The organism is Tsukamurella serpentis, assembly GCF_054780975.1.
Window position 1 is genome coordinate 225,914 of sequence record NZ_BAAGVH010000003.1, and the last position, 224,676, is coordinate 450,589.

The following is a 224,676-nucleotide window of genomic DNA, read 5'->3' on the forward strand; positions in this document are numbered from 1 at the left end:
GCGCCAGCCGGATCTGCTCCTCGGTGAGGCCGAAGGCGGTGTGGCGGAGGGCATCGAGTTGCTGGACCAGGAAGCCGCGGTAGCCGGCTCGTTCGGTATCGGCGGCGGGGGCCAAGAAGGGCATGAGTGACTCCTCGAGTCGGTGGCTGCGTGCGGTCGTCAGATGCGACCGGGGTGCGGATTCAGTAGACCGCATCCCACTGACATCCACCGGATGACCACCGGATCCGTCCGGCGACGATCCGGGCGGTCTCGGTGGAAGGGCCTCTCACCTGGGACGAGACCGAGCCGTTAGGCAGTCTGAAGAATCTCGTTGATGAGTCTTGGTAAATTGCTTGCTCACAGTCGGAGTGTGAGTTAACTTAGTCTAAGTAGCTTAGTGAACAGCTACTTCGGGCCGCCCTCCGGCGGCTCGAACGGTCATTCGCGACGGTCTTGTGAATGACGCACCACGACTGGCCGCCGCGGTGCTACCGGGTCTTCCCCCTGAACCACTCGACATTCCATACCCCGAAGTCTTCGGCGACGGGTCATATCGGCAGTGAACCGGTGCGCGGCATTCCCGCGTGCTCATTCGGCGACCCATGAAGCGCTTCGATCTCATCCTTCAGAACATCTCATCCTTCAGAACGGAGTTGGCAAACGTGTACATCAGACCGCTCGGCGCGCTGGAGAGGTATTACGTCAACAAGAACCTGTCGTTGAAACGGGCGGTCAGGGTTTCCGGCACCATCGACGCGGAGATCGCGGGTGACGCCTTCGTCGAGTTGCTGAGGGTGCACCCGATCCTGGCGGCGGTGGTCGCCCGCGTCGACGGTGACCCGGTTCTCGCACATCGCTCGAATCCTGCTGCGCACGTATCGATTCGAGAAGGTGATGTGGAGGAGTACCTGGACGCCGGTGCGGAATCGCTGGATACCGGGGAGGCCATCTGCCGCCTGGACATCGTCTCGTGCGGAGACGACCACGCGGTCGCGTTGACGGTGGCGCATTTCGCTGCGGACGCCCGCGCCTGCATCAAGTACCTGCGTGAGTTCTGGTCCATTTACACCGACCTCCACCACAACGGCCGTTCCCGCTGTGAGCGGGCCGTACAGGAGATTCCAGCGCCGCCCGAGAAGTGGCTGCGCATCGAGGACGCGCCCGAATTCAAGAAGCTCGAGGAGGATTTCGTCAATCCGGCCTCGCCGATGACCGGTGAGGCCAGCATCCGCCGACTGCTCCGGTTCAAACTCGACACCACGGAGACGGCGGCCCTGGTGACCGAGATGCGTCGACAGGACCGGAGCGTGCATTGTGCGCTCGCGGGTGCGGTACTGACCGCTGAGCGTGCGCTCATTCCCGAGCAGGGGGAACTGCCCATGTTGCTGCGTTCCTCGGTGGACGTACGGAACCGGCTCAGTCCTCAACTGGAGACCTTCGACGTCACAGCGATCCTCGGTCAGTCGATCGTCGGCGTGCGGGTCGGTGAGAAGGACGGTGTCCTGGATGTGGGTGACCAGGTGATGAAGGACATCCACGAGGGCATCGCCGACCGTTCCATCATCTATTCGAGCGTCGCCGAGACCACGGGTTTCCGTCCCCAGTGCTCCTACCTGGTGAACATCGGCAAGGTCGAGGGCTTCGAGAGCCCGAAGAACCTCACCATGGTGGACTTCCGCCCCGCGAACAGCGCCGGAACGGCGTACCGGGCGGCCACGTACCGCGCCTACTGCTTCCAGGGTGAGCTCACCGTGGACGTCTTCGCGCCGGCCAAGGGGATCACCCCCGATCTCCAGCAGAGCCTGCAGGACGACGTCCGGCGGCGCTTGGTCGGTGCCGCCGCTGTATGAGAAGACTCGGGAAGCTCAGCCCGCGCCTGGCGGCACAGTGGATCGTCTGCCTGGGAATCGCGATCGGTGCGGGATTCGCGCTGGACAGCAGGATCGGATGGTTGTTCGCCGGCATCGCCGGAGCCGGCCTGGTCTCGCTCTACACCGGGCGGTCGATGAGTCCGCCGAAGGTGATGCTCCGGCCCGCGCAGGGCATCATGGCGATGTCCTCCGGGGTCATCGTGATCTCGGCGGGACTGGGAGCGATCCCGACGAGCATCGCCGTCGCACTTCCGCCGGTTCTGCTGACCGTGGTGGTCAGCCTGCTCGGCGGACTGGCGGTGCGCTGGGTGCACCGTTCCACTGCGGTCCCCACCGCGCTCATCTCAGCGCTTCCGGGCGGCGCCACCGCGACCACCACGATGTCGAGCGAACTGCGGGGCGTCGATCACAGTTACATCGCCCTGGCGCAGTACGTCCGGCTGCTCCTGGTGGTGTTCACCCTGCCCGGAATCCTGTTGCTGCTGCAGCAGGGTGAGGTCGACGACGGTGGCGGTGGCCTTCCGACGCGGATGTTCAACACCTGGCAGGAGACGATCCTCATCGTCATCATCCTGGCGACCGGGGTGGCCGGACGGATCGGCTCGCCGGAGTTGTACTTCCTGACGCCGTTCGTGACCTCGATCGTGGTCGGCGCCGCCACCGGAACGGTGCCCATGCCGGGTGACGTCATCTCCACGTTCGCGTACCTCGTGATCGGTCTGCAAGCGGGCGGAATCCTCAAACGCCAACAGGTGCTGGGCTTCCTCAAGACCGCCCCCACCACGATCGCGGTGACCTTCGGGATCATCGGGATGTGTGTCGGGATCGCCTTCCTGATCTCGTACCTCACGTCGATCTCGGTGGCGGACGCGTATCTGGGCACCTCACCGGGCGGGATCTACGCCTCGGTCGCGGCGATCAACGCGACGGGCGCCGATCCGGCCGCGGCGATCATGCAGGTATTGCGGGTGTACGTATGCATCGGTGTGTTCCTGCTGATCGTGCGACTGGCGAAGCTGACGCCGGACCGGAAGAAGGTGCCGGCGGAATAGACCTTTCACGCACCGGGTTCCGTGATCGCAGGCCGATGTTCCCAGTGCGACCGTGCTGTCCAGCGTCCGTCCTGGCGGGTGATGGTGATCGGATGCTCGAAGGCGTGGCTGATCCGTTCGGTGGTCAGCACCTCGCCGACCGGTCCCGCCGCGGTGATCCGGCCGTCGCGGATCAGTACCGCGTGCGTGGTGGTCGCGGGGATCTCCTCCAGATGGTGGGTCACCAGGACCGAGGCCAGCTCGGGATGAGCGCGCCGAGCACCGTCGACGGCGGTCAGCAGTCGCTCGCGTGCGGCGAGATCGAGTCCGGTGGCCGGCTCGTCGAGCAGGAGGAGCGCAGGCTCGGCGATCAGTGCCCGGGCGATCAGGGCGCGACCGCGCTCACCATGAGAGAGCAAGGGCCACAACGACTCCGTGTGGCGTGTCATGCCGAGGGCGTCGATCAGTTCTTCCGCGCGTTCCCGCTGAGCCTGCGTGGGCCGCCACCGCGGCGGGAACTCGGGGGTGTTCGTGAGTCCGGTCAGCACCACGTCGCGCACGGTCAGCGGAACGTCGAGACGGTGGCGAGGATCCACGTGACCGATGTGTGTGCGCAGTTCCCGCATGTCCACCCGGCCCAGGCGCTTGCCCAGGACGTCGACGGTGCCGCGGGTGGGGTGCGTGACGGCACCGCACAGTCCGAGCAGCGTCGATTTGCCTGCGCCGTTGGCGCCGAGCAGGACCCAATGCTCGCCGCGGTGCACGGTCAATGACACCGCAGCGAGCAGTGGGCGGCCGTTGCGCACCAGGTCCACCTGCTCGATGCTCAGCACGGGCGGGCCGGGCTCTGCGGTCATCGTCATCCCTCCACTCGATGGATGAGACGACTCTATGACCTCCGGAGGTAGCGGCGCCGGTCAGGACCAGTGCGCCGACGATCTGGTGCCGAGCAGCGAACGGAACTGCTCGGTGGTGTTCGGCAGTAGCTCGCCGGTACCCCAGTCCACGATCACCCCGTACCGGCGCAGCAGGTCCATCGCATCCAGTTCGCCGCTGCGGTAGCGTTCGGCGATCTGCTGCGGATCACTGCTCAGCCAGCCGGCCCGCTGCCCGGAGATCTCCGCGCGCAGCGCAACGGTGGCGGCCTCATCCACTTCGTACTCGTCGATCTCGGGGTCGATCTCGGTGATCACCACACCGTAATCGCGAGCCGCCCGGTGAACCGAGACGTAACCGTCGATCACGTCCTCGAGGACCTGCGCGGGATCACGGGTCAGTGGGTCACCCAGTCCGCCACCGCCGGCCGAAGGCCGTTCGAAGGCGTCGCCCGCCTGGACCGGAACACTGGAGAAGACCGAGCCGAGGAACCGCTCATCAGGGGTGCCGCGGTTGAGCCACACGCCGTGCGGGATGGACGGCAGGCCACCGTCGATACCCCAGGTGACCGACCGCGACCGGTCACAGCAGTACGACATCACCGTGGTCTCGCAGTCGGTGAGCACCCCGCCCTTGCTGACCCCGCACCCGCCCCGATGTGCGCCCGGCCCACCGGAATCGGTGATGATCGCGTGTTCGGTGGTGAGCACCGGCGTCAGGCGCTCCTGCCCCTCGCAGGGCTGTACCGCCAGCCCCACGCCGAAGACCGGTGCGGTGGCGGTGGCGCCGTCCTTGGAACTGCGCCCGCCCCAGCCGCCGGCCATCCAGTCGTACCACATGAAGAAGGGGCGCTCGTCGCCTCGCGCGTCGCGGCCGCCCACCAGCAGGTACTCCAGGTTGAACGAGCATGCGATGGCTCGCTCCGGAACGATCTTCGACCACAATTCGAAGATCGCGTTCATGATCTTCTCGTAAGGCCCGGAACAGAATCCGGTCACTGCGACCGGCCAGCCGGCGTTGACCACGGTGCCCTCGGGTCCGAGCTCGGTGTGCACCGCGGCGTACAGTCCGGAGTTCAGCGGGACGTCGGGGAAGAACGTCTTGGTGCCGGCGACGATCCCGGAGAACGCGGTTCCGTAACCGCAATTGAGGAAGCTGGCCACCGCCGGGGCGCTCCCGCTCAGATCGTAGGAGAGCTGATCCCCCTCGATCTTCATGGTGACGCGGATCGGCACCAGACCTTCGGGCTTCGACGGGTCCGAGTCCAGGAAGTCCTCGGTGGTCCACTGGCCGTCGGGCAGTTCGGCGACCCGCTGCCGGACGATGCGCTCGACGTACGACTGCACCTCGTCCATCGCCTCGACCACGATCTCCCGACCGTACTTGCCCACCAGGCGGTGGATCTCGCGTTCGCACACCCCGGTCGCCTCGGACTGCGCGTGCAGATCGCCCATGCTGATCTCGGGGGAGCGGGTGTTGGCGACCAGCAGTTTCGCGACGTCCTGCAGGAAGCGGCCCTCGTGCCAGATCCGCACCGGGGTGATCCGCAGACCCTCCGCGAAATGCTCGGTGGCGGTCACGTCGAAGGAGCCGGGAACGCTGCCTCCGATATCGGCCCAGTGGCCCTTGTTCTGTGCGAAGGCGATGAGCACACCGTCGGCGAAGATCGGCCGCAGGAAGCTGACGTCGTTGAGGTGGGTGCCGCCACGGTAGGGATCGTTCACGGCGAAGACGTCACCGGGGTTGATGTCGTCCCCGAACTCCTCCAGCACCGCCTTGCACTGGAAGTGCAGTGTCCCCACGTGCACCGCGATGTCCTGACTGCCCTGCATCACGGTGTTGCCGCGCGCATCGCACAGCGCGGAGGAGAAATCGCGGCTGTAGATCACGAACGAGTAGCAGGTACGGAGGATCTGCTCACTCATCAGGTCGACGGAGGTGACGAAGGCGTTCTTGAGCACCTCGAAGGTGACCGGGTCGAGCCGGCGGTCTCGTGCGGCTTCCGGTGCGGGGGCGGGCTCGGTGATGGTCATGACTGCTCCTGGAGGATGTGGATGCGGAGGTTGCTCCAGCCGTCGACCACCGCCGTGGCCTCCGGCGGAACGACGGTGGTGGAGTCGAGTTGGTCGATGATCGCCGGTCCGGTCACGGTGTGCCCGGCGACCAGGTCGTCACGGTCGTAGACCGGGGTGTCGAGCCGGCCACCGTCCTCGAAGAACACCTGCCGGACGGTCATCGGCGAGGGCGGTGGGGCGTCGACGGTGTCGGTCTGCGGGAACGACGGCTTGGGCGTGGTCCCGATGGCGCGCAGGCTGATCTGGTAGATCTCCACCGGAACGTCGTCGCGGCGGAACGAGTAGTCCCGCTCGTGCTCCTGGTGGAAGCGCTCGACGGCGCGCTGCAGGAAGCCCTCCTCGCGGTCCACGGCCACCGTCAGCGAACGCCACTGGCCGGCGTAGCGCATGCTGATGGTGCGATCGAGCATCATCCGGTCGTCCGGGACGCCCTCGTGCCGGAGTCGTTCGAGCCCTTCCCGTTCGAGTCTGCTGTACTCGCTCTCCAGGTCCACCGGGTCGACCTCGGTGGCGACGTGCTGGTACATCGCCGACAGATCGTGCCGTACGTCCACCAGCAGGCAACCCTGCGCGGAGGTGATCCCCGGGTGCGGGGGCACGACCACCGTCGGGATGGACAGCTCCTTGGCAAGCGCGGCGCCGTGCAACGCGCCCGCGCCGCCGCACACCACGAGCACGAAATCTCGGGGGTCGTAGCCGCGGCGGATGGACAGCAGCCGCACCGCGTCGGCCATGTTCGCGTTCGCCACCTGCAGGATGTCCGAGGCCGCGGTGTCGTCGTCGATGCCGAGCGGTTCGCCGACCCCCCTGCGGATGGCGGCCCGCGCCGCCTCCACGTCCAGAGTCAGTTCGCCTCCGATGAGCGAGCCGCCGAGTCGGCCCAGCGACAGGTTCGCATCGGTGTTGGTGGGCTCGGCGCCGCCGCGTCCGTAGCAGGCCGGGCCGGGGTCGGCACCGGCCGATTGCGGCCCGTTGCGCAGGGATCCGGCCTCGTCGATCCAGGCCAGGGAGCCGCCGCCGGCACCCACGGTGAGTACCTCGATGCTGGGGAAGCAGATCGGGAAGCCGTACTCCACCTGCCACTGCTTGGTGGTGCGCACCTCGCCCTCGTAGACCAGGGAGATGTCGGTGCTGGTGCCGCCCATGTCCAGGCCGATCGCGTTCGGGTAGCCGCAGCGGTCGGCGATGTCGGCGACGGCGATCGCACCGGCCGCGATACCGGAGGCGGCCAGTCGCACCGGGTACTTGTCCACCATCGCCGGGGTCATGGAGCCGCCGCCGGAGTGCAGCAGCAACAGATCGCCCTGGTACCCGTCCGAGCGCAGTTCACCGTCGAGCCGATTGACGTAACCGCTGACCAGAGGCGCGAGCACCGCGTTGGCCACGGTGGTGGACATCCGTTCGTACTCGAAGATCTCCGGCAGGATCTCGCTGGACGTCGAGACGGTGACCCCGGGGATCTCCTCGAGGAGGATCTCGCGCATCCGGTTCTCATGGGCCGCGTTGACGTACGAGTTCATGAAGCACACCGCGATGGTCTGCACGTTCTTGCGCCGCAGTACCCGTGCCACCTCCCGTGCGGCGTCCTCGTCCAGCGGGGTGACGACGGTGCCCCGGTAGTCGATGCGTTCGGCGACCTCGTAACGGTTGCGGCGCTTGATGTACGGCGCGCTCACATCGGCGTAGGCGTCCCACAGCTCGTCCTTGGTGCCGTCGCGGATCTCGAGGACGTCGCGGAAACCCCGGGTGCACACCATTGCGGCCACCGGGAATCGCCGGGTGATCAGCGCATTGGTGGCCACGGTGGTGCCGTGGGAGAACAGTGCGACCTCGGTCAGGTCGATCCGCGCGGCCTGGACCCCGCTCACCACGGCCTCCATCGGGTCGTGCGGAGTGGAGGGGACCTTGGCCACGCGTGTGGTCTTGTCCCGCTCGTCGAAGATGCACACGTCGGTGAACGTGCCGCCGACGTCGACAGCGACACGCAACGATTTGAGGGCTGTGTCCTGGCTCATAGGGGCTCTCCTTGTTCGAGGTGAAGCCAAGTATTGAGCTGGGCCGATTCGCCCGCAATTGGTGAAGGTCACTATTCGGGATACAATTCTTGGACTTTTCACAAGTCACCGATCGGAGGTTCGCGTGGCGTTCGAACCACAGGAGGACGAGCTCCGCCTGGTCGATCTGCTCCTCGATCCGCAGCTGCGCCTGGAACTGGTCAGTGACTGCGATCCGCACCTCGTGGTCCGAGGAGCGCATGCGATCGAACTGATCCAGCCGGCCCGCTGGCTGCAACCGGGCACCGTCATGCTGACCACCGGGGCGGTGTTCGCGGCCGAGTCCGCGAATCCCGCGCAGCGATTCCGGGAACTCGTGCGCGAGCTCGTGGCGGCCGGAGTGGCGGGTCTGGGCTACGGCATCGGCGTGGCCACCGAGGACGTGCCGCGAGCGCTGGTCGACGAGGCCAGCCGGCACCATTTCGCGGTGTTCACCGTGCCCGCCGACGTGCCGTTCATGACGGTGATCGACAAGGTGGTCGAGCAGACCCGGACACCGGAGTCGATGTCACTGCGCCGGGCGCTGCAGATCCAGGACCAGCTGCTCGATGCGCTCTCCGCGGTGGCCCCGGAGCAGGAACTGGTCAGCCGTCTGGCGGGAATCCTGCGCAGCAGTGTGCTGCTCTACAACGAGGTCGGTGAGCTGGTGGCCTCCGCGGGCCGGGCTCCGGCGAACCTGATCCGCAGTCAGCTGCGCGGCGCGTCCGATCACCGGCGGTTCTCGGTGGGGAAGTGGCACATGATCGCGAATGCGATCGAGCCGGGCGGTGAGCCGCACTGGCTGGTGGTCGGCTCTACTCGGCACGAGCTCCCGGATGCCTTGGCGCGCACCACCGTCGAGGTGGCGGTGCGCCTGCTGAACGCGATCGAACGGTCCCGGTACCGGGCTGCGATCGAGAACCGTTCCCGGCAGGCCGCATTTGTGCACGCTCTCGCTGCAGGAGAGTTGATCGATCAATTCAGTGCCGAAACACACCTGGAGGCACTGCGATTCGGGCACCGTCCGCAATTGAGGCTGATGGTGATGCACGCCGGCGACGATTACGACGGAGGGCGCTGGCGCCGCCGCGCCGCGAGCGTCCTGGACGCGGTCGAGGACGATGTCGCCGATCTCGCGCGACTCACCCGGGCGCCGGTGATGTTCGCGCGCATCGACGACGAACTGGTCGGACTGATCCCCACCGATGTGCCCGCCGCGACCAGTTGGGCGCTGAACCTGCCGGAAACGGTGGTGTGCGGGTTCAGCGAGCGCTTCCGCGATGTGCACACCGGTCCGGCGCACCTGCGCAACGCACGCCGCGCGCTGCGCACCGCACGCACCAGGGGGCGCCGGTGGGTGGAGTTCGAATCGGTGGACCTCGCCGACTGGCTGCTCACCGGGCACGACCGGGCCACCACCGCCGCGAAGGCGCACGACCAACTCGCCCCCATCGCCGACGATCCGGATCTGATGGCGCTCCTGCGCACCTACTTCGATCAGCGGTTCAACGTCGCGACCACCGCGGAGCAGCTGGGTGTGCACCCGAATACGGTGCGCTACCGGCTCAAACGACTGGAGGAGCAGTTCGGTGATTCGCTGCGGTCACCGTCGCTGATCACCGCGCTGCATCTGAGCCTGGAGGTGCTCGCCTTGGAGGCGGCGCGACCGGCCGATTCCGCCGCGCGAGCGCCGTCGACTGATTGAATGGGGCATGACCTCGTGGGACCCGTCGCAGTACCTGCGTTTCGGTGGGCAGCGGACCCGGCCCTTCAGGGATCTGCTCGCCCGGATACCGGGGGAGGCGGACACCGTCGTCGATCTGGGCTGCGGGCCGGGCAACGATCTGCCGCCGCTGCGCGCCCGGTGGCCGCGGGCGCGGATACTCGGCGTCGATTCCAGTGAGCAGATGATCGAGCGGGCGCGCGCGGACAACCGCGATCCGCTCGCCGGTTACGAGCTGGGTGACGCGGCCGCGTGGCGGCCGGGGGCGGATCGTCCCGATGTGATCGTCTCCAATGCGATGTTCCAGTGGATCCCGGGACACCTGCGCCTGCTGCCGGAGATCGCCGACGGTGCCGTGCGCGCCTTCGCCTTCCAGGTTCCGGGCAATCAGGACGCGCCCTCGCACACACTGCTCGCCGGCCTCGCCGAACGGTACGGCGTCTCCGGCCACCGGGGCATCGACGTGCACAGTCCCACCGAGTATCTGGCCGCGCTCCAGCGTCCGGGCTGGACCGTCGATCTGTGGGAGAGCACGTACCTGCACGTACTGCCCGGTGAGGACGCCGTCTTCGAGTGGATCTCCGGTACCGGGGCCCGCCCGGTGCTGGCCGCGCTCGACGGTGACAGGCGTGCGGAGTTCGTCGCCGAGTACAAGGCGGCGCTCAATGCGGCGTACCCGCGTCAGGACTTCGGGACGGTGCTGCCCTTCCGCCGGGTCTTCGCGGTGGCGACCCGGATCTGAGTCGCACCGGTCCCGGGCCGGAACCGGGAGGATCGGGACCGATGACCCGACGAATGTCCCTGGCGGGCACCGTCGAACGGGGTGAGAGTGGGGTTGCGGGCACCTCGCCCGCGTCGTCCCGAGGAGTGCGTGATGGAGCGTTTCACAGCTGGAACAACCGTTCTCGACCGCGAGCAGGCGATGCAGCTGCTCAGCAGCAAGGACATCGGCCGGCTGGCGATCGCGCTGGAGGGGCAGGTCGAGATCTTCCCGGTGAACTACGTGCTCTCCGAGACGGAGAACATCCTGTTCAGAACCGGGCCCGGTAGCAAGCTCGCGTCCGTCGTGGTGGCCGGTGAGGTGGCCTTCGAGGTCGACGAACTCGCCGGTGACCAGGCCTGGAGCGTCATCGTCCGCGGCCCGGCCCGGGTACGCACCGACTCGTCCGCGCTGTCGGTCACCGATTCGCTGTCGCTGCATCCGTTCGTCGACGACGGGAAGTACGAGGTCGTGGAGATCATGGCCGAGCGAGTCACCGCACGCGGATTCGGGCGTACCACGTCCTGATCGTCCGGGACATCTCTCAGGACCTTTGACGGTGCCGCGGGAGCCGTCCTACCGCGACCATCATCGACATGGATGGTGGAACCAAAACGACGGTGCAGCCGACTCCCGCGCCCGCCGGGGAGTTGCGCGCGCAGCGCCCGACGCCCCCGCGGGGCCGGCCGATAGGCGGCTGGATCCGCGACATCGTGGTCACGACCGACCACAAGACGCTGGGCATCATGTACATCGTCACGTCGATGACGTTCTTCTTCATCGGCGGCCTGATGGCGCTGATCATGCGCGGAGAGCTCGCCGAGCCGGGATTGCAGTTCCTGTCCACCGAGCAGTTCAACCAGCTGTTCACCATGCACGGCACGGTGATGCTGCTGCTGTACGCGACGCCGATCGCCTACGGCTTCGCCAATTACCTGGTGCCGCTGCAGATCGGCGCCCCCGACGTCGCCTTCCCGCGGCTCAACGCGTTCGGCTATTGGCTGTACCTGTTCGGCGGACTGATCGCCTCGTCCGGGTTCATCGTGCCCGGCGGCGCAGCGGATTTCGGCTGGACCGCGTACACGCCGCTCTCGGACGCCGCGCACTCGCCCGGTGTCGGTGGTGACCTGTGGCTGATGGGCCTGACGGTCGGTGGCCTCGGGACGATCCTCGCCTCGGTGAACATGGTCACGACCATCGTCTGCATGCGGGCACCGGGACTGACCCTGTTCCGGATGCCGATCTTCACCTGGAACATCTTCGTCGTCACTCTGCTGGCGCTGCTGATCTTCCCGCTGCTGGCCTCGGCCCTGATCGGTCTGGAAGTGGACCGCCAATTCGGCTCGCACCTGTTCGATCCGGCCAATGGTGGTGCGATCCTGTGGCAGCACCTGTTCTGGTTCTTCGGTCACCCCGAGGTGTACGTGCTGGCACTGCCGTTCTTCGGGATCGTCTCGGAGATCTTCCCGGTGTTCAGCCGGAAGCCGATCTTCGGTTACAGCGGCCTGGTGCTCGCCACCCTCGCGATCGCCGCGATCTCGATGGCGGTGTGGGCGCACCACATGTACGCCACCGGCGCGGTGCTGCTGCCCTTCTTCAGCTTCATGACCTTCCTGATCGGTGTGCCCACCGGCGTGAAGTTCTTCAACTGGCTGGGCACGATGTGGAAGGGGCACATCACCTTCGAATCGCCGATGCTGTTCTCGATCGGCTTCATCGTGACATTCCTGTTCGGCGGTCTGACCGGCGTGCTGCTGGCCTCCCCGCCGCTGGACTTCGCGGTCTCCGACACCTACTTCGTGGTGGCGCACTTCCACTACACGCTGTTCGGCACCATCGTGTTCGCGGCCTTCGCGGGCATCTACTTCTGGTTCCCCAAGGCCACCGGCCGGATGCTGGACGAGGGCCTGGCGCGCTGGCACTTCTGGCTGACCTTCGTCGGCTTCCACGCCACGTTCCTGGTGCAGCACTGGCTGGGCGCAGAGGGCATGCCGCGTCGCTACGCCGACTACCTGACCACCGACGGCTTCACCACGCTGAACCGGATCTCGACAGTGGGTGCGCTCGTCCTGGGCATCTCCACACTGCCGTTCATCTGGAACGTGATCCGCAGCTACCGCTACGGCGAAGTGGTCACCTGCGACGATCCGTGGGGCTTCGGTAACAGCCTGGAGTGGGCCACCAGCTGCCCGCCGCCGCGGCACAACTTCACCGAGTTGCCGCGCATCCGCTCCGAGCGCCCCGCGTTCGAGTTGCACTACCCGCACATGGTGGAGCGGATGCGTGCGGAGAAGCACAGTTCCGGATAGAGCCGCCCATGCGCCAGTGAAAGTCGCAGAATCCCGCCCTATGAAGCCGGATTCGGCTTCATAGGAGGGAAACCCGCCATAATCACAGCTACTGCTCCCAAACGCCGCACGCTAAGCTACCGCTCATGACCTACGGAACCCTGATCCTGCTCCGTCACGGCCAGAGTGAGTGGAACGCGTCCAACCAGTTCACCGGCTGGGTCGACGTCGCCCTCACCGAGACCGGCCGCGCTGAGGCCGAGCGGGGTGGTGAGCTGCTCAAGGAGAACGGCCTGCTCCCGGACGTGGTGTACACCTCGCTGCTGCGCCGCGCCATCACCACCGCGAACATCGCCCTCGATGCCGCTGACCGGCACTGGATCCCGGTGGTCCGCGACTGGCGGCTCAACGAGCGGCACTACGGCGCGCTGCAGGGGCTGAACAAGGCCGAGACCAAGGAGAAGTACGGCGACGAGCAGTTCATGCTCTGGCGACGCAGCTACGACACCCCGCCGCCGGCGATCGACCCGGCCGGCGAGTACAGCCAGACCGAGGACCCGCGGTACGCGCTGCTGCCGCAGGTCCCGCTCACCGAGTGCCTGCTCGACGTGGTCAAGCGATTCGTGCCCTACTACCAGGCCGTGATCGAGCCGCAGCTCGCGCAGGGCCGCACGGTGCTGGTCGCCGCGCACGGCAACTCGCTGCGGGCCCTGGTCAAGCACCTCGACGGCATTTCGGACACCGATATCGCGGCATTGAACATCCCCACCGGCATCCCGCTGACCTACACCTTCAACGAGGACGGCAGCGTCGCCGACCCGGGCGGAACCTACCTCGACCCGGAGGCGGCCGCGGCCGGTGCCGCGGCGGTCGCCAACCAGGGCAAGTAGCCGCGCTGGGGTGGTACCGAGCGTTTCGGTACCACCCCTCAGTATTTCCACAGCCTCCGGAGCCCGGCAGGGGATAATCTGGCTCACATGGCTGACGTGACTGTGACCCACTCTCCGCAGGAGGAGCGCTACGTCCTGACCGTGGACGGGGCGCAGGCGGGCTATCTGGACTACCTCGACGAGGTGGATGTGCGGCTGCTGACCCACACCGTGGTGCACGAGGCCCACGCCGGGAACGGGTACGCCGCGGTGCTCACCAAGGCCGCTCTCGACGACGTCCGCGACTCCGGTAAGCGGGCCCGCGCGGTCTGCTCGTACGTCGCCAATTACGTCACCAAGCACCCCGAGTACGCCTCCGTTGTCGAGGTGGCCGCCGACCGGTAACCCGCAGTTCACCGATTGTTCCCGATGTGAAGAATCGGTCTCGCGCGTGGTTACACTGACCACGTGACTGTGGTCCTCTGTGTGGCGTCCGCGCTGGTGGGCGTCCTCATCGGGTGGTTCGCCCGGCGAGTGCGGCGACGCGTGATCGCCCCCGTGGTCACCGGCCCCACCCGGATGACGGTGGCCCAATTGCAGCGGGCCGTTATCCGAGATTCCCCGACCGGCCTGGTGGTGGTCGACCGCTTCCGTGACGTGATCCTGTGCAACAACCGCGCCGAGGAGTTCTCCCTGGTGCGGGAGCAGTTGCTGGACGACCGGGTGTGGGACGCGGTCCACCGCGCATTCGACCGCTCCGAGCCGGGCACCGTCGAACTGACCGTCACCCGCCGGTCCGACCGCGCGAGCATCGCGGTGCGCTGCCGCGTGGAACTGATCGACGGTGCCGAGCCCGGCGAGCGGTACGCGGTGGTCTACGCCGACGACGACACCGAGAACCAGCGCATGGAGGCGACCCGGCGCGATTTCGTCGCCAACGTCTCGCACGAACTCAAGACGCCGGTGGGTGCGATCGGCCTGCTCTCGGAGGCCCTGCTGGAATCGGTCGACGATTCGGAAGCGGTGCAGCACTTCGGCTCCCGTGTCCTGGTCGAATCGACCCGGATGGGCAACATGGTCAACGAGCTGATCGCGCTCTCCCGGCTCCAGGGCGCCGAGAAGCTGCCGGACCTGGGGCGAGTGGACGTCGACGACGTGGTCGGCGAGGCGGTGGCGCGGGCGCAGGTGTCCGCCGAGGCGAGCAACATCTCGCTGATCGTCGACGCCCCTTCCGGCCTGGAGATCCGCGGCGAGGACACGCTGCTGCTGACCGCCCTGTCCAACCTGATCGCCAACGCGATCGCGTACTCGCCGAAGAACACCCAGGTCTCGATCAGCCGCCGCCGCCGCGAGCAGGACGGTGTCGCCTGGGTGGAGATCGCGGTCACCGACCGGGGCATCGGCATCGCCCCCGAAGACCAGGAGCGCGTTTTCGAGCGCTTCTTCCGCGTCGACAAGGCGCGGTCGAGGATGACGGGCGGAACCGGACTCGGTCTCGCCATCGTCAAGCACGTCGCCGCCAACCACGGCGGCACCATTAAGCTCTGGAGCAAACCGGGGATGGGTTCGACCTTCACGCTGGTACTACCGGCGCCGGCCGAGCCCGCCGCGTCCGCTGCCGAGCTCGAGGACCACAGTGAGGATGTACTGCGGTGACACACGTACTGATCGTCGAAGACGAGGAGTCGCTGGCCGACCCGCTCGCGTTCCTGCTCCGCAAGGAGGGCTTCGAGACCACGGTGGTGGGCGACGGGGCCGAGGCGCTGCGGCACTTCGACTCGACCGGCGCCGACATCGTGCTGCTCGACCTGATGCTGCCCGGCATGAGCGGCACCGACGTGTGCAAGCAGTTGCGCGCACGGTCCTCGGTGCCGGTCATCATGGTCACCGCACGTGACAGCGAGATCGACAAGGTGGTCGGTCTCGAACTCGGCGCCGACGACTACGTCACCAAGCCGTACTCGGCGCGTGAGCTGATCGCCCGCATCCGCGCGGTGCTCCGTCGCGGGGTGGACAGCGCCGCCGTCGACGGCATCGACGACGGCGTCCTCGAGGGCGGCCCGGTGCGGATGGACGTCGAGCGGCACGTGGTCACCGTCGGAGGCGAGTCGGTGACGCTGCCGCTCAAGGAGTTCGACCTGCTCGAATACCTGCTCCGCAACAGCGGCCGGGTGCTCACCCGCGGTCAGTTGATCGACCGGGTGTGGGGCGCCGACTACGTGGGCGACACCAAGACCCTCGACGTGCACGTCAAGCGCCTGCGCAGCAAGATCGAGGCCGATCCGGCGAACCCGAAGCACCTGGTCACCGTGCGCGGCCTCGGTTACAAGCTCGAACCCTAGGCCGGCCGGCTACAGCTCGACGTACTTCATGTCGAAGGACTGCTTGTCACCGGCGGCTTCGGCGGCGACGGTGGCCGGGTGGACGGCGACGATCCGGTCCCGTCGGGCCTCGCACTCGCGGGCCAGCGCCGCATAGGCGGGCTCGCCGAGCAGTTCGGTGAGCTCGGGCGCGTAACTCTGCCAGACCTGCTGCGCACCGACGTGCGCCTCCGGGGAACCGGAGCAGTACCACTGCAGGTCCAGCCCGCCGGCACCCCAGCCGCGCCGGTCGTACTCGGTGATGACGGTCTTGAGGATCTGCTCGCCGTCCGGCCGGTCCACCCACTCCTGGGTGCGCCGCACCGGCAGCTGCCAGCACACATCGGGTTTGACGGTCAGCGGTTCCACCCCGGTGCGCAGCGCCATCGCGTGCAGCGCGCACCCGGCGCCGCCCGGGAAACCCGGACGGTTGAGGAAGATGCAGGCACCGTCGAACCTGCGGGTCCGGACGGCGGGTTCGTCATCGAGATCGTCCTCCTCCAGGTACCCCTTCTTCCCGGTTCCCTTGCCGCGGAACTGCCAGTCGTCGTCGGTGAGCTTGGCCACGGCCTTCTTGAGCCGCTTGCGGTCGTCGGCGTCGGAGAGGAACGCACCGTGACTGCAACAGCCGTCGGTCTCCCGCCCCGGTTCGATGCCGTGACACGAGGCGGTACCGAACATGCACGTCCAGGACGAGAGCAGCCAGGTCAGATCGGCGGCGATCAGATGCGCCGGATCGGCCGGGTCGGTGAACTCCAGCCACTCGCGCGGGAAGTCCAGCGGCACTTCTGCAACGGGGGGCCGCATGCCGGGCATCGGAAGGTCGGTCACACCTTTCACGGTAGCCCGGTCTAGATTGACAGCGTGAGATTGGGAGTCCTCGACATCGGGTCCAATACCGTGCACCTGCTGGTGGTGGACGCCCACTGGGGTGCACATCCGACCCCGATGAGCTCCACCAAGGCCACGCTGCGCCTGGCCGAGAAGATCGAGCCCAGCGGACGGCTCAGCAAGGCGGGCGAAGACGCGCTGGTCGACTCGGTGGAGGAGTTCACCAAGATCGCCCGGAGCTCCGGCTGCGCCGAGGTGATGGCTTTCGCCACCTCCGCGGTCCGCGACGCCAGCAACACCGACACCGTGCTCGCGCACGTCAAGGACGCCACCGGGGTGGACGTCGAGGTGCTCTCCGGCGTGGACGAGTCCCGCCTGACCGCGCTCGCGGTACGCCGTTGGTACGGCTGGAGCGTGGGCCGGGTGCTCAACATCGACATCGGCGGCGGCTCGCTGGAACTGAGCAACGGCGTCGACGAGGAACCCGACGTCGCGCTCTCCCTGCCGCTGGGCGCCGGACGGCTCACCCGCGAGTGGCTGCCCGACGATCCGCCCGGCCGCCGGCGGGTCGCCATGCTGCGGGACTGGCTCGACGCGGAGATCGCACCGGCCGCGGCGCGGCTCGGTGCGGCCGGCACCCCCGACCTGGTCGCCGGGACGTCGAAGACGATGCGCACCCTCGCCCGGCTCACCGGTGCGGCACCGTCGTCCGCGGGTCCGCGCGCCAAACGCGTTCTGACGGCCAGCAGTCTGCGGCAGCTGATCGGGTTCATCAGCCGGATGACGGTCTCCGACCGCAAGGAACTCGAAGGCCTCAGCTCCGATCGGGCCGGGCAGATCGTGGCCGGCGCCCTGGTCGCGGAGGCCGCGATGCGGGCGATGGACGTCGAGGCGGTCAACATCTGCCCGTGGGCGCTGCGGGAGGGCGTGATCCTGCGGTATCTGGACACGCAGGCCGGATTCACGCCCGAGAACGGCACCAAACCGCAATAGCAAGCTGGGTAATATGGCGGGTCGCCGCGCGCGCCGGTTCGGGCATGTAGCGGTGAAGACGTAGCATTTACCAGGACCACATAATCCACAGGACGGTGACTTGCATGAGTGACGAGCGCATCTCGGTGGCGGAGCTGCTCGCCCGGGGTGGCGGAGCAACGCCCCCGGCAGGTGGCCGCCGTCGACGGCATCGCGGTGGCGAGAACTCGATCACCGTCGCCGAACTGACCGGTGAGATCCCCGTCGTCCGCGACGACGCGCCCGAGCCCGGTACGGCAGCGGAGGCCGCCGAGCCGTCCACGACGGAGCAGGCCGCTGCGTCGGCGCAGCAGTCCACCGAGGCGTCGCGGCCGGCCGAGTCCGGGCAGCGGGCGGAGACGGTGCAGTCCCCGGAGCCCGCGCCGGGCACCGACGATGACGGCGACGCCGACGAGGACGCCCCGGTGACCTCGTCGTTCCTGGCCGCCGCGGTGGAGGACGTCCGCTCGGATGAGCCGATCGAGGCCGAGGTGGTGGAGGCTGAGGTGGTGGAGGCCGAGCCGACCGCGGCTCAGCCGGTCCAGGACGTGCGCGAGAACGCCTCCGACGCCGCCGGCGACGGTGAGATCGACGCCGACGACCCGCGCCTGCAGGCCGACCGCAACACCCGTGAGGCCCACACCGAGGCCAATTACGCCTGGTCGAAGTGGGACCGGGACCAGCCGCCGGTGATGGCGACCGCCGACTTCAACACCGCTCAGGTCCGTGAGCGCCAGGCCCGGTTCGCCGAGGCCGACGCCGAGGACACCGTCGACGTGGCGCCGGTGAGCGCCGCCGATCTCGACTCCGACGCGCGTGACGGCGCTGCGGCGACCGGCACCGCCGCCCTGGACACCCGCGCCGAGGCGCGCGCGGCGCGAACCGGTGCCGACCGGCTCGACGGTGCCGAAGATGCCGATACCGCCGACACAGGGGACCGGTTCGACGGGGCCGACGGCGACGAGGTGGAGACCAAGCGCGGACGCGGCCAGGGCTGGCTCGCGCTGATCGCCGAGGTGGTCCTGGGCCTGGCCGCCGGAGCCGGCATGTTCTACGGCTTCTTCAAGCTGTGGAACTGGGGCGGCGGCACCTGGACCATCGCGCTGACCGTGGTGCTGGCCTTCGTCGTGATCATCGCGATCGTGACCTTCACCCACTACCTGCGCAAGTCCACCGACTACCTGACCCTCGGATTGGCGCTCCTGGTCGGACTGGTGATCACCTTCGGCCCGCTGCTGATGGCACTGGCGACGGGACCCGGTACGAACTGAGTACGCTCGTTCCCGTGACCGGGATCGAGGTGGGACTGTCCACGGCCTCGGTCTACCCGGAGAAGCTCGAATCGGCTTTCCGGTACGCGGCCGAGACCGGCTACGACGGTGTCGAGCTGATGGTCTGGCACGAATCGGCCAGTCAGGACATCGCAGCGGTGGCCGGGCTGTCCATGCGCTACGACATGCCCGTGCTCTCGGTGCACGCCCCGTGCCTGTTGATCAGTCAGCGCGTGTGGGGCAGCGATCCGATGGCCAAGCTCGGCCGCGCCGTGACCGCCGCGGAGGACCTGGGGGCGCGCACCGTCGTGGTGCACCCCCCGTTCCGGTGGCAGCGGCGCTATGCCGAGCACTTCGTGGATCTGGTCAACGAGCTCGAGGACGACAGCGACGTCGCGGTCGCCGTCGAGAACATGTTCCCGATGCGGCTGGACGCCTTCTTCGGCCGTCGCGGCGAATCCGTGGAACGGCTCAAACGCCGCGGCAGCCCGGGGGCAGCGGTCTCGGCCTTCGCACCGTCGATCGACCCCACCGATGTGGGATACGCGAACTACACCCTGGACCTGTCCCACACCGCGACCGCCGGTGTCGATGCGCTCGCCCTGATGGACCGGATGGGTGACGGGCTGCGGCACCTGCACCTGACCGACGGGCTCGGCGCCGCCGTCGACGAGCATCTCGTGCCGGGCCGCGGCACCCAGCCCTGTGCCGAGGTGTGCCGGCGGCTCGCAGCGCGCGGCTTCGACGGGCAGGTGATCCTGGAGATCGCGACCGGCTCGGCGAAATCGCCCGAGGAACGCTCTGCCATGCTCACTGAGGCGTTGGAGTTCGCGCGGGAGAACCTGCGCGTCGAACCGGACGCCTGACGGACAAGGAGACCGACGGATGCCACTGTTCTCCGATCTCGTCGCGCTGACCGCGACCGACGGCGGCTACCTCGCCGAGATCGACCCCACCTGGTCCGTGGGGAGCAAGGTGCACGGTGGTGCCCTGCTCGCCGTGATGGCCTCGGCGGCGCAGGCCGCCTATCACGACGACCCCGGCGCCGATCCGGAACAGGCCGCGGTGGTGGTCTCCGCCGAGTACCTCGGAGCGCCGGACCCGGGAACCGTCGAACTGCGCACCACGGTCCGCAAGCGAGGCCGCACCACTTCGGTGATCGGTGTCGAGGCCGTGCAGGGGGAGCGCGTCTACGTTCAGGCCGCGGTCACGCTGGCCCGCCGCGACGACGGTGACGAGCTCTACACCGAGCCGACCCCGCTGGAGACGATGCCGCCGACCCCGCCGCCGGACGCGCTGGCCTGGGACCCCGAGCATCCGATGGCGAGGATCTTCAAAGTCGGCCGGGTGGTGGAGGTGTGTTACGACGCGCAGACCGTGCCGGTGATCGAGGGCCGTACCGGGCCGGCCGAGACCCGCGGCTGGGTGCGGCTGCGGAAGGAGCCCGTCTCCGCGTTGTTCGCGCTGCTCGCCACCGACATCTCCCTGCCGGTGGTGGCCAACCGCGGACTGGTCGGCTGGGCGCCCACCCTGACCCTCACCGCCTCGGTGCGCCGCACCCCGCAGCCGGGCTGGCTGCGCTTCCGGGCCGACGCGCCGATCATCGGCGGCCGGTTCTTCGAGGAGGATCACCTGCTGATCGACGAGGCGGGGCACGTGGTCGCGACGTCGCGGCAGCTCGCGATGGTGCCGGCCGGCCCACGCTGACCGCGCTCGGCGGACCTGCACCTACACCCACCGACCAACCCGTACCAACTGTCCTGCTACCCGTCCTGAAGGAGCGACATGAGCGAGAACATCACACTGATCGGCGGCGGGCGGATCGGCGAGGCCCTGCTCGGAGGGCTGATCGCGGCCGGCCGTGAACCGTCCGCGCTGACCGTCGTCGAACCGCACGCCGGCCGCGCCGGTGAACTCTCCGAGCGGTACGGCATCGGTGCGGTCGGCACCGTCGCCGAGGGCGTTCCGGCTGCCGACCTGGTGGTGATCGCCGTCAAACCCGATGTGGTCGGGGTGATCCTGCCGGAGGTGGCCGAATCGCTGCGCGCGGGTGCGGTGGTGGCCTCGGTGGCGGCCGGCGTCCCGACGACGGTGTACGAGGCCGCGCTCCCGGCGCGCACACCGGTGGTGCGGGTGATGCCGAACACCGCGATGCTGGTGGGGAAGTCGATGAGCGGGATCTCCGGTGGCCGGGACGCCTCCGAGAAGGATCTGGCGCTGGTCCGCGCGGTGATGGAGGCGGTGGGACTGGCGTTGGTGGTGCCCGAGTCCAAGCTCGATGCGCTGACCGCGCTGTCCGGTTCCGGGCCGGCGTACGTCTTCCTGGTGGCCGAGGCGATGATCGACGCCGGGGTGGATCTGGGACTGACCCGGGAGCAGGCCACCACCCTGGCGACCAACACGATCGCAGGTGCAGGTGCACTAATGGTTGAGACTTCGAGCTCGCCGACGGAGCTGCGTGCGGCAGTGACTTCTCCCGGCGGCACGACTGCGGCCGCGATCCGCGTGCTGGAGAAAAATGGCCTGCGACCTGCGTTTTACGACGCGACTCGGGCCTGTGCGGAGCGTTCGGCCGAACTCGGACGGCTCTCCTAGAACCTTCGGTTAGCTCACTCCCGTCGCATTATTCCCATTGGTACCGCTAAGCTGCTCAAAGCACGTGCGTGTCAGGTCCGCCGGAGGGGAAGCCGGCGGCGCGACATGTGCCGGAGGTTAGGGATTTCATGGCGTCTGCAAACAAGAACAGCAAGCCCGCCGACATCGGTACCGGTGGCCAGTCACAGCCGGCGGCAGCCGGTTCGTCGTTCCTGACGGTGGCCGAGGTCGCCACCCTCATGCGGGTGTCGAAGATGACGGTCTACCGCCTGGTGCACAACGGCGAGCTCCCCGCGGTGCGCGTGGGCCGGTCGTTCCGGGTCCACGAGAAGGCAGTGCACGACTACCTCCAGACCTCGTTCTTCGACGCGGGATAAGTCCCGGGTCGAGGCAGGGAGTCGTGGCCGATCCCGGGCGGATTTCGCCAGGACGGCTGCGGCGAGTAAGGTAGAAGCCTGCTGCGTGGACGCGGGGCTCTTTTCGTACCCGGCCGCCGCGCACGAAGATGGCAACTCGATAGAGAGACGTGAACAACCCATGGGTTCAGTGATCAAGAAGCGCCGCAAGCGCATGTCGAAGAAGAAGCACCGCAAGCTGCTCCGCCGCACCCGGGTGCAGCGTAGGAAACTCGGCAAGTAGGCCTTCCGGTCACACTTTCATGAGAACCCGTCCGGTCCCGGGCGGGTTCTCGTGTTTTCCGGCTACCCTTCAGTAATGAGTGATTCGGGGAGCGCGCCACGTGTCGTCATGGTGACCGGCGCCTCCACGTTCGTGGGCGGCTACCTGGTGCGCCGCCTCGCCCAGCGTCCCGACATCGAGCGCGTGATCGGCGTCGACGCCGTGCCGCCCACCAAGACCATGCACCGTCGGATGGAGCCCGCGGAGTTCATCCGGGTCGACTACCGCAGCCACGTCTTCGGCAAGATCATGGCCACCAACGAGGTGGACACCGTGATCCACTGCTCCACCTCGGTGATCGACAACCACTTCCCGTCGGCCTCCACCAAGGACGCGATCGTCTTCGGTTCCATGCGGGTCTTCGCCGCCTGCCAGAAGTCCGAGACGGTCAAGCGGGTGGTGATGCGCTCCTCCACCCAGGTCTACGGCTCGAAGGCGCGCAACTCCGCATTGATCCCCGAGGATCAGGTCAGCGGTGTCGGAGCGAGTGGGCACCCGCGTGACCTGCTCGACGCCGAGGCCTACGCCCGCAGCATGGCGCGCCGCCGCCCGGACATCGCGCTCACCATCCTGCGCCTGGCCCCGATCCTGGGTCCGAACCTGGAGACCCTGCTGCGTTCACTGTTCGAGCGCCCGGTGGTGCCCACCTTGATCGGCCGTGACGCCCGCCTGCAGTTCCTGCACCAGGACGACGCGCTGGGTGCGCTGGTGCACTCGGTGGTCGCCGGACGGCCCGGAACCTTCAACATCGCCGGTGACGGTGCCATCTCCATGTCGCAGGCGATCCGGCTGGCCGGGCGGCTGCCGCTGCCGGTGATCGCGCCGGCCTTCGGGCCGGCGGTGGCCGCGCTTCGCGGTCGCGGCGCCAGCACCACCACCAAGTTCCAGCTGGAGTACCTGACCTTCGGCAACGCCTTCGACACCTCGCGGATGCGTCGCGAGTTCGGTTTCGAGCCCGTGTACAGCACGCGACAGACGATGGAAGACGTCGCCCGCCGTCGGCCGCCAGAACCTACAATCGGTGTGGACTCGATCGTGGGAGTCGAGCAGCGGGTCGCCTCATTGGCGCGGCGGCTGGCAGGTATCGGCTCCGAGTACGGCACGGCTGGACGGTAGGCCCATGAGCAATGTTCCCGGTTCACAGAACGCGAAGGTGTTGCAGCTACCCGTTTCCATCGACACCGCGCGCACTGCCAGTGGGCGCGAGCGTGCCCAGCAGCGGCACCCGTCCTCACTGACGTCGAACGCTGCACCGTCGGCGCGCGAGCCGCAGGCCACCGTCCACGCGCTGAACCCGGACTACCTGCCGCCGATCGCCCCCGCGGAGCCCGGTGTGGGCTGGCGCGAGCGCACGGCGGAATCGGTGATCGACGGCGCGGCCTTCGTGCGTGAGCGGCTGACCGGCGATTACGACGTCGACCAGTTCGGATTCGATCCGCACCTGACCGATTCGGTGCTGCTTCCAGTGCTCCGCCCGGTCTACGACAAGTGGTTCCGAGTGGACACCACCGGCATCGAGAACCTGCCCCGCGAGGGCGGTGCGCTGCTGGTGGCCAACCACTCCGGGGTGATCCCGTTGGACGGCCTGATGACCGCCGTCGCGGTGCACGATCAGCACGCGGACAACCGGCACCTGCGCCTACTGGCCGCGGATCTGGCCTTCGAGTACCCGTTCGTGGGGGAGATGGCCCGCAAGATCGGCGCCACCGTCGCCTGCAACTCCGACGCCGAGGCGCTGCTCACCCGCGGTGAGCTGGTCGCGGTGTGGCCGGAGGGTTTCAAGGGGATCGGCAAGCTGTACCGGGACCGGTACAAGCTGCAGCGTTTCGGTCGCGGTGGGTTCGTGACCTCCGCGATCCGTGCCGGGGTGCCGATCATCCCGGTGTCCATCGTGGGTGCCGAGGAGACCTACCCGATGCTGGCGGATGTGAAGCCGGTGGCGCGCCTGTTGGGCCTGCCGTACGCGCCGATCACGCCGCTGTTCCCCTGGCTCGGTCCCCTGGGCATGATCCCGCTGCCGTCGAAGTGGCACATCGAGTTCGGTGAGCCGATCTCCACCGAGCAGTACTCGCAGGCCGACGCCGACGATCCGATGGTGGTCTTCGAGCTCACCGACAACGTCCGCGAGACGATTCAGCAGTCGCTCTACCGCGTGCTGGCCCGCCGCAAGAACATCTTCCAGGACTACTGACGGGCCTCCCGCCACCGTGCGGTGCGGCTCAGTCCTCGCTGAAGTGCTTGATGAGCGCGGCGGCACCACCGAGGGCCGCGCCGACGCCCAGTGCGGTGGGGACTCCGATCTTCGCGGCCTTACGACCGGTGCGGTAGTCGCGGATCTCCCAGCCGCGCACCCGCGCCACGTCCCGCAGATCGGAATCGGGGTTGATCGCCACCGCCGTCCCGACCAGCGAGAGCATCGGGACGTCGTTGTGCGAGTCGCTGTAGGCGGTGCAGCGCTTGAGGTTCAGTCCCTCACGGATCGCCAGTGATCGCACCGCGTGTGCCTTGCCCAGTCCGTGCAGGATGTCGCCGACCAGTTTGCCGGTGAACACGCCGTCCTGCGATTCGGCGACGGTGCCCAGCGCGCCGGTCAGCCCCAGCCGGTCCGCGATGGTCTGCGCCAGCTCGACCGGGGTGGCCGTCACCAGCCACACCTGCTGGCCTGCGTCGAGGTGCATCTGCGCCAGTGCGCGGGTCCCGGGCCAGATCTTGTCGGCGATCATCTCGTCGTAGATCTCCTCACCGACGGCCTTGAGCTCATCGGTGGAACGGCCGGCGATGAACGAGAGTGCCTTCTCCCGGCCGGCGGCCACGTCGTCGCTGTTCTCCTTGCCGGTGAGTCGGAACTTCGCCTGCGCCCACACCGCGGACGCCAGATCGGAGTAGCTGAAGTAGTTCCGGGCGGCCAGACCACGGGCGAAGTGCACGATCGACGCGCCCTGCACCATGGTGTTGTCCACGTCGAAGAAGGCCGCGGCCGTCAGATCCGGCGGGACCACCTCGTCCCGTGGCCCCTCCTTCTCACGCAGGAGGGAGTGGGCGGCGTCGGCGCTCGCCTCGCCCGCCGCGCTCTGCCGGAGTTCATCGGCGCTGGCCTGCTCGGACAAGGGCACCTCCCACTTGCACGTGATCTCCCTCAACCTTAGCCCCCGCCGGGGTGCGACACTGAGGCACATGGCTGCCATCACACTGCTCACCCGCGAAGGCTGCGGGATGTGCACCCGGGCCCACGAGGAACTGCTCGCGCTGCACGCCGAACTCGATTTCGAATACGCCATCGCGGACGTTGACGCACCGGGCAACACCGAGCTCCGCGGCGAGTACGGGGACATGCTGCCGGTGGTCCTGCTCGACGGTGAGCAGCACAGCTATTGGGAGGTCGACATCGCCCGTCTGCGGGCCGATATCGGGGCCTCGGGGTCCGCTCGGGAGTAAAGGTGAGGCTTCGCGTGTTTTCCCATTCCAGGGCACGCGGGGTAGCGTGCCTACCGGGAAGCCGCGTATTGCCGCTTCTGTGAGATCTCGAAGGAGCAGCGAGGGTGTCGGTACTGCTGTTCGGCGTGTCGCACCGCAGCGCGCCGGTGTCGGTCCTGGAGAAGCTGGCGATCACCGAGACCGATCGGCCCAAGGTCCTCGCCCAGCTCATGGAGTCACCGCACATCGATGAGGCCATGGTGGTCACCACCTGCAACCGGGTCGAGATCTACGCCGTCGTCGAGGCCTTCCACCCCGCGCTCGAAGCCGTCTCCGACGTCCTGTCCGCCCGCTCCGGGCTGACCATCAACGAGCTCAGTAAGCACGCCTTCGTGCGCTACTCCGAGGCCGCCGTACAGCACCTGTTCTCCGTGGCCTCCGGCCTGGACTCGATGGTGGTCGGTGAGCAGCAGATCCTCGGCCAGATCCGCGGCGCCTACGCCGCCTCCGACGAGCACCAGGTGGCCGGACGGGTCATCCACGACCTCGCTCAGCGCGCGCTGCACGTGGGCAAGCGCGTACACACCGATACCGGTATCGACAGGGCCGGTGCCTCCGTCGTCTCGGTGGCACTCGATCGCGCCCAGGCCGTGCTCGGCCCGCAGGGTGGTGCGGTCGGCCGTGCCGTCGTGGTCGGCGCCGGCGCCATGGGCGGCCTCGCCGTCGCGCACCTGGCGCGTGCCGGGGCCCGCGAGGTCAGCGTCGCCAACCGAACCTCGGACAAGGCGCAGCGGCTCGCGCAGACCGCTCTGGACGCCGGTCTCGACGGTGCCCGGGCGGTCCCGATGGACGGCCTGATCGACGCCCTCGCCGACGCCGACGTGCTGATCGCCTGTACCGGCGCGGTCGGCGCAGTGGTCAGCCTGGCCGATGTGCATTCGGCGCTGGCGCGGCGCACCGTCGGCACCGATCTCGTGGTGTGCGATCTGGGCCTGCCCCGCGATGTCGACCCGGCCGTGGCCGGGCTGCCGGGTGTGGCCGTGATCGATATCGAGACCCTCTCCCGTGAGCCCGGCACCCAGGCCGCCGAGGAGGACGCGGAGAAGGCCCGCCGGATCGTCTCCGACGAGCTCTCCGAGTACCTGTCCGCGCAGCGTTCCGCGGAGGTCACCCCCACCGTCACGGCGCTGCGTCGGCGCGCCGCCGAGGTCGTGGAAGCCGAACTGCTGCGCCTGGATTCGCGCTTGCCGGGCCTGGAGAACACCGACCGCGACGAGGTCGCGCAGACGGTGCGCCGCGTCGTCGACAAGCTGCTGCACGCGCCGACGGTGCGGGTCAAGCAGCTCGCCGCGACACCGGGCGGTGACTCCTACGCCGAGGCGCTGCGCGAACTATTCGAACTGAAACCGGGCGCCACCGGCGCCGTGTCGTCCACCGAAGGAACCGAAGACCGAAGTGTCTGAAGTGACAGCACCCACCACTGCTCGCACGACCGCCGATCCGATCCGCATCGGCACCCGGGGATCGCTCCTGGCGACCACCCAGGCGGGAACCGTGCGTGACGCCCTGATCGCCGCCGGGCACCCCGCTGAGCTGGTGATCGTGACCACGCCGGGCGACCTGAGCTCGGACCCGGTGGAGAAGATCGGCGTCGGCGTGTTCACGTCCGCGCTGCGCGACGCCCTCGCCGCAGGTGAGGTGGACGTGGCCGTGCACTCCTACAAGGACCTCCCGACGGCCCCGGACGAGCGCCTGGCGCTCGCCGCCGTCCCCGCCCGCGAGGATCCCCGCGATGCGCTGGTCGCACGCGACGGCCTGGTACTCGGTGAACTGCCGGCCGGGTCGGTCGTGGGTACCTCCAGCCCGCGCAGGGGCACGCAGCTTACCGCACTGGGTCTGGGTTTGGAAATCCGCCCCCTACGAGGCAATCTTGATTCTCGGTTACGCAAAGTAGCGGACGGCGAACTCGATGCGATCGTGGTCGCTCTCGCCGGACTCAAGCGGATCGATCGCCACAACGAGGTGACCGAAGCGCTCGACCCGGTGCAGATGCTCCCGGCGCCCGCTCAGGGTGCACTCGCAGTGGAGTGCCGTCGCGACGATGCGGAACTGCATTCCGTGCTCTCCGGGCTGGACGATCCGGTCACGCGCGCGGCGGTCACCGCCGAGCGTGCCCTGCTCGCCGAACTGGAAGCCGGATGCACCGCACCCGTCGGTGCGATCGCGGAGGTCGTCGAATCCCTCGACGACGACGGTCGGATCTTCGAGGAGCTGTCTTTGCGCGGCATCGCGCTAGCGGCAGACGGCTCCGATTCGGTCCGCGCTTCCGTGGTCGGCCCGGTGGGCGAGGCCGGCGCGTTGGGCATCGCGCTGGCACGGGAGCTGCTCGACCTGGGCGCGCGCGACCTGCTCGCGTAGCGCCCGCAACTACTGGGAGCCGATACATGAGCCGCACTGCACAGTCCGCGAAGGCCGCCACGGCAGCCGAGAACGACGCGGTGACCACCCGCGTCGCCGCGAAGCCGAACAAGCCCGCTCGGGGCCGTTCGGTGGCGCCGGGGCGGATCACATTCGTGGGCTCCGGACCGGGCGATCCGGGACTGCTCACCCTGCGTGCAGAGCAGACTATCGCGGGCGCCCGCACCGTCTACACCGACCCCGACGTTCCGCAGCCGGTGCTGGACATGGTGGGGAGCGCGCTGCCCGTGGAGCCGATCGAGGCCGACGAGGACGCGACCGCCGTGAAGGGCCGCAAGAACGAGCCCGCCTTCCGCAACCCCGCCTCCGTCTCGCCCGCCCTGGGTGAGCCGGCCGAGGTCGCCAAGACGCTGCTGGCCCAGGCCCGCCACGGTCACGACGTGGTCCGCCTCGTGGCCGGCGATCCGCTCTCCTCCGACGCGGTCCTCGCCGAGGTCAACGCCGTCGCCCGCACCCAGATCGTGTTCGAGATCGTCCCGGGCCTCTCGCCCGCGACGGCCGTGCCCACCTACGCCGGTATGGCGCTGGGGTCGGCGCACACCGAGGCCGACGTCCGCGGTGAGGTGGACTGGGCGGCGCTGGCCGCGGCACCGTCGCCGCTGGTGCTCAGCGCCACCGCCGAGCACCTCGCCGACACCGCCTCCGCGCTGGCCGAGCACGGGCTCGCTCCGCAGACCCCGGTCGCGGTGACCACCGCCGGCTCGACCTGCAAGCAGAAGACCCTCGACGCCACCCTGGCCACCCTCAACGAGGTCGCCGCGGGCCTGACCGGCCCGCTGGTGGTCACCGTCGGCAAGATCGCGGGCCAGCGCGGCAAGCTGTCCTGGTGGGAGTCGCGTGCCCTGTACGGCTGGACGGTGCTGGTGCCCCGCACCAAGGACCAGGCCGCCGACATGTCCAACCGCCTGCGCGGCCACGGCGCCATCCCGATGGAGGTCCCTACCATCGCGGTCGAGCCGCCGCGCAGCCCCGCGCAGATGGAACGCGCGGTCAAGGGCCTGGTGGACGGTCGCTACCAGTGGGTGGTCTTCACCTCCACCAACGCGGTGCGCGCGGTGTGGGAGAAGTTCACCGAGTTCGGCCTCGATGCCCGCGCCTTCTCCGGTGTGAAGATCGCCTGCGTGGGCGAGCAGACCGCCGCCAAGGTCCGCGCCTTCGGCATCGAGCCGGAGCTGCTGCCCACCGGTGAGCAGTCCAGCCTGGGCATGCTCGAGGTCTTCCCGCCCTTCGACGACGTCTTCGACCCGGTCAACCGGGTACTGCTGCCGCGCGCCGATATCGCCACCGAGACCCTCGCCGAGGGCCTGCGCGACCGCGGCTGGGAGATCGACGACGTGACCGCGTACCGCACGGTGCGCGCCGCGCCGCCCGCGGCCTCGACCCGCGAGATGATCAAGACCGGTGATTTCGACGCGGTCTGCTTCACCTCCAGCTCGACGGTGCGCAACCTGGTCGGCATCGCCGGCAAGCCGCACGCCCGGACCATCGTGGCCTGCATCGGACCGAAGACCGCCGAGACCGCGATCGAGTTCGGCCTGCGGGTGGATGTGCAGCCCGAGACCGCGTCGGTCGAGGACCTGGTGCAGGCGCTGGCCGAGCACGCCTCCCGGCTGCGTGCCGAGGGTGCGCTGCCTCCGCCGCGGAAGAAGCCGCGCCGCTCGCGCTCCTAGCGGGAACGTAGAGTGGCGGGTATGAGTTTCCCGCAGGTGCGGCCGCGTCGGCTGCGCTCCACGCCCGCGCTCCGGCGGCTCGTCGCAGAGGTCTCTGTCGAGCCCCGTCAGCTGGTCCTGCCCATGTTCGTGCGTGACGGGATCGACGCCCCGGTGCCGATCTCCTCGATGCCGGGCGTGTACCAGCACACCCTCGATTCGCTGCGCGCCGCCGCCGAGGAGGCGGTCACCGCCGGCGTCGGCGGGTTGATGATCTTCGGGGTTCCCGACGATGCCGACAAGGACGCCGAGGGCAGCGCCGCGTGGAACCCCGACGGCGTGCTCAACCGCGGACTCCGCGCGCTGCGGGACGACCTCGGCGACGGTGCCGTGGTGATGGCCGACACCTGCCTGGACGAGTTCACCTCGCACGGCCACTGCGGTGTGCTCGACGATTCCGGCCGGGTCGACAACGACGCCACCCTGGAGCGTTACGCGCAGATGGCGATCGCCCAGGCCGATGCCGGGGCGCACATGCTCGGACCGTCGGGAATGATGGACGGCCAGATCGGGGTGATCCGTTCGGCCTTGGATTCGGCAGGGCACCAGGACGTCTCGCTGCTGGCGTACACCGCGAAGTACGCCTCGCCGTTCTACGGGCCGTTCCGCGAGGCCGTCGGCTCTTCGCTGCACGGTGATCGCCGCACCTACCAGCAGGATTCGGCGAATCGGCGGGAATCGCTGCGCGAGCTCGAACTCGACCTCGCCGAGGGCGCCGACATCGTGATGGTCAAACCCGCCATGAGCTACCTGGACGTGCTCGCCGATGTGGCCGCAGCGTCACCGGTTCCGGTTGCCGCGTACCAGATCTCAGGGGAGTACGCGATGATCACCGCGGCCGCGCAGAACGGGTGGATCGACCGTGACGCCGCGATCCGCGAGTCCCTGATCTCCATCCGCCGGGCGGGAGCCGATGTGCTGCTGACCTACTGGGCCACCGAAGCGGCGCAATGGCTGGATCGGGGGCAGTGGTGAGCGGACAGTTCCAGCAGGGCCCCGTCTGGCCCGGGCCGGGGCCGCAGCCGCCCACCTGGCCCGCACCGCCGCCGCCTCCGAAGCCGGAACGCGGGCCGCGCCCACCGGATCTCACACTGTCCGTACAGCTGTGGGCCTTCGTGCTGGTGGCCTCAGTGATCTCCCGTGTCGCGCAGGCCGTCTCCGGCCGCGGCTCGGAGGAGGTGCGTCAGCAGTTCGAGGCCGACCGGCGCGGTGACGGATTCATGGCGCGCACCATGCGTGAGGCCTACCCCGACTTCCAGTCCTTCGACACCGCGATCTTCTACACCGCGCTGATGATGACCACCTTCGGCGCGCTGGTGGCCGCGGTGCTGGTGTACCTGATGTGGCGCGGCCAGTCCTGGGCGCGGGTGCTACTGCAGTTCGCCGCCGCATTCGTCCTGGTGCAGGGCGTCTTCGGGTTCTTCTCCGGTGAGGCGCTGATCGCGGTGCCGGCGATCCTGGCGGCGGTTGCGGTGGTGGGTGCGATGATCACCGCCAACAGCCGGGAGGCGCAGGAGTTCTTCAAGCCGGGCTCGAAGGCCCGGGTGTGAACCGGCTGTGACACCGCTGTACACCGAGCCAGGCCCTTCCCGGGGGTGGCTGCTGCTGGTGCCGGTCGCCACCGTCGCCATGATCGCCACGCAGTGGCTGCTGGCCGGCCGCACCTCCGACTGGTGGGTGTGGGTCCTGCTCGGCGTCTGCACCCAGGGCTTCGTGTGGCTGCAGATGACGGCCGGGCGCACGCACGTCTCCGTCGCCCTGACCCCGGAGCAGTTGCGCTGCGGTGAGGAGACGATCCCGGTCGCCGAGATCGCCGAGATCCTGCCCGGAAAGACCCCGGACCACCCGCGGCGCGCCAAACCCGAGGACTACCCCTCGTGGGCCTCCGCTCGGGCGATGGGGCGGTTGCGGTCGGTACCGCGACGCCGCTACGGCATGGGACTGCGGCTGGCCGACGGCTCCGTCGTGCAGGCCTGGGCCCGCAACGACTACGCCCTGCGAGCCGCGCTGGAGCCGCTGCTCACGCGTCCGGACGGTGCCGCGCCGGCGTGATCGCCCCGGTCACCGCCAGGCGGGGCGGGGATCTCCGCCGGCTGCGGCCAGCGCCCGGCGGATCCGCTCGTGCTGACGCTGCGACATCGGTGGCAGTGCCTCCGGGGCGAACCAGGCGATCTCCAGCGATTCATCGTCGGCGACGTGTGCCTCACCGCTGAGGTACCGGCACCGGAACAGCAGCGTCAGGTACTGGGCCGCATCACCGTTCGGGTACTGCACCGGATCGTCGGTCTGCACCGCCACCAGGTCGGTCACCTCCGCGAGCACCCCGGCCTCCTCGGCGATCTCGCGGACGATCGCCTCGGCGGGCTGCTCACCCGGCTCGAGGATGCCGGCGATCGACGCCCACTCGCCGGTGTCGGCGCGCCGGCCCAGCAGCACCCGGCCGGCATCGTCGGTGACCACCGCCGCGACCCCGGGCAGCCAGAGCAGGTCGGTACCGATCTTCTCGCGGATGGTGCGCACGTACTCGGGGATGGGCATGACGCCACCCTACGGCGCGGCCGCTGACCACGCGCGATACCGCCAGGGGGTATTAGTGGAGGGGTGATCCGCGCGATCATGGAGAGAATCGACGAAGGAGTTGGAAGTGGCAGTGGAGAGCACCTACACCGTGACCGGGATGACCTGTGGGCACTGCGCCGCATCGGTGCGCGAGGAGATCTCGGAGATCGACGGCGTGACCGGCGTCGAGGTGAACGTCGAGACCGGCTCCGTCACCGTCGCCAGTGACACCGAACTCACCCGCGAGGCCGTGGACGCCGCGGTGAAGGAAGCCGGTTACAGCCTTCTGTGAGACCCGCCCCGCCGGCACCCGCTACGGTTGAAGCATGTCTGAGCAGGGTTTCGGCGACTTCGAGTTCGAACGCAAATTCTTCCTGCACGCGGTCCCCGAGGAAGCCGCCCTGGACCCGGCGCCCACTCTCATCGTGCAGGCCTACCTGTTCGCCGCCGACGGTTACGCGGTGCGGGTGCGGGTGCAGGGGCCGGCACCGTCGGACCTGTCCGCCGACCCGGGGGTGCTGGTCGATGCGCTCGGCGAGAACGCCACCGGCACCATGGCCGCCAAGGGCCCGGCCGTCGGCGGCACCCGGTACGAGGCCGAACGCGAGCTCGACGCACTGGTCGCCGGGCAGATCGTGCGCCGCGCCGAGCACGTGGTCGCGAAGGTGCGGTACTCGGTGTGGCTGGGTGAGGACGGCTGGGTGGTCGACGACTTCCTCGGGACCAATGCGCCCCTGGTGATGGCCGAGGTCGAACGCGGCGGACCCGTTGTGGATCTGGCGATCCCCGACTTCTGCGTCACCGAGGTCTCCGAGGACGACCGCTTCCGTAACGAGTACCTCGCGCACCTGCCGTTCGGCGGGTGGGCACAGGCCTACGCCCGGGAATTGGCACTGCTCGGTCCCCGGTTCGTGCGCTCGCTGGGCAGCAACCGGCTCGGCGGGCTGTGATTCGCCCGTCGGAGCGCGACCGGAATTCCTACCAGGGGCGGTTGTTCGGTCTGGGCTGATCGCTGTTTACTGAGCGTCGCTGACCAGCCCATCGGAAAGGCCGACGATGATCGACGCTCTGACCCGCTTCGTCACGCGACGCGCCAAGGCCGTGCTGCTTCTGGCCGTGGTGCTGCTCGCGGCCCTCGGCTTCGCCGGCGCCGGTGTGGCCGACAAGCTGCAGGCCGGAGGGTACGTCGACCCCGCCGCCGAGGCGATGCGGACCTACGACCGGCTCAGCGGCGACTTCGGCCGCGGAGGCCTGCCGCTGGTACTGGCGGTGTCCGTCCCCGAGGGCGGTGAGGACGCGGCCACCGGATTCGGCCGCGGCCTGATCGACCGGCTCAAGGCCGATGGGCGCGTGGAGAGCGTGACCGACGGGTTCTCCACACCCACTCCGATGCTGGTCAGCGAGGACCGGCGCACCGTGCTCATCGTCGCCGGAGTGGCCGGCGGCGAGGAGAAGGCTCCGATCAACGCCAAGGCGATCGTCGAGGGCCTGCCCGCACCACCCGCGCCGGTGACGGTGCTGGCCGGCGGCGAGGCGTACAGCTACTCGCAGATCAACGAGCAGTCCTCCCGGGACCTGCTGATCGCCGAGGCGATCGCCATCCCGATCACCTTCCTGGTGCTGGTGTGGGTCTTCGGCGGGCTGGTCGCCGCGGCGATCCCGGTACTGATCGGCATCGCCGCGATCATCGGGACCACCGGCATCCTGCGTGCCTTCACCGCCATCACCGATGTGTCGATCTTCGCGCTGAACCTGACCACCGCCATGGGCCTGGCGCTGGCCATCGACTACACCCTGCTGGTGATCAGCCGCTACCGGGAGGAGGTCGCCGCGGGCGGTGACCGGCACGAGGCGCTGCGCCGCACCATGACCACCGCCGGACGCACCGTGATCTTCTCCGCGGTGATCGTGGGCCTGTCCCTGGCCGCGATGGCGATCTTCCCCATGTACTTCCTGCGCTCGTTCGCCTACGCCGGTGTGGCGGTGGTGACCTTCGCCGCGCTCGCGACGCTGGTGCTCACTCCGGCCGTCCTCACCGTGCTCGGCGACCGGGTCGATGCGCTGCGGATCGGTCGCCGCGGCGGTGACCGCGACCCCCACCGGAGCCTGTTCTACCGGCTCACCCGGCTGGTACTGCGCCGCGCCGTACCGATCGGACTGGCGCTGACCGCGATGCTGCTGGTGCTCGGAACCCCGTTCCTGGGAATCCACTTCGGTTTCCCCGACGACCGGGTGCTTCCGGCGTCGTCGTCCTCGCACCAGGTGGGGGAGAGCCTGCGCTCCGACTTCACCGAGGACGCCTCCGCACAGGTCAGTGTGGTGCTCACCGCCCCGGTGGACGACGGTGCTCTCGCCGACTACGCCGGCCGGCTGTCCGGCGTCGAGGACACCGGGACCGTGGTGGCACCCACCGGCACCTACCGCGGTGGGCAGCGCGTGGCCGACGGCGACCCGACCGCCCGTGCGGGCAACGGCACCGCACTGGTGATGGTGGCCTCGAGACTCGACCCGCTCTCCGAAGCGGCCGTGACACAACTGGACCGGCTGCGCGGGGTGTCCGCACCGGCACCGACCTCCTTCGGCGGCACCACCCAGCTCAACCGGGACTCGGTGGTCTCGATCGTGGACACCCTCCCGACGGTGCTGATCGTGATCGCCGTGACCACCTTCATCCTGCTGTTCCTGCTCACCGGCAGCCTGGTGCTGCCGCTCAAAGCACTCGTGATGAACGTGATCTCACTGTCGGCGGTGTTCGGTGCGTTGGTGGCGATCTTCCAGTGGGGCTGGCTCGACGGTCTCGGCGCCACGGTGACCGGGTCGATCATCGCGAACATGCCGGTGCTCATGTTCTGCATCGCCTTCGGCCTGTCGATGGACTACGAGGTGTTCCTGCTCTCGCGGATCAAGGAGTTCTGGGACCACTCCCCGGTCAAGGACGCCGCGGCCAACGACGAGGCGGTGGCGATGGGCATCACCCGCACCGGCCGGGTGGTCACAGCCGCCGCGCTACTGATGGCGATCGTCTTCGCCGCCATCGGATTCGCCGGAGTGTCGTTCATGAAGATGTTCGGCGTGGGGATGATGATCGCGGTGCTGCTGGACGCCACCGTCATCCGGATGCTGCTGGTCCCGGCGTTCATGCGGGTGGCCGGGGTGTGGAACTGGTGGGCGCCGGCACCGATGCGGCGCCTGCACCAGCGGGTCGGCCTGCGCGAGTCCTAGCGGATCCGGTTACGGTGCGACGCTGTTCGCCGGATCGAGCATCGGCACGTCCAGCGCGACAGCCGGAACACCGAAGGCGTCCACCAGCGAGTCCGCGATCGGACGGGCCTTGGCGCACAACTCGTTCACGCCGCGCCGGATCGCCTTCGCACGCTCCACCGAGACCTGACGGTGCATCAGGTACCAGCCCAGATCGCGCTCCAGCAGTGAGTACACGTACAGGTTGCGCATCAACTTGAGCGCATCACGAGTGGGCCGGTCGGTGACATCGGTGATCAGATCGACGAAGGCCTCCAGCACGATCCGCTCGATGTGTGCCTCGCCCACCTTGATCAGGTGATCCTGCGTGTCGGTGAACACCGCCAGAGGGTCGGCGTCCTCACCGGTCGCGCGGCGCATCCGGGCGGCTGCGGTCCGCAGCAGGTGGTCCTCCCGGTTGCGCAGCAGTCGCAACTGGGTACCGGGGTGGGTGAGTTCGCTCTCCTCTGTGTCCTCGTTCGAATCGTCGAGCAGGGTCTGCACCACCTGCCGGGCGGCGGTCTTCTCCAGCACCACGTCCCGCGCCATCTCGGCGACGAACCGCACCCAGCCCACCGCGTCGAGGCCGCGGACGTCGGCGGCGTACGCGGTGAGCAGTTCCTTGGCCACCAGCTGGGTGAGCACCAGGTTGTCACCCTCGAAGGTGGTGAAGACGTCGATATCGCCGCGCAGCAACGGAAGTCGGTTCTCCGACATGTATCCGGCGCCGCCGCAGGCCTCGCGGGCCGCGCTGATCGCATCCGAGGCCAGCCGGGTGTGGCCGACCTTGATCGCCGCGGCCTTCCCCTCGATCTCCCGCGCGTGATCCGGGTCGACGGTGGCCGGATCCGCGGTCTGCAGATCGTGCATCTCGGAGGTCAGCTCGTTCTGCGCGATGGCGAAGGCGTAGGCCCGCGCCACCAGCGGCAGCAGCCGGCGCTGGTGCGCACGGTAGTCGAGCAGCAACAGCTCGCTGCTGTCGCCGGGGGCGTCGAACTGCCGGCGCACCAGCGCGTACTTGGTGGCCAGCGTGATGCCCAGGCGCCCGGCGGCACCGGCGGCGGCGCCGACGGTGACCCGGCCGCGGATCAGCGTGCCGAGCATGGTGAAGAATCGCTTGCTGTCGGATTCGATGGGGCTGGAGTAGGTTCCGTCCTCAGCGACGTCCGCGTACCGGTTCAGCAGGTCCGCGCGCGGGATCCGCACCCGGTCGAAGACGATGCGACCGTTGTCCACTCCGGGCAGGCCGCCCTTGTAGCCGCAGTCGGAGGTGGTGATGCCGGGCAGATCCGCGCCGTCGGCGTCCCGGATCGGCACCACGAAGCAGTGCACGCCGCGGCTGACCGGCTCCTCACCCGGGCCGCCGGTGATCAGCTGCGCGAACACCGACGCGTACCGGGCGTGCGCGCCCGCGCCGCCGATGTAGTCCTTGCGGGCGCTGGAGGTGGGGGAGTGGATCTCGAACTCGCCGGACTCGGGCAGGTACGTGGCGGTGGTCTCGAGCTGCTGGACGTTCGAGCCGTGGCCGGTCTCGGTCATCGCGAAACAGCCCAGGATGTCGAGGTCGATCAGGCCGCGGATGTACTTCTCGTGGTGGTACGCGGTGCCCAGGTTCTCCACCGCACCGCCGAACAGGCCCCACTGCACACCGGCCTTGACCATCAGCGAGAGATCGCCGTAGCCCAGGGTCTCGATCGCGGTGACCGCGGCGCCGGCGTCGCCGGTACCGCCGTTCTCGGTGCGGAAGCCGTCCGCCGGGAAGCCCAGTGGCACCATCTGCTTCATCTGGCCCAGAACGTACTCGCGGTACTCGTCCAGACTCAGGCCCACCTGCGGCACCACACCGCCGGCCTGGATCTGTTCTCGGACCACCTCCCGGGTGGCGGCCCAGCGGCCGTCCAGCAGGGCGCGGAGCGAGGCGGACAGTTCGGGCGACGATGCCGGCGAGGTCGGAGCACTCATGGTCTTAACCGTACCGAGCCCGGGCGATCCATGCCGGTACCGCGAGGGATTCACCTGGCGTTCGTGCTGGACGCAGCGGTCTCCGTGCGGCCGTCGTCCGTGCCGTGTAACCGGAGACGCGATACCGAGGGTGGCGAATCCGGCAGGGCGCGCGGTCCATCGGCCGGAGATCGACCCCGACAGAATCGTCGAACCGGACCGCGCACTGCGGTTGTAGCTGGGACTTCTCTAGTGGCGGGCGGTCACGAACGCGTCCCAGGCGCGCCGGATCTCCGGCGACGGATCGTGCACGATCCGGTTCCGCTCGTCGATCACCAGCGTGCTGCGGGAGGTGCTGTTGTAGGTGGGCCAGTCGCCGGCCGGGCGGCCGGTGCGGGCGAAGGTGATCCAGTCGCGCTGCATCGAGTCCGAGACCCGCATCGCCACCCGGCGGTCGCCGAGTGCCCCGAAGACCCAGCCGGTGACGCCGTGGTACACCCCGAACACCGCCATCAGTTCACTGGCGTGGGTGGCGCCGTAGCCCAGGGCGTTGAGCGCCTTGGTGGCGAAGTCGTACCGGTAGAAGTAGGTGGGCGCGTACTTCGCGTGCCCCTGCGCGATCCGCACCGACGGTGCCCAGAACATGTGGTCGCCGATCACGCGATTGATCGCCGAGACCCGCGGGAAACCCGGGTAGGCGGCGGTCAGTTCGTCCACCTTCTCCTGCGGCGCACCCAGGGTCCGGGCCACCCGCTCGGCGGTGGGCCGGCCCATCCCGGGCATCTTGGTGAACAGCGTCGCCTCGGTGCGGTTGGTGCCGATGATGAGCGGGACGTTCGCGCCGCGCCCGGCGGCGATCGCCGTCTCCGGAGCCTCCGGGAGGAAGTCACCGTCGACGCTCGGACCGTACGGGACGGTGCCCAGGCGTTCCCCGCTGAGCGCGCCCATCAGCCGGTTGCCGGTGCGGCCCAGCTCCGTCGCGGTGGCGGAGTCGATCTTGTCGATCCCGCCGAGCAGGTCGACGAACCGGGCTCCCCAGCTGCGGGCGGTGGCACCGTCGACGGTCAGTTCCGGCGCCGCGCTCTGCGCGATCGCCCGGTGGAACAGGCCGTGCGCGGCCGGGGTGGCGAGCAGGGTGGTCACGGCGTTACCGCCGGCGCTCTCGCCGAATACGGTGACGTTGTCCGGGTCGCCTCCGAACGCGGTGATGTTGCGCTGCACCCACTCCAGCGCCGCCACCTGATCCCGCAGGCCCAGGTTGGCCTCGATCGGACGCTCCGGGGTGGAGAATGCGGACAGGTCCAGGTAGCCGAGCGCGCCGAGCCGGTAGTTGATCGAGACGAAGACCACGTTGCCGCGGTCGACCAGGGAGTTCCCGTAGTACAGCGGGGTCGCGGAGCTGCCCATCAGGTAGGCGCCGCCGTGGATGAAGACCATCACCGGGCGCGGCACCGGCGACGGCCGCGCCGGGGTGACCACGTTCAGGGTGAGACAGTCCTCACTGGTCAGCTGGTAATCGCGGAAACCGACCAGGGTGTACTTCTTGTTCTGCGGGGCGGCCGGGCCGAAGGCGGTGGCGTCGAGGTCGCCCTCCCACGGCTGCGCGGGCTGCGGGGCGCGGTACCGCAGCGGCCCGACCGGCGGCCGGGCGTACGGCACTCCCCGGTAGGCGTGCACCGGGCCCAGGTCCGTACCGCGCAGCGCACCGGTGTCGACGGTCACCCGCGGAGCGGTGACCGTGCGTTCGAGTTCCGTCGCCGTCATGAGTCTCCATCCTCCGAGGTGGCGGCCGGGCCGTCGTCCACCGCGGTGAGCAGGGCCGCGATGTCACGTTCGAAGGCCCGGACGATCGGCCAGGGATCGGGCACCTGTTGCTTGCAGGCGATCACCCCCAGATTCAGTGTGCCCTCTTGGGAGAAGACCGTCACGTTCAAACCCGCGCCGTGGAACACCGGCCCCAGCGGGTACATCGCGTGGATCCGCGCGCCGAGGAAGTACAGCGGGATGTCCGGACCGGGAACGTTGGAGATCACCAGATTGTAGACCACCGGGTGCAGATCGGGCAGGTTCTTGTCGCCGTAGAGCTTCGCGCCCAGCTGCATGATCGACGACGGGGCGAACTGCGCCCACGAGCGGAGCAGGTTGTCGTCCATCTCGCCGTGGTGATCCTTGGAGGTGGACACCCGGGCGCGGATCGCCTCCAGCCGCTCGACCGGGCCGTCCACATCGGTGGTGAGCCGGGTGAACATGCCGGTGACCTTGTTCGTGCCCTCCACCAGGGTGGCGCCGATCTCCGCCTCGTGCACCGAGACCGGGATCATCGCCACCAGCGGCTGCGGAGGCAGTTCGCCACGGTCGTGCAGGAACTGCCGCATCGCGCCGGAGACGGCGGCCAGCACCACGTCGTTGACCTTCACCCCGAAGTGGTCCTTGATCCGCTTGACGTCCGGCAGCGGGACGGAACAGAAGGCGATCGTCCGGTTGCCGGTGATCGCGCTGTTGAGGGAGGTGCGGGGGGCGCTGAACGGGGCCGGCATCGCCTCCCCGCGCCGCGACCGGTGCCACCATCGCAGTGGCACGGGAAGGGTCCGCGGGAGCAGTGAGACCAGCGACAAGGGGCGCAGCAGAACGTTCTTGGCCCCGTCGGCGGCGAGCTCCAGCACGGACGCCGAGCCGGTGCTGCGGCCCACCATCTCCGGATCCAGCGGCGGCGGTTCCGGGGTCAGCGAACACAGTTGCGCCATCAGGCCCGCCCCGGTGACGCCGTCGACGCAGGCGTGGTGCATACGCATCATCACCGCGATCCGTCCGCTGGGGGACGCCGGGAGCGTAGCGAGCGGGTCCGATCCGCTCGCTACGCCCTCGATCACCCACATCTCCCAGAGCGGGCGGCTGCGGTCGAGCGGCAGTCCGGCGACGTGCGCGCACAGCTCGGCGAGTTCCACCTCGCCGCCGGGCGCGGGGACGGCGACCCGGTGCACGTGCGCCTCGATGTCGAAATCGTCGTCCTCCACCCAGACCGGGTGGTCGAGGTTCATCACCGAATCGTGCAGTTTGCGGCGGAAGGCGGGCATCGCGGTGATCCGCCGGGCCAGTTCGTTGCGCAGGTCCTCGAAGCGGTACCCGCCCTCGACGGTGGCCGGGTCGAGTTCGAGGATGCCGGATACGTGCATCAACTGCGCCCGGGACTCCAGGTACAGGAAGGAGGCGTCCAATCCGCTGAGTCGTTCCAAGGCTCTCTCCTACTGTGCGTCGCGGCCCCGGTTGAAACCTGTTCCACTATAGGTCGCCCGGGTCGGGGGCGGTCCGCGATGTGGGAAGGCGCGCCCTCGGGTACCCGATCCGGAGCTGTCTCCTACACCCTGTAGTTGACGACTTGCCCTCGTTTGGGACACTGGAAGTCGTGAGTTCCCCCTCGGCCCCCGGCCGCGACGCAACAGCCCCCGTCAGCGCCTCGCTCTTCGACCGCGCCACCCGCTCGATCCCCGGTGGGGTGAACTCCCCGGTCCGTGCCTTCTCCGCGGTCGGGGGTACCCCGCGGTTCATCACCTCCGCGTCGGGCTCGACGCTGGTGGACGCCGACGGCAATCGCTACGTGGACCTGGTCGCCAGCTGGGGCCCGATGATCCTCGGCCACGCCCACCCCGCCGTCGTCGACGCGGTGGCGCGGGCCGCGACCACGGGCCTGAGCTTCGGCGCCCCCACCGAGGCCGAGATCGAGCTGGCCGAGGAGATCACCGCGCGGGTGGCCCCCGTCGAGCGGGTCCGCCTGGTCAACTCCGGTACCGAGGCCACCATGAGCGCCGTGCGCCTGGCCCGCGGCGTCACCGGGCGCGCCAAGATCATCAAGTTCTCCGGCTGCTACCACGGCCACGTCGACGCGCTGCTCGCCGATGCCGGCTCCGGCATCGCGACCCTCGGCCTGCCCACCAGCCCCGGGGTGACCGGCGCGCAGGCCGCCGACACCCTGGTGCTTCCCTACAACGATCTCGACGCCGTCCGCGCGGCCTTCGCTCAGTACCCCGGCCAGATCGCCGCCGTGATCACGGAGGCCGCCGCCGGCAACATGGGCGCGGTACCGCCGGAGCCCGGCTTCAACCAGGGGCTGCGCGAGATCACCCGCGCCGACGGTGCCCTGCTCATCCTGGACGAGGTGATGACCGGCTTCCGGGTCAGCCGCGCGGGCTGGTACGGCCTCGACCCGGTGGACGCCGATCTGTTCACCTTCGGGAAGGTGATGTCCGGCGGGCTGCCCGCAGCGGCCTTCGGCGGCAGCGCCGACGTGATGGGCCACCTGGCCCCGCTCGGCCCCGTCTACCAGGCCGGGACGCTCTCCGGGAACCCCGTCGCCATGGCCGCGGGCCTGGCCACCCTGCGCAACGCCACCGACGAGGTGTACGCGGCGCTCGACGCCAACAGCACCCGACTGGGCACGCTGATCGGGGAGGCACTGACCGCCGAGGGTGTGACCCACCACGTCCAGTACGCCGGGAACCTGGTCTCGGTGTTCTTCACCGAGGGGCCGGTCACCGACTACCAGCAGGCCAAGGCCGCACAGACCCACCGCTTCGCCCCGTTCTTCCACTCCCTGCTGTCCCAGGGGGTGTACCCGCCGCCCAGCGCGTTCGAGGCGTGGTTCGTCTCGGCCGCACTGACCGACACCGATTTCGAGACCATCGCGGCGGCCCTGCCCGCTGCCGCCCGTGCGGCCGCCGGCGCCGCTCCCCAGGAATAGGACGCCGACCATGGCCGACCCGAAGCCCCAGGCTCAGACCCAGCCCCAGACGATCGTGCACGTGATGCGGCACGGCGAGGTTCACAATCCCGACGGCGTGCTGTACGGCCGCCTGCCCGGTTTCCGGCTCTCGGACACCGGCCGCGCTCAGGCGCAGACGGTGGCCGACGCCCTCGCCGACCACGACATCACCGCCGTCTTCGCCTCGCCGCTCCAGCGCGCGCAGGAGACGGCGACCCCGATCGCCGCGGCCCACGGCCTGACCATCATCACCGACGAGGAGCTGATCGAGGCGGACAACCGCTTCGAGGGACTGCGGGTCTCCGTCGGCGACGGTGCCCTGCGGCAGCCCCGGCACTGGCCCAAGCTGCGGGACCCGTTCACCCCGTCCTGGGGTGAGCCCTACCTGCAGATCGCGCACCGGATGGTCGGTGTGGTCGACATCGCCCGCGAGCGGGCCCGCGGCCACGAGGCGGTGCTGGTGAGCCACCAGTTGCCGGTGGTCACCCTGCGCCGTTACCTGGAGGGCAAGCGGCTCTGGCACGACCCCCGGAAGCGGCAGTGCTCGCTCGCCTCGCTGACCAGCCTGGTCTTCGAGGGCGACGCGCTGGTCGACCTGGTGTACTCCGAGCCGGCGGGCGCCTCCGACCCGCTGGTCACCGGCGCATGAGGGGCCGCCTCGCGGGTCTGGCCACCGCGCTGCTGGCGGCCTCGGTCGCCCTGACCGGCTGCGTCCAGTACGCCGACCAGAGTGCCAAGGGCGGCGTCATCGCGCCCGGCGGCAAGGTCGAGCAGTTCTACGCCCCGGACCAGCGCAGCACCGTCGAGGACTTCTCCGGTCCGAGCGTCACCGACTCCGCCGCCACTGTGAAACTGTCCGACTTCGCGGGCAAGGTCGTGGTGGTCAACGTGTGGGGATCGTGGTGTGCCCCGTGCCGGATCGAGTCGCCCGAACTCGAACGCGCCTACCAGGCCACCAAGGCCCGGGGTGTCGAGTTCCTCGGGATCAACGTCCGCGAGACCGCCGGTGACGACGCCGCCCGCGATTTCATCCGGTCCCAGGGGCTGACCTACCCGTCGATCTACGATCCGCCCGGCCGGACCCTGCTCGCGATCGGTGAGCAGTACCCGACCACCGTGGTGCCGATGACCTTCGTGCTCGACCGCAAGCACCGGGTCGCCGCCTCGTACCTGACCACGGTCAGTGAGAAGCAGCTGATGGGCACCATCGAGAAGGTGCTGGGGGAGGGCTGATGGGAGAGGCTTTCGCCACCGCCGCCGTCTCCGGACCGCTGCTGCTCGCGCTCGGTGCCTGCCTGCTCGCCGGGCTGGTCTCGTTCGCCTCGCCGTGCATCGTTCCGCTGGTCCCCGGGTACCTGTCGTACCTGGCCGGACTGGTCGGTGCCGAGGCGCCCGCAGCCACCGTCGAGGAGGCCCGCGCCGGAGCCCGCGCCGGACGGTGGCGGGTGATGGGTGCGGCGCTGCTGTTCGTCGCCGGTTTCACCGCCGTCTTCCTGCTGATGACGATGTCGGTGTTCGGCCTGGCGGCGTCGATCCGGCTCAACGCCGAGACGCTGATGCGGATCGGCGGCGTGATCACCATCGTGATGGGCCTGGCCTTCATCGGCCTGGTCCCGATGCTCGAACGCGATGTGCGGTTCGCGCCGCGGCAGTGGACCACCCTCGCCGGTGCACCACTGCTCGGCGGGGTGTTCGCACTGGGCTGGACCCCGTGCATCGGACCCACGCTGGCCGGGGTGCTGTCGATCGTGGTCGGCACCGACGCCGAGCCCGCCCGCGGCGCCGCCCTGATCGTGGCCTACTGCCTGGGCCTGGGCCTGCCGTTCATCGTCCTGGCGGTCGGCTCGACGGTGGCCGTACGCGCCGTCGGGTGGCTGCGCCGCAACTCCCGCCGCATCCAGGTCTTCGGCGGTGTGCTGATGATCGTGGTCGGCATCGCACTGGTCACCGGCTACTGGGCCGACTTCATCGACCTGGTGCGCCGCCTGTTCGTCTCCAACACGGTGATGCCGATCTGATGAGTACTCCAATCAAACAATCCCCGTTGCGCCGCGTCCTGGCGGTGATCCGCAATGCCTGGCGGTCGCTGACCTCGATGAAGACAGCGCTGGTGCTGCTGTTCCTGCTGGCGGTCGCGGCCTTCCCGGGCGCTCTGCTGCCGCAGCGCGACATCGACGTCAGCGCCACCAACAAGTACCTCAACGACCACACCACGATCGGGCCGATCCTGGACAAGCTCCAGTTGTTCGACGTCTTCCGCTCGGTGTGGTTCACCTCGATCTACGCGCTGTTGTTCGTCTCGCTGGTCGGCTGTATCGTGCCGCGCCTGTTCGAGCACGTCACCGCGCTGCGCACCGCGCCGGTGCCCACTCCGCGCAACCTGTCCCGGCTGCCGCGGCACACCACCCGCGAGAGCAGTGAGGACCCGGAGCAGGCCGCGCAGACGGTGCTCGCCGGGCTGCGCGGCTGGCGCAAGATCTCCCGCACCGAGAGCGCTGCGGGGGCTGCGGGCACCGTCACCGTCTCCGCGGAGAAGGGGTACCTGCGCGAGGCCGGGAACCTGGTCTTCCACGCCTCTCTACTGGGCATCCTGGTGGCGATCGGTGTGGGGCAGCAGTTCGGTTACGAGGGCTCGCGCATCGTCATCGAGGGCGACGGCGGGTTCTGCAACAGCTCGTCGAACTACGACAGCTTCCGGGCCGGCAACCTGGTGGACGGCACCGGGCTGGCGCCCTTCTGTGTGCGTGCCGACGACGTTCAGGCCACCTTCCTGCCGAACATGCAGCCGGAGATGTTCCGCACCCTGGCCTCGTACCAGGACCGGGAGAGCCTGCGTGCGGGCACCTGGAAGCAGTACGACATCGAGGTGAACCAGCCGCTGCGCACCGAGGGCGTGCGGGTCTACATGCTCGGCCACGGTTACGCCGGCACGTTCACCGTGACCTACCCGGACGGCTCGGTCCGCACTCAGACCATGCAGTTCGCGCCGCAGGACAAGGTGGTCTTCCTCAGTTCGGGTGCGCTGCGCTTCGACCCGCCCGCTCAGCTGTACCCGGACGAGCAGGAGCGCCGCACCAAGCAGATCGGGATCGAGGGCCTGCTCGCACCGACCAAGCAACTCGACGGTGCGCTGCTCACCTCGCGGTACCCGGCGCCGAACGATCCGGCCGTCGCGGTGGACATCTACCAGGGCGATACCGGTCTGGACACCGGCAAGCCGCAGAACATCTTCTCGCTCAGCCGGGATCAGATCGATTCGGGCCGGTTGGAGAAGAAGGCGCGGGTGAACCTGAACGTGGGGCAGGCGACCACGTTGCCGGACGGCACGCAGGTGCGTTTCGACGGGGTGAAGAACTTCGCGGCGCTGCAGGTGAGCCACAATCCGGCGCAGAACTGGACGCTGGCCTTCTCGATCGGGATGCTCGCCGGGTTGATCGTCTCGCTGACGGTCAAACGGCGGCGGGTGTTCGTGCGGCTGACTCCGCGTGAGGGCGGCGGTACCGTGATGGAGATCGCCGGACTGGCCCGCACCGATCAGGCCGGATGGAACGAAGACTTCGATGCACTGGCCGACCGTCTGGCCGGCGACAAAGGTGAAAAGGTGGCGCAGTAATGAACGTTCAACTCGCATCGGGGACCAATGAGTCGTTGGCCGGCTACGCCGAGTCGATGTTCCTCAGCGCCACCGCGATCTACGCCTTCGCGCTGGTGCTGCTGGTGATCGAGCTGGCCACCACGAGGGTCAGCGCCACTGCGGCGCGGGATCGCAGCCGCGAGCTGGTGGCGGCCGGCGGTGCGCCGATCGCCACCGAGGCCACGCCCGGTCTGGTGGTCGACGACGGCTCCCGGCGCAGCCGCTCCGAGCGGTTCGGGCGGATGGGTTACGCGGTGGTCGTGGCGGGTCTGCTGCTGCACGTCGCCTCGGTGATCTCCCGTGGCATCGCCACCGGCCGGATGCCCTGGGGCAACATGTACGAGTTCGTCTCGATCACCTGCGCGGGTGCGGTACTCGCGGGCCTGGTGCTGCTGCGCAAGTCGCAGACCCGTCCGGTTCTGGTGTTCGTGCTGGTCCCGGTGCTGGCGCTGATGTTCATCGCCGAGGGAGTGCTGTACACCACCGCCGGTCCCGTGGTGCCGGCGCTCAAGTCGTACTGGCTGGCGATCCACGTCTCGATCGTCTCGATCGGCGGCGGCATCTTCCTGGTCTCCGGGGTGGCGAGCCTGCTGTACCTGCTGCGCCGTCGCTACGAGCTGCCGGACGGAACGGTGGCGGTGCCGTCGAACGGTTACGGCCGGCTGGTGGAGGCGCTGCCCCCGGCGCAGGTGCTCGACCGGGTGGCCTACGGCACGGTGATCGTGGCCTTCCCGCTGTTCAGTGCCGGTGTGATCTGCGGCGCGATCTGGGCCGAGGCGGCTTGGGGCCGGCCGTGGGGCTGGGACCCGAAGGAGACGGTCTCGTTCATCTCCTGGGTGGTCTATGCCGCGTACCTGCACGCCCGGGCCACCGCGGTGTGGCGCAAGGCCGCGCCGTACCTGAACGTCCTCGGCTTCGTGACGATCGTCTTCAACCTGTTCTTCATCAACTACGTGGTGAGCGGGCTGCACTCGTACGCGGGCTGATCTAGGTTATTTAGCCTAGCAATGTAAATGGGCGCCGTGCTCACCGGGAATCCGGAGGTCACGGCGCCCACGCGAGGGGTCGGCGGCGGCTACGAGGTCGTGTTCTGATTCAGTAGAGCAAACACTTCCGAGGCGCGGAAGCGACGGTGTCCGCCGGGCGTGCGGACCGATCCGAGCAGTCCTGCGCCGGCCCATCGGGTGACCGTTTTCGGGTTCACGTTGAACAGTGCGGCCACCTGGCCTGGGGTCATGAGCCGTTCGGGCTGCCGCTGAGCCGTTGCGCGGGGGTCGGCCGGGCGCTGGCTGAGGTTCGGGTGTGCCATGGTCATGGTGCCCAGTATGCAGCGATTTGCCCGTGTATTCGAACCTCTATTGAACCGTCAACAATTGGTAAAATCGTATTCCGGACTCGGGGTAGGCTGGAGATCATGACGGAATCGGGTGCGCTCAAGCGGGCGCTGCTGCGAGACATCGCCCTGTACACGCTCTTTCGGCTGGGACTCGTCGCGGTGATCACCCTGCTGCTGTACGGGATCGGCCGCCTTTTCACCGACGACGTCCCGCCGGTGCCGGTGTTCCTGTTCGCCCTGGTGATCGCATTGCCGCTGTCGATGGTGGTGGGCAGAGGCCTGCGTGACCGGGTCACTCGGAGCGCCGCCGCAGTGGATCAGGCGCGTAAGGACAAGCGCAACGACTTCCGCAAGCGCCTGCAGGGAGCCGACGAGTGACCGTCGTCTGCGATCGGTCCGCGGACCGGTCGTGGGTGGACAACGCGGTCCGGCTGATCGAAGCGGACGCCCGGCGCAGTGCGGACACGCATCTGCTGCGCTTCCCGCTCGGCGAGTGGTCGCAGGGCACCTCCGAGGGACCCGCGGTGCAGCTCTACCTCAAGGACGAGACCACTCACATCACCGGCAGTCTCAAGCACCGTCTGGCGCGATCGTTGTTCCTGTACTCGCTGTGCAACGGCTGGGTCCGGGAGGGGACCACGGTGATCGAGGCCTCGTCGGGCTCCACGGCGGTCTCCGAGGCGTACTTCGCGAAGCTGCTGGGACTGCCCTTCGTCGCGGTGATGACGCGCACCACTTCGCCGGCGAAGGTGGCGCTGATCGAGCGCGAGGGCGGAACCTGCCACTTCGTCGATCGCGCCGACGAGGTGTACACCGAGGCCGCCCGGCTGGCGTTGGAACGGGGCGGTCACTACATGGACCAGTTCACGCACGCCGAGCGGGCCACCGACTGGCGCGGGAACAACAACATCGCCGAGTCGATCTTCTCGCAGTTGTCGTTGGAGGAGCATCCCGAGCCCGCCTGGATCGTGGTGGGCGCCGGCACCGGTGGCACGTCCGCGACCATCGGCAGGTACATCAGGTACCGGCGCCACGCGACCAGGCTGTGCGTGGTCGATCCGGAGAACTCCAGTTTCCTGCCCGGCTTCGAGGCCGGGGACTGCTCGGTGGAGACGGGGCAGTCGTCGCGGATCGAGGGGATCGGTCGCCCGCGGGTGGAGCCGTCGTTCATCCCGGAGATCGTGGACCGGATGGTCGGAGTGCCCGACGCGGGTTCGATCGCGGCGGCCCGTGTGGCGTCGTCGTTGCTCGGGCGGCGGGTGGGCGGCTCCACCGGCACGAACCTGTGGGGAGCGTTCGCGGTGATCGGCGAGATGGTGGCCACCGGTCGGTCGGGCAGCGTGGTCACCCTGCTCGCCGACGACGGGGACCGCTATCTCGACACCTACTTCGACGACGACTGGGTTCAGGCAGGCGGCTTCGATCTGATCCCGCCCACGCTGACCGTCGAACGGTTCCTGGCCGACGGCACCTGGCGGGACTAGTCCGAGCCGGGTGCACCGGGTGAGTCGCGTCCTGCGGGTGGTCTCGTTCACGAAAGCCATGCACACGGCGCATGGCCGAGAATCCCCTGTTCAGACGTGTTCCCGCGATGGTGAGTCATGCCCGCGGCGCATGGCTCAGATGAGGCGCAGGAACTCATCCATGCCGGGGAGCAGTTGCGGACGGTGCAGTAGTTCCACCCGGGAGGTGCGCATCATCCGCACGTAGTGCGTTTCGAGGTCGGGCAGCATGCCACCGGTACGCAGCAGGACCGCGAACTCGACCCGGCCGGCGCGGAGCTCGGCCAGCGGGTCTTCGAGTTCCACCGGTTCGGCGCGGAGGGTGTTCTCGCGGTTCCACCACCCGAGCGCGTTGTCCAGGCGCGGGGGTATCTCGAGATCGGCGCGGTGCCCGAAGCGCAGGCACCCCGGCCGCGCGCCGCTCAGTGCGCGGAGTGCATCGAAGTCGCTGATGATGCGGTCGATCAGGGTGATCGCAGGCTGCGCCCCGGGGCGCGAGCCGACTGCCCTGGGCGCCGCGCCGGAACAGCGGGAAGCCGACCAGGGCTTCGGCGGCGGTGACGGAGCGAGTGACGGTGGATTGCGCCACCCCGTGTACTCGTGCGGTCTCGCAGATGCTGCGCGTGCGGGCCACCGACGAAACCATGCGCAGGCGCTCGATATCGGACATGACCGGACGCTACCGCCGGGCACTGACGATTCCGGACCTCGACTGCTGACCGAACCCCGACCGGACTCCCGGTCATGCGTCGAGCGCATGGCCGATCCCTAGAAGATGCCTCTGACCTGGATCTTTCTGACCATGCGTGGAACGCATGGGTTCCCGGAACGACGACGGTGATCTTCGCCGCGCACCCTCGAAGTCCGCGCTGCCACCGCCGGACAGGAGGTTCAGGCGCCCAGCAGCAGGCCGGCCGCTGCACCGATCGACCACGCCAGCATCGCCAGGCCGGTCTGCGCCAGCGCGGGGATCAGGGCCGGTCCGTGAGCGCCGCGGAGCACCGGCAGCGCCGCGCGTACCGCCAGCGGCACCGAGACCAGTGTGAACAGCGTCCACGGCGTCGCCACCGCGGCCAGCGCCAGGCCCAGCACCGTCGGGACCGCCACCAGCGCCGCGAACAGGACCCGAGTGCGCGAATCCCCGAGGCGCACAGCGAGGGTGATCTTCCCGGATTCGCGGTCGGTGGGGATGTCGCGCAGATTGTTCGCCACCAGCACCGCGGAACTGTACGAGCCCACCGCGCACGCGGTGAGCAATCCCGCCGCATCGACCCGGCCGGCCTGCACGAACTGCGTGCCCAGCACCGCGACCAGACCGAAGAACACGAACACCGCGATCTCGCCGAACCCCAGATAACCGTAAGGACGCGAGCCGCCCGTGTAGAACCAGGCGCCGGCCACGCACCCCAGCCCCACCAGGATCAGCCACCAGGCCGAGGTCAGCGAGAGCACCACCCCGGCCGACCCGCCGACCGCGAAGCACGCGAACGCCGCCCGCTTCACCGCCTCCGGGGACGCCAGTGACGAACCGACCAGCCGCAACGGCCCCACCCGGTCGTCATCGGTGCCGCGGATGCCGTCGGAGTAGTCGTTGGCGTAGTTCACGCCCACGATCAGCGCCAACGACACGATCAGCGCCAGCAGCGCCTTCCACCAGACCGCGCACCCGGCGAACCCCGCCGCCCCGGTACCCGCGATCACCGGAGCGATCGCGTTCGGGAGCGTGCGGGGTCGGGCTCCTTGGAGCCACTGCGCGGGAGTCGCCATGCCTGCCACCCTATGCAGCCGCTACAGGATCGACGTGTCCAGGTCGAGCGTGGTGCGATCGAGCTTGGCCAGCAGATCGAACTCCGTGTGCGCCTTCGGCAGCTCGTAGGTGAAGAAGTACCGCGTAGCCGCCCGCTTACCGCGGTAGAAGGCGTCCTCACGGGCCGAACCGTCCTCGGCGTAGGTCGCCAGCGCCTGATCGAGCCACAGCCACGCCACGACCACGTGTCCCATACCGTCGAGATAGGCGGTCGCGTTCGCCAGCGACAGCGCCGGATCACCGGTACCGCCCAGGGTCATCGTCACCTCGACGGCGCGCTGCGCCGCCGCCCGCAGGTCGGCCGCGAACGGTGCCAGCTCCTCGAAGGCCTCGGCCCGAGCGGCGGTCGCCTCGAACCGGCCCAGCAGGGCGCCGAAGGCCGCGCCCCCGTGCTGCGGGACCTTGCGGCCCAGCAGGTCCAGACCGTGGATCGCCTTGGCGCCCTCGTGGATCGCGTTGAGCCGGTTGTCCCGGTACAACTGCTCGACGTTGAACTCCCGGGTGTACCCGTAGCCGCCGTGGATCTGAATGGCGTAGTCGTTGGCGCGGGTGGCCCACTCGCTCGGCCAGCTCTTGATGATCGGCGTCAGGAAATCCAGCAACTGTGCGGCGGCCGTGCGTTCGGTCTCGTCGGGGCAGGTGTGCGCATCGTCGACCAACTTCGCCCCGAACAGTGCCAGTGCCAGCCCGCCTTCGGCGTAACTCTTCTGTGCCAGCAGTATCCGCCGGACGTCCGGATGCTCGATGATCGGGACCTGCGGGCCCGTCGGCGCGGTCACCGGCCGGCCCTGCACCCGGGTCCTGGCGTACTCCAGCGACTGCAGGTAACCGGTGTAGCCGACGGCCGACGAGGCCAGACCCACCGCGACCCGGGCCTCGTTCATCATCTGGAACATCTGCACCAGGCCGCGGTTCTCCTCGCCGACCAGGTAGCCGGTGGCGTTCTCCAGCGACAGCAGGCAGTTGGTGGTGCCCTTGTTACCCATCTTGTGGTTCAGGCCCACCAGGTGCACGGGATTGCGCTCGCCGACCACGACCGCACCATCGTCACCCGCGCTGACCAGGTACTTCGGCACGATGAACAGTGAAATGCCCTTCACCCCATCCGGTGCGCCAGGCACTTTCGCCAGCACCAGGTGCACGATGTTCTCGGTCATCTCGTGGTCACCGCCGGTGATCCACATCTTGGTCCCGGTGATCGAGTACGTACCGTCACCGTTGGGCTTGGCCTTCGCGGTGATGTCGGCCAGCGCCGAACCGGCCTCCGGCTCGGACAGGCACATGGTGCCGGTGAACCGGCCCTCGATCATCGGATCCAGGAACAGCCGCTTCTGCTCATCGGTGCCGAACGAGCGGATCACGTTGCCGTTGCCCAGGGTGAGGCCCGCGTAAACGGTGGTCGCCACGTTCGCCGCCTGCAGCCACGCGAACATCGCCTTGCTGACCACCGACGGCAGGCCGATGCCGCCCTCGTCGGCCGGCAGCTCGGCGAAGGTCAACCCGGCCTCGTTGATCGCCGCCAGCCCGGCCTTGGTCTGCGGCAAGGTGATCGCGGTCCCATCGGCGGCGATCGTCGGCTCGTTGGCGTCGGCCTCCTTGAAGTGGTTCGACAGCTTCGAGACCGCGATGTCGGCGGCCAGGTCGAGCACCGCGTCGAAGGTCTCCTTGGAGTGATCGGAGAACTCCTCGCGCTTGGTGAGCGCCTCCGCATCGAGCCACTCGTACAACAGGAAGTCGACGTCGCGGGGGTTGAGCAGCGGGGTCTGCGCTGCGATGTTCTGCTTCACAGGGGTGTCCTTCGTCCTCGGGCCGGGATCGATCAAATCCTACTTGAATGTAGATTCTCGGAATCGCGCCGTCAGCGCGGCACGATCGACCTTGCCCGGACCGCGCCGGGGCAACTCGTCGAGCAGGTACACCGCCCGCGGCGCGGCGGTGCGGTCCAGCTCGGATTCAACGGCCGCGCGCAGCACCTCGACGGTGACGGCGGGCGCGCCCGGGCCGGACACCGGGACCACCGCGGCGGCCACCCGCTGTCCCCACCGCGGATCGGGCTGCGCGAACACGGCCACCTCGGCCACCCCGGGCACCGTCGCCAGCACCGCCTCGACCACCTGGGGCAGCACGGTCAGCCCGCCGGTGGAGATCGCCTCGTCCAGCCGGCCGGTGACGGTGAGCGTCCCGTCGGTCACAGTGCCTGCGTCGTCGGTGCGGAAGTGCCCGGACTCGGCGAAAGCGGGGTGATCGGGCAGGTTCCGGTAGCCCAGGGCCACCGTCGGACCGCCGATCACCACGCGCTGCTCCTCTCCGTCGAGCCGGATCGTCACGCCCGGAAGGGGTAGTCCGTCGTAGACGCAGCCGCCCGCGGTCTCGCTCATGCCGTACGTCCGGACCATCCTGATCCCGGCGGCCAGGGCCCGTTCCCGCAGCGCGACGGGGCACGCGGCGCCGCCGATCAGCACCCCGTCGAACCGGGCCAGCGCCGCGGTGGCGTCCGCATCGGCGAGCACCTTGACCAGTTGTGTCGGAACCAGCGACAGGTAACGCCGCTCGGCGGTCATGGCCGCGTGACCGGCGGCGAGGCTCGCCGGATCGAAGCCGCCGCGCAGGTCCACACCGATCGGGACGTACCCCGAGGCGAGGGAGCGGAGCATCACCTGCACTCCGGCGACGTGGTGCGGCGGCATGGCCAGCAGCCACTGTCCGGGACCGCCGAGCTCGGCGTGGGTGCCGGCCGCACTGGCGTCGAGGTTGTCCCGGGTGAGCATCGCGCCCTTGGGAGTGCCGGTGGTGCCCGAGGTGGCGACCACCAGCGCCGCGCGCTCGTCGATCGGCTCTCCGGCGGCGAGCGCGGAACACAGGCGTGCGGCCTCACGCGGATCGTGCGCCGGAACCGGCAGCAGAGCCGGGGCCGTGCCCGCGAGCAGTGCTTCCAGCTGCGGCAACGCCGATTCGACGGTGTCGATCGGCAGCGGTTGAAGGATCACGACGGGCCGGTGCCCGCCTCGGAGCCGGGGCCGGCAGGGGGATCGTCGTCGGAGTCATCGCCGGAATCGGGGCCGGCGTGGGTGTCGTGGGCGAGCGGCTCGTCGTCGAAGGGCCAGCCCTTGCGTTCGAGGCGTTCACGCACCCGGGTGATGTCCTTCTCCAGCGGCAGCTCGTGGGTGCGGCCGCTGATCGCGACACCGGCGTCGATGCGGGAGATCGGTTCGAGTCCCTCGACGGTCAGCTGCGCATCGTCGATCAACTCCCGGGTGACCTGCTTGACCTCGTCCTGGGTGAGCTGGCGGTCCAGCAGCGCCAGTAGCGGCTGGTAGTCGTTGCTGGGGACGCCGTCGGGGTAGCCGGCGCGCAGCCAATCCACGATCCTGGCGATGAAACCCGCACCAGAACTCATGAGCGCCCAACCTTCCGACGAATGCCTACTACGAGCATAGGGCGCGGACGCCGACGGCGCGGACCGTCGAACAGCCGATCCGTCAGCCGGTGAAACCGGTGAGCGGCCAGCCGCCCGCGGCGAGTTTGGCGGCCACCTGGTTCAGCTCCTCGGAACCGGGCTCGGTGTGCGTGATCCGGGTGATCGCGGCCTCGATCTCGTCGCGGTGCACCTCGTCGGGCCGGGCGGCGAGCAGCCGGCCGATCACGGTGTCGACCTCGTTGTCGGTCAGTGAACGCTTGAGCAGCGCGAGCAGCGGGAAGTAGTCCTTCGGGGGTACGCCCTCGGGGTAGCCGGCGCGCAGCCAGTCCAGGACCTGGGGAAGGACGCCGTCCTGCGGGTTCTCAGTGGTCATCGTCCTACTTCTTCTTCTCGAACCACGGGTAGATGTTCTCGAAGGTCAGCTCGTACTTGTAACCGGAGGCGACGATCATCGCCACACCGAGTACGACCGCCGCGACCACGATGGTGAACGCGATCGCGGCGAGCACGTTGCCGACCGGATTCGGCTTGTGGACGGTGCCGTCGGCCTGCTCGTGGCCGTTGCCGATGGCCAGGCCGCGTACGCCGACCGCGAACAGGGCCGGCAGGCCGGCGCCGAGGATCAGCCCGACCAGCAGGACCTTCCAGACCGCGTTGAGGGCCAGGGAGATGGTTTCCATGTCTTAGACCTTCGCAATCTTGTCGTCGGCGGTCGGAGCGACCGAGTTGGTCTCTTCGTCCCATTCGGCGTTGACGTTCTTCGAGTCGACCTTCTGCTGCTGGGCGCGCCAGTACATGTAGCCGGAGAGGGCGCAGAGCACGGCGAAGGCGACCAGCGGACCGGCCAGGCCGGGGATCTTCGCGGCGACGAACCACATGACGGCGCCGACCACGGCCGCGGCGGGCAGGGTGATCAGCCAGGCCGCGACCATCCGCACGGCGACGTTCCAGCGCACCTTGGCGCCGGGCTTGCCGACACCGGAGCCGAGGATCGAGCCGGTGGCCACGTGGGTGGTCGAGAGGGCGAAGCCGAGGTGGCTCGAGGCCAGGATGATGGTGGCCGACGACGCCTCGGCGGCCATGCCCTGCGGCGAACTGATCTCGATCAGGCCCTTGCCCAGGGTCCGGATGATCCGCCAGCCGCCGATGAAGGTGCCCAGTGCGATGGCGAAGGCCGCGGAGATCTTCACCCACAGTGGAACGCCGTGGGTGTTGTCCCAGAACAGCAGGCCGCCGCTGGCCTCCGGGGTGCCGGTGCTGTAGCCGATCAGGGCGAGGGTGATCACGCCCATGGTCTTCTGCGCGTCGTTGGTGCCGTGCGCGAGCGAGACCAGCGAGGCGGTGCCGATCTGGCCCCAGCGGAAGCCCTCCTCGGTGAACCGGGCGGCCACACCGGACACGATCTTGAAGATGACGAAGGTGCCGACGGCGGCCACGATGCCGGCGACGACCGGCGCGAACAGGGCAGGCAGCACGACCTTGCCGATCACACCGTCGAGCTTGCCGTGGCCGATCCAGACCACGCCGTTCAGGCCGAGCGCGGCGATGGTGGCGCCGATCATGCCTCCGAACAGGGCGTGCGAGCTGGAACTGGGCAGGCCCAGCAGCCAGGTCAGCAGGTTCCAGACGATGCCGCCGATCAGGCCCGCGAGCACGATGATCAGCAGTGCCCGGCCGTGGTCGGCGGTGAACTCGGGTTTCGGTGATCCGTCCTTGTTCTGGATCTTGATCACCGCGTTGGTGACGGTCAGAGCGACCTCGACGGAGAGGAAGGCGCCGACCAGGTTGAGGATCGCCGAGAGGCTGACCGCGGTCTTGGGCTTGAGGGCGCCGGTCGCGATGGACGTGGCCATCGCATTGCCGGTGTCGTGGAAGCCGTTGGTGAAGTCGAAGGCGAGTGCTGTCACGATCACCAGGAGCAGGATGATCAGTTCGCTGTTCATGACGATGAGTGTGCTGCCGAACGGCGGAATCACCAAACCGGGGAGACGGATTTGCGGTGTCATTGACCTGCGGGTTCGCGAAGCCCGGAGATCGTTCATCGGATGTTCATCACCGGCGTTTCTGGATTGCCCGATTGTCCGGACGAAATGTTCCGATTCACCTGCTGGGAGTGGGGTCCCGGTGGACGGTGATTACTATTCGCGCATGGCGTCATTGGATGTCCGGGTGCTCGGTCAGGTCTCACTCTCGGTGGACGGTGCCCCGAACGAGGTGTCGGGGGTCAAGCCGCGGTCGGTGCTCGCGCTGCTGGTGATGAACCGGGGCCGGGCGGTCACCGTCGACTCGTTGAGCGAGCAGGTGTGGGACGGCCGGCCCCCCGCGTCGGCGCGGGCCAGCCTGCAGGTCTTCGTCAGCGGCCTGCGCAAGGCGCTGCGCGGTCCGGGTGCCGGTTCCGGTCTGGACGCTCAACTGGTGACCTCGGGTTCGACCTATCGGCTCGACCTGCTGCCCGAACAGTCGGACATCGGCCGGTTCGAGGCGGCCCGGCGGCGCGGCACCGAGCTCGCCGCGGCGGCCCGGTTCGACGAGGCCTCGGCGATGTTCGCGGCGGCGCTCTCGGAGTTCCGCGGCGACGCGGTGGCCGATCTGCGGGGACTGCAGTTCGCGGACAACTTCGCGATCGGGATGGCGGAGGAGCGGGCCGCGGTGCAGTCCGCGATGTACGACGCGGAGATCGCGGCGGGTCGCGCGGCCTCGGTGATCGGCGAACTCCGCCGTTTGGTGTCGGAGAATCCGCTGCAGGAGCCGCTGTGGGGGCAGCTGATCACCGCGCTGTACGTGACCGGCCGGCAGGCCGACGCCCTGGAGGCGGCGCGGGAGCTGCGCCGGACGCTGGCCGACGAGTTGGGTGCCGATCCAGCGCCGGCGCTGGTGGAGCTGGAGGGGAAGGTGCTGCGGCAGGAGCAGCTCGCCTCGGTCCCGGTGGCCCCGGCCGCGGTACCGGACGGTCCTGCGTTCGACAAGACCGAGACCGATATCTCGGTGGTGGTCAAGCGTCCCCGCGGTGTGCTCGTCGCCCCCGACGGTACGGAGCACCCGGTGCACCGGGAGGTGCGGCTCGGGCGACTGCCGGACAACGACATCCCGATCGACGATGCCAAGGTCTCCCGTGAGCACGCCGTGATCACCAGCTCGGTGAGCGGTTTCGCGGTGCGCGATCTGCACTCCTCGAACGGCACCTACGTCGGGGACCGCCGCGTCGCCGGGCAACTGCCGCTCTCCGACGGTGACCGGCTCACCCTGGGCCGGACCACCTTCGAGTTCCGCGCGCTGGACGGATAGAACTTCCGCACGAACGTCGGTCTCAGCGGCGCTGACACGACAAAAGGCCAGGTCGCGAGACGCGAGCGCCGCTCAGGCCGACATTCGTGCGCTGCTCAGTAGTGCCAGGGGTACGGCGACCAGTCCGGGGCGCGCTTCTGAAGGAACGAGTCCCGGCCCTCGACCGCCTCATCGGTCATGTACGCCAGACGGGTCGCCTCTCCGGCGAACAACTGCTGCCCCACCAGGCCGTCATCGGGCAGGTTGAAGGCGTACTTGAGCATCCGCTGCGCCTGCGGGCTCTTGCCCAGGATGTCCGCGGTCCACTCCAGAGCGACGTCTTCGAGCCGGTCGTGATCGACCACCTCGTTCACCGCGCCCATGTGGTGCATCTGCTCCGCCGAGTAGGTCCGGCCCAGGAAGAAGATCTCCCGCGCGAACTTCTGGCCCACCTGCTTGGCCAGGTAGGCACTGCCGTAGCCGGCGTCGAAGCTGCCCACGTCGGCGTCGGTCTGCTTGAACCGGGCGTGCTCGCGGGAGGCCAGGGTCAGGTCGCAGGTCACGTGCAGCGAATGCCCGCCGCCCGCGGCCCACCCGTTGACCAGGGCGATCACCACCTTCGGCATGAACCGGATCAGCCGCTGCACCTCCAGGATGTGCAGCCGTCCGGCGCGGCCCTGCTGCACCGTGTCGGCGGTCTCGCCGAGGCGCCCGGTCTCCGGCTCGGTCTCGGTGTACTGGTAGCCGCTTCGTCCCCGGATCCGCTGGTCGCCGCCCGAGCAGAACGCCCACACCCCGTCCTTCGGCGCCGGACCGTTACCGGTGAGCAGCACCGCACCCACGTCCGCGGACTGCCGCGCATGGTCGAGCGCGGCGAACAACTCGTCGACGGTGTGCGGGCGGAAGGCGTTACGCACCTCCGGCCGGTCGAAGGCCACGCGCACCGTGCCCTGCGTGATGTGCCGGTGATAGGTGATGTCGGTCAGGTCCTCGAATCCGGGAACCGGTCGCCACAGCTCGGGGTTGAAAGTCACGACGCCGACTCTACTGTTGGCTGCATGGTCGACGTCGAGGAACTGGTGGCCGCCGCCCGGGTGGTGCGCCTACCGATGCGGATCCGCTTCCGCGGAATCACCGTCCGCGAGGCGGTGGTCTTCGAGGGTCCGTACGGCTGGGGCGAATTCGGCGCCTTCCCCGAGTACGACGACGCCGAGGCCGCGTCCTGGCTGCGCGCCGGTATCGAGGCCGCCTATCGGGGTCTGCCGGAGCCGCGGCGCACCGCGGTCGAGATCAACGCGACGATGCCCGCCGTCGCCGCCGAGCAGGTCCCGCAGGTGCTCCGGCGATTCCCCGGCTGCCGCACCGTCAAGGTCAAGGTCGCCGAACCGGGGCAGTCCCTGACCGATGATCTGGACCGCGTCGCAGCGGTACGGAACACGCTGCCCGGCAGTGTGATCCGAGTGGATGCCAACGGCGGTTGGAGTGTCGACCAAGCCTACGAGGCGATCTCACGACTGCTCGACGGCGGGCCGCTCGATTACGCCGAACAGCCCTGCGCCACCGTCGAGGAGCTCGCCGCACTGCGCCGACGACTGGGTGGCGCCTGTGGCATCGCCGCAGACGAATCCATCCGCCGCGCAGCCGATCCGATGCGAGTTGCGGAGCTCGGCGCCGCCGACGTGGCGGTGGTGAAAGTCGCCCCGCTCGGCGGCGTCCGTGCGGTTCTCGCCGTCGCGGATGCACTGAAAGACGCTGCCGGGGTGCGGGTCACGGTGTCGTCGGCGCTCGATACCGCGGTCGGTCTCGGCGCCGGCATCGTCGCCGCGGCGTGTTTGCCGGAGGGCGGTGCCGCAGGGCTGGGCACCGGTGGCTTCTTCACCGCCGACCTCGGTGAGCACCGGGTGATCGACGGTGCCCTGGCGGTGCGGCGGATCGCGCCGGCACCGGAGCTGCTCGCCGCCGTGGAGATCGGCGGTGAGCGCCGCGACTGGTGGCTGCACCGCCTGCGGCGGTGCCACACCTTGCTCGGGGAGACTCCGGCCGGAACGGACTACTTCCAGGGGGCGTAGGCCCAGCCCAGCAGGCGGTGCGGACGAGGATTCGGTGCATCGATCACCTGGATCTGGCTGCCGTCACCGTAACCGCGCTGGAGACCCTGCACGCCTCCGCTGAGGTACGTCCCGTCCCCCAGGGAGATGTCCACGTGATAGCCGTAGTCGCTCTGCGTGAACACCAGTGCGCCGCGCGGTGCCGGCAACTCGGAGTTGCCCAGGCCCTTGGCTTTGAGCGCCTCGTAGAACGAGCGCGCCGAATCGCGGGGGATGCCGTTGGCGGTGGTGCGGCCGTAGGCGAAGTCGACGAAATCCTCACAGCCGTACTCGCCGAAGGTGTCCGTACCCAGCAGCGTCATACCGCGGGCGATGGCCGCCTCGACGTTCGCCGCGTTCGCGGCGGGTGCCCCGATCACACCCAGCGTGCCCACCAGGGCCAGTGACAGGACTGTGGTCAGCAGCGTTCTCATTCCCGAGTTCTACTCCGTCCGGTGTGGGATTTCACGGATTTCGGGCGGCAAGTCGGGCTTCGCCGCCGAGAACCTGTCGGCCGCACCGCCTAGGATCGCGGGTATGGAGAACCTGATGGAGCAGCTGGGCGCCGCGATGACCGGCGATGTCGCTGAGCGCAAGCAGCAGCTCGAGGCGCTGTGGGCGCAGATCGACCCGCATGATCACGCCGCCCGCTGCATCGCGGCGCACTACATCGCCGACGCGCAGGACGAGGTGGACGCCGAGGTCCGCTGGGACGAGACCTGTCTCGCCGAATCGGTGCACGTCTCCGACGCCGATCTGCAGGCCGTGCACGAGTCCCTGTCGGTGGCCGGGTTCATGCCGTCGCTGCACCTGAACCTCGCCGATGGCTACCGCCGGCAGGGCCGTTTCGTCGAGGCGGGGGACAGCCTGCAGACCAGCCGTGAGTTCGACTTCGCGCTCGACGGTGCCCTCGATCCGGCCTACGCCGCCGGTATCCGCGAGGCGCAGGAAACCGTGGCCGCCAAGATCGCGGCCGAGGATCGCGGCTGACGGTCAGCGTCCGGCGCCGTCCCGCAATTCGCGGGCGGCGTCTTCGTCGCCCTGCTCGAACAGCGCGCCGATCAGCAGGGTCCGTAGTGCGCGTGTCTTGACGTCGATGTCGGCCATCTCCGGCAGGGACGCCTCGATCAGAGTGAATCCGTTGAGCAGCGCGAGCACCCCGCGGGCCAGTCCGGTTCCCACCTCGGGGCCCACGCCGGTGAGTCCGCCGGCCGCCAGTGCCAGCCTCTCGGCCGCGGCCACGTACTCCGCCACCACCACCCGGGCGGCGGGGTCGCGCGCCGCCCGCAGGTAGGCCTCGATCAGCGCCAGTGACTCCGGTTCGCGCACCCGGGCGGACTCGGCGAAGGCTGCGATCACCTGATTCTCGGTGGCCGAGGATCCGCTCAGAAAGGTGGTCAGGGCGCCCAGACTCTCGAACTCCTCGGCCACGAAGGTGCGCATCGCCTCGTGGGTCAGCTCGTCGATCGACGAGAAGAAGTAGCCGATCGAGGTGGTCGGGAGCCCGGCTCGGGCGGTCACCGCGCGGTGAGTCACCGAGGCGTACCCCGATTCACCCACGATCGCGACCGTCGCGTCGATGAGAGCGCGCCTGCGTTCGAGGGTGCTCTGCCGGTGTTTTCGCTCCTCCACAACGGTGAAGTCTAGATCCCACAGAAGTCTGTACAAAGTTACAGAATCAGGCTAGGTTCAATCTCTGTAAGTTTGTACAAACTCGGCTGTGGCCGGGAGGAGAACCGATGACCATCGAGATCACCACCGAATCCAAGCGGGTGAGCGCGTACCGCGACGACGTGCTCGCCACCCTGGACGCCACCGGTGTCGCTGAGGCGATCGCTGCCGGACGGTTCACCGCGGCGCAGGCCGCGGACGCCGCGACCGAGCGGATCCGCACCGTCGACCCCGCGCTCGGCGCGGTGCGCTGGTGGGCGAGCGAGGGCGCGCGTCCGGAGGCGAGCGATGATGCACCCTTCTACGGCGTCCCGTCGGCGATCAAGGAGAACACCGCCTTCGCCGGACTCGCCACCACCATGGGCTCGGACGCCCTGCCGCAGACCCCGGCGAAGAAACACGGGCCGGTCGCGCAGCAGCACCTGGCCACCGGCGTGACCGTGCTGGCCTCGACCGTGATGCCGGAGTTCGGACTGACCGCCAGCGCCGAGTTCGCCGGCGGGCGAGCCGCCACCCGAAATCCCTGGAACTCCGATCGCACCGCGGGCGGCTCGTCGTCCGGCGCGGCCGCCCTGGTGGCCTCCGGTGCCCTGCCCATCGCCCACGGCAACGACGGCGGCGGCTCGATCCGCATCCCCGCCGCGCTCAACGGACTGGTCGGCATGAAGGCCACCCGCGGGCGGATGGCCGGCCGGCCGGAAGCGAGGGTGCTGCCGATCAACGTGGTGGGTGAGGGTGTGCTCACCCGCACCGTGCGGGACACCGCCGGCTACCTCGCCGCCGCCGAACAGCACTACCGCAACCCGGCGCTACCGCCCATCGGGCACGTGCGCGGCACCGGCCGCAGCCGTCGGATCGCACTGGTCACCGAGTCGGTCACCGAGTACGGCATCGCCGACGAGTGCCTGGCCCCGGTGCACAGCCTCGCCGACGAACTCGCCGCGCACGGCCACGAGATCGTCGAGCTGTCCATGCGTGAGCTGCACCTCGATTCCGGCTTCGTCGACGACTTCCTGCACTACTGGGGTTTCCTGGCCGCCGCGCAGGTCGCGGGATCGGTGATCGATGCCCGCGGTCGCGCTCGCCTGCGCGGATTCGATCCGGTCACTCGCGAGCTGCTGCGGTCCGGACGGCGCAGCGCACCGTCGATACCCGGAGCGATCCGTCGACTGCGTGCGGTGATCGGCGATTACGAGCGCACCTTCGTCGACGACGGCATCGACCTGATCCTGTCTCCGACGATGACCGACACCACCCCGCGGATCGGCCACCTCGATCCCGCACTGCCCTTCGACGAGTTCATGTCCCGGACCATCGCGATGGTCGGCATCACCCCGCTCAACAACATCTCCGGCGGCCCGGCGATCTCGGTTCCGTGCGGCTTCGACGGTGCCGGGATGCCGCTCGGCGCGCAGTTCGCCGGACCGGCCGGCTCCGAATCGGCACTGCTGGAGCTGGCCTACGAGGTGGAGCAGATCCGCCCGTTCGCCCGGGTCGGCGGATAGCCGACGAAGCGATTCACTGCGGTCCCGGAGCCGTCGGCCCGAACTGCCGGGACCAACGTCCCGACCCGGACGTGATCCGTAGCGACGCCGAGGATTTGCCCATAGTGTGAAAAATGCGCACATCAGCGCCGTCGTCTCCAGGAGGGTGAACCCCATGTCCGATTCCCGGTCCGATCTCGATTCGATCGCAGCACGCCTGCCGAAGTCCTACGTCCTGGTGGGTGTGGACGGCTCCGAGCGATCGCAGGCCGCGGCCGCCTGGGCCGCGGACGAGGCGGTGCGCCGGTCGACGCCGCTGGTCATCGCCAGTGCGGCGGACACCGCCGCCGCGGCGCTGGGGTTCAACCTCACTGCCTCGGACTCGTTCTACTCCTACCTCAAGGGGCAGACCGACGAGGCCCTCGCCTCGGCCAAGGCGGCAGCGCTGGCCGCCCACCCGGACCTGGAGGTGGGTTCGGTGAGCGCGGCCGCGAAGCCGGTCGATCTGCTGGTCGAACTGTCGAAGAACGCCCGGGTCACCGTGGTCGGCGACACCGGCGTCGGTGCGTTCAGCCGGGTCCTGATCGGTTCCGTCGCCCAGGGGGTCGCGCGGAAGGTCACCGGCCCCGTCGCCGTGGTCCGCGGAACCGCCGCGCCCGACGGTGCCGTGGTCGTGGGGGTCGACGGCTCCGAGACCAGCGCGGCCGCCGTCCGCGCGGCTTTCGAGAACGCCTCCGCGCGCGGGGCGGACCTGGTCGCGGTGCACTCGTGGACCGACCTGCCCTCGTTCTACGCCTCCGCGTACGCCGCCTCGTACGGCATCGACTGGGAGGCGGAGGAGGCTCGCGCCGAGACCGCGCTGGCGGAGAATCTGGCCGGTTACGCCTCGGAGTTCCCGGACGTGGGCATCACCAAGGTGGTCACCCGGGGTGATGCGACCGCCACCCTGGTGCAGGCCAGCACCGGGGCGAACCTGGTGGTCGTGGGCAGTCACGGTCGCGGTGCCATCGGCACCTTCCTGCTGGGCTCGGTCAGCGGGCACCTCATCGCGCACGCCGATTGCCCGGTGTTGATCGTCCGGAGCTGATCGCCGGCCTCTCGGCCCGACCGGACGGAGGGCCGATCAGCGCAGCTCGTCGGTCTCGACGGTGAACCGCTGCGCCCGCAGCCGATCGGCGAGCACATCGCCGATCGCCACCGCGGGGGTGAGCACTCCGGCGCGGGCCGGGAGCTCTGCGCCACCGCGGGCGGTGTCACCGTCGAGGGCGAGGGCCAGCGCGCTCTCGCCCAGCATCACCGCGGTACCGCTGTACCCCGGGTCCTGGCGGGCACCGATGGTGCAGCGGTACCGGCGGCCGTCGCTGGTGCGGGTGTAGACATCGGCGATGAACGAGCCCTTGGCCTGCGACTTCTCGCTCGGTCCTTCGCCGGGCGCGGGCAGCACCCTGCTGAGCACCGGACGCAGCGGCTTGATCGCCAGCGCCGCGATGCCCAGCGCCAGCGCGCCCTGAACCAGGTGCGAGGCCACCGTCGAGAGCACCGGGGTGGAGCCGACGGACATCGTCTCCCGGTACCGGAAACCGGGGCCGTAGGCGAAGTCGAGCAGGCCGTTGGTGCGGCGCACCACGCGGGTGTTGTAGCTCGCCATGAAGAACGGCGCGAGCGAGCCGCGCAGTGAGGGGTCCACCGTGGAGGCGTCCACCACCGACAGATCGCCCGGCTGCTTCGGCGATTCACGGGACGGGTCGGCGCTGAGCGAGTGCGGGCGCCCGGCGATCCGGCGGGCGTCACGGTCGGTACTGACCTCGTCGGCCAGGCCCATCGCCGAGGCGATGGTGCCGCCGGACGCGCCGCCGCGGATCGAGCGGATAACCAGGGTGGTGGTGCCGAGCGTGCCGGCACCGTCGGCCTGGGCGCGCTGGTACAGCAGGAAGGTTCCGAGGTCGGAGGGGATCGAGTCGAAGCCGCACGAGTGCACGATCTTGACGCCCGAGGCGACCGCCTGCTCGTGGAACTTGTCGATCGAGCGGCGCGCGAACAGCACCTCGCCGGTGAGGTCGGCGTAGTGCGTCCCGGCGTTCAGGCAGGCGCTGACCACGGTCTCGCCGTACTTCGCGTACGGGCCGACGGTGCTGCACAGTGCGGTGGCGCGGGCGGCCATCGCATCGAGTGTGGACGGCTCGTCGACGTCGGCGATCGCGATGCCCCAGTCGGCGGCGCCGGGACCGAGTGACTCCCGCAGCTGCACGAGCTTGGACTCGGTCCGTCCGGCGAGCGCGATCCGCACACCGGCCGGTGCGTGTTCTGCCAGGTGGCGGGCCGTGAGCCTCCCGACGAAGCCGGTCGCTCCGAACACGATCAGGTCGAACTCCCGGGATCCCACAGCAGTCATATCAGACATGTTAGCGGTGTTTTGCACGTTTGTGCACGGAGGTAGGAGGGTTCCAGGGTGGCGGGGCGGCCGGGCACAAGGCAAGGACGGAATAGGCATTCGCGTTAGTATGTATGAAACTGCACGTATGGGCGGTTGCGTGGATAAGGCGTGCGATAGGGGGCGGATATGGCGGCACGGACCACCCGCGAGGCCGTGAGCCGGGCTTACCGGGTCTGTCCGGTGGAGGTCAGCATCGCCGTGCTGGGCGGCGCCTGGAAGATGACCATCGTCAAAAATCTGCACGCCGCCCCGATGAGGTACGGCGAACTCGGTCGCGCCGTCGGGCCGGTGACGCCCCGGGTGCTGACCCGGCAATTGCGAGAACTCGAAGCCGACGGGATCATCACCCGCACCGCCTTCCCCGAAGTTCCGCCCCGGGTCGAGTACGCACTCACCGACGTGGGTCGCGAGCTCGGGCCGCTGGTGGCGACACTGAACGACTGGGGTGAGAAGTACGCACGGCTCGCGGGACTGTCGACCGCACACGCACCGGGTGCGGACTGCTAAGTGGACGAGCGGGTGCCTACCGGACGGGAAAGTGCGTACTTCCGCCGGCCTGATCGCGACCTTAGGTTGGCGACATGGACGACTGTGGTGTTGCGCCCAAAGGTGATGCCCGGGTGTGTGATCCGCGTCGGATCGGGCGACTGCACCCAGCCTGGCGGATGGTCGCCGTCGCGGCGTCCGCACTCCTGGCGGCGGGTTCCTTCACCACCATCGCCGGGCTGATCACCGACCCACTGATCGCTGAAGAACGGTGGAGCCGAACCGAAATCGGATTCGGGGTGGCGCTGAACATGATGCTCTACGGCGCGACGGCTCCGTTCGCTGCCGCAGTGATGGACCGGGTCGGTGCTCGACGGGTGGTTGCCGGCGCACTGACGCTGATCGCCACTGCCGCCGTGCTGCTGGTGACCTTCGCACCCAGTGCCAGGTGGTTCATTCTCTGGTGGGGACTACTGGTGGGCGCCGGAACCGGATCAGTGACCATGGTTTTCGGAGCGAGCGTCGCGCAACGGTGGTTCCGCACCCATGTGGGTCTGGCAACCGGAATACTGACCGCTGCGAGCGTGGCCGGCCAGTTCGTCATGCTTCCGCTGCTCTCCTGGGTCATGGCCGCCACCTCATGGCGAGGACCGCTCGTGGTCTGCGGTGCGCTGGCAGCCCTCGCGGCGCTGCTGGTGGTACTGGTGCTGCACAACGATCCACGCGAGATCGACTCCGCTGCCTACGGTGACGCCGACCCCGCGCCGGTGGTCGCCGGGGAGCCGATACGGGAACCGTCACTGACCAGATCGATCAGGGTGCTCCGGGTAAGCGGAACGGACCTTCGCTTCCAGACGCTCGCGGTGATGTTCCTGCTGTGCGGGGCGACGACCAACGGGCTGATGTGGAGTCACTTCACACCGGCCGCGACGGACAGCGGTATGACCGCTACTGCGGCGTCCACTCTGCTCGCGATCATCGGCATCGCCAATGTTCCCGGCACGATCTGCGCCGGTTGGCTCAGTGATCGGGCCGACCCGCGGATCGTGCTCGCGGTGTTCTTCCTGACGAGGGGCATCGCGTTGATCCTGCTGCCGATGATCTTCGGTTCGGTTGTCACGCCGAACCTGATCGTGTTCGCCGTCGTCTTCGGAATCCTCGACGTCGCCACCGTTCCGCCCACCCTGGCACTGTGTCGTTCCTACTTCGGCGCCGAGAGCACCCTCTGCTTCGGCTGGATCAACGTCGCCCACCAGCTCGGAGCCGGAGGCATGGCGTTGACCGGCGGTCTGCTCCGTGAGTACACCGGTGGCTACACCGTGGTGTGGGTGTTCGGCGCACACCTGTGCGTCTGCGCCGCGATCCTCGGCATCCTCGCCGGCCGGCGGGCGTGCCCGAGACCGAGTTCATCCCCGGCAGCCGGCCGGTGAGGAGCGATCGCGGACGGTGTCACCGGCCGGGACGCGATCGAGCTGGTCGTAAGGTGGTCGGCATGCACGAAGCCGACGACCGGGCCCCGAACCCGTCCACGCTGCAAGCGCGGGTGATCGTGGACGAACTGGTCCGTGGCGGTGTCACCGACGTGGTCCTGTGTCCGGGCTCGCGCAACGCCCCGCTCGCGTTCGCAGTGCACGCCGCCGACACCCGCGGTGAGCTGCGGCTGCACGTGCGCATCGACGAGCGGACCGCCGGCTTCCTCGCCGTCGGCCTCGCCGCCGCCACCCGCCGCCCGGTCCCGGTGATCATGACCTCCGGCACCGCCGTCGCGAACCTCTCACCGGCCGTGTTCGAGGCCAATTACGCCCGCGTCCCGCTGCTGGTGATCAGCGCGAACCGCCCCTACGAACTGCTCGGATCCGGCGCCAACCAGACCATCGAACAGTTCGGGATCTTCGGCAACCAGGTCCGCGCGGCGCTGAGCCTCGGACTCGCAGAACCCGGCCTGGACCGCAACTCCCAGTGGCGCAGCGCCGTCTGCCGCGCCCTCGCCGCCGCGCGCGGCGCCCGCACCGGCAACGCCGGGCCGGTCCAGTTCGACATCCCGCTGCGCGAACCCCTCGTCCCCGACGATCCCTCACCCGAACTGGTCCGGGGCCGCCCCGACGGTGGCCCGTGGACCGTCGCCCCGGTGGCCACCCTCGACGTCCCTCTGCCGATCGACCTCACCCCGGACACCGTCGTCGTCTCCGGGCACGGGGCGGGGGAGAACCCGGCCCTGGCCGGCCTCCCGACGGTGGCCGAGCCCACCTCGCCGCAGGCCGCCGGCGCCGCCCAGCAGCTGCTGCACCCGTGGGCGCTGCCGTCCCTCAAACCCCGGCAGGCCATCATCTGCGGCCGCCCCACCCTGCACCGCGAGGTCAGCGCGCTGCTGGCCGATCCCGAGGTCACCGTCTACGCCGTCACCACCGGACCGCGCTGGCCGGACGTCTCCGGCAACGTCGCCGCCACCGGCACCCGCGTGGTCCCGGTGGGCGAACCCGACCCGGACTGGCTGCGGCGCTGCGCCGACGCCGACGCCGAGGCCCGCCGCGCCGTCGACGACGGTCTCGGCGGCGAGCCGGTCACCGGCCTGCACGTCGCGCGCGCGGTGTGCGCGCTCCTGCGCCCCGACGATCAATTGGTGGTCGGGGCCTCGAACCCGGTGCGCGACGTCGCCCTCGCCGGTCACCTCCCGCCCGGTGTGCGCGTGCTCTCCAACCGCGGCGTGGCCGGGATCGACGGCACCGTCAGCACCGCCGTGGGCGCCGCGCTGTCCCACCCGCAGCGGCGCACCGTCGCCCTGATGGGTGACCTGACCTTCGTGCACGACGCCTCCGGCCTACTCATCGGCCCGCAGGAACCGCGGCCGGACGACCTCACCATCGTGGTCGCCAACGACAACGGCGGCGGCATCTTCTCCCTGCTCGAACAGGGGGAGGAGAGGTTCTCCGGATCCGAGTACGACGGCGGTGCGGCCCGCGTCTTCGGCACCCCGCACGGCACCGACATCGGTGCCCTGTGCGCCGCGTACGGGGTGCGGTACCGGCTCGCCGGGCTGGCCGACCTCGACGTCGGCGACCGGACGGGCGACGGCCTGCAGGTGATCGAGGTGCGCACCGAACGCTCCGGGCTGCGCGCGCTGCACGCCCGGATGCGCGCCCGGATCGCCGGGGGCGGCCGGTGAGCCGGGTCGCGCTGCGCCGGGTCCAGCTGACCCTGCTGTGGGCGGCGATCCTGATCGTCGGACTGTGCGCCGTGCTGGTGCTGGCGGCCTGGCGCGACGACCGGGCCATCGAATCCGACCTCGGCGTCGCGACCGCGGAGGTGCTCTCCGCCGGCCCGCACCGCTCGACGATCAGCTTCTACACGCCCGACGGTGTCAACCACAATCCTCCGCTCGGCGTGCTGTACCCGAGCGAGCTGTCCGAGGGCGACCGGATCCAGGTCGAGTACTCCCGGGCGGAGCCCGAGTTGGTGCGGGTGGCCGGACGGTCGGCGGTGGTCGCGGTGCTCCCCGCCGCCTCGGTCGCCGCCGGGGCGTCACTGGTGATCGGCGCGGTGATGGTGCTGGTCGCAGTGGGTCACCGCCGTCGGGACGACGACCTGGTCGGCGAACCCGCGGCCGACGACAGTTCACCTGACGTTCGGCCCGGCGCAAGCCGGTAGGCGCCCGAGCGGACATTCCGCGGCGTCACACTCACCGACGTGCGCATCGCCATCGTCGCGGAATCGTTCCTGCCGAACGTCAACGGAGTGACCAACTCGGTCCTGCGGGTCCTCGAGCACTGCCGTCGCACCGGCACCGAGGCGATCGTGATCGCACCGGACACCGTCAAGGGGGAGGAACCGGCCGCCACGTCGCACCTCGGCTTCCCGGTCTACCGGGTGCCGGCGCGGATGTTGCCGAAGATCTCCTCGCTGCCCATCGGGCGCCCCGGTATGCCGATCGTGGACGTGCTGCGCGAGTTCGAGCCCGACGTGGTGCACCTGGCCTCCCCGTACTTCCTGGGCGCGGGCGGCCTCGCCGCCGCCCGGCGCCTCGACATCCCGACGGTGGCGATCTTCCAGACCGACGTCGCCGGATTCGCCGGCTCCTACGGCCTGGGCCCGCTCGAACGCGCCGCCTGGTGGTGGACCCGGCAGATGCACAAGCAGTGCGACCTGACTCTGGCTCCGTCGTCGGCCTCGGTCGCCGACCTGCGTGAACATCGCATCCCCCGGGTGAAGACGTGGGCCCGCGGCGTGGACGCCGAGCGCTTCGCCCCCAGTCGGCGCAGTGACGACCTGCGGGCCGGCTGGCTGGGCGATCGCCCGGACCGGATGATCGTCGGCTTCGTCGGCCGCCTGGCCGCGGAGAAGCACGTCGAGCGCCTCGCCGGGCTCGCCGGGCGGGACGACGTGCAGCTGGTGATCGTCGGCGACGGCCCCGAGCGCGCCCGACTGCAGCGACTGCTGCCGGGGGCGGTGTTCACCGGGCAGCTCGGCGGCTCGGACCTCGGCGCCGCATACGCCTCGCTCGACGTGTTCGTGCACCCCGGAGAGCACGAGACCTTCTGTCAGGCGGTGCAGGAGGCGCTCGCCTCCGGCGTCCCGGCGATCGCCCCGGACCAGGGCGGACCGCGCGATCTGGTGGCGCACTGCCGCAACGGCTACCTGCTGCCCACCGGCGACTTCGCCGAGATGCTGCCCGGTGTGATCGACACCCTCGCTGATCCGGCCCTGCGCGCCCGGTTCGGCGACGCCGCCCGCAAGTCGGTGCTGGCCCGCACCTGGCCCGCGCTGTGCGATCAGCTCTTCGAGCACTACCGCAGCGTGATCGCGGCGCCGGGGCGGATCGGCGCCCGGCGGGCCGTCGTCTGAACTTCGTGTAGCTTGCGGGTCATGGCAAGGGCCTCCCTGGAAAAGCGACCCGGCGACGTCGCCTCGATGTTCGACGGTGTAGCCCGTCGTTACGACCGCACCAACACCCTGATGACCGGTGGTCTCGACCGCTACTGGCGCAACCGCACCCGCAAGGCCCTGCGCCTGCGGCCGGGGGACCGGGTCCTCGACCTCGCCGCCGGCACCGGAGTCTCGACGGTGGCCCTGGCGCGCTCCGGCGCGTGGGCCGCGGCCTGTGACTTCTCCACCGGGATGCTGCACGCCGGCGCCTTCCGCCGGGTGCCGATGGTGGCCGGAGACGCGATGTCGCTGCCTTTCGCGGACGCGAGCTTCGACGCCGCCACCATCTCCTTCGGCCTGCGCAACGTCCAGGACACCGCGGCCGGGTTGCGCGAGATGGCCCGCGTGGTCCGGCCGGGCGGACGGCTGGTGGTGTGCGAGTTCTCCACCCCCGTCAACGGGGTTTTCCGCACCCTCTACGAGCGGGTCGCGTTGCAGGCGATCCAGGTGGTGGCGCGCGGATCGTCGAATCCGGAGGCCTACCAGTACCTCGCCGAGTCCATCCGGAACTGGCCCGCGCAGGAGCCGCTGGCGCAGATCGTGCGGGACGCGGGCTGGACCGACGTCGCGTGGACGAACCTGACCGGCGGCATCGTGGCACTGCACACCGCGACCCGACCGCTAGGCTGAACACGTGGAGAAGACGGTTGCCGGGGTCCGACTGGGGTCCGACGAGTTCGCGTCCGGGATCCGCGCGGAACTGGCCCGCGTGGAACAGGTGATCACCGATGGGATCGCCGAAGCAGACGGGTGCGTGATCGAGGAGGCCCTGCACCTGTTCCAGGCCGGTGGCAAACGCTTCCGGCCGATGTTCACCGTCCTCGCCGGACGGATCGGCGGAACCCCGTCGGAGCAGGTGATCACCGCCGCCGCCGCGATGGAACTGACCCACCTCGCCACGCTGTACCACGACGACGTGATGGACGAGGCGGACACCCGCCGCGGCGCACCGTCGGCCAACGCGCGGTGGGGCAACTCGATCGCGATCCTGGCCGGCGACTACCTGTTCGCCCGCGCCTCGGCGTACGGCGCCGACCTCGGTCCCCGCGCCGTCGGCGTGATCGCCACCTGCTTCGGTGAACTGGTCACCGGCCAGATGCTCGAACTCAAGGGTCCAGGCGAGGGCGACCCGGTGCAGCACTACCTGGACACCATCTGGGGCAAGACCGGCAGCCTGATCGCCACCTGCGGGCTGCTCGGCGCGCTGCACGGCGGAGCCGACGAGGACCTCGCGCAGCGGATGTACCGGATCGGTGCCGATATCGGCATGGCCTTCCAGATCAGCGACGACATCATCGACATCAGCTCGATCGCGCAGCAGTCCGGCAAGACCCCCGGCACCGACCTTCGTGAGGGCGTGTGGACCCTGCCGGTGCTGCACGCCCTGCACGACCGCGGGCCCGACGGTGACCGCCTCCGCGAGATCCTCACCGGGCCGGTCACCGAGGACGCGCTGGTCGACGAGGCGATCGAACTGCTCGGGCGCTCCGAGGGCATGAAGCACGCGCGGGTGACGCTCGAGGAGTACGCCGACCGGGCCCGCTCGGAGCTGGCTCAGCTGCCCGCATCGGAAGCACGTTCCTCGCTGGAATCGTTGGTCACCTTCACGGTCGCCCGCCTGGGCTAGGCCCTCGTTGCACGCACACGGCCTCGGGAACCGGATCCGCACCGCGCTGCTACTGGCGCTGGTGGCGGGTTTCGTCCTGGCCACCGGCGCCGTCTTCGGGCAGACGGTGTTCCTGCTCTCGATCGTGCTGGCCGCCGGGCTGTGCGCCTACCTGTACACCGCCGGCCCGACGCTGCCGCTGCGGGCGATGCACGCCCGGCGGGTCTCCGAACTGCACCAGCCGGCGCTGTTCCGGCTGGTCCGAGAGTTGTCGACCGCCGCGCGGCTACCGATGCCGGCGCTGTACCTCTCGCCGACCGCCGCTCCGAACGCCTTCGCCGTGGGACACGATCCGACCCACGCCGGGATCTGCGTGACCCAGGGGCTGATGAACCTGCTCGACGAGCGGGAACTGCGTGCGGTGCTCGGCCACCAGCTGGCCCGGATCGGGGCCCGCGAGACCCTGGTCTCCTCCGTCGCCGGGGCACTCGGAGCGGTGATCTGCGGCCTCGCAGGTTTCGGCTACATCCTCGGTTTCGGCGACGGCGGCAGGCGCAGCAGCCGGGTGGTCACCGCGATGCTCTCGGTACTGGCGCCGATCGCCGGCGCCCTGATCCGCCTCGGCGTCTCGCGCACCGTCGACGTCCGTGCCGATCACGAGGGTGCCCTGCTGACCGCGGATCCGTCCGCGCTGATCCGCGCCCTGCAGCGGGTGAGCGGCGCCGCCGCGCAGGCTCCGCTGCCCCCGGAGCCGGAGATCGCGGTGCACGCGCACACCATGCTGGTGTGCCCGTTCCGGGACGGTGACCGGCTGGGCCGGCTGTTCGCCACCCAGGCGCCGGTGGACGAGCGGATCGAGCGGCTGGCCGCGCTCACCTCGTAGCGGCGCGGGCGCAGGCCGCCGTCAGCGGTAGTTGACGAACTGGACCGCGATGTCGAGGTCGGCGTTCTTGAGCAGCGCCTGCACGGCCTGCAGATCGTCGCGCGACTTGCTGGACACGCGCAGCTCCTCGCCCTGGATCTGGGCCTTCACCGACTTGGGGCCCTCATCACGGATCAGCTTGCTGATCTTCTTGGCGTTCTCACTGGTGATGCCCTCGACGAGGGTGCCGGTGATCTTGTACGTCTTGCCCGAGGCCACCGGATCGCCGGCGTCGAAGGCCTTGAGTGAGAGGCCGCGCTTGATCAGCTTCTCCTGGAACACCTCGAGGCCGGCCTTGGCCCGCTCCTCGGCGTCGGAGGTGATGACGATCTTGTCCTCGCCGGAGGCCTCGACGGTGGTGTTGGTGCCCCGGAAGTCGTAGCGCTGACTGAGCTCCTTCGAAGCCTGGTTCAGGGCGTTGGCGACCTCCTGGCGATCGATCTTGCTCACCACGTCGAACGACGAATCAGCCATCTTCTGCTGTACTCCTTAAACTGCTGACCTGCGGGTTTGCGTCGCCCCCGTAGGGGCGTTGTACTCTTTCATCCGCTGCCTTCACGGGCGGCGAAGGCACGTTGCCCGAGCGGCCAATGGGAGCGGACTGTAAATCCGTCGGCTATGCCTACGTAGGTTCGAATCCTACACGTGCCACCAGCTGCGGCCCCCGGTGATCTGATCGTCGGGGGCCGCAGCGATAAGGGACTGACCTGCGGATTTGGTTGAACTGATCCGCGGTGTATAGTCTCGTTGAGGCTCTTGGAGCGCCGGAAACGGTGCCCCGGGAACACGCCCCCTTAGCTCAGTCGGCAGAGCGTTTCCATGGTAAGGAAAAGGTCGACGGTTCGATTCCGTCAGGGGGCTCGCTAGACCAGTGCAATGTGCTGATAGCTCAGGGCGGTGTAGCTCAGCTGGTTAGAGCGCACGACTCATAATCGTGAGGTCGGGGGATCGAGCCCCCCCACCGCTACAACTGACTCCAGATCGTGAAAGAGGAACCGTCGTGGCTTCATCGACAGATGTTCGCCCCAAGATCACCTTGGCGTGCGAGGTGTGCAAGCACCGGAACTACATCACCAAGAAGAACCGGCGCAATGATCCCGATCGCCTCGAGCTGAAGAAGTTCTGCCCGAACTGCGGATCGCATCAGGCGCACCGAGAGTCGCGCTGACCTCAGAAGGCTTACACCAGGGGAGGGTATCCGTAACGGATGCCCTCCCTTTTGGCATACTGCCCCTCAGCCCCATTCACGTTAGGTAGGTCGTGCACGTGAGCAATGACATCGATGTGCCCGGTGGTCCGGTCACCGAGCAGCTCAGCCCCGAGCAGGTCGCAGAGCGCACGCGCGCCGCGGTCGGCTACAACTACGAGTACTCCGACAAGTACTTCGTCAGCCGCGAGAAGGTCCGGGAGTTCGCCGCGGCGAGCCAGCTGACCGATCCGATCCATCACGATCTGGAGGCCGCGAAGGCCGCCGGATACGCGGATCTGGTCGCCCCGCCGATCATGTTCTCGCTGATCGGGATCATCGCGCACCGTCCGCTGTTCGAGAACGCCATCATCGGCTACGGCCGCCGCCCGGTCGTGCAGTCCGAGCAGAAGGTGCAGTTCCACGCGCCGATCCTGGCCGGCATGACGCTGACCACCCACGTGCACTTCGATCAGTTCAAGCAGGCGGCCGGCGTCGACCTGATCGTCACCCGCAACGAGATCTCCGATCAGGACGGCAACGCGCTGATCACCTCCTGGACCACGCTGGCCGGCCGCTCCGGCGAGGGCGAGGATCTCGGCTTCATCAATGCAATGGAAAAGGTGATGATGTATGGCGCTTCGTAAGTTCGACGACGTCGCCGTGGGCGACGAGCTGCCCGCCCGCACGTTCGAGCTGACCCGTGGTGACCTGGTCAACTACGCCGGCGTCACCGGAGACCCGAACCCGATCCACTGGTCCGATCACATCGTGAAGCTGGCCGGCATGGAGGACGTGGTCGCGCAGGGCATGCTCACCATGAGCCTGGGCTCGAACTACATCACGGAGTGGCTCGGCGACCCCGGCGCGCTCAAGGAGTACAGCGTCCGCTTCTCCGCCATGGTGTACGTCCCCGCAGATCAGAAGGCCGAGCTGCTCTACACCGGCAAGATCAAGTCGCTCGATCCGGAGACCAAGACCGGCGTGGTGTTCCTCACCGTCAAGCAGGGTGAGCGCAAGATCTTCGGCAAGCCGATCGCGACGGTCCAGTTCGCCTGACAGGCCGTTTTGAGGTGCGGCACTGATGTGCCGTACACTGAACTGTCCGCACTGATTCCGGGCGTGCTTGAAGCGCGCCCGGAATCGGATGCGGATGCGAGACCGCGAGGTCTTGCAAAGGGGTGTAGCTCAGTTGGTAGAGCAGCGGTCTCCAAAACCGCAGGTCGCAGGTTCGAGTCCTGTCGCCCCTGCATAGGCGGGCCCCGAGCCCGGCTTTGAAATCGGTGGATCTGCGGATCGCCGGAGGATCTGCGGAGGGATTTGCGTGAGCGACGAGCACGACGACGCGACCACCGGCGACACCGCTGGCAAGAGCGCCGCCGAGGACGCCAAGCAGGCCCGCCCCTCCGGAAAGCGGGGGAGTGGCCGTCGAGGCGGTACCGCTCTCGCCGACGCCCCGGAGACCGGTGGAGCCGTCGCCGTCGGTTCCCCGAAGAAGGACGCGGCCAAGACCGGCTCGCGCAATCCGTTCGCGGCGATCTGGCTGTTCATCCGCCAGGTGGTCGCCGAGCTGCGCAAGGTCATCTGGCCCACCCGCAGTCAGATGATCAACTACACGATCATCGTGCTGGTGTTCGTGGTGGTTCTCACCGCGTTCGTCAGCCTGCTGGACCTCGGCTTCGCGAAGCTGATGTTGTGGGGCTTCGGCGACTAGCCGGAGCACCCGAGAAGACGAGACGGAAGGAACTTCGGCGCTGTGAGCACCCCGGAGCACAACGAGGCAGAACAGCACGCCCCTGAGGACGTGCTGGTCGACGACGCTGCCGTGGCGACGGAGGTCGAGCCCGCCGAGGCCACCGCGCCCGAGTCCGACGATCCCGCTGAGGTCGAGGTCGACAGCGCTGCCGCTGAGGATGAGGTCGACAGCGTTGCCGCCGAGGAGGACGAGGTCGATCCGGTCGAGGAGCTCAAGGCGCAGCTGCGCACCGCTCCCGGCGACTGGTACGTCATCCACACCTACGCGGGCTACGAGAACAAGGTCAAGGCCAACCTCGAGACCCGTGTGCAGAACCTCGACGTCGGTGACTACATTTTCCAGGTGGAGGTTCCCACCGAGGAGGTCACCGAGATTAAGAACGGCCAGCAGAAGCGGGTCAACCGCAAGGTGCTGCCGGGCTACATCCTGGTGCGCATGGACCTCAACGACGAGTCCTGGGGCGCGGTGCGCAACACCCCCGGCGTCACCGGTTTCGTGGGCCTGACCAGCAAGCCCTCGCCGCTCACCATGAACGAGGTCGTCAAGTTCCTGCTCCCGGAGAGCGCTCGGACCAAGCCGGCCAAGGACAAGGCCGCCGGTTCCGGCGCCGCCGACGGTGCCGCCGATTCCGGCGCGGCCGTCTCCCAGGGCCCCGCGGTCGAGGTCGACTTCGAGGTCGGCGAGTCGGTCACCGTCATGGACGGTCCGTTCGCCACCCTGCCCGCGTCCATCAGCGAGATCAACGCCGAGCAGCGCAAGCTCAAGGTGCTGGTGTCGATCTTCGGTCGTGAGACGCCCGTCGAGCTGGCCTTCAACCAGGTCGAGAAGATCTCCTAGCGAGATACATGCTTCCCGCGCCGATCACAGGCACGGGGTAAGAAAAAAGGAAACTGAGGATGCCCCCGAAGAAGAAGAAGGTCGCCGGGCTCATCAAGCTCCAGATCCAGGCCGGGCAGGCCAACCCTGCACCGCCCGTGGGTCCCGCGCTTGGTCAGCACGGCGTCAACATCATGGAGTTCTGCAAGGCGTACAACGCCGCGACCGAGTCGCAGCGTGGCAACGTCATCCCGGTCGAGATCACGGTCTACGAGGACCGTTCTTTCGACTTCAAGCTGAAGACTCCTCCGGCTGCCAAGCTGCTGCTCAAGGCAGCCGGTGTGCAGAAGGGCTCGGGAGAGCCGCACAAGACCAAGGTCGCCAAGGTGACCTGGGATCAGGTGCGCGAGATCGCTGAGACCAAGAAGGAAGACCTGAACGCGAACGACATCGATCAGGCCGCGAAGATCATCGCCGGCACTGCTCGCTCGATGGGTATCACCGTCGAGTAAGTCGAGTGTTACCGGGAGGCGCACGCCTCCCGTGGGAGGGCCGGCTCGGCCCGCAGAACCACTCACTGCCCACACGGTGGGCAAGAACGAAAGAGCTAGATACATGAGCAAGAACAGCAAGGCCTACAAGGCCGCTGCCGAGAAGGTCGACAAGGACAAGCTGTACAGCCCGCTCGAGGCTGTCACGCTGGCCAAGGAGACCTCCTCCACCAAGCAGGACGCCACCGTCGAGGTCGCCATGCGCCTCGGTGTCGATCCGCGTAAGGCCGATCAGATGGTGCGCGGCACCGTCAACCTGCCCAACGGCACCGGTAAGACGGCCCGCGTGATCGTGTTCGCCGTCGGCGACAAGGCCGAGGAGGCCAAGGCCGCCGGTGCGGACGAGGTCGGCGCCGAGGACCTGATCGAGAAGATCCAGGGCGGCTGGCTCGAGTTCGACGCCGCGATCGCCACCCCGGACCAGATGGCCAAGGTGGGCCGGATCGCTCGCGTCCTCGGACCGCGCGGCCTGATGCCGAACCCCAAGACCGGTACCGTCACCCCCGACGTGACCAAGGCCGTGGGCGACATCAAGGGCGGCAAGATCAACTTCCGCGTCGACAAGGCCTCGAACCTTCACTTCGTGATCGGTAAGGCCTCCTTCGATGCGAAGCAGCTGGTGGAGAACTACGGCGCCGCGCTGGACGAGATCCTGCGTGCGAAGCCGTCGGCGGCCAAGGGCCGGTACCTGAAGAAGGTCACCGTCTCGACGACCACCGGACCGGGCATCCCGGTGGACCCGCAGCGCGTGAGCAACCTCACCGAGGACGAGGCATAGCCTCGACCCGCTTCAGGGCGACGAAGAACGCGCCCCGGCCGTCCGGCCGGGGCGCGTTCCGTTCATCGGGGTCAGATCAGGCCCATGAGGTAACTGCTCGAATCGGCCGACGCCAGCGCGATGATCAAGGCGACCAGATAGAAGCCGCCGATCAGCACGATCAACACGCTGCTGATGCCGCCGAGGACGGTACCGATCAGGGCGATCGTGTTCTTGTAGCCGCGGTCCTTCGACTTCTTCAGCGCGATCCAGCTGACCACCAGGCCGATCGGACCGCAGCACGCGATCGCGAGGATCAGGCCGACGATGCCCATGGCGTTGTCGGGATCCTGGATCTCGCCGGAAGGGGGCGCCGGGTAGCCCGGATACTGCTGACCGGGGTACGACGGTGTCTGGCCGTACTGCGCGGCACCGTACTGCGCGTTCGGGTCGTAGCCGCCGTACTGCTGACCCGGGTACTGGTTGGGATCGGGCTGCTGCCCGTACGGGTCGTTCGGCGTCGACATAGTGAATTCTCCCCTTGTTAGTCAGAAGCTCTTAGGTCGGGCTCAGACTAACCGACGGTGCTTGTCGAGCGCTGGGCGCAGGCTTGTGATGTGACTCTCCGCGGCCTTCTCGGCGGTGAGCTGCGGCATCCGGATCTGTCAGGGGCGGTGGGTATCCTCGCGCCCATGGACGACGACAAGCTGCTCAGCCGTATCGGAGCGCTGTTGCGGCAGGCGGAGGGCACCGACAACGAACACGAGGCCGCCACGTTCACCGAGGCCGCGCAGCGCCTGGCCACCGCGGCGTCCATCGATCTCGCGGTCGCCCGGGCGCATCAGCGCGGCACCGAGCGCGCCCGCGCCGTCCCGGAGCAGCGCACCGTCCGGATCGGGGAGGCCGGGCGGCGTGGTCTGCGCACGTTCGTCGAGCTGTTCGTCGCCATCGCCCGGTCCAACGACGTCACCTGCGACGTCGCCTCCAACTCCACCTTCGTCTTCGCCTACGGCTTCACCGAGGACGTCGACGCCTGTGAGGCGCTGTACGCCTCGCTGGTGATCCAGATGGTCCGCGCCTCCGATGCCTACCTCCGCTCGGGTGCGCACAAGTCCGAGACGGTGCAGCAGCTCTACGAGGACCGTCGTACCCGGCGTCGCTGGGTGGAGACCAAACCGGTGTCCGGCGTCACCGCGCGGATCAACTTCCAGTCCGCGTTCGCCGCCCGGATCGGCGCCCGGCTGGCGCAGGCCCGCGAAGCGGCCCGCACGCGGGCCACCGATCAGGGGCGCCCCGGCACCGCGGTCGCGCTGCGCGACAAGGAGCTCGAACTGTCGTCGTTCTACCGTGAGCAGTCCTCGGCGCGCGGCCGGTGGCGCGGGTCCAGTGCCTCGGCCGGATACTCCGACGGTGCCCGCCGTGCAGGGGACCGGGCCGGCCGTTCGGCACGTCTGGGCGCGCACACCGAGATCGGCGGCGGCCGGGGTGCGCTGGATCGGGGCGCGTCGTGACCGCAGCGGGCATACTTCGGGGTGGGTGCACCGGTGCGGGCATCAGCCCCGGTGCGGATGTGGTCGATCAGCGTGAGGCGAGGTGCGAATGAGTAATCCGCAGGATCCGTACGGGCAGCAGCCCGATCCGTACGCGCAGGGCGGATACCAGTACCCCTACGGCCAGCAGCAGTACCCGGGGCAGCAGCAGTACCCGGGGCAGCAGCCCGGGTCCGGCCAGTACCCCGGGCAGTATCCGCAATCCGGGCAGCAGCCCGGCCAGTACCCGCCGTACGGCCAGGACCCGGGACAGCACCCGGGCCCGCCGAAGCGGCCCAAGCGCACCGGGTTGTTCCTGGCGATCGGTCTGGCCGCCGCGCTGATCGTGGTCGTCGCCATCGCCGCAGTGGTGCTGGTGGTGCGATCCGCGTCGGGCGATGAGCAGTCCGCCACCCGGACCGGCGCGCAGCCCACCACCGGCAGCACCGGCGGCGATTGCGGTATGCCCGGCACCGGGCTGGCCGCCGAGATCGGCGAACGTGTGACCTCGGGGCCGCTGTCCTTCCCGGTCTCCGCGGCGCCCGGCTGGGAGCCGGAGGGCTACACCGTCTACGCGCAGAGCATCGGCGCCGCCGGACTGCAGAAGTCGATGGGTGACGGCCAGCCCTGGCAGGCCGGAGCGGAGGTGGGGCAGACCAACTTCGGGTCGAAGATCAGCACCCGGGACGCCTCCACCCGGATGATCCAGTGCATCGCCGACGGTGCCGGTTACCGGAGCACCACCAGTCGCAGGGTGGAGCAGGGTGCACCCGAGGCGATCACCGTCGACGGTGTCCCCGCGTCCAAGGTGGTCGGGAAGATCCTGGTCACCGGTCCTCAGTTGACCGTCGCCGGTGACGACGTGACCGTCATCGTGATCGATTCGGCGCCGCAGACCTACGCCATGCTGGTGATCCCGATCGGCCGCGAGGACATGGCCGCCACCGGCCGGGCGATCGTCGAGCAGCTCAAGGTGGCCAAGGACGTCTAGGGACAGCGCCCGCTCCGCGGTCTATCGCGCGGAGGAACTGGTGCACGGACTGTTCGAGCATGCCGGTGCCGGCCGCACCGTCGACGTCTTCGGGGTGCGGTTGACGTTGCCGCCGGAGGCCCGGTTCGCCTCGGTCGATTCGGTGCAGGCCTACGTGGACCGGGTGCTCGGGCCGGCGACGGTGCGGGTGCGCGCCCGCGCCGGTGCGTGCGGAGCGCACTACGAGAGAGTGCCCGAGCCGGTGATCGCCGTCCCGGCCGGGCGCGACGGTGCCTGGGCCCTGCGCGAGTGGGTGATCCTGCACGAGCTCGCGCACCACGTGAGTGCGCGGCACGATCTCGCCGCACCCGCTCACGGACCTGCGTTCACCGGCGCGCTGGTCGAACTCGCGACCCGGGTGATGGGCCCAGCGGCCGGTCTGGCGCTGCGCATCGTCTACACCGAATCCGGCGTCCGGATCGGGTGAGTCGCGGCCCGGCCCCCGCGGCGGACACCGCCCGCAGATTCGGGAGGCCCGGCGATTTGGAGATGCCGCACCGAGCCGGTACTCTCGACCTCTGGAAACCGGTGTCAACCGGATCGTTCCACCGAAGACCGTCGGTCGCCGGGCATCAGCCCGGTCGAAGGTCCGGCCCAGAGCCGGCGACCCACGCAGGAGGACGAGGTTTGGCCGCACGCCCGCGTGCGGAACTCACAGAACCCCGTGCGCCCTGCGCCGGGGTTCTCGTCGTTTCCGGCCCGAACCTTCATCTCGACGGATGACACGTAGAGAGGAGGCGAAGTATGGCAAACGCCGAAAAGGTCGAAGCAGTCGCTGAGATCGCCGAGAAGTTCTCGAACTCGACGGCCACCGTGGTCACCGAGTACCGCGGACTGTCGGTCGGTTCCATCACCGAGCTGCGTCGCTCGCTCGGGGCGGGTACCACCTACTCCGTCGCCAAGAACACCCTGGTCAAGCGCGCTGCGGCGGAAGCCGGCGTCGAGGGCCTGGACGAGCTGTTCTCGGGTCCGACCGCGATCGCCTTCATCGAGGGTGAGCCGGTCGAGGCCGCCAAGGCGATCAAGAAGTTCGCCAAGGACAACAAGGCCCTGGTCATCAAGGGCGGCTACATGGACGGCAAGGCGCTGTCCGTGGCCGAGGTCGAGCGGATCGCCGATCTCGAGTCGCGCGAGGTGCTCCTGGCCAAGCTCGCCGGTGCCATGAAGGGCAACTTGGCGAAGGCCGCAGGCCTGTTCAACGCTCCCGCCTCGCAGGTGGCCCGCCTGGCCGCCGCGCTGCAGGAGAAGAAGGCTGCCGACGAGGCCGCCGCATAAGACCGCTGATCCAGCGAACCCCCGCGGGCGCCGCCCACGGGACCATTTCACCCCTTGCCTCGCGGATCAGCGAGCAAGACGATAGGAAGGACGCCAATCATGGCGAAGCTCACCACCGACGAGCTGCTTGATGCTTTCAAGGAGCTGACCCTGCTCGAGCTCAGCGAGTTCGTGAAGGCTTTCGAGGAGACCTTCGAGGTCACCGCTGCTGCTCCGGTCGCCGTCGCGGCTGCCGGTGCTGCCCCGGCCGCCGGCGGCGACGCCGGTGCCGCTGCTGACCAGGACGAGTTCGACGTCATCCTCGACGGTGCCGGCGACAAGAAGATCCAGGTCATCAAGGTCGTCCGCGAGCTGGTTTCGGGCCTCGGCCTGAAGGAGGCCAAGGACCTCGTCGAGGGCGCCCCGAAGGCGATCCTGGAGAAGGTCGACAAGGAGGCCGCCGAGGCCGCCAAGGCCAAGCTCGAGGAGGCCGGCGCTTCGGTTTCGGTCAAGTAAGACCGACCGCACGTCAGTGCTGTTACGGCCCCGTCGCCCTGTGCGACGGGGCCGTAACCATCTCCTGGGCCACCCGGTACCACCGCTCGGCGCGCCTGGGGTAATGTGCTCGAAGCGGCTGTGGCGTGAGCCACACCCGGATATCCGACGAAAGGCCGAGGGCAGTGGGTGTCGAAGTAACTACCAAGAACCTGACGAAGTCGTTCGGGTCCCAGAACATCTGGTCCGACGTCTCGCTGACCCTGCCCGCGGGCGAGGTCTCGGTTCTGCTCGGCCCGTCCGGTACCGGTAAATCGGTCTTCCTGAAGTCGCTGATCGGCCTGCTCCGCCCGGAGGAGGGCGAGATCATCATCGACGGCACCGACATCCTCACCTGCACCTCGTCGGAGCTGTACGAGATCCGCAAGATGTTCGGTGTGCTGTTCCAGGACGGCGCCCTGTTCGGCTCGATGAACCTCTACGACAACACCGCCTTCCCGCTTCGTGAGCACACGAAGAAGAAGGAGAGCGAGATCCGTCAGATCACGATGGAGAAGCTCGAGATGGTGGGTCTGATCGGCGCGGAGGACAAGCTCCCGGGCGAGATCTCCGGCGGTATGCGCAAGCGCGCCGGCCTGGCTCGCGCCCTGGTGATGGACCCGCAGATCATGCTGGTCGACGAGCCGGACTCCGGCCTCGACCCGGTGCGCACCACCTACACCAGCCAGCTGCTGATGGACATCAATGCGCAGATCGACTGCACCACGCTGATCGTCTCGCACAACATCAACATCGCCCGTACCGTCCCGGACAACATGGGCATGCTCTTCCTCAAGCACCTGGTCATGTTCGGCCCCCGCGAGGTGCTGCTGACCAGTGAGGAGCCGGTGGTCAAGCAGTTCCTGTCCGGTTCCATGATCGGCCCGATCGGCATGTCCGAGGAGAAGGACTCCGCGCAGATGGAGGCGGAGGCGGCGCGTGTCGCGGCCGGCCATTCCGACGGTGGCGTCGACGTCCCGGACGAGATCGCCCCGCAGATGCAGCCGACCCCCGGGATGCCCCCGCGCAAGGGCGAGGCGCGTCGTAAGGCCCGCGTCCGCGAGATCCTGCCGACCCTGCCGCCCGCCGCGCAGCTCGCGATCCGTCGCGACCTCGGTGACGATGTGGACGGCGAGTACGCCACCACCGCCCCGGCGCAGCAGGCGCCCGCCCAGCAGGTCCAGGCGCCGGAGACCCGTCCGGTGGCGGTCGCCGCGCCCGACGGTGCCGGAGCCGCGGAGACGGTCCCCGTCGCCACCGAACAGCAGTACGCCGGTGACGACGCTCCGACCAGCGGTTACCAGGTGACCCGCTCCGCGGCGGACGACAACCCGACCGACCACCTGCCCAAGACCCCCGGCACCTCCGGTACCTACGGCTCCTAGGGCGCTGACCGGCGCCACGAAGCGCACCGCACCGGCACGGGAACCCTCCCGGGGTTCCCGTGCGCTCGCGCACAGCGGGTATTCGAAGGAAATCGGCGGTTTCGCTTGACCTGGGCGCACTTTGCCGTCACAGTTATCGGCAGGACGCGCAGTACCCGGCGTCCGGTGAGCACCAAGTGAGCGCAGTGATCGGCGCCCACGGCCCCGTCCGGCAGCCAGCCGCAGGGCCGAACCGCCGGCCACGGACCGGTCACTGTTCCGTGCTGCGGATGTTCGAACATCGGGCGCGCGTCATGCTTGCGCGCCGGCCTTCCGGGGCCTTATTCTGGACTGCCTCTTGCGGGGCGGTCATTACTCTGTTATCGTTAGACGTTGCGCTGGCTGCCTCCTGCCCATCTGAATATCCGCCTCAGCTTTTGAGGGCGTTTGCTCTGCGGGTTGCCGTCAGCACAATTTGGCAACGTTACTAGTCACAGCAGAGGACGCATCTTGGCAGTCTCCGTCTCCAGCCAGACTCAGAACGATCAGAACGACGCTGTGGTGCCCGGGGCGCCCAAGCGCGTCTCGTTCGCGAAGATCTCCGAGCCTCTCCCCGTTCCGGGGCTGCTCGATCTGCAGATCGATTCGTTCGAATGGCTCGTCGGCACGCCCGCATGGCGCGAGAAGGCAGCGGCCCGCGGTGAGGCTCAGCCCACCGGTGGCCTGGAGGACATCCTCGCTGAACTCTCCCCGATCGAGGACTTCTCGGGCTCGATGTCCCTGTCCTTCTCCGATCCGCGCTTCGATGAGGTCAAGGCCTCCATCGAGGAGTGCAAGGACAAGGACATGACGTACGCGGCTCCGCTGTTCGTCACGGCCGAGTTCATCAACAACAACACCGGCGAGATCAAGTCGCAGACCGTCTTCATGGGTGATTTCCCGATGATGACGGACAAGGGCACGTTCATCATCAACGGCACCGAGCGCGTGGTCGTCTCGCAGCTGGTCCGTAGCCCGGGCGTGTACTTCGACGAGACCATCGACAAGTCCACCGAGAAGCCGCTGCACAGCGTCAAGGTGATCCCGGCGCGCGGCGCCTGGCTCGAGTTCGACGTCGACAAGCGCGACACCGTCGGCGTGCGCATCGACCGCAAGCGCCGCCAGCCGGTCACCGTGCTGCTCAAGGCGCTGGGCTGGACCAGCGAGCAGATCCTGGAGCGCTTCGGCTTCTCCGAGATCATGCGCTCGACCCTGGAGAAGGACAACACCGCCGGCACCGACGAGGCGCTGCTGGACATCTACCGCAAGCTGCGCCCGGGCGAGCCGCCCACCAAGGAGTCGGCGCAGACCCTCCTGGAGAACCTGTTCTTCAAGGAGAAGCGTTACGACCTGGCCCGCGTCGGCCGGTACAAGCTGAACAAGAAGCTCGGTCTCCCGGCGAACTCGGACGGCACCCAGCCGCTCGTGCTCACCGAGGAGGACATCGTCGCGACGATCGAGTACCTGGTGCGTCTGCACGAGGCACCGTCGGAGCAGCTGACCTACATGACCGTGCCCGGCGGCGAGGAGGTGCCGGTCGAGGTCGACGACATCGACCACTTCGGCAACCGCCGCCTGCGCACCGTCGGTGAGCTGATCCAGAACCAGCTCCGGGTGGGCCTGTCCCGCATGGAGCGCGTGGTGCGCGAGCGCATGACCACGCAGGACGTCGAGGCGATCACCCCGCAGACCCTGATCAACATCCGCCCGGTCTCGGCGGCGATCAAGGAGTTCTTCGGCACCAGCCAGCTCTCGCAGTTCATGGACCAGAACAACCCGCTCTCGGGCCTGACCCACAAGCGTCGTCTCTCGGCGCTCGGCCCCGGCGGCCTCTCGCGTGAGCGCGCCGGCCTCGAGGTCCGCGACGTGCACCCCTCGCACTACGGCCGTATGTGCCCGATCGAGACCCCTGAGGGCCCGAACATCGGCCTGATCGGTTCGCTGTCGGTGTACGCCCGGGTCAATCCGTTCGGCTTCATCGAGACCCCGTACCGCAAGGTCGTCGACGGCCAGACCACCGACGAGATCGTCTACATGACCGCCGACGAGGAGGACCGCTACTACATCGCTCAGGCGAACGCGGCCACCGACGCCTCCGGCCGCCTGTCCGACGAGAAGGTGCTCGTGCGTAAGCGCGGCTCCGAGGTGGAGTTCGTCCCGGTCTCGGCCGTGGAGTACATGGACATCTCGCCGCGCCAGATGGTCTCGGTCGCGACCGCGATGATCCCGTTCCTCGAGCACGACGACGCCAACCGCGCCCTCATGGGTGCGAACATGCAGCGTCAGGCCGTGCCGCTGGTCCGCAGCGAGTCGCCGCTGGTCGGCACCGGTATGGAGCTGCGCGCCGCGGTCGACGCCGGCGATGTGGTGATCACCGACGTCGCCGGTGCGATCGAGGAGGTCTCCGCCGACTTCATCACCGTGATGGCCGACGACGGCACCCGCAAGACGCACCGTCTGCGCAAGTTCGCCCGCTCCAACCAGGGCACCTGCGCCAACCAGCGTCCGATCGTGAGCGCCGGCCAGCGGGTCGAGGCCGGTCAGGTGCTGGCCGACGGCCCGTGCACCGACAACGGTGAGATGGCGCTCGGTAAGAACCTGCTGGTGGCGATCATGCCGTGGGAGGGTCACAACTACGAGGACGCGATCATCCTCAGTCAGCGCCTGGTGGAGGAGGACGTGCTCACGTCCATCCACATCGAGGAGCACGAGATCGACGCCCGCGACACCAAGCTGGGCGCCGAGGAGATCACCCGGGACATCCCGAACGTCTCCGATGAGGTGCTGGCCGATCTCGACGAGCGCGGCATCATCCGCATCGGTGCCGAGGTCCGCGACGGCGACATCCTGGTCGGCAAGGTCACCCCGAAGGGCGAGACCGAGCTGACCCCGGAGGAGCGCCTGCTGCGCGCCATCTTCGGCGAGAAGGCCCGTGAGGTCCGCGACACCTCGCTGAAGGTGCCGCACGGTGAGACCGGCAAGGTGATCGGCGTGCGCGTCTTCTCGCGCGACGACGACGACGAGCTGGCCCCCGGTGTCAACGAGCTGGTCCGCGTGTACGTGGCCCAGAAGCGCAAGGTGCAGGACGGCGACAAGCTGGCCGGCCGGCACGGCAACAAGGGCGTCATCGGCAAGATCCTGCCGGCCGAGGACATGCCCTTCCTGCCCGACGGCACCCCCGTCGACATCATCCTCAACACCCACGGTGTGCCGCGTCGTATGAACATCGGCCAGATCCTGGAGACCCACCTCGGGTGGGTCGCCAAGACCGGCTGGGACGTCCGCGACGAGAAGGGGAACATCCCGGACTGGGCCTCGGCCCTGCCCGAGGAGATGTACAGCCAGCCCAAGGACACCAACACCGCCACCCCGGTGTTCGACGGTGCCCGGGACGAGGAGCTGGCCGGCCTGCTCGGCTCGACCCTGCCCAACCGCGACGGCGACGTCATGGTGCAGGCGGACGGCAAGGCGCAGCTCTTCGACGGCCGCTCCGGCGAGCCCTTCCCGTACCCGGTGTCGATCGGCTACATGTACATCCTCAAGCTGCACCACCTGGTGGACGAGAAGATCCACGCCCGTTCCACCGGTCCGTACTCGATGATCACCCAGCAGCCGCTCGGTGGTAAGGCGCAGTTCGGTGGACAGCGCTTCGGTGAGATGGAGTGCTGGGCCATGCAGGCCTACGGCGCCGCCTACACCCTGCAGGAACTGCTGACCATCAAGTCGGACGACGTGGTGGGCCGCGTGAAGGTCTACGAGGCCATCGTCAAGGGCGAGAACATCCCCGAGCCGGGCATCCCCGAGTCGTTCAAGGTGCTCCTCAAGGAGCTCCAGTCGCTCTGCCTGAACGTGGAGGTGCTCTCGTCCGACGGTGCCGCCATCGAGATGGCCGACGGGGACGACGAGGATCTCGAGCGCGCTGCTGCCAACCTGGGCATCAACCTCTCGCGCAACGAGAACGCCTCGGCCGAAGACCTCGCCAACTAACCGCCGACCGAACGAATAAGGAGAGAAGTGCTCGACGTCAACTTCTTCGACGAACTGAAGATCGGTCTGGCGACCGCCGATGACATCCGCAACTGGAGCTACGGCGAGGTCAAGAAGCCCGAGACCATCAACTACCGCACGCTCAAGCCCGAGAAGGACGGCCTGTTCTGCGAGAAGATCTTCGGACCTACTCGCGACTGGGAGTGCTACTGCGGTAAGTACAAGCGTGTCCGCTTCAAGGGCATCATCTGCGAGCGCTGCGGCGTCGAGGTCACTCGCGCCAAGGTGCGTCGTGAGCGGATGGGCCACATCGAGCTGGCCGCTCCCGTCACCCACATCTGGTACTTCAAGGGCGTCCCGTCGCGACTGGGCTACCTGCTGGACCTGGCGCCGAAGGATCTCGAGAAGATCATCTACTTCGCGGCCTACGTGATCACCGAGGTCGACGAGGAGCAGCGGCACAACGAGCAGTCCACGCTCGAGGCCGAGATCACCTCCGAGAAGAAGGTGCTCGCGGACCAGCGCGATGTGGATCTGGAGAACCGCGCCAAGAAGCTCGAGGACGATCTCGCCGTGCTCGAGGCCGAGGGCGCCAAGGCCGATGCCCGCCGCAAGGTCAAGGACGGCGGCGAGCGGGAGATGCGGCAGATCCGCGACCGCGCGCAGCGTGCCATCGACGAGCTCGACGAGATCTGGAGCACCTTCGTCAAGCTCGCCCCGAAGGACATGATCGTCGACGAGAAGCTCTACCGTGAGCTGCAGGATCGGTACGGCGAGTACTTCAAGGGCGCGATGGGTGCCGAGGCGATCAAGAAGCTCATCGAGAACTTCGACATCGACGCCGAGGCCGAGTCGCTGCGCGAGACCATCCGCAGCGGCAAGGGCCAGAAGAAGCTGCGTGCGCTCAAGCGACTGAAGGTCGTCGCGGCGTTCCAGCAGTCCGGCAACTCCCCGCTGGGCATGGTCCTCGACGCCGTCCCGGTGATCCCGCCGGAGCTGCGCCCGATGGTCCAGCTCGACGGTGGCCGGTTCGCCACCTCGGACCTCAACGACCTCTACCGTCGTGTGATCAACCGCAACAACCGCCTCAAGCGACTGATCGACCTCGGCGCGCCCGAGATCATCGTCAACAACGAGAAGCGGATGCTGCAGGAGTCCGTCGACGCGCTGTTCGACAACGGCCGGCGCGGCCGTCCGGTCACCGGACCGGGCAACCGTCCGCTCAAGTCGCTCTCGGATCTGCTCAAGGGCAAGCAGGGCCGGTTCCGCCAGAACCTGCTCGGTAAGCGCGTGGACTACTCCGGTCGTTCGGTGATCGTGGTGGGCCCGCAGCTCAAGCTGCACCAGTGCGGCCTGCCGAAGTTGATGGCGCTGGAGCTGTTCAAGCCCTTCGTGATGAAGCGGTTGGTGGATCTGAACCACGCGCAGAACATCAAGTCGGCCAAGCGCATGGTGGAGCGGCAGCGTCCGCAGGTGTGGGACGTCCTCGAAGAGGTCATCGCCGAGCACCCGGTGCTGCTCAACCGTGCTCCCACGCTGCACCGCCTGGGTATCCAGGCCTTCGAGCCGCAGCTCGTCGAGGGCAAGGCCATCCAGCTGCACCCGCTGGTCTGTGAGGCCTTCAACGCCGACTTCGACGGTGACCAGATGGCCGTGCACCTGCCGCTGTCCGCGGAGGCGCAGGCCGAGGCCCGCATCCTGATGCTGTCGAGCAACAACATCCTCTCGCCGGCCTCGGGCCGACCGCTGGCCATGCCCCGTCTGGACATGGTGACCGGTCTGTACCACCTGACCACGGAGAAGGCCGACGCTCTCGGCCATCACGTTCCCGCGGCCAAGGATCAGCCGGAGCAGGGCGTCTACTCCAGCCCGGCTGAGGCCATCATGGCCGTCGACCTGGGTGAGCTGTCGATCCAGGCCCCGATCCGGGTCCGGCTGACCGATCAGCGTCCGCCGGCCGAGGTCGAGAAGGAGCTGTTCGACGGTGCCTGGCAGCGCGGTCAGGCGTGGACGGCGCAGACCACGCTCGGACGTGTGCTGTTCAACGACCTGCTGCCCTCGGACTACCCGTTCGTGGACGAGCAGATGCCGAAGAAGCGCCAGGCCGTGATCATCAACGATCTGGCCGAGCGGTACCCGATGATCGTGGTCGCGCAGACCGTCGACAAGCTCAAGGACGCCGGTTTCTACTGGGCGACCCGCAGCGGCGTGACGGTCTCGATGTCCGACGTGCTGGTTCCGCCCAGCAAGAAGGAGATCCTCGACCGCTACGAGGAGCGGGCCGACGGTATCGAGCGCAAGTACGCCCGCGGTGCACTCACCTCCGGTGAGCGTCGCGATGCGCTGGTCGAGATCTGGAAGCAGGCCACGGACGAGGTCGGTAAGGCGATCGACGACTTCTACCCCGCCGACAACCCGATCACGATGATCCCGAAGTCGGGTGCTACCGGCAACATGACCCAGGTGCGGAACCTGGCCGGCATGAAGGGCCTGGTGACGAACCCGAAGGGTGAGTTCATCCCGCGCCCGATCAAGTCGTCGTTCCGTGAGGGCCTGACGGTGCTGGAGTACTTCATCAACACCCACGGCGCTCGTAAGGGTCTGGCCGATACCGCGCTGCGTACCGCCGACTCGGGTTACCTGACCCGTCGTCTGGTGGACGTCTCGCAGGACGTCATCGTCCGCGAGGAGGACTGCGGTACCAGCCGCGGCATCATCGTTCCGCTGGGCGAGAAGCAGCCCGACGGTTCGATCATCCGCGATGCGCACGTCGAGACCTCGGCGTACGCCCGTACCCTCGCCGAGGACGCGGTCGACGCCAAGGGCGAGGTCGTCGTCGAGCGGGGCCGTGATCTCGGTGATCCGCAGATCGAGGCGCTGCTGGCGGCCGGCATCGACCAGGTCAAGGTGCGCTCGGTGCTCACCTGCACCACGGGCACCGGCGTGTGCGCCACGTGCTACGGCCGTTCGATGGCCACCGGCAAGCTGGTGGACATCGGCGAGGCCGTGGGCATCGTCGCCGCCCAGTCCATCGGTGAGCCCGGTACCCAGCTGACCATGCGTACTTTCCACCAGGGTGGCGTCGGTGACGACATCACCGGTGGTCTGCCGCGAGTCACCGAGCTGTTCGAGGCCCGTGTCCCCAAGGGCAAGGCCCCGATCGCCGAGGTCTCCGGCCGGATCCGCCTGGAGGACGACGACCGGTTCTACACGATCACCATCACGCCGGACGACGGCAGCGAGGAGGTCGTGTACGACAAGATCTCCAAGCGTCAGCGTCTGCGCGTGTTCAAGCACGAGGACGGCAGCGAGCGTCTGCTGGCCGACGGTGACCACGTGCAGGTCGGTCAGCAGCTGCTCGAGGGCGCTGCCGATCCGCACGAGGTGCTGCGCGTGATGGGCCCGCGACAGGTGCAGGTGCACCTGGTCAACGAGGTCCAGGAGGTGTACCGGAGCCAGGGTGTGTCGATCCACGACAAGCACATCGAGACGATCGTTCGTCAGATGCTGCGCCGCGTGACGATCATCGATTCCGGCGCCACCGAGTTCCTGCCCGGTTCGCTCACCGAGCGCAGCGAGTTCGAGTCGGAGAACCGCCGCGTGGTGGCCGAGGGCGGCGAGCCCGCGGCCGGCCGTCCGGTGCTCATGGGCATCACCAAGGCCTCGCTCGCGACCGATTCGTGGCTGTCGGCGGCCTCCTTCCAGGAGACCACCCGCGTGCTCACGGACGCCGCGATCAACACCCGCTCCGACAAGCTGGTGGGCCTGAAGGAGAACGTGATCATCGGCAAGCTGATCCCGGCCGGTACCGGCATCAACAAGTACCGGAACATCCAGGTGCAGCCGACCGAGGAGGCCCGCGCGGCCGCCTACACGGTGCCGTCCTTCGACGATCAGTACTACGGCCCGGAGGGCGCCTTCGGCGCACCGTCGGGTGCCGCGGTGCCGCTCGACGACTACGGATTCTCCGACGGTTACCGGTGAACTGAGTAGCTGACAACGGCCCCCGACCTGGGGAACAGGTCGGGGGCCGTTGTCTGTCATCCGGTCCGGAGACCGGTCGGGCGCCGGCTGTTGACGTCCTCGCTCCACTGTGTGTACGGTGTGAACATTCGGCGATGTTCACGCCGTACACACTGGAAGCCGAGGAGTCCGCCATGACCGCCGCTGAACTCACGCACACCACCTCCACCGGTACTCGCTCCAGGTCGTGGATCGCGGGGATGGTGCTCACCGCACTGATCTGGGCCTTCCTGGTCTTCGACGTGGTCGGGAAGCTGACCAAGCCGCAGGCGGTGATCGACGGAACGCTGAGACTCGGCTTCCAGGACAAGCACATCCTGGTGATCGGTGTGTTGCTGCTGATCGGCGTCGTGCTGTGGACCATCCCGCGCACCGCGGTGATCGGCGCCATCTACCTCACCGGGTACCTCGGTGGCGCGGTGGCGAGCAACCTCCGGGCCGAACAGGCGATCGCCGGGTTCGTGCTCTCGGGCGTGTACGTGGGCGTGCTCATCTGGGTCGCGATGGTCCTGCGCCGGCCGGACCTGCGCCGCGCGATCCTCGGCCGGTGAGCGGTCGTCGCCCCCGGGCTACGCGACCGGGACGATCTCCGAACCCAGGGGGAAAAGGGAGAGCCGGATCATCTTGAAGTTGGCGATGCCCAGCGGGATGCCGATGATCGTCAGGCACAGGGCGATACCGGTGATGATGTGCCCGATCGCCAGCCAGATCCCGGCCACCAGCATCCAGATGATGTTCCCCAGCAGTGATGCCGCGCCGGCGTTCGGCCGGTCGACGACGGTGCGGCCGAACGGCCACAGCGCGTAATTGGCGATCCGGAAGGAGGCCAGCCCGAACGGGATGGTCACGATCAGGATCATGCAGATCAGGCCGGCCACGGCGTAACCGACCGCCATCCAGAATCCGCACAGCACCAGCCAGATGATGTTCAGCAGCAGCTTCATCGTGCCAGTATGCCGGGCCGGAGCCGGTTCAGGCCGTCGCCGCCCGGAGTTCGCTGCGCAGCGGACTGTCGGCGAGCTTGATCACGAGCAGCGCCAGCGGTACCAGCACCAGCCCGATCAGCGGTCCGACCAGGACGACGGTGTCGATCGGGAAGTTCAGCGCCAGGTACAGCCCGGCCAGGGAGCCGGTGACCGCGGTGATCGCGCAGATCACGCTGATCGCCCGGATCCGGGCGCGGAACGGCGCCGAACCGGCCATGCACCGGTCCCAGGAATCCGCGGGCACCCGCAGGAATCGCACGTACATCGGAGCCAGGATCGTGCCCACCAGCGGCTTGCGGGTGAACGAGGAGATGATGAAGTACCCGGCGGCGAAGAAGCCGTCGATCGCCTGCGCGGCCAGTGCGATCCGCGGCTCGCCGGTCACCAGGGACGGGATCAACGACACCGCCAGGATCAGCGTGGTGAACAGTTCCAACTGCCCCACCTGCCGGGTCGCCAGCATCCGCCAGCCAGCGATCACCAGGCCCACGACGATCCCCGTCACCACCCCGTTCAGCTGGGAGAACCCGGCGAGGCGAGTGGTGGCGAAGTAGGCGAGAACCGGCAGCAGCGCTCCCAGGATCGCGGGCGGCGGCTTCCTCACGGCCGGACCCTGTCCTCGCCGGTGCTGCGCACCATGTTCCGTACCGAGAACCGCTCACCCGGAGCACCCAGCCCGCGCAGGATGGACAGTCGCACGGCGTGGAAACCGATCGACAGCGGCAGTGCGGCGGTCAGGGCCGCCGCGGTCACCGGTCGACGGTGCAGCCGGAAGGTGCGCGGCAGGTAGGCGGCGTAGGTGGCGTAACTGGAGACGCTGCTGTAGAAGCGGCGCGGCGAGACCTCCACCACCACGTCGCGGATCAGCGCGCACGCGCCCCCGGTCTCCTGGACGCACAGTGCGATGTCGACGTCCTCGAAGATGTCGCGACGCATGGTCACCCGGTCCCGGATCCGGGCCCAGGTGTCGGCCCGGAAGGCCATGCTGGGGCCGAAGCAGTAGCTGATCTCCTGGGCGCGGGCGGCGTTGCGGCCGAGCGGATCGTTCCACTTGTTCAGCGCCGACTGCAGCCGCCGGCCGGGCAGGCCGCGGAACTCGCCGAGCGTGGAGACCACGTCGAAGCCGCAGCCGTCCTCGGTGTCGAAGAAGGTGCGCAGGCGCTGCGCCCAGCCGGGGGCGACGACCGTGTCCGCGTCGATCCGGGCGATGACGTCGCTGGTCGCGGCGTCGAGTCCGGTGTTGCGTGCCCATACCAGGCCCTGCCGGGTCTCCGGGATCAGCCGTACCGTCGGGTGTGCCCGGGCGATCGCCCGCACGATGTCGGCGGTGTCGTCGGTCGAGTTGTTGTCGACCACGATGATCTCGTCGATCGGCGGGGTCTGGGCCAGGAGCAGCTCCAGACACTCGCCGATGATCTCGCCCTCGTTGTAGGCGGGGACCACGACTGCGAAGGTGTTCTCGGCCATGCGGCGATGCTAAGGCGAGCGAAAGGCCGTGGCAGAGTGAGGACCGGTGAGTTCCCTCACAGGGGTTGGTTTTGCTGCTCGTCCCGTGGTGGCCCGCACTGCGCGCAGTCGCAGCAGCAACACCGCTGCGGCGGCGGAGCGGCGCTCTGGCGAAACGACGCCCGGGACTGTTCGAACTCGGCTGCGAGATCGACCTCGGCGGGCCGCTGCGCGGGCTCGTCGAGCACTGTGACCTGCTGGAACCGGGAGGTTCGATAGGTGCGCCGTTGTCCCTCACGCAGTGCCAACAGGTACCAGGCCTGCCCGGCGTGCACCAGCCCGACGGGGTCGAGTGTGCGCTGCGCCGGTGCGCCGCCGCGCGGCTGGTACACCGCGCGGATCCGCAGGCCGTCGATCACGGCGTGGTGCAGCTCACCGAGGAACGGGTCCGGATCGGGGCTGCGGATGAAGCCGTCCGGGCGGACGTGGATCCGCTGGGCGGCGGCGGCCGCCTCCCGGCGGTGCGCCTCCGGCAGTGCCGCGGCGACCTTGCGCATGGCGCTGGCGAAGGCGGGGGAGACGGGGGCTCCGGCCAGGAGCGCCTTGGCCTCGTCGAGGGTGAGGCCGGTGAGGTCGGTGCGGTAGCCGGGGAGCAGGCGGATACCGCCGCCGCGGCCGCGATCGGTGTAGACCGGCACCCCCGCGAGCGACAGTGCTTCGACGTCGCGGAGCACCGTGCGGGTGGAGACCTCGAGTTCGCCCGCCAGCTGTGCGGCGGTCATGGTGCCGCGGTGGCGCAGCAGCATCAGCACGGAGAGCAGTCGATCGGCCCGCATGGATGCCAGCATCGCAGACCAAGATGACAGGAGGTGTCATATTTGGGCGGTTGAATCGCCGTCATGACCTTCTCAGCCACTGACCCCCGTCCCGCGTACGCAGCCGTTTCGGCCTGGATGCAGTCCCTGCTCACCGGGCTCTCCGATGACCAGCTCGGCCGTCCCACCCCGTGCGACGAGTTCGACGTCCGCACGCTCGCACAGCACATCGGCGCCGTCGGACTCCGCGCCGTCGCACTCGCCGAGACCGCCGGCGTCGAGGGACAGCCGTTCCTCGCCGACGACTTCACCGCCGACGCCTACGGTGCCGTCCGCGAGCGCGCCCTCGCCGCGTGGCAGGCGGCGCCCCTCGACCGCGAGGTCACCGTGCCGTGGGGTGTCGTCGCGGGGAACGTGGCGCTGGGCATGTACGTCAACGAGACCCTGGTGCACGGCTGGGACCTCGCGGTCGCCACCGGGCAGGCCGCCGAGTTCCCCGACGGCGCGGTGCCCGAGGCTGTGCTCGCGGTCGCGCAGGCCGGTCTGCCGGCCCAGATCCGGGAGCTCCCGGACGTGCCCTTCGGGTCGGTCGTCGAGCCCCGCGACGGCGCCGGCCCCACCGAGCGCCTGGCCAACTGGAACGGCCGCAGCTCCGCCGGTTGGGTGGCCTGAACCCGGCTACGGCTCTAGTCCTCGAACAGGGCCCGGATGTCGGCGGCGGCGAGCCGGGAATCGAAACCGCCGTCGCCGCCGACCACCGAGTCGAACAACGCCGCCTTGCGTTCCTTGAGGGCCATCACCTTGTCCTCGATGGTGTCGGCGGACACCAGCCGGTAGACCATCACACCCCGGGTCTGGCCGATCCGGTGCGCCCGGTCGATCGCCTGCGCCTCGGCGGCCGGGTTCCACCACGGGTCCAGCAGGAAGCAGTAGTCCGCCTGCACCAGGTTGAGGCCGAAACCGCCGGCCTTGAGCGAGATCAGGAAGACCTGCACCTCGCCGGAGGTGAACCGCTCGATCGCCGAGGTCCGGTCCGTGGTCGAACCGTCGAGGTAGGCGTACTGAACGCCTTCCTCGTCGAGCCGTTCGGCGGCCTTGCGCAGGAAACCGGTGAACTGGCTGAACACCAGCACCGCGTGGTTCTCCTCCAGCAGTTCGTGCAGCTTGTCCGTCAGGTAGTCCAGCTTGGCCACGTCCTCGACGGCCAGTTCCTCGTCCACCAGGGACGGGTCCAGCGCGAGCCGGCGCAGCATGGTCAGCGAGCGCAGGATCTCGAACCGGTTGCCCTCCAGATCGTCCAGCAGCCCCAGCAGCTTCGCCCGCTGATCGGCCAGGAGCCGGTCGTAGGTGTGACGGTGCTCGTCGGACAGTTCCACCTGCACCACGGACTCGGTCTTCTCCGGGAGGTCCTTGGCCACCAGATCCTTGGTGCGGCGCAGCATGAACGGCCGCACCCGCCGCCGCAGTCGCGCCAGCCGGTCGTCGTCACCGCCGCGCTCGATCGGCCGCCGGTACTCCTCGGCGAACCACGACCGCCCCGGGAACAGGCCCGGCACCGTCAGCGCGGTCAGCGCCCACAGCTCCTCGAGGTGGTTTTCCATCGGCGTGCCGGTCACCGCCAGGGTGAAGCGGCGGTCCAGCAGCGAGACCGCCGCGAAGGCCTTCGACCGCGGGTTCTTCACGAACTGCGCCTCGTCCAGGATCACCCCGGCCCAGCTCACCGCCTCGTACTCCTCGGCGTCCAGGCGCAGCAGGGTGTACGAGGTGAGGACGACGTCGGCACCGTCGACCAGAGTGGCGATCGACGCCCCGGACTTGCGGGAGGTCTCGGTCACCGCGGCCACCGTCAGGTGCGGCGCGAACCGCCGGCACTCCGCGGCCCAGTTGCCCACCACCGAGGTGGGCGCCACCACCAGGAACGGGCCCGCGGGGGAGTCCGCCCGTTCGTGCGCCCGGCAGATCAGCGCCAGTGTCTGCACCGTCTTGCCCAGGCCCATGTCGTCGGCCAGGATGCCGCCGAAGTCGTTGTCGTAGAGGAACGCCAGCCAGTCCAGGCCATCGCGCTGGTACGGCCGCAGCTCCGCCTTCAAGGTCGACGGTGCCTGCTGCCGGGTCAGGTCACCGGCGGTGAGCGCGCCCACCCGGCGCGACCAGTCACCGTCGAAATCGGTGGCATCGGCCAGCCCCGCGAGCTCATCGACCAGGCCCGCCTGGAACCGGCTGATCCGCAGGCCGCTCTCGTCACCGGCGCGGCCGGGGCCGGTCCCGGCGGTGCGTCGCCGGCCACCCTTGGTGGGCAGGTCACGGGCTTCGCCGATCAGCTCGCGCAGCCGGTCGAACCGCTCGCCGTCGATCCGCGCCAGCACCCCACCGGGTGTCACCAGGGTGTCGTGGCCGGCGGCGAGGGCGGTGAACACCTCCCGGAACGGGACCTCCTCACCGTCCACCTCCACCGCGACCTCGAGATCGAACCAGTCGGTGACCCCTTTCCCGGCGTCCGAGCGCACCCGCACCGCGACCGAGGCGTCCGAATCGGCCCAGCGGAACCCGGGATCGTCGGTCACCTCCACGATCACACCGGGAACCGACCGCAGCACCGGCGCGGCCTCGGCCAGCCACACCGCGGCCTCCGTGCCCCGGTAGAAGCCCTGTGAATGGTCGATGCTGACGTCCGCCTCGCGCAGCGCCACCGCCATCGCGCGGGTGATCCGCTGCTGGCCGACGGTGTCGGCGATCCCCGCGGGTTCGCGGCCGAGCGGGTAATCGGTGGCCTCGCCGGTGCCGTTCTGGTCGACGACGGTGTACCGCCACTTCCAGTCGACCTCCAACTCGGTGGCCTCGGGCAGGTACCGCGCGCTGCACACCAGCTCCGGGCCCAGCACCTCGACCTCACCGACCAGTCGCTGCGGATCCCGCACCGGCGCCACCGCCGCCAGGTACGGCAGGTACTTCTCCCGCAGGGCCGGCACCGACTCGGCCGGCACCTGCACCGGGGTGAACCGGCGCAGAGCACTGGTGTGCGCGGCGGAGAGCGGCGGGTCGAGCGGGGCGAGCCGCAGCACCTCGTCGTCCTGCTGGAAGACGCCGAGCGCGCGGTGCGCACCGAGCAGCCCGCCGGTGAACGGCCGCGGGCCGTCACCGAAATCGACCTCCCGGTCCAGCTCGACCGCCCCGCCGACGTCCCGGGCCACCAACCCCAGTCGGGTCGGACCGCCGAGCACGACGGCGCCCTTGGCCTTCTTGGTGAGCATCGGCACTCCGGCGTCGCGGATCACCCGCAGCTGGTCCCACAGCAGCGGCGTGTCGACCATGCCCAGGTCGGCCCAGGAATCGACGCCGTACAGCGACCAGGTGATCAGCTGGGCCAGCGGCGCCAGCACGTCCCGGTGCGCGGTCGCGATCCGCGGCGCCGAGGCGATGGTGCGCCAGCGCACGTCCCCGGCCACCCAGGTGCCCTCACGCATACCCGGGGTGGCCAGGCGCACCTGCAGCCGCTGCCCGGAGACCACGCCCCGGCCGTCCACCTCGAACTGCAGCGCCACCGGCAGCACCGCTGCGCCGGTGCGCGGCGTCTCCGGCAGCAGTGCTTCGAGCTGGCGCTCCCACGGGTCGGGCTGTTCGACGATGCCGTCCTCGACGTCCTCGGTGGTCAGTTCCAGGAGCAGCGCGGCGCCGTGCTTGCAGTTCAGTGCGACCGGGCAGGTGCACAGGCTGCGCACCGGCCGCCAGCCGCGGGCGCCGGGTTCGATCCACACCTGCGCGTCGTACTCCCGGGTGCCGGCCACCACGCCGGTCACCTGGCGCTTCTCGTCGTCCCATTCCAGGTCGCCGATCAGTCCGGTGCCCACGTACTCGCCCGCGCGACGCACGGTAGGGCCCCCGAAGAATCCGGTCAGGCTCTCGGGGGTGAACGAGGGCCCGCCACTGGACGTCGATGCGCTCATGGTCAAGCGGACAGTCTACCGCGCTTCGGGCCGCGGCTCCGGTTCACCGAGGAGTGCACCGCGGCTGGCGGTGGCCTGTGCGCGCAGTGCCGCGGCCACGGCGGCCACCTCGCGGCGGCGCTCGGCCTCCGGGCGCACCACCATCCAGTACTCCAACTCCACCGAGACCTCGCCGGGCAGCACCCGCACCAGCTCCGGCCGGGCGTCGGCCAGGAAGCAGGGGAGCAGACCCAGCCCGGCTCCGGCGCAGGTGGCCTCGACGTGCACCAGCACATTGGTGGAACTGAGCCGATCGGACATCTCCGGGACCAGCACCCGGGCCTGGTCCAGATCGTCGACCGTGAGCAGTGAGTCGATGAAGTAGACCAGCGGCCGCCCGGCCAGGTCCGCGCGCCGGCGCGGCGTCCCCTCGGCGGTCAGGTACTCGCGGGAGCCGTACAACCCGAGCCGGTACGGGGCGAGGTGCACCGGCTGCACCCGGAACGTGCGGGGCCGTCCCACCACCACCTCGATGTCGACCCCGGAGCGGGTCGACGGTGCCCGTCTGGTCACCGTCAGCAGGTCCACGGACAGCCGCGGATGCGCCCGGCCCAGTTCGGCGATCGCCGGCGCCACCACACGGGCGCTGAAACCGTCGGTGGCCGCGATCCGCACCTTGCCGCGCAGCTCGTGATCGGTATCGGCATCCAGCTCCTGCAGCACCGACTCGATCCGCTCGCCCGCGGAGACCGCCGTGCGGCCGAGGTCGGTCAGTTCCCAGCCGCCCGGCCCGCGGGCCAGCAGGGGGCCGCCGAGAGCCTGTTCCAGTGCGGCCACCCGGCGTGAGGCGGTGGTGTGGTTGATGCCGAGCAGGTCGGCGGCGGTGGTGTACCGGCCGGTGCGGGCGACCGCGAGCAGGGTGAGCAGGCCGTCGGCGCTCGGGTCAGGTGTGTGCATCAATGCAGATCCGATCCGCGGTCATGGTCATTGTGTCTGCGATTTTATCCATACATACTGCTCCGGAACATGATGCACGTCACACCGCACCACGGCCGTGACAGATGGCACAAGAAAGCAGTAGGAGTCTTCAATGGCGCACACCGACCTCGAACAGCCCCGGGGGCTGCGCAAGATCGTGGCCGCGTCGATGGCCGGAACGGTCGTCGAGTGGTACGAGTTCTTCCTCTACGGCATCGCCGCCACGGTGGTGTTCAACAAGATCTTCTTCAAGGCCGGCGCCAGTGAGTACGACGCCATCATCGCGGCCTTCGTCACCTATGCCGTGGGCTTCGCCGCCCGCCCGATCGGCGGGATCGTCTTCGGTCACCTCGGTGACCGGCTCGGACGCAAGAAGCTGCTGCAGGTCTCGATCCTCATGGTCGGCGTGGCCACCTTCCTGATGGGCTGCCTGCCCACGTTCAACCAGATCGGCTACTGGGCGCCGGCGGCGCTGGTGCTGCTGCGCTTCATCCAGGGCTTCGCGGTGGGCGGCGAATGGGGCGGCGCGGTGCTGCTGGTGGCCGAGCACAGCCCCGACCGCTCCCGCGGATTCTGGGCCTCCTGGCCGCAGGCCGGCGTGCCGGGCGGCAACCTGGCGGCCACCGTCGTCCTGCTGATCCTGACCAACACCCTCTCCGACGACGACTTCCTGGCCTGGGGCTGGCGCATCGCGTTCTGGCTGTCCGCGGTGATCGTGCTGGTCGGCTACTACATCCGCACTCAGGTCGACGAGTCGCCGCTGTTCCAGCAGGCGCAGCAGGAGATCGAGCACGAGAAGGCCGTCTCCTACGGTGTGCTGGAGGTGCTGCGGCGCTACCCCCGCGGCGTGCTCTCGGCGATGGGCCTGCGCTTCGGCGAGAACATCTTCTACTACCTGGTGGTCACCTTCTCCATCACCTACCTCAAGACCGTGGTGAAGATGGACACCTCCGACATCCTGCTCTGGCTGCTCATCGCGCACGTGGTGCACTTCGCGGTGATGCCGCTGGTCGGCGGACTCGCCGACCGTGTGGGCCGGCGCCCGGTGTACTGGGCCGGTGCCGCACTCGCCGCGACCTGGGGCTTCTTCGCCTTCCCGATGTTCGACACCGGACACGGCGCGATCGTGGTCACCGCGGTCACCATTGGCCTGGTCTTCCACGCCCTGATGTACGCACCCCAGCCGGCCATCATGGCCGAGTCCTTCCCGACCCGGATGCGGTACTCCGGCGTCTCGCTCGCCGCGCAGGTCACCTCGATCGCGGCCGGCTCACTGGCCCCGATCATCGCCACCGCACTGCTCAAGGACTTCCACTCGTCGGTGCCGGTCGCGGTGTACCTGGCGATCGCCTGCGGGATCACCTTCATCGCGGTCTTCTTCGTCCGTGAGACCAAGGGGATCAGCCTGGCCGCGATCGACGCCGAGGATCGTGCCGCCCTGGCCAAGCGCGCCGAGGTCACCGCGTGAGGGCACTGGTCACCGGTGGGGCCTCCGGGATCGGGGCGGCCGTCGCACGCCGGCTCGCCGCCGACGGGGCCGAGGTCACCGTCGTCGACCGGGACGGTGGTGCGGCCGCCGAGCTCGCCGGGCGGATCGGCGGCAGCGCCCTGGAACTGGACCTCACCGACACCGCGGCGCTGGCCGAACTGAGCGTCGACGCCGATCTGCTGGTGAGCAACGCCGGGGTGCAGCACGTGGCCCCGATCGAGGACTTCGATCCGGCGCACTTCCACCGGATCATCACCCTGATGCTGGAGGCGCCGTTCCTGCTGACCCGGGCCGTGCTGCCGGGGATGTACCAGCGGGGCTTCGGCCGGATCGTGCACGTCTCCTCGGTGCACGGGCTGCGGGCCTCGAAGTACAAGTCGGCGTACGTCGCGGCCAAGCACGGGGTGGAGGGCCTGTCGAAGGTGACCGCACTGGAGGCCGGACCGCACGGCGTGACCAGCAACTGCGTCAACCCCGGCTACGTGCGCACCGCGCTGGTGGCCGCGCAGATCGCCGAGCAGGCCGCCGCGCACGGCATCACCGAGCAGCAGGTCACCGACGAGGTGTTCCTGGCCCGCCCGGCGATCAAGAGGCTGATCGAGCCGGACGAGGTGGCGGGGCTCGTGGCCTGGCTGTGCAGCCCGGAGGCGGCGATGGTGACGGGCGCCTCGTACACCATGGACGGTGGCTGGACCGCCAACTGAAGACCGATCCGCGCGCGGTCCACCGGGTTCCCGGTGGGCCGCGCGTCTGACTTGGAGCACCGCCGCGTGACCCGATACCGTACGACAGGGCCGCACGGTGGGCCGTGTCGATGAGGGTCGTGCAGTAGTTGAGGATTGTTGACCGGTGGTGGGACGAACGATGAGCCGAGGCGGCGCCGACGCGGATCCTTCCGCCACGAACGACACCGGCGCGTCCGCCGAGCCGGCGCAGTCCGGGCGACCCGGACGCATTACCGGCCACCTGTTCGAGCTGGACATCGTCCGCATCGTCACCTTCGCGGGCGTCATCTTCGACCACTGCGTCTCCGGGACCACGTTCCCGTTCAGCGTCGCCTCCAACGCGGTGCAGACCGTCTTCCACTACACCCGGAACGCCTTCTTCGCGCTCACCGGATTCGTTCTGGTGTACCAGTACCGGGACCGCAAGCTCGACGCCGTCGACTTCTGGCGCCGCCGCTACAAGGCCGTGGGCCTACCGTTCCTGACCTGGACCGTCTTCTACTGGCTGTACCACATGTACATCATGTGGCCGCCGGCCTTCGGGAACATCACCCGCACCTTCACCACCTGGGAATCGACCTGGGATGCGGTGAAGGTGCTCGGCTACGACCTGCTCACCGGTGACGCCTGGTACCACCTGTACTTCGTCTTCGTGACCATGCAGGTGTATCTGATCTTCCCGCTGCTGTTGAAGTTCCTCCGCTGGACCTGGGGCTACCACCGCTACCTGCTGGCCGGAAGCCTCGCCTTCCACCTGGTGCTGCTGCACTACATGACCACCGCGCGGCCGCAGATCTTCAACTACGGACTGCTCTCCACGCTGTGGAACCACCTGCCGGCGACGCTGCTGCCGTACCAGTTCTTCACCCTGCTCGGCTGCATCGCGGCGATGCACATCGAGGGCGCTCGCGCCTTCATCCGGCGGGTGCGCGGCCGGGTGATCGCGCTCGCGCTCGCGGTGATGATGGTCACCCTGATCATCTACGGCTCCAAGGTCAGCATGGACGGGCTGTTCCCGACCGATGCGGCCAACGTCTTCCGCCCGTACGCCACCGCGATGTTCATCGCGATCATCCTGGCGCTGTACGCCGCCGGGACCGTGTGGGCCGATCACCGCACCCCGGGCTCGTTCTGGGACGTCTTCCTCAAGACCGCCTCGGACCGTTCCTTCGGCATCTTCCTGGTGCACGGCTTCGTCTTGCAGGAACTCGCGCCCACCATTCAGCGTTTCCGGTACGAGGTGTACGCGCCCATCGTGACCGCCGTCGCCTTCGCGGTCACCGTCGTGCTGACGGTGGCGGTCACCGAGGTGCTGCGCCGCAGCCCGCTGAGTCTGTGGACCACCGGACGCACGATGCTCCCGATGGCGCGGCAGAGCCTGCGCGATGCGATCGGGATCGGCATCGCGATGATCGTGCTCGGCGCGCTCGCGTACTGGGTGCTCGACGTCCCGGCCGGTGCGCTGTCGATCTTCTTCGGTGCGGCGGCCCTGCTGTGGCAACTGCTGGGCCGGACGGTGTTCGCCGGCCCGGCCGGTGCGCGGCCGTGATGTCCGGGGAGGTCGGTCAGGGCTCGTCCGCGGCGGCCTCGAACAGCCAGGACATCACCAGCGCCCCCGGATCGGGCACCCCGCGCACACTGTCGCCGAGGTAGCTCGCCCGGCCCCGGGACGCGGTCAGTCCCGCGGTGGCGGCCACCCCGTCCGCCGCGGCGCGCGCGGCCTCCGCCACTGTTCCCCCGGCGTCGAGGACCTCGGCCGCCGGTGCCAGTGCGTCGACCACCGTCTTATCGCCCACCCGCGCGCCGCCCAGTTCGACCACCGCGTCCAGTCCGGCCCGCACTCCGGCCGCGAGATCTGCGGAGTCACCGCGGTCGGAGCGGGCGGCCCGGGCCAGCTCGGTGAAGAAGGTCCCGAAGACCGCACCGGAGGTGCCGCCCGAGCGCACCAGGTACGAGGTGGCGAGCGCACGGAGCACCTCGGCGTCGCTGCCGCGCAGGGGCAGCGTGAAGTGCCCCAGCGCCGCCGCCATGTTGGTCCCGAAATCACCGTCACCGGCCCGCCGGTCCAGATCGGTGAGCTCGTCGATCGAGCCCTGCACCCGGCCCACGAAGTCCGAGAGCCACCGGTTCGGCGCGCCGGAATCGGCGGCGTCGGCGGGCCGGGCCTGCGACAGCCGGTCCAGGTGCGACGGCGCGCCCGCCGCGCCCGGCCAGCCCGGGGCGTGCGCGGGTGCGTCCCACAGCCGGATCAGCTCGTCGTCGAGGGCGACCACGGTCACCGAGAAACCGGTCATGTCCAGGGCGGTCACGAACCGGCCCAGCAGCGACCGGGTCACCTCGATCCCGCGTTCGGCGAGTTGCTTGACCGCTTCGGCGAAGACGGTGCCGAGTTCCAGATCGGTGACCGCGCCCAGATTGTTGACCACCACCAGTGCCCGGCCGCCGGCGACCAGTCCGGTGCCGGGCAGGATCCGGGTCAGCAGCTCGGTGACGATCTCCTCCGCCGACGCCACCGGCAACTCCTGCGGAGCCCGCTCACCGTGGATGCCCACACCGAACGCCATGTCGCCGTGAGCGAGCCGGAACGACGGCTGCGGCGCGCCCGGCACTCCGCAACCGCTCACCGAGACCGCCATCGACCGGGCTCGCGCGGCCGCGCGTCGGCCCACCGCGGCCACCGAGGCCAGGTCGCGGCCCTGTTCGGCGGCCGCGCCGCACACCTTCTCCACCACGACCACCGCCGCGGTGCCGCGCCGCCCGGGACCGTCGGTGTGTTCGGTGGCGACGTCGTCGTCGATCAGGACCGTCTCGGTCACCGTCGCGGGGCCGTCACCGTGGTCGGCGGCCAGGCGCCGGGCGACGGCGAAGTTCATCACGTCACCGGTGTAGTTCTTGACGATGTGCAGCACCCCGGCGCCGGTGTCCACGGCGCGGGTCGCGGCGGCGATCGCGATCGCATTGGGGGAGGTGAAGATCAGGCCGGGGCAGGCGGCGTCGAGCATCCCGGCGCCGACCATTCCCACGTGCAGCGGTTCGTGGCCGGAGCCGCCGCCGGAGACCAGCGCCACACCGGAGGTGCGGGGGTTGCGGCGGGCGACGAATCCGGCGTCGTGCCAGGCGGCGTCGGGGTGCGCGGCGAGGATGCCCCGCAGGCCGTCGGTGAGCAGGGAGGTCGGGGAGTTCTCGAAGCGGGCGCGGGGAGTCACGCCGTCGACGTTAGCGAGGAATGTGCAACTCCGCGTGGCCGTCCTCGATGACGGTGAACGCCGAGGTGGGGAACTTGGCGAAGGTGAACGTGGGGTCGAGGATCCGGGCGGCTTCGGCGAGGCCGGGATCGTGGCCGAGGACCAGCACCGTTCGCGCGTCACCGCGTTCGGCGTCGACGATCTTGAGGATCTGCTCGCCGGAGGCGCCGTACAGATCGGGGATGGACCGCACCGGCGCGTCGACCGCGGCCTGCGCGAGGGTCTGCACCGCCCGCTCGGCGGTCGAGCACAGCACCAGATCGACGGTGTGGCCGAACCGCCGGATCGCCTTACCCGCCAGCGCGGCCTGCCGGACCCCGCGCGGCGCCAGCGGCCGGTCGTGGTCGTCGACCTTGTCCGGGTACGCGGACTTTCCGTGCCGCAGCAGGATCAGCGTGTCCATAGCGGCAGTCTACGGGGTGAACGACGATCGCAACCTGCCCGAACCGGGCGCCGCGGGACCGTCGTCGAGGTCCAGCAGCACGACGGTGCCCGGTGCGAACCCGGCCGGCGCACCGGCCGGGTCCAGCTCGGCGACGGCGTCCGGCAGCCCCGGGTGGTGCGCCACCACCAGCAGTACCGGCACATCACCGGGCAGGCCGTTGATCTCGTCCAGGATCCGCCGGCCCCGGCACTGGTAGAGCTGATCGGTGGCGGTCATCGGGCAGGCCAGACCCGTGGCGTGGAAGGTCTCGACGGTGCGCCGCGCCCCGGACACCAGTGCGTGCGTGGGCACCAGGCCCTGATCGGTGAGCCACTGGGCGGTGCGGCGGGCCTGCGCGCGGCCGGTCTCGGTGATCGGGCGGTCGTGGTCGGGGATCGACATCCCCGCCTCCCCGTGTCGCATCAGTGCCAGCACCGTCATGGTTCGATCTTGCCCCTTCGAGGGTGCGTACATTGGTGGCATGGCTGGAAAAGAGATCGATCCCGCTCGCCGGCAGGCGGCGCTGGATGTGGTCAAGCAGCATCCGGGGATCGTGGCGGGGCTGGCGGCGCCCGCCGTGGTGATCGTGGCGATCGGCTGGTCGGCCGGTGGCGCGGGCGTGGGTCTGCTGCTGTTGGTCGCCTTCGGGGTGCTCGGCGCGGTCGGGCTGTCCCGGCTGCTGCGCCGGCGGTGACCGGTGCGGGTGGACGCCTGGCTGTGGGCGGTGCGGCTGACCAAGACCCGCTCGCTCGCGGCCTCCGCGTGCCGCGGCGGGCACGTGCGGGTGAACGGGGCGACCGCCAAACCCGCGCAGCACGTGGTGGTCGGTGACGAGGTCCGGCTGCGGATCGGTGGCCGTGAACGCATCGTCGAGGTCGCGACGCTGATCCCGAAGCGGGTCGGTGCGCCGGTGGCCGCCACCTGCTACCTCGACCACAGTCCGCCGCCGCCCCCGCGGGAGATCGTGCTGTCCATGCCGCAGCGGGACCGGGGCGCGGGTCGTCCCACCAAACGCGAGCGCCGCGAGACCGACCGGCTGCTGGGGCGGCAGTGACCGAACCCCGGACCGAGCCGGCACGGACCGAGCAGGCGCAGCAGCCGTGGCGGGCGGTGCGGCCGGCCGGCCCCGCTGACGCCGGGGCGATCGCGGCGCTGGCGGCCCGCACCTTCCCGCTGGCCTGCCCGCCGGGACTGCCGCGCGAGCACATCGAGACCTTCATCGCCGAGCAGCTCAGCGAAGCCGAATTCGCCCGGCACCTGCGCAGCCCGGACCACCGGGTCTTCGTGGCCGACGGCGCCGCCGGCCCGGTGGGGTACGCGCTGGTCCTGCACGGGGTGCACGCCGAGGGGCCGCCCGCGGTGCACGGCGCGCCGTCGGCCTACCTGTCCAAGCTGTACGTCGATCCCGATCACCACGGCGGTGCGGTGGCGCGGGCACTGCTGGCCGCGGTGCGTGCGGACGCCGCGGGCCGGCCGGTGTGGCTGGGTGTGAACGCCGACAACGCGCGCGCGAAGCGGTTCTACGCCAAGTCCGGATTCGTCGGGGCCGGGGTCCGCAGGTTCGCGGTGGGGGAGACGGTCTTCGTCGACGACGTACTGCTGCTGGGGGAGTAGAGCCGGGTTCCGGTACCGCGCCCGCGCAGTTCCTGCTCGTCGGTGAAGCGCCACAGTGCCGATTCCGCCTCCCGGGCGCCCATCACCGCGGCCTCGGACGCCACCGGTAGGGAGGTGTCGCGTTTGGCGACCTCGGAGAGCCGGGCGGACTCGTTGACCGGGTCACCGATCACGGTGAACTCGTAGCGTTCGATGGCGCCGACGTTGCCGGCGACCACCACGCCGTAGGACACGCCCACCCCGGCCCGCAGGTCGGGCACTGCGGCGGGCAGCCGGTCCGCGATCAGCCGGGCGGCGCGCAGCGCACCACCGGCCGGGTCCGCATGCGGCAGCGGCGCACCGAAGACGGCGAGCACGGCATCGCCCTCGAACTTGTTGACCAGCCCGTCGCACTCCTCGACCGCGGTCACGATCACCTCGAAGAACCGGTTCAGCAGCTCCACCACCTCGGTGGCCGGACGCTGCCGGGCGATCTCGGTGGATCCGACGACGTCCACGAAGAGCACCCCCACCACCTGCTCCGAGCCGCCGAGCTGGACCCCCAGCCCGAGCGCCGCTTCGGCGACCTCGCGGCCCACGTGCCGGCCGAACAGGTCCCGCAGTTGCTCGCGTTCGGCCAGCCCGGCGGTCATCGCGTTGAAACCGGCCTGCAATTCGCCCATGTCCGAGCCGTCGAAGATGCGCACCGAGACATCGGTCTCGCCGTCCCGGACCCGGCGCACCGCGCGGCCCAGCACCCGCAGCGGAGCCACCAGGGAGTCGATGTTGAGGAAGGTCAGCAGCAGTCCGGTGAGCAGGGCGATCGCGCAGAGCGCGGTGACCGCGACGAACATGTCGAACTTGGTCGTCTCGTCGCGGAAGGTGCCCAGCAGCACGACCAGCGCGATTCCCAGGATCGGGGCGCCGGAGCCGATCGCCCAGGCGGTGGCGGCCCGGGTGCGCAGCCGCCCCCGGCGCGGGGCGCGGTAGCCCGCCTCGAGCGCCTTGGCCGTTGCGGGCCGCAGCGCGAACTCGGTGATCTGATAGGCGATCGCGCACACCACCAGCCCGGCCAGCCCGGTGACCAGGGTGACCTTCGCGATCAGCACCGGGGAGATGATCCCGTACCCGACGCCCATCACCACCGTCCCGACGCCCCACAGCAGCGCCTGCAGCGTGGTCAGCCGCCACGGTCCGGCGAGGGCGGCGTGCGCCTGCGCCGCGGTCGGTTCCTCCTCCCGGATGGACCAGCGCAGCGAACGCACCAGGGAGGCGGTGCCGACCACGCCGCCGAGGACGAAGGCGGTGCTGATGTACAGCGGGACCACCAGGAAGTTCATCCACCAGTGGTCCCACGGGATGCTCGGTTCGGGGATGCCGACCACGGTCAGCGCGATGGCCAGGCCCACGCCGATCAGGTTGGCCATGGTCACGCCGATGGTGATCACCAGCTGGATCCGGACCCGGGTGGTGCGGGTGCTGTCCTGGGCGGATCCGAGTAGGACGGATCCGTAGTCGGCGCGCAGCCCGGGCAACCTCATGGAGAGGAAACTACAGCGCGCCGGAGGCCAGCAGGCCGTCCAGCTTGGCGTAGCCGTCGACGATGCCCTTCTCCATTCCGCTGGCCAGCATTGCGTCCCGGCTCTCGAAGCTGTCCACCACCGAGGTGGCGCGGAGCCGGGTGCGGCCGCCGCCGAGGTCCTCGAAGGTCAGCGTCTCCAGCGAGACCGCCTCGGGCATGCCGTCGAAGGTGAAGGTCTGCACGATCCGGTTTGCGGTGACGTCGTGGAAACTGCCGTGGAACGAGTACTCCTCGCGGCCGGCCTCACCGTCGCGCACGTTCTTGAAGGCCCAGCTTCCGCCGGTGCGGGCGTCCCAGTGCACGATCTCGGTGCCGATGTCGGCGGGGCCGATCCAGCGGGCGTAGATCTCCGGGTCGGTGTGCGCGCGATGCACCTGCGCGACGGTGGCGGTGAAATCGCGGGTGATGGTGATCGAGGGAACAGTGGTGGAGGCCTCGATGCGGGCCTCGTCGGTGGAGCTCATGATGGCGTGCCTTCCTGGTGTGGGTGGTCCCCGTCCGGCGGGGTGCGGTTCATCTGTTCCAGCACGGAGTCCAGTCGCCGGTAGCGCTGTTCGGCGCGCCGCCGGTACCGCTCGATCCACCCGTTCATCAGGTCGAAGACCTCTGCTTCGAGGTGGGCCGGACGGGACTGAGCGCGCTGGGTCCTGCTGATCAGGCCGGCGTTCTGCAGCACCGTGAGGTGTTTGGACACCGCCTGGATGCTCACCTGGTACCGCTGCGCGATCTCGGTGAGGGTGGCGTCGCCGTCCGCGAGCCGGGCGACGATGTCACGCCGGATCGGGTCCGCGAGAGCGGCGAAGGCCTTGGACAGCTCGTCCGTTTCGGTGATGGTTCGTCACCTCCTCGTTGTTCAACCGGTTTGTTGAATACGACGGTACGCCTGATCCCGGGATTGTTCAACCCTTCGGTTGAACTAGGTCGCGGTGCCGGTTCCGGCGGCGGTGATCGGCACGCCGCCCCGGATCACCCGGTGCAGAGTCAGGTCCGGGCCCAGTTCCAGCACGTCGGCGCGCAGTCCGGCGGCCAGGTCGCCGCGGTCGGCGAGCCCGAGCAGCCGCGCCGGGGTGCACGCCCCGGCGCGCACCGCGTCGGGCAGCGGTACTCCGGAGTGCTGCACCGCCCGCACCAGCACCTCCAGTGCCGAGCAGGTGCCGCCGGCGATCGCCCCCGGCTCTCCGCTGGCCGGGATCAGCCGCGCCACCCCGTCGTCGACGACCACCTGCAACGACCCGAGGGTGTAGCGGCCGTCCGGCATCCCGGCCGCCTGCATGGCATCGGAGACGAAGGCGACGTGATCGGCGCCGACGGTGGCGAAGACCATCGCCACGGTGCCGGGCGCCAGGTGCACCCCGTCGCCGACCAGCTCCACCACGGCCCCGCCCCGTCCGGCGACGGTCAGCGAGGCGCCGACCGCCCCCGGGAAGCGGTGGTGCATCGGGTGCATCCCGTTGAACAGGTGGGTCACGCTCACCGGGCCGGTGGGAGCGTCCAGCGCGGCGACGACGGTGCCGAAATCACCGGCCGTGTGGCCCACCGAGACCACCGCCCCGGCGGCGCTGAGCATCGCGGCCAGCTCGGCGAAGTGCGGGGTCTCCGCGGCCAGGGTCATCGACGCGATCCGCCCGCCGGCGGCGTCGAGCAGGGTGCGCAGCAGCGCGGGATCGCCGTCGATGATGAACCGCGGGTCCTGGGCGCCGCACACCGCCTGCGCCAGGAACGGCCCCTCCAGGTGCAGTCCGGCGACGGTGCCGTCGTCGACCAGTGGGGACAGCGTCGCGATCCGTTCCAGCAGCCGCTGCGGCGGTGCGGAGACCAGCGAGCCGAGCAGAGTCGTGGTCCCGCGCCGCAGGTGGTACCCCGCGGCGGCGCGGGCACCGTCGACGTCGGAATCGGGGAAGCCGAAACCGCCGCCGCCGTGACAGTGCACGTCGATCATGCCGGGCAGGTACACCCGGTCCGACGGGGGCGTCGGCGTCCCCGGACCAGCCGGACCGACCTCGGCCAGGCGGTCGCCGTCGATCACCACGATCCCGTCGTCGATCGTCCCCGACCCGGTGACGACGGTGCCGCGGAGGATCTCGGTCATGCTGCCGCCTTCTCGGGCTCGTCGGGGGTGTCGTCCTCGCGGCCGGGTGTGCGCAGATTCCACCGGCGGATGACGAACGAGAACGTGAAGTAGTAGATCACGGCGTAGGCCAGACCCAGGACGATCAACCACAGCGGGTGTTGCGCCCGGCCGAAGTTGAGCACGTAATCGATCAGGCCTGCCGAGAAGATGAAACCGTGGTGGATGTCGAGCCAGTTCGCGATCAGCAGGGAACTGCCGGTCAGCAATGCGTGCACGATCAGCAGCGGCCACGCGATGTAGATGAACATGAACTCCAGCGGCTCGGTGATCCCGGTGACGAAGCTGGTCAGAGCCACCGACAGCATGATCCCGCCGATCGTCCTGCGGTTGTGCGGTTTGGCGGTGCGGTAGATCGCCAGCGCCGCCGCGGGCAGGCCGAACATCATGATCGGGAAGAATCCGGTCATGAACGTGCCCGCGGTGGGATCTCCCTGCAGGAACCGGGCGACGTCACCGGTGACCACGGTCCCGTCCGCGGTGGTGTACTCGCCGATCACGAACAGCACCACCGAGTTGCTGATGTGGTGCAGGCCCAGGGGCACCAGTAGCCGGTTGACGGTGCCGAAGACGCCGCCGCCGATCATCTGGTGCCCACCCACCCACTGGCCGAGGCCGGTGAGCGCAGCGTCGACGAACGGGTAGATCAGCGACATCACCACCCCGACCGCCACCGAACCGGCCGCGGTGAGGATCGGCACCAGCCGCCGGCCGGAGAAGAAGCCGATGTAATCGGGCAGCTCGGTGCGGTGGAAGCGTTGCCACAGGACTGCGGACAGCAACCCGATCACGATGCCGCCGAGCACTCCGTACTGGACCACCGCCGGTTGTCCCGTGCCGTCCATCCGGCCGGCCAGCACGACCGGCGACATCGCCTTCTCCACCGCCTGGAACGACAGGTACCCCACCACTGCGGCGAGCGCGGTGGAACCGTCCGCCTTCTTGGCCCAGCCGATCGCGATGCCGACGGCGAACAGCAGCGGCAGGTTGCTGATCAGCGCGTTCCCGGCACCACCGACCACCGCGGCCACCGTCGACCACCGGCCGAGCAGATCGTCCTGGCCCAGGCGCAGCAGCAGACCCGCCGCGGGCAGCACCGCGATCGGCAGCATCAGGCTGCGCCCGAGTTTCTGCAGGCCGCTCAGGTCGAGTCGCTGTACTGATCTGCCGGATCCGGATGCGGAACCCAATGGTGCTCCCGTCGATGGCCGGTGAACTAGGCTGACGCCAGGTTATGCCAGGTGGGGTGAGTTCTCCTGACCGCGGGGAGGGACAGCGGTATGTCGAAGGCGCGTGAGATCGTCGACGGGCTCGGCGGTGCGGACAACATCGACGAGATCGAGGGTTGTATCACCCGGCTGCGCTGCACCGTCGTGGACCCGGGCCGGGTGAACACCGGCGCCCTGGCCGAGCTCAGCTACGGAGCCCGGGTGACCGGCCACGCGGTGCAGGTGGTGGTCGGGCCGTCCGCGGAGTCGCTGGCCGAGCGCATCCAGGATCTACTGTGACAGCTGTGCTGGCCCCGGTGAGCGGCCGACTGTTGCCGCTCTCGGCGGTCCCGGACAACGTCTTCGCCGGGCAACTGCTCGGCTCCGGAGTGGCGATCGACCCTGTCCTCCCGCCCGCCGTCTCCCCCGTCGTCTCTCCCACCGTCCCACCCGTTGAACTGCAGGTGCTGGCGCCGGTGACCGGGACCGTGGTCACCGTCCACCCGCACGCCGCGGTCCTGCGCACCGACGACGGTGCCGCCGTCCTGGTGCACGTCGGCGTCGAGACGGTCACGCTGCGCGGCGCGGGCCTGCGGCCGCTGGTCGGCGTGAACACCCGGGTGAGCGCGGGCGAACCGCTGATCGCGTTCTCCCCGGAGGTGATCCGCGGCAGCGGGCGCAGCCTGATCTGTCCGGTAGTGGTGGTCGACTCCGCGTCGGGGTCGGTCGCCGACCCGGTTCAGCGGGAGGTCACCGCGGGTGAGCAGGTCTTTACCATCTCCTGACCATCGCAGAGGTGACCTGAATGTAACCGATGGCAATGATCGATCTCGACGCGAAACATTCCGCCTGTTGAGTACTGTGATCGCGAAGCCAGCTGCCGGGAATGCGATTCGCGCAGCGACTGATCGGAGGGCCATGCTGAGTTCGGTGAACGCTGCCGGAGCGAACGATCGGGGGGTCCGGTGAGCGCGCACCTGATCGAGCAGCTGATCACCATCCCCCTGTTCACCGGCATCATCGGCTACATCACGAACTGGTCCGGCATTCTCATGCTGTTCGAACCGAAGAAGTTCTACGGCGTCAAGATCCCCGGAATGGCCTCGTTGTACCCCCTGCTGCCGCGCCGGGTGCAGGTGATCCCGGCGATCCAGGCCGACGGCCGGGTCGGCTGGCAGGGCATCGTCCCGTCCCGCGCGGAGAAGATGGCGAGCATCGCGGTCGACAAGTCGCTGAACAAGGTGGGCAGCATCTCCGAGTTCTACGAGGTGATGGACCCGGACAACATCTCCGAGGTGCTCACCGAGGCGTCCCTGCCGATGATCCCGTCGATCGTCGAAACGGTGATGAAGCGGGAGAACCCGAGGCTGTGGTACTCGCTGCCGGAGGACATGAAGCTGCTGGTGTACCGGCGGGTGTCGGCGTCGCTGCCCAAGGACATCCGCAAGATCACCTCCACCATCGGCGAGAACATCGACGACTACATCGACGCCAAACTGATGGTGATCCGCTACCTCACCGAGCACCCGAAGGTGCTCAAGGAGATCTTCTACAACATGGGTCGCAAGGAGCTGAAGTTCATGCAGAACTTCGGCTTCTACTTCGGTTTCCCGATGGGTTTCCTGCTGGTGGCGCTGCTGCACTTCTTCCCCTACTGGTGGGTGCTGCCGCTCGGCGGTGTGGTGATCGGCTACGTGGTCAACTACATCGGCATCCTGATGATCTTCGAGCCGATCAACCCCTCCTGGTGGGTGCCCTGGAAGCAGGGGATGTTCCTCAAGCGCAAGAAGGAGATCGCCGAGCAGTACGCCATCGTCATGGCCGACAAGGTGATCACCGTCGAGACCATCTGCGACGAGCTGCTGCACGGTCCGCGCTCGGACCGCACCCGCGCCACCGTCGAGAGCGTGCTGCGGGAGTCGATCGACAACGCCGCCGGGTGGGCGCGCGGTTTCGTCCGGATGTCGGTGGGCAACGAGGCCTACCGGCGGGTGCCGCACCTGGCCGGTGCGGAGGCGATCAAGGTGGCCGAGGCGACGGTCAGCGACCCGGTGTTCGTGGCCGAGCAGCAGACCAAGATGCGGAGTTTCGTCATCGAGCGGATGAACTCCCTGGGGCCGGGCGACCTCAGTGAACTGTTGCGTTCGGCGATCAAGCAGGATGAGTGGCTGTTGTTCCTGCACGGCGCGGTACTCGGCTCGCTCGCCGGGTTCCTCCATCTAGCGATATTCGGGGTGTGAGACAAGGTGGCTAAGAAGTCAGGTTCCGGTTCGTCGCGGAATGCCGAGGCCGAGACCGAGGCCTTCGAGTTGGCGGTGCCCGGCGAGACCGAGATCGCCGAAGCCGGGCGGCAGGACTCCGGCGGCGGAGGGCTGTTCGGCACGCTGGGCCGGGTCTCCAGCTCGGCGCTGAGCGTGACCCGCGAGATCGGCGGCTCGGCGCAGCGCCTGACCCAGCAGATCGTCAGCGAGGCCGAGCACCTGGTGGACGTGGCGCTGACCAGCGAGGTCGCGCCGCGGGTGGTGGTGCACGGTGAGGTGATCGAGGAGCAGCCCGACTACCAGGAACCGACGGTGGCGACCGCTGCGGAGCTGCGCCGGGCCGGTGACCGGCTGCTCCTGCAGTCCGCCGAGCCGGCGGGCGGCGACGCCCCGCACCCGGCGTTCGAGCACATCCTGGCGCAACTGTGCCCGGATGAGGCGCGGATCCTGCGGCTGCTCTACAACGACGGCCCGCAGCCCGCGATCGACGTTCGTACCTCCCGTCCGTTCGGGGTCGGTGCGGAGACCGTGGCCGCGGGGGTATCGATGATCCCGGAGGTCGCCGGCTGCCGGCACGTCGACCGGATCGCCTCCTACCTGGGCAACCTGAACCGGCTGGGCCTGATCTGGTTCTCCAAGGAGCAGGTCGAGGTGCGGCGGTACGAGTTGCTGCAGGTGCAGCCGCGGCTGATCGAGGCGATGGACACCGCCGGCCGGTACGCCAAGACAGTGCGCCGGCGGGTAGAGATCACTCCGCTGGGCCGCGACTTCTACGCCGCCAGTTTCACCACCGGCCAGTAGCGCCGACGGCGTTCAGCGCACCCCGGCGGTCCGGAACTGCACACTGATCCGCGGCCCGGCGTGCGGCACCTTCGGCACCGCGTGCTCCCACGTGCGTTGCGCGCTGCCGCCCATCGCCAGCAGGTCACCGTGCCCGATGTGCAGCTTGGTGCTGGGGCCTCCGCCGCGGGGGCGCATCAGGAACGGGCGGGCGGCACCGAGCGAGACGATCGCCACCACGGTGTCGTCGGTGGCGCCGCGCCCGATGGTGTCACCGTGCCAGGCGACCGAGTCCGAACCGTCGCGGTACAGGCACAGGCCCACCGAGGTGAAGGGCTCCCGCAGATCGTCCCAGTACAGCTCGGTGAGCTGCGCCAGCGCCTCGCCCAGCGCCCGGTGCGGCAGCGCGGCGCCGGCGTCGTAGAAGCGCAGTAACCGCGGCACCGGCAGTGTGCGCTCGTACATGCGCCGCCGCTCAGCGACCCACGGCACATCGCGGTGCAGTGCGGTGAACAGGTCGTCGGCGCCGGGCTGCCAGCCGGTGCGCAGGTCGAGCCAGGCACCGTCGGACAGGTCGCGGCGGTGCGGGGCCACGTCGAACAGTGAGTCCTGCATCGATCACGAGGTTACGACCACCGTCCGACATCTTCGGGTGACCCTCCGTAGGGTTGGGGAGTGCGATTCGGACTGTTCATCCCGCAAGGCTGGCGACTCGACCTCGCCGGCATCGATCCGGCCGAGCACTGGGCCACCATGAGCGGCCTGGCCGCCCGGGCCGACGCCGGCCCCTGGGACTCGGTGTGGGTCTACGACCATTTCCACACCGTTCCGGTGCCGACCGCGGAGGCCACCCACGAGGCGTGGACGCTGATGTCGGCGCTCGCGGCCACCACCGAGCGGGTGAAGCTGGGGCAGATGTGCACCGCGATGGGCTACCGCAATCCCGCCTACCTGGCCAAGGTCGCGGCCACCGTCGACATCATCTCCGGCGGCCGGGTGCAGATGGGGATCGGCGGCGGCTGGTACGAGCACGAGTGGCGGGCCTACGGCTACGGCTTCCCGTCGGCCGGCGAGCGCCTGGGCCGGCTCGACGAGGGCGTGCAGATCATGCAGCAGGCCTGGCGTGAGGGCAGCGCCACGCTGGACGGCAGGTACTACCAGGTGGACGGTGCCCTCTGCCGTCCGCTGCCGCTGCAGGACGGCGGTATCCCGGTGTGGGTCGCCGGTGGCGGGGAGAAGAAGACGCTGCGGATCGCCGCGCAGTACGCGCAGTACACCAACTTCGACGGCACCTTCGAGGGTTTCGCCCACAAGTCGCAGGTGCTCCGCGAGCACTGCGCCGAGGTGGGTACCGATTTCTCCGCGATCACCCGGTCCGCGAACTACAACATCGCGATCGCGCCGACCGCCAGGGACGTGCAGAGCCGCCTCGACGAGACCCGCAACCGCCTGCTCGAACACGCGCCGGAGGCCGCGGTCGACGCCGCGATGGGCGGATTCCTGGGGATGCCCGGCGTGGGCACACCCGGCGAGATCGTGGACAACCTCAAGCGGCTCGAGGCCGACGGCATGACCTACGCCATCTGCTACTTCCCGGAGATCGCATACGACACCTCCGGGCTGGAGCTGTTCGAGCAGGAGGTCATCCCCGCGTTCGCCTGAGCTGCCGCCGGTGAACCGGCCGGGTGCCGGTCACTCGTCGGCCAGGCCTGTGAGGCCCGCGAGGCGGCGGGCGCCCTCGGCGAGCACCGACTCCTCCTTGCTGAACGCGAACCGCAGCAGGTGACCCCAGCGCTGCTGATCGTCGGCCAGCGCACCGACCGGTACCGCGGCCACTCCGACCCGGCCGGGGAGCTCCCGGGCCAGCGCGGAGGCGTCGCCCGCCCCGAGGCGGCGCGCGTCGGCGACCACGAAGTAGGTGCCCTCGGACGGGTGCACGGTGAACCCGGCCTGCTCCAGGGCGCCGGTGAGCAGGTCCCGGCTGCGCGCCAGGGTGGGGGAGAGCTGCTGCAGCCAGGCGTGCTCGTGGTCGAGGGCGTGGGCGACGGCGTGCTGCAGCGGCGCGGCGCCGGTGAAGGAGAGCCACTGCTTGGCGGCGCGGCAGGCGTCGGCCAGTTCACGCGGCGCGGTGATCCAGCCGACCTTCCAACCGGTCACGTTGAACGCCTTCGCCGCGCCGGAGATCCGGACGGTGCGCTCGCGCATCCCCTCGAAGGCGGCGAGCGGTCGGTGCACCCGGCCGTCGAAGAGCAGGTACTCGTAGACCTCGTCGGTCACGCACAGCAGGTCGCGTTGTACGCACAGCTCGGCGATCAGTCGCAGGTCGTCGTCGCAGAGCACGGTACCGGTGGGATTGTGCGGGGAGTTCACGATGATCGCGGCGGTGCGCTCGGTGACGGCGCCGCGCAGCAGGTCCGGATCGAGGCGGTAGCGGCCGCCGTCCTCCACCAGCGGCACCACCACGCGGTGCGCGCCGGCCATCGCCACGGTCGCGGCGTAGGAGTCGTAGAAGGGTTCGATCAGGATCACCTCCTGGCCGGGTTCGACCAGGCCCAGGACGGCGGCGGCGATGCCCTCGGAGGCGCCGACGGTGGCCAGTACCTCACCGTCGGGGTCGTAGTGCAGGCCGTACTCGCGCTGGACCTGTGCGGACACGGCACGACGCAGCTGCGGCAGGCCGTCGCCGGGCGGGTACTGATTGAGGCCACCGTCGAGCGCCTCCTTGGCGGCGGCGAGCATCCCGGCGGGGCCGTCGGTGTCCGGGAAGCCCTGCCCGAGGTTGACGGCGCCGGTCCGCTCGGCGAGCGCCGAGACCTCCGCGAAGATCGTCGACGTGAAGGGCTGCAGTCGTTCGACGGTGCGCATGGGGTCAACGTTATCGCTCCGCACCGGCGGCCTGGTTAGTGTGGGGTATGATCTCCGCCGTCGTCGTAGGGTCCGGCCCGAACGGGCTCACCGCCGCCGCCTACCTGGCCCGCGAGGGTATCGAGGTGACGGTGCTCGAGGCCGAGCCGACGATCGGCGGGGCGTGCCGCAGCGATGAGCTCAGCGGCACCGTGGTCGACCGGTTCTCCACCGGGCACCCACTGGCGTACGCCTCGCCCGCGCTGCGGGAGGTGGGGCTGGACATCGAATGGGGCACCGCCGAGATCGATCTGGCGCATCCGCTCTCACCCGATCCGCGGGATGCGGTGGGCACTCTGGCGGATGTGCCGGACTGCGGGCCGGAGACGATGGCGGTGTTCTTCGGGCCGACGGCGCGACTGCCGCGGCATCCGGGGGCCGCGATGGCGTGGGGGCCGCGGTTCCTGGTGCCGGCGGCGGTGACCGCGGCGGCGCTGGGGCGGGTCGGTGGCGCGGTCTTCGCGGGGGTGGCGGCGCATTCGATCGTCCCGCTGCACCTGCCGGCCACGTCGTCGATCGGATACCTGCTGTCCGGGGTGCGGCCGTGGCCGGTGCCGATCGGTGGTTCGCAGATGATCTCCGATGGACTCGCAGACCTGGTACGGGCGCACGGTGGCCGGATCCGTACCGGTGAGCGGGTCACCGAATTGCCGGACGCCGATCTGGTGATGCTCGACACCGGGTTGCCGGCCGCGCGGGAACTGTTGGGGGAGCGCGCACCGGGGTGGTTGCGGCGGCGGGTCCGGCGGTGGCGGTTCGGAGCGGCGGTGTTCAAGGTCGATCTCGTGCTCGACGGGGGGATCCCGTGGGCGCACGAGCAGCTCCGCCGGTCCGCGTTCGTGCACCTCGGTGGTACGGCTCGGGAGATCGGTGAGAAGGAACTGATGGTGGACCGGGCGCGGATGCCGGATCGGCCGGTGATCATTCTGTCTCAGCAGTACTTGGCTGATCCGTCGCGGTGCAAGGGCGATCTGACGCCGGTGTCGATGTACGCGCACTGCCCGCAGGGATTCGCCGGTGACCTGACGGAATCGGTTCTGGCGGAGGTGGAGCGGCACGCGCCGGGGGTGCGGGAGCGGATCACGGCGGTGCGCTCGACGGGGCCGGACGGACTGTGGGCGTCGAATGCGAACCTGGTGCGCGGTGACATCGCCGCCGGGGCGGCGATCCCCTCGCAGTTGCTGCGCCGGCCGAAGCTGATCGATCCGTGTCGCCTGACCGACCGGGTGTTCCTGTGCTCGGCGGCCGCCGCCCCGGGGCCAGGTGTGCACGGCATGGTCGGCCGTCAGGCCGCGCAGGCGGCGCTGCGCTCGCTGTAGTCCGCCGGTGCGCCGCAGCGGCCGGGCCGGTTCAGAACGGGGGATCGTCGGGCGGTGGTGGCTCACCGGCCTGCTCGGCGCGGCGTCGTTGCTGGTCGAGCAGTTCCTGGAGGCGTTGTGCCCGTTCGGCTGCGCGCTGTGCGCACCGGGCGGTGCGGATCCGGCGGTTACGGGCGCGCGCGGCGCGGCGGGAGGCGGCGCGACGGGAGGCGTGCCGGTCCAGGTCCTGTGCGGCGGGCTCGCGGGGTCCGCGGCCGCCGGTGCTGCCGGTGGTGCCGAGTTCGTCGTCCGAGGTGCCGGTGCACCGGGGAACGCCGGTGGGCGTGTCCCAGGTGAGGGACGCCAGGCCGGGGAGCAGGCTCGACGAGGTGCTCGGCGCGACTGTGCGGGTTCCGGCTGCGGGATGCGTCCACACCACGGTGCCGTCGTCGAGGACGTCCGACAGCCAGGAGGTCTCGGTCTTGATCCGGTGGTGGAATCCGCACAGCGGTACCAGGTTCCCGGGCCCGGCGGCACCGGCGACGGTGGTGCCGCCACCACGCTCGGGATGGCGGTGGTCGTACTCGGCGACGTGGTCGGCCTGGCACAGCGCCGAGGACACACTGCACCCCGGGAAGGTGCAGGTGGGGTATCGCAGCCGCATCACCAGGAGCTGATACCGCGTGGGCGTGTACCCCGATGCGCCGGTCGCGTGCACACGGCCGGTCGCCGGGTCGCGGCGACCCAGCGGCCGGACGGTGGTATCGCACTGAGCGATCAATGCGTTCGCCTGCTCGACGGTGACCGGACCACTGATGCCGAGGTCCTCGCAGAGCACCACCGCGCCGCGGCGCGGAGTCGGCGCGCCATCGGGCGGCTCTGCGGGCGCTGCGGGCGGGGCACCAGCGGACTCGGCGTGAGCGGCGTCGGATTCGGCGAGGACGATCACCGCGAGTGCCTTCATATCCGGTGCGACTGCGCCGCTGCGCGGTGTGCGCTCGGCATGTGCGCAGCCCTCCTGACGACAGTGGCAGCCCAGGCTCGTGTACCCCTCCGCGAGGGCGATCAGCGCGGTCACCTGCCGTTCCGCCAGTGGGCGGCCGTCACGCCGGCACACGGTTCGAGCGACCTCGGCGATCATCGCGGAGAGACGAATGGCGTCGGCCTTGGGAAGCACCGCTTCCAGATCGACGGTGCCGTCATTGCGGGAGTGGAAATCGATCCGTGGCGCGGGTGTGGGCTCGGGCTGGTGCGGAATCGCGTCCCGGTCGATCTCCACCATGATCGTGCGGGAGGCCTCCTCCACCGCAGCGGCGGTGAGGGTGAGGTCCGGGTCTGCGGTGGTGCCGGCCAGCCAGGCGGCGATGCGGGCGTCGTACGCGTGCGCGATGTGATCGTCGAGGATCGCTCGCGCGTAGCGGAGCACCACCCGCGCCAGGGTGAGCGAGATCCGGCCGCTCCCGAAAAGTTCGAACACCTGGGGGAGGCGCTCACGCAGATCGAGGGCGCGGTGCACCGCCGCTCCGGCCGCCCCGCGACCGACCTGCAGTGCTGCGCCGACTTCGGCGACCAACTCGTCCCAATCGCCGACGAACAGCCGATTCGTCTCCTCCAGGATGCTTCTCTGCTGGTCACGTAGCGCGTACACCTGTGACAGCAGTGCGCAACGCCGAGCCTCGATGCGATTGGCCTGGGCTGCGAGCTCTCGTACTTCCGCCAGCAAGGAGGCAACGGAGCGGTCGGAGACGCCGTCGAACACGGGTGGCAGTGGTTGCGTGACCTGCCGCCCCAGTTCGAATGCGCTACCGGAGATGCTCATACATTCGATCATACGCTCGAATCCGGCGGAAGGCTAGGGGGCGTGTGTGCCGACGTGCGAAGGTGGGCACCCTTGACAGTAGGTTGGGTTTTCACAACAATCAGTTATATGAGTCCGGTTAGACGTGAAGATTCTCTACCGATCTTCAATCGCATCGGCGTCTTGCGCGCCGAGCGGCAGATGAGCCGAGCCGCGTTGGCGGCAGAGATCAACGTGAATCCACAGACTGTGGGCGCGTTGGAGCGGGGGGACCACTACCCGAGCCTCGATCTGGCCTTCCGGATCTGTGCGGTCTTCGACCTCCCGGTCGAAGCCGTGTTCTCGCGGACCGAGTTCGGTCCCCTGTCAACAGAAGTGTATGGACGCAAGGAGAAGGGTGGACGACGATGACTGCGAACTTGTTCAGCGGCTACCAAGAGCGCCGCACCCGGCGTTTTCTGGAGAACGAGAAGCGTACGGCGCACATGTTCCCGAACTGGCGCACCCGGTCTCGGCGGCGCAAGCTCGTCGTCGCGCTGGGGCTGGTGTACCTGTACATGTTCGTCGTCGGGGTGCTGTGCCACTTCGATATCGGGATCGCGCCGCTGCTGTGGCTGCCTGCCTGCGCGTTGTTGCTACCACTGTGGAGCATGCTGCAGATCGTCTCGGGGCGTCAGGGGGATGCGCCCGCTGATGCTCTGGACGAATGGGAGATCCAGCAGCGGAACGAGGCTCGATCGATCGGGCTGAGCGTCACGCAGAACCTGGTCCTGGTGGCGGTGTGCTACGCCATCTTCACTGCGGTGATCGCGCAGCCTGCTGGGAACAATGCCTGGCACTACGCGTCCGGGCTGTTCACTCTGGTGGCACTGCTCATCGGGATGTCGACGCCGGCGATGCTGCTGGCCTGGACGCGGCCCGATCCCGAGGCCGAGGACGTACCGCTGTAGGAGGGGCGCGTCCGGCACGGACGCGGTTGGGTCAATCGCTCCCACCGATGGCGGGACCGAGGATGTCGTCGGCGTCGACGATGCGGTAGGCGTAGCCCTGCTCGGCGAGGAAGCGCTGACGGTGCGCGGCGTAATCGGCGTCCAGGGTGTCCCGGGAGACCACCGAGTAGAAGTGGGCGGTGCCACCGTCGTGCTTGGGCCGCAGCAGCCGTCCGAGCCGCTGCGCCTCCTCCTGGCGGGAGCCGAAGGTGCCCGAGACCTGCACCGCGACGGACGCTTCCGGAAGATCGATGGAGAAGTTCGCGACCTTGCTGACCACCAGCGTCGAGATCTCGCCCGCGCGGAAGGCATCGAACAGGGCCTCACGCTCCTTGTTCTTGACCGCGCCGGTGATGACCGGCGCGTCGAGTGCGGCACCGAGCGCCTCCAACTGATCCAGGTAGGCCCCGATCACCAGCGTCGGAGCGCCCCTATGTCGTGCCAGGATCGACTTCACCACAGCGGTTTTCACCGGCGCGGTGGAGCACATCCGATACCGCTCGTCGGGCTCGGCGGTGGCGTACTGCATCCGCTGGTTCTCGGTGAGCGTCACCCGCACCTCGACGCAGTCCGCGGGCGCGATCCATCCCTGCGCCTCGATGTCCTTCCACGGCGCGTCATAGCGTTTCGGCCCGATCAGGGAGAACACGTCACCCTCGCGGCCGTCCTCGCGCACCAGCGTCGCCGTGAGGCCCAGGCGGCGCCGCGATTGCAGATCGGCGGTCATCCGGAACACCGGCGCAGGCAGGAGATGCACCTCGTCGTAGATCATCAGACCCCAGTCGCGGGAGTCGAACAGGTCCAGGTTCTTGTACTCGCCCTTGGATTTGCGGGTGAGTACCTGATAGGTGGCGATGGTCACCGGGCGGATCTCCTTCTTCTCGCCCGAGTACTCGCCGATCTCCTCCTCGGTGAGCGTGGTCCGCGCCAGGAGTTCGCGCTTCCACTGCCGTCCGGAGACGGTGTTCGTCACAAGGATCAGCGTGGTGGCTTGTGCCCGCGCCATAGCGGCGGCACCCACGATCGTCTTCCCGGCGCCACACGGCAGCACCACCACGCCGGATCCGCCGAGCCAGAACGAATCCGCCGCCGTCTTCTGGTAGTCGCGCAGCTCCCAGCCCGAGCCTGCGGTGTCGAGCGAGATCGGGTGCGATTCGCCGTCGACGTACCCGGCTAGATCCTCCGCCGGCCAGCCCACTTTGAGCAGCAGTTGCTTGAGGTGGCCCCGCTCGGACGGGTGCACGACCACCGTCGAGTCGTCGATCCGGGCGCCGATCATCGGTGCGATCTTCTTGTGCCGCAGAACTTCTTCGAGCACCGCGCGATCCAATGAGACCAGGATCAGGCCGTGTGCGGGGCTCTTGACCAGTTGCAGCCGGCCGTACCGGCTCATGGTGTCCACCACGTCCACCAGTAGTGGCTGCGGCACCGGGTACCGGGAGTAGGTGACCAGCGCGTCCACCACCTGCTCCGCATCGTGTCCGGCGGCCCGAGCGTTCCACAGGGCCAGCGGCGTCACCCGGTAGGTGTGTACGTGCTCCGGGGCGCGTTCGAGCTCCGCGAAGGGGGCGATCGCCGCCCGAGCGGCGCCGGCCAGTTCGTGCTCGACCTCCAGCAGCAAGGTCTTGTCGGACTGGACGATGAGGGGCCCGTCGGTCATCTACCCATTGTGCCGCGCCGGCCTGAACTCCTGCTCGTCACCGCGGTCTCGCACGACCACACCTAGCTCACCCAGGCGCAATCGCAGATCGAGGGCGGTGGGTCCACGCTTCTCGGCGCGTGCGACGGCGCGCTCGCGCAACAGTTCCAAGGCGTCGCCGGGCACGCGATCGCGCCCATCCACGAAGCGGACGAACTCGGCCTCGTACGGGTCCTTGTCGCCGGACCATCGGTACCCGGCGGCGCGGAAGGCTTCGGCCAGGCGTCGCGCGGGTACGCCGTCGGTGCCGGCGGCCGCGAGGAGTCGGCCCTGCGGATCGAGGACCGTCAGCTCCCGTCCCCGGCCCAGAAAGACCTCGCCGACCTGGGCGCGGGCGATCCACCGGCGGCTCCCGCCAGCGGCGATCTCCACGTGATCCTGGTCGACGGTGACCGCCGCGACCTCGCTCTGCCACATCCCGATCAGTACGAACCCGGCGATCAGACCGATGGCCGTCAGCACTCCGACGGCCACTCCCACGGGCAACTGGGCGGCCAGCCGTAGGGGCGCCGGTGAACCGACTACTGTGCGCTCGAGCCACCCGACCATGCCCCGGGCCAGCAATCCGAGCGCTGCGCCCACCGCCGTGGTGGCCAGCACCGTGGCCAGTTGCACCGTGCGAGGCAGCCCGACCGATACCGCGGAGGGCGACATGCTGCTCATGACTGCTCCGGCCGGAGGTAGGCGAGCGCAGCGCGACGCGCATCGGTGCGGACGTCACCGTCGGCGAGGTGTGTGCCATCGGTGAGGGCCACGAGAAACGTCGCCGCGTGCGCGGGATTGATTTCGGCGTCGAAGATCCCGGTGGACTGCCCGCGAACGATCAACGTGGACAGTGCCGTTCGCATCAGGGCGTCGGCGGTGGAGATGGTCTCGGCGAGTTCCGGATCGGCGGGCACGCGGCGGATCAGCTCGGCGATCAGTCCCGGTGCCACCGGATCGACCGACGATGCGGCCAGTGCGTCGATCACCAGCGCCACTCCGGCGCGCGGGTCGCTCTGCGCGAGAGCGCGGTCCCGGATCTCGGTATTGCGGGCGATATCCGCGTCGAACATGGCGCGGAACAGGCCGGCCTTATCGGTGAAGTAGTAGAAGACGGTTCCGGAGCTGACACCGGCGCGAGCGGCGATGTCAGCGGCGCGGGCGCGCTCGAAACCCGCGGCGGAGAACTCCGCGGCGGCGGCTTCCAGGATCGTGGCGCGCCGACGGGCGATGAGGGCGGGGTCGGAGGTGCGGGCCATGTTCTCACTCTAATTAATAACTGAGCGGTCAGTCAATTAATGTACGATCCGAGGCCACGGTCAGAGTCGAACGGGGCTACTGCACGTACTCGGCGGTGGTGACCCGGTGCAGGGCGAACCGGCGGGGAGTGTCACCGTCGAGCGCGGTGAGCTGACCGTGCCGCACCGACTCGGGTACCACCAGGTGCCGGGTGAATACGCCGTTCGAATCGACGTACCCGAGTTCGACGGTGCTGCCCGAACCGGCGGCCGCGACCAGCAGTTCCACCAGCTCCGGACCGGAAGCGCGGGTCTCCCCGGGGCGTGCCGGCACGTCCTGGCGACGGATCTGCACTGCTGCCTCGGCGAGCTGATCCGCCGTGGGCTGCGCCGCCGGCGCCCGGTACCGCGGTGCGGGCAGCCGGATCGCCGGAGGTCGCAGATCCACCACCACCCCGCGGGAGTCCTCCGCCGCCGCGGAGAAGCCCGCCGCGGCCAGACCGGCGACCAGATCCGAGAGGGGAACCTGCGCGATCAGCACCGTCGGCGCCACTGCCCGCAGCGCCAGAGCCTGCGCAGCGGGGGAGGCCAGCACCGCTGCGATCAGCGCCGGATCCTCCGACCGCAGGAAGGAACCGGCCACCCCCGCCCGCAGTGCTCCGTGCCGCCTCGCGACATCGTCGACCAGGTAGGTGATGCCCTGCGGTACCGGTGTCACGGCGTGCGCGGCGACGAAGGCGTGCACCTCCGCGGCCGTCCGGCCGCTGTCCAGGGCGCGACGCACGGAGGCCTCGGTCACCCGGTACACCGCCGCGCCGCCCGCCGATTCCAGGTCCGCGACCAACGCGACCGAGGCGGCGAAATCGTGCGTGGTGGGACCGGGGATCGTCAGCGTCAGATCCGCCTGCAGCAGGAACTCCTCGACCGGCTTCGGCAGTGCCAGCGCCATCTCCTGTGCGGTGCTTCCGGAGCCGGCCGCCGCACGTCCCGCCGCGGTCAGCGCGCCACCGGCGACCAGGCCCACGGCCTGCGCCTGCGCCACGATCCGCCCGATGCCTTGGTGCGTGAGCCGCCGGAACCAGGACGGATGGGCGTACCGGATCGCCGCGTGCAGCTCGGGCAGCGACGGCGCCGTTCCGGCCGGAGCCAGTGCCAGGGCATCGAGCACCGCGCGCCGGTCCTGTTCAGCGACGGTGCTGCGCGCGCCCCGGTGCAGCGGCCCGACGATGCCGTGCTCGCCGCGGCTGCCGATCATCTCCGGGCGGCGGCGCAACTCGATCCAGGTGCCGGCGAGCAGCGCCCATCGATCCGCCGGAGCGGACCGCTGCCACTCGTCGACGGTGACCGTCGGCGCGAACACCGAATCCTCCTCGCCGTCCAGCTCGCCCTCGGCGATCAGGCCGGCAGCGGCCAGGAGTTCGACGATCAGGGCGGCGCGACCGGTGGCGTCGTCGGCGTCTACCTCGGCGGCCTTGGCCACCCGGCGCAGCTCGCGCACCCCGATCCCGCCGGCCTTGACCCGCGCCGCCGGGGCCGACCCGAGTACCGCGAGCAGATCGTCCGCGTGCCGCAACAGTTCCAGCGCTGCGACCGCGCCGGCGCCGTCCACGCCGGGGACCGGGGCACCGTCGAGCACCGGCGGCTTGAGCGAGGCCCCCAGGGGAAGCTCGCCGCGCAGCCGGGCCCGTACCTCCCACGGCAGCTCCACGGTCTGGTGGTCGATCTGCTGCAGCAGCCCCGCGGCCAGCATCCTCTGCACCGGGTGATCGGGCGCGGTGCCCGGTCCGGCGGCTGCGGTGCGGCCCAGCGGTGAGCCCTCGGCGAGCCGGTCCAGCAGCGAACGCTCCTGTGGTCCGGCGGCGGCCAGGGCGGCGTCGATCGCCGCGAGATCGGCCTGTCCGCTCAGCTGCGCCGATCGCCACGGCATCGCCTCCCGCACCGCGGGGCAGGAATGCAACCGGTGCTCGCCGCGCAGTAGAGCGAGCCTCCGCAGGCCGGTCACCGAGGCCAGCACCTGCTTCTTGAGCGCGCGTCCACGCAGCCGGGTGGCCACCTCGTCCGGCGTGATGCCATCGCGGGCGAGCACGATCTCCAGGACGGCGAGGTCCAGCAGGTTCAGCCGTTCGGCGACCCGGCCGAGCGACGACGGGCTCAGTAGGCGAGTCGCGAGCACCGAGAAACCCGCAGGTACCGGCATCGCGACGTCGGGGCGGGCGGCCAGCAGGTCGGTGATCTCGGCGTCACTGCGTTCACGCAGCCACTTGGCGAGGGCCGCCGACGCCGGAATACTGCTCACCGATACAAGCCTAGAGGTCGGGTGCAGGGGCGGAGCATGTCAGAATAGCGACGTGTCTGAGACCTCGAATACCAAGAAGGCCGCGTACGTCGACAACGGCTGGCCCGGCGCGCAGAGCGGTGCGGCGGATCACGCCGTGACCGAGTTCGCGGCACCGGTGGTCGGAGCGCTCTCGCCCTTCGGCGACCTCACCTTCCCGCAGGAGCACGTGGCCTACGTGCACCCGGTCACGCGAGTCAATCGCTGACCACGTGGGACTGACGCACGTCGACGATGCGGGCTCGGCCCGCATGGTCGACGTGTCGGACAAGGACGTCACCAGCCGCAGGGCGGTGGCGGCCGGGGTGCTGCGCACCACCGAGGCGGTGATCGCCGCGATCGCCGACGGTGCTGTCCCCAAGGGGGACGTGCTGGCCACCGCCCGCATCGCGGGCATCATGGCGGTCAAGCGCACCTCCGACCTGATCCCGCTGTGCCATCCGCTGCCGATCTCCGGGGTGGAGGTCGATCTACAGGCCTCCGGCGCGCAGATCGCCATCACCGCGACGGTGCGCTGCACCGGCCGCACCGGTGTCGAGATGGAGGCGCTGACCGCGGTCTCGGTGGCGGGACTGACCTTGCACGACATGATCAAGGCCCTCGACCCCGCCGCGGTGCTGACCGACGTGCGGGTGCTCTCCAAGGAGGGCGGCAAGACCGGACGGTGGCAGCGCGATGACTGAACCAGCACGACACTCCCGCGACCGGGCGGCCACCGTCATCGTCGCCTCCACCCGCGCCTCGCAGGGCGAGCGCGAGGACACCACCGGCCCGGCGATCGTCTCCTGGCTGCTCGAACGCGGCTTCCAGGTGATGGGCCCGATCGTGGTGCCCGACGGTTCCGAGGTCGGCGCGGAGATCCGCGCGGCGGTCCGTCGCGGCGATGCGGTGGTGCTGACCACCGGCGGGACGGGGCTGACCCCGTCCGACCGCACCCCCGAGGAGACCCGGGGTGTGCTGACCTTCGAGATCCCGGGCCTGGCCAATGCGATCCGCGCGGCCGGGCTGCCGGACGTTCCGACCACCGTGCTCAGTCGCGGACTCGCCGGGGTGGCCGGCTCGGCACTGGTGGTGAATCTGCCGGGTTCGGCCGGGGGCGTGCGTGACGGGCTGGCCGTACTCGACGGGGTGATCCTGCACGCGCTGGATCAGATCCGTGGCGGAGACCATGGCTGATGTGGTCCTGACGCAGCTCACCGAGCGGCCGATCGACCTGCCCTCGCACGAGGCGCTGGTGACCCGCTCCGAGTCCGGTGCCGTGGTCGGTTTCGTCGGTGCGGTCCGCGATCACGACGGTGGCCGTAGCGTCACCGCCCTCGACTACTCGGCGCACCCCACCGCCGCACGAGTGCTCGACGAGGTGGTGCGCGAGCAGGCGGCCCGGGCCGACGGGGTCCGGGCGATCGCGGTCTCGCACCGGGTGGGGGAGCTGGCGATCGGCGATGCCGCGCTGGTGGTCGCCGTCTCCGCTGATCACCGGGGTGCCGCTTTCGCGACCTGCGCGGACGTGGTGGACGCGGTCAAGGCGGCGCTTCCGGTGTGGAAGCACCAGCGTTTCAGCGATGGAACCGACGAGTGGGTCGGCAGCGCCTGAAACAGGGCTCGACCACTCCGGGCCGTGGGACACCGGGCCGGGAAAGACGGAACGGGCCGGCAGCACGTGGCCGTCGACCCGTTCGGTGTCGAGATCTACTGAGCTCAGAAGCCCTTGGCAGCAGCCTGCTGCAGCATCGCGAGCACGGCGGGATCGACCTGCTGGCCACCGCTCTGCGCCTGCGAGATGATCTGCTGGATGTACGCCGCGTTGGTGGTGGCACCGGCGACCGGCTTCGCAGCCTGAGCGACCGGCTTCACGGCCGGCTTCACGGCCTGAGCGGCCGGCTTCACGGCGGGCTTGGCGGCCTGAGCGGCCGGCTTCGTAGCGGGCTTGGTGACCGGCTTGGTGGAGGTGCCGGTGTCGGTCGGCGAGACGGTGCGCGGGGTCGGAGCGCCGAGGCCCTTGCCGCAGGTGGGCCAAGCGCCCTTGCCCTGGCCGGCGAGGACCTTCTCCGCGATCGCGATCTGCTGCGCGCGGGAGGCCTGGTTGGCGGTGGGCGCGTACTGCTGGCCGCCGTAGGCATTCCAGGTGGACGGTGCGAACTGCAGGCCACCGTGGTAGCCGTTGCCGGTGTTGATGCCCCAGTTACCACCGGACTCGCACGCGGCGACCTTGTCCCACTGGGAATCGGGGGCGGCGTTCGCGGCGGGAGCCGACAGTGCGAGACCTGCACCACCGAGCATTGCGCCGGTCGCAGCGACCTTGACGGCGGTACGGGCGGTGGTGGACTGCTTGCGGTGACGAGCCATGTCTGTGAAGTCTTCCTCTCTACGCGCGTGCGAAGTTAGCTGTCGGGTTCGAGCGAGAGGCTGCTCGGCCGGTACCGGCTTGACCCCTAGGGCATAAGCCCAGCGGCCGGGTGGCCGCGGTGGTTCCTCCGCCTTCGTCCAGATGTAGATCAGTGGTGCATTTCCCGGATCGTCCGCTGGACGAAGCTCTGCGCTACGGCCGGTCCGGTGGTCGCTGCTGCGGCCCCCAGCGACGGTAACAGAATCCGCCCCGAGGCCCAACCGTTACCGGGCCGTGATTTTAGGTGATGTGAAAAATGTCACGACCGGGATACCTCCCGATGCAGGCGCCTAACACAACCTCAGGGTTGCCTTAGTTGAAGCTCGGGATTACCGTTCCCCTGTCCGAATCATCCGTTATAGGGCGAAAAGGGCACCCAATCCAGATTTGCGATCAGAAACTAGAGGGTATGAGGAACAGGGCGATTTCTTTGGCCGCGGTGGCTGCCGCGGTCGCAGTGGCGGCCGCGCCGGTATCGGGTGCGGTGACGAGTAACTCCGTCGTGCCGGGTGCGGCGATTCCGGGAACGGTGCAGAACCTGCCGGCCCGGTCGACCGGTGGGCTCAGCTCGATCACCGTGGCCACCGGCGAGGCCATGGAGGGTTCCGGGCCCACCCTCGCCGAAAAGGCCACTGAGATGAAGGTGCTGCCCAAGCCGGTGGCCGACATCCTGGCCAAGGCGGGCCTGCCGGTGGACGAGGTGGAGCGGGTCTTCCGGGTGGGCAAGGGCGTGTACACGGTCTGGTACCAGTTGGCGTCGGACGTGCCGAATGCGATGCTGCGGGCCGACTTCAGCGCCGTGTCGGGCCTGTTCAACAAGGCCGTCGCAGACTCGGCGACCTGGATCCGGACCGGAATGGGCCCGAAGCCGGTCGCCGATGCACCGCTCGTGGTGCCCGCGCCGTCCCGGTTCCTGGCCACGATGGACGTCCTCGGCATCCCGGTCGCCGCGGCCTACGGTGCCGGGCAGGTGGCGCTCTCCGTCTACCAGAACTTCTACGGCCTGCTGACCTCGGTGCCGAAGGCCGTCTTCGAGGGCCGCTTCGGCGACGTCGGCCCACTGATCTCGGAGGCCTTCAGGAAGTCCGCCGCGGCGATCGCCGGATACCCGGTGGCGCAGGCCGCGTCGGTGCAAGCCAAGGTCGCAGCACTCACCGCTGCCTGGAACCCTGTGGTGATCGGCGCCAAGGAACTGGCCGCAGTGCAGGCGGCCGAACTCGCCGCCAAGGACGAGAAGGCCAAGCGGGAGAAGCTGACCGAGCTCAAGGGTGCGCTCGACCCGCTGCGGACGGCGGCCGATGTGGCCAACGTCGAGAAGGCGCGTGCCCGTGACAAGGCCGCAGCGGCCAAGAAGGCCGCGGAAGCGGCAACCGGTGAGGCCAAGGCCGCCGCCGAGGCGAAGGCCAAGGCCGCGAAGCAGAAGTTCGCCGAGGCTCAGGAGAAGGCAAGCAAGGCGGCCAAGAGTCTCACGGAGGCCGCAGCCAAGGTCAAGAAGGCCGGCGCGGATCTCAAGGCCGCCGAGGCGAAAACCGCCGAGGCGAAGAAGGTCATCGCCGTAGCCCGGGAGGTCGACAGCCTCAAGGCGGCCACGCCGGCCGAACTGGAGAAGCGGCGCACCACCATGCAGGCAGAACTCGTCGCCGCGGCCATCAAGACCGCGGAGGCACAAGAGCGCAGCACAGCCCTCGCGGCCATCCATGCGGAGGCCGAGAAGGCGCTTGACCGGGGGGTGGAGAGGGCCAACGCGGCTGCAGCCGCAATGCATGGCGCCACGACCGCTGCTGCCCGTGCCGACGCGATGAAGAAGTTTGATGTCGCGGCCGAAGAACTGTCGCGGCTGTACGACGACATGAGGAAGAAGATGGTCGAGGCCGCCACCGCGCGTAAGGAGTTCGAGCGGCTGAACGGCGAGGCCTCAACGCTGTCCAACCGGCTCGCTGTACTGGACAAGATCGGCAAGAAGGACGAACGCCGGACCCAATCGGGTCTGTCCACGTTCAGCGGTGCCCCCAACGCCGACTGGCTGGTTGGGTATCCGGTGCTGCCGGCGCCCGAGGAGCCGGCCGTCATCGGCGGCGGGGGCCAGCCCGGCACCGTGTCCGAAGCGGAGAACAAGCCGGTGGTCAAGCCGGAGGAAGCGACCGAGAACAAGCTGGAGGTCCGGGCGCCGAAACGTGCGGTTCCCGTGACCGCCGCCAGCACGGCTGCGCCTGCGGGCGCCCCTGCGGCGAACATCGGAGCTGTTGCCGAGAACAGCGGTGCTCCTGCGGGGACCAGCGGCGCTCCTGCCGATGCCGGCGGTGCTCCTGCAGGGAACGGCGGTGCTTCTGCCGGGACCAGCGGCGCTCCAGCCGATGACGGCGGTGTCTCTGCCGCCAGCAACTCCAGCAGTGGCGGCTCTGTCCCGGCTGCGTCCGCTGGTTCGACTGCCTCGGCAGAACCGGAGGCCGACTCGGAGGCGAGCTCTGCGGCCTGAGTCGCCTGTTCCACCTGATCGACCGTCGCGCGTCGCCCGTTGCCGGGGGCGCGCGACGGCCGTTCTCAGCCCCCGGCGAACGGCGGCAGCACGTCGAGCACCGCCCCGGTGGCGGGCGCGGCGGTATCGCGCACGGCCACCTCGTCGAGCAGGTAGCCGCAGCGCGGCAACAGCGGCCGCAACGCCGGATGCCGCGCCACCAGCAGTTCCGCGATCTGCGCCACCGAGGCGCCGTCGGGAACCTCGAGGTTCTCCTGCGGCGTTCCGGCCGCGGCCCGCGCCGCGGCGAAGTAACGGATCAGCACCTCAGCCGCCGATCGCGCTCATCGGGCGGGTCGGCTGCAGGAACGATGGATCGTCGATCCCGTGCCCGGCCTGTTTACCCAGCATCGCCGCGGCCCAGGCCTCGGCGATCCGGGCATCGGACGCGCCGCCGCGCAACAGCGGCTTGAGGTCGGTCTCATCGGCCGCGAACAGGCAGGTGCGGATCTGCCCGTCGGCGGTCAGCCGCACCCGGTCGCAATCACCGCAGAACGGGCGCGTCACCGAGGCGATGATGCCGACCGTCGCCGGACCACCGTCGACCACGAACCGCTCCGCAGGAGCGCTGCCGCGCGGCGCCCCGTCGGGCGTGAGGGTGAACTCGCGGCGCAACCGCCCCAGCACCGCGTCGGCGGTGATCATGGTGCTCCGCTCCCAGGTGTGCCCGGCGTCGAGCGGCATCTGCTCGATGATCCGCAACTCGTAACCGGCGTCCAGGCACAGCCGGAGCAGGGGAGCGGCGTCGTCGAGGCGCCCCGGGCCGAGCACCGCGTTCACCTTCACCGGGGTCAATCCGGCTGCGGCCGCGGCCCGCAGGCCGGCCAGTGCGTCGTCGAGCCGGTCCCGCCGCGTGACCCGGGCGTAGGCGTCCCGGTCGACGCTGTCCAGTGAGACGTTCACCCGGTCCAGCCCGGCCGCCGCCAGCGCGTCGGCGTGCCGAGCCAGCGACAGCCCGTTGGTGGTCAGGGAGATCTCCGGCCGCGGGGCCAGCCTCGCCGCATGCGCCACGATCTGCTCCAGGTCCGCCCGCAGCAGGGGCTCGCCGCCGGTGAACCGGATCTCGGTGATCCCCAGGCGCTCCACCGCGATCGTCAGCAGCCGGCCGATCTCGGCACCGGAGAGCAGGTGCTCGTTCGCCAGCCAGGGCAGGCCCTCGGCGGGCATGCAGTACGTGCAGCGCAGATTGCACCGGTCGGTGAGCGAGACCCGCAGATCCCGCGCCACCCGGCCGTACCGGTCCACCAGGTCGATCACCCGCGGTCCTCCCGGTCTGCGGTACCTCCGCCCAGGATCACCGCGATCGTGCCCACCATCAGGGCCATCGGGGCCAGCGGCGTGAGCAGGTACACCCAGGTGGGTGCTGTGACACCGTCTGCAAGGACCGGCGTCAGGAACAGGACGGCGATCGCGATCAGCCCGATCGCGAACAGTGCGATCGAGACGGAGACGGCGACGGAAACGGACTTGCCCACCCGTCTAGACTATCCCTGTGCGTCCCGCAGTCGCGGGGCGCGTTTTGTGTTCTTTCCAGCAGAGCGGGTGATGACGGTGCCTACCGGCAAGGTCAAGTGGTACGACACGGACAAGGGATTCGGCTTCCTCTCCCAGGAGGGCGGGGAGGACGTGTACGTCCGATCGTCCGCGCTGCCCGACGGTGCCGAGGGCCTCAAGCCCGGTCAGCGCGTCGAGTTCTCCATGGCCGCCGGACGCCGCGGCCCGCAGGCACTGACGGTGGCCGTGCTCGAACCCGCCCCCAGCGTGGCACGCGGCACGGCCGCGGGTGCCCAGCGCGGCGGCCGCCGGCCGGCCGCGAGCCGTCGCCCGGCGGACGAGCTGCACGGGATGATCGAGGACATGATCCAGCTGCTCGACGGCAGCGTGCAGCAGGAACTGCGCAAGGGCCGGTATCCAGACCGCAAGGCCTCCGAGCAGATCGCCAAGGTGCTCCGCGAGATCGCCCGCGAACTCGACTCGTAGCGGGCGCGCCTGCGGGCCGGCTCAGGGCTTCTGCACCAGGACGAAGTCCTTGGCCACGCTCTCGGCGAGGGTGTCGATGCCCCACAGCGCCTGCGCCACCAGGTTCCCGAACTGATCCTGCACCATCGAGGGCACGTTGATCTCGACCGCCGCGAGCAGCAGCTTGTCGGTGGACTTGAGCACCAGGGTGTCCTCGGTGGGACGGGTGTGCGTGGTGGTCTCGACGGTGGCCTTCCCGGACTCGGTGTCGAACCGCTGCACCGTGACCGACCACGGCCGCGAGGTGATGTAGTCCGGCAGTGAGATCACGATCGCCTGCCCGGGCTCGACACCCAGCTTGGTCGGCTTGGCCGGTGCATCGCATTCGAGCCGGGCGATGTTCTGGCAGTACTGCAGCGGCGGCACGGCGAGCATCGTCGCCCCCGCGGTGGCACTGAGCACCGGACGGGGCGCGGGCTGCTTGCGCTTGTCCAGCGCGGCGAGCACGGTGAAGGTCATCAGGACCGCCACGGCCACTGCGAACACCGCCCCGGCGATCAGCAGGTTCCGGCTGGGCTTGATCATCTTCAGACCCCGTTCATGGTGGGTGGGACGTGTTCCGGGCGCTTGCCGCCGACGTTCGGGATCAGCGATCCGCCGCGGTGGGTGAGCACTGTTTGCAGGGTACCGAGCGCCATGATCGCGGCCACCACGGCGAAGCCGATCCACAGCGTGGGAGGCAGCAGTACGCCGAGTGCGGCACCGCCCACCCAGCCCAGTTGCAGCGCGGTCTCCGAACGGCCGAAGGCCGAGGCCCGTGACTCGTCGGGCAGGTCGTCCTGGATCGCGGCGTCGAGGGAGACCTTGCCGAGCGCGGACGCCCCGGAGGCGAGGAACGTGGCGATCCCGACGACGATCAGATCCCCGAAGATCGCCGCGGCGATCGCGCCGACGGTGCTGATCACCGTCACCTGGACCACGATCCGGGCCGGTTTCGGCAGTTCCAGGCGCGCGCCGACGCCGTTGCCGAGGAAATTACCCACCCCGGCGGCCGCCCCGATGGCGCCGATGATCAGCAGTGAATCGGTGGCGCTGGCCCCTGCTGCCTGCTCGGCCTTACTGTAGAAGGCGATGTAGAGGGTGAGGAAACCGGTGAGCACCCGGATCGTGGTGTTGCCCCACAGCCCGGTGACCACACTGCGCCCGAGCGGCGCCCGCAGGTTCTTCAGGGCCGCTCCGAAACCCGACGATCCGCGCGGGGCGCGTGCTCCGCGGTCCACAGCGCCGCTGTACGACCAGGTGGTGGGCACCTCGCCGGTGGTCTTCTCCACCCGTTTCGGGATCCGCATGCACAGCACCGCACCGGCCACCGCGAATCCGATCAGCACGTACATCGCGCCCGGGATGTGCAGCATGCGGCTGAGCCCGAACTCGGCGCCGGAAGCGATCGCACCCCCCACACCCGAGCCCACGACCAGCCCGAACAGGGTGAGCCGTGAGTTCACCCGGGCCAGGTCGATCGACGGTGGCAGCACCCGCGGGATCACCGCGGATTTGAGCACCGAGAAGGACTTGCTCATCACCATCATTCCCAGCGCGCACGGATAGAGCACCCACGGATCGAAGTTGACGGTGTTGAGCACGGGATCGTAGGAGCAATTGGTGATCAGCAGCACCGCCAGTGCCACCCGGATCCCGAAGGACGCGGCCAGCGCGATCCGCCGGCCGTGCTGGATCCGGTCCAGCAGCGGTCCGATGAACGGGGCGATCACCGCGAACGGGGCGATGTTCACCAGCAGGTACAACGCCACCTTCGACTTGGACTCGGCCTGCGCCGCGGCGAAGAACAGGGTGTTCGCCAGCGCCACCATGAGCGCGGCGTCGACCGCGTTGTTGAGGATCACCGGGTAGGTCAGTGCGGTCAGGCCGGACTTGTCGGCACCGTCGGCGCGGGTGGCGCGATGCCACTGCGCGATGCCGGCCTCGGTGATCTCCCGGCTGCGCATCGCCGCCACCCGGGTGACGGTGAGCTTGCGGGGCATCCGCCGCCGGGTCCGCTGCGCCGCCCGCTCCTGTGCCGGGGTGGGTGTCTCGTCCAGCGGGGGCAGGTGGTGGTTGGCGCGGTACTGCGGCCGCGCGCCCGAGGAATCCGGCGGGGCGCTCCCGCCGTTCCCGGCTCCGGCACTGCTCCCGGCGCGGGTACGCGACACCTGCCCCGGACGGCGCCGGGGCTCGTCGGGGGGATACTGCTGGTTCCCCGGATGACCGCTCACCGGTCCCATTGTTCCGCATTCCACCGACACGCGTCCGAGCGGGCGTTCGGCCCAGGTTTCGGGTTCGACGAGGCGATGCGGCACACTTGAGGGGTGAGTTCCGCATTGCAGTCAGCCGACGCGCTCGACCTCGCGCGCGCCGCGCTGGAGGCCGAGGAGGGCGCACCGGTCGGTGCGCACGTCGCCACCGTCGTCGAGGACGAGTTCGCCGCGGCCCATTACTTCGAGGCGAACCTGCCCGCCTACCGCGGTTGGCAGTGGTGCGCGGTGATCGCCACGACCCCCGACGGTGAGCTGACCGTGTCCGAGACGGCGCTGCTGCCCGGCCCCGGTTCGCTGACCGCCCCGCAGTGGGTGCCCTGGGAGGAGCGCATCCGCGCGGGTGATCTCACCCCCGGAGACGTGCTCCCGCCCCGGGAGAACGACGAGCGGATCGAACCCGGATACGCACTCTCCGGCGACCCCGCGGTCGACGAGGTGGCCGGTGAGATCGGCGTGAACCTCGAACGCGTGATGTCGCGGTTCGGCCGCATCGACGCTGCGCAGCGCTGGCTGCACGGCGCCTTCGGCCCGGACTCGGAGATGGCCCGGTCCACCCGCCATCACTGCGGTGACTGCGCCTTCTACCTGCCGCTGGCCGGCGCCCTGCGGGCCTCCTTCGGCGTGTGCGGCAACGAGTACTCCGCCGATGGGCACGTGGTGCACGCGCACTACGGCTGCGGCGCGCACTCCTCGGTGGTGGCACCGTCGGGCCAGGGGAGCCCCGCCTACGAGCCCTACGACGACGGCGCCGTGGAGAAGGTTCCCGCCGAGCAGGCCTGAGATGCCCGCCGACCCGTTCGGAACCTCCGCGCTGCGCAGCGCGACCCTGACCACCTGGCGCGATTCACCCACCCGCGCCGCCGAGGACCTCGCGGCCGAACGCGACCTGGTGACCGTCGGCTACCGCGACCGGTTGGTCGTCGAACTGGCCCAGAACGCTGCCGACGCCGCCATGATCGCCGGCGCCGACCCGGCCGGTGAGATCGCCGTCTGGGCCGAGTCCGACGGCGTGCACATCGCCAACACCGGCGCCCCGCTGAGCCGGGCGGGCGTAGCCTCTCTCGCCGCGCTGCGCGTGTCACCGAAATCGGCGGCCTCCGGACCGGGTCCGGGGAGCGGCCCGGTCGGCCGGTTCGGGGTGGGCTTCGCGGCGGTACTCACCGTGACCGACCACGTGCAGCTGCGCTCGACCGGCGGCGGTATCGAATTCTCCGGGCGACGCTCGCGCGCCGACGCCGGCCGTGAGCAGGTCGCCGTGATGCGCCTGCCCTACCCGGTGGCGACCGCCCCGCGGGCCGGCTACGACACCGAGGTGGTGCTGATCGGCGCCGACCCCGCACTGCTCGGCGAGTTCACCGAACAAGCCCTCGACCTGCTCCTGGACCTTCCCGCGCTGGCCGCGATCACCGTCGGCGAGCGGCGCTTCGAGCGTCCGGATCTGGTGACCGGATACGGTCCGCACGCCCGCTGGGTGATCGGTGCGGACGCCCGGCGGCTACACGCCCCGACCGTCACCGACGAGCCGCTGACCCTCCCGGTGCGGGTGATCGCCGATCTGCCGACCACCCCGGACCGACGGCACCTGCACCCAGGCGCCGACATCGCGCTCGCCGCGCGCGGCTACGCCGCCTTCCTCGCGGAGCAGGACGACCCGATGGCACTGCTCCCGCCCCGCACCCCGCCCGCCGGCGCGGTCGACGCGCTGCTGCGGGAGGCGATCGAGGACGAGCTGCGCGGGCATCCGTGGCTGACCGGACCCGACGGTGCCCGGCTGCGCCCGGACCGTGCCGCAGTGGTGCCCGACCTCACCGACGAGCTGTACCGGCTGCTGCGCGAGGTGCTGCCGCTGGTGCCGCCGGATCTGTCGGCAGCGCCGGACGCGGCCCGGCTGGTGGCCCTCGGCGCCCGCGGACTGACCGCCGCCGACCTCGCCGACGCGGCCCCTCGTGACCGCGATCCCACCTGGTACGGCGAGTTCTACGCCGCGCTCGACGCCGCCCGGTTGCGGGCCGACGACCTCGGTGCACTCCCGGTGCCCCTGGCCGACGGCCGCGTGGTCACCGGTGCCCGCGGCGCCGCCCTGGTGACCGGCGACGCGGCCACCCTGGCCCGGATCGACTGGGCCCGGATCGTGCACCCGGCCGCCGCGCACCCGCTGCTGGAACGGGCCGGTGCCCGCAGACTCAGCCCCGTCGACCTGCTCGGCGATCCGGCGCTGCGTGAGGAGGTGGCCGGTATCGACTGGGACGCCGGCCCCGGCGACGCCGACGTCGGCCTCACCGAGGCGGTGCTCGGGCTGCTGGCGCAGACCGGCGGCGCCGAGCCCGGCCCCGGCTGGCTGGGGCTGCTCCCGGTCCCGGGCGACGACGGGGAGCTGTACCCGGCGGACGAGCTGCTGACCGCGCAGGCTCCGCTGCGAGCGGCACTGGTCGCGGACCACCCGTACGGCACCGTCGACCCCGGTTTCGAGGCCCGGTACCCGGTGCAGGCGCTGCGCGCCATCGGGGTGGGCTGGTCGTTCGGGGTGCTCCGCGAGGCGCTGCCCACCGAACCGGACGAGACCCTCGACGGTGCGCGGCAGTGGTGGGACCAGCTGGACGCGGAGCCCGACGAGCTGATCGCGGCCCGCGACCTGGACCTGGTGGCGCACTGGGAGCCGGCGCTGACCCTGCTCGCCGACCTGCCCGGGGTGCTCGACGATCCGGACGGCTACACCGCCTGGTGGCTGCGCACCCGGACCGGACTCGGGCGGCTGCGCTGCCCCGACGACGAGACCTTCGCCGGCCTGCTGGAGCCGTGTACGCACCCGGACGCCGGCCGGCTGCGCGCGGCCCTGCTGACCAGGGTCCGCTCGGACGCCGACGCACAGGTCCTCGCCGATGCGCTCGCCGACCCGGACCGTACCCCGACCACGGCGGCGATCACCGCCGCGCACCGGGAGATCGCCGGACGCGAGCTGGCCCGGCTTCCGGCGCAGGTCCGCTGTTTCGACGGGGCGGTGGTGGACGCCGATGACGCCGCAGTGCTGGACGCGCCGCACCTGCGGTTCACCGGCCTACCGCTGGTCTTCGGCGGGATCGACCGGGCCGTGGCACTGGCCGCCACCCTGGATCTTCCCCTGGCCGGCGAGGAGCCGGCGACGATTCTCTCCCGGGGCGAGCGCTTCGCCGCGGGTACTCATCCGGCGGTCACCGTGGCGCAGGCGCTCGGGGAACTGCCGGACCGACAGGAGGTGCAGGTGCACGAGGAACTGATGGTCGAGGTGGCCGGCGAGCGGCGCCGGGTCCGGTACTGGCTCGCCGACGGCGTGCTGCACGTGGACGGGGACATGCTGTGAACCCGGGGCAGTGGCCGAACCGGTTCGACGGTGCCGTGCTCGACACCATGGTCTCGATCCGGTCCGATCTGCTGACCGCGGTGGTCAAGGGCATCACGCTGGTCGGGAGCACCGTCTCGCTGATCCTGATCGGTCTCGCCGGGACGGTGTGGCTGCTGCGTCTCGGGCACCGGGCCTGGGCCGCCTACTGCGCGGTGACCTCGCTGCTGGCGTGGGGGCTGATGAACCTGCTCAAGCTGATGTTCGGGCGGCAGCGGCCGTCGATTCCGCCGCGGCTGGTGGAGATCGACTCGCTGAGCTTCCCGTCCGGGCACGCACTGAACTCGATGGTGGTGTTCGGGGTGCTGGCGGTCGCCGCGGTGGCGCTCACCGGCCGGCGGTGGCCGATCGCTCTCGCGCTGGCGGCGACGTTCGCGATCGGGATGAGCCGGGTGTACCTGGCCGCGCACTGGATGACCGATGTACTGGCGGGCTGGCTGATCGGCGCGCTGGTGGTGGCGCTGGGCCTGTGGGTGGTGAGTCTCACACGAGGCCGCGTTGCGCGCCCCGGTCGCCCCGCCGGGCCGCCCGCAGCTGTGCGGTGAGCACCGCGGCCCCGGCCGCACCGACCCCGACCCCGCAGGCGGACACGATCCAGGCCTCCCCGAACATGTTTCGCATGAGAAAGGTGATGATCAAAGAAACGGAGAACAACACCGTTCCGGCGATCACCACGGGAAGCGCTTGGGTGAGTGCCCGCGGGAGCGCGGGAACGTCAACCGAGCCGCTCGACGGGTTCGTTTGTCCGTTCATGAGTTCTCCCGGGGTTCGTGCGCCGATGGATTTCTTAAAGATGTACTCTAAACGCCGTGACTGAAATTGACGATCGGCTGGCAGGGGATCTCTCACTCGCCACTGTGCGATTCGCCCGCCATCTACGTGGGCGGCGTCGCGATTCGCTCGTCTCCTTGACACAGCTGTCCGCGTTGAACGCCCTCGCGGCGGAAGGACCGCTCACCCCCGGCCAACTGGCGGCGCGCGAACGGGTGCAGCCGCCGTCCATGACCAGGGTGATCGCCTCCCTCGCCGACCTCGGCCTGGTCCGGCGTACGCCGCACCCGACCGATGGCCGGCAGGTGATCGTCAGCCTATCCGACCAGGGTGAACAGATCATCTCGGGAGAGGCGGCCGCCCGTGAGGCGTGGCTGCGCGGCAAGCTCGACGAGCTTTCCGACGGCCAGCGCGCCACGCTCACCGGCGCCATCGGCATTCTCAACGCCCTGATCGCGGCGGAGGAGAAACGCGCCTGATCGCTGTTCCTGAATCGACGGTCCCCTTGGAATCATTCCGAGGGGACCGTTTGCTATTTATCGCATTGTGGAATTCCTGGGAGCGCGGCAAGTTGGTATGAACCAATTCTTCGGGTGGTATGGACCAATTATTGAATCGGGGGAAACCGCATCGGGTTGAGAGTGCGTAAAGAAACATCCATGCTCTCGTGAAGGTCATGCGCGATCGCGATACTAGGCTGGAGCGGTGGTGGCGCAACCGACGATCCCGATCGACGACCCGGACGACCCGAGGCTGACCGACTTCCGCGACCTCTCCGCGGCGGACCGACGTCCCGATCTGTCCCGGGGCGTGGTCCTGGCCGAGGGCGTGCCGGTGGTCGAGCGGATGCTCGCCTCCCGCTTCGTGCCGCACGCCATCATGGGCACCGAGGCGAAGCTGGCCCGGCTGGAGGCCGCCGCGGCCGGGGTGCCCCGCTATCAGGTGACCGCCGAGCTCATGGCCCACGTGGTCGGCTTCCACCTGAACCGGGGAGTGCTCGCCGCCGCGCACCGGCCGGAGCCGCTGCCGGTGGGCCGGCTGCTGGCCGGTGCGCGCACCGTCGTCGTCCTGGAGGGGGTGAACGACCACGAGAACCTGGGCTCGATCTTCCGCAACTGCGCCGGCCTGAGCGCCGATGCGGTGATCTTCGGCCCGCGCTGTTCGGATCCGCTGTACCGGCGGGCGGTCCGGGTCTCGATGGGCCACGTGCTGCTGGTCCCGTTCGCCCACCTTCCGCCCGCCGGCTGGCCGGAATCGGGCCTGCGCACCCTGACCGAGGCGGGGCTGCGCACCGTCGCGCTGACCCCGTCCGGCGAGGAGACGGTGGCCGGCGCGGTGGCCGACGGACCCGACCGGGTGGCGTACCTGGTGGGCGCTGAAGGCCCCGGCCTGACGCCGGAGACCCTGGCCGCGGCGCAGGTGCGGGCCGCGATCCCGATGTCCCGCGGAACCGACTCGCTCAACGTGGCCACCGCCACCGCGCTCGCCCTCTACGAGCGGGCGCGATAAACCGGTGCCGAAGGTCTTCGCCTCCCTGCGCACCCGCAACTACCGGCTGTGGGCCGGTGGCCAGACCGTGAGCCTGGTGGGCACCTGGATGCAGCGGGTCGCGGAGGACTGGCTGGTTCTCGATCTGGCGCACGGGCGCGGCTGGGTGCTCGGGGTGGTCATGGCGCTGCAGTTCGGGCCGACGCTGCTGTTGTCGGCGTGGGCCGGGGTACTGGCCGACCGGTACGACAAGCGCCGGGTGCTGATGTACACCCAGAGTGCTGCGGCGCTGTGCGCGGCAGCCCTGGCGGTGCTCACGCTGACCGGTGCGGTGCGGCTCGCGCACGTCTTCGTGATCGCGTTCGTCTTCGGCTGCACGGCCGCGGTGGCCGCACCGTTCCGGCAGGCCTTCACCGTCGAGATGGTGGGACCGGAGCTGCTGCCGAATGCGATCGGACTCAACTCGATGGTCTTCAACGGTGCCCGGATCGTGGGACCGGCGATCGCCGGACTGCTCATCGCCGGGGTGGGCACCGGCTGGGTGTTCGCGGTGAACGCCCTGTTCACCGGTGCGATCGTGGCGGCCCTGGGGGCGATGCGGGTGGCCGAGCTGCACCCCTCAACGCCGGTGGAGCGGGCCAAGGGGCAGGTGCGGGACGGTTTCGCCTACGTCCGGCGCCGTCCGGAGCTGCTGCTGGTGGTGATCGCGGTGTTCTTCGTCTCCACCTTCGGGATCAACTTCCCGCTCGCGCTCTCGCTGCTGGCCCGGCAGCGTTTCGGCCTCGGTGCCGACGCCTACGGACTGTTGTCGACGGTGCTCGCCGTCGGGACGCTGACCGGGGCGCTCCTGGCCGCCCGGCGCACCGGGAAGGCGTCGCTGCCGATGGCGCTGATCGGCGGCTGCGGCTTCGGGGCGGTGCAGCTGCTGGCCGGGCTGACGCCCTGGTTCCCGGTGGTGGCGGTGCTGCTGGTGGCGGTGGGGTTGCTGCAGATGTCGTTCACCACCGCCGCGATGAACATCATGCAACTGTCGGTGGATCCGGAGTTCCGGGGCCGGGTGATGGGCATCTACATGCTCGCCTTCCTCGGCGGGACACCCCTGGGGGCGCCGCTGCTCGGCGCGATCGCCGACGCCACCAGCCCCGCGGCCCCACTGGTGGTGGGTGGGCTGGTCTCCGCGGTCACCTGCGCGGCGTGCGGCGGCTACCTGCTGCGCCGGACGCCGGCGCAGCGGACTTAGAACCCGAAGAAGCTGCGGACCTTACCGCGTTCCTCGCGCTCGGGCGCCTGCTGCGCGTCCGGGGCCTGCTGGACCGGAGCGGTGCCCGTGCCCGTGCCCGTGCCCGGGAATTGCTGCGCGCCGCCGTCGGCCGCCGCCGGGACCTGGCCGGGAGCGCCCGGCCCGGGTACCTCGGAGGCGAGTACGAAGTCGATCACCTGGATCCTCGCCGGATCGAGGTCGGTGGGTGCCAGCGGATGGGTGTACCGGAAACCGAGCTGCTCCCGGTTCGCCTGCTCGGAGAACTCCATCGGGTGGAAGGGCAGTGCGCGGGCATCGGGGACCACGCCCTCGGCGTAGGTCAGCGGATGCTCACCGGCCCAGAACGGCCGCTCGAACAACTCGGGCAGGCCCTCGTCCTCGAGGATGTCCACCGGATGCGCGGAGAAGGCGCGCTTGACCCGGCCGTCGGCGCGCAGGGCGAACCCGCCGACCGCCCGGGAGGCGTCGGCGACCAGCAGGAAAGCGCGGGCGGCGGGGACGAGATCCCACCACGAGTCGTCCAGCTGCGCGGGATGATCGGTGCGCAGACCGTCGTGGGCGATCACCGTCAGACCACCCCACGCGGCCACGTACACGTGCCCGGGCGCGGGATCGGCTGCGCGGGCCAGGGACTCGGGCCGGCCGGCCACCGGCCCGCCGAGCACGCGCTCGGCGATCGCCCGCGACGCCGCTTCGTCCGGCCTCCCGGCGATCGCCAGGATGCCCTTCGGCTCCGCCACGTCGATGAACCAGAGCGTGGCTGCGTTCGCTCCCACGCCTTAGCCGTTCTTCCCACTACGGACGCCGAGCAGCACGTCCTCCCATGACGGCATCTCCGGGTGCCGCCGGCTGTTCTGTCCCACCGCTGCCGCCGGGAGCTGCGCCTGCGCGGACTCGCGCGCCTGGTCGCGTGCCTGCCGTGGCTGTTCCCGCTCGGGGCGGGTTTCGTCGCCGGCGCGGACCGCGCGCAGCGGCTCGTCGACGGTGCGCTCGATGCTGCGCAGGCCCTGCCGGGCGTCGGGATCGAGCAGAGTGCGTGCGGTCTCGTCGACCGGGGAGGCCGTGCCGCCGTGCGCGCCCGGGGCGAACCGGAAATGCGCCTGGTTACCGGACTTGCCGACGCTCCACGAGATCCGCACCACCCAGCGGTTGTCGGCGCCCTTGAAGGCGTCCCACTCGGTGGTGTCGGCGTGACCACGTTCGGCCAGCGCGGTGCGGATCACGTCCGCGAGGGTGGCGTGCATCGGGCCGTCACCGCGCACCGGGTGCGCCAGCTGCGCCATCTCGGCCGCGCGGGAGCGCTCCAGCAGCACCGGGCCGGCGAACCGCTTGATCCGGTGGTTCGGCGCCCCGGTCAGCTCGGCGATCTCGTCGACGGTGGCACCGGCGCGGATCCGGGCCTGGATGTCGCGCGGCGACAGGTCCGAGCCCAGTTCCAGCTCGGTCTGCCCGCCGCCGGCGAGCTCACCGCTCACGGCCGCGCGCAAGGTGTCGTCGATCGGTAGCTGGAACCGGCCCGCGGGGCCCTCGCAGACCACCGACGTGCCGTCGTCGTTCAGTCCCGTAACCCGCAGTTCCTGCATGGTGCAAGGGTAGTTCTTCGATTCGCTACGCGTCGGCCGACACGCGCTCGACCACGAAATCGATGCACTTGGTCAATGCGGTGATGTCCGAGGGCTCGATCGCCGGGAACATGCCGATGCGCAGCTGGTTGCGGCCCAGCTTGCGGTACGGCTCGGTGTCGACGATGCCGTTCTCCCGCAGCGCCTTCGCCACCGCGGCGGCGTCGATCTTCTCGTCGAAGTCGATGGTGCCCACCACCTGGCTGCGCAGCGCGGGATCGCTCACGAACGGGGTCGCGTACTCGCTGGCCTCGGCCCAGGAGTAGAGGCGATCGCTGGAATCCTTGGTGCGGCCGACCGCCCAGTCCAGTCCGCCGTTGCCGTTCATCCACTCGATCTGGTCGGCGAACAGCAGCAGCGTGGCCAGTGCCGGGGTGTTGTAGGTCTGGTTCTTCGAGGAGTTGTCCACCGCGATCGGCAGCGACAGGAACTCCGGCGTGTAGCGGCCGGCGGCCTTGAGCTCGGCGACCCGGTCCAGCGCCTTCGGGCTCATCAGCGCCACCCACAGGCCGCCGTCGGCGGCGAAGCACTTCTGCGGCGCGAAGTAGTAGACGTCGGTATCGGCGATGTCCACCGGCAGGCCGCCGGCGCCCGAGGTCGCGTCGATCGCGATCAGCGCGTTCTCGCTGCCGGCCAGGCGACTGACGGGCACTGCGACGCCGGTCGAGGTCTCGTTGTGCGCCCAGCCGATGAGATCGACGGGGCCGTCCGCACCGTCGGCGACGGTGAGCTCGGGAGCGCTGCCCGGGTCCGCGGAGACCACCACCGGATCGCCGATGAACGGGTTGCCCTTGGCGACCGAGGCGAACTTCGAGGAGAACTCGCCGTAGGTGAAGTGCTGGCTGCGCTCGCGGATCAGCCCGAACGCGGCGGCGTCCCAGAAGGCGGTGGTGCCACCGTTGCCGAGTACCACCTGGTAGCCCTCGGGCAGGGAGAACAGATCCTGCAGGCCGTCCCGGACCCGTCCGACGACGTCCTTGACCGGCTTCTGCCGGTGGCTGGTGCCGAACACCGAGGCTCCGGTGTCCACCAGCGACTGCAACTGCTCCGGGCGGACCTTGGAGGGGCCGCAACCGAAGCGACCGTCGACGGGCTTGAGCGCGGCGGGGATCTCGATCATGCGTTAGAGCCTAATGGTGTCCCAACCGGGCACGTCCTCGGGCTGCCGCGCAGCCGGACCGGTGTACCGGGCGGACGGCCGGATGAGCTTGTTCGTCCGTTTCTGTTCCAGGATGTGGGCGCACCACCCCGCTGTGCGGGCACAGGTGAACATGGCGGGCATCATCCGCACCGGCACGCCGGCGTAGTCCAGGATCACCGCCGCCCAGAACTCGACGTTGGTCGAGATGGTCCGATCCGGCCGGCGTTCGGCGAAGATCGCGTTCGCCTCGCGTTCGAGTGCCGCTGCGGCCTCGTAACGCGGCGCCCCGACCTCCCGGGCGACGGTGCGCAGGACCCCGGCCCGTGGGTCCTCGGCGCGGTAGATGCGGTGACCGAAGCCCATGAGCTTCTCGCCGCGGTCGAGCCGTGCGGTGGCCACGCCGCGCGGGTCGTCGGTGCGTTCGACCTCGTCGAGCATGGGGATCACGCGGGGCGGGGCGCCGCCGTGCAGCGGACCGGAGAGGGCGCCGACCGCGCCGGACAGCGCCGTCGAGACGTCCGCGCCGGTGGAGGCGATCACCCGCGCGGTGAGTGTGGAGGTGTTGAGCCCGTGCTCGGCGGCGGTCACGAAGTAGGCGTCCATCGCCCGCACGTGATCGGGGTCGGGTTCGCCGTGCCAGCGGGTCATGAACCGGTGCGTGACCGTGGGGGAGCGGTCGATGATGCGCTGCGGGACGGCCGGCAGTTCCAGCCCGCGGGCCGACTGCGCGACGAAGCTCAGCGTCATCACCGAGGCGCGGGCCAGGTTCTCCCGGGCGGTGGCGTCGTCGATGTCGAGCAGTGGCTCGAATCCCCACAGCGGCCCCAGCATGGCCAGCCCGGCCTGCGCGTCGACCCGCACGTCGCCACTGTGGATGGGCAGCGGGAAGGGTTCGGCGGCCGGCAGGGGATTGCCGAACTCGCCGTCCACCAGCAGGCCCCAGACCTCGGCGTAGGTGACGTTGTTGCGCACCAGATCGGCCACGTCGACACCGCGGTAGCGCAGCACCGAGCCGGACCGGTCCGGCTCGGCGATCTCAGTCGACAGGGCGACGACGCCCTCCAGGCCGCCCGGAATGTCAGTCATGGCCAGAACTCTAGTTCTCCACTTCGGCGGGTGACGAGCGTCGACCCGCACGAACTCCACGCCTACCAGCAGGCCGAGGGCGAGGAACTGCAGGTAGAACGCGATCAGGCCGAATTCGCCCAGGCGGCTTGCGCAGACCAGTAAGAGTCCGGTGATCGCGGCGATCCGGAGTAGGGGAGTCGGGGGAGGTGTGGTGAGAACGGACGCAGGACGCCGATGGTGGTGCGAGATGCCCAGGTCAGACATACGATCGCCGAATGAAAACCAAGGTCGAAGCGGCGGCAGCAGTGCTGGCCGTGGGTGCATTCGCAGCAGGCTGCGGAGGCGCAGGCATATCCACCGCGCCGAGTTCTCCGCCCAGTAGTACGTCCGCGGCAGGTAGCGCTCCGCGGACGATTCAGAAGGCGGTCGGCGCTTCGGCGGCCTACGGGTGCACGGGCAGCAGCCCCGATTCGTGTATGACCCGATTCGTGGTGACTGCGGTCGAGAACGTGAACCCGAGCGCCTGCGGTGCAGGATCACAGAAGGGTGATACCCGCCTCGTGCGGGTATCACTCGATGTGCAGGGGATGAAGCCCCGCGAGTACCCGAACGAGAACCTCAACCCAGGACACGAGGTAACGTCGGAGAACTGGTACGCCCTCGGAGCCGACGGGTACACCACGAAGGCGGAGGTCGCCACATGGTGCCCCGGCTACAAGCCGGGCCCGTTCTACGATCCGGTCGCGGTCGGCCAGAAGGCTCGCGGAGACATCGTTTTCGCTGTGCCTGCATCGGCTCACCGCATTCAGGTTCGGACGTACGACGGGCGTGCTTGGGAGTGGCCGCTTCCGTGACGCCCTGCGGTGGCAGCTCGCCTTCGTCACTGATACCGCGCCCCGAGCTCCGTTCGACACCAGCGCCGAACTGTCCGCAACCAGCACATCGCCGTTCGGCAGGCTGACGTCGAACACGCAGGTCGCCGAACCGGTCGCCGTGACCGTGCGAACACCGCCGATCCCCGACCCCCGGGATCGGCGCAGCAGTCTGATCGAATTCACCGAGCAGGGGGTGCACCTACGCCGCCGCGTCGTCCGGGCTCGCCGCGGTGCTGGACCGGATAGCGGCCGGGACGCCGGTGCCGGTGAGTAATCTCGGGCCTGTGGACCTGACCGCGATGCGTGAGAAGTACGACGGTGACCCCTCCGACCTCGGCCCCGAGGATCTGGCCCGTGGTTGGGTGGCGCTGTGGCGCGACTGGTTCGACGCGGCCGTCGCCGCGGGTGCGCCGGAGCCCAACGCGATGGTCCTGGCCACCGTCGACGCCGATGGAGCCCCGTCGACCCGCACGGTGTTGTGCAAGGGCCTCGACGAGCGCGGCGTGGAGTTCTACACCAATTACGGCTCCGACAAGGCGCGGGCGCTCGCGGCCAACCCGGTGGCCGCGGTGACCTTCCCGTGGATCGCGATCCACCGGCAGGTGCACGTGCGCGGGTCGGTCAGCAGAGTCTCCGCGGACGAGACCGCCGCGTACTGGGCGCAGCGACCCCGCGGCTCACAACTCGGCGCGTGGGCCAGCGACCAGTCCCACCCGGTGGCCGGCCGCGCCGCGATGGCGCAGCGCTTTGCCGAGGCCGAGGCCCGGTTCGACGGCGTGGACGTTCCGGTGCCCCCGCAGTGGGGCGGTTTCCGCATCGCGCCCGAGGCGGTCGAGTTCTGGCAGGGCAGGGAGAACCGGGTGCACAACCGGGTGCGGGTGTGCGCCCCCGACTACACCCCGGTCCGCCTGCAACCGTGAGCCGGGCCGATCACACGGGGAAGCGCACTCCGGTGAGTTCCTCGGAGACCGACCACAGGCGCTGCTGCGCAGCGAGGTCGTAGGACTGTTCGCTGGAGGTGACCACCCGCGGGGCGCCCCGGCGCTCACCGCGCCCGTCGGGGCCGTAGTACTGCCCGCCGAGCACTCCGGGATCGGTCGCCGCGCGCACCTGCGGCAGGGCGCCGTGCTGCGCGTCGTGCGAGAACATGGGTGCCACGACCTGCGCCTTCTGCAGGACCTTCGGCAGGTGCCGCACCAGTTCGGTATCGGCGATCCCCGGATGGGCGGCGACGGCGACCGTGGCACCGTCGGCGCCGGCCGCGCCGCGGGACTGCAGCCGCCGGGACAACTCGTAGTGGAACATCAGGTTCGCCAGCTTCGACTGCCCGTACGCCGCCACCCGGTCGTACGAGCGCTCCCACTGCAGATCGTCGAAGTGGATCGCGGCGCGGATGTCGTGCGCGATCGAGGCCACCGTCACGACCCGGGAACCGGGGACCCCGAGCAGGAGGTCCAGCACCTGCGCGGTCCACGCGAAGTGCCCCAGATGATTGGTGCCGAACTGCAACTCGAACCCGTCGGCGGTGCTCTGCTTCGGCGGATACATCACCCCGGCGTTGTTGACCAGCAGGTCGATCCGGTCGGTGCCGGCCCGCAGTTCCTCTGCGGCGGTGCGCACCGAGTCCAGTGAGCCCAGGTCCAGGTGCTGCACCCGCACCGTCGCCCCCGGGGTGGCGGCGGTGATCCGCCGGGCGGCCTGCTCGCCCTTACCGGTGTCGCGGACCGCGAGCACCACCTCGGCGCCCTTGCTCGCGAGCACGCGGGCGGTCTCGAAGCCCAGGCCGGTGTTCGCGCCGGTGACCACCGCGACCCGTCCGTGCTGTGCGGGTACGTCGTTCTCGGTCCAGCTCATGTCCACTCCTGTCCGGTCGGCGCCGTCCGCCGTCGTGCGCTGCGCCCTCCACCGTAGGAGGGCGAGCGGCCGCGTGCCGCCGTAGGATGACCGTCCATGACGGTGCAACCGGGATTCACCATCGCGGCCGCCAGGTACGTCGCCGAGATCGCGCGCACCGGGGCGGCGCTGCGGGGCCTGCGCCGCGACGGTGTCCGGCTCACCGAGGAGTGGCCGCTGGGCCATAAGCCGCCGCTCTCGGCAGGCGTCGTTCTGGCGCCCTGGCCCGGCCGTACCGAGGACGGCCTCTACACCTGGGACGGGCGGATCCATCGCCTGGAGGTCACCGGTGAGGTCACCGGTACCGCCGACCACGGCCTGGTCCGCAAGCTCGACTGGGACGACGTGGAGACCGCCGGCGACGCCGTCACCCTGGTCCTGGACGTGCCGCAGGCGCCCGGCTGGCCCTTCGCGCTGCACCTGCGGATCCGCTACAGCGTCGACGGAGACGGGCTGACCTGCCGGTTCGAGGCGCACAACCGCGGCACCGACGACCTGCCCTTCGTCGTGGGCTTCCACACCTACCTGCGGGTCGGCGAGGCCCCGGTCGACGACTGCACCCTCGAACTCGGTGCGCAGCAGTGGCAGCCACTGAGTGAGCGGCTGTTGCCGGACGGCCCGCTGCGCTCCGTCGACGGCACGGACTACGACTTCCGCACGCCGCGCCCGCTCGCGGGTGTGACCATCGACCACCCGCTGACCGCCACCGCCGGGAAGTACGTGATGCGCACGGACGGTGACCCGGACGGCGAGGTGCTGCTGTGGACCGGACCGCAGTTGCCCTGGGTGCAGGTCTTCATCGCCGATCCGGACCTCGGCAAGGGCTTCCCCGGCCGCGGTACCGGGCCGGACGGCCTGGGTAGGGCGCTGGCGGTGGAGCCGATGTCCGGTCCGGGCAATGCTCTGCACACCGGCACGGACGTGGCACGGATACCACCCGGCGGTGTGTGGGCCTGCGACTGGGGTATCAGGTGAGACCCTCGTTTTCGCGATGAACCGCGATACCGCTAGGTTCTAGCCAGGTAGCTTTTATCCGCCGACTACAGCGAGGGGATACGAACATTGTCCACCGATGACAACACCGGGAACGCTACGGTCGCCTACCCCGGCGGCCAGATCGAGCTGCCGACGGTTCAGGCGACCGAGGGTGCGGACGGCATCGCACTCGGTAAGTTCCTCGCACAGTCGGGCTACAGCACGTTCGACAACGGCTTCGTCAACACCGCCTCGTGCAAGTCGGCGATCACCTACATCGACGGTGCGCAGGGCATCCTGCGCTACCGCGGGTACCCGATCGAGCAGCTCGCCGAGAAGTCCACCTTCATCGAGGTCAGCTACCTGCTGATCCACGGCGAACTGCCCACTCCGGAGCAGCTCGCCGAGTTCACCGCGAAGATCCAGCGGCACACTCTGCTGCACGAGGATCTGAAGCTGTTCTTCAACGGCTTCCCGCGCAACGCGCACCCGATGCCGGTGGTCTCGTCGGCGGTCAACGCGCTCTCTGCGTACTACCCGGACTCGCTCGACCACAACGATCCGGCGCAGGTCGAGCTGTCCACCATCCGCCTGCTGGCGAAGTTCCCCACCATCTGTGCCTACGCCTACAAGAAGTCGGTGGGCCAGCCCTTCCTCTACCCGGACAACTCGCTGAGCCTGGTGGAGAACTTCCTGCGGATGACCTTCGGTTTCCCGGCCGAGCCCTACGAGGTCGATCCGGAGATCGTCAAGGCGCTCGACATGCTGCTCATCCTGCACGCCGATCACGAGCAGAACTGCTCGACGTCGACGGTGCGCCTGGTCGGCTCGTCGAACGCGAACCTGTTCACCTCGATCTCGGGTGGCATCAACGCCCTGTGGGGCCCGCTGCACGGCGGCGCCAACCAGGCCGTGCTGGAGATGCTCGACGACATCAAGGCCTCCGGTGGCGACACCACGGCCTTCATGAACAAGGTCAAGAACAAGGAAGACGGCGTGAAGCTCATGGGCTTCGGGCATCGCGTCTACAAGAACTACGACCCGCGCGCGGCCATCGTGAAGCAGACCGCGGACCGCATCTTCGAGCTGCTCGGCGTTTCCGACGAACTGCTCGACATCGCGAAGGGTCTGGAGGACGTCGCGCTGCACGACGACTACTTCATCGAGCGCAAGCTGTACCCGAACGTGGACTTCTACACCGGTCTGATCTACCGCGCGATGGGCTTCCCGACGCGCATGTTCACGGTGCTCTTCGCTCTCGGCCGACTGCCCGGCTGGATCGCTCACTGGCGCGAGATGCACCAGGATCCGACCACCAAGATCGGCCGCCCGCAGCAGATCTACACGGGCTACACCGCCCGTGACTACCCCGGTGCATAGATGCCGCCGATCCGTCGCGACAACCTGCACCGCCTGATCAAAGGAGTGTCAATGACCAAGCCGGAGATCGAGTTCATCGAGGGCCCCGCGCCCACCGAGCTCGTCATCAAGGACATCGTCGTCGGCGACGGTGCCGAGGCGCAGCCCGGTAGCACCGTCGACGTGCACTACCTGGGCGTCGAGTTCGACAGCGGCGAGGAGTTCGACTCCTCGTGGAGCCGTGGCGAGTCGATCAACTTCCCGCTGCGCAGCCTGATCGCGGGCTGGCAGGAGGGCATCCCGGGCATGAAGGTCGGCGGTCGCCGGCAGCTGATCTGCCCGCCCTCGCTGGCCTACGGTCCGGCCGGCGGCGGTCACCGCCTGTCCGGTAAGACCCTCGTCTTCGTGATCGACCTGCTCGGCGTCAAGTAGCCGCCGCCGGGCGGCTCAGCCCCTGATCGATCAGGGCCCCGCATCGTTCGCACCATCCGGTGACGAACGGCGCGGGGCCTTCGTCGTCTCCGGTCTGACGATGGTCGCTCTCGCGCCTTGCCGACCGCAGAGTTTCGGTTGACCGAAGAATATTATTTGAATAACCTAGTCCGGTGCTGACACAGACGCGGGCGCAGAGCCCGAAAGAACTGCGTGCCCTGATGCTGCTCGGGCCCGCCTTCGTGGCCGCGATCGCCTACGTGGACCCGGGGAACGTGGCGGCGAACGTCACCGCCGGCGCCAAGTACGGATACCTGCTGGTCTGGGTGCTGGTGCTGGCGAACGTGATGGCCGTGATGATCCAGTACCAGTCCGCGAAGCTCGGTGTGGTCACCGGCCGCTCCCTGCCGCAGGTGCTCGGCGAGCGCCTGCCCAAGCGTTCCCGAGTCGCCTTCTGGGGGCAGGCCGAGATCGTGGCCGCCGCGACCGACCTCGCCGAGATCATCGGTGGAGCACTGGCGCTGAACCTGCTGTTCGGGGTGCCCCTGGTGTGGGGCGGGCTGATCGTGGGCGTGATCTCGACGGTACTGCTCACCCTCGCCGACGGACGCCGCCAGTACCGTTTCGAACTGGTCGTGATCGGCCTGCTGGCGGTGATCGTCGTCGGCTTCCTGGCCGGGCTGATCATCGCCCCACCGGACGGCGGCGCCTTCCTGGGCGGCCTGGTTCCGCGCCTGCAGGGCACTGAGACGGTGCTGCTGGCCGCGTCCATGCTGGGCGCCACGGTCATGCCGCACGCGATCTACCTGCACTCCACCCTGGTGATCGACCGGCACGGCACCCCGCCCGCGGAGGGTGCCGGCGAGCGCGCCCATCGGCTGCTCAAGATCACCCGGGTCGACGTGGTGCTCGCCCTGATCATCGCCGGAGCGGTGAACATCGCCCTGTTGGTGCTGGCCGCAACCAGCCTGTACGGGCGCGAGGGCACCGATTCCATCGAGGGCGCGCACGCCGCCGTGGCCGATGCGCTGGGGCCCGTCGTCGCCGGCCTATTCGCAGTGGGCCTGCTCGCCTCCGGTCTCGCCTCCACCGCGGTGGGCAGCTACGCGGGCGGCGCGATCATGGCGGGCCTGCTCCATCGCCGGATCCCGGTGCTGGTGCGGCGCGTGGTCACCATGATCCCGGCGCTGGCGGTGCTCGCCGTCGGTATCCCGCCGACCGAGGCGCTGATCGTCTCGCAGGTGGTGCTCAGCTTCGGTATCCCGTTCGCGCTGCTGCCGCTGCGCCGGTACACCTCCGACCGTGCCCTGATGGGTGGTTTCACCGACGGCCCGTTGCTGCGCTGGGCGTCCGGCGGGGCCGCCGCCCTGATCGTGACCCTCAATGTCGCGCTGATCTACCTGACGTTCGCGGGGTGACGTGAGGGGGGTTCACCTCACCCCCGCTGTGATTTAATCTAGACAACTAAATCATCTCCACAGCGGAGATCATCCGCGGAGGTAGTAAAGGCAATGCGAGCGCGTGTACTGATCGTGGTCGGCGTCCTCGCGCTGCTCGCCGCCGTCGGCTGGAACCTCCTGGCCCCCTCCGAGGTTTCCCGCGGCGCCGTTGAATCCGGCACCCTCGCACAGGTATCCGCCGCCCCGTCGGATTCTCTGACCTGCGACGGAGGACTCACCGCGCGGGTCGGTGCCACGCAGTCGTGCACTCTCACCCGTGCCGGTGAACGGTTCCGGGTGAACCTGCGGGTCACCGACGTCGGCGACGGCGGCATCCGCTGGAACTCGACCGTGGCGGGGGAGCCGCAGGCCGGTCCCCGGGTCACCGTCGACGAACTCGAACGACACACCCGCGAAGCACTCGCGCAGCAGCGGCCGGTCGAGAAGGTCACCTGCGCCGGACCGCTGGAGGGGACCGTCGCCGCCACCCAGAGCTGCACCCTGCTCTCCCGCGGGGTCATCCATCACGTCACCGTGAAGGTGACCACCGTCGACGACTCGCGGGTGCAGTGGGGCGCCACCGTCGTGGACTGAGCGAGTGTCAGCGCGTGCCCAGGAACCGGTAGCGATCGAGCCGCCGGCTGATCCGGATCGAATCCGGGATCAGCGTCAGTTCCGCCAGCGCTGCGCTCACCGCCAACCCCACCCGCCGGGAGAAGTCCGTCGGCTCGTCGGCCGCGTTCGGGCGTTCCGGGATCACCCGGTCGACGATGCCGTCCTCGAACAGATCCGCCGCCCGGATCCGCTGCCGCTGCGCCAGCTCCGCCGCGTGCTCCACATCGTGATACAACACCGCACTGGCGCCCTCCGGCGGCAGCGGAGCCAGCCACGCGTGCTGCGCGCAGAGCACCCGGTCGGCCGGGAGCATGGCCAGCGCACCGCCGCCCGAACCCTGCCCCAACAGCACCGACACCGTCGGGACCCGCAGCGTCACCAGATCGGAGAGGCTGCGCGCGATCTCCCCGGCCAGGCCGCCCTCCTCCGCCTCCGGGGACAAGGCCGAACCCCAGGTGTCGATCACCAGCACCAGCGGCAGGTCCAACTCCTCCGCCAGCCGCATCCCGCGCCGAGCCAGCCGCAGCGCAGCCGGACCGAGCAGCGGCGAGGGCCGCCCCTCGGTGCGGGTGGTGTCCTGCCCGACCACCACGCACGGATAGCCCTGCACCCGGGCCAGCGACAGCAGCAGCGCATGGTCGATCTCACCCTCACCGGTGCCGGACAGCGGCAACCGGTCGGTGGCCGCGTGCCGCAGCAGCGCCCGCACCCCGGGCCGGCCCGTCTCCCGGCTGATCCGCACCGAATCCCACGCGCTCGCACCGTCGTCGACGGTGCTGAGCTCCTCCCGCATCCCCAGGTGCGGCGCCAGCGGGTCGGCGTCCTTGGTGCCGGCCAGCACCCGCAGCGCGCGGTGCGCGAGCAGCCGCACGAAACGCAGCGGCACCACCCCGTCGATCAGGCCGTGCGCGAACAGGTTCTCCGCGGTCTGCACCCCGTCCGGGAAGGGCTCACCGTGCAGCGCCTGATGCACCCGTGGCCCCAGGAAACCGATCCGGGCACCCGGCTCGGCGATGGTCACGTGCCCGAGCGACCCCCACGAGGCGAACACCCCGCCCATGGTCGGATTGCGCAGGTACACCAGGTACGGCAGACCGGACTTCTTGTGCAGGGTGATCGCCGCCGAGATCTTGACCATCTGCAGGAAGGCGACGGTGCCCTCCTGCATCCGGGTGCCGCCCGAGGTGGGGGTGGCCAGCAGCGGCAACCGCAGTGCCGTCGCCCGCTCCACCGCCGCCACGATCCGCTCCGCCGCCGCCACCCCGATCGATCCGCCGAGGAAGGCGTAGTCGCACGCGATCACCGCGATCCGCTGGCCCCGGATCCGGCCCTCACCGGTGAACACCGCCTCGTCGTGGTGCGAGCGCTCCCGCGCCCGGGAGAGCGTCTGCGCGTACTCGTCGTCCGCCGCGGTCACGGCGTCCACCAGCGGGCCGTCCCAGCCGGTGAAGGTACCGCGGTCGAGGATCGCATCGATGAGGTCCTGCGCGGTGATCGGCATGGCACCAGATTAGCCACCCGGCCACCGGGAACAGGGCTCCTCGGGAACACCCGCCAGCACGACGGTGTTGCACCCGGATGTGACTGCTCCCAGCGTTCCTTCCGTACCCCTGCATTCCGGAACCGCCATCCCGGCGCTCGGCTTCGGCGTCTGGCAGGTCCCCGACGCCGACGCCCACCGGGCCGTCGCCGAGGCCCTGCGCGTCGGTTACCGCAGCATCGACACCGCCGCGGTCTACCAGAACGAACCCGGCACCGGACGGGCGATCGCCGAGAGCGGACTGCCCCGCGAGCAGATCTTCCTCACCACCAAGCTGTGGAACTCCGATCAGGGCTTCGACGAGACGCTGCGCGCCGTCGACGCCTCCCTGGACCGGCTCGGCACCGACTACCTGGACCTGTACCTGATCCACTGGCCGGTGCCCGAGTACGACCGCTACATCGACACCTTCAAGGCCTTCGAGCGGATCCGGGACGAGGGCCGGGCCCGGGCGATCGGAGTCAGCAACTTCCGCGTCGAGGACCTGCGCCGGGTGATCGACGAGACCGGCACCGTGCCCGCGGTCAATCAGATCGAACTGCACCCGGGACTGCCGCAGGACGAGCTGCGCGCCTTCCACGCCGAGCACGGCATCGTCACCGAGGCGTGGTCCCCGCTCGGGCAGGGGCAGTCGCTGACCGACCCGGTGATCGCCGAGGTCGCCGCCGAGCACGGCGTCACGCCGGCGCAGGCCGTGCTGCGCTGGCACCTGCAGCTGGGCAACGTGGTCATCCCGAAGTCGGTGACCCCGGCGCGGATCGCGGAGAACTTCGACGTCTTCGGCTTCGAGCTGACCGGGGAGCAGATGCGCCGGATCAGCGCGATCGACGGTGGCCGCATCGGCCCGGACCCGGCCGAGTTCAACCTGCGCTGACCGCCCGCTGCCCGGGCGCCCGTTCTCGGCGGACCTGTGCGCCGGTCGGTGCGCTCAGCCGTCGCCGTTGGCGTAGATTGCGATTCATGATCGGATACAACCTCGAGGACAAGGTCGCCATCATCGAGTTCCAGCGCCCCGAAGCGCGGAACGCCCTCAATCCGGAGATCATGGACGGACTCGAGGCCGCCTTCGATCGGGCCGAGGCCGACGGTGCCTTCGTCATCGTGCTCACCGGTCAGGGCACGGTGTTCTGCGCCGGCGCCGACCTGCGCTCGGGTGCGGTGCTCGACAAGGGCTTCATGGAGCGGGTCATCCGGTTCTACCGCCGCGTGGAGTCGATGCCGCAGATCGTGGTCGCGGCGCTCAACGGTCCCGCCTACGGCGCCGGTGTGCAGATGGCCATGGTCGCCGACCTACGGGTGGTGGACCCGAGCACCGTCATCGGGATTCCGGCGGCCTCGCTGGGCGTGACCATCGACAAGTGGACGCTGCGCCGGCTGGAGGACCTGATCGGCGGTGGCCACGCCCGCGGTGTGCTGATGGCGGTGCAGCGGATCGGAGCCGACAAGCTCGCCGAGCTCGGCTTCGCGAACGCCGTCGGCGACCGGGAGGCCGCGCTGGAGTTCGCCCGGGGCATCGCCGCCCTCGCGCCGCTGTCCCTGCAGAACTACAAGGCGCTGTTCAAGACGGACGTCGCCCAGGAGCCGCTGACCGAGGCCGAGGAGGCCCGGCTGCACGCGGTGTGGGACTCCGAGGATCTGAAGGAGGCGTTGATGGCGCGGGTCGAGAAGCGCGAGCCCCGTTTCCAGGGACGCTGACGTGGGGCGGGTGACGACGGCGGCCGCGCTCGCCGCCGGCGGTCTCGGGGGAGCGGCCGCGGTCTCGCTGCTGCGCGCCGGACGCGGCGTGCGGCGATCCATGGGTGCCCGCGCCGACACCGTCTACACCAACACCGACCCCGACAGCCCGCACGAGCGGTTCGACGCGGGCAAGATCGCCCGGGGAGTGATCGGGCGCGCCCGGCACGGCCGGGGCCGCCCGTCCGGCCCGATCCCGCTGGTCGCCGAACCGGTGCCGGCGCAGCCCTCAGACCTGGCCGCCACCTGGTACGGGCATTCATCGGTCCTGATCGAGGTCGACGGTTTCCGGATCCTCGCCGACCCGGTGTGGGGAGAGCGGGTCTCGCCCTCGCGCACCATCGGCCCGGCCCGTCTGCACCCGGTCCCGGTGGCGCTCAGCGCGCTACCGCCGGTCGACGCGGTGATCATCAGCCACGACCACTACGACCACCTCGATCTGCCCACCATCGAGGAGCTCACCCGTGAACGGGACGTGCCCTTCTGCGTGCCGATCGGGGTGGGCCGGCACCTGCGCGCCTGGGGCGTTCCCGAGCACCGCATCGTCGAACTCGACTGGGACCAGTCGCACCTGCTGCGCCGCGGCGACACCGCCCTGAAGGTGGTGTGCACCGAGGCCCGGCACTTCTCCGGCCGCGGCCTGACCCGCAACACCACGCAGTGGGCGTCCTGGTCGCTGATCGGTCCGAGGCACCGGGTGTTCTTCGGCGGCGACACCGGGTTCACCGAACGGTTCAAGCTGATCGCCGATCACTTCGGTCCGTTCGATCTGACCCTCCTCCCGATCGGCGCCTACGACCCGCTGTGGCCGGATGTGCACACCAACCCTGAGGAGGCGGTCGAGATCCACAAGATGCTCGCCGCACCGGATGCGCCGCTGATTCCGGTGCACTGGGCCACCTTCAACTTGGCCTTCCACGATTGGTCCGAACCGGTCGCGCGGCTGCTCGCAGCCGCGCAGGAGCAGTCGGTCACCGTCGTGGTGCCGATGCCCGGCGGCCGGGTCGACGGTGACCGGCCCTCAGGTCACAGCGCCTGGTGGGCCGAACTCGGCTAGCCTTGGCTCATGAACTTCAACGACATCGTGAACAAGGCCAAAGACGCGCTCGGCAAGAACCCCGGCATGCTGGACAAGGCCGGAGACTTCGTCAACGACAAGACCGGCGGCAAGTACGCCGACCAGATCGGCAAGGCGAAGGACGCCGCCCAGAAGTTCACCGGCCAGCAGGGCCAGCCCGGCGAGCAGGGCCCGGCGCCCGAGCAGGGCCAGGCACCGGCACCCGAGCAGGCCCCCGAGCAGCCGCAGCAGGGCCAGAATCCGGATCAGCCGCAGTAGGTCGGGTACCCTACTGCACTCATGGGTCGTCACTACGCGCCGGGCGAACCGGCCGCGGGAGGTCGGCGTGGCCGCAACCTCGCCCGCATCCTGCTCGGCATCGGTCTGATCGCGGTCCTGGTGGCGGCCGTACTCGCCATCGTCGGCGGGAGAGTCCAGCAGTGTGACAGCACCCGGAGCTTCACCGTGTTGACCGATCCGGCGCTGGCCCCGGCCCTGCGCGCGCAGGCCGAGGCGGCGTCGGATCGGTGCACCACCTACGCCGTGACCGAGGCCCCGGATTCGGAGACCGCGGGACGGCTCGCCGGGGGCGAGGCCCCCGATCTGTGGCTCGCACCGTCGAAGACCAGAGTCTCCGGTGTGGCCGCCCAACTCGGCCGGGAACTACCGGCCACCGACGTCGCCGCGTCGCCGATCGTGCTGGCCGGCGCCGCGATCGGCCAGCCCGAGAGTTGGCTGCAGGCCCTGACCCAGGGTTCGATCCGCGCCGCCCGGGCCGATTCCACCTACTCCTCGGCGCCCGTGGTGGCCGGGGTCTCCGAGGCGGCCCGTCCGGGGGCCGACGGTCAAGCCCTGACCAGCGCCCTCGCCCAGTACGCGCAGGCCGCGAAGCGCCTCACCGGTGACCCGGTGATCTCCGCCGCCGGGGAGGGCGGCGTGGTGGTGGTCCCCGAATACGCCTACCTGGCAGCGAAGAAGTCCAACAACGGGGTGCCCGTGACCGCGACGGTGCCCAAGACCGGTGCGGCCCGCGATCAGGTGCTGCTGGCCGTCACCGCCGGTGGTGCCCGCCGCTCCGCCGCGGAGGACGCCCAGCGCCGGCTCGCCGAGGCCTTCCGTTCCGCCGACGGCAAGCAACTGTTGGCCCGCGAGGGCCTGCGCGGCACCGACCTGACCCCGGCCCCGGACGGCGGCGTCGGGGCGGTGACCGCACTTCCCGAACCGGATGCCGCGAAGCTCGGGCGCGCCGAGCAGGAGTACAGCACCCTGGCCGTACCGCTCAAGGCGCTGGTGCTGGTGGACACCTCAGGGTCGATGGACGAGAAGGTCGGCTCCACCACCCGGATCGGGATGCTGACCTCCGGCTTCACCAAGGTGGTCACCAAGATCCCGGACGCGAACGCCGTCGGACTGTGGACCTTCGCCCTGGGCACCGGCACCGCGAAGGACTGGACCGAGGTGGTGCCCACCGCGCCGCTGAGCAGCGACCGCGGCGGCAAGCCGCAGCGTCAGGCCCTGCTCGACGGGGTGAGCTCGCTGGCCGGGAAGGTCGGTGGCGGCACCGGGCTGTACGACAGCACCCTGGCCGCGTACCGGCAGGCCATCGCCGACTTCGACCCCGCCTACTCGAACTCGCTGATCCTGCTCACCGATGGCGGGAACGAGAAGAACGGCGGCACCACGCTGGCGCAGTTGGTGGGTGAGCTCAAGAAGCTGGTGGATCCGGCCCGGCCGGTGAACATCCACACCGTCGGCATCAGTAAGGACGCCGACCTGCCCGCGCTCAAGGCGATCGCGGACGCCACCGGTGGTACCGCGCAGTCCGCGGAGACGGAGGAGCAGATGCTCACCGATTTCGTGAGCGCGATCGCGAAGCGGGCCAAGTAGCCGGCAGGGCGCCGGAGCGCCCGGCCCGCGGAAGTGCCCCCGACAGGAATCGAACCTGCGGCCTGATCTTTAGGAGAGATCCGCTCTATCCGACTGAGCTACGGGGGCGTGCGGGGACGAGTCTAACGGCGCGGACGGCGGGACGGTACATCCGGCCGCCGACACCGTCGAGACCGGCTAGGAGTCGCGGGCTTCGGCCGCGCCGCGGGAGGCCAACTGATCGGCCAGCTCGTTGCCCTCGTTTCCGGCGTGCCCCTTGACCCAGCGCCAGTCGATCTCGTAGGTCGCGGCCGCCTTCTCCAGGCGCTGCCACAGCTCGGCGTTCTTCACCGGCTGCTTGGCGGCGGTCTTCCAGCCGTTGCGTTTCCAGCCGGCGATCCACTTGGTGATGCCGTTCTTCACGTACGAACTGTCGGTGTAGAGGATCACCGGGTACGGCTTGGTGATGGCCTCCAGCGCCGAGATCGCGCCCATCAACTCCATGCGGTTGTTGGTGGTGTCCTTCTCGGCGCCGTAGAGCTCCTTCTGATGGTCGCCGAACCGCAGCACCGCGCCCCAGCCGCCCGGTCCGGGGTTGCCCAGGCACGCACCGTCGGTGTAGATCACGATCTCGTCCGCCACGGGGAGCCATCCTAGCCGTGTCGGGCCGGACCTACCGACGGGTACACTGAGCCGATGACACAGCGCTGCGAGATCTGTCCCAGGTGGGTCCGGTGACCGCGGCGCTGCAGCCCACCGACGATGCCAAGGGCCGCGCGCGGACCCGCCGGCGGCTGATCCGGGCCGCGTACCTGGTGTTCGCGCAGCACGGCTACGGTTCGACCACGGTGAAGATGGTGTGCGAGGCGGCCGGTTTCACCCGGGGCGCCTTCTACTCCAACTTCACCAGCCTCGAGGAGCTGTTCATCGCGGTCTGGCGGTTCCACGTGGAGTGGATCATGGACGTGATGGCCAAGGTGGTGGAAGCGCACGTGGTGCGCGGCGCCGATTTCGACAAGCTGATCGAGATGGCGGTCCGGTCGATCCCGGTCAATGAACGCTGGCAGCGGGTCAACGGTGATTTCGTGGCCCTGTGCACCCGCACGCCCGAGCTGAACCAGACCGTCCGCGACGCCCAGCAGATGCTGCTGGCCAACATGCTGCCCACGGTGATGCACGTGCTCGAGGCCGCCGGCCGCCGGGTCACCGCACCCGAGGCGCTGGGCTATGCGCTGCTCGCGGTGCACGAGGGCACCGCCTCGTACTGCGTCATCGACCCCACCAGCGAGACGCTCAAACAGAACCGCATCGACCTGCTCACTGCCACGCTGCACATGTACAGCGAGCCGATCGAGAACCCCGCGTGAGCCGCACCGCCCTGCTCATCGGGATCGGAGCGGGCGACCCGGGGCACGTGACCATGGCTGCCGTGGAAGCCATGCGCGGCGCGGATGCCGTGTTCATCCTGGACAAGGCGAGTGCCACCTCACTGACCGGTGTCCGGCAGGAGATCATCGACAGGTACGCGCCGGGGACCCGGGTGGTGCTGGTGCCCGATCCGCCGCGGGACCGTTCCGCCGAGCGCGGTGACAGCCGCCCCGGCACCGTCTACGCCGCCAATGTCGACGCCTGGCACGAGGCCCGTGCGGCAGCGGTGGCAGCAGCGATCGCCGAACACGTCCCGGAAGGTGGCAGCGCCGGATTCCTGGTGTGGGGCGACCCGTCGCTCTACGACTCCACCCTGCGGGTGATCGAACGGGTGGCCGCGACGGTGCCGATCGTTCCCCGGGTGATCCCGGGAATCACCAGCGTGCAGGCACTGACCGCGGCACACGCGATCCTGCTCAATCGGGTCGGCGAGCCGGTCCACATCACCACCGGCCGGCGCCTGGGCGAGGACGGGTTCTCCGCCGGAACGGGGGGCAACACCGTGGTCATGCTCGACGCCGATTGCACCTTCCGCCGCACGGCCGAACCCACCGACCACATCTACTGGGGTGCCTACCTGGGCACACCCGACGAGATCCTGATCGAGGGCCCGGTCGGTGAGGTGGGTGAGCTTATCGAGCGCACCCGCGCGCAGGCCCGCGAGCGCCACGGCTGGATCATGGACACCTACCTCCTCCGCCGCCCCTGATAGTCCCGGTTCCCGCACGAACGTCGGTCTCAACGGCGCGGCGACGGCGAAAGCCCAGGTCGGAAACAGCGAGCGCCGTATAGGCCGACATTCGTGCGGATCCCCCGGGTATCACCGGGAGTCAGGCCAGGGCGGCGAGGACCTTCTCGGCCAGCTCCGGACGGCAGATCACCAGATCCGGCAGGTACGGGTCCGGATTGTTGTAGGTGAGCTCGCTGCCGTCGAGCCGGCTGCAGTGCAGGCCCGCGGCCCGCGCCACCCCCACCGGTGCGCACGAGTCCCACTCGTACTGCCCGCCGGCATGGAGGTACACATCGACCTGACCGGTCACCACGGCCATGGTCTTGACCCCCGCCGACCCCAACGAGACCGGCTGCAGTCCCAGGGACTCGGCCACCCGGAACATCCCCGGCGTGGCCCGGCTGCGCGAGAGCGCCAGGTTGCCGGTGAACGGGCCGCTCGGTGCGGTCACCGTGTCGGATCGGAAGACCCGCCCCATCGCAGGCACCGACACCGCACTGTGCACCGGCTGACCGCCCTCGGTCAGTGCCACGTGCACCGCGTAGTCGCGGCGGTGCGCGGCGTAGTCCCGGGTTCCGTCCAGCGGGTCGATCACCCACACCCGTTCCGCGGTCAACCGCTCCGCGGAATCCGGTGCCTCCTCGGAGAGCACCGCATCGTGTGGACGGTGCCGGCGCAGCACCCGCGCGATCCACGCCTGCGCCAGCCGGTCGCCGGTGTCGCCCAACACCCCGTCCTCGAGCAGGGATCCGTGCCGGATGGCCTGCAGGATGCGGCCGGCCCCGTCGGCGATCTCGGCCGCGAGCTCGATGTCGGACAGATCGCCGCGGTCGGAACGGCCGAAGAAGGTCATGTCCCCACACTAGATTGGAGCCATGCCGGAGCTTCCCGAGATCGCCGCGATCGCGGACTACGTCGGCGGCAAGGCCGTCGGCACGCGGATCCGCCGGGTCGACGTGGCCGCACTGTCGGTGCTCAAGACCTACGCGCCCGGCCCGCAAGACCTGGTCGGAGCCACCGTCACCGGGACCCGCCGGATCGGGAAGTACCTCGTCGTCGACGCACAGCGGCCCGACGGTGCCGCGCTCGCCCTGGTCGTGCACCTGTCCCGCGCGGGGTGGCTGCGCTGGTCCGACAAGCTCGCGCCCACCCCGCTGAAACCCGGCGGGAAATCGCCGATCGCGCTGCGGGTGCACGTCGGTCCGGAGGGGGAGGGATTCGATCTCACCGAGGCGGGTACCCAGAAGCGGCTCGCGGTGTGGATCGTGGGGGAACCGTCGGAGATCGAGATGGTCGCGACCCTGGGCCCGGACGCCCTGGAGGTGACCCGCGAGCAGTTCGGCGCGATCCTCGCCGGGTCCCGGGGGCAGCTCAAGACGCTGCTGCGGGACCAGCGCACGATCGCCGGGATCGGCAACGCCTACTCGGACGAGATCCTGCACACCGCGCGGCTCTCGCCCTTCGCCACCGCGCGCTCGCTCGACGACGCCCAGGTGGAGAACCTCTATCGGGCCATGCGCTCGGAACTGCTGGACGCGGTGGCCCGCTCGACGGGGCAGCACGTGGCGACGCTCAAGGCCGAGAAGCGGTCCGGGATGAAGGTGCACGCGCGCACCGGCAGCCCGTGCCCGGTCTGCGGTGACACCGTCCGGGAGGTGTCCTTCGCGGACCGCTCGTTCCAGTACTGCGCGGGCTGTCAGACCGGTGGGAAGGTGCTCGCGGACCGCCGGATGTCGAAGCTGCTGAAGTAACTGACAACGGTCGTACCCTGGGGATACCCGCTCAACGGCCGGAAGGGGTGCCTTACCTTATAGGGCATGAACATCGGTGACGCCGTCCCGAACTTCCTCATCGGACTGCGCGAAGGCCTGGAAGCGGGCCTGATCGTGAGCATCCTGCTGGCCGCGGTCGCCAAGTCCGGCGGTTCCCGGATGCCGGTGTGGTTGGGTGCGCTCGGCGCGGCCTCGCTCTCGCTCAGCTTCGGTGCGGTCCTGACCTTCACCACCTCCGAGCTCTCGGCCACCGCCCGCGAGGTGGTGGCCGGGGTGCTCAGCGTGCTCGCCGTGCTGCTGGTGACCATGATGATCTTCTGGATGCGCCGCACCGCCGCGTCGTTGTCGAAGAGCCTGCGCGGTGAGGTCGATACCGCGCTCGCGCTCGGCGCGGGTGCCCTGGTGCTGACGGCCTTCTTCGCCGTCGCCCGCGAGGGCCTGGAGACCACGCTGTTCCTGTGGACCGCGGCCCGCGCCTCGGGCGATGCGGTGGGCCCGGCCATCGGCGCGGCGCTCGGTCTGGCGGTCGCGTTCGGGATCTGCGCGCTGCTGTACCGGCAGGCCCTGCGCCTGGACCTGGGCAGGTTCTTCCGCTACACCGCGGTGCTGCTGATCGTGGTCGCGGCGGGCGTGCTCGCCTACGGCCTGGGGGACCTGCAGAACGCGGGGCTGCTGCCCGGCCGCACCTGGCCGGCCTTCGACCTCAGCTCGGTGATCAGTACCGACTCCTGGTGGGTGGCGCTGATCGGCGGCATCACCAACCTCGCCCCGAAGATGACGGTGCTGCAGGTCTTCGCGTGGTCGGCGTACCTGGTGATCGTGCTGGCCGCGTTCCTCGGCACCACGCCGGCGCCGACCGGGTCGAGTGGAGGTCCCGCTTCGGACAGCGCCGGCGGTGCACGCGGTTTCCAGGCCCGGATCGCACGCCTGGCCGGACGCCGCACCCTGCCGGTGGCCGCGGTCGTGGTGCTGGCCCCGCTGCTGGTCGCGGGCCTGATCATCGTAATTCTGCCGGCCAAGCCGCCGGCGGCGAGCGCGGTCACCGTCACCGAGGCCGAGTGCGCCAAGGGCTTCACCGGAGCCGGACCGGGGCTGCAGCGGGTCACGGTCACCAACAAGTCCGGCAAGTCCGGGGAGATCACCCTGGTCGACGGTGGCGACGCCGTGGTCGGGGAGATCGAGACCCTGGGGCCGGCGACCACCGCGGACCTGTCCGCGACGCTGGGCGACGGCACCTACCGGTTCGTCTGCTACCTCGCCGGTGGCGCGCCCACCCGCTCGGCGGAGTTCACCGTCAGCGGCGGCTCCGGGCAGGCGCCGAAGGCCGTCGCCCGGGTCACCAAGGACGAGTTGGACGCCGCCAACAGCGCCTACCAGGATTACGTGCTCACCGTGCTGCCCGAGGTCGACGGGGCCCTGGTCCGGGTCCGCGGCGCGCTCACCGGCGGCGATCTCGACGGTGCCCGTCGCGCCTGGCTGGGTGCGATGACCGCGTGGGAGCGGGTCGGCGCCTCGTACAACAGCTTCGGAGCGGCTGGCACCGCGGTCGCCGGACTGCCGGACGGTTTCGCCGGCGGCGTCACCGATCCCGAGTTCTCCGGGCTCCGCCGGATCGAGCACGGCCTGTACCGCGGTGAGCCGGCGTCCGCGCTGATCGCGCAGGTCGACCGGACCCGTGAGGGGCTGCAGAAGATCCGGCAGGATCTGCGCACCGACGAGATCGCCGGTGACCCGGTGACGCTCACCAAGCGAGCGCAGGAGATCCTCGAGGACGCGCTGCGCGATCACCTCACCGCGGTCAGCGATCAGGGCGCGCACGCCGGGTACGCCGCGACCGCCGCGAACGTCGAGGTCACCCGCGCGGTGCTGCGGATCCTGGAGCCGCTGCTGGTCCCGCGTGCACCGGACCTGCTGCCCACCGCCCGCCGGGAATTGGACCGGGTGGTCGCCGCGCTGGACGCGGTGAAGCGGCCCGACGGTTCGTACCCGCCGGTCGGCGGAGACGGCTCCCCGCCGCTGGCGCAGCGGCAGCAGATCAACGGCACCGTCGGAGCGGCCCTGGAGACCCTCTCGGCCGTCCCCAACCTCCTGGAGGTCCCCAAGCATGAACGCTGAGAATCAGAACGGGACGGGGCGGCGACGGTTCCTGCAGGGCACGGCGGCCGGTGCGGTCGGTGTGGCGGCCGTCGGCGGGGTGCTCGCCGCAGGTGCCCGCAGCGACGCCCGCGCCGGGGACGGTGCGCTCGGGGTGAGCGGGAGCTCCCCGTTCGAGGGCGAGCACCAGTCCGGCATCCTCACTCCGGCGCCGTCGCACAAGCAGCCCGCGCTGATGGTCGCGGCCTTCGACGTGATCGCCCCGGACCGGGCCGGCCTGGAGCGATTGCTGCGTACGATCACCGAGCGTTCGCGGTTCCTCACCGCGGGCGGTACCCCGGCGGATCTGGGCGTGGGAAAGCCACCGTCGGACAGTGCGGTGCTCGGTCCGCAGGTACCGGCGGACGGCCTGACCGTCACGTTCGGCGTGGGGGCGTCGCTGTTCGACGACCGGTTCGGGCTCGCCGACCGTAAGCCCCGGCGGCTCACCCCGATGACGGTGTTCCCGAACGATCAGCCCGATCCGGCTCAGATGCACGGCGACCTGGTCCTGCAGCTGTGTGCGAACAACCCCGATACCGTGCACCACGCGTTGCGCGACATCGCCAAGCACACCCGCGGCGCGATGCAGTTGCGGTGGAAGATGCAGGGCTACGGCTCGCCGCCGCGGCCCGACGGTGCCGGTCGCAACCTGCTCGGCTTCAAGGACGGCACCGCCAACCCGGTCGACGATCAGGCGCAGGAACTGGTCTGGGTGCGTGAGGACGAGCCGCAGTGGGCGATCGGCGGCACCTACCTGGTGGTGCGGCTGATCCGGATGATGGTCGAGTTCTGGGACCGGGTCTCGATCGCCGAGCAGGAGGGCATGTTCGGCCGGCGCCGTGATTCCGGTGCCCCCCTCGATGGTGCCGCCGAGACCGACGATCCGGATTACAGCGGCGACCCCGAGGGTGACGTGATCCCGATGGACTCGCACATCCGGCTGGCGAATCCGCGGGAAGGGGAGAAGACCGAGCGGCAGCGCATGGTCCGGCGGTCGTACAACTACGACCTGGGCCTGGACATGAACGGCAACATGGCCTGCGGGCACGTCTTCATCTGCTTCCAGCGGGATGTGCAGGCGCAGTTCGAGGAGGTGCAGAAGCGGCTGATCGACGAGCCGCTCACCGACTACGTGACGCCGTTCGGCGGCGGGTACTTCTTCGCGGTGCCCGGTGTGCGCGATGGGCAGGACTTCCTGGGCAGTGGCCTGCTGAGCTGACGCGCACACCGGCGTGCTCCGGGGCACCACCGCGATTGATCCGGTCCGGACCGGTTCGAGAAGCTACGCGCTCTGAGCCGACGCGGCCTTGCGGCGGGCCACGGCGACCGCGCCACCGGCGGCGGCACCGGCCAGCGACAGCGCCGAGATCCACGGGCGGTTGACCCGGTCGCCGAGGGCCGCGTCCACGGACAGGGCGCCGGGTCCGATGAGCGCGAGCGCGGCCGCGGCGACGCCCAGGTTCAGCGGGTACTCGTAGCCGCCGCCGGTGGCGGCGAATCCCTTGTCGGCGTGGGTGTCGACGGCGCCGATCATCGCGCCGACCGCACCGGCCGCCGACAGCGGGGTGGCAGCACCGAGCGCCAGGCCCAGGCCGCCACCGAATTCGGCGGCACCGGCCAGGGCGGCGTTCGGCTTACCCGGGGTGAAACCGATCGAGTCGAAGAAGGCTGCGGTGCCGTCCAGGCCGCCGCCGCCGAACCAGCCGAACAGTTTCTGGGCGCCGTGGTAGGCGAGGGTGCCGCCGATGCCGGCGCGCAGGGCGAGCAGTCCGAGATCGCGGGCGGTGAGGTCAGCCATGGGAGGTCCTTCCGGGGGTGATGTGCGTTCCACAGAGAGTAACCGGACCGCGGTCCTATTCATTCCGGGCGTGATCGCCGTCATACCACCAGGTGTTCGGTCGAGTCCGGTACCGGCGCCCCGCCGGTGGCCCGACGGTACGCCGCCCCCACCAGTCGCACCGCGTCGGTGAGGGTCTGCTCGGGCAGCGTGTACGGGATGCGGATGTTGCGTTCGAGTCCGCCGTCCACCCCGAAGGCGGGGCCGGCGGCGATCCGCACCCCGAGGCCGGCGGCCGCCGCCGCGGTGGCGGTGCCGGCGGGGCGGGGCAGGGTGACCCACAGGCACAGCCCGCCCACTCCGGGGGTGATCTGCGCCCCCGGAAGATGCTCGGCCACGGCGGCCCGCGCGGTGGCCCGCGCCGACCGCAGGGCGTCGAGCCGGGCGGGCAGGAAGTCGGCCAGGTGGTCGAGCGCGTAGGCGGCGGCCAGCTGCTCGAACACCGCGCCCGCGAGGTCCATGTCGTAGCGGGCCGCGGTCAGGGCGTCCGGCGTCGCATCGGTGCGGATCCAGCCCACCCGCAGGCCCGCCCAGATCGTCTTGCTGGCCGAGCCGAGGGTGACCACCTGGGCGCCGCGCGGGGCGAGCGCGGCCAGCGGCGCGGGCGCGGGCACGTCCAGCGCCACCTCGGCCATGGTCTCGTCGACCACCAGCGGCACCCGGTACCTGGCCGAGATCTCGCCGAGGCGGCGGCGTCCGGCCTCGTCGAGCAGCAGGCCCGTGGGGTTGTGGAAATCGGCGATGGTGAAGATCATCCGCGGCTGCTGCGCTTTGACCACGGCTTCCAGATGGTCGAGGTCCCAGCCCTGTTCGGGATGCAGGCCCACCGGGATCGCGCGGGCGTTGTGCCGGGCCAGGGCGAGCAGGGTGCCGTGGTGGGTGGGCTGCTCCACCAGGACCCGTTCGCCCGGCCGGACCAGGGTGTCGAGCACCACCCGCAGCGCGTGCTGCGCGCCGGAGGTCACCAGGATCTGCTCGGCGCCGGTCGGCAGTCCGCGGGCGGTGTATCGCCGCGCGACCGCCTCCCGCAGCGCCCGCACTCCGCCCGGGTACAGCCCGCTCCCGGCCAGATAGGGCGCCGCGCAGTCGAGGGCGTGCCGGTATCCGTCGTGCACGATCTGTTCCGGGGCCGACGGTGCCGCGATGTTCAGCCGGATCAGGTCGGCCTCGGCACCGGTGTCGGCGGGCTCGGCGGGAAGCGGGTGCGGCAGGGTGAGCACACTGCGCGCGCCCTGTCGTGAACGAAGGTGCCCGCGCTCGCGCAGCTCGGCGTAGGCGGCGGTCACCGTCGTCCGGCTGACCTGCAAGTGTTCGGCGAGGGTGCGCTCGCTCGGGATCGCGGTCCCGACCGGGACCCGTCCGTCGAGCACCAGCAGGCGCAGGGCCTCGGCGAGGGCGAGGTACGCCGGACGGGGGCCGGCCGGGCGCCATCGGCCCAGTTGTTTGGCCAGGGCCGCAGCGCCGACAGTGCCAGTGACGGGGAACATGAGGCCAGTATTCCAGAACTGGCTATATGAATGAATGCCACTTTGCTGGACGGTGGAACTCATGACGATCCGCTTGATCAAGCTCCTGGTGGGGCTGTGGCTGTACGGCACCGCGATGGCGGTCATCCTGCGCGCCGGGCTGGGCAACATGCCGTGGGACGTGCTGCACCAGGGACTCGCCGGCCGGCTCGGCATCTCGGTCGGCCTGGTCACCGTCGTCGTCGGCGCGCTGGTGCTGGCGGCCTGGGTCCCGATCCGGCAGCGGCCGGGGTTCGGCACCGTCGCCAATGTGATCGTGATCGGCGTCGCCTTCGATGTGATGGCGCCACTGCTGCCGGACCGTCCGGCGCTCGCCGTGGCGATCGTGATGATGCTCGGCGGGATCGTGCTCAACGCCTTCGCGACGGTGCTCTACATCGGCGCCGGGATGGGGCCGGGGCCGCGGGACGGCCTGATGACGGGACTCGTCGCCCGCACCGGCGGCTCGGTGCGGGTGGTGCGCACCGCGATGGAGGTCGCGGTGGTGGCGGTCGGCTTCGCGCTGGGCGGAACCCTGGGGATCGGCACCGTGCTGTACGCGGTCGGCGTCGGACCGTTGATCCAGGTCTTCGCCCGCACCGGCCTCGGCGGCCCGGCGCTCGCCGCGCCCGCGGTTAGGGTGGGGGAATGCGGATCCTCATCACCGGAGCCAGCTCCGGGCTCGGCGAAGGCATGGCGCGCACGTACTGCGAACGCGGCGAGGACGTAGGCCTGTTGGCCCGCCGGCTCGACCGGCTCGAGGCGCTACGGGCCGAGCTCACCAGCCTGCCCGCGTCCGGCGCCGTCGAGATCGGACGGCTCGACGTGACCGATTTCGCGGCCGTGCCCGGCGCGATCGGCGATCTGGTCTCCCGCCTCGGCGGGCTGGACCGGGCGATCATCAACGCCGGTATCGGCAAGGGCGCGCCGCTCGGAACCGGCAAGGCGCACGCCAATCTGGAGACCGTGCAGACCAACCTCTCCGGGGCGATCGCGCAGGTCGAGGCGGTGTTGGAGGTGTTCCGGGCGCAGGGCCGCGGGCACCTGGTGCTGATCAGTTCGATCGCCGGGCAGCGCGGTATGCCCAAGGCCCAGACCGCCTACTCGGCGAGCAAGGCCGGCCTGACCGCGCTCGGCGAGGGCCTGCAGGCCGAATTCGCCGGCACTGACATCACCGTCACCGTGATCAAGCCGGGTTTCATCGAGACCGACATCAACAAGGGGGTCAAGACCGCCATGAAGGTCTCCCTGGACGCGGGGGTGAGATCGCTGGTCAAGGCGATCGACCGGGAGCCGCGCGAGGCCGCCGTCCCGCCCTGGCCGTGGACGCCGCTCGGCGCGGTCCTGCGCCACGGTCCCGACGAGCTGACCCGCCGCCTGATCTGAGATCAGCGCGGGTACTCGAGTTTGAGCCCGTTCAAGAGCGAGGTCAGGATCTGCGGCATCGACGCGATCGGGCGGTGCGACTGCATCTCCACCTCGTACGGGGTGCGGAAGACGCGCTCCAGTGCGGGCCAGTCGTTCTTGACCGCCCACTCGTACTTCGGTACCAGTTGATCGACGATGTACTGCCACCGCTGCTCGAAGACCGCCCAGTTCCAGTTCGGCAGCGGCAGAGTGAGCACGGCGTTGCGGCCGTCCTGCGCGGTGATCGTGTACTTCACCGGCCGGTACTCGCGCAGCGGGATCACACCGGCCACGGACGGTGACCCGGCCACCGTCGACAGGTACGTGATCGCCTCGCCGACGTCGCCCTTGTAGCGGCGCACCTGATCCCATTGCGCGCCGATGTTGTCGCGCTGTTCGCGCAGCAGCAGGGCCGCGTTACCGCGGGTGATCCGGGACTCGTCGCCGGACGCCACATCGCGCCAGGCGGACATGATGGTGGCGTCGAACAGGCCCGCGCGGGCCATCTCCTCCAGCGCCGCGATGCCCTGGTCCGCGTACGCGACGTGCATCGGCATCAGATCCGAGTAGATGTTCTTCTGCATCACCAGGATCATTCCGATGCTCCAGGAGATGTCCTGCGGTGAGATCGAACGTGCGGCCCGCAGGACCGCGGCCAGCCCGCGGGGCAGCAGTTCCATCGCCTGCGGCCCCAGCGCGTCGACCAGGATCCGGTTGATCTCGTTGACCGCGAGGTGCAGGCCGGGCAGGTCGAAGACGGCGCCGCCCAGTTCGAAGTCCAGCAGGCCACCGCCGAAGTCGGCGCCCACGAGGCCGCCCTGACCGGCCCAGCGGAGCTCGCGGTGGTCGAGCTGCAATCGCGTGTAGAGCGTGTACGACCTGATCAGGTTCGTGTAGTTCGCGCCGACGCCCGCCCGGGGATTCCAGGCCGCGAGGTCGATGCCCGCCCGCTCGGTGGAGCGCACCAGCCAGTACTGCTGCAGCAGCGCCGCGTACCGCTTCGGATCGGTGCCCCTGGCGCGGGCGTCGTGCAGGGCACGGACCAGGGGTGCGCTGGTGGTCGGGAGTGCCGGATTGACCCCGCCCGGTGCGGCCGAGGCGTCCCGGTTGGGCATCGTCAGATCGAGGTACGACGGTGCCGCGGCCACCGTCGGGGCCTGGGAGAAGGCCACCGCGCAGGCGGCCGCCAGGCCCACCGTGAGTCGGCGCACGGATCTGCCGACGCCTCTCGGGCGGGCGACTTCGGTTGTTGTCATGGCGCCAACTATCTACTATCGCAAGCAGCCGGGGAACCCTGTCGAGTGGATGTGACCATGCGAAAACTGTTGAGCTCGACGAAGAACCGCCCTGTTCCACCGCCGTCGTCGCTCGCCCTGCCGGCCGTGGTCCTCGCCGTGCTGCTCATCCTCGGTCTCGCGCCCGCTCCGGCCGGCGCGGAGCCGTCACCGTCGACCCCGAGACCGGTGGAACCGGCCACTCCCGGACTCGACCGGATCTTCAACGGCTACGTGCTCGGCGCGTTCGCCGGTGCCCGCCCGGGCAGCCCGCAGGAGATCTTCTCCGCGCTCACCGAGACGGACCCGTTCTACGCCGAACCCGCACTGGGACCCTCCGACGTTCCGGGCACGCTGCTCAAGGCGAAGCCGGTCGAGGTGATGTTCACCGGGGTCAAACCCGGAAAGCTGCGGGCCTGGCGCACGATGTACGTCACCACCGGTGTCGACGGCGTCACCCGCAAGATCTCCACCGGCATCGTGATGATCCCCGAGACGGGGCCGCGCAACGCCGCCAAGCCCATCATCGGGTATCAGCAGGCCAACGATTCCGTGGGTGCGGGCTGCCACCCCAGCACTCAGTGGACCGGGCGCAATCCGCTCGACGGTGCCTCGTGGTCGGCGCTCGGGCCGCTGGCGCTGATGCTCGGCAACGGTGATGCGGTGGCGATCAGCGACGTCGGTAACGACGCCGATCCCGAGCCGCACGGGGTCTTCGCCGGCAAGTTCGCCGGGCACGCACTGCTCGACGGTGTGCGTGCCGCGCAGGCACTCACCGATGCGGGCCTGTCGAAACAGGCGCCGGTCGGGCTGTTCGGGATCGCGGGCGGGGGCGTCGGCGCGGCGACCGCGGCGCAGGCCGTGAAGGCGTACGCGCCGGAGCTGAACGTGCGGGCGACGGTGCTCGAGGGCATGGTGGTCGATCAGCGCACGTTCATGGAGATCTCCTCCGGTTCGCTCGGTGCCGGTTTCGCCTTCGCGACGCTGCTCGGGCTGGAGCCGGAGTACCCCGAGATGAAGGTGAACGAGCAGCTCAACCCGGCCGGTCGGGCGATCGCCGACATCTTCCGCACGCAGTGCCAGGACATCTACTTCCTGACGCCGTTCGTGCCGCTGGGCGTGTTGTTCGCCAACGGCCGGCCGCCCGGCGAGCAGCCCACCTTCCAGCGCGCCTTCGACGACAACGACCTGCTGCGCGCCGCGGGTCCCACCCCGGCCGCGCCGGTGCTGATCGCCTCCTGCGCCAAGGACGATTCGTTCATGTCGCTGGTTCCCGCGGAGGATGCGCGCAAGCTCGCCGACAAGTGGCGTCGCGGTGGTACCGATGTCACCTACCGTCCCACCGACTGCAGCATGCAACGCATGATCACCGACATCTACGGCTGGGGCACCGACCTGTTCGGAATGCAGACCATCGACTGGCTCCACGATCGCCTCACCCGCCCCTCTTGACCCGCCCGCCCCCTCGCCCGCTCACCGCCCCGCTCGCCCGTCCCTAGCGGCCCCCGCCCGCCGCCTCACCCGGCCGCCCCTAGCGGGGAGTTCATTCCCCCTGTCCATGGACAAGGGGAGGCGACCGCGACGCTGGGGAATGGACGTCCCGCTAGGGAACGCAGGCCGGGGCGGGGGAACGCAGACCGGAGCGACGGCGCGACTCGGTCAGACGGTGCGTCCGCGCGCGGCCCGGTACCAGCGCACCTGCGCCGCGGTCGACGAGTCCAGCGTCGCGGCACCGGCCGCCGCAGTGTCACCGTCACCGTCGGCGGCGATCACCGGGAGCAGCGCACCGGCCTGGACCTTGCCCAGCTCCACTCCCCACTGGTCGAAGGCGTTGATGCCCCAGACCGCGGCCTCGGTGAACACCTGGTGCTCGTAGAGCGCGATCAACTGACCCACCACCGACGGGGTGAGGGTGCGCGCGAGGATCGTGGTGCTGGGCCGATTACCCGGCATCACCTTGTGCGGCACCACCGACAGGTCGGCGTCGCCGTCGTTGCTGCGCAGTTCAGCGGTGATCTCCTCGGCGGTGCGGCCGAACGCCAGCACCGACGTCTGTGCGAACAGGTTGCTCATCAGCAGGTCCTGCATGGTGCCCGGTCCGTCCACGGTGGGCAGGTCGTCGGTGGACTCGGCGAAACCGAGGAAATCCGCCGGTACCAGCCGGGTGCCCTGGTGCAGGAGCTGGAAGAAGGCGTGCTGGCCGTTGGTCCCCGGTTCACCCCAGAAGATCTCACCGGTATCGCAGGTCACGGGGGTTCCGTCGATCCGCACCGACTTGCCGTTCGACTCCATCGTCAGCTGCTGCAGGTACGCCGGGAACCGCGCCAGATCCTGCGAGTACGGGAGCACCGCGCGGGACTGCGCGCCGAAGAAGTCCGAGTACCACAGGCCGATCAGGCCGAGCATCATCGGGGCGTTCCGCCGGATCGGCTCACTCGCGAAATGTTCGTCGACGGTGCGGAATCCGTCCAGGAACTCGGAGAACCGGTCCGGTCCGACGGCGATCATCACCGACAGTCCGATCGCCGAATCCACCGAGTACCGTCCGCCCACCCAGTCCCAGAACCCGAACATGTTCTCGGTGTCGATGCCGAACGCGGCGACCCGCTCGGCATTGGTGGACACCGCCACGAAGTGCTTCGCCACGGCCGCTCGAGCCTCGTCTGCGGGGCCGTCCGGGCTGCTCTCGCCGCCGGCATCGAGACCCAGACCGGACAGGAGCCAGCGCCTCGCGGCGTGCGCATTGGTCAGCGTCTCGAGGGTGGAGAAGGTCTTCGAGGCGACCACGAACAGTGTCGTCGCCGGATTCAGATCGGCCAGCGCCGCAGTGATATCGGCCGGGTCCACGTTGGAGACGAAGTGGCAGCGCAGCCCGGGCTGCACGTAGGCGCGCAGCGCGCGGTAGACCATCGCCGGGCCCAGGTCGCTGCCCCCGATGCCGATGTTCACCACGTCGGTGATCGCCTCACCGGTGGCGCCGCGCCAGTGCTGCGAGCGCACGTCGTCGCTGAACGCCGCCATCTTCGCCAGCACCTCGTGCACGTCGTCGCTCACGTCCTGACCGTCGACCCGCAGTTCCTCGGTCGACGGTGCCCGCAGCGCGGTGTGCAGCACGGCGCGGTCCTCGGTGGCGTTGATGTGCTCACCGGCGAGCATGGCGTCCCGCCGGGCGGGAACCCCCGCCGTCTCGGCCAGTCCGGCCAGCAGGTCCAGCGTCTGCGCGGTGACCAGGTGCTTGGAGTAGTCGATGTACAGATCACCGACGGTGAAGACCATTTCGGTGCCGCGGGCCGGGTCGTCGGCGAACAGCTCACGCAGGTCGGTGCCGGTGATCTCGCGGTGGTGGTCGGTCAACTTTCGCCAGGCGGGGCTGGCGGTGATGTCGCTGACGCTCATGGCGTCATCGTAGTGTGGTGACGGGCTTCCCGCAGGACGGATATGGTGCATGTCATGGCGAGTGAACAGCGCGTGCGTGAGCTTCTCGACCGTATCCCGACGGGGATCTTCGTGGGCGGCCAGTTCCGTGAATCCAGTTCCGGTGCAACCTTTCCCGTGCACAACCCGGCGACCGGTGAGGTGCTGGTCGAGGTCGCCGACGCCACCGCGGAGGACTCCGTCGCGGCACTGGACGCGGCCGTCGCGGCCGGTCCCGCCTGGGCCGCGACCGCGCCGCGGGAACGGGCCGAACTGCTCCGCGCGATCTACCAGGGCGTGATCGACGCGGCCGACGACTTCGCCCTGCTGATGACTCTGGAGATGGGCAAGGCGCTCCCGGAATCGGTCAACGAGGTGCGGTACGGCGCCGAGTTCTTCCGCTGGTTCTCCGAGGAGGCGGTGCGGATCGCCGGGCGCTGGACCGAGGCTCCGGCCGGTACCGGCCGGATCATGGTGAGCAAGCGCCCCGTCGGGCCGTCGCTGGCGATCACGCCGTGGAACTTCCCCCTGGCCATGGGCACGCGCAAACTCGGCCCGGCGCTGGCCGCGGGTACGACGATGCTGGTCAAGCCGGCCGGACTGACCCCGTTGACCATGCTGCTGCTGGCCGAGGTGATGCGGGACGCGGGCGTGCCCGACGGTGTCTTCGCGGTGCTGCCCACCTCGAAGTCGTCCGAGCTGACGGCCCCGCTGTTCTCCGATCCGCGGCTGCGCAAGCTCACCTTCACCGGGTCCACGGAGATCGGCCGAAAGCTGATCGAGCAGTCGGCGCCGGGGGTGCTTCGGATGTCGATGGAACTCGGTGGCAACGCCCCGTTCGTGGTCTTCGACGATGCCGACGTGAGCCACGCCGTGGAGCAGGCGGTGCTGGCGAAACTGCGCAACGGCGGACAGGCCTGCACCGCCGCGAACCGCTTCTACGTGCACGAATCGGTGGCCGCCGAGTTCACCGAGGGGCTGATCGCGCGGTTCGCCGAGTTTCGGATGGGCCCGGGCGCCGAGGACGGTGTCACCATCGGCCCGCTGGTCTCGGCGGAGCAGCAGAGCATCGTCTCCGAACTGGTGCAGGACGCCGTCGCCAAGGGTGCGTCACTGCGCCTGGGCGGGGTCGCCCCGGAGGGCGCCGGGCACTTCTTCCCGCCGACCGTCCTCGCCGACGTCCCCTCCGATGCCCGGATCCTCCACGAGGAGGTCTTCGGGCCGGTCGCCCCGATCGTCACCTTCACCGACGAGGACGAGGCCGTGGCTGCGGCGAACGACACCGAGTACGGGCTGGTCTCGTACGTCTTCACCACCGATCTCGATCGCGCGCTACGGCTCACCGATGCTCTGCGCACCGGCATGGTGGGCGTGAACCGGGGCGTGATCTCCGACCCGGCCGGCCCGTTCGGTGGTGTGAAGGCCTCCGGCTTCGGCCGCGAGGGCGGGATCGAGGGGATCGAGGAGTACTTGGAGACCCGCTACATCGCCCTGCAGTGAGGTCGATCGATCACAGTGCGTCGATTCCGCTGAGGATCAGGTCGAGTCCGGCCAGGAACTGCGCGCGGTCGTCGTGATCGGCCATGCTCGCGGCCACGGCGCGCAGGAACGGGAACTCGTCGGCGTCCAGCCCGGACCAGTCGGCGGCGATCTCGCCGAGCAGCACCTCGCGCTGGGCCGTCCCGCGGGCCTGCGCATTCGCCGCGTTCTGGCGGGCCGCGCCGAGGATGTACCCGTGCACCGCGGAGGCCGCGTCGAAGAGCGCCTCCGCCGGTGGATTCAGCGCCATCACCGCCGCCCCGATCCGCTCGGTGACCAGGCGGTCGGCCGGGAGGCGTGGATCGCCACCGAGTTCCGGCGCGATCCACGGGTGGGCGTCGATCGCATCGAACAGACGCAGCGCCAGTTCGCGTAGCCGCGCTCGGGGCTCCGGCGGTGCGGGCGCAGCCAGAACGGGGGACAGGACTCCGTCGACCGCGGTCGCCAGGAGTTCCTGTTTGCCGGCCACGTGGTGATAGATCGCGCCGCTACCGGTCCGCAGTGCCGCGGCGAGGGTGCGGAAGGTGAGTGCGTCGGGGCCGTCGGCGTCGAGGATGTCGATCGCCGCGCCGGTGATGCGCTCACGGGTCAGGGCTTCGGTGCGACGGGGACGGCCGGGCATTCTTCGATCTTGACACATGTGGAACGTTGTTCCAAACTATTGGAACAACGTTCCAAGGGGGTTCTCGATGAACACGGTCACGATCATCGGCGCCGGACTCGGCGGCCTGATGCTGGCCCGCGTCCTGCACGTGCACGGCATCGCCGCCACCGTCTACGAGGCGGAGGCCTCGCCGGGCGTCCGCACCCAGGGCGGCCACCTCGACATCCACGCCGAGGACGGCCAGCTCGCCATCGCCGCCGCCGGGCTCACCGACCGATTCCGTGAGTTGATCCACCGGGGCGGCGAGGCCACCGTCGTCCGCGATCGCGACGCCCGCCTGCTGCTCGACCTGCCCGACGACGGCAACGGCGAGCGGCCCGAGGTGCTCCGCGGCCGGCTGCGCCGGCTGCTCATCGAATCGCTCCCGGCGGGCACCGTCCGCTGGGGCGCCAAGCTCGCCGAGGTGCGGCCGCTCGGCGGCGGGCACGAGGCCCGCTTCACCGACGGCACCGTCGTCCGTACCGAACTGCTGGTCGGCGCCGACGGTGCCTGGTCCAAGGTCCGGCCGCTGCTCACCGGCGCGGCACCCGCGTACTACGGCACCACCTACGTCGAGACCTACCTCCATGACGTCACGGTCCGGCACCCGGGCGTGGCGGAGACCGTCGGCGACGGTGCCATGTTCGCGCTGGCGCCCGGCCGCGGGATCAGCACCCACGTCGAAGCCGGCGAGGTGGTGCACACCTACGCCCAGTTGCACGTCCCGCAGGACTGGGCGCGGCGGATCGACTGGACCGACGCCCCGGCGGCGAGGGCCGCGGTGCTGGCCGAGTTCGGCGGCTGGTCACCCGACCTGACCCGGCTGATCACCGCGTCCGACACCCCGCTGGTGGCGCGGCCGCTGTACACCCTGCCGGTGGACCTGACCTGGGAACCGGTGGCCGGTGTCACGCTGATCGGCGACGCCGCGCACCTGTCGCCGCCGGCCGGTCAGGGCGCCAACATGGCCCTGTTCGACGGGGCCGAGCTCGCCCGGCACATCGTCGAGCTCGGCGAGGCCGGGCCGGCCGCGTACGAGCGTGAGATGTTCCCCCGCGCGCGGGCATCGGCGCAGGAGGCGGACGACATGGCCGCCCTGCTGCTCGGTGAGCGCGCCCCGGCCGGACTCCTGGAGTTCTTCGTCGCCTGACTGCTACCGGCCGAGCGGTCCGCGGCCCAGGCGCAGCAGCAGCATCGCCAGGGTGTGACCCTCGCGGCCGAGTTCGGAGAACCGCTCGAGCACCTTCATCTCCCGCGAATGCACCAGCCGGGTGCCGCCGGAGGCCATACGGGTACGGCCGATGATCTGCGAGACCTCGCTGCGACGCTTGATCGCCGCCAGGATCTCGGCGTCGAGCCGGTCGATCTCCTCGCGCAGGGCGGCGATCTCCTCGTCGGCGAGCGGCGTCTGCGCGCCGGTGTCGTCCGGTGTGCTCATGGGTTCAAGTTTTCCACAGGCGCTGCATTTACTATCGAGCACCGTGCCTGGTCTGTCCGCCCTCCCCGCGCGACGGCTGCTGTGGATCGGTGCGGCCGTCCTGATCGTGGCGGCTCTGGCGGTGCGCGGCTACGTGCTGGCCCGCGGGAACTTCTACTGGGACGACGTCGCCTTCATCGGCCGGGCCTCGCGCCCGCTCACCGACCTCAGTGCGTGGCTGGTCGATTACGACGGTCATTTCATGCCGGCCGCGCTGTTCACCGCGGCGGTGGTCACCAAGGTCGCGCCGATGAGCTGGCCGGTGGCCGCGGGCTCACTGCTGGTGTTGCAGGCGGCGGCGGCGCTGGCCACCCTGCGGACGCTGGTGATCGTCGCTGGCCGCCGCCCGGTGGTGCTGGTCCCGTTCACGTTCTTCCTGTTCACGCCGCTCACGCTCACGTCCATGGCGTGGTGGGCGGCCGGGCTGAACGCGCTGCCGCTGCAGATCGGGCTGGCGCTCGCGGTCGGGGAGACCGTCCGGTACCTGCGCGGACGGCGTCGTTCCGGGCTGCACGCCGTGCTGGTTCTGCTGATCACTCTGCTCTTTTTCGAGAAAGCACTGGTCATTCCGTTCGTCGCGGTGGCCGCCGCATGCCTGCTCGCCCATGTGCGCGGGCATCCGGTGCGCGCGGTGTTGCGCCGCGGCCGGCTGTTGTGGGCGGCGTTCGCGGTGATCACGGTGGCCTGGATCGTGCTGTGGCTGGCGGTCACGGCGTCGAGGCCGGGGCAGCACACGGTCGGGTTCACCGCGCGCGTACTGTGGCGGTCCTTCAGTGGCGTGCTCGCTCCCTCGGCTCTCGGTGGACCGTGGTCGTGGACCCGCACCAATCCCGGTCCACCGCTGGTGGTGACCGGTGTGGTGGTCACCGTGGTCGGGCTGGCGTCGATCGTCGCGTTCGTCTACCTGAGTCGTGCTCGCGTGGTGTGGGCGGCGGCGCTGGTGTACTTCCTGGGCGCTTCGTCCACGGTGTTCTTCCTGCGCAGTTCCGAGTACACGTCGGCGCTGCTGCCGCTGTCGCTGCGCTACTTCGCCGATTTCGCCTGGGTGCTGGCCCTGGCCGGCGCTCTGGCCCTGCGCTGTGAAAAGGGCGGTTTTCGCCGCTATGAAGCCGAATCCGGCTTCATAGCGGCGAAAACCGCTGGATTCGCACGAGACCGGCGGGTGGGGATCGTGGTGGTGGTCGTGTTCGCGCTGAGCGCCACCGTCTCAGTAGCGCGATTCACCCCCGCCTGGCACGACAACCCCACCGGCCCCTACCTGCGGGAGCTGCGCTTGGGTTCACAGCAGTACGCCGGCCGGGAGGTGCTCGACCAGGAGGTCTACGGCGATGTCCTGAGCCGTCTCTCCCGTCCGTACAACCGGCTGTCCACCGTCCTGGCGACGCAGCCGTCGCCGCGGTTCGCCGAGTACGCGGGCGAGGCCACGGTGGTCGATCGGCAGGGCAGGTTCACCCCGGGGCGGGTGACCCGGGTGCGCAGCCTCCCATTGGGTCCGTATCCCTGTGGCACCCGGGTGGATGAGGCCGGTTCCACGCTGGCGTTCGAGGGACCACTGGCGTTCTGGGACTGGGTGGTGGAACTGAACTACCTGGCCTCGCAGGACGGAGTGCTCTCGCTGCAGCAGCAGCGCGGTGCGACCGAGGTGCGCGTGCCGGTGCGCAAGGGTGCGCACACGGTGTACGCCAGGGTCTCCGGGACCGGCGACGGACTGATAGCCCGGGCGCTCTCGCCGGGCCTGGTGGCGTGCGTGGGAAGCGGTCCGATCGGGTTGCTCATTCCGGCGTCGATGACCGAACCCAAGGCCGACCCAGCACCTCGCTGACCTGGCCTTGTGGCAGGTGTTAATTCCGGTTGTCGAACCGCTGCGGGTGAGGGTGCAAACATTCTGGGAATCTCCTGTGTGTCCGGTTCAGGTGGGCGTATGTTCCGGTTTGTCCGAACCGAATGTGACGGGCACCACATGAACCGAAGGGTGTACACCTATGCATGCTGCAGAACAGCGGCCCTCCCGTTACGCCGCACCCGCACTCGCCGTGGCCACCGCCGCGACCCTCGCGATAGCTCCGTTGTCGAGCTCGACCGCCATTGCCGCTCCGACGCCGCCGGTGGTCGCCGACCTCACCGGAGCAGCCGGAGCCGTCGCGAACTGGCTCGCCGACTCGGGCCTGAAATTCGTCACCGATCCGATCACCGGGACCACGAAGCTGGTGGAGAACCAGATCGGCAACGCCACCGTGATCACGGACTCGCTGACCAAGTTCGGCACCGGCTATCTCACCGGCATCACCAAGGATCTGCCCGCCGCGCTCGCCGGCGCGCAGAACCTGATCGCCGCGGGCAAGTACGGCGAGGCCTGGGCCGCCGTGACGAAGGTCTTCACCCCGAACATCATCTCTGTCATCACTCAGCTCTACGGCCCGATCATGAACCAGGTCGGCCCGCAGATCGGCCCGTTCAAGGACGGCATTGGAGCGCTGCTGCTGCCGATGGCCGGTCTGCTGGCGCCGATCAACGCCCTCACCGATCTTCCCAAGGCCGCGCTGGACGGCATCGCCAAGGCCGCCAAGGCGCTGCAGGCCGGTGATCCGGCGGGCGCGGTGACCGCGCTCCTCGACGCCTCCGCCACGGTCGGTAAGGGCTCGATCGACGCCATGGTCTCGGTGCTCAAGACCGGCGTCGGCATGCTCACTCCGTTCCTCAAGGCGATGGCCGGATCCTCGTGGGCCACGATGGGCCCGTTCGCCACGGCCGCCGGGGTGCCGGTGACTCTCGCGGCCGCCTCGACGGGAACCGGCCCGACGGCGATCCCCGCCCTTCCCGGGATGCCGGCGCTGCCCGGTCCCGCGGACCTGCAAAAGCTGGTCACGCTGTGGCAGAACGCGCTCACCGGCGCCGCCAACGGCCTGGTCACCGGCCCGAACAGCATCCCTGAGATGTTCAAGACGCTGGGAACCAGCGTGCCCGCCGGCAAGTTGGTGGCCTCCTTCGACGCGATGCTCAACGTCGCGCTGGCGCCGGTCCTGCCGCTCGGCCTGGCGGCGCTCGGCACGGGCCAGGCGATCAACCCGTTCCTCGGACCGGTCGGTGAGGTGCTGGGCAAGGTGCAGAACGCCCTGCTCATGCCGGGGCTCGGTGTACTCGGTACGGCGCGAGCCGTGCCGACTGCGGTGCTGACCATGCTGGAGAACGTCGGTAAGGCGGTCATGGCCGGTGATCCGTTCGCGGTCGCCAAGGCGATCTCCGACGGTGCGGCGGCCACGGTCAAGGCCGGTTCCGACGGCCTGTTCGCCGACGGCACGGGCCTGATCCCGGGCGGGATCAACGTGGTCAAGGCGCTGGTCGACGGCATCAGTGACGCCGCTCCCAAGCCGAAGCCGGCTGCGGCCCGCGAATCGGTGTCTTCGCTGTCCTCCGGGGCTTCCGGGGCGGAGACCGCAGGCTCGCTGTCGTCGGTCGCCGGTGAGTCCGGCGGTGCATCCGGAGCCGGTTCGACGGGGGCCGTGACCAGTGGTTCCGGCGCCTCGGGCGGTACCGAGTCGTCGACGTCGGCCCGCTCGGGCACGGCATCGACGGGCTCCGACTCGGCCACTTCGGGGCGCGCGGGTGGCTCCGCCACCTCGGGAGGCGCCGATAGCGCGGGTGGGTCCGCCGGTGCGGGCTCCGGCTCGGCCGCGGGTTCGACGGGCTCCGGCTCGGGTAGCGGTTCCTCGGCCGGCGGCTCTGCGAACGGCGGATCCTCTGCGCCCTCGTCCTCGTCGAGCTCCTCCACGTCGTCGGGCTCCACGTCCTCCTCCACGTCGTCGGACTCGTCGGACTCGTCGGATTCCTCGGGGACTTCGGGCGCGTCGGGATCGTCGTCGACCGGCAGTGGTGCGGAGACCGCCGCCGCGGCCTGAGCACCTCCGAGTGATCCGCGGTACCACCGTCGGCGAGTGCATTCGGTGACCGAACCCGGTTCCGGCCCGCGTGGCCGGAACCGGGTTCTGTCAGTGCCCCCGGCTACTCTGGACGGGAGATGAATGACCCAGCACCGCAGCAGTCCGGCCTCCGTCAACGCCAGCCCTTCTCCCGGTCGCAGGAGCGGCCCGAGCGCGGGCAGGAACTGCTCGACGGGCTCAATCCGCAGCAGCGGGCAGCGGTGCTGCATGAGGGATCGCCGCTGCTCATCGTGGCCGGTGCGGGTTCCGGGAAGACGGCGGTGCTCACCCGCCGGATCGCCCACCTGCTCGCTGCGCGGGGCACCCACCCGGGGCAGATCCTGGCGATCACCTTCACCAACAAGGCCGCTGCGGAGATGCGTGAACGCGTTGCCGGGCTGATCGGCCCGCGCGCGAAGATCATGTGGGTCTCCACGTTCCACTCCACCTGTGTGCGCATCCTGCGGGCTCAGGCAGGCCTGTTGCCGGGGATGAACTCCAACTTCTCCATCTACGACGCCGACGATTCCCGTCGCCTGCTCACCATGATCGTCAAGGACATGGGCCTGGATGCGAAGAAGTTCGCGCCGCGTGCTTTGGCCACGCAGATCAGCAATCTCAAGAACGAGCTGATCGATCCGGAGCGGGCGTCGGCGGACGCCGCGAGCACGGGGGAGCCGTTCGCGGTCACCGTCGCCGAGGTCTACGGCACCTATCAGGCCCGGTTGCGCGGCGCGAACGCCTTCGATTTCGACGATCTGATCGGTGAGACGGTCGCGCTGCTGCAGTCCCATCCGAACGTCGCGCAGTACTACCGCCGGCGGTTCCGGCACGTCATGGTCGACGAGTACCAGGACACTAACCATGCGCAGTACGTGCTGGTCCGTGAGCTGGTGGGACTGCAGACCGATGCCGACGGTGTCGAGCCCAGTGAACTGTGCGTGGTCGGCGACGCCGACCAGTCCATCTACGCCTTCCGTGGGGCCACGATCCGCAACATCGAGGAGTTCGAGCGGGATTTCCCCAGCGCGCAGACCATCCTGCTGGAGCAGAACTACCGCTCCACCCAGAACATCCTCTCCGCCGCCAACGCGGTCATCGCCCGCAACAGCGGCCGCCGGGACAAGAAGCTGTGGACCGATCAGGGTGACGGTGCCCCGATCGTCGGCTACGTCGCCGACAACGAGTACGACGAGGCCTCGTTCGTGGTCTCCGAGGTCGATGCGCTCGCCGATCAGGGCGTCCGATACAGCGACGTCGCGGTGTTCTACCGCACCAATACCGCCGCTCGCGTGCTGGAGGAGGTGTTCATCCGGCACGGTGTGCCCTACAAGGTGGTCGGCGGGGTGCGCTTCTACGAGCGCAAGGAGGTCCGCGATCTGGTGGCCTACCTGCGGGCGATCGACAACCCGAACGACACCGTCAGCCTGCAGCGGATCATCAACACCCCGCGCCGTGGTATCGGTGACCGCGCCCAGGCCTGCTTGACGGTGCACGCGGAGAACCGGGCGGGCACGTTCAGCAGCGCGATCGACGACGCCGTGGCCGGTGACGTCGCACTGCTCAATCCGCGTTCGCGCAATGCGATCGCCGCGTTCGCCGGGCTGATGGCCGACCTGCGCCGCGTCGCCGCGGACGACGATCAGGATCTCGGTGACCTGCTCGAAGCGGTCGTGGACCGAACCGGCTACCGGTCCGAGTTGGAGGGCTCGTCGGACCCGCAGGACGGTGCCCGGCTGGAGAACATCGAGGAACTGATCAGTGTGGCGCGGGAGTTCTCCGCGCAGGATCTCTCCGACGTCGAGGTCGAAGAGGGTGCACCGGAGCCGGGGTCGCTGGCCGCCTTCCTGGAGCGGGTCTCCCTGGTCGCCGATGCCGATCAGCTGCCCGACGACGACGCCGGTGTGGTCACCATGATGACTCTGCACACCGCGAAGGGCCTGGAGTTCCCGGTGGTCTTCGTGACCGGCTGGGAGGACGGTCAGTTCCCGCACATGCGTGCCCTCGGTGACGAGTCCGAGCTCGCGGAGGAGCGCCGTCTGGCGTACGTGGGAATCACCCGCGCCCGCGAGCGGCTGTACCTCTCGCGCGCGGTGGTCCGGTCGAGCTGGGGTGATCCGATGCAGAACCCGGAGTCGAGGTTCCTGGCGGAGATCCCGCAGCACCTGATCGACTGGCGCCGCACCGAGCCGCAGCGCAGCCGTGGCGGAGCGCGGGGCGTGTTCGGCGAGGATCGTTCGTCGTGGGGCGGTCAGCGCCGGTTCGGCGATTCCGACGGTGCCTGGAAGTCCAAACGGGCGCCCAAGCCCACCCGGCGCGCGAACAAACTGTCGCTGGCGGTCGGTGATCGTGTCTCCCACGATTCCTTCGGCCTGGGCACCGTCACCGCGATCACCGGTGCCGGTCCGATGGAACGCGCGACCTTCGATTTCGGGACCTCGGGGACGGTCACCCTGATGACCTTCGGTGGCCTGCCCATGGAGAAGCTCTAGCGATGAGAAAAGCGCCCCCGGACCGGCCGGGGGCGCTTTCGACGTAGGTCTGTGCGGGTTAGACGTTCACACCGCGCTCGGCGAGCCAGCGCTGCGGATCGAGCTTGGTGCCGCCGGCGGTGTGCACCTCGAAGTGCACGTGCGGACCGGTGGAGTAGCCGTTGTTGCCGACCCAGCTGATCAGATCGCCGGTCTTGACGGTCTGGCCGACGCGGACGTTCACGTTGTACATGTGGCCGTAGAGCAGCACGGTGCCGTCCGAGAGACGGATCTTGATCCAGATGCCGAAGCCCGAAGCGGGGCCTGCGTCGGTGATCACGCCGTCGGCGGCGGCGAACAGCGGGGTGCCGAGCGGGGCTGCGAGATCGAGGCCGCCGTGCATGGCGCCCCAGCGGGTGCCGAAGTTCGAGGTGAGGGTGGCGCCGTTGACCGGGGCGGCGACCTTCGGACGCATGGAGTCGATGACCTTCTTGTCGTCGGCGTCCTTGCGGGCCTTGCCACCGGCGAGACCGCCGGCGAACTGGTCCATGTCCTGGGCGGGGGGCAGCGCGGCCTGACGGCCGGCATTGGCCTCGGGGCCCACCGGCGGGGCGATCGGCTGCTGCGAGGTCGACGGTCCCTCGGGGGTCGAGGTGGCGGTGCTCACCGCGGCACCGGCGACGGTGGCGCCGGCCGCCAGCGCGAGCAGCGCGGCACGGCCCTTGACGGCGTGCGGGGGAGCGGGGATGCGGTGCTTGCCGCCGCGACGGACCGGCGCGGGGGCGGCCTCGGGCTCGAGCTCGGTCTCCGGCTCGGCGAGGAGGGCGGTCTCGTCCTCATCGGCCTCATCGAGCTTCGGGGCGCCGGTGAACAGCGCCTCCGGGATCATGAGGTCCTGGGTGACCTCCGAGGTGGAGGGCCGGTAGCCGGTCGACTCGCTCTCGGGGGCGTCGGCCCAGCTGTCGGTGTACGCGGCCTCAAGACGGGCTTCGAGCTCGTCGAGAGGGATGATCGCGGTGATCGACTCATTGTCGAGAACCTGCGTAGCGCCGGATGAGCGCTCTGCGCGGTATTCCTCGCGACTCCGTGTCATATCTCGCCTATCTCCAACCGTGAAAGCCACACCTTCGGACCTTGTCGGTGACCCGATGATTGCCTCATCGTGACCATCCCGTGATCCGCGTCCCGTCGACGATAACGAAATGATTGCGGCGAGACAACCTGACGGTAGGGCTTCCGAGGCAATGTGGTGCGGGTCACAGTGGGATCACAAAGTTGCGAATGACGGCAGCACTTCTGACGAACATATCTGCAGGTCAGCGCGTTATTATTCAAATCTCAGGTGTGCTGGTGTGAACTGTCACAGCGACACGCTCTCCGGCTCGGGGAGCGAATCCCAGCGCACCGCCGTGACCGAGGGCTCCATGCTGAGGGCGCTGATCGCCGATTCCAGGGCCCGATCGTCACGTTCCTCGCCCGAGAGGGTGGCCCGTACCTCGACCCGGCCGTCGGTGGTGTCCCGGCTGCCGATCGAGTGCAGATGGAACGAGCTGCGGGTCAGTGCCTGCACCAGGAGTACCCGCACGTGCGCCTCGTTCTCATCGCGCGTCTGCGCGATGAACTCGTAGCGGCTCGGCGCCTCCTTTCCGGTGTCCGGTGCCCGGTCGACGATCCGTCCCACCGACCGCAGCGCGGTGTTCACCCCGATCACGGCGACGGTGCCGATCGCCGCCGGCAGGTACATCCCCGATCCGCACAGCGCCCCGACCGCCGCCGAGCACCACAGGGTGGCAGCGGTGTTGAGTCCGCGCACCGATAGTCCGTCGCGGAGGATCACCCCGCCGCCCAGGAAGCCGATGCCGGAGACGATCTGCGCCGCCACCCGGGTGGGGTCTCCGCCGGCGAAGCCGCGCGCGGACAGCACCACGAAGAGGGCGGAGCCGACGCACACCAGTGCATTGGTGCGCAGGCCCGCCATCCGGGCTCGGTACTGCCGTTCGAGTCCGATCAGGGTTCCGAAGGCGATGCCCGCCGCGATCGGCAGGAGGTAGAGGTGTCCGACGGCGGACACCTCGGTCGCCGGGAGGACCGCTGCGGTGAAACCGGAGAAGTGGAGGAAGGAGGTGTGCATGACGAAGCCCCTTGTGGATCGGGGCGCACCGGATCGCAGCTGCGCGGCGCTGCCCGCGTACGAAGAAGGCCCGCGGCTCGATCGCCGGGCCGCGAAGGCCTGAGAAGCAGGAGGGAAGGGCTCAGCGAGCGCGCACGATCACGGCGGGAGCGCTGAGCGACCGACTACGACCGTCGGACATCGCGCATCACCTCCCGGAATCGGATCCTGTGGAGGGTGCGACCCTCCGGCGGCCCAGCTTGGCACGATCCCCGGCACGGCGGCAACCTGCGAGTAGTGTGCCCCCATGGACTCGTCCACGGCCCGGCGGATCCCGCCGTCCCAGCAGGGCACCGCCCGCGTGCGCGCCAAGGCCGCTCGACGCCGCGAACTCCTCGCCGCAGCCGCCTCGCTGATGGCCGAGCGCGGTTTCGCCGGTGTGCGGCTGGAGGACATCGGTGCCGCCGTCGGTGTCTCCGGTCCGGCCATGTACCGGCACTTCGCCGGTAAGCAGGACGTTCTGGCCGCACTGTTGGTGGAGATCTCCGAGTATCTGCACGACGGTGGCCTGCGGGTCGCCGACGAGCGGGCCGGCGACCCCCGTCGCGCGCTGCAGGACCTGGTGGATTTCCACGTCGATTTCGCGGTCTCCGAGCCGGACCTGATCCGGGTGCAGTACCGCGATCTGTGGTCGCTGGCGCCCGACTCCGCGCGGAGGGTGCGGCGGCTGCAGCGCCAGTACGTGGAGATCTGGGCCGATCGGCTCACTGAGCTCGGCGGCGATCCGGTGGACAACCGGGCCACGGTGCACGCGGTGTTCGGCCTGATCAACGCCGCGCCCAGCCTTCCCTCCTTGCCCGCTCCGCGGATGCGCGCGCTGTTGCGTGAGAAGGCCTGCGCGGCGCTCGGCGTGTAACCGGCTGCGCGCGGTGTCGCCCCTTCGGGTGACCGCCGGCCGTTCGGCACTGGACATGTGGTGCGGATCACTCTATTCTGAAACTCAGTTAACAGCCGATAACTCAAAGGAGTGGGTGTGGCCTTCCGCGAGGAGCACGAGTCGAACGTGGCCCAGTTGCGCGAGCGGCTCGACCGGGTCGCCCTCGGCGGCGGTGAGCGGGCCCGCGCCCGGCACGAGGGCCGCGGCAAGCTGATGGTCCGCGAGCGCATCCGCCGCCTGCTCGACGTCGGCAGCCCGTTCCTCGAGGTCGCCCCGCTGGCAGCCGAGGGCATGTACCAGGACAGGGCCCCGTCGGCGGGTGTGGTCGCGGGAATCGGCACCGTCTCCGGACGGCAGGTGATGATCGTCGCCAACGACGCCACCGTCTCCGGCGGCACCTACTACCCGATCACCGTCAAGAAGCACCTGCGGGCACAGGAGATCGCGGCGCAGAACCGTCTGCCCTGCCTCTACCTGGTCGATTCCGGCGGGGCCATGCTGCTCAATCAGGACGAGGTCTTCCCGGACCGCGAGCACTTCGGCCGCATCTTCTACAACCAGGCCACGATGAGCGCGGCGGGTATCCCGCAGATCGCCGCCGTGCTCGGCAGCTCCACCGCGGGCGGCGCCTACGTCCCGGCGATGAGCGACGAGACCGTGATCGTCCGCGATCAGGGCACCATCTTCCTGGCGGGGCCGCCCCTGGTGAAGGCCGCCACCGGCGAGGACGTCACGGCCGAGGACCTCGGCGGCGGCCTGATGCACTCCACCAAGTCCGGCGTCACCGACCACCTGGTCGATTCCGACGACGAGGCCCTGCAGACGCTCCGCCGGATCGTCGCCCGGCTCGGCCCGGAGGGGCCGGTGCAGTGGGACGTGCGGGAGACGGTGCCCGCCGTCCGCCCGCAGACCGACCTCTACGACCTGGTCCCCACCGACTCCAAGATCGGTTACGACGTCCGCGAGCTGATCGGCGTGGTCGCCGACGGTGGCGAGTTCGACGAGTTCAAGGAGCACTTCGGTACCACTCTGGTCACCGCCTTCGCCCGGATCCACGGGCACCCGGTGGGCGTCATCGGCAACAACGGTGTGCTCTTCGCCGAGGCCGCGCAGAAGGGCGCCCACTTCATCGAGCTGTGCGACAAGCGCCGCATCCCCCTGGTCTTCCTGCAGAACATCACCGGATTCATGGTCGGCCGGCAGTACGAGGAGGGCGGGATCGCCAAGCACGGCGCGAAGATGGTCACCGCCGTGGCCTGCGCCCGGGTCCCGAAGTTCACCGTGATCGTGGGTGGTTCGTTCGGCGCCGGCAACTACTCCATGTGCGGGCGCGCCTACTCGCCGCGCTTCCTGTGGATGTGGCCCAACGCCCGGATCTCGGTGATGGGCGGGCCGCAGGCCGCCGACACCCTCGGCTCGGTCCGCCGCGAGCAGGACGGTATGGAGGAGTTCAAACAGGGCGTGCGCGATCAGTTCGAACGGCAGTCGCAGGCCTACTACTCCACCGCACGGCTGTGGGACGACGGCGTGATCGATCCGGCCGATACCCGCACCGTCCTCGGCCTGGCCCTGGATGCGGCGTCACGGACGCCGCTGCCCGAGGTCTCCTACGGCGTCTTCCGGATGTGAGGCGAGCATGAGCACGATTGAGAAGGTCCTGATCGCGAACCGCGGTGAGATCGCCTGCCGCGTCATCGAGACCCTGCGCGAGCTGGGAATCGCCAGCGTCGCGGTGTACTCCGATGCCGACGCCGATGCCCGGCACGTCCGGCTCGCCGACGAGGCCGTGCGCCTGGGCCCGGCCGCGGCCACCGAGAGTTACCTGCGGATCGACCGGGTCATCGACGCGGCCCGCGCCACCGGCGCCGATGCGGTGCACCCCGGCTACGGTTTCCTCTCCGAGAACGCCGCCTTCGCCCGTGCGCTCGCCGATGCGGGCATCGAGTTCCTCGGCCCGCCGGTCGCCGCGATCGAGACCATGGGCGACAAGATCACCGCCCGCGCCGCGGTCGTGCAGCGCGACGTGCCGGTGGTCCCGGGCATCAGCCGCCCCGGACTGACCGACGACGAGCTGATCGCCGCAGCCGGTGACATCGGCTTCCCGGTGCTGATCAAACCGTCCGCCGGTGGCGGCGGTAAGGGGATGCACCGGGTCGGCGCCGCCGCCGAGCTGCCCGCCGCACTGGCTGCGGCCCGGCGTGAGGCGGCGGCGGCCTTCGGCGACGACACTCTGTTCCTGGAACGCTTCGTCGACACTCCGCGGCACATCGAGGTGCAGGTCCTCGCAGATCGCCACGGCAACGTGATCCACCTGGGTGAACGCGAGTGCTCGTTGCAGCGCCGGCACCAGAAGGTGATCGAGGAGGCCCCGTCCGCGCTGCTCGATGCGCAGACCCGTGCGCGGATCGGCGAGGCGGCGTGCGATGCGGCCCGGTCGGTGGGCTACACCGGGGTCGGAACGGTCGAGTTCATCGTCTCCGCGCACCGCCCGGACGAGTTCTTCTTCATGGAGATGAACACCCGCCTGCAGGTCGAGCACCCGGTCACCGAGCTGGTCACCGGCGTCGATCTGGTGCGCCAGCAGCTGCACGTCGCCGCGGGCGAACCGCTGGAGCTGACCCAGGCCGACATCGTGCTCACCGGGCACGCCGTGGAGGCGCGGGTCTACGCCGAGGATCCGGCCGCCGGATTCCTACCCACCGGCGGCACCGTCACCGCACTGCGCTATCCGCCCCGCCACAGCCGGCGCGGCCCGGTGCGGGTGGACACCGGCATCGAGACGGGTACTCGCGTCGGCAGCGATTACGATCCGATGCTGGCCAAGGTGATCGTGCACGCCGACGACCGGGAGCAGGCACTGCGCCGTTTGGACGAGGCCCTCGCCGGGACCCAGGTGACCGGTCTGCGCACCAACATCGATTTCTGCCGGTTCGTGCTCGCCGATGCCGACGTGGCCGCCGGCCGGCTCGACACCGAACTGCTCGATCGCCTGGCGCCCACGTACTCCCGGCCCGCTCCGACGGTCCGTGCGTACGCTGCGGCCGCACTGACCGCGGTCGCGCAGGCCCGCGGCAGCGGCCCGTGGTCGAGTGAGACCGGTTGGCGGATCGGCGGTCCGCAACCCACCGTGATCCGGTTCGACGGTGCCGGCGGCACCACCGATGCCGAAGGTGCCGGCGAGCCGGTGGTGGCCACGGTCCTGGGGGACGAGGTCACCGTTCCGGGTTGGTCCGGCACCGCCCGGCTCACCGGTGAGCGGCTGGTGGTGGACGGCTTCTCCACCCCGGTCACCGTCACCTCCGAGAACGGAACCTATTGGGTCAGTGGGGAGGACGGCAGTTACGAGATCAGGCTCGCCCGCTCCACGGCGAAGGACCGCGGCGGAGCCCACGGCGGTGAGGTGACCAGCCCCATGCCCGGCACCGTGGTAGCAGTCCCGGTCGACGACGGCCAGCAGGTCACCGAGGGGCAGACACTGGTGATCATCGAGGCCATGAAGATGGAACAGCCGCTGGCCGCCCCGCACGACGGCACCGTCTCGATGGCGGTGCGCATCGGACAGAAGGTGACCGCGGCGCAGGTGCTCGCGAGCGTCACCGCGACGAACGACGAGACCGAGAGAACTGAGGGATGAGCATGGAGCTGTCCAGCGAATACGCCGATCTGCGGGACACGGTGCGCGATTTCGCCGATCAGGTGGTGGCGCCGGTGTCCGCGCAGCACGATCGGGAGCACTCCTTCCCGTATGAGATCGTCTCCCAGATGGGCAGGATGGGCCTGTTCGGGCTGCCCTTCCCGGAGGAGTACGGCGGCATGGGCGGTGACTACTTCGCCCTCGCCCTGGCCCTGGAGGAGCTGGCCCGCGTCGATCAATCGGTGGCCATGACGGTCGAAGCCGGGGTGGGCCTGGGTGCCATGCCGATCTACCGGTTCGGCACCGAGGAGCAGAAGCAGCGGTACCTGCCCTCGCTCGCAGCGGGGGAGAACCTCGCCGGCTTCGGTCTCACCGAGCCGGGCTGCGGCTCGGACGCCTCCGGTACCGCGACCACCGCCGTGCTCGACGGCGACTCGTGGGTCATCAACGGTTCCAAGCAGTTCATCACCAACTCGGGTACCGACATCACCAGCCTGGTGACGGTGACCGCGGTGACCGGCACCGGTGCCGACGGGCGCAAACAGATCTCCACGATCATCGTGCCCAGCGGCACACCGGGATTCACCGTCGAACCCGCCTACGACAAGGTCGGCTGGAACGCCTCCGACACGCATCCCCTGAGCTTCTCGGACGTGCGCGTGCCCGCGGAGAACCTGCTCGGTGAGCAGGGGCGCGGCTACGCCAACTTCCTGTCCATCCTGGACGAGGGCCGGATCGCCATCGCCGCGGTCGCGACCGGCGCAGCGCAGGGCTGCGTCGACGAGTCGGTGAAGTACGCGAAGGAGCGCAACGCCTTCGGCAAGCCGATCGGCGAGTTCCAGTCGGTGGCCTTCGCGATCGCCCGGATGGAGGCCCGGGCGCACACCTCCCGGGTGGCCTACTACGAGGCGGCACGGCTGATGCTCGCCGGCAAGCCCTTCAAGAAGGAGGCCGCGATCGCCAAGATGATCTCCTCCGAGGCGGCGATGGACAACGCTCGCACGGCCACCCAGATCCACGGCGGCTACGGCTTCATGAACGAGTACCCGGTGGCCCGGCACTACCGCGACTCGAAGATCCTGGAGATCGGTGAGGGCACCACCGAGGTGCAGCTCATGCTGATCGCCCGGTCCCTGGGACTGACCGCATGAGCGCCGAGCCCGCGCGGCGGGTCACCCAGCGCGGCCTGTGGTTCGACGAGTTCGAGACTGGGGTGCTGTACGAGCACCGCCCGGGGGTCACCGTCACCGAAGCCGACAACGTGTTGTTCACCAAGCTGACCATGAACACCCAGGCGCTGCACCTGGACGCGCACTGGTCGGCGCAGCAACCCGGTTTCGGCGGGCAGCGGCTGGTGAACTCCATGTACACCCTCTCCACCATGGTCGGTCTGTCGGTCGCGCAACTCACCCAGGGCACCCTGGTGGCGAACCTCGGATTCTCCGAGATCGCTTTCCCCGCCCCGGTGTTCGCCGGTGACACGCTGTACGCCGAGACCCTGTGCACCGGTAAGCGCGAGTCGAGGTCCCGGCCCGGGGAGGGCATCGTCGAACTGCGCCACACCGCCCGCAACCAGGACGGTGTGGTGGTCGCTCTCGCCCAGCGCTCGACCCTGATGCGTAAGACCCCTTCCCCGTCGCAGGAGGTATGACGATGCGCCACAGCGATACCGATGCCTGGCGGCCGCCAGGTCCGGCGGTGCTGTTCTGTCCCGCGGACCGGCCCGAGCGGTACGCCAAAGCAGCCGAACGTGCGGACGCGGTGATCCTGGACCTGGAGGACGCGGTCACCGCCGCGGCGCGGCCCGCCGCACGGCGGGCGCTGATCGACACCCCGCTCGATCCGCGGCGGACGGTGGTGCGGCTCAACGCCCTCGACACCGACGACCTCACCGCTGATCTCGAAGCCCTGCGCCGTACCGACTACCGGGTGGTGATGCTCGCCAAGACCGGATCCGCGGACCAGCTCGACCGGCTCGACCGGCTCGCCGAGCTGGACGATCTGCAGGTGATCGCCCTGATCGAGACACCGCTGGGCGCGGTGAACGTGGGGGAGATCGCCGCGCACCACCGGTGCATCGGATTGATGTGGGGCGCCGAAGACCTGGTGGCCGCGATGGGCGGACGGTCCAGCAGGTTCGCCGGCGGCGCCTACCGCGACGTGCCCCGTCAGGTCCGCGCCGCGACAGCGCTGGCCGCGGCGGCGCACGGCAGGTTCGCACTGGACGCGGTGCACATCGACATCGCCGATTCCGACGGCCTGACCGCAGAGGCGGAGGACGCCGTCGCGCTGGGCTTCGCCGCCACCGTCTGCATCCATCCCTCGCAGGCCGCGGTGATCCGAGCCGCCTACACGCCCACCGGCGACGAGATCTCCTGGGCCCGGGAGGTGCTGGCCGCCGAGGCCGGCGACAACGGGGTCTACCAGGTGCGCGGGCAGATGATCGACGCACCGCTCCTGGCGCAGGCCCGCGCCGTACTCGCCCGACTCGACTGACCACCGACCACCGCTGCGTGAGGAGACCGAGATGACCGAACCGTCCTACGATCGCGGCGAAGCCGCGCCGGCCCTGTTGACCTGCACGATCGGTGCGCAGCTGGAGATGACGGCGGACCGCTTCGGCGACCGCGTCGCCCTGGTCGACGTACCGTCGGGTCGGCGCTGGACCTACACCGAACTGCTCGCCGATTCCCGTGCCTTCGCAGCTGCGCTGCTGCGCACCGGGATCCGTCCCGGTGATCGGGTCGGGGTGTGGGCCCCGAACGTCCCGGAGTGGGTGATCGTGCAGTTCGGGACCGCGCTCGCCGGGGTGATCCTGGTGAACCTGAACCCCGCCTACCGGCAGCGGGAACTGGAGTACGCACTCAACCAGTCCGGCATCTGCGCGGTGTTCACCCTCACCCGGTTCAAGACCTCCGAGTACGCCGCCATGCTCGACGCCGCACGCGGTGAGGCGCCGGCGCTGCGCGAGGTGGTGGCTTTCGACACCCCGCAGTGGGCGCAGTACCTGACCCCCGTCACCGGCGACGAGCTCGCCGCGTTGGCCGACCTCGGGGACGAGCTGCGCCCCGGTGATCCGATCAACATCCAGTACACCTCGGGCACCACCGGATTCCCCAAGGGCGCGACGCTCACCCACGCGAACATCCTCAACAACGGCTACCTGGTGGGGGAACTGCTCGACTACACCGAACGGGACGCGATCTGCATACCGGTGCCGTTCTACCACTGCTTCGGCATGGTCATGGGCAACCTCGCGGCGATCACCCACGGTGCGGCGATGGTGATCCCCGGTCCGGCGTTCGTGGCGCAGGACGCCCTCGCCGCCGTCGCCGCCGAGCAGTGCACCAGCCTCTACGGCGTGCCCACCATGTTCATCGCCGAACTCGCGCTCGCCGACTTCGACTCCTACGACCTGTCCAGTCTGCGCACCGGGATCATGGCGGGCTCGCCGTGCCCGGAGGAGGTGATGCGCAAGGTGGTCGACCGGATGGGTATGAGTGAGGTGTCCATCTGCTACGGCATGACCGAGACCTCGCCGGTGTCCACGCAGACCCGCACCGACGATGCACTCGCGCTGCGGGTGGGCACCGTCGGGCGGGTGGGCCCGCATCTTCAGGTGCAGGTGGTCGACCCGTTCGACGGTGCCGTCCTGCCCCGTGGGGAGGTCGGGGAACTGTGCACCCGTGGATATTCGGTGATGAGCGGCTACTGGAACGCGCCGGAGAAGACGGCCGAGGCGATCGACGCCGACGGCTGGATGCACACCGGCGATCTGGCGACCATGGACGAGCAGGGGTACGTGCGGATCACCGGCCGGATCAAGGACATGGTGATCCGCGGCGGTGAGAACATCTACCCGCGGGAGATCGAGGAGTTCCTCTACACCCATCCGGACATCCTCGACGCTCAGGTGATCGGGGTCCCCGACGCCACCTACGGCGAGGAACTGATGGCGTGGGTGCGGCTGCGCGACGGGGTGGACTCGTTCACCACCGATGATCTGCACGCCTTCGCCGACGGGAAGATCGCGCGGCACAAGATTCCGCGGTACGTCCATGTGGTTCGCGAGTTCCCTATGACCGTTTCGGGAAAGATCCGTAAGGTGCAGATGCGCGAGGAGTCCGTGGGGCTGCTCGGATTGAGAGAGTAGGTACATGCACACGATCGACCGATTCGCCGAAGCCGCCGGCGTACCCGCCGGCGACTACGACGCGATCCACCGTTTCTCCGTCACCGAACCCGACCGGTTCTGGGGCGCGGTGTGGGACTTCTTCGAACTGGGTGAGCGCACCGGTGAGGTGCTCGCGAGCCGGGAGATGCCGGGCGCGGCATGGTTCCCTCAGGTCCGGCTGAACTACGTGGACCGGGTACTGCGGTTCGCGGACCGGCCGGGTGCCGCCATCGTCGGAATCGCGGACGACGGTGTCCGGGTGGAGATCCCGTGGTCGGAGCTGCCCGCGCGGATCTCCGCCGCGGCGCAACTGCTGCGCTCACTGGGGGTGGAGACCGGCGACACCGTCGCCGCGTACCTGCCCGACGAACCCTTCGCGGTGATCGCCTTCCTGGCCACCGCCTCGATCGGTGCGATCTGGTCCGGATGCGGGCAGGACTACGCGCCCGAGGGGGCTGCCGGCCGGATGGCGCAGCTCGAACCGAAGGTGCTGTTCGCCCGCGACGGCTACGCCTACGGCGACAAGTACGTGGACAAACGTGACGACACCGCGGAACTCGCTTCCCTGCTGGGGGTCCGGCCCTCGCACGTGATCACCGAGCTGCCCGAGCCGACCGATGCCACACCGCCGCTCGCTCCGGTCCGGGTGCCCTTCGATCATCCGCTGTGGGTGCTGTTCAGCTCCGGGACCACCGGTAAACCCAAGGGGATCGTGCACGGCCACGGCGGCATTCTGATCGAGCACGTGAAAGTGCTGGGCCTGCACAACGAGATCGGCCCGGGCGACGTCTTCTTCTGGCACACCGCGCTCAGCTGGATGATGTGGAACTACCAGGTGGCCGGTCTGCTGATGGGGGCCACGGTGGTGTGCTTCTCCGGGCATCCGCTCGCGCCCACCGCGGATCGGCTCTGGCAGATCTGCGAGGACGAGCAGGTGACCTTCTTCGGGACCAGCCCCGGACAGTTGCAGGCCTCCCGGAAGGCCGCACTCGATCCGGGGACGCAGCATCGGCTGGCGCTGCGGACCATCGGCAGCACCGGCTCCCCGCTGGCTCCGGACCTGTTCACCTGGGTCGATGAACATGTGGCGCAGGGGCTTCCGGTGAGCTCGGTGTCCGGCGGCACCGATGTGTGCAGCGCCTTCTGCGGTGGCACGGCCTCGGTGCCGCACGTACCCGGTGAGCTGACGGTGCGCTACCTCGGCTGTGATCTCCAGGCCTGGGCGCCGGACCGCACGCCGCTGGTCGGCGAGGTGGGCGAGATGGTGATCACCGTCCCGATGCCGTCCATGCCCACCGGATTCTGGAACGACCCGGGTGAGAAGAAGTACCGCGCCGCCTATTTCGAGCACGAGTGGGCCGACGGCCGCGCGCCGAACGTGTGGCGGCACGGCGACTGGGTGGAACTGACCGACCGTGGTTCGATCACCATTCACGGTCGCAGCGACGCCACGCTCAACCGCAACGGCATCCGGATGGGGTCGGCGGACATCTACGAGGTGGTCGAGGCGATCGACGAGGTCGCCGAGGCGATGGTGGTCGGTGTGGACGGCCCGGACGCGACCTACTGGATGCCGTTGTTCCTGACCCTGGTGCCGGGTGCCGAACTGACCGACGATCTGGTGCAGCGGATCCGCGGTGAGGTCCGCGCGCGCCTGTCGCCGCGGCACGTGCCCGACGAGGTGATCGAGGCGCCCGGTATTCCGCACACCCGCACCGGGAAGAAGCTGGAGATCCCGGTGACGGGCATGCTCGCCGGGCGGGAGGTCACAGTGGACCCGAAGTCCGTCGACGATCCGCAACTGCTCGGCTGGTACCAGGAGCAGGGACGCGCCCACATCTGGTGATCGCCTCTCGCCGAGGCGAACCCGGTTCGATCAGAGGTGGCCGGAGGTGCACTGCCAGGCCATGATGCTGCCGCCGCCGGCCAGCGAGATCGCGCTGCGCTGTGCGGCGTACAGCGAGCGGCCGGTGCCGCCCTGGAAGCGGGTACGGGTCGCGGCCACGGCGCCGCAGCCGTTGGCGAAGGAGGCGAGCACCTTGCAACTGCCCCAGCCGCAGGAGGCGAGTGCGGCCCGCTCGGCGGCGGCGGGGGATGAGTAGTCCCACGCCCGGCCCATCGCGCCGTTGGCCGCGACGGCGATCGCGCCGAAGTTGAGTGCGGCGTTGGCGGCCGGCGCCGCGGTCACGTGGATGCCGCCCGCGACGCTCGCGGTGGCGACGGCGGCGACGAACGTCTTCTTGGTCAGCGTCTTCATGGTGGTGCCTTTCTCGGGGGACTTGCCGGGGTGGAGGTTCCGGGGTGGAGTCGGATCGGTGGTGTTCAGCGCGGCACGGACTGGCCGGCCTCGGGCTTGTCGGTGACCTCGATCGGGGTCACGTTCGGCTTGCTGACGGTGACCTTCTCGCCCCACTTGGAGAACGTGAGGGTGACGGTGCCCTCGGCGGAGGGCTTGACCGCGATCCGGACGAGCTGCTTGTCGCCGGAGTTCTGGACCCACAGCGTGGTCGGGACCGGGACGCTCCTGTCGGGGGCGACGCGCGAGCCGGAGATCGCCGCGATCTCGGTGGCGGGCACGGTGCCGGTGATCCTGGTGGTCTGCTGTCCCTCGATCGTCTCGGTGCCCTCGGCCTTCGCGCCGGTCACCGTGGTGAGGATCTTCGGGATGCCCTTGTTCTCGTCGAACAGTGCCGAGACGTCGTAGATCGAGGCGCCGTCGCCGTAATCGACGTACTTCTCGCCCAGGATCGCGGCGTACATCGTGCCGTCGATGTAGGTGAACTTGCCCTCGGAGGTGCCGCCGATGTCGATGGTCGCGGTTCCGGTCGCCTGCGTGGTGGGCTTGACCTGGAGGTCACCGTCGACCTTGGTGACCGGGAGGTTGGGCACCTTGCCGGCCACCCCGACGGTGAAATGGGTGCTGGTGACCTTCTTGGACGCCTCCGCCGCGGAGGACAGCAGCGCGGGGGCGTCAGTGGCCGACGCGGAGGCGCCGGCGGCGGTCGAGGCCGTGTTCGGGCTGCTGGCGTCCGAGCTGCCCTTGTTCGAGCAGCCGGTCAGGGTGACGGTGACCGCGAGTGCCGCGGAGGCGGCGATCAGGGCCGGGCGGGAGGTGTTCATGAGGGTGGGTCTCCTTCGCATCGATTGCGGAAATCGTGCGAGGTGCCGCTTAACCGGCGGTTGGGGCCGACTGAAGCGATCCGGAAACCCGGCGAACCCCGGAAACTCGTGCCGTCCTGGGCCGATCACAAAACTTACCGGCCGGTAGGTTGTGTGCCCTGATAACCGCAGGTCAAGTGAGATGGGTCATTTGTCAAGGGTCCCCGCGACGACGGATCGGGCGAGGCATAGAGTCGAGGCTGTACCCGTGTGAAATTGCGGGTGGACCGAGTAACCAGACAGATGGTGAGCTGATGGATCTCTTCGAATACCAAGCGAAGGAACTGTTCGTCAAGCACGGCGTGCCTACCTCGGCCGGCCGCGTGACGGACAATGTCGCCGATGCCCGCGCGATCGCCGAGGAAATCGGCAAGCCCGTGATGGTCAAGGCGCAGGTCAAGGTGGGGGGCCGTGGCAAGGCCGGCGGTGTGAAGTACTCCGCCGACGCCGATGCGGCGCAGGCCAACGCCGAGGCCATCCTTGGCCTGGACATCAAGGGGCACGTCGTCAAGAAGCTCCTGGTGGCCGAGGCGAGTGACATCGCCGAGGAGTACTACATCTCCTTCCTGCTCGACCGCGCCAACCGCACCTACCTGGCCATGTGCTCGGTCGAGGGCGGCGTGGAGATCGAGGTCACCGCCGAGGAGAACCCCGACGCGCTCGCCAAGATCGCCGTCGACGCCACCAAGGGCGTCGACCTCGCCTTCGCGCGGGAGATCGCCGAGAAGGGCAAGCTGCCCGCCGAGGTGCTCGACGCCGCAGCTGTGACCATCGCGAAGCTGTGGGAGGTCTTCATCGCCGAGGACGCCACCCTGGTCGAGGTCAACCCGCTGGTCCGCACCCCGGACGATCAGATCCTCGCGCTGGACGGCAAGGTCAGCCTGGACGACAACGCCGACTTCCGTCACCCCGATCACGAGGCCTTCGCCGACGCCGGTTCCACCGATCCGCTCGAGCTCAAGGCCAAGGAGAACGACCTCAACTACGTCAAGCTCGACGGCCAGGTCGGCGTCATCGGCAACGGTGCGGGCCTGGTCATGTCGACCCTCGACGTGGTCGCCTACGCCGGTGAGAACCACGGCGGCGTCAAGCCCGCCAACTTCCTCGACATCGGCGGCGGCGCCTCGGCCGAGGTCATGGCCGCCGGGCTCGACGTCATCCTCGGTGACGAGCAGGTCAAGAGCGTCTTCGTGAACGTCTTCGGCGGCATCACCGCCTGTGATGCGGTCGCCAACGGCATCGTCGGCGCCCTGCAGACCCTCGGCGACAGCGCCTCCAAGCCGCTCGTGGTGCGCCTGGACGGCAACAAGGTCGAGGAGGGCCGGGCGATCCTGGCCGCCGCGAACCACCCGCTGGTGACGCTCGCGGAAACCATGGACGAAGGCGCCGCCAAGGCCGCCGAGCTGGCGAACAAGTAACGGGAGACTAGAGACAACATGGCAATCTTCCTGACCAAGGACTCGAAGGTCATCGTCCAGGGCATCACCGGCGGCGAGGGCACCAAGCACACCGCGCTCATGCTCAAGGCGGGCACCAATGTGGTCGGCGGCGTGAACGCGCGCAAGGCCGGCACCACCGTCAAGCACACCGACGCCTCCGGCAACGAGGTCGAGCTCCCGGTCTTCGGCTCGGTCGCCGAGGCCATGGAGAAGACCGGCGCGGACGTCTCCATCGCGTTCGTCCCGCCGGCGTTCTCCAAGGACGCCATCGTCGAGGCCATCGACGCCGAGATCCCGCTGCTCGTGGTCATCACCGAGGGCATCCCGGTGCAGGACTCCGCGTACGCCTGGGCCTACAACGTGGAGAAGGGTCAGAAGACCCGCATCATCGGCCCGAACTGCCCCGGCATCATCACCCCGGGCGAGGCCCTCGTCGGCATCACCCCGGCGAACATCACCGGCACCGGCCCCGTCGGGCTGGTCTCGAAGTCGGGCACGCTCACCTACCAGATGATGTACGAGCTGCGTGATTTCGGTTTCTCCACCGCCATCGGCATCGGCGGAGACCCGGTGATCGGGACCACTCACATCGACGCCATCGAGGCCTTCGAGAAGGACCCGAACACCAAGGTCATCGTGATGATCGGTGAGATCGGTGGCGATGCGGAGGAGCGCGCAGCCGCGTACATCCAGGCCAACGTCACCAAGCCCGTCGTGGGCTACGTGGCCGGCTTCACCGCACCCGAGGGCAAGACCATGGGTCACGCCGGTGCCATCGTCTCCGGTTCCTCGGGCACGGCCGCCGCGAAGAAGGAGGCCCTCGAGGCCGCCGGGGTCAAGGTGGGCAAGACGCCGTCCGAGACCGCCGCTCTGGCCCGCGAGATCCTGCAGTCGCTGTAGGTCGGCGGATCTGATCCGCACTGATTCTCCGGTCCGGACCGCGACCCCGTCTCCTCCGGGAGGCGGGGTCGTCGCGTATCCGGGGTGTGTGCACGAATGTCGGCTTGAGCGGCGCGGGTCTCCCGCCCACCTGGGGATTCACCGGGGCTGCGCCGCGCAGGCCGACATTCGTGCGTTCAGCACCGATATTCCGCACTCGAATGATCTGAATCCGGTTGACGCCGGAGTCCGTGTATAGGGTGGGGTCGTACTGGCTCCATGCGGAGCCGCGTCGACCTTCGGGGAGAAGAACATGACCTACTCAGGTGGAGGATACGGCCAGCAGCCGGGCCAGGGCTACGGCCAGCAGCCGGGGCAGGGCTACGGCCAGCCCGATTACTCGCAGCAGGGCTACGGTCAGCAGGGCCAGTCCAGCCAGCCGGGCCAGTCCGGTCAGTACGGCCAGCCGGACTACTCGCAGGGCTACGGTCAGCCCGGCCAGTACGGACAGCCGGGGCAGTCGGGTCAGGCCGGCCAGGGATACGGCCAGCCGGATTACTCCCAGGGGTACGGTCAGCCCGCACAGGGGCAGGGCTACGGCCAGCCCGGGCACGGGCAGCAGGGCGGCTACGGCCAGTCCGGTGACGGCCAGCCCGGTCAGTCCGGTTACGGCCAGGCGGGCTACCCGCAGCAGGGCTACGGTCAGCAGTACGGCTACCAGGCCCCGCAGGCGGCTCCCGCCAAGCCCGCCAAGCCTCTGGATCTGGCGCTGGTGCTCTCCGCCGTCACCGCCGGCCTCGGCGTCGTCACGTTCCTGCTCGGCTTCCTCACCTTCGCGGCGATCACGCACCCCAGAACCGGTCGGGAGATCACCGCGAACGGTTTCGACCATCAGGCGCTGCTGTCGCTCACGCTGGCACTCGCCGCCGGTGTGGCCGCCGGACTGAGCCTGATCTCCAAGAACAACACCGGCCGCACCCCGGCCGCAGCGCTCGCAGTCGCCGGTTTCCTCGCGCTGCTCTTCGGCGCTTTCTCGTGGGAGGCGCTGTCCTACGGCATCTGGGTCGCTCTGTTCTTCTCGCTGCTGACCGCCGGTGCCGCGGTGGCGCTGCTGCTGGTCGACAGCGGCAAGATCAAGAACCCGGCCGCCGAGGCCGCTGCCAAGAACGCCGAGGCCTCCTCGGATGCGAGTGTTCCCAGCGCTTCGAGCGTCGGTTCCTCGAGTGCTTCCGGTGCGGCCGCCGCGAGCGGTGTCGCCGGTGGCGCCGCCGCTGCCGGATCGATCGAGTCGGCGCCCAGTGCCTCGCTGGACGCCTCGGCCTCCTCGCCCGCATCGCAGTCGCAGTGGCCCAGCTACGGCGGGTACCAGGCTCCGTCGGGTTACCAGGCGCCGAGCACCCCGTCGAGCGCGACCACCGCGGCCACCCCGGCGACTTCTGCTTCCGCGGCGACCCCGGCCTCGTCCGAGCCCGCCACCTCGGGATTCCAGGCTCCGAGTTCGTCCTCGGAGTCGGACAGCTCGGTCTCGACCGATGAGGTGACCACCGTGTTCGGCGGCACCTCGGCGCCCACCACGCAGGCCTTCGGCGCTCCGCAGCACGGCTCGCACGCCGCGGACGACGAGAACAAGCCGCAGGGGCAGTAGCACCCCCGCGCGGCGCGCCTGAGGCATCATCGGCCGCAGCGATGTCACAGTGGTGAAGATGATTCAGTCAGAGCGCGCCGCCGGGCCCGGCCCGGGCGATACCCGGCCGCTGTTCGTCATGGCGTTCGGGCCCTCCCTGGTGACCCTCGCCTCGGTTCTTTTGATCGGGGCCACGGTCCTGTTCACCTCGTCGACCGAGCTCGGGGCGATCACCCCGACGGTCGCGGGGTTGTGGCTCGCCGTGCACCAGGTGCCGGTCACCGTCAGCGACATCACCCTCGGTGTGCTGCCGCTGGCGCCGACGATCGCACTGGTCGCGGGCGTTGCCTGGTCCGCACGCCGGGCGGGTGCAGCCGCGCAGAGCTTCTCCGAACTGCGCTCACTGCTGCTCTGCGCGATCGCGGGTCCGGCGCTGTTCACGGCCATCGCACTGGCCGTGGTCAACGACGCCGCCGGGCGGTACACCCTCGGCACTCCGCCGCCGCTGACCGCCTTCCTGTGCACCGTCGCCGTCCACCTGGGCGGCGCGCTCCTGGGGTTGGCTCCGCTGTTCTGGCGTGAGCTGGCCCGCTACCTGCGGATCCCGCTGTGGGTGGACCGCTGCCTGGCGCTCAGCGGTCGCGCGCTCCTGGCCTTCGGAGCGGTGGGCCTGGCGATCGTGGTGGTCCGGTTGGTGATCCGCTGGCGCACCCTCGGCGACCTCATCGGCGCCGGTAACGATGCGATCGGCATGATCTCGCTGGTGGTGCTCTCGCTGCTGTATCTGCCGAACGTGGTGATCGGCGCCGCCGCACTACCGGTCGGCGCCGCCGTCGATCTCGGCCCCATCTCCACCAGCCTGTTCTCCACGGTTCCCGGCCGCGCTCCGGGCGTACCGATCCTCGCGGTGCTGCCGCAGGGACCGTCGCCCTGGTACCTGCTGCCGCTGCTGATCGTGCCCGCCGCGATCGCGATCGAAGTGGGCCGCCGCTGCGCCGCCCGCTCCCTGGACCTGGGCCCGACGGTGACCGAGGTGGCCGTCGTCGCACTCGCCACCGCCACCGGATTCACCGCGGCGGGTTTCCTGGCCAGCGGTGAGCTGGGCGGCTTCGGCTACACCGGCCCCGACCTGGCGCGGCTGTTCCTGTTCACCCTGGCCTGGATCGGACTGGTCGGGGTGCTCGCCGCGCTGATCCTGCAGCAGGCGGGCGAGTCGCGCGCGGTCCGCGCGGCCCGCCGCGCCGAGGAGCAGGAGGCCGCCGGTTACACCACCTACTCCGATGACGCCGACCTCCCGGATCAGGTCACCGTCGAGATCGACCCGGCCGCCCGCGACGGGGCCGACGGATCCGAGCCGGACGGCTGCGCGCCCGGCGATCCCGGCGCGGCCGCAGCAGCGGCACCGTCGTCGGACCCGGACGGTGCGGCGGACACCGGCGATTTCGACGCGGTGGACGACGAGCCGACCGAGGAGGTCCGCCCGGTGAACCGCCCCGCCCCCCGAACAGTGGCCGGACCTGCGGCGACGCGGCGGGAGCGGACGATAGCAGACATCGAGGAGCTGGACAGCTACACCTTCGGGCAGTAGCCGTTCCGGGCGGCGTTAGGCTGAACCCGAATCATCCCCTCGGAAAGGGTGCATCCTGACCACGCCCAGCCCCACCGTGGTGCCACCGTGCGCGCCCGCGCGCATCGTCGTGCTGGCCTCCGGTACCGGTTCGCTGTTGGAGGCGATGCTCGCGGCAGCGGCCGAATCGGGGTACCCGGGCTCGGTGGTCGGCGTGGTCACCGACCGTCCCTGCCGGGCGGTTGACGTCGCCGTAGCGGCGTCCGTGCCCACCGTGCAGGTCGCCCTCGCCGACCACCCGGACCGCGAGCAGTGGGACGCTGCCCTCGCCGAGACCGTCGCCCGGTTCGAGCCCACCCTGGTGGTCGCCGCGGGCTTCATGAAGATCCTCGGCCCGGCCTTCCTGGGCGCCTTCTCCGGCCGGGTGATCAACGCGCACCCCGCTCTGTTGCCCGCCTTCCCCGGCGCGCACGCGGTGGCCGCGGCCCTCGAACACGGGGTGAAACTCACCGGGTCCACCGTGCATCTGGTGGATGCGGGCCTGGACACCGGTCCGATCCTGGCGCAGCAGGCGGTCGCGGTTGTGCCGGGGGACACCGAGCAGACCCTGCACGAACGGATCAAGGTCGTTGAGCGACGGCTTCTCACCGAGGTCGTCGCCGCTGTGGCTCGCCGGGGTTACAGCACGGATGGACGAAAGGTCAGCATTCCATGAGCAGCAACATCCCGATCAAGCGCGCGCTGATCAGCGTGTACGACAAGTCGGGCCTGGTGGAGCTGGCCACCGGCCTGGCGCAGAGCGGTGTCGAGATCGTCTCGACCGGCTCGACGGCGCGCACGATCGCGGACGCCGGGCTCGCGGTGACCCGCGTCGAGGACGTGACCGGTTTCCCCGAATGCCTCGACGGCCGGGTCAAGACGCTGCACCCGAAGGTGCACGCCGGCATCCTCGCCGACACCCGGGTGCCCGAGCATCTCGAGCAGTTGCGTGAGCTGGACGTGAAGAAGTTCGAGCTGGTGGTGGTGAACCTCTACCCGTTCACCGAGACCGTCGCCTCGGGCGCCTCGCAGGACGAGTGCGTCGAGCAGATCGACATCGGCGGACCGTCGATGGTGCGCGCCGCCGCGAAGAACCACCCGTCTGTGGCGGTGGTCGTCTCGCCCGACGACTACACCGAGGTGGTCGACAGGGTTCGCACCGGATTCTCGCTGGAGCAGCGGAAGGCGCTGGCGGCGAAGGCGTTCCGGCACACCGCCGATTACGACGTGGCGGTCGCCACCTACATGACCGACGTGGTGGCCCCCGAGGCCGAGCAGAGGTTCCCGTCCTGGATGGGCGGTACCTGGCGGCGTGAGGCGGTGCTGCGTTACGGCGAGAACCCGCACCAGGGCGCTGCGCTGTACGTCACCGACGCCGTCTCCGGGCTGGCGCAGGCGCAGCAGCTGCACGGCAAGGAGATGAGCTTCAACAACTACACCGACGGTGACGCCGCGTGGCGCGCCGCCTACGACTTCCGCGAGCCCGCGGTCGCGATCATCAAGCACGCGAATCCGTGCGGCATCGCGATCGGCAAGGACGTCGCCCAGGCGCATCGCAAGGCTCACGCCTGCGATCCGGTGTCCGCGTACGGCGGGGTGATCGCCGCGAACCGCGAGGTCAGCATGGAGATGGCCGAGCAGGTCTCGGAGATCTTCACCGAGGTGATCATCGCCCCCGGATACGCCGAGGGCGCTGTGGCGGTGCTCCAACGGAAGAAGAACATCCGGGTGCTGCTGGCCGAGCCGCCGGTACTGACCAACGAGATCAAGCAGATCACCGGTGGCCTGCTGGTCCAGGACTCGGATGCGATCGACGCCGAGGGGGACGATCCCGCCGCGTGGACCCTGGCCGCCGGTGATCCCGCCGATGAGGCCACTCTCGCCGATCTCGAGTTCGCCTGGCGGGCGTGCCGTGCGGTGAAGTCGAATGCGATCCTGCTGGCCTCCCGCGGTGCCTCCGTGGGCGTGGGCATGGGCCAGGTGAACCGGGTCGATTCCGCGCAGCTCGCGGTCAAGCGAGCCGGTGACCGAGTGCTCGGCTCGGTGGCCGCCTCCGATGCCTTCTTCCCGTTCCCGGACGGTCCGCAGATCCTGATCGACGCCGGAGTGAAGGCGATCGTGCAGCCCGGTGGCTCCATTCGTGACAAGGAGGTCGTCGAGGCCGCCGCGGAGGCCGGGGTCACCATGTACTTCACCGGTACGCGCCACTTCTTCCACTGACCGTTCGACAGATCTCGGTCACCGGCCCGCGTTATCGGTGGGTTGGTGACCGAGATTTTTGTATCTCGGGGTAGGGGAACCGGACCGGACCGCTGGTGCGTCCAATGAGTATGTGGTCCGATGCAGCCGACGTCTTCGCCGGCCGGGACGGTGTGGCGACACTCGCCGAGCTGAACGCGGCGGGTGTCACCGAACGGATGATCACCGCGCGGGTCTCCTCGAAGGAGCTGGTCCGGGTGGGTCCTGGCCTGTACCGCTCCGCGCATCACCCGCACACCGACCGCACCGGTGTGCGTATCCCGGTGTTGCTCTCCGGTGGGGTCGCCGACCGCTGGACCGCCCTGTTCTGGCACGGCCTGTGCGATCGGCCGCCGCGCACGGTGACCGCGACGGTTGCGCCCGAGCGCCGGTTGCGGGTGCGATCGGCCTACTCGATCGACACCCGCCGGCGCGAGCTCGACTGCCGGGACGTCACCGAGGTCGACGGGCTCGCCGTGACGCGGAGGCCGCTGACCGTGCTGGAGGTGTGCGACCCACAGGTGATGGACCGCGCCCTGCAGATCCGGGCCGTCACGGTGGAGCAGTTGGCCGCCGCGCTCGACCGGAACACCGGCGCGGCCGGGATCCGTGCGGCCCGGCGCATCTTCGCGGTGGCCTCCGGTGATACCGAGTCGGAGGCGGAACGACTGTTCGTGCGCTTGCTCGGTCTGCACTCGGTCTGCACCGGATCACCGGCTGGCAGCCGCAGGTGCGTTTCCGCGGATACCTGATCGACTTCGCCTTTCCCGAGGCCAGGCTCGCGGTGGAGATCAACGGCTGGGCCTACCACCGTTCCCGCGCCCGCTGGATGAACGACCAGAACAAGCAGAACGCTCTGACCTCTGCGGGGTGGTCCGTGCTCAACTTCTCCTGGCATCACTTGACCGCGGACCCGGAGGGTGTGATCGGGGAGGTCGTGCACATCCTGCAGCGCGCGGCGTGAGATTCTCCGGTCACCGGCCCGCGGTATCGGTGGGTAGATGACCGATATCGGCCGCGCGATGATCGACATCGACGTCGCACCCTGCAAGGGTGAGAACATGTCGGATGCAGCGATCGCCCTCGCCCGGACCGCCTATGAGACCACCGAGCCCTTCCACGTGCTCGCCTACTTCAACCCCGGTATCGAGTCCGCCGTGCAGGATCTCGGACTCGACCCGCACACCTTCTACGTGGGCGCCCGCGCCGCCCCGCTCGGCCCTGCGCATTCCCCCGTGGTGGCCGCGGCCTTCTACAACTTCGCGCCGCAACTGATCGACACGCTCTGGCCCAAGGCCGTGGAGGTGGGACTGGCCGAGATCGCCGACCGGCGATACGTGATGCTCTCCGACCAGTTCCGCACCGTCCTCGCCGGCATCGACCCGGCCGAGATCGAGCAGCTCGCGCAGGGCTACCGCCGGCTCACCGAGTCGCTGCCGATGGCCGGCCGCACCCTGGCGTCGGCCTGGGCCACCAGCGAGGTCCCCGACGAGCCGGCGCTGGCGCTATGGCGGCACATCGCGGTGCTGCGGGAATGGCGCGGCGACAACCACCTCGCCGAACTCATCGGCCACGGGCTGTCAGGCATCGAGGCGGGCGTGCTGCACGAGGCCGACCTCCCGGACCCGTCGGTGAACCGCCGCATCATGGGCCGCCGGTTCTTCCAGCTCACCCGCGGTTGGACCGAGCAGCAGTGGGCCGATGCCGTCGCCCGTCTCACCGACCGGGGCCTGGTCGAGGGCGAGCCGGAGAGTCATCGCTTGACCGCCGAGGGCATGACCGTTTATCTCGACCTCGAAGCGGGCACCGATGCCACCAGCGCCCTGCCCTTCGCCGCCGACCCCGATGCTGCCGGCGAGCTGATCGAGCGCACCCGCCCGTTGACCGAGGCGGTGATCGCTGCGGGCGTTCTGCCCGGCACACAAGGCACCTGATCGGCGTAGCGTGGCGGTGTGACTTCCCGCCCCGATGCACCCGACCGCACCGCCGGATCACGGCCCACCACGCTCGGTGGGCTCAAGGCGTCCGGCCACGCCTACCGCGGCGTCAAGGACGAACTTCGACACAACCTGCTCACTGCGCTGCGCACCGACGCCGACCCCTGGGAGGGCATCCAGGGTTTCGACGACACCGTCGTCCCGCAGCTGGAGCGGGCCCTGCTGGCCGGTCACGACGTGGTCCTGCTCGGTGAACGCGGCCAGGGTAAGACTCGGTTGATCCGTACCGTCGTCGGCCTGCTCGACGAGTGGACCCCGGTGATCGACGGTGCCGAATTCGGTGAGCATCCGTACCACCCGATCACTCCCGCCTCGATCCGCCGCGCTCGGGAGCTGGGCGACGAGTTGCCGGTCGCCTGGCGTCACCGCGACGAGCGCTACTCGGAGAAGCTGGCCACGCCGGACACCTCGGTGGGTGATCTGGTGGGCGATGTGGATCCGGTGAAGGTGGCGCAGGGCCGGAGTCTGGGGGACCCCGAGACCATCCATTTCGGGTTGATCCCGCGGGCGCACCGCGGCATCGTCGCGGTCAACGAGCTGCCGGACCTGGCCGAGCGCATCCAGGTGGCGATGCTGAACGTGATGGAGGAGCGCGACATTCAGGTGCGCGGGTACACCCTGCGACTGCCGCTGGACGTGCTGCTACTGGCGTCGGCGAACCCGGAGGACTACACCAATCGCGGCCGTATCATCACCCCGCTCAAGGACCGCTTCGGCGCCGAGATCCGCACCCACTATCCGCTCGACCTGGAGGACGAGGTGGCGGTGATCGAGCAGGAGGCCGATGTGGTGGCCTCGGTACCGCAGTACCTCACCGAGGTGCTTGCCCGGTTCACCCGCGAACTGCGGGCATCGCCCGCGGTCGATCAGCGCTCGGGTGTCTCGGCGCGGTTCGCGATCGCCGCGCAGGAGACAGTGGCCGCGGCGGCGTTGCGTCGCTCGGCGGTCGGCGGTGAGGAGCTGCCGGTGGCCCGCGTCGTGGATCTGGCGACGGTGCCGGATGTCTTGCGCGGCAAGGTCGAGTTCGAAGCGGGCGAGGTGGACGAGGGTGGCCGGGATGTGGCGATCATGGTGCATCTGCTGCGCCGCGCCACCACCGAGACCATCGGTGAGTACCTGGCCGGAGTGGATCTGGCGCCGTTGGTGGACGCCGTGGAGGCGGGCGGGCCGATCGTCACCGGTGACGACGTGACCGCAGCGGAGCTGCTGGAGGGCTTGCCGGAGGTTCCGGTGTTGGATGAGGTGTACCGGCGCTTGGACGCCGTCGAACCCGGGGAGCGGGCTGCGGCAGCGGAATTCGCCTTGGAGGGACTGTATCTGACGCGGCGGATCGGTAAGGAGTCCGACGACGAGGGCCAGACCGTCTATGGCTAGAGCCTCGCGTGCCGGTCGCGCCCGGCATCTCGCCCGCTACCGGCGATACACCGGCGGGCCGGATCCTCTTGCGCCGCCAGTGGATCTCAGTGATGCGATCGAGGCGATCGGTCGTGATGTGATGAGCGGTGTCTCGCCGCGCCGGGCCTTGCAGGAGTATCTGCGCCGGGGAGGTGAGGGGCGGCGCGGTCTGGACCGGCTCGCCGAGATGGCGAATCGGCGGCGCCAGGAACTGTTGCAGCGCAACAATCTCGGCCGGACCTTCGAGGACGTTCGGAAGCTGCTGGACGAGGCGGTGCTCGCGGAACGGAAGGAGCTCGCCCGCGCACTCGACGACGATGCCCGGTTCGCCGAGATGCGGATCGCGAACCTGCCACCGGCGGCCGCCCAGGCGGTGCGGGAACTCGCCGACTACCCGTGGCGCTCACCGGAGGCCGCGCAGAAGTTCGAGGAGATCCGTGATCTGCTCGGCCGGGAGCTGCTCGACCAGCGGTTCGCGGGGATCAAGCAGGCGCTCGAGGGAGCGACCGACGAGGAGCGCGCCGCGATCCAGAAGATGCTCGACGACCTGAACGCTCTGTTGGACGAGCACAACGCCGGCGAGGCCACGCAGCGCGACTTCGACGACTTCATGGCCGAGCACGGGGCTTACTTCCCGGAGAACCCGCGGAACATCGACGAGCTGATCGACGCGCTGGCTCGGCGCAATGCGGCCGCGCAGCGGCTCTACAACAGTCTCACCCCGGAGCAGCGCGCCGAGTTGGATGAGCTCTCGCAGGCGGCCTTCGGTTCGCCGCGACTCTCACGCGCACTGAGCGATCTCACCGGCAAGCTGATGGAGGCCCGGCCCGGTGAGGATTGGTACGGTAGTCAGGATTTCGAGGGCGCCGACGGTATGGGACTCGGTGACGCGACGCGCGCGATGTCGGACATCGCCGATCTGGAGTCCCTCGCCGAGCAGCTCAGCCAGCAGCACAGCGGCGCTTCGCTCGACGACATCGACCTCGACGCGTTGGGCCGGCAACTCGGCGACGACGCCGTGGCCGATGCTCGCACGCTCGCCGAACTGGAGCGGGCGCTGCGCGATCAGGGCTACTTCTCCCGGGACCCGGACGGCTCACTGCGACTGTCTCCGAAGGCGATCCGCAAACTGGGGCAGTCGATCTTGCAGGATGTCGCGCACCGCCTGAGCGCGCGTCAGGGGGAGCGGGCGACGTCACGCTCCGGCGCGGCGGGTGAGGCCACCGGCGCCAGCCGTCCGTGGCGGTTCGGCGATGTTCAGCCCTGGGACACCACTCGCACGGTGCTCAACGGTGTTCTCCGCCAGGCTGGTGAAGGGCGCACCGGCGCAGTGGAAATCGATGCCCGCGATATCGAGGTCAGTGAGACGGAGGCGCGCGCCCACGCGGCTGTGGCGCTGTTGGTGGACACCAGTTTCTCGATGGTGATGGAGGGGCGGTGGGTCCCCATGAAGCGTACGGCTCTGGCTCTACATCAGCTGGTTTCGACGCGTTTCCGGGGAGATGAGTTGACGCTCATCGGTTTCGGACGGCACGCCCGCACCCTCTCGGTGGGGGAGCTGACGGGTCTGGACGGTGTGTACGAGCAGGGCACGAATCTCCATCACGGGCTGCAACTGGCGGCGGCGCACTTCCGCAAGCACCCGAACGCGCAACCGGTGCTGCTGATCGTCACCGATGGGGAGCCCACCGCCCACCTCGAACGGGACGGGCACGCCTACTTCGGGTATCCGCCGCAGCCCCGGACCCTGGCGCTGACGGTGCGCGGCCTGGACACCGTCGCCGCCCTCGGTGCGCAGATCACCGTCTTCCAACTGGGAGACGATCCCGGGCTGACCAGGTTCCTGGACGCGGTGGTGCGGCGCGTGGGCGGGCGGCTGGTCTCGCCGGACCTCGACGGTCTCGGTGCCGCCGTGGTCAGTGACTACCTGGGGAGCCGCAAACGCCGCTGACCCGGTCCTCCGCAGGGGAGAACCGGGTCAGTAGGGGTGCGCTCCCTAGCGGGAGTGGCCGCGCTCCCTAGCGGGAGATGCCGCGCTCCCGCTAGGGAACAACGTGATCAGAGCAGGCGGCCGACCACGGGCAGACGCTTGAGCAGGTCGGCGATTCCCGAATCCTGCTGCTTGTCCGCATCCTTCTTCGGAGCGGACTTCTTGCCCGGCTTCTGCTCGGCGTTCTTCGCGGCGTCGGCCTTGACCGATGCCAGCGACTTCTGCGGACCCTTCGGAGTCTTCTTCGGCTCGGACTTCGGAGCCGACTGGCTGATCGAGGCGGGAGTCCGGCTCTGGGCGGCGGTGTCCTTCTGGGTGGAGATCGGGGTGATCTTCGCCTCGGACGCCTTCACCGGGGTCTTCTTCGGCGCGGCCTTCGCGGGGGCCTTGGCGGGGGCCTTGGCCGGGGCCTTTGCGGCGGACTTCGCCGGGGCCTTTGCGGCAGTCTTGGCCGGGGACTTCTTCGCCGGGGTGGCCTTGGCCGGCGCCGACTGCGCGGCGGTCTTCGCCGGGGCTTCCTTGGCGGGGGTGCTCTTAGCCGGGGCGGCCTTGGCTGCGGTCTTGGCCGGAGCCTTCGTGGCGACTGCCTTCTTCACCGGCGAGGCCTTGGTGGCTGTCGATTTCGCGGGAGCCTTCGCCGGTGCAGCCGCCTTCGTCGCCGCCGATTTCGCGGGCGTCTTCTTCGCCGGAGCCTTCGCTGGAGCGGCCTTGGCGGCCGACTTCGCCGGAGCGGCCTTGACGGCCGACTTGCCCGGAGTCTTCTTGGCCGGAGTCTTCTTCGCGGCCGGCGCCTTTCCCGGAGCTGAATCCGCAGTTGCACCCGCAGTGGCAGCCGGAGCGGAGGCTGTTGCGGCCGGAGTCACCGCCGCTGCAGCCGCACCGGTCGAGCCACCGTCGAGCCCGACCACCGACCAGGCGTCCTCCCAGGGCGCCACCGCATCGGCGGTCACGGCCAGGTTGGTGTTCGCGGTGAGCGTCTTGCCGGGGTTGCGGCCCTCGTAGCCGGCGGCCAGCTTCGCCACGTGCTCGGCGTACTCCGCGGCCGAGGCCAGGGCGATCGGAGCACCGTCGGACAGGTCGACCAGAGCCCATGCGGTCACCGGCGACTTCACGGTGGCCTCCCCCTTGCGGGCCTGCCAGGTATCACCGGTGGTGGCCTTGACCCGCAACGTTTCCGTGCGATCGGCTGCGGTCACAGTCACGAGCGTGGTGCCGCCCTTGGTGATCACCTCTGCCTTGCCCCCGCGGGCCGAAACGGCAGAGACGAACAGGTCGACAGCGCGCTGGGCAGCAGTCTGAGCCATGGTCTCTCCTGGAGTTGTGCTCGCGGCGAACAGGCCAGTACGCCGCTCGTGGCCCTTATTAACCCACGAGTAGGTTGGCGACCCCAAGCCGAAATCAAGCTCACAGGCGTAATGTGATCTGGTCGTCGGTCACACTCGTCAGGCCAGAAGTGCCGCTATCAGCATGATCGCCGGAATCGACGCGACCGTTGTGATAAGGCCGGTGTCCCGTGCCAGGATCACCCCGCGGTTGTATCGCAAGCCGTAGACCAGCACGTTCTGTGCTGTCGGCAGTGCGGCTGTCACCGTCTGTGCGAACAGTGCGTGTCCGGACTGACCGAACACGAACCGGGCCATCGCCCAGGCCAGTACCGGCATGGCCACCATTTTCAGCACCGTCGCCAGCGCGATGTCGCGTCGCGGCGCCTGGCCCTTCTGCATCACCCGGACCCCGCCCAGTGACAGTCCGAAGACCAGCAGCGCCATCGGTACCGAGGCGTCGCCCAGCAGTTTCACCGGACTCATCAGCCAGCCGGGCGGCGACCACCGACTCAGTGAGATGGCCAATCCGATCAGCGCACCGGCCACGATGGGGTTCAGCAGCGGAGTGGCCACCGTGCGCAGGAGGCTGCGCCGCGGGCCGGGCCGATCGCGGCTCTCGGCGATGTCGAGCATGGTCAGTGCGATGGTCGAGAAGACGAGGATCTGGAACAACAGCAGCGGCGCCACGTAGGAGGTGTCGTGCAGCACGAAGACCGCGATCGGGATGCCCAGGTTCGAGGAGTTCACATAGCTCGACGACAGTGCGCCGACGGTGGCGTCGCCCATGGTCCGGCGCCAGAGCACCCGCACGATCAGGTAGTACACCGCGGCTATCGCCAGCGCGGAACCGGCGCTGACCGCCAATCGGGAACTGAACAGCACGGAGACATCGGTGGTGGCCAGTGCGTGCAGCAGCAGCGCGGGGGTGAGGAGGTAGAACACCAGCAGGGAGAGTTGTTTCTCGGGTTCCTCACCGAGTACTCCGAGCCGGCCCAGGGCCCACCCGGCCGCGATGATGATCGCGATCACGGCGAAGCCGGCCAACACGGAGGTCACGTGCCAGAAGGTTACGCGATCGAAGTACTGCCGATCGGTCACCGTCGGAAACCGGGCTTCAGCTGCCTCGCAACGGAAACATCCGTTCCGTAGCAGCTGAAGCCCGGTTTCTGCGCCTAGGTCACCGAGGAGTAGGGCAACAGCGCCATTTCGCGGGCGTTCTTGACCGCGCGCGCCAGTCTGCGCTGGTCCTGTGGCGAGAGCCGGGTGACACCGCGGCCGCGCAGTTTGCCCTTCGCGTTGAGGAAAGTGCGCAGGTAGGTGACGTTCTTGTAGTCCAGAGCGCCCTCCGGCACGCGGACGGTGGTCGCCTTGGCGGGCGGAATGAGGACGGGTTTGCGGGACATCTGTGCCTCCTACCAGCTGGATTTGCGGACGCCGGGGAGCCGGCCTTCATGGGCCAGTGCTCGCACTCGGACCCGGGACAGGCCGAATTTGCGCAGGTGTCCGCGGGGCCGGCCGTCGGCGGCGTCGCGGTTGCGGACGCGCGTGGCTGAGCTGTCGCGTGGCAGCTTCGCCAGCGCGCTCACGGCGGCGGCCCGGGCACCGGGCTCGGTGGACGGGTGCGCGATGAGTCTCTTGAGCTCGGCGCGGCGCTCGGCGTACCGGGCCACCAGCACTTTGCGTCGTTCGTTGGCGGCGATCTTCGCGGTGGTGGCCATCAGCGCTCCTCCCGGAAGTCGACGTGCGCACGGGCGACGGGGTCGTACTTGCGCAGCACCATCCGGTCGGGGTCGTTGCGACGGTTCTTACGGGTCACGTACGTGTAGCCGGTTCCGGCGGTGGACTTGAGTTTGATGATCGGGCGGATCTCGTTGCGGGCCATCTAGACCTTCTCCCCTCGGCGCAGCATCTCGGCCACCACCGCGTCGATGCCGCGGCGGTCGATGGTCTTGATGCCCTTGGTGCTGACCCGCAGCACGACGGTGCGGCCCAGGCTGGGCACGTAGTAGCGGCGGCGCTGGATGTTCGGATCCCAGCGGCGACTGGTGCGCACGTGGCTGTGCGAGACCCGCTTGCCGAAGCCGGGCGCGCGGCCGGTGACCTGGCAGTGTGCGGACATGGCTCTCCTTGGACTGATCCGCGGCAGGCCGCGGTATTGCGAACGATTGTCAATAAGGTAACGTACTAGAAATGGAAACCATTGCCAACAGGACGCCGGTTCTGCTCCTGACCGGTTTCGGAGAACAGGAACGCGCCCTCGAACTGGCGCAGCCCGGCACCGTCGTGGTGCACCACGATCTGTCCGGACTGCGCGAGGGGATGGTGGTGCGCTCGGAGTCCACCGTCCGGCCCGACGGGACCGCGGAGGAACGGGTCGCGCTGCTCGAACTCGCGCACGGCTGCGTGTCCTGCACGCTGCGCGAGGACCTGCTGCCGCTGCTGCGGTCCCTGCACCGCCGCGCCGGGGTGCGGCGGATCGTGATCCGCCTCGACCCGGTCCTGGAGGCCGACGCCATGCGCCATGCGATCGAGCACGTCGTGGTGGAGATGATCGGCGAGGTGCCCGGCCCCGCGGCCCGTGATGTGCAGGTCACCGGCGTGATCGGCTTCATCGACGGCGCTACCTGGCTCGGTGACGCACTCGGCGAGCAGGACCTCGGTGAGCGGTTCGCGGTCCCCGACGACGACGAGCGCACCGTCGCCCAGCTCGCAGTCGGGCACGCCCAGGGCGCCGACCTGCTCGTGGTGACCGGCGACAGTCCCGACCCGGCGCGCCTGCACGCGGTCCTGACCCGCCTGTGCCCGGGCGCCCCGATCGTCCGCGAGGGCACGCCGCTGCCGGATCTGCTGCCGCGGCTCAGCGGCCGCCCGCGCCCTCCGCTCGACCCGTTCGGGCCGCTGCTGCCGGGCTGCCCGCCGCTCGAGCCCGACGGTGACGTGCGCGTCATCGAGTTCAGCGCCCGCCGCCCGCTGCACCCCGGCCGGTTCCACGAGGCGATCGACGTGCTGCTCGACGGGGTGGTGCACGCCCGCGGGCGGATCTGGCTGGCCACCCGTCCCGATGAGGCCTTCTGGCTCGAATCGGCCGGCGCCGGGCTGCGGGTGGGTGCCGCCGGCCGCTGGCTCGCCGCCGGTGGCGACGGTGATCCCGAGCGCTGGGCGATGGCTGCGGCCGGCTGGGACGAGACCCACGGCGACCGGCGGACCGACCTGGTGGTGCTCACCGCCGGGGCGGAGTACGAGCGGATCGTCGAGACCCTGCGCTGGGCCGAGCTGACCCCCGCCGAACACGTCGCCGGACCACAGCACTGGGCCGGTTGGCACGACCCGTTCGGCGAGATGCACGAGGACCCGTGCACCGAGACGGCCGCCACCGTGGAGGCCGCGATCGATATCGATGAGGAGATGTCATGAAACAGGGGATCCACCCGCAGTACCACCCGGTCGCCGTCCAGGACTCGTCCACGGGGAAGGTCTTCCTGACCCGCAGTACGGCGACCTCCGAGCGCACCGTCGACCTCGACGGAGTGACGTATCCGCTGATCGTGGTGGATGTGACCAGTGACTCGCATCCGCTGTGGACCGGCAAGCAACGGGTGGTCGACACCGCCGGCCGGGTGCAGCGGTTCCAGGAGAAGTACGCGCGTTTTGGCGGTCGGGCCGCTGCACGGTAGACTTCAGTGCTTGTGACGTTGGAAGCCTCATCGGCTCGCGTCGGAAGCTTTTCTCGTCAAGACCGATAGGAAGAATCATGGCTGTACCGAAGCGCCGTATGTCGCGGGCGAACACGCATGCTCGCCGCTCGCAGTGGAAGGCGAACAACCCTGAGCTGCAGGCCGTGCAGGTCGGCGGTCGCACCCACCTGGTTCCGCGTCGCCTGGTGCGCGCCGCGAAGCTGGGTCTGGTCGATCTCGACCGCCGCTAAGTAGATCTTCTCCGCGAGAGCGGGCCGGCTGGTGCCGGCCCGCTCTCGTGGCGTATCCGGACAGGCCGGCCGGTGACACCCGGCCGCGGGTCCGGGGAGGGAGTCGTCGGTGCTGCTGGCGGTGCTGAACTACGCGGGTATCGCGGTCTTCGCGGCCTCCGGTGCGCTGATCGGCGTCCGGAAGCGGATCGACCTGTTCGGGATCTGGACACTCGCGGCACTCACCGGGGTGGGCGGCGGCGTGGCTCGTGACGTCCTGCTCGGCATCGGGCCCCCGGCGTCCTTCCAGGGCTGGGAGAACCTCACCGTGGCCACCGGCGCCGCGGCCTTCGTCTTCGTCTTCCATCCGCAGTTCTCCCGTCTCAAGGCATCGGTGGTGGTGCTCGACGCGGTCGGCATGGGTGTCTTCTCGGCGACCGGCGCGCTGATCGCACTGCAGCACGACGCCTCCCCGTTCGCCGCGGTCCTGATCGGCATCACCACCGCGCTCGGCGGCGGCGTGCTGCGCGACATCCTGGTCAACGAGGTGCCGCTGCTGATCCAGGAGCGCGATCTGTACGCGGTGCCCGCGCTCACCGGTGCCGTGGCCACCGTCGTCACCGCGAGTCAGGGCGGCACCGAGACCACGGCGCTCGCGGTGGGTGCGGTCACCGCCACCGGATTGCGCCTGGTGGCGCTGTGGCAGGGCTGGCGGGTGCCGATCGCGCCGGAGGACGTAGCCGGACGGTGCCTGCGCGCCGGGCGCGGAGCCTGGGCGCGGCTGCGCCGCCGCTGACCATCCGCCCGGTGACCGGGCCGGGGAGCGGGCGGGCCGGGGAGCGGGGCGGTCAGGCGGAACTGCGGACGGCGGACCGTTTCGCCACGTACATCTCGGCATCGGCGCTGGCCAGCAGGCCGTCCAGGGCGCTGGCACCGTCGGAGATGCCGCGCGCGATACCCACGCTGGCGCGGATCGAGACACCGTCGAAGCTCTGCCGGATGCGGTTGCCGAGGTCGGGGAGCTGTCCGACGACCACCGCGAACTCGTCACCGCCGAGCCGGGCCACCAGGGCGTCGGCGCCGGCCGCGGCCTGCAGTCCGCGCGCCACCCGGCGCAGTACGTCGTCGCCGGCGGCGTGGCCGTGGGTGTCGTTGAGTTTCTTGAAACCGTCCAGATCGACCACGGCGACCGTCATCGCGCCGGACCAGCCGGTGCAGGCGTGCCCGAGACCGCGGCGGTTCAGCAGGCCGGTGAGCTCGTCGAGCCGGGCCATCTTCTCGGCGCGGTCGGCCGACATGCCGAAGCGCCGCATCCCCAGGTCGATCACCAGCGCTGCGGCGGCGTTGAGCATCATCACCGTGAGCGCTCCGATGGACAGGACAGTGACCGTGGAATCGCCGCGCAGCATCGCCATCGTGACCACCACGCCCAGGGCGAGCAGTCCGACCGCGTTCTGCGCGGCCATCGCGAACCGCCCGTGGAAGGCGTAGGCGTAGCAACTCACCGCGACCAGCCAGGTGAGTTTGAGGAAGCCGACCTCGGTGCCGGTCACCACGAACACGCCGATCATGATGACCAGGTCGCCGTAGATGAGGAAGGTGACCGATTCCGCGTACCGCAGGCCGCGGTTGAGGTACAGCCGGGCGCCCCAGCCGAGCGCGGGCAGCACCAGGACCATGCACAGCCAGGGGACGACCGAGTAGCCGCCGAGTGCCAGCATCATCGCCGTGAACGCGATTCCGGTGATCCCGGCGGCGGAGAGCAGGACGCCCTCGCGGTACAGACCCACCCGTTTCAGGGTGGCGCTCTGTTCGGCGTGAACCCGGCGCCCGTCGGCCCACAGGGCGCGGATGTGGTCACCAGACATGCCCATACGCTAGCCGAACGCACCGGGTTCGGCGTAGTCGCGGGACCGTGGCGGTCAGTAGTCTGGGTCCATGCGAATTCTGGTGGTCGACGATGACCGGGCGGTACGCGAGTCCCTGCGGCGCTCCTTGAGCTTCAACGGCTATCAGGTGGACACCGCCGTGGACGGGCAGGACGCGCTCGATCACATCGCCGGGAACCGCCCCGATGCGCTGGTGCTGGACCTGAACATGCCCCGTCTGGACGGGCTGGAGGTGTGCCGCCGGCTGCGCAGCGCCGGTGACGATCTGCCAATCCTGGTGCTCACCGCGCGAGACGGTGTCAGCGACCGGGTCTCGGGACTCGACGCCGGCGCCGACGACTACCTGCCCAAGCCGTTCGCCCTCGAGGAGTTGCTGGCCCGGATGCGGGCGCTGCTGCGGCGGGCCGCGCCGGACGCGGGCACCGAGAACGAGGTGCTGCGGTTCGAGGACCTGAGCCTGGACCCGGCCACCCGTGAGGTCAGTCGCGGGGGTCGCGCGATCAGCCTCACCCGCACCGAGTTCAGTCTGCTGGAGATGCTGATGAGCAATCCGCGCCGGGTGCTCACCCGCAGCCGCATCCTGGAGGAGGTGTGGGGTTACGACTTCCCGACCTCGGGCAATGCGCTGGAGGTGTACGTCGGCTACCTGCGCCGCAAGACCGAGGCCGAGGGTGAGAGCCGGCTGATCCACACCGTGCGGGGCGTGGGCTACGTCCTGCGCGAGACTCCGCCGTGACGGGGGCGCCGTCGACGGGGCGGCACGCCCTGCCCGGGCGCCGGTCCAGGCGGGGCGACAAGCCGCCGATGCGGGATCCGAACCCGATCACCCGCAACGTGAGTTTCCGCTGGCGGGTCACGTTGCTCGCCGCGGTGGTCGTGGGTATCACCGTGGCGCTGATGGCGGCGTCGGCGTTCTTCGTGGTCAAGCGGGCGATGTACGCCGATGTCGACAACCGGCTGCATCAGCAGGTGGATTCGGTGGCGCCGGCGATGAGCTCGCCGGTCACCCAGTTCACCACCGTGATGATGATGCTGATGTTCCGCCCGGACATGTCCGTCAACCGCACCATGGTGATCTATCCGGACGGCACGCCGTACCACTCGGGTCCGTCCGGGCAGGTCCCGATCGGCGCGCCGGAGCGAGAGGTGATCGCCGGGAAGCTGGCGCAGTCCCTGCGCTCGGAGGGCGACACCCGGGTGATGGCCCGGCGCTTGGACAACGGTGTGACCATCCTCGTGGCCGAGGACCTGACGCCCACCAAGAACCTGCTCAGTGAACTGGCGGTGGTGCTGATCGTGGTCGGCGCGTGCGGGGTGGTGCTGGCGGCGATCGCGGGTACCGCGGTCGCGCGGGGCGGTCTGCGGCCGGTGCAGCGGCTCACCGAGGCCGCCGAGCGAGTGGCCCGGACCGACGATCTGGCGCCCATTCCGGTGGTGGGCCGCGATGAGCTGGCCCGGCTGACGGCCAGTTTCAACACCATGCTGCACGCCCTGGCGGAGTCGCGGGACCGGCAGGCGCGGCTGGTGGCCGACGCCGGGCATGAGCTGCGGACCCCGCTGACCAGTCTGCGCACCAATGTCGAGCTGCTGATCGCGACCAACCGGCCGGGTGCCCCGCCGATCGCGCAGGAGGACCTGCAGGAACTCTCCGACGATGTGATCGCGCAGGTGGAGGAGCTGACCACGCTGGTGGGGGACCTGGTGGACCTGGCCCGTGAGGACGCCCCGGAGGCGGTGAACGAGGAGGTCGATCTGGAGGAGGTGCTGCAGAAGGCGGTCGAGCGAGTGGAGCGGCGTCGCCCGACGGTGCGCTTCGAGGTCACCTCCGCACCCTGGTTCGTCTACGGCGATCACGGCGGCCTGGGCCGCGCGGTGATCAACGTGCTCGACAACGCGGCCAAGTTCTCCCCGGACGGTTCGACGGTGCGCGTCGAGCTCGCGGACTCCGGCGTGAACACCGCGGCGCTGACGGTGGCCGACAGCGGCCCCGGCATCCCCGAGGAGGATCGCGAGTTGGTCTTCGAGCGGTTCTACCGGTCGATGGCGAGCCGGTCGATGCCCGGCTCGGGGCTGGGGTTGGCGATCGTCAAGCAGGTGGTGGAGCGGCACGGCGGCACGGTCACCGTCGGGACCGCGGAAACCGGTGGCGCGCTGGTGCGTCTGCAGATCCCGGGTAGTCCGCTGGCCGGTGGCCGGGCGCCGCAGGTGGTTCAGCGCGAACCGCGACTGCGGCTGCTGCGGGGGAAGTGACACCGCGCTCACAGCGACCTCACAGCCATCGGTTGCAAGGTTGGTGCCAGGAACAGAAGGAGGCGTGTCCATGACCGAGGGCCCGCATGATCGGAACCAGCAGTCGCAGCAACCGCAGCAGCCGGGGACGTTCGGGACGCCGGGGGAGTACCGGCCGACCCAGCAGTACTCGAACCCGTACCCCGGCTACCCGGCCCCGGGAACCCCGGGATCGGGAGCGCAGGGTTACCCGCCGATGGGGGTGCAGACCGTGCCCGCGGCGGCGCCCGCTCCGCGCCGCCCGGGAACGGGTGCGCTGCTCACGCTCGGCGTGGCGATCGCGCTGATCGCCTCCCTGCTCTCGATGACCGGTGCCTACCTGATCTGGGGCGGTTCGGGCTCGTCGTCGACGATCACCGTCTCCGGTGGCGACGCCCCGCCCGCGCCGAAGGGTTCGGTGCAGGAGGTCGCGCAGAAGGTGCTCCCGGCCGTGGTGTCGATCGACAACCAGGCTGGCACCGCCGAGTCCTCCGGCTCGGGCGTGGTGATCACCGGTGACGGCAAGATCGTCACCAACAATCACGTGATCGCCGGGAACGGCTCGCTGACCGTCTCGTTCGCCGATGGCAGTGTCAGCCGGGCCGCGGTGATCGGGGCCGATCCGGTGACCGACCTGGCGGTTCTGCAGACCGATAAGCGTGATCTGCAGCCGCTGGTGTTCGCCGACAGCGCCAAGCTCGCCGTGGGGCAGGAGGTGGTGGCCGTGGGCGCGCCGCTGGGCCTGGCGGGCACGGTGACCAGCGGTATCGTCTCGGCGCTGAACCGTCCGGTGGCCACCAGCGGTAAGGACTCCGATCAGGCCACGGTGATCAACTCGGTGCAGACCGATGCCGCGATCAACCCGGGCAACTCCGGTGGTGCGCTGGTGGACATGACGGGCCGGTTGATCGGTATCAACTCCTCGATCGCCACCCTGGGCAGCTCCCGGATCACCGGGCAGCAGGGCGGCAGCATCGGTCTGGGCTTCGCGATCCCGGCGAATCAGGTGCAGCGGATCAGTAAGGAGCTGATGGACTCGGGGAAGGCCACGCACGCGGCGGTCGGCGTCACCGTCGATCCGCGGCAGACCTCGGTGACCCGGCCGGGTGCCCTGGTCGCGGACGTCTCGCCGACGGGCGCCTTCGCCCGGGCCGGTATTCCGAAGTCGGCACTGGTGACCAAGGTCGACGAGGTGCGGATCACCGACGGCTACGGATTGATCGGGGCTGTGCGCGCGTATCCGCCGGGGGCTACCGTGACCATTACGTATCTCGAGTCGGCGAGCAGCACGACTCCG

General features: G+C 69.7%; 219 protein-coding genes, 5 tRNA genes, 4 pseudogenes and 1 riboswitch (2 of these 229 only partly in view). Of the genes and pseudogenes, 148 read left to right on the forward strand and 80 right to left on the reverse strand.

The window, feature by feature from the left end; all coding sequences use genetic code 11:
* Positions 1-124, reverse strand: the 5' portion of a protein-coding gene (locus tag ACYVHG_RS09265; RefSeq protein ID WP_461167158.1) for a DinB family protein. It extends 449 nt beyond the left edge of the window; the window shows 124 of its 573 coding nt (coding positions 1-124); the start codon lies at positions 122-124; its stop codon lies off the left edge, out of view.
* Between the two features lie 520 nt (positions 125-644).
* On the opposite strand from ACYVHG_RS09265, the gene ACYVHG_RS09270 reads away from it, so the two are divergent.
* Both ACYVHG_RS09270 and ACYVHG_RS09275 read left to right on the forward strand, forming a co-directional pair.
* Complete coding sequence (locus ACYVHG_RS09270) at positions 645-1,832, forward strand: phthiocerol/phthiodiolone dimycocerosyl transferase family protein (protein WP_461167159.1); 1,188 nt, start codon at positions 645-647, stop codon at positions 1,830-1,832.
* Positions 1,829-2,905 carry an AbrB family transcriptional regulator gene (locus ACYVHG_RS09275; RefSeq protein ID WP_461167160.1) on the forward strand — a complete coding sequence of 359 codons (1,077 nt, stop codon included), beginning with the start codon at positions 1,829-1,831 and terminating at the stop codon, positions 2,903-2,905. The genes ACYVHG_RS09270 and ACYVHG_RS09275 overlap by 4 nt, the downstream gene beginning before the upstream one ends.
* A gap of 5 nt (positions 2,906-2,910) precedes the next feature.
* Here the strand turns inward: ACYVHG_RS09275 and ACYVHG_RS09280 are convergent, their stop codons facing one another.
* The 3 genes from ACYVHG_RS09280 to ACYVHG_RS09290 are packed head-to-tail and all read right to left on the reverse strand — an operon-like array spanning position 2,911 to position 7,850.
* Complete coding sequence (locus ACYVHG_RS09280; RefSeq protein WP_461167161.1) at positions 2,911-3,741, reverse strand: ABC transporter ATP-binding protein; 831 nt, start codon at positions 3,739-3,741, stop codon at positions 2,911-2,913.
* A gap of 60 nt (positions 3,742-3,801) precedes the next feature.
* Positions 3,802-5,793 (reverse strand): hydantoinase B/oxoprolinase family protein, encoded by a 1,992-nt coding sequence (locus ACYVHG_RS09285; RefSeq protein ID WP_461167162.1) that lies wholly within the window; start codon positions 5,791-5,793, stop codon positions 3,802-3,804.
* Positions 5,790-7,850, reverse strand: coding sequence for a hydantoinase/oxoprolinase family protein (locus ACYVHG_RS09290; protein ID WP_461167163.1), 2,061 nt, complete (start codon positions 7,848-7,850; stop codon positions 5,790-5,792). The genes ACYVHG_RS09285 and ACYVHG_RS09290 overlap by 4 nt, the downstream gene beginning before the upstream one ends.
* Positions 7,851-7,974: 124 nt before the next feature.
* Between ACYVHG_RS09290 and ACYVHG_RS09295 the strand changes: the two genes are divergently transcribed.
* The 8 genes from ACYVHG_RS09295 to ACYVHG_RS09330 all read left to right on the forward strand — a co-directional run bounded on the left by ACYVHG_RS09295 (position 7,975) and on the right by ACYVHG_RS09330 (position 15,850).
* On the forward strand, positions 7,975-9,573 hold the full coding sequence (locus ACYVHG_RS09295) for a PucR family transcriptional regulator (protein ID WP_461167164.1): 1,599 nt from the start codon (positions 7,975-7,977) through the stop codon (positions 9,571-9,573).
* A gap of 7 nt (positions 9,574-9,580) precedes the next feature.
* A complete protein-coding gene (locus tag ACYVHG_RS09300; protein ID WP_461167165.1) occupies positions 9,581-10,333 on the forward strand; it encodes a methyltransferase domain-containing protein in 753 nt (250 codons plus the stop codon).
* Positions 10,334-10,465: 132 nt separating this feature from the next.
* Positions 10,466-10,879 carry a pyridoxamine 5'-phosphate oxidase family protein gene (locus tag ACYVHG_RS09305; protein ID WP_461167166.1) on the forward strand — a complete coding sequence of 138 codons (414 nt, stop codon included), beginning with the start codon at positions 10,466-10,468 and terminating at the stop codon, positions 10,877-10,879.
* A 68-nt stretch (positions 10,880-10,947) separates the two neighbouring features.
* A complete protein-coding gene (gene ctaD, locus ACYVHG_RS09310; RefSeq protein ID WP_461167167.1) occupies positions 10,948-12,660 on the forward strand; it encodes an aa3-type cytochrome oxidase subunit I in 1,713 nt (570 codons plus the stop codon).
* Positions 12,661-12,785: 125 nt separating this feature from the next.
* Positions 12,786-13,529, forward strand: coding sequence for a phosphoglyceromutase (locus ACYVHG_RS09315; RefSeq protein WP_461167168.1), 744 nt, complete (start codon positions 12,786-12,788; stop codon positions 13,527-13,529).
* A gap of 87 nt (positions 13,530-13,616) precedes the next feature.
* A complete protein-coding gene (locus tag ACYVHG_RS09320; RefSeq protein ID WP_461167169.1) occupies positions 13,617-13,913 on the forward strand; it encodes a GNAT family N-acetyltransferase in 297 nt (98 codons plus the stop codon).
* Between the two features lie 63 nt (positions 13,914-13,976).
* On the forward strand, positions 13,977-15,164 hold the full coding sequence (locus ACYVHG_RS09325) for a sensor histidine kinase (protein WP_461167170.1): 1,188 nt from the start codon (positions 13,977-13,979) through the stop codon (positions 15,162-15,164).
* Positions 15,161-15,850, forward strand: a complete 690-nt coding sequence (locus ACYVHG_RS09330) for a winged helix-turn-helix domain-containing protein (protein ID WP_461167171.1) — start codon at positions 15,161-15,163, stop codon at positions 15,848-15,850. The genes ACYVHG_RS09325 and ACYVHG_RS09330 overlap by 4 nt, the downstream gene beginning before the upstream one ends.
* Before the next feature lie 9 nt (positions 15,851-15,859).
* On the opposite strand, the gene ACYVHG_RS09335 is transcribed toward ACYVHG_RS09330, so the two are convergent.
* On the reverse strand, positions 15,860-16,684 hold the full coding sequence (locus tag ACYVHG_RS09335; RefSeq protein WP_461167638.1) for a hypothetical protein: 825 nt from the start codon (positions 16,682-16,684) through the stop codon (positions 15,860-15,862).
* A 48-nt stretch (positions 16,685-16,732) separates the two neighbouring features.
* Here ACYVHG_RS09335 and ACYVHG_RS09340 point away from each other — a divergent pair, with 48 nt between their 5' ends.
* The 9 genes from ACYVHG_RS09340 to ACYVHG_RS09380 all read left to right on the forward strand — a co-directional run bounded on the left by ACYVHG_RS09340 (position 16,733) and on the right by ACYVHG_RS09380 (position 24,445).
* The gene (locus ACYVHG_RS09340) at positions 16,733-17,692 is read left to right on the forward strand and encodes a Ppx/GppA family phosphatase (protein WP_461167172.1); all 960 of its coding nucleotides are present in this window, start codon (positions 16,733-16,735) and stop codon (positions 17,690-17,692) included.
* A gap of 104 nt (positions 17,693-17,796) precedes the next feature.
* A complete protein-coding gene (locus ACYVHG_RS09345; RefSeq protein ID WP_461167173.1) occupies positions 17,797-18,981 on the forward strand; it encodes a hypothetical protein in 1,185 nt (394 codons plus the stop codon).
* A 14-nt stretch (positions 18,982-18,995) separates the two neighbouring features.
* Positions 18,996-19,847, forward strand: a complete 852-nt coding sequence (locus ACYVHG_RS09350; protein WP_461167174.1) for a sugar phosphate isomerase/epimerase family protein — start codon at positions 18,996-18,998, stop codon at positions 19,845-19,847.
* Positions 19,848-19,866: 19 nt separating this feature from the next.
* Complete coding sequence (locus ACYVHG_RS09355; RefSeq protein WP_461167175.1) at positions 19,867-20,688, forward strand: thioesterase family protein; 822 nt, start codon at positions 19,867-19,869, stop codon at positions 20,686-20,688.
* 78 nt (positions 20,689-20,766) lie between these two features.
* Positions 20,767-21,576 carry a pyrroline-5-carboxylate reductase gene (gene proC / locus ACYVHG_RS09360; protein ID WP_461167176.1) on the forward strand — a complete coding sequence of 270 codons (810 nt, stop codon included), beginning with the start codon at positions 20,767-20,769 and terminating at the stop codon, positions 21,574-21,576.
* Positions 21,577-21,704: 128 nt separating this feature from the next.
* Positions 21,705-21,953, forward strand: a complete 249-nt coding sequence (locus ACYVHG_RS09365) for a helix-turn-helix domain-containing protein (RefSeq protein WP_461167177.1) — start codon at positions 21,705-21,707, stop codon at positions 21,951-21,953.
* A 160-nt stretch (positions 21,954-22,113) separates the two neighbouring features.
* Positions 22,114-22,215 (forward strand): 30S ribosomal protein bS22, encoded by a 102-nt coding sequence (locus ACYVHG_RS09370; protein ID WP_003402602.1) that lies wholly within the window; start codon positions 22,114-22,116, stop codon positions 22,213-22,215.
* Positions 22,216-22,290: 75 nt separating this feature from the next.
* On the forward strand, positions 22,291-23,370 hold the full coding sequence (locus ACYVHG_RS09375; protein WP_461167178.1) for an NAD-dependent epimerase/dehydratase family protein: 1,080 nt from the start codon (positions 22,291-22,293) through the stop codon (positions 23,368-23,370).
* Positions 23,371-23,374: 4 nt separating this feature from the next.
* Positions 23,375-24,445, forward strand: coding sequence for a lysophospholipid acyltransferase family protein (locus ACYVHG_RS09380; RefSeq protein WP_461167179.1), 1,071 nt, complete (start codon positions 23,375-23,377; stop codon positions 24,443-24,445).
* 28 nt (positions 24,446-24,473) lie between these two features.
* Here ACYVHG_RS09380 and ACYVHG_RS09385 read toward each other — a convergent pair whose 3' ends face one another.
* Positions 24,474-25,361 (reverse strand): HAD family hydrolase, encoded by an 888-nt coding sequence (locus ACYVHG_RS09385; RefSeq protein WP_461167639.1) that lies wholly within the window; start codon positions 25,359-25,361, stop codon positions 24,474-24,476.
* 67 nt (positions 25,362-25,428) lie between these two features.
* On the opposite strand from ACYVHG_RS09385, the gene ACYVHG_RS09390 reads away from it, so the two are divergent.
* From ACYVHG_RS09390 to ACYVHG_RS09420, 7 genes are all read left to right on the forward strand, one after another.
* Positions 25,429-25,689 (forward strand): glutaredoxin family protein, encoded by a 261-nt coding sequence (locus ACYVHG_RS09390; RefSeq protein WP_461167180.1) that lies wholly within the window; start codon positions 25,429-25,431, stop codon positions 25,687-25,689.
* Positions 25,690-25,793: 104 nt separating this feature from the next.
* A complete protein-coding gene (locus tag ACYVHG_RS09395; protein ID WP_461167181.1) occupies positions 25,794-27,131 on the forward strand; it encodes a glutamyl-tRNA reductase in 1,338 nt (445 codons plus the stop codon).
* Positions 27,124-28,086: a hydroxymethylbilane synthase gene (gene hemC, locus ACYVHG_RS09400; RefSeq protein ID WP_461167182.1), complete on the forward strand. Its 963-nt coding sequence runs from the start codon at positions 27,124-27,126 to the stop codon at positions 28,084-28,086. Before ACYVHG_RS09395 ends, hemC begins: the two co-directional genes overlap by 8 nt.
* 26 nt (positions 28,087-28,112) lie before the next feature.
* Positions 28,113-29,816, forward strand: a complete 1,704-nt coding sequence (locus tag ACYVHG_RS09405) for a bifunctional uroporphyrinogen-III C-methyltransferase/uroporphyrinogen-III synthase (protein ID WP_461167183.1) — start codon at positions 28,113-28,115, stop codon at positions 29,814-29,816.
* 21 nt (positions 29,817-29,837) lie between these two features.
* Positions 29,838-30,830 carry a porphobilinogen synthase gene (hemB, locus tag ACYVHG_RS09410; RefSeq protein ID WP_461167184.1) on the forward strand — a complete coding sequence of 331 codons (993 nt, stop codon included), beginning with the start codon at positions 29,838-29,840 and terminating at the stop codon, positions 30,828-30,830.
* Positions 30,827-31,405, forward strand: coding sequence for a hypothetical protein (locus ACYVHG_RS09415; RefSeq protein WP_461167185.1), 579 nt, complete (start codon positions 30,827-30,829; stop codon positions 31,403-31,405). The genes hemB and ACYVHG_RS09415 overlap by 4 nt, the downstream gene beginning before the upstream one ends.
* Positions 31,406-31,412: 7 nt before the next feature.
* Positions 31,413-31,907 (forward strand): DUF3093 family protein, encoded by a 495-nt coding sequence (locus tag ACYVHG_RS09420; RefSeq protein ID WP_461167186.1) that lies wholly within the window; start codon positions 31,413-31,415, stop codon positions 31,905-31,907.
* A 9-nt stretch (positions 31,908-31,916) separates the two neighbouring features.
* Here ACYVHG_RS09420 and ACYVHG_RS09425 read toward each other — a convergent pair whose 3' ends face one another.
* A complete protein-coding gene (locus ACYVHG_RS09425) occupies positions 31,917-32,393 on the reverse strand; it encodes an NUDIX hydrolase (protein WP_461167187.1) in 477 nt (158 codons plus the stop codon).
* Positions 32,394-32,499: 106 nt separating this feature from the next.
* Between ACYVHG_RS09425 and ACYVHG_RS09430 the strand changes: the two genes are divergently transcribed.
* The 3 genes from ACYVHG_RS09430 (at position 32,500) to ACYVHG_RS09440 (ending at position 35,636) form a co-directional block, all read left to right on the forward strand.
* Positions 32,500-32,706 carry a heavy-metal-associated domain-containing protein gene (locus ACYVHG_RS09430; protein WP_461167188.1) on the forward strand — a complete coding sequence of 69 codons (207 nt, stop codon included), beginning with the start codon at positions 32,500-32,502 and terminating at the stop codon, positions 32,704-32,706.
* 34 nt (positions 32,707-32,740) lie between these two features.
* A complete protein-coding gene (locus tag ACYVHG_RS09435; RefSeq protein WP_461167189.1) occupies positions 32,741-33,364 on the forward strand; it encodes a CYTH domain-containing protein in 624 nt (207 codons plus the stop codon).
* 106 nt (positions 33,365-33,470) lie between these two features.
* Positions 33,471-35,636, forward strand: coding sequence for an MMPL family transporter (locus ACYVHG_RS09440; RefSeq protein WP_461167190.1), 2,166 nt, complete (start codon positions 33,471-33,473; stop codon positions 35,634-35,636).
* Between the two features lie 9 nt (positions 35,637-35,645).
* On the opposite strand, the gene ACYVHG_RS09445 is transcribed toward ACYVHG_RS09440, so the two are convergent.
* The 3 genes from ACYVHG_RS09445 to ACYVHG_RS09455 form a co-directional block, all read right to left on the reverse strand.
* Complete coding sequence (locus tag ACYVHG_RS09445) at positions 35,646-37,616, reverse strand: acyl-CoA dehydrogenase family protein (protein WP_461167191.1); 1,971 nt, start codon at positions 37,614-37,616, stop codon at positions 35,646-35,648.
* Positions 37,617-37,844: 228 nt separating this feature from the next.
* Positions 37,845-39,359 carry a carboxylesterase/lipase family protein gene (locus ACYVHG_RS09450; protein WP_461167192.1) on the reverse strand — a complete coding sequence of 505 codons (1,515 nt, stop codon included), beginning with the start codon at positions 39,357-39,359 and terminating at the stop codon, positions 37,845-37,847.
* Positions 39,356-40,828, reverse strand: a complete 1,473-nt coding sequence (locus tag ACYVHG_RS09455) for a WS/DGAT/MGAT family O-acyltransferase (RefSeq protein WP_461167193.1) — start codon at positions 40,826-40,828, stop codon at positions 39,356-39,358. Before ACYVHG_RS09455 ends, ACYVHG_RS09450 begins: the two co-directional genes overlap by 4 nt.
* A gap of 170 nt (positions 40,829-40,998) precedes the next feature.
* Here ACYVHG_RS09455 and hemL point away from each other — a divergent pair, with 170 nt between their 5' ends.
* Genes hemL through ccsB form a run of 6 tightly spaced genes read left to right on the forward strand, consistent with a single transcriptional unit; the run spans position 40,999 to position 46,971 of the window.
* Positions 40,999-42,330 carry a glutamate-1-semialdehyde 2,1-aminomutase gene (gene hemL / locus ACYVHG_RS09460; protein WP_461167194.1) on the forward strand — a complete coding sequence of 444 codons (1,332 nt, stop codon included), beginning with the start codon at positions 40,999-41,001 and terminating at the stop codon, positions 42,328-42,330.
* A gap of 10 nt (positions 42,331-42,340) precedes the next feature.
* Positions 42,341-43,000 carry a histidine phosphatase family protein gene (locus ACYVHG_RS09465; protein ID WP_461167195.1) on the forward strand — a complete coding sequence of 220 codons (660 nt, stop codon included), beginning with the start codon at positions 42,341-42,343 and terminating at the stop codon, positions 42,998-43,000.
* Positions 42,997-43,584, forward strand: a complete 588-nt coding sequence (locus ACYVHG_RS09470) for a TlpA disulfide reductase family protein (RefSeq protein WP_461167196.1) — start codon at positions 42,997-42,999, stop codon at positions 43,582-43,584. The genes ACYVHG_RS09465 and ACYVHG_RS09470 overlap by 4 nt, the downstream gene beginning before the upstream one ends.
* Complete coding sequence (locus ACYVHG_RS09475) at positions 43,584-44,369, forward strand: cytochrome c biogenesis CcdA family protein (protein ID WP_461167197.1); 786 nt, start codon at positions 43,584-43,586, stop codon at positions 44,367-44,369. The genes ACYVHG_RS09470 and ACYVHG_RS09475 overlap by 1 nt, the downstream gene beginning before the upstream one ends.
* Positions 44,369-45,964 carry a cytochrome c biogenesis protein ResB gene (resB, locus tag ACYVHG_RS09480; protein WP_461167198.1) on the forward strand — a complete coding sequence of 532 codons (1,596 nt, stop codon included), beginning with the start codon at positions 44,369-44,371 and terminating at the stop codon, positions 45,962-45,964. Before ACYVHG_RS09475 ends, resB begins: the two co-directional genes overlap by 1 nt.
* Complete coding sequence (ccsB, locus tag ACYVHG_RS09485) at positions 45,964-46,971, forward strand: c-type cytochrome biogenesis protein CcsB (protein ID WP_461167199.1); 1,008 nt, start codon at positions 45,964-45,966, stop codon at positions 46,969-46,971. Before resB ends, ccsB begins: the two co-directional genes overlap by 1 nt.
* 89 nt (positions 46,972-47,060) lie before the next feature.
* On the opposite strand, the gene ACYVHG_RS09490 is transcribed toward ccsB, so the two are convergent.
* Positions 47,061-47,222, reverse strand: a complete 162-nt coding sequence (locus tag ACYVHG_RS09490; RefSeq protein WP_461167640.1) for a BldC family transcriptional regulator — start codon at positions 47,220-47,222, stop codon at positions 47,061-47,063.
* Between the two features lie 177 nt (positions 47,223-47,399).
* On the opposite strand from ACYVHG_RS09490, the gene ACYVHG_RS09495 reads away from it, so the two are divergent.
* Both ACYVHG_RS09495 and cds1 read left to right on the forward strand, forming a co-directional pair.
* Complete coding sequence (locus ACYVHG_RS09495; protein ID WP_461167200.1) at positions 47,400-47,699, forward strand: DUF4229 domain-containing protein; 300 nt, start codon at positions 47,400-47,402, stop codon at positions 47,697-47,699.
* Positions 47,696-48,805 carry an L-cysteine desulfhydrase Cds1 gene (gene cds1, locus ACYVHG_RS09500; protein ID WP_461167201.1) on the forward strand — a complete coding sequence of 370 codons (1,110 nt, stop codon included), beginning with the start codon at positions 47,696-47,698 and terminating at the stop codon, positions 48,803-48,805. Before ACYVHG_RS09495 ends, cds1 begins: the two co-directional genes overlap by 4 nt.
* Before the next feature lie 135 nt (positions 48,806-48,940).
* On the opposite strand, the gene ACYVHG_RS09505 is transcribed toward cds1, so the two are convergent.
* From ACYVHG_RS09505 to ACYVHG_RS09545, 9 genes and pseudogenes are all read right to left on the reverse strand, one after another.
* Complete coding sequence (locus ACYVHG_RS09505) at positions 48,941-49,129, reverse strand: hypothetical protein (RefSeq protein ID WP_461167659.1); 189 nt, start codon at positions 49,127-49,129, stop codon at positions 48,941-48,943.
* A gap of 190 nt (positions 49,130-49,319) precedes the next feature.
* Positions 49,320-49,493: pseudogene (locus ACYVHG_RS09510) on the reverse strand (helix-turn-helix domain-containing protein); the annotation flags it as partial.
* A 221-nt stretch (positions 49,494-49,714) separates the two neighbouring features.
* Positions 49,715-50,590, reverse strand: coding sequence for a 1,4-dihydroxy-2-naphthoate polyprenyltransferase (locus tag ACYVHG_RS09515; RefSeq protein WP_461167202.1), 876 nt, complete (start codon positions 50,588-50,590; stop codon positions 49,715-49,717).
* Between the two features lie 21 nt (positions 50,591-50,611).
* Positions 50,612-52,417 (reverse strand): acyl-CoA dehydrogenase, encoded by a 1,806-nt coding sequence (locus ACYVHG_RS09520; protein ID WP_461167203.1) that lies wholly within the window; start codon positions 52,415-52,417, stop codon positions 50,612-50,614.
* A 39-nt stretch (positions 52,418-52,456) separates the two neighbouring features.
* Positions 52,457-53,617 (reverse strand): o-succinylbenzoate--CoA ligase, encoded by a 1,161-nt coding sequence (gene menE, locus ACYVHG_RS09525; protein ID WP_461167204.1) that lies wholly within the window; start codon positions 53,615-53,617, stop codon positions 52,457-52,459.
* Positions 53,614-54,027 (reverse strand): DUF3349 domain-containing protein, encoded by a 414-nt coding sequence (locus ACYVHG_RS09530; RefSeq protein WP_461167205.1) that lies wholly within the window; start codon positions 54,025-54,027, stop codon positions 53,614-53,616. The genes menE and ACYVHG_RS09530 overlap by 4 nt, the downstream gene beginning before the upstream one ends.
* 82 nt (positions 54,028-54,109) lie before the next feature.
* Positions 54,110-54,421, reverse strand: a complete 312-nt coding sequence (locus tag ACYVHG_RS09535; protein WP_461167206.1) for a DUF3349 domain-containing protein — start codon at positions 54,419-54,421, stop codon at positions 54,110-54,112.
* 4 nt (positions 54,422-54,425) lie between these two features.
* Positions 54,426-54,728, reverse strand: a complete 303-nt coding sequence (locus ACYVHG_RS09540) for a hypothetical protein (RefSeq protein WP_461167207.1) — start codon at positions 54,726-54,728, stop codon at positions 54,426-54,428.
* 3 nt (positions 54,729-54,731) lie between these two features.
* Positions 54,732-55,991, reverse strand: coding sequence for an inorganic phosphate transporter (locus ACYVHG_RS09545; protein WP_461167208.1), 1,260 nt, complete (start codon positions 55,989-55,991; stop codon positions 54,732-54,734).
* 205 nt (positions 55,992-56,196) lie between these two features.
* On the opposite strand from ACYVHG_RS09545, the gene ACYVHG_RS09550 reads away from it, so the two are divergent.
* Positions 56,197-57,333 carry a BTAD domain-containing putative transcriptional regulator gene (locus ACYVHG_RS09550; RefSeq protein WP_461167209.1) on the forward strand — a complete coding sequence of 379 codons (1,137 nt, stop codon included), beginning with the start codon at positions 56,197-56,199 and terminating at the stop codon, positions 57,331-57,333.
* Between the two features lie 95 nt (positions 57,334-57,428).
* Here the strand turns inward: ACYVHG_RS09550 and ACYVHG_RS09555 are convergent, their stop codons facing one another.
* Complete coding sequence (locus tag ACYVHG_RS09555; RefSeq protein ID WP_461167210.1) at positions 57,429-58,346, reverse strand: 1,4-dihydroxy-2-naphthoyl-CoA synthase; 918 nt, start codon at positions 58,344-58,346, stop codon at positions 57,429-57,431.
* A 24-nt stretch (positions 58,347-58,370) separates the two neighbouring features.
* Between ACYVHG_RS09555 and ACYVHG_RS09560 the strand changes: the two genes are divergently transcribed.
* Positions 58,371-59,381 (forward strand): o-succinylbenzoate synthase, encoded by a 1,011-nt coding sequence (locus ACYVHG_RS09560; RefSeq protein ID WP_461167211.1) that lies wholly within the window; start codon positions 58,371-58,373, stop codon positions 59,379-59,381.
* Here ACYVHG_RS09560 and ACYVHG_RS09565 read toward each other — a convergent pair.
* A complete protein-coding gene (locus ACYVHG_RS09565) occupies positions 59,363-59,833 on the reverse strand; it encodes a hypothetical protein (RefSeq protein ID WP_461167212.1) in 471 nt (156 codons plus the stop codon). The two genes, ACYVHG_RS09560 and ACYVHG_RS09565, sit on opposite strands and share 19 nt — an antisense overlap.
* Positions 59,834-59,936: 103 nt before the next feature.
* Between ACYVHG_RS09565 and ACYVHG_RS09570 the strand changes: the two genes are divergently transcribed.
* Positions 59,937-60,389, forward strand: coding sequence for a hypothetical protein (locus tag ACYVHG_RS09570; RefSeq protein ID WP_461167213.1), 453 nt, complete (start codon positions 59,937-59,939; stop codon positions 60,387-60,389).
* Between the two features lie 3 nt (positions 60,390-60,392).
* Here the strand turns inward: ACYVHG_RS09570 and ACYVHG_RS09575 are convergent, their stop codons facing one another.
* Positions 60,393-61,031, reverse strand: a complete 639-nt coding sequence (locus ACYVHG_RS09575) for a TetR/AcrR family transcriptional regulator (protein ID WP_461167214.1) — start codon at positions 61,029-61,031, stop codon at positions 60,393-60,395.
* A 107-nt stretch (positions 61,032-61,138) separates the two neighbouring features.
* Here ACYVHG_RS09575 and ACYVHG_RS09580 point away from each other — a divergent pair, with 107 nt between their 5' ends.
* Positions 61,139-62,575, forward strand: a complete 1,437-nt coding sequence (locus tag ACYVHG_RS09580; RefSeq protein ID WP_461167215.1) for an amidase — start codon at positions 61,139-61,141, stop codon at positions 62,573-62,575.
* A gap of 154 nt (positions 62,576-62,729) precedes the next feature.
* Positions 62,730-63,641, forward strand: coding sequence for a universal stress protein (locus ACYVHG_RS09585; protein WP_461167216.1), 912 nt, complete (start codon positions 62,730-62,732; stop codon positions 63,639-63,641).
* A 36-nt stretch (positions 63,642-63,677) separates the two neighbouring features.
* Here ACYVHG_RS09585 and ACYVHG_RS09590 read toward each other — a convergent pair whose 3' ends face one another.
* The gene (locus ACYVHG_RS09590) at positions 63,678-64,946 is read right to left on the reverse strand and encodes a saccharopine dehydrogenase family protein (RefSeq protein WP_461167217.1); all 1,269 of its coding nucleotides are present in this window, start codon (positions 64,944-64,946) and stop codon (positions 63,678-63,680) included.
* A gap of 168 nt (positions 64,947-65,114) precedes the next feature.
* Here ACYVHG_RS09590 and ACYVHG_RS09595 point away from each other — a divergent pair, with 168 nt between their 5' ends.
* The 8 genes from ACYVHG_RS09595 (at position 65,115) to ACYVHG_RS09630 (ending at position 72,883) form a co-directional block, all read left to right on the forward strand.
* The gene (locus ACYVHG_RS09595) at positions 65,115-65,495 is read left to right on the forward strand and encodes a winged helix-turn-helix transcriptional regulator (protein WP_461167218.1); all 381 of its coding nucleotides are present in this window, start codon (positions 65,115-65,117) and stop codon (positions 65,493-65,495) included.
* A gap of 113 nt (positions 65,496-65,608) precedes the next feature.
* On the forward strand, positions 65,609-66,904 hold the full coding sequence (locus tag ACYVHG_RS09600) for an MFS transporter (protein ID WP_461167219.1): 1,296 nt from the start codon (positions 65,609-65,611) through the stop codon (positions 66,902-66,904).
* Positions 66,905-66,966: 62 nt separating this feature from the next.
* Entirely contained in the window at positions 66,967-68,637 is a 1,671-nt protein-coding gene (gene menD, locus ACYVHG_RS09605; protein ID WP_461167220.1) for a 2-succinyl-5-enolpyruvyl-6-hydroxy-3-cyclohexene-1-carboxylic-acid synthase, read from the forward strand.
* Positions 68,634-69,119 (forward strand): DUF3592 domain-containing protein, encoded by a 486-nt coding sequence (locus tag ACYVHG_RS09610; RefSeq protein ID WP_461167221.1) that lies wholly within the window; start codon positions 68,634-68,636, stop codon positions 69,117-69,119. The genes menD and ACYVHG_RS09610 overlap by 4 nt, the downstream gene beginning before the upstream one ends.
* A gap of 39 nt (positions 69,120-69,158) precedes the next feature.
* Positions 69,159-70,313 carry a glycosyltransferase family 4 protein gene (locus ACYVHG_RS09615; RefSeq protein WP_461167222.1) on the forward strand — a complete coding sequence of 385 codons (1,155 nt, stop codon included), beginning with the start codon at positions 69,159-69,161 and terminating at the stop codon, positions 70,311-70,313.
* A 21-nt stretch (positions 70,314-70,334) separates the two neighbouring features.
* A complete protein-coding gene (locus ACYVHG_RS09620) occupies positions 70,335-71,024 on the forward strand; it encodes a demethylmenaquinone methyltransferase (RefSeq protein WP_461167223.1) in 690 nt (229 codons plus the stop codon).
* Between the two features lie 4 nt (positions 71,025-71,028).
* The gene (locus ACYVHG_RS09625) at positions 71,029-72,021 is read left to right on the forward strand and encodes a polyprenyl synthetase family protein (protein ID WP_461167224.1); all 993 of its coding nucleotides are present in this window, start codon (positions 71,029-71,031) and stop codon (positions 72,019-72,021) included.
* A 7-nt stretch (positions 72,022-72,028) separates the two neighbouring features.
* On the forward strand, positions 72,029-72,883 hold the full coding sequence (locus ACYVHG_RS09630) for a M48 family metalloprotease (RefSeq protein WP_461167225.1): 855 nt from the start codon (positions 72,029-72,031) through the stop codon (positions 72,881-72,883).
* 21 nt (positions 72,884-72,904) lie between these two features.
* On the opposite strand, the gene ACYVHG_RS09635 is transcribed toward ACYVHG_RS09630, so the two are convergent.
* Positions 72,905-73,396 carry a YajQ family cyclic di-GMP-binding protein gene (locus tag ACYVHG_RS09635; protein ID WP_461167226.1) on the reverse strand — a complete coding sequence of 164 codons (492 nt, stop codon included), beginning with the start codon at positions 73,394-73,396 and terminating at the stop codon, positions 72,905-72,907.
* A gap of 95 nt (positions 73,397-73,491) precedes the next feature.
* On the opposite strand from ACYVHG_RS09635, the gene ACYVHG_RS09640 reads away from it, so the two are divergent.
* The 11 genes from ACYVHG_RS09640 to rplA all read left to right on the forward strand — a co-directional run bounded on the left by ACYVHG_RS09640 (position 73,492) and on the right by rplA (position 78,009).
* Positions 73,492-73,576 (forward strand) — tRNA-Tyr (locus tag ACYVHG_RS09640).
* A 134-nt stretch (positions 73,577-73,710) separates the two neighbouring features.
* Positions 73,711-73,783 (forward strand) — tRNA-Thr (locus ACYVHG_RS09645).
* 32 nt (positions 73,784-73,815) lie between these two features.
* Positions 73,816-73,889: transfer RNA gene (locus ACYVHG_RS09650), tRNA-Met, on the forward strand.
* A 33-nt stretch (positions 73,890-73,922) separates the two neighbouring features.
* Positions 73,923-74,090: a 50S ribosomal protein L33 gene (gene rpmG, locus ACYVHG_RS09655; protein ID WP_013125415.1), complete on the forward strand. Its 168-nt coding sequence runs from the start codon at positions 73,923-73,925 to the stop codon at positions 74,088-74,090.
* A gap of 98 nt (positions 74,091-74,188) precedes the next feature.
* Positions 74,189-74,755, forward strand: coding sequence for a (3R)-hydroxyacyl-ACP dehydratase subunit HadA (hadA, locus tag ACYVHG_RS09660; protein ID WP_461167227.1), 567 nt, complete (start codon positions 74,189-74,191; stop codon positions 74,753-74,755).
* Positions 74,742-75,167 (forward strand): (3R)-hydroxyacyl-ACP dehydratase subunit HadB, encoded by a 426-nt coding sequence (gene hadB, locus ACYVHG_RS09665; protein ID WP_461167228.1) that lies wholly within the window; start codon positions 74,742-74,744, stop codon positions 75,165-75,167. The genes hadA and hadB overlap by 14 nt, the downstream gene beginning before the upstream one ends.
* A 118-nt stretch (positions 75,168-75,285) precedes the next feature.
* Positions 75,286-75,358: transfer RNA gene (locus ACYVHG_RS09670), tRNA-Trp, on the forward strand.
* A gap of 74 nt (positions 75,359-75,432) precedes the next feature.
* On the forward strand, positions 75,433-75,822 hold the full coding sequence (gene secE, locus ACYVHG_RS09675; protein ID WP_461167229.1) for a preprotein translocase subunit SecE: 390 nt from the start codon (positions 75,433-75,435) through the stop codon (positions 75,820-75,822).
* Between the two features lie 42 nt (positions 75,823-75,864).
* A complete protein-coding gene (gene nusG / locus ACYVHG_RS09680; RefSeq protein WP_461167230.1) occupies positions 75,865-76,701 on the forward strand; it encodes a transcription termination/antitermination protein NusG in 837 nt (278 codons plus the stop codon).
* Between the two features lie 59 nt (positions 76,702-76,760).
* Positions 76,761-77,192 (forward strand): 50S ribosomal protein L11, encoded by a 432-nt coding sequence (gene rplK, locus ACYVHG_RS09685; protein ID WP_068523954.1) that lies wholly within the window; start codon positions 76,761-76,763, stop codon positions 77,190-77,192.
* Positions 77,193-77,295: 103 nt separating this feature from the next.
* The gene (gene rplA / locus ACYVHG_RS09690) at positions 77,296-78,009 is read left to right on the forward strand and encodes a 50S ribosomal protein L1 (protein ID WP_461167231.1); all 714 of its coding nucleotides are present in this window, start codon (positions 77,296-77,298) and stop codon (positions 78,007-78,009) included.
* Between the two features lie 71 nt (positions 78,010-78,080).
* Here rplA and ACYVHG_RS09695 read toward each other — a convergent pair whose 3' ends face one another.
* Positions 78,081-78,515, reverse strand: a complete 435-nt coding sequence (locus ACYVHG_RS09695) for a hypothetical protein (protein ID WP_461167232.1) — start codon at positions 78,513-78,515, stop codon at positions 78,081-78,083.
* A 165-nt stretch (positions 78,516-78,680) separates the two neighbouring features.
* Between ACYVHG_RS09695 and ACYVHG_RS09700 the strand changes: the two genes are divergently transcribed.
* The 9 genes and pseudogenes from ACYVHG_RS09700 to ACYVHG_RS09740 all read left to right on the forward strand — a co-directional run bounded on the left by ACYVHG_RS09700 (position 78,681) and on the right by ACYVHG_RS09740 (position 92,299).
* A complete protein-coding gene (locus ACYVHG_RS09700) occupies positions 78,681-79,499 on the forward strand; it encodes a DUF2786 domain-containing protein (RefSeq protein ID WP_461167233.1) in 819 nt (272 codons plus the stop codon).
* 88 nt (positions 79,500-79,587) lie between these two features.
* Positions 79,588-80,508 (forward strand): hypothetical protein, encoded by a 921-nt coding sequence (locus ACYVHG_RS09705; protein ID WP_461167234.1) that lies wholly within the window; start codon positions 79,588-79,590, stop codon positions 80,506-80,508.
* A 10-nt stretch (positions 80,509-80,518) separates the two neighbouring features.
* Positions 80,519-80,974: pseudogene (locus tag ACYVHG_RS09710) on the forward strand (TIGR04338 family metallohydrolase); the annotation flags it as partial.
* Between the two features lie 317 nt (positions 80,975-81,291).
* Positions 81,292-81,822, forward strand: coding sequence for a 50S ribosomal protein L10 (gene rplJ / locus ACYVHG_RS09715; RefSeq protein WP_461167235.1), 531 nt, complete (start codon positions 81,292-81,294; stop codon positions 81,820-81,822).
* Positions 81,823-81,921: 99 nt separating this feature from the next.
* Entirely contained in the window at positions 81,922-82,317 is a 396-nt protein-coding gene (rplL, locus tag ACYVHG_RS09720; RefSeq protein WP_461167236.1) for a 50S ribosomal protein L7/L12, read from the forward strand.
* A 164-nt stretch (positions 82,318-82,481) separates the two neighbouring features.
* On the forward strand, positions 82,482-83,720 hold the full coding sequence (locus ACYVHG_RS09725) for an ABC transporter ATP-binding protein (RefSeq protein WP_461167237.1): 1,239 nt from the start codon (positions 82,482-82,484) through the stop codon (positions 83,718-83,720).
* Between the two features lie 454 nt (positions 83,721-84,174).
* A pseudogene (rpoB, locus tag ACYVHG_RS09730) lies at positions 84,175-87,725 on the forward strand (DNA-directed RNA polymerase subunit beta).
* A gap of 27 nt (positions 87,726-87,752) precedes the next feature.
* Complete coding sequence (locus ACYVHG_RS09735; protein ID WP_461167238.1) at positions 87,753-91,709, forward strand: DNA-directed RNA polymerase subunit beta'; 3,957 nt, start codon at positions 87,753-87,755, stop codon at positions 91,707-91,709.
* Positions 91,710-91,882: 173 nt separating this feature from the next.
* Positions 91,883-92,299 (forward strand): DoxX family protein, encoded by a 417-nt coding sequence (locus tag ACYVHG_RS09740; RefSeq protein WP_461167239.1) that lies wholly within the window; start codon positions 91,883-91,885, stop codon positions 92,297-92,299.
* Between the two features lie 18 nt (positions 92,300-92,317).
* Here the strand turns inward: ACYVHG_RS09740 and ACYVHG_RS09745 are convergent, their stop codons facing one another.
* From ACYVHG_RS09745 to ACYVHG_RS09760, 4 genes are read right to left on the reverse strand one after another with little or no spacing between them, the layout of a single operon-like run.
* Positions 92,318-92,692 carry a YccF domain-containing protein gene (locus ACYVHG_RS09745; RefSeq protein WP_461167240.1) on the reverse strand — a complete coding sequence of 125 codons (375 nt, stop codon included), beginning with the start codon at positions 92,690-92,692 and terminating at the stop codon, positions 92,318-92,320.
* 28 nt (positions 92,693-92,720) lie between these two features.
* Positions 92,721-93,338 carry a VC0807 family protein gene (locus tag ACYVHG_RS09750; RefSeq protein ID WP_461167241.1) on the reverse strand — a complete coding sequence of 206 codons (618 nt, stop codon included), beginning with the start codon at positions 93,336-93,338 and terminating at the stop codon, positions 92,721-92,723.
* The gene (locus ACYVHG_RS09755) at positions 93,335-94,201 is read right to left on the reverse strand and encodes a glycosyltransferase family 2 protein (RefSeq protein WP_461167242.1); all 867 of its coding nucleotides are present in this window, start codon (positions 94,199-94,201) and stop codon (positions 93,335-93,337) included. Before ACYVHG_RS09755 ends, ACYVHG_RS09750 begins: the two co-directional genes overlap by 4 nt.
* A 56-nt stretch (positions 94,202-94,257) precedes the next feature.
* Complete coding sequence (locus ACYVHG_RS09760; RefSeq protein ID WP_461167243.1) at positions 94,258-95,016, reverse strand: helix-turn-helix transcriptional regulator; 759 nt, start codon at positions 95,014-95,016, stop codon at positions 94,258-94,260.
* Between the two features lie 63 nt (positions 95,017-95,079).
* Here ACYVHG_RS09760 and ACYVHG_RS09765 point away from each other — a divergent pair, with 63 nt between their 5' ends.
* The gene (locus tag ACYVHG_RS09765) at positions 95,080-95,667 is read left to right on the forward strand and encodes a TIGR03086 family metal-binding protein (RefSeq protein WP_461167244.1); all 588 of its coding nucleotides are present in this window, start codon (positions 95,080-95,082) and stop codon (positions 95,665-95,667) included.
* Between the two features lie 14 nt (positions 95,668-95,681).
* Here the strand turns inward: ACYVHG_RS09765 and ACYVHG_RS09770 are convergent, their stop codons facing one another.
* A complete protein-coding gene (locus ACYVHG_RS09770; protein WP_461167641.1) occupies positions 95,682-98,939 on the reverse strand; it encodes an SNF2-related protein in 3,258 nt (1,085 codons plus the stop codon).
* A 15-nt stretch (positions 98,940-98,954) separates the two neighbouring features.
* Positions 98,955-99,875 carry a LysR family transcriptional regulator gene (locus ACYVHG_RS09775; RefSeq protein ID WP_461167245.1) on the reverse strand — a complete coding sequence of 307 codons (921 nt, stop codon included), beginning with the start codon at positions 99,873-99,875 and terminating at the stop codon, positions 98,955-98,957.
* Positions 99,876-100,008: 133 nt separating this feature from the next.
* Here ACYVHG_RS09775 and ACYVHG_RS09780 point away from each other — a divergent pair, with 133 nt between their 5' ends.
* From ACYVHG_RS09780 to ACYVHG_RS09790, 3 genes are all read left to right on the forward strand, one after another.
* Complete coding sequence (locus ACYVHG_RS09780) at positions 100,009-101,364, forward strand: MFS transporter (protein WP_461167246.1); 1,356 nt, start codon at positions 100,009-100,011, stop codon at positions 101,362-101,364.
* On the forward strand, positions 101,361-102,089 hold the full coding sequence (locus tag ACYVHG_RS09785) for an SDR family oxidoreductase (protein ID WP_461167247.1): 729 nt from the start codon (positions 101,361-101,363) through the stop codon (positions 102,087-102,089). Before ACYVHG_RS09780 ends, ACYVHG_RS09785 begins: the two co-directional genes overlap by 4 nt.
* Positions 102,090-102,249: 160 nt before the next feature.
* Positions 102,250-103,659 (forward strand): acyltransferase, encoded by a 1,410-nt coding sequence (locus ACYVHG_RS09790; protein ID WP_461167248.1) that lies wholly within the window; start codon positions 102,250-102,252, stop codon positions 103,657-103,659.
* 16 nt (positions 103,660-103,675) lie between these two features.
* Here ACYVHG_RS09790 and ACYVHG_RS09795 read toward each other — a convergent pair whose 3' ends face one another.
* From ACYVHG_RS09795 to ACYVHG_RS09805, 3 genes are read right to left on the reverse strand one after another with little or no spacing between them, the layout of a single operon-like run.
* On the reverse strand, positions 103,676-105,316 hold the full coding sequence (locus tag ACYVHG_RS09795) for a dihydroxyacetone kinase family protein (RefSeq protein WP_461167249.1): 1,641 nt from the start codon (positions 105,314-105,316) through the stop codon (positions 103,676-103,678).
* 10 nt (positions 105,317-105,326) lie between these two features.
* Complete coding sequence (locus ACYVHG_RS09800) at positions 105,327-105,758, reverse strand: SixA phosphatase family protein (RefSeq protein ID WP_461167250.1); 432 nt, start codon at positions 105,756-105,758, stop codon at positions 105,327-105,329.
* A 9-nt stretch (positions 105,759-105,767) separates the two neighbouring features.
* Positions 105,768-106,220, reverse strand: a complete 453-nt coding sequence (locus tag ACYVHG_RS09805) for a SixA phosphatase family protein (RefSeq protein WP_461167251.1) — start codon at positions 106,218-106,220, stop codon at positions 105,768-105,770.
* A 40-nt stretch (positions 106,221-106,260) separates the two neighbouring features.
* Here ACYVHG_RS09805 and ACYVHG_RS09810 point away from each other — a divergent pair, with 40 nt between their 5' ends.
* The 3 genes and pseudogenes from ACYVHG_RS09810 to ACYVHG_RS09820 all read left to right on the forward strand — a co-directional run bounded on the left by ACYVHG_RS09810 (position 106,261) and on the right by ACYVHG_RS09820 (position 107,393).
* Positions 106,261-106,473 (forward strand): hypothetical protein, encoded by a 213-nt coding sequence (locus ACYVHG_RS09810; protein ID WP_461167252.1) that lies wholly within the window; start codon positions 106,261-106,263, stop codon positions 106,471-106,473.
* Between the two features lie 3 nt (positions 106,474-106,476).
* Positions 106,477-106,821: pseudogene (locus tag ACYVHG_RS09815) on the forward strand (RNA-binding S4 domain-containing protein); the annotation flags it as partial.
* Positions 106,822-106,829: 8 nt separating this feature from the next.
* Entirely contained in the window at positions 106,830-107,393 is a 564-nt protein-coding gene (locus tag ACYVHG_RS09820) for a GNAT family N-acetyltransferase (protein ID WP_461167253.1), read from the forward strand.
* Here ACYVHG_RS09820 and ACYVHG_RS09825 read toward each other — a convergent pair.
* The 5 genes from ACYVHG_RS09825 to ACYVHG_RS09845 form a co-directional block, all read right to left on the reverse strand.
* On the reverse strand, positions 107,300-108,913 hold the full coding sequence (locus ACYVHG_RS09825; protein ID WP_461167254.1) for an adenylate/guanylate cyclase domain-containing protein: 1,614 nt from the start codon (positions 108,911-108,913) through the stop codon (positions 107,300-107,302). The two genes, ACYVHG_RS09820 and ACYVHG_RS09825, sit on opposite strands and share 94 nt — an antisense overlap.
* Before the next feature lie 10 nt (positions 108,914-108,923).
* Complete coding sequence (locus tag ACYVHG_RS09830) at positions 108,924-109,418, reverse strand: SRPBCC family protein (RefSeq protein ID WP_461167255.1); 495 nt, start codon at positions 109,416-109,418, stop codon at positions 108,924-108,926.
* On the reverse strand, positions 109,415-109,786 hold the full coding sequence (locus ACYVHG_RS09835; RefSeq protein ID WP_461167642.1) for an ArsR/SmtB family transcription factor: 372 nt from the start codon (positions 109,784-109,786) through the stop codon (positions 109,415-109,417). The genes ACYVHG_RS09830 and ACYVHG_RS09835 overlap by 4 nt, the downstream gene beginning before the upstream one ends.
* 84 nt (positions 109,787-109,870) lie before the next feature.
* Positions 109,871-111,043 carry an N-acetylglucosamine-6-phosphate deacetylase gene (locus ACYVHG_RS09840; protein WP_461167256.1) on the reverse strand — a complete coding sequence of 391 codons (1,173 nt, stop codon included), beginning with the start codon at positions 111,041-111,043 and terminating at the stop codon, positions 109,871-109,873.
* Entirely contained in the window at positions 111,040-112,194 is a 1,155-nt protein-coding gene (locus tag ACYVHG_RS09845) for a PTS transporter subunit EIIC (RefSeq protein WP_461167643.1), read from the reverse strand. The genes ACYVHG_RS09840 and ACYVHG_RS09845 overlap by 4 nt, the downstream gene beginning before the upstream one ends.
* A 168-nt stretch (positions 112,195-112,362) precedes the next feature.
* Between ACYVHG_RS09845 and ACYVHG_RS09850 the strand changes: the two genes are divergently transcribed.
* From ACYVHG_RS09850 to ACYVHG_RS09865, 4 genes are all read left to right on the forward strand, one after another.
* Positions 112,363-112,590, forward strand: a complete 228-nt coding sequence (locus tag ACYVHG_RS09850) for a PTS transporter subunit EIIB (RefSeq protein WP_461167257.1) — start codon at positions 112,363-112,365, stop codon at positions 112,588-112,590.
* On the forward strand, positions 112,587-113,075 hold the full coding sequence (locus ACYVHG_RS09855; RefSeq protein WP_461167258.1) for a PTS sugar transporter subunit IIA: 489 nt from the start codon (positions 112,587-112,589) through the stop codon (positions 113,073-113,075). The genes ACYVHG_RS09850 and ACYVHG_RS09855 overlap by 4 nt, the downstream gene beginning before the upstream one ends.
* A 180-nt stretch (positions 113,076-113,255) precedes the next feature.
* Positions 113,256-114,530, forward strand: coding sequence for a hypothetical protein (locus ACYVHG_RS09860; RefSeq protein ID WP_461167259.1), 1,275 nt, complete (start codon positions 113,256-113,258; stop codon positions 114,528-114,530).
* A gap of 6 nt (positions 114,531-114,536) precedes the next feature.
* Positions 114,537-115,352 carry an Abi-alpha family protein gene (locus tag ACYVHG_RS09865; protein ID WP_461167260.1) on the forward strand — a complete coding sequence of 272 codons (816 nt, stop codon included), beginning with the start codon at positions 114,537-114,539 and terminating at the stop codon, positions 115,350-115,352.
* A gap of 12 nt (positions 115,353-115,364) precedes the next feature.
* Here ACYVHG_RS09865 and ACYVHG_RS09870 read toward each other — a convergent pair whose 3' ends face one another.
* The gene (locus tag ACYVHG_RS09870) at positions 115,365-115,946 is read right to left on the reverse strand and encodes an alpha-ketoglutarate-dependent dioxygenase AlkB (RefSeq protein ID WP_461167261.1); all 582 of its coding nucleotides are present in this window, start codon (positions 115,944-115,946) and stop codon (positions 115,365-115,367) included.
* Between the two features lie 60 nt (positions 115,947-116,006).
* Between ACYVHG_RS09870 and ACYVHG_RS09875 the strand changes: the two genes are divergently transcribed.
* A complete protein-coding gene (locus ACYVHG_RS09875) occupies positions 116,007-116,993 on the forward strand; it encodes an LLM class F420-dependent oxidoreductase (protein ID WP_461167262.1) in 987 nt (328 codons plus the stop codon).
* A gap of 30 nt (positions 116,994-117,023) precedes the next feature.
* Here ACYVHG_RS09875 and ACYVHG_RS09880 read toward each other — a convergent pair whose 3' ends face one another.
* Positions 117,024-118,196, reverse strand: coding sequence for a pyridoxal phosphate-dependent aminotransferase (locus tag ACYVHG_RS09880; RefSeq protein WP_461167263.1), 1,173 nt, complete (start codon positions 118,194-118,196; stop codon positions 117,024-117,026).
* A gap of 47 nt (positions 118,197-118,243) precedes the next feature.
* Between ACYVHG_RS09880 and ACYVHG_RS09885 the strand changes: the two genes are divergently transcribed.
* On the forward strand, positions 118,244-119,554 hold the full coding sequence (locus tag ACYVHG_RS09885; protein ID WP_461167264.1) for a phytoene desaturase family protein: 1,311 nt from the start codon (positions 118,244-118,246) through the stop codon (positions 119,552-119,554).
* A 31-nt stretch (positions 119,555-119,585) separates the two neighbouring features.
* Here ACYVHG_RS09885 and ACYVHG_RS09890 read toward each other — a convergent pair whose 3' ends face one another.
* Entirely contained in the window at positions 119,586-121,352 is a 1,767-nt protein-coding gene (locus ACYVHG_RS09890; protein ID WP_461167265.1) for an HNH endonuclease signature motif containing protein, read from the reverse strand.
* Positions 121,353-121,460: 108 nt separating this feature from the next.
* Here ACYVHG_RS09890 and ACYVHG_RS09895 point away from each other — a divergent pair, with 108 nt between their 5' ends.
* A complete protein-coding gene (locus ACYVHG_RS09895; protein WP_461167266.1) occupies positions 121,461-121,742 on the forward strand; it encodes a helix-turn-helix transcriptional regulator in 282 nt (93 codons plus the stop codon).
* Positions 121,739-122,281, forward strand: coding sequence for a hypothetical protein (locus tag ACYVHG_RS09900; protein ID WP_461167267.1), 543 nt, complete (start codon positions 121,739-121,741; stop codon positions 122,279-122,281). Before ACYVHG_RS09895 ends, ACYVHG_RS09900 begins: the two co-directional genes overlap by 4 nt.
* A 31-nt stretch (positions 122,282-122,312) precedes the next feature.
* Here ACYVHG_RS09900 and ACYVHG_RS09905 read toward each other — a convergent pair whose 3' ends face one another.
* From ACYVHG_RS09905 to ACYVHG_RS09920, 4 genes are all read right to left on the reverse strand, one after another.
* Positions 122,313-123,980: a DNA repair helicase XPB gene (locus ACYVHG_RS09905; RefSeq protein WP_461167268.1), complete on the reverse strand. Its 1,668-nt coding sequence runs from the start codon at positions 123,978-123,980 to the stop codon at positions 122,313-122,315.
* On the reverse strand, positions 123,981-124,682 hold the full coding sequence (locus ACYVHG_RS09910; RefSeq protein WP_461167269.1) for a YqeB family protein: 702 nt from the start codon (positions 124,680-124,682) through the stop codon (positions 123,981-123,983).
* A complete protein-coding gene (locus ACYVHG_RS09915) occupies positions 124,679-125,260 on the reverse strand; it encodes a TetR/AcrR family transcriptional regulator (RefSeq protein ID WP_461167270.1) in 582 nt (193 codons plus the stop codon). The genes ACYVHG_RS09910 and ACYVHG_RS09915 overlap by 4 nt, the downstream gene beginning before the upstream one ends.
* A gap of 76 nt (positions 125,261-125,336) precedes the next feature.
* Entirely contained in the window at positions 125,337-127,535 is a 2,199-nt protein-coding gene (locus tag ACYVHG_RS09920) for a helicase-associated domain-containing protein (protein WP_461167271.1), read from the reverse strand.
* Between the two features lie 52 nt (positions 127,536-127,587).
* Here ACYVHG_RS09920 and ACYVHG_RS09925 point away from each other — a divergent pair, with 52 nt between their 5' ends.
* From ACYVHG_RS09925 to ACYVHG_RS09940, 4 genes are read left to right on the forward strand one after another with little or no spacing between them, the layout of a single operon-like run.
* Positions 127,588-127,782 carry a hypothetical protein gene (locus ACYVHG_RS09925; RefSeq protein WP_461167272.1) on the forward strand — a complete coding sequence of 65 codons (195 nt, stop codon included), beginning with the start codon at positions 127,588-127,590 and terminating at the stop codon, positions 127,780-127,782.
* Positions 127,783-127,786: 4 nt separating this feature from the next.
* A complete protein-coding gene (moaC, locus tag ACYVHG_RS09930; RefSeq protein ID WP_461167273.1) occupies positions 127,787-128,257 on the forward strand; it encodes a cyclic pyranopterin monophosphate synthase MoaC in 471 nt (156 codons plus the stop codon).
* Positions 128,250-128,750, forward strand: coding sequence for a MogA/MoaB family molybdenum cofactor biosynthesis protein (locus ACYVHG_RS09935; RefSeq protein ID WP_461167274.1), 501 nt, complete (start codon positions 128,250-128,252; stop codon positions 128,748-128,750). Before moaC ends, ACYVHG_RS09935 begins: the two co-directional genes overlap by 8 nt.
* Positions 128,743-129,168, forward strand: a complete 426-nt coding sequence (locus tag ACYVHG_RS09940) for a molybdenum cofactor biosynthesis protein MoaE (protein ID WP_461167275.1) — start codon at positions 128,743-128,745, stop codon at positions 129,166-129,168. The genes ACYVHG_RS09935 and ACYVHG_RS09940 overlap by 8 nt, the downstream gene beginning before the upstream one ends.
* Positions 129,169-129,272: 104 nt before the next feature.
* Here ACYVHG_RS09940 and ACYVHG_RS09945 read toward each other — a convergent pair whose 3' ends face one another.
* A complete protein-coding gene (locus ACYVHG_RS09945; protein WP_461167276.1) occupies positions 129,273-129,920 on the reverse strand; it encodes a transglycosylase family protein in 648 nt (215 codons plus the stop codon).
* A 10-nt stretch (positions 129,921-129,930) separates the two neighbouring features.
* Positions 129,931-130,085, reverse strand: a riboswitch (cyclic di-AMP (ydaO/yuaA leader).
* 284 nt (positions 130,086-130,369) lie between these two features.
* Between ACYVHG_RS09945 and ACYVHG_RS09950 the strand changes: the two genes are divergently transcribed.
* Positions 130,370-132,436: a hypothetical protein gene (locus ACYVHG_RS09950; protein WP_461167277.1), complete on the forward strand. Its 2,067-nt coding sequence runs from the start codon at positions 130,370-130,372 to the stop codon at positions 132,434-132,436.
* A gap of 65 nt (positions 132,437-132,501) precedes the next feature.
* Here the strand turns inward: ACYVHG_RS09950 and ACYVHG_RS09955 are convergent, their stop codons facing one another.
* From ACYVHG_RS09955 to ACYVHG_RS09965, 3 genes are read right to left on the reverse strand one after another with little or no spacing between them, the layout of a single operon-like run.
* The gene (locus tag ACYVHG_RS09955) at positions 132,502-132,741 is read right to left on the reverse strand and encodes a MoaD/ThiS family protein (protein ID WP_461167278.1); all 240 of its coding nucleotides are present in this window, start codon (positions 132,739-132,741) and stop codon (positions 132,502-132,504) included.
* A 1-nt stretch (position 132,742) separates the two neighbouring features.
* Positions 132,743-133,732 (reverse strand): GTP 3',8-cyclase MoaA, encoded by a 990-nt coding sequence (gene moaA, locus ACYVHG_RS09960; protein ID WP_461167279.1) that lies wholly within the window; start codon positions 133,730-133,732, stop codon positions 132,743-132,745.
* On the reverse strand, positions 133,729-133,950 hold the full coding sequence (locus ACYVHG_RS09965; protein ID WP_461167280.1) for a hypothetical protein: 222 nt from the start codon (positions 133,948-133,950) through the stop codon (positions 133,729-133,731). The genes moaA and ACYVHG_RS09965 overlap by 4 nt, the downstream gene beginning before the upstream one ends.
* Positions 133,951-134,026: 76 nt before the next feature.
* Here ACYVHG_RS09965 and ACYVHG_RS09970 point away from each other — a divergent pair, with 76 nt between their 5' ends.
* Positions 134,027-134,455, forward strand: coding sequence for a cold-shock protein (locus ACYVHG_RS09970; protein WP_461167644.1), 429 nt, complete (start codon positions 134,027-134,029; stop codon positions 134,453-134,455).
* Between the two features lie 21 nt (positions 134,456-134,476).
* Here ACYVHG_RS09970 and ACYVHG_RS09975 read toward each other — a convergent pair whose 3' ends face one another.
* On the reverse strand, positions 134,477-135,019 hold the full coding sequence (locus tag ACYVHG_RS09975) for a DUF2771 family protein (RefSeq protein WP_461167281.1): 543 nt from the start codon (positions 135,017-135,019) through the stop codon (positions 134,477-134,479).
* A gap of 2 nt (positions 135,020-135,021) precedes the next feature.
* Positions 135,022-136,716: an MFS transporter gene (locus ACYVHG_RS09980; protein ID WP_461167282.1), complete on the reverse strand. Its 1,695-nt coding sequence runs from the start codon at positions 136,714-136,716 to the stop codon at positions 135,022-135,024.
* 84 nt (positions 136,717-136,800) lie between these two features.
* Between ACYVHG_RS09980 and ACYVHG_RS09985 the strand changes: the two genes are divergently transcribed.
* From ACYVHG_RS09985 to ACYVHG_RS09995, 3 genes are read left to right on the forward strand one after another with little or no spacing between them, the layout of a single operon-like run.
* The gene (locus ACYVHG_RS09985; protein WP_461167283.1) at positions 136,801-137,529 is read left to right on the forward strand and encodes a DUF3027 domain-containing protein; all 729 of its coding nucleotides are present in this window, start codon (positions 136,801-136,803) and stop codon (positions 137,527-137,529) included.
* Position 137,530: 1 nt separating this feature from the next.
* A complete protein-coding gene (locus tag ACYVHG_RS09990) occupies positions 137,531-140,086 on the forward strand; it encodes a sacsin N-terminal ATP-binding-like domain-containing protein (RefSeq protein WP_461167284.1) in 2,556 nt (851 codons plus the stop codon).
* Positions 140,083-140,670 (forward strand): phosphatase PAP2 family protein, encoded by a 588-nt coding sequence (locus ACYVHG_RS09995; protein ID WP_461167285.1) that lies wholly within the window; start codon positions 140,083-140,085, stop codon positions 140,668-140,670. The genes ACYVHG_RS09990 and ACYVHG_RS09995 overlap by 4 nt, the downstream gene beginning before the upstream one ends.
* Here the strand turns inward: ACYVHG_RS09995 and ACYVHG_RS10000 are convergent.
* On the reverse strand, positions 140,609-140,878 hold the full coding sequence (locus tag ACYVHG_RS10000) for a DUF2530 domain-containing protein (protein ID WP_461167286.1): 270 nt from the start codon (positions 140,876-140,878) through the stop codon (positions 140,609-140,611). The two genes, ACYVHG_RS09995 and ACYVHG_RS10000, sit on opposite strands and share 62 nt — an antisense overlap.
* A 56-nt stretch (positions 140,879-140,934) precedes the next feature.
* Here ACYVHG_RS10000 and ACYVHG_RS10005 point away from each other — a divergent pair, with 56 nt between their 5' ends.
* From ACYVHG_RS10005 to ACYVHG_RS10015, 3 genes are all read left to right on the forward strand, one after another.
* Positions 140,935-141,375 carry a MarR family winged helix-turn-helix transcriptional regulator gene (locus ACYVHG_RS10005; protein WP_461167287.1) on the forward strand — a complete coding sequence of 147 codons (441 nt, stop codon included), beginning with the start codon at positions 140,935-140,937 and terminating at the stop codon, positions 141,373-141,375.
* A gap of 226 nt (positions 141,376-141,601) precedes the next feature.
* Complete coding sequence (locus ACYVHG_RS10010; protein ID WP_461167288.1) at positions 141,602-142,405, forward strand: TrmH family RNA methyltransferase; 804 nt, start codon at positions 141,602-141,604, stop codon at positions 142,403-142,405.
* A gap of 4 nt (positions 142,406-142,409) precedes the next feature.
* The gene (locus tag ACYVHG_RS10015; protein WP_461167289.1) at positions 142,410-143,624 is read left to right on the forward strand and encodes an MFS transporter; all 1,215 of its coding nucleotides are present in this window, start codon (positions 142,410-142,412) and stop codon (positions 143,622-143,624) included.
* Here ACYVHG_RS10015 and ACYVHG_RS10020 read toward each other — a convergent pair.
* From ACYVHG_RS10020 to ACYVHG_RS10035, 4 genes are read right to left on the reverse strand one after another with little or no spacing between them, the layout of a single operon-like run.
* Positions 143,621-144,421, reverse strand: a complete 801-nt coding sequence (locus ACYVHG_RS10020; protein ID WP_461167290.1) for a DUF6928 family protein — start codon at positions 144,419-144,421, stop codon at positions 143,621-143,623. The genes ACYVHG_RS10015 and ACYVHG_RS10020 overlap by 4 nt on opposite strands.
* 3 nt (positions 144,422-144,424) lie before the next feature.
* Positions 144,425-145,228, reverse strand: coding sequence for a septation protein SepH (sepH, locus tag ACYVHG_RS10025; RefSeq protein ID WP_461167291.1), 804 nt, complete (start codon positions 145,226-145,228; stop codon positions 144,425-144,427).
* Between the two features lie 25 nt (positions 145,229-145,253).
* A complete protein-coding gene (gene serC / locus ACYVHG_RS10030; protein WP_461167292.1) occupies positions 145,254-146,387 on the reverse strand; it encodes a phosphoserine transaminase in 1,134 nt (377 codons plus the stop codon).
* 3 nt (positions 146,388-146,390) lie between these two features.
* Positions 146,391-147,494: a citrate synthase 2 gene (locus ACYVHG_RS10035; protein WP_461167293.1), complete on the reverse strand. Its 1,104-nt coding sequence runs from the start codon at positions 147,492-147,494 to the stop codon at positions 146,391-146,393.
* 257 nt (positions 147,495-147,751) lie between these two features.
* Between ACYVHG_RS10035 and ACYVHG_RS10040 the strand changes: the two genes are divergently transcribed.
* Both ACYVHG_RS10040 and pdxH read left to right on the forward strand, forming a co-directional pair.
* Positions 147,752-148,330 (forward strand): hypothetical protein, encoded by a 579-nt coding sequence (locus tag ACYVHG_RS10040; RefSeq protein ID WP_461167294.1) that lies wholly within the window; start codon positions 147,752-147,754, stop codon positions 148,328-148,330.
* 320 nt (positions 148,331-148,650) lie between these two features.
* Complete coding sequence (gene pdxH / locus ACYVHG_RS10045) at positions 148,651-149,271, forward strand: pyridoxamine 5'-phosphate oxidase (protein ID WP_461167645.1); 621 nt, start codon at positions 148,651-148,653, stop codon at positions 149,269-149,271.
* A gap of 10 nt (positions 149,272-149,281) precedes the next feature.
* Here pdxH and ACYVHG_RS10050 read toward each other — a convergent pair whose 3' ends face one another.
* On the reverse strand, positions 149,282-150,205 hold the full coding sequence (locus ACYVHG_RS10050; RefSeq protein ID WP_461167295.1) for an SDR family NAD(P)-dependent oxidoreductase: 924 nt from the start codon (positions 150,203-150,205) through the stop codon (positions 149,282-149,284).
* Positions 150,206-150,301: 96 nt separating this feature from the next.
* Between ACYVHG_RS10050 and ACYVHG_RS10055 the strand changes: the two genes are divergently transcribed.
* The 5 genes from ACYVHG_RS10055 (at position 150,302) to ACYVHG_RS10075 (ending at position 155,043) form a co-directional block, all read left to right on the forward strand.
* Positions 150,302-151,219, forward strand: coding sequence for an aldose 1-epimerase family protein (locus ACYVHG_RS10055; RefSeq protein WP_461167296.1), 918 nt, complete (start codon positions 150,302-150,304; stop codon positions 151,217-151,219).
* 87 nt (positions 151,220-151,306) lie between these two features.
* Positions 151,307-152,599 (forward strand): citrate synthase, encoded by a 1,293-nt coding sequence (locus ACYVHG_RS10060; RefSeq protein ID WP_461167297.1) that lies wholly within the window; start codon positions 151,307-151,309, stop codon positions 152,597-152,599.
* Positions 152,600-152,650: 51 nt separating this feature from the next.
* Positions 152,651-153,010, forward strand: coding sequence for an FKBP-type peptidyl-prolyl cis-trans isomerase (locus ACYVHG_RS10065; RefSeq protein WP_461167298.1), 360 nt, complete (start codon positions 152,651-152,653; stop codon positions 153,008-153,010).
* A 173-nt stretch (positions 153,011-153,183) separates the two neighbouring features.
* Positions 153,184-154,428, forward strand: a complete 1,245-nt coding sequence (locus ACYVHG_RS10070) for an Nramp family divalent metal transporter (protein WP_461167299.1) — start codon at positions 153,184-153,186, stop codon at positions 154,426-154,428.
* Between the two features lie 93 nt (positions 154,429-154,521).
* Positions 154,522-155,043, forward strand: coding sequence for a DUF4333 domain-containing protein (locus tag ACYVHG_RS10075; protein ID WP_461167300.1), 522 nt, complete (start codon positions 154,522-154,524; stop codon positions 155,041-155,043).
* A 7-nt stretch (positions 155,044-155,050) separates the two neighbouring features.
* Here ACYVHG_RS10075 and ACYVHG_RS10080 read toward each other — a convergent pair whose 3' ends face one another.
* The gene (locus ACYVHG_RS10080) at positions 155,051-156,565 is read right to left on the reverse strand and encodes a carboxyl transferase domain-containing protein (RefSeq protein ID WP_461167301.1); all 1,515 of its coding nucleotides are present in this window, start codon (positions 156,563-156,565) and stop codon (positions 155,051-155,053) included.
* Positions 156,566-156,644: 79 nt separating this feature from the next.
* Here ACYVHG_RS10080 and ACYVHG_RS10085 point away from each other — a divergent pair, with 79 nt between their 5' ends.
* The 5 genes from ACYVHG_RS10085 (at position 156,645) to ACYVHG_RS10105 (ending at position 161,282) form a co-directional block, all read left to right on the forward strand.
* Positions 156,645-157,478, forward strand: a complete 834-nt coding sequence (locus tag ACYVHG_RS10085; protein WP_461167302.1) for an aldo/keto reductase — start codon at positions 156,645-156,647, stop codon at positions 157,476-157,478.
* Between the two features lie 86 nt (positions 157,479-157,564).
* Positions 157,565-158,299, forward strand: a complete 735-nt coding sequence (locus tag ACYVHG_RS10090; RefSeq protein WP_461167303.1) for an enoyl-CoA hydratase — start codon at positions 157,565-157,567, stop codon at positions 158,297-158,299.
* Positions 158,300-158,309: 10 nt separating this feature from the next.
* Entirely contained in the window at positions 158,310-159,395 is a 1,086-nt protein-coding gene (locus ACYVHG_RS10095; RefSeq protein ID WP_461167304.1) for an MBL fold metallo-hydrolase, read from the forward strand.
* Positions 159,396-159,404: 9 nt separating this feature from the next.
* Positions 159,405-159,674 carry an antitoxin gene (locus ACYVHG_RS10100; RefSeq protein ID WP_461167305.1) on the forward strand — a complete coding sequence of 90 codons (270 nt, stop codon included), beginning with the start codon at positions 159,405-159,407 and terminating at the stop codon, positions 159,672-159,674.
* A gap of 21 nt (positions 159,675-159,695) precedes the next feature.
* Positions 159,696-161,282: a VWA domain-containing protein gene (locus tag ACYVHG_RS10105; protein ID WP_461167306.1), complete on the forward strand. Its 1,587-nt coding sequence runs from the start codon at positions 159,696-159,698 to the stop codon at positions 161,280-161,282.
* 34 nt (positions 161,283-161,316) lie between these two features.
* Here ACYVHG_RS10105 and ACYVHG_RS10110 read toward each other — a convergent pair.
* Together ACYVHG_RS10110 and rnhA are read right to left on the reverse strand one after the other, a co-directional pair.
* Positions 161,317-161,390 (reverse strand) — tRNA-Arg (locus ACYVHG_RS10110).
* 69 nt (positions 161,391-161,459) lie between these two features.
* Positions 161,460-161,903: a ribonuclease HI gene (rnhA, locus tag ACYVHG_RS10115; RefSeq protein WP_461167307.1), complete on the reverse strand. Its 444-nt coding sequence runs from the start codon at positions 161,901-161,903 to the stop codon at positions 161,460-161,462.
* Positions 161,904-161,995: 92 nt separating this feature from the next.
* Here rnhA and ACYVHG_RS10120 point away from each other — a divergent pair, with 92 nt between their 5' ends.
* Both ACYVHG_RS10120 and cobF read left to right on the forward strand, forming a co-directional pair.
* On the forward strand, positions 161,996-162,628 hold the full coding sequence (locus tag ACYVHG_RS10120; protein WP_461167308.1) for a TetR/AcrR family transcriptional regulator: 633 nt from the start codon (positions 161,996-161,998) through the stop codon (positions 162,626-162,628).
* A complete protein-coding gene (gene cobF / locus ACYVHG_RS10125; RefSeq protein ID WP_461167309.1) occupies positions 162,625-163,398 on the forward strand; it encodes a precorrin-6A synthase (deacetylating) in 774 nt (257 codons plus the stop codon). The genes ACYVHG_RS10120 and cobF overlap by 4 nt, the downstream gene beginning before the upstream one ends.
* A gap of 121 nt (positions 163,399-163,519) precedes the next feature.
* Here the strand turns inward: cobF and ACYVHG_RS10130 are convergent, their stop codons facing one another.
* Positions 163,520-164,272, reverse strand: a complete 753-nt coding sequence (locus tag ACYVHG_RS10130; RefSeq protein WP_461167310.1) for a 3'(2'),5'-bisphosphate nucleotidase CysQ — start codon at positions 164,270-164,272, stop codon at positions 163,520-163,522.
* Between the two features lie 22 nt (positions 164,273-164,294).
* Here ACYVHG_RS10130 and ACYVHG_RS10135 point away from each other — a divergent pair, with 22 nt between their 5' ends.
* The 3 genes from ACYVHG_RS10135 to efeB all read left to right on the forward strand — a co-directional run bounded on the left by ACYVHG_RS10135 (position 164,295) and on the right by efeB (position 168,546).
* Positions 164,295-165,170, forward strand: a complete 876-nt coding sequence (locus ACYVHG_RS10135; protein WP_461167311.1) for a DNA-formamidopyrimidine glycosylase family protein — start codon at positions 164,295-164,297, stop codon at positions 165,168-165,170.
* 66 nt (positions 165,171-165,236) lie between these two features.
* A complete protein-coding gene (gene efeU / locus ACYVHG_RS10140; RefSeq protein WP_461167312.1) occupies positions 165,237-167,306 on the forward strand; it encodes an iron uptake transporter permease EfeU in 2,070 nt (689 codons plus the stop codon).
* Positions 167,296-168,546 carry an iron uptake transporter deferrochelatase/peroxidase subunit gene (efeB, locus tag ACYVHG_RS10145; protein ID WP_461167313.1) on the forward strand — a complete coding sequence of 417 codons (1,251 nt, stop codon included), beginning with the start codon at positions 167,296-167,298 and terminating at the stop codon, positions 168,544-168,546. The genes efeU and efeB overlap by 11 nt, the downstream gene beginning before the upstream one ends.
* A 63-nt stretch (positions 168,547-168,609) precedes the next feature.
* Here efeB and ACYVHG_RS10150 read toward each other — a convergent pair whose 3' ends face one another.
* Both ACYVHG_RS10150 and yczR read right to left on the reverse strand, forming a co-directional pair.
* Positions 168,610-169,125 (reverse strand): DoxX family protein, encoded by a 516-nt coding sequence (locus ACYVHG_RS10150; RefSeq protein ID WP_461167314.1) that lies wholly within the window; start codon positions 169,123-169,125, stop codon positions 168,610-168,612.
* 80 nt (positions 169,126-169,205) lie between these two features.
* Positions 169,206-170,651, reverse strand: coding sequence for a MocR-like transcription factor YczR (yczR, locus tag ACYVHG_RS10155; RefSeq protein WP_461167315.1), 1,446 nt, complete (start codon positions 170,649-170,651; stop codon positions 169,206-169,208).
* Positions 170,652-170,712: 61 nt separating this feature from the next.
* On the opposite strand from yczR, the gene yczE reads away from it, so the two are divergent.
* Positions 170,713-171,399 carry a membrane protein YczE gene (yczE, locus tag ACYVHG_RS10160; RefSeq protein ID WP_461167316.1) on the forward strand — a complete coding sequence of 229 codons (687 nt, stop codon included), beginning with the start codon at positions 170,713-170,715 and terminating at the stop codon, positions 171,397-171,399.
* Positions 171,318-172,055, forward strand: coding sequence for an SDR family oxidoreductase (locus tag ACYVHG_RS10165; RefSeq protein WP_461167317.1), 738 nt, complete (start codon positions 171,318-171,320; stop codon positions 172,053-172,055). Before yczE ends, ACYVHG_RS10165 begins: the two co-directional genes overlap by 82 nt.
* A gap of 2 nt (positions 172,056-172,057) precedes the next feature.
* Here ACYVHG_RS10165 and ACYVHG_RS10170 read toward each other — a convergent pair whose 3' ends face one another.
* Positions 172,058-173,332 carry a hypothetical protein gene (locus ACYVHG_RS10170; protein ID WP_461167318.1) on the reverse strand — a complete coding sequence of 425 codons (1,275 nt, stop codon included), beginning with the start codon at positions 173,330-173,332 and terminating at the stop codon, positions 172,058-172,060.
* Positions 173,333-173,389: 57 nt separating this feature from the next.
* Here ACYVHG_RS10170 and ACYVHG_RS10175 point away from each other — a divergent pair, with 57 nt between their 5' ends.
* Positions 173,390-174,802 (forward strand): lipase family protein, encoded by a 1,413-nt coding sequence (locus ACYVHG_RS10175; protein ID WP_461167319.1) that lies wholly within the window; start codon positions 173,390-173,392, stop codon positions 174,800-174,802.
* 207 nt (positions 174,803-175,009) lie between these two features.
* Here ACYVHG_RS10175 and pgi read toward each other — a convergent pair whose 3' ends face one another.
* Positions 175,010-176,746, reverse strand: coding sequence for a glucose-6-phosphate isomerase (gene pgi / locus ACYVHG_RS10180; protein ID WP_461167320.1), 1,737 nt, complete (start codon positions 176,744-176,746; stop codon positions 175,010-175,012).
* Positions 176,747-176,800: 54 nt separating this feature from the next.
* Here pgi and ACYVHG_RS10185 point away from each other — a divergent pair, with 54 nt between their 5' ends.
* Positions 176,801-178,264, forward strand: a complete 1,464-nt coding sequence (locus ACYVHG_RS10185; RefSeq protein ID WP_461167321.1) for an NAD-dependent succinate-semialdehyde dehydrogenase — start codon at positions 176,801-176,803, stop codon at positions 178,262-178,264.
* A gap of 10 nt (positions 178,265-178,274) precedes the next feature.
* Here ACYVHG_RS10185 and ACYVHG_RS10190 read toward each other — a convergent pair whose 3' ends face one another.
* Positions 178,275-178,925, reverse strand: a complete 651-nt coding sequence (locus tag ACYVHG_RS10190) for a TetR/AcrR family transcriptional regulator (protein WP_461167322.1) — start codon at positions 178,923-178,925, stop codon at positions 178,275-178,277.
* 67 nt (positions 178,926-178,992) lie between these two features.
* On the opposite strand from ACYVHG_RS10190, the gene ACYVHG_RS10195 reads away from it, so the two are divergent.
* The gene (locus ACYVHG_RS10195) at positions 178,993-180,096 is read left to right on the forward strand and encodes an FAD-dependent oxidoreductase (RefSeq protein WP_461167323.1); all 1,104 of its coding nucleotides are present in this window, start codon (positions 178,993-178,995) and stop codon (positions 180,094-180,096) included.
* Positions 180,097-180,099: 3 nt separating this feature from the next.
* On the opposite strand, the gene ACYVHG_RS10200 is transcribed toward ACYVHG_RS10195, so the two are convergent.
* A complete protein-coding gene (locus tag ACYVHG_RS10200; RefSeq protein WP_461167324.1) occupies positions 180,100-180,384 on the reverse strand; it encodes a chorismate mutase in 285 nt (94 codons plus the stop codon).
* 43 nt (positions 180,385-180,427) lie between these two features.
* On the opposite strand from ACYVHG_RS10200, the gene ACYVHG_RS10205 reads away from it, so the two are divergent.
* The 3 genes from ACYVHG_RS10205 to pcrA all read left to right on the forward strand — a co-directional run bounded on the left by ACYVHG_RS10205 (position 180,428) and on the right by pcrA (position 186,832).
* Positions 180,428-182,245: a hypothetical protein gene (locus ACYVHG_RS10205; RefSeq protein WP_461167325.1), complete on the forward strand. Its 1,818-nt coding sequence runs from the start codon at positions 180,428-180,430 to the stop codon at positions 182,243-182,245.
* A 160-nt stretch (positions 182,246-182,405) separates the two neighbouring features.
* Positions 182,406-184,319, forward strand: coding sequence for a hypothetical protein (locus ACYVHG_RS10210; RefSeq protein WP_461167326.1), 1,914 nt, complete (start codon positions 182,406-182,408; stop codon positions 184,317-184,319).
* 119 nt (positions 184,320-184,438) lie between these two features.
* Positions 184,439-186,832: a DNA helicase PcrA gene (gene pcrA, locus ACYVHG_RS10215; protein WP_461167327.1), complete on the forward strand. Its 2,394-nt coding sequence runs from the start codon at positions 184,439-184,441 to the stop codon at positions 186,830-186,832.
* 58 nt (positions 186,833-186,890) lie between these two features.
* Here the strand turns inward: pcrA and ACYVHG_RS10220 are convergent, their stop codons facing one another.
* Positions 186,891-187,904: a M23 family metallopeptidase gene (locus tag ACYVHG_RS10220; RefSeq protein WP_461167328.1), complete on the reverse strand. Its 1,014-nt coding sequence runs from the start codon at positions 187,902-187,904 to the stop codon at positions 186,891-186,893.
* 267 nt (positions 187,905-188,171) lie between these two features.
* Positions 188,172-188,942, reverse strand: coding sequence for an MgtC/SapB family protein (locus tag ACYVHG_RS10225; protein ID WP_461167329.1), 771 nt, complete (start codon positions 188,940-188,942; stop codon positions 188,172-188,174).
* A gap of 286 nt (positions 188,943-189,228) precedes the next feature.
* On the opposite strand from ACYVHG_RS10225, the gene ACYVHG_RS10230 reads away from it, so the two are divergent.
* The 8 genes from ACYVHG_RS10230 to ACYVHG_RS10265 all read left to right on the forward strand — a co-directional run bounded on the left by ACYVHG_RS10230 (position 189,229) and on the right by ACYVHG_RS10265 (position 199,512).
* Complete coding sequence (locus ACYVHG_RS10230) at positions 189,229-189,837, forward strand: TetR/AcrR family transcriptional regulator (protein ID WP_461167330.1); 609 nt, start codon at positions 189,229-189,231, stop codon at positions 189,835-189,837.
* A 117-nt stretch (positions 189,838-189,954) separates the two neighbouring features.
* Entirely contained in the window at positions 189,955-191,487 is a 1,533-nt protein-coding gene (locus tag ACYVHG_RS10235) for a carboxyl transferase domain-containing protein (protein WP_461167331.1), read from the forward strand.
* 7 nt (positions 191,488-191,494) lie between these two features.
* Positions 191,495-193,492 carry an acetyl/propionyl/methylcrotonyl-CoA carboxylase subunit alpha gene (locus ACYVHG_RS10240; RefSeq protein WP_461167332.1) on the forward strand — a complete coding sequence of 666 codons (1,998 nt, stop codon included), beginning with the start codon at positions 191,495-191,497 and terminating at the stop codon, positions 193,490-193,492.
* Between the two features lie 2 nt (positions 193,493-193,494).
* The gene (locus tag ACYVHG_RS10245) at positions 193,495-194,643 is read left to right on the forward strand and encodes an acyl-CoA dehydrogenase family protein (protein ID WP_461167333.1); all 1,149 of its coding nucleotides are present in this window, start codon (positions 193,495-193,497) and stop codon (positions 194,641-194,643) included.
* Positions 194,640-195,143, forward strand: a complete 504-nt coding sequence (locus ACYVHG_RS10250; protein WP_461167334.1) for a MaoC family dehydratase — start codon at positions 194,640-194,642, stop codon at positions 195,141-195,143. Before ACYVHG_RS10245 ends, ACYVHG_RS10250 begins: the two co-directional genes overlap by 4 nt.
* Positions 195,144-195,145: 2 nt before the next feature.
* Positions 195,146-195,988 carry an HpcH/HpaI aldolase/citrate lyase family protein gene (locus ACYVHG_RS10255; protein WP_461167335.1) on the forward strand — a complete coding sequence of 281 codons (843 nt, stop codon included), beginning with the start codon at positions 195,146-195,148 and terminating at the stop codon, positions 195,986-195,988.
* A gap of 31 nt (positions 195,989-196,019) precedes the next feature.
* Positions 196,020-197,645: an AMP-binding protein gene (locus ACYVHG_RS10260; protein ID WP_461167336.1), complete on the forward strand. Its 1,626-nt coding sequence runs from the start codon at positions 196,020-196,022 to the stop codon at positions 197,643-197,645.
* Positions 197,646-197,649: 4 nt separating this feature from the next.
* Complete coding sequence (locus ACYVHG_RS10265) at positions 197,650-199,512, forward strand: acetoacetate--CoA ligase (protein WP_461167337.1); 1,863 nt, start codon at positions 197,650-197,652, stop codon at positions 199,510-199,512.
* Positions 199,513-199,542: 30 nt separating this feature from the next.
* On the opposite strand, the gene ACYVHG_RS10270 is transcribed toward ACYVHG_RS10265, so the two are convergent.
* Together ACYVHG_RS10270 and ACYVHG_RS10275 are read right to left on the reverse strand one after the other, a co-directional pair.
* Positions 199,543-199,923, reverse strand: coding sequence for a DUF4189 domain-containing protein (locus ACYVHG_RS10270; RefSeq protein WP_461167338.1), 381 nt, complete (start codon positions 199,921-199,923; stop codon positions 199,543-199,545).
* A 65-nt stretch (positions 199,924-199,988) separates the two neighbouring features.
* Entirely contained in the window at positions 199,989-200,786 is a 798-nt protein-coding gene (locus tag ACYVHG_RS10275) for an LppX_LprAFG lipoprotein (protein ID WP_461167339.1), read from the reverse strand.
* 293 nt (positions 200,787-201,079) lie between these two features.
* Between ACYVHG_RS10275 and sucC the strand changes: the two genes are divergently transcribed.
* The 11 genes from sucC to ACYVHG_RS10330 all read left to right on the forward strand — a co-directional run bounded on the left by sucC (position 201,080) and on the right by ACYVHG_RS10330 (position 213,954).
* On the forward strand, positions 201,080-202,243 hold the full coding sequence (sucC, locus tag ACYVHG_RS10280; RefSeq protein ID WP_461167340.1) for an ADP-forming succinate--CoA ligase subunit beta: 1,164 nt from the start codon (positions 201,080-201,082) through the stop codon (positions 202,241-202,243).
* 18 nt (positions 202,244-202,261) lie between these two features.
* On the forward strand, positions 202,262-203,164 hold the full coding sequence (gene sucD, locus ACYVHG_RS10285; RefSeq protein ID WP_461167341.1) for a succinate--CoA ligase subunit alpha: 903 nt from the start codon (positions 202,262-202,264) through the stop codon (positions 203,162-203,164).
* 292 nt (positions 203,165-203,456) lie between these two features.
* A complete protein-coding gene (locus ACYVHG_RS10290) occupies positions 203,457-204,788 on the forward strand; it encodes a DUF5336 domain-containing protein (RefSeq protein ID WP_461167342.1) in 1,332 nt (443 codons plus the stop codon).
* 58 nt (positions 204,789-204,846) lie between these two features.
* Complete coding sequence (locus ACYVHG_RS10295; RefSeq protein WP_461167343.1) at positions 204,847-206,355, forward strand: cell division protein PerM; 1,509 nt, start codon at positions 204,847-204,849, stop codon at positions 206,353-206,355.
* 79 nt (positions 206,356-206,434) lie between these two features.
* Complete coding sequence (purN, locus tag ACYVHG_RS10300) at positions 206,435-207,049, forward strand: phosphoribosylglycinamide formyltransferase (protein WP_461167344.1); 615 nt, start codon at positions 206,435-206,437, stop codon at positions 207,047-207,049.
* A complete protein-coding gene (purH, locus tag ACYVHG_RS10305) occupies positions 207,046-208,593 on the forward strand; it encodes a bifunctional phosphoribosylaminoimidazolecarboxamide formyltransferase/IMP cyclohydrolase (protein ID WP_461167345.1) in 1,548 nt (515 codons plus the stop codon). Before purN ends, purH begins: the two co-directional genes overlap by 4 nt.
* Before the next feature lie 104 nt (positions 208,594-208,697).
* Entirely contained in the window at positions 208,698-209,363 is a 666-nt protein-coding gene (locus ACYVHG_RS10310) for a type IV toxin-antitoxin system AbiEi family antitoxin domain-containing protein (RefSeq protein WP_461167346.1), read from the forward strand.
* On the forward strand, positions 209,342-209,575 hold the full coding sequence (locus ACYVHG_RS10315) for a DUF559 domain-containing protein (protein ID WP_461167347.1): 234 nt from the start codon (positions 209,342-209,344) through the stop codon (positions 209,573-209,575). Before ACYVHG_RS10310 ends, ACYVHG_RS10315 begins: the two co-directional genes overlap by 22 nt.
* Positions 209,576-209,672: 97 nt before the next feature.
* Positions 209,673-210,545 (forward strand): SCO6745 family protein, encoded by an 873-nt coding sequence (locus ACYVHG_RS10320; RefSeq protein WP_461167646.1) that lies wholly within the window; start codon positions 209,673-209,675, stop codon positions 210,543-210,545.
* Positions 210,546-210,563: 18 nt separating this feature from the next.
* Positions 210,564-211,982, forward strand: a complete 1,419-nt coding sequence (locus ACYVHG_RS10325; protein ID WP_461167348.1) for a sigma 54-interacting transcriptional regulator — start codon at positions 210,564-210,566, stop codon at positions 211,980-211,982.
* Complete coding sequence (locus ACYVHG_RS10330; protein WP_461167349.1) at positions 211,975-213,954, forward strand: VWA domain-containing protein; 1,980 nt, start codon at positions 211,975-211,977, stop codon at positions 213,952-213,954. The genes ACYVHG_RS10325 and ACYVHG_RS10330 overlap by 8 nt, the downstream gene beginning before the upstream one ends.
* A 107-nt stretch (positions 213,955-214,061) precedes the next feature.
* Here ACYVHG_RS10330 and ACYVHG_RS10335 read toward each other — a convergent pair whose 3' ends face one another.
* The 6 genes from ACYVHG_RS10335 to rpmB form a co-directional block, all read right to left on the reverse strand.
* Positions 214,062-215,297 carry a hypothetical protein gene (locus ACYVHG_RS10335; protein ID WP_461167350.1) on the reverse strand — a complete coding sequence of 412 codons (1,236 nt, stop codon included), beginning with the start codon at positions 215,295-215,297 and terminating at the stop codon, positions 214,062-214,064.
* Positions 215,298-215,435: 138 nt separating this feature from the next.
* Positions 215,436-216,374 carry an AEC family transporter gene (locus tag ACYVHG_RS10340; RefSeq protein ID WP_461167351.1) on the reverse strand — a complete coding sequence of 313 codons (939 nt, stop codon included), beginning with the start codon at positions 216,372-216,374 and terminating at the stop codon, positions 215,436-215,438.
* A gap of 116 nt (positions 216,375-216,490) precedes the next feature.
* Positions 216,491-216,721 (reverse strand): 30S ribosomal protein S18, encoded by a 231-nt coding sequence (rpsR, locus tag ACYVHG_RS10345; RefSeq protein ID WP_461167352.1) that lies wholly within the window; start codon positions 216,719-216,721, stop codon positions 216,491-216,493.
* A 9-nt stretch (positions 216,722-216,730) separates the two neighbouring features.
* On the reverse strand, positions 216,731-217,036 hold the full coding sequence (gene rpsN / locus ACYVHG_RS10350) for a 30S ribosomal protein S14 (RefSeq protein WP_461167353.1): 306 nt from the start codon (positions 217,034-217,036) through the stop codon (positions 216,731-216,733).
* Complete coding sequence (gene rpmG / locus ACYVHG_RS10355; protein ID WP_461167354.1) at positions 217,036-217,200, reverse strand: 50S ribosomal protein L33; 165 nt, start codon at positions 217,198-217,200, stop codon at positions 217,036-217,038. The genes rpsN and rpmG (ACYVHG_RS10355) overlap by 1 nt, the downstream gene beginning before the upstream one ends.
* Positions 217,201-217,437 carry a 50S ribosomal protein L28 gene (rpmB, locus tag ACYVHG_RS10360; protein ID WP_461167355.1) on the reverse strand — a complete coding sequence of 79 codons (237 nt, stop codon included), beginning with the start codon at positions 217,435-217,437 and terminating at the stop codon, positions 217,201-217,203.
* Between the two features lie 71 nt (positions 217,438-217,508).
* On the opposite strand from rpmB, the gene mrf reads away from it, so the two are divergent.
* The 4 genes from mrf to ACYVHG_RS10380 all read left to right on the forward strand — a co-directional run bounded on the left by mrf (position 217,509) and on the right by ACYVHG_RS10380 (position 220,018).
* A complete protein-coding gene (gene mrf / locus ACYVHG_RS10365) occupies positions 217,509-218,732 on the forward strand; it encodes a ribosome hibernation factor-recruiting GTPase MRF (RefSeq protein WP_461167356.1) in 1,224 nt (407 codons plus the stop codon).
* Positions 218,729-218,992: a type B 50S ribosomal protein L31 gene (locus tag ACYVHG_RS10370; protein WP_461167357.1), complete on the forward strand. Its 264-nt coding sequence runs from the start codon at positions 218,729-218,731 to the stop codon at positions 218,990-218,992. Before mrf ends, ACYVHG_RS10370 begins: the two co-directional genes overlap by 4 nt.
* A gap of 77 nt (positions 218,993-219,069) precedes the next feature.
* Positions 219,070-219,243 (forward strand): 50S ribosomal protein L32, encoded by a 174-nt coding sequence (gene rpmF / locus ACYVHG_RS10375; protein WP_013127873.1) that lies wholly within the window; start codon positions 219,070-219,072, stop codon positions 219,241-219,243.
* 109 nt (positions 219,244-219,352) lie between these two features.
* Positions 219,353-220,018, forward strand: coding sequence for a trimeric intracellular cation channel family protein (locus tag ACYVHG_RS10380; RefSeq protein ID WP_461167358.1), 666 nt, complete (start codon positions 219,353-219,355; stop codon positions 220,016-220,018).
* Between the two features lie 52 nt (positions 220,019-220,070).
* Here the strand turns inward: ACYVHG_RS10380 and ACYVHG_RS10385 are convergent, their stop codons facing one another.
* Positions 220,071-221,090, reverse strand: a complete 1,020-nt coding sequence (locus ACYVHG_RS10385) for a GGDEF domain-containing protein (RefSeq protein ID WP_461167359.1) — start codon at positions 221,088-221,090, stop codon at positions 220,071-220,073.
* A 70-nt stretch (positions 221,091-221,160) separates the two neighbouring features.
* On the opposite strand from ACYVHG_RS10385, the gene ACYVHG_RS10390 reads away from it, so the two are divergent.
* From ACYVHG_RS10390 to ACYVHG_RS10400, 3 genes are all read left to right on the forward strand, one after another.
* Positions 221,161-221,847, forward strand: a complete 687-nt coding sequence (locus ACYVHG_RS10390; protein ID WP_461167360.1) for a response regulator transcription factor — start codon at positions 221,161-221,163, stop codon at positions 221,845-221,847.
* Positions 221,848-221,915: 68 nt separating this feature from the next.
* Complete coding sequence (locus ACYVHG_RS10395; RefSeq protein ID WP_461167361.1) at positions 221,916-223,361, forward strand: HAMP domain-containing sensor histidine kinase; 1,446 nt, start codon at positions 221,916-221,918, stop codon at positions 223,359-223,361.
* A gap of 70 nt (positions 223,362-223,431) precedes the next feature.
* Positions 223,432-224,676, forward strand: the 5' portion of a protein-coding gene (locus ACYVHG_RS10400; RefSeq protein WP_461167362.1) for a S1C family serine protease. It continues 39 nt past the right edge of the window; 1,245 of the gene's 1,284 nt are visible here — the first part of the coding sequence; it begins with the start codon at positions 223,432-223,434; its stop codon lies beyond the right edge, outside the window.

Bases quoted from the DNA above. Each gene is read 5' to 3' on its own strand.
- ACYVHG_RS09275 (WP_461167160.1), top strand. From the start codon at position 1,829: ATGAGAAGACTCGGGAAGCTCAGCCCGCGCCTGGCGGCACAGTGGATC.
- ACYVHG_RS09280 (WP_461167161.1), bottom strand. From the start codon at position 3,741: ATGACCGCAGAGCCCGGCCCGCCCGTGCTGAGCATCGAGCAGGTGGAC.
- ACYVHG_RS09285 (WP_461167162.1), bottom strand. From the start codon at position 5,793: ATGACCATCACCGAGCCCGCCCCCGCACCGGAAGCCGCACGAGACCGC.
- ACYVHG_RS09290 (WP_461167163.1), bottom strand. From the start codon at position 7,850: ATGAGCCAGGACACAGCCCTCAAATCGTTGCGTGTCGCTGTCGACGTC.
- ACYVHG_RS09300 (WP_461167165.1), top strand. From the start codon at position 9,581: ATGACCTCGTGGGACCCGTCGCAGTACCTGCGTTTCGGTGGGCAGCGG.
- ACYVHG_RS09305 (WP_461167166.1), top strand. From the start codon at position 10,466: ATGGAGCGTTTCACAGCTGGAACAACCGTTCTCGACCGCGAGCAGGCG.
- ctaD (WP_461167167.1), top strand. From the start codon at position 10,948: ATGGATGGTGGAACCAAAACGACGGTGCAGCCGACTCCCGCGCCCGCC.
- ACYVHG_RS09315 (WP_461167168.1), top strand. From the start codon at position 12,786: ATGACCTACGGAACCCTGATCCTGCTCCGTCACGGCCAGAGTGAGTGG.
- ACYVHG_RS09320 (WP_461167169.1), top strand. From the start codon at position 13,617: ATGGCTGACGTGACTGTGACCCACTCTCCGCAGGAGGAGCGCTACGTC.
- ACYVHG_RS09335 (WP_461167638.1), bottom strand. From the start codon at position 16,684: ATGCCCGGCATGCGGCCCCCCGTTGCAGAAGTGCCGCTGGACTTCCCG.
- ACYVHG_RS09345 (WP_461167173.1), top strand. From the start codon at position 17,797: ATGAGTGACGAGCGCATCTCGGTGGCGGAGCTGCTCGCCCGGGGTGGC.
- ACYVHG_RS09355 (WP_461167175.1), top strand. From the start codon at position 19,867: ATGCCACTGTTCTCCGATCTCGTCGCGCTGACCGCGACCGACGGCGGC.
- proC (WP_461167176.1), top strand. From the start codon at position 20,767: ATGAGCGAGAACATCACACTGATCGGCGGCGGGCGGATCGGCGAGGCC.
- ACYVHG_RS09365 (WP_461167177.1), top strand. From the start codon at position 21,705: ATGGCGTCTGCAAACAAGAACAGCAAGCCCGCCGACATCGGTACCGGT.
- ACYVHG_RS09370 (WP_003402602.1), top strand. From the start codon at position 22,114: ATGGGTTCAGTGATCAAGAAGCGCCGCAAGCGCATGTCGAAGAAGAAG.
- ACYVHG_RS09375 (WP_461167178.1), top strand. From the start codon at position 22,291: ATGAGTGATTCGGGGAGCGCGCCACGTGTCGTCATGGTGACCGGCGCC.
- ACYVHG_RS09380 (WP_461167179.1), top strand. From the start codon at position 23,375: ATGAGCAATGTTCCCGGTTCACAGAACGCGAAGGTGTTGCAGCTACCC.
- ACYVHG_RS09390 (WP_461167180.1), top strand. From the start codon at position 25,429: ATGGCTGCCATCACACTGCTCACCCGCGAAGGCTGCGGGATGTGCACC.
- ACYVHG_RS09405 (WP_461167183.1), top strand. From the start codon at position 28,113: ATGAGCCGCACTGCACAGTCCGCGAAGGCCGCCACGGCAGCCGAGAAC.
- hemB (WP_461167184.1), top strand. From the start codon at position 29,838: ATGAGTTTCCCGCAGGTGCGGCCGCGTCGGCTGCGCTCCACGCCCGCG.
- ACYVHG_RS09425 (WP_461167187.1), bottom strand. From the start codon at position 32,393: ATGCCCATCCCCGAGTACGTGCGCACCATCCGCGAGAAGATCGGTACC.
- ACYVHG_RS09435 (WP_461167189.1), top strand. From the start codon at position 32,741: ATGTCTGAGCAGGGTTTCGGCGACTTCGAGTTCGAACGCAAATTCTTC.
- ACYVHG_RS09440 (WP_461167190.1), top strand. From the start codon at position 33,471: ATGATCGACGCTCTGACCCGCTTCGTCACGCGACGCGCCAAGGCCGTG.
- ACYVHG_RS09445 (WP_461167191.1), bottom strand. From the start codon at position 37,616: ATGAGTGCTCCGACCTCGCCGGCATCGTCGCCCGAACTGTCCGCCTCG.
- ACYVHG_RS09450 (WP_461167192.1), bottom strand. From the start codon at position 39,359: ATGACGGCGACGGAACTCGAACGCACGGTCACCGCTCCGCGGGTGACC.
- ACYVHG_RS09465 (WP_461167195.1), top strand. From the start codon at position 42,341: ATGGCCGACCCGAAGCCCCAGGCTCAGACCCAGCCCCAGACGATCGTG.
- ACYVHG_RS09470 (WP_461167196.1), top strand. From the start codon at position 42,997: ATGAGGGGCCGCCTCGCGGGTCTGGCCACCGCGCTGCTGGCGGCCTCG.
- ACYVHG_RS09475 (WP_461167197.1), top strand. From the start codon at position 43,584: ATGGGAGAGGCTTTCGCCACCGCCGCCGTCTCCGGACCGCTGCTGCTC.
- resB (WP_461167198.1), top strand. From the start codon at position 44,369: ATGAGTACTCCAATCAAACAATCCCCGTTGCGCCGCGTCCTGGCGGTG.
- ccsB (WP_461167199.1), top strand. From the start codon at position 45,964: ATGAACGTTCAACTCGCATCGGGGACCAATGAGTCGTTGGCCGGCTAC.
- ACYVHG_RS09490 (WP_461167640.1), bottom strand. From the start codon at position 47,222: ATGACCCCAGGCCAGGTGGCCGCACTGTTCAACGTGAACCCGAAAACG.
- ACYVHG_RS09495 (WP_461167200.1), top strand. From the start codon at position 47,400: ATGACGGAATCGGGTGCGCTCAAGCGGGCGCTGCTGCGAGACATCGCC.
- ACYVHG_RS09515 (WP_461167202.1), bottom strand. From the start codon at position 50,590: ATGGCGACTCCCGCGCAGTGGCTCCAAGGAGCCCGACCCCGCACGCTC.
- ACYVHG_RS09530 (WP_461167205.1), bottom strand. From the start codon at position 54,027: ATGAGTTCTGGTGCGGGTTTCATCGCCAGGATCGTGGATTGGCTGCGC.
- ACYVHG_RS09535 (WP_461167206.1), bottom strand. From the start codon at position 54,421: ATGACCACTGAGAACCCGCAGGACGGCGTCCTTCCCCAGGTCCTGGAC.
- ACYVHG_RS09540 (WP_461167207.1), bottom strand. From the start codon at position 54,728: ATGGAAACCATCTCCCTGGCCCTCAACGCGGTCTGGAAGGTCCTGCTG.
- ACYVHG_RS09545 (WP_461167208.1), bottom strand. From the start codon at position 55,991: ATGAACAGCGAACTGATCATCCTGCTCCTGGTGATCGTGACAGCACTC.
- ACYVHG_RS09550 (WP_461167209.1), top strand. From the start codon at position 56,197: ATGGCGTCATTGGATGTCCGGGTGCTCGGTCAGGTCTCACTCTCGGTG.
- ACYVHG_RS09560 (WP_461167211.1), top strand. From the start codon at position 58,371: ATGGTCGACGTCGAGGAACTGGTGGCCGCCGCCCGGGTGGTGCGCCTA.
- ACYVHG_RS09565 (WP_461167212.1), bottom strand. From the start codon at position 59,833: ATGAGAACGCTGCTGACCACAGTCCTGTCACTGGCCCTGGTGGGCACG.
- ACYVHG_RS09570 (WP_461167213.1), top strand. From the start codon at position 59,937: ATGGAGAACCTGATGGAGCAGCTGGGCGCCGCGATGACCGGCGATGTC.
- ACYVHG_RS09580 (WP_461167215.1), top strand. From the start codon at position 61,139: ATGACCATCGAGATCACCACCGAATCCAAGCGGGTGAGCGCGTACCGC.
- ACYVHG_RS09585 (WP_461167216.1), top strand. From the start codon at position 62,730: ATGTCCGATTCCCGGTCCGATCTCGATTCGATCGCAGCACGCCTGCCG.
- ACYVHG_RS09590 (WP_461167217.1), bottom strand. From the start codon at position 64,946: ATGACTGCTGTGGGATCCCGGGAGTTCGACCTGATCGTGTTCGGAGCG.
- ACYVHG_RS09595 (WP_461167218.1), top strand. From the start codon at position 65,115: ATGGCGGCACGGACCACCCGCGAGGCCGTGAGCCGGGCTTACCGGGTC.
- menD (WP_461167220.1), top strand. From the start codon at position 66,967: ATGCACGAAGCCGACGACCGGGCCCCGAACCCGTCCACGCTGCAAGCG.
- ACYVHG_RS09620 (WP_461167223.1), top strand. From the start codon at position 70,335: ATGGCAAGGGCCTCCCTGGAAAAGCGACCCGGCGACGTCGCCTCGATG.
- ACYVHG_RS09635 (WP_461167226.1), bottom strand. From the start codon at position 73,396: ATGGCTGATTCGTCGTTCGACGTGGTGAGCAAGATCGATCGCCAGGAG.
- hadB (WP_461167228.1), top strand. From the start codon at position 74,742: ATGGCGCTTCGTAAGTTCGACGACGTCGCCGTGGGCGACGAGCTGCCC.
- rplK (WP_068523954.1), top strand. From the start codon at position 76,761: ATGCCCCCGAAGAAGAAGAAGGTCGCCGGGCTCATCAAGCTCCAGATC.
- rplA (WP_461167231.1), top strand. From the start codon at position 77,296: ATGAGCAAGAACAGCAAGGCCTACAAGGCCGCTGCCGAGAAGGTCGAC.
- ACYVHG_RS09695 (WP_461167232.1), bottom strand. From the start codon at position 78,515: ATGTCGACGCCGAACGACCCGTACGGGCAGCAGCCCGATCCCAACCAG.
- ACYVHG_RS09700 (WP_461167233.1), top strand. From the start codon at position 78,681: ATGGACGACGACAAGCTGCTCAGCCGTATCGGAGCGCTGTTGCGGCAG.
- ACYVHG_RS09705 (WP_461167234.1), top strand. From the start codon at position 79,588: ATGAGTAATCCGCAGGATCCGTACGGGCAGCAGCCCGATCCGTACGCG.
- rplJ (WP_461167235.1), top strand. From the start codon at position 81,292: ATGGCAAACGCCGAAAAGGTCGAAGCAGTCGCTGAGATCGCCGAGAAG.
- rplL (WP_461167236.1), top strand. From the start codon at position 81,922: ATGGCGAAGCTCACCACCGACGAGCTGCTTGATGCTTTCAAGGAGCTG.
- ACYVHG_RS09740 (WP_461167239.1), top strand. From the start codon at position 91,883: ATGACCGCCGCTGAACTCACGCACACCACCTCCACCGGTACTCGCTCC.
- ACYVHG_RS09745 (WP_461167240.1), bottom strand. From the start codon at position 92,692: ATGAAGCTGCTGCTGAACATCATCTGGCTGGTGCTGTGCGGATTCTGG.
- ACYVHG_RS09755 (WP_461167242.1), bottom strand. From the start codon at position 94,201: ATGGCCGAGAACACCTTCGCAGTCGTGGTCCCCGCCTACAACGAGGGC.
- ACYVHG_RS09760 (WP_461167243.1), bottom strand. From the start codon at position 95,016: ATGCGGGCCGATCGACTGCTCTCCGTGCTGATGCTGCTGCGCCACCGC.
- ACYVHG_RS09765 (WP_461167244.1), top strand. From the start codon at position 95,080: ATGACCTTCTCAGCCACTGACCCCCGTCCCGCGTACGCAGCCGTTTCG.
- ACYVHG_RS09770 (WP_461167641.1), bottom strand. From the start codon at position 98,939: ATGAGCGCATCGACGTCCAGTGGCGGGCCCTCGTTCACCCCCGAGAGC.
- ACYVHG_RS09775 (WP_461167245.1), bottom strand. From the start codon at position 99,875: ATGCACACACCTGACCCGAGCGCCGACGGCCTGCTCACCCTGCTCGCG.
- ACYVHG_RS09780 (WP_461167246.1), top strand. From the start codon at position 100,009: ATGGCGCACACCGACCTCGAACAGCCCCGGGGGCTGCGCAAGATCGTG.
- ACYVHG_RS09790 (WP_461167248.1), top strand. From the start codon at position 102,250: ATGAGCCGAGGCGGCGCCGACGCGGATCCTTCCGCCACGAACGACACC.
- ACYVHG_RS09800 (WP_461167250.1), bottom strand. From the start codon at position 105,758: ATGGACACGCTGATCCTGCTGCGGCACGGAAAGTCCGCGTACCCGGAC.
- ACYVHG_RS09805 (WP_461167251.1), bottom strand. From the start codon at position 106,220: ATGACGGTGCTGGCACTGATGCGACACGGGGAGGCGGGGATGTCGATC.
- ACYVHG_RS09810 (WP_461167252.1), top strand. From the start codon at position 106,261: ATGGCTGGAAAAGAGATCGATCCCGCTCGCCGGCAGGCGGCGCTGGAT.
- ACYVHG_RS09825 (WP_461167254.1), bottom strand. From the start codon at position 108,913: ATGAGGTTGCCCGGGCTGCGCGCCGACTACGGATCCGTCCTACTCGGA.
- ACYVHG_RS09830 (WP_461167255.1), bottom strand. From the start codon at position 109,418: ATGAGCTCCACCGACGAGGCCCGCATCGAGGCCTCCACCACTGTTCCC.
- ACYVHG_RS09840 (WP_461167256.1), bottom strand. From the start codon at position 111,043: ATGACCGAGATCCTCCGCGGCACCGTCGTCACCGGGTCGGGGACGATC.
- ACYVHG_RS09845 (WP_461167643.1), bottom strand. From the start codon at position 112,194: ATGCTGCCGATCGCGGTGCTGCCCGCGGCGGGTCTGCTGCTGCGCCTG.
- ACYVHG_RS09850 (WP_461167257.1), top strand. From the start codon at position 112,363: ATGTCGAAGGCGCGTGAGATCGTCGACGGGCTCGGCGGTGCGGACAAC.
- ACYVHG_RS09870 (WP_461167261.1), bottom strand. From the start codon at position 115,946: ATGCAGGACTCACTGTTCGACGTGGCCCCGCACCGCCGCGACCTGTCC.
- ACYVHG_RS09880 (WP_461167263.1), bottom strand. From the start codon at position 118,196: ATGCGCACCGTCGAACGACTGCAGCCCTTCACGTCGACGATCTTCGCG.
- ACYVHG_RS09885 (WP_461167264.1), top strand. From the start codon at position 118,244: ATGATCTCCGCCGTCGTCGTAGGGTCCGGCCCGAACGGGCTCACCGCC.
- ACYVHG_RS09890 (WP_461167265.1), bottom strand. From the start codon at position 121,352: ATGAGCATCTCCGGTAGCGCATTCGAACTGGGGCGGCAGGTCACGCAA.
- ACYVHG_RS09895 (WP_461167266.1), top strand. From the start codon at position 121,461: ATGAGTCCGGTTAGACGTGAAGATTCTCTACCGATCTTCAATCGCATC.
- ACYVHG_RS09900 (WP_461167267.1), top strand. From the start codon at position 121,739: ATGACTGCGAACTTGTTCAGCGGCTACCAAGAGCGCCGCACCCGGCGT.
- ACYVHG_RS09905 (WP_461167268.1), bottom strand. From the start codon at position 123,980: ATGACCGACGGGCCCCTCATCGTCCAGTCCGACAAGACCTTGCTGCTG.
- ACYVHG_RS09910 (WP_461167269.1), bottom strand. From the start codon at position 124,682: ATGAGCAGCATGTCGCCCTCCGCGGTATCGGTCGGGCTGCCTCGCACG.
- ACYVHG_RS09915 (WP_461167270.1), bottom strand. From the start codon at position 125,260: ATGGCCCGCACCTCCGACCCCGCCCTCATCGCCCGTCGGCGCGCCACG.
- ACYVHG_RS09935 (WP_461167274.1), top strand. From the start codon at position 128,250: ATGACTGAACCAGCACGACACTCCCGCGACCGGGCGGCCACCGTCATC.
- ACYVHG_RS09940 (WP_461167275.1), top strand. From the start codon at position 128,743: ATGGCTGATGTGGTCCTGACGCAGCTCACCGAGCGGCCGATCGACCTG.
- ACYVHG_RS09945 (WP_461167276.1), bottom strand. From the start codon at position 129,920: ATGGCTCGTCACCGCAAGCAGTCCACCACCGCCCGTACCGCCGTCAAG.
- ACYVHG_RS09950 (WP_461167277.1), top strand. From the start codon at position 130,370: ATGAGGAACAGGGCGATTTCTTTGGCCGCGGTGGCTGCCGCGGTCGCA.
- ACYVHG_RS09975 (WP_461167281.1), bottom strand. From the start codon at position 135,019: ATGATCAAGCCCAGCCGGAACCTGCTGATCGCCGGGGCGGTGTTCGCA.
- ACYVHG_RS09980 (WP_461167282.1), bottom strand. From the start codon at position 136,716: ATGGGACCGGTGAGCGGTCATCCGGGGAACCAGCAGTATCCCCCCGAC.
- ACYVHG_RS09990 (WP_461167284.1), top strand. From the start codon at position 137,531: ATGCCCGCCGACCCGTTCGGAACCTCCGCGCTGCGCAGCGCGACCCTG.
- ACYVHG_RS10000 (WP_461167286.1), bottom strand. From the start codon at position 140,878: ATGAACGGACAAACGAACCCGTCGAGCGGCTCGGTTGACGTTCCCGCG.
- sepH (WP_461167291.1), bottom strand. From the start codon at position 145,228: ATGCAGGAACTGCGGGTTACGGGACTGAACGACGACGGCACGTCGGTG.
- serC (WP_461167292.1), bottom strand. From the start codon at position 146,387: ATGATCGAGATCCCCGCCGCGCTCAAGCCCGTCGACGGTCGCTTCGGT.
- ACYVHG_RS10035 (WP_461167293.1), bottom strand. From the start codon at position 147,494: ATGACTGACATTCCGGGCGGCCTGGAGGGCGTCGTCGCCCTGTCGACT.
- ACYVHG_RS10040 (WP_461167294.1), top strand. From the start codon at position 147,752: ATGAAAACCAAGGTCGAAGCGGCGGCAGCAGTGCTGGCCGTGGGTGCA.
- pdxH (WP_461167645.1), top strand. From the start codon at position 148,651: ATGCGTGAGAAGTACGACGGTGACCCCTCCGACCTCGGCCCCGAGGAT.
- ACYVHG_RS10050 (WP_461167295.1), bottom strand. From the start codon at position 150,205: ATGAGCTGGACCGAGAACGACGTACCCGCACAGCACGGACGGGTCGCG.
- ACYVHG_RS10055 (WP_461167296.1), top strand. From the start codon at position 150,302: ATGACGGTGCAACCGGGATTCACCATCGCGGCCGCCAGGTACGTCGCC.
- ACYVHG_RS10065 (WP_461167298.1), top strand. From the start codon at position 152,651: ATGACCAAGCCGGAGATCGAGTTCATCGAGGGCCCCGCGCCCACCGAG.
- ACYVHG_RS10075 (WP_461167300.1), top strand. From the start codon at position 154,522: ATGCGAGCGCGTGTACTGATCGTGGTCGGCGTCCTCGCGCTGCTCGCC.
- ACYVHG_RS10080 (WP_461167301.1), bottom strand. From the start codon at position 156,565: ATGCCGATCACCGCGCAGGACCTCATCGATGCGATCCTCGACCGCGGT.
- ACYVHG_RS10090 (WP_461167303.1), top strand. From the start codon at position 157,565: ATGATCGGATACAACCTCGAGGACAAGGTCGCCATCATCGAGTTCCAG.
- ACYVHG_RS10100 (WP_461167305.1), top strand. From the start codon at position 159,405: ATGAACTTCAACGACATCGTGAACAAGGCCAAAGACGCGCTCGGCAAG.
- ACYVHG_RS10105 (WP_461167306.1), top strand. From the start codon at position 159,696: ATGGGTCGTCACTACGCGCCGGGCGAACCGGCCGCGGGAGGTCGGCGT.
- ACYVHG_RS10130 (WP_461167310.1), bottom strand. From the start codon at position 164,272: ATGACCTTCTTCGGCCGTTCCGACCGCGGCGATCTGTCCGACATCGAG.
- ACYVHG_RS10135 (WP_461167311.1), top strand. From the start codon at position 164,295: ATGCCGGAGCTTCCCGAGATCGCCGCGATCGCGGACTACGTCGGCGGC.
- efeU (WP_461167312.1), top strand. From the start codon at position 165,237: ATGAACATCGGTGACGCCGTCCCGAACTTCCTCATCGGACTGCGCGAA.
- efeB (WP_461167313.1), top strand. From the start codon at position 167,296: ATGAACGCTGAGAATCAGAACGGGACGGGGCGGCGACGGTTCCTGCAG.
- ACYVHG_RS10150 (WP_461167314.1), bottom strand. From the start codon at position 169,125: ATGGCTGACCTCACCGCCCGCGATCTCGGACTGCTCGCCCTGCGCGCC.
- yczR (WP_461167315.1), bottom strand. From the start codon at position 170,651: ATGTTCCCCGTCACTGGCACTGTCGGCGCTGCGGCCCTGGCCAAACAA.
- yczE (WP_461167316.1), top strand. From the start codon at position 170,713: ATGACGATCCGCTTGATCAAGCTCCTGGTGGGGCTGTGGCTGTACGGC.
- ACYVHG_RS10165 (WP_461167317.1), top strand. From the start codon at position 171,318: ATGCGGATCCTCATCACCGGAGCCAGCTCCGGGCTCGGCGAAGGCATG.
- ACYVHG_RS10170 (WP_461167318.1), bottom strand. From the start codon at position 173,332: ATGACAACAACCGAAGTCGCCCGCCCGAGAGGCGTCGGCAGATCCGTG.
- ACYVHG_RS10175 (WP_461167319.1), top strand. From the start codon at position 173,390: ATGCGAAAACTGTTGAGCTCGACGAAGAACCGCCCTGTTCCACCGCCG.
- pgi (WP_461167320.1), bottom strand. From the start codon at position 176,746: ATGAGCGTCAGCGACATCACCGCCAGCCCCGCCTGGCGAAAGTTGACC.
- ACYVHG_RS10185 (WP_461167321.1), top strand. From the start codon at position 176,801: ATGGCGAGTGAACAGCGCGTGCGTGAGCTTCTCGACCGTATCCCGACG.
- ACYVHG_RS10190 (WP_461167322.1), bottom strand. From the start codon at position 178,925: ATGCCCGGCCGTCCCCGTCGCACCGAAGCCCTGACCCGTGAGCGCATC.
- ACYVHG_RS10195 (WP_461167323.1), top strand. From the start codon at position 178,993: ATGAACACGGTCACGATCATCGGCGCCGGACTCGGCGGCCTGATGCTG.
- ACYVHG_RS10200 (WP_461167324.1), bottom strand. From the start codon at position 180,384: ATGAGCACACCGGACGACACCGGCGCGCAGACGCCGCTCGCCGACGAG.
- ACYVHG_RS10210 (WP_461167326.1), top strand. From the start codon at position 182,406: ATGCATGCTGCAGAACAGCGGCCCTCCCGTTACGCCGCACCCGCACTC.
- pcrA (WP_461167327.1), top strand. From the start codon at position 184,439: ATGAATGACCCAGCACCGCAGCAGTCCGGCCTCCGTCAACGCCAGCCC.
- ACYVHG_RS10220 (WP_461167328.1), bottom strand. From the start codon at position 187,904: ATGACACGGAGTCGCGAGGAATACCGCGCAGAGCGCTCATCCGGCGCT.
- ACYVHG_RS10225 (WP_461167329.1), bottom strand. From the start codon at position 188,942: ATGCACACCTCCTTCCTCCACTTCTCCGGTTTCACCGCAGCGGTCCTC.
- ACYVHG_RS10230 (WP_461167330.1), top strand. From the start codon at position 189,229: ATGGACTCGTCCACGGCCCGGCGGATCCCGCCGTCCCAGCAGGGCACC.
- ACYVHG_RS10240 (WP_461167332.1), top strand. From the start codon at position 191,495: ATGAGCACGATTGAGAAGGTCCTGATCGCGAACCGCGGTGAGATCGCC.
- ACYVHG_RS10245 (WP_461167333.1), top strand. From the start codon at position 193,495: ATGGAGCTGTCCAGCGAATACGCCGATCTGCGGGACACGGTGCGCGAT.
- ACYVHG_RS10250 (WP_461167334.1), top strand. From the start codon at position 194,640: ATGAGCGCCGAGCCCGCGCGGCGGGTCACCCAGCGCGGCCTGTGGTTC.
- ACYVHG_RS10255 (WP_461167335.1), top strand. From the start codon at position 195,146: ATGCGCCACAGCGATACCGATGCCTGGCGGCCGCCAGGTCCGGCGGTG.
- ACYVHG_RS10260 (WP_461167336.1), top strand. From the start codon at position 196,020: ATGACCGAACCGTCCTACGATCGCGGCGAAGCCGCGCCGGCCCTGTTG.
- ACYVHG_RS10265 (WP_461167337.1), top strand. From the start codon at position 197,650: ATGCACACGATCGACCGATTCGCCGAAGCCGCCGGCGTACCCGCCGGC.
- ACYVHG_RS10270 (WP_461167338.1), bottom strand. From the start codon at position 199,923: ATGAAGACGCTGACCAAGAAGACGTTCGTCGCCGCCGTCGCCACCGCG.
- ACYVHG_RS10275 (WP_461167339.1), bottom strand. From the start codon at position 200,786: ATGAACACCTCCCGCCCGGCCCTGATCGCCGCCTCCGCGGCACTCGCG.
- sucC (WP_461167340.1), top strand. From the start codon at position 201,080: ATGGATCTCTTCGAATACCAAGCGAAGGAACTGTTCGTCAAGCACGGC.
- sucD (WP_461167341.1), top strand. From the start codon at position 202,262: ATGGCAATCTTCCTGACCAAGGACTCGAAGGTCATCGTCCAGGGCATC.
- ACYVHG_RS10290 (WP_461167342.1), top strand. From the start codon at position 203,457: ATGACCTACTCAGGTGGAGGATACGGCCAGCAGCCGGGCCAGGGCTAC.
- ACYVHG_RS10295 (WP_461167343.1), top strand. From the start codon at position 204,847: ATGATTCAGTCAGAGCGCGCCGCCGGGCCCGGCCCGGGCGATACCCGG.
- purH (WP_461167345.1), top strand. From the start codon at position 207,046: ATGAGCAGCAACATCCCGATCAAGCGCGCGCTGATCAGCGTGTACGAC.
- ACYVHG_RS10310 (WP_461167346.1), top strand. From the start codon at position 208,698: ATGAGTATGTGGTCCGATGCAGCCGACGTCTTCGCCGGCCGGGACGGT.
- ACYVHG_RS10320 (WP_461167646.1), top strand. From the start codon at position 209,673: ATGTCGGATGCAGCGATCGCCCTCGCCCGGACCGCCTATGAGACCACC.
- ACYVHG_RS10330 (WP_461167349.1), top strand. From the start codon at position 211,975: ATGGCTAGAGCCTCGCGTGCCGGTCGCGCCCGGCATCTCGCCCGCTAC.
- ACYVHG_RS10335 (WP_461167350.1), bottom strand. From the start codon at position 215,297: ATGGCTCAGACTGCTGCCCAGCGCGCTGTCGACCTGTTCGTCTCTGCC.
- rpsR (WP_461167352.1), bottom strand. From the start codon at position 216,721: ATGTCCCGCAAACCCGTCCTCATTCCGCCCGCCAAGGCGACCACCGTC.
- rpsN (WP_461167353.1), bottom strand. From the start codon at position 217,036: ATGGCCACCACCGCGAAGATCGCCGCCAACGAACGACGCAAAGTGCTG.
- rpmG (WP_461167354.1), bottom strand. From the start codon at position 217,200: ATGGCCCGCAACGAGATCCGCCCGATCATCAAACTCAAGTCCACCGCC.
- rpmB (WP_461167355.1), bottom strand. From the start codon at position 217,437: ATGTCCGCACACTGCCAGGTCACCGGCCGCGCGCCCGGCTTCGGCAAG.
- mrf (WP_461167356.1), top strand. From the start codon at position 217,509: ATGGAAACCATTGCCAACAGGACGCCGGTTCTGCTCCTGACCGGTTTC.
- ACYVHG_RS10370 (WP_461167357.1), top strand. From the start codon at position 218,729: ATGAAACAGGGGATCCACCCGCAGTACCACCCGGTCGCCGTCCAGGAC.
- rpmF (WP_013127873.1), top strand. From the start codon at position 219,070: ATGGCTGTACCGAAGCGCCGTATGTCGCGGGCGAACACGCATGCTCGC.
- ACYVHG_RS10385 (WP_461167359.1), bottom strand. From the start codon at position 221,090: ATGTCTGGTGACCACATCCGCGCCCTGTGGGCCGACGGGCGCCGGGTT.
- ACYVHG_RS10390 (WP_461167360.1), top strand. From the start codon at position 221,161: ATGCGAATTCTGGTGGTCGACGATGACCGGGCGGTACGCGAGTCCCTG.
- ACYVHG_RS10395 (WP_461167361.1), top strand. From the start codon at position 221,916: ATGCGGGATCCGAACCCGATCACCCGCAACGTGAGTTTCCGCTGGCGG.